A 228,351-nucleotide genomic window follows, 5' to 3' on the forward strand; every position below is an offset into this window, starting at 1 on the left:
CCAGGCGCGCATGCGTCATGACGCTCTGCGGACCATACAGCGGGTGCTGGTAGATGGTGTCATAGACGATGTGGTCCGGCGCAATAGGCCGCGTCGGATTGAGTGTGACGATGTACTCGGTCTGGCCCGGAATGCCCTGCAGCAGATTCATCCAGTAGCTGCCGGTGATCGGCCGATCGTGAATTTCGCGTTCAAAATCAGCGGCCCGGAAGTCGACGTCGTCCTCGATGTAGTTCCAGGAGGCCCAGACGCTGCGGCGCTTCGGCAGGTAGCTCGTGTCGGTATGCAGGACGACGCGGCTGCTGCAGTACGGAATGCCGGCCAGCACTTCGCGCTCGGCGCCGCTGGCGTCGCTGAGCAGGGCCAGGGCCTGGTCGGAATGGGTCGCGCAGACCACGCGGTCGAAAGTTTCGCGATGGCCGCCGCTGCAGACCTCGACGCCGTTGGCAACGCGCCGCAGGCTGTCGACCCGGGTGTTGAGGCGCAGCGTGCCCTGATACTGCGCGAGCAACTGCTTCACGTACTGATGGCTGCCGCCGATGACCGTATGCCAAGTTGGCTGCTGGGTCGCGGTGAACAGGCTGTGCGCCTCGAAGAAGCGCATGAAATCGGCCGCCGGGTAGGCCATCGCCTGGCGCGGCGAGCAGCTCCAGATCAGGCCGGCCATCGGCAGCAGATAACGTGCGCCGAGTTCCGGCGAGAACTTCGCATCGCGCAGGAAATCGCCGAGCGATCCGTCCGGCAGCTGGCCGCTCTTCAGCAGCGCGTTGCAGTGCGAGTTCAGCCGCAGGATGTCGAGCATCAGGCGGTAGTGGGTCGGCCGCAGCAGGTTCGAAAGCTGCGCGAACACGCTGTACAGCTGGTCGCTGCCTTTCCACTCGTAGGCGCCGCGATCGAGCGATACGCCGAACGACATGCTGGTCGGCCGCGTCTGCACGCCGAGCTGCGCGAACAGCGCGGTCAGGTTCGGATAGTTGATGCCGTTGTAGACGATCCAGCCGGTGTCGACCGGCTGGTCGCCGACCATGATCGTATTGGTGTGACCGCCGACGCGGTAGTCCTGCTCGATCAGCGTGACCTCGTGCCGGCCAGCGAGAAACCAGGCTGCAGACAGCCCGGAAATGCCCGAGCCGATGACCGCGATTTTCATGTCAGATAAACGAAAGGGATGGGGAAGCCATTCGGATTTACGTCGCCCAGTCTGATCCGGATGCGTGAATCGATCGTTTCAGGCCGGCTTCAGCGCTTCGGTTCGCCGAGCGCTTTCTGCAAGGTCGGCCAGACGCCGTCGAGCATCGCCGGCTGCGCCGTGCCATTGGGGTGCAGGCCGTCGCTCTGGAAGGCCTTGGGGTCGGTCGCGATCGCCTGCAGCCAGAACGGGATCAGCGGCACGCCGCTTGCTTCGGCAACGTCGTGGAAACTCTGCGTGAAGCCCTTGGTGTACTCGGGGCCGTAATTGGTCGGGATATACATCTCGAACAGGATCGTCTTCACGCCGGCCGCCTTGGCGAGATCGATCATCTGCGTGAGATTCGCGCGCATCTGATTCAGCGGCAGCGCACGTAAGCCGTCATTCGCACCCAGTTCGAGCAACAGCCATTCCGGCTTGTGACGCTTGAGCAGGTTCGGCAGGCGGGTGAGGCCGCCGGCCGTCGTATCGCCGCTGATGCTGGCATTGGCGACGCGGTGTCGATAGCCTTGCTCCTGCAGTCGAGCCTGCAGCAGCACGGGCCAGCTCTGCTCTTTGGGCACGCCGAAGGCGGCGCCCAGGCTATCACCCACAATCAGGATCACTGGCGCCGGCGACAAGGGCGGCGTAACCGGTGCAGCGGGCTCGGCCCGTGCCGGCAGTGTCGACAAACACAGAAACAGCAAAGCGCTTGCGCGCATCAAGGATCGCATCATGAGTCAGACCAGTGCAGTGGTTGCGCGGGGGGTAGGCAAGCAGGTTAGCAGCGGCGGGCATCCGTTGACGATCCTCGACGACGTCAATCTCGATATCGCGGCCGGCGAATCGGTCGCCATCGTCGGTGCCAGCGGTTCCGGAAAGACCACGCTGCTGTCGATGCTGGCGGGGTTGGATCTGCCGTCCAGCGGTGAGATTCATCTCGACGGCGAGGGGCTGAACGGACTCGACGAAGATGCGCGCGCGCGCTTGCGCGCCGGCCGCGTCGGCTTCGTCTTTCAATCCTTTCAGCTGTTGTCCGGTTTCACCGCGCTGGAGAACGTGATGCTGCCCGCCGAACTGGCCGGCCTTGCCGATGCCGACGCGCGTGCGCGCAATGCGCTCGAGCGCGTCGGCCTGTCGGAGCGCCTCAGCCACTATCCGCATCAGCTGTCCGGCGGCGAACAGCAGCGCGTCGCGATCGCGCGCGCCTATTGCGGCCAGCCGCGCATCCTGTTCGCCGACGAGCCGACCGGCAATCTCGACAGCGCGACCGGTGCGCGCATCATCGAATTGCTGTTCCAGATGAATCAGGCCGTCGGCACGACACTGGTGCTGGTGACCCACGACACGCAGCTCGCCGCACGTTGCGGGCGCACGCTGCATCTGCGCGAGGGCCGCCTGCATGCTTGAGCAGGACGGCCCGTCGACCTCAAAGGCGCTGTCGCTTGAACTCGTGATGCCAGGCGACGGCGAACAGCGAGCCGAACACCACCAGCAGCATCCAGGCCTCGGTGGCGCCGTCGAGCGGATTCTCGTCGCGGTCGACCAGCGCGAACGCGAGCAGCGCGAGGAACAGATGCGTCGCGAAGACGCTCAGCGAGGCGCGCCCCAGCAGGCTGAGTATCGCCATGCCGGTGCGTCGCACCAGCTTGGAAAGATGCGGCAGCAGCAGGCCGACGGTGACCGCCAGCACCGCGAAGTTCAGCAGGCGCAGCGGCCGCAGCACGATCTTGTCGAACAAGGGCAGATCTCCATGCGCCAGCAGCGGCAGATTCACCGCGCCGAGCAGCAGCTCCAGCAGGCCGTGATACCAGGCCAGATAGGCGACTGTGGCCAGCACGGCGGCGACGCGCAGCGACCGGCGCGGCAGCTGCGCGGCCAGCCGATGCTCGGCAACGAGATGACCGCACCACAGGCCGAACACCCACAGCAGCTGCCAGGCAAAATCGTCGAAGAAGCCCAGCGCCGGCAGCGGCAGCGTCGGCACGTTGTCGCCGGTCATCAGATTGAAGCCGTCGAGCAGCATCGCGCGGCCGCCGACCTGAGCGAACAGCCAGATCAGTGCGCTGCACAGCAGCACCTTTGCCCAGCCGTGACGGCGTGCCTGGCCGAGCCAGATCGGCGTCAGCAGCAGCTGCACGACGTAGGTCGGCAGAATGTCCAGCAGCGGCGGCTGATAGAGCAGCAGCGGCGCGGTCCACAGCGCGAGGCTCGGTTGTTCGAAATAGAAGCTGAGCAGGTTGCGCAGCAGCGGCCGTTCCACGTAGTGGCCAAGCGCGGCGCCGACGGTGAACAGAAACACCAGCAGCGCCAGATGCCAGGCATACAGCTCGCGTGCGCGGGCGAACAGTTTTGCGCGCATCCACTGTTCGCCGTGCTGGCCAAGCCCGCGCCAGTACAGCATTCCGGCGACCAGGCCGGACAGGAACACGAAGCCCTCGGCGGCGGACACGAAGCCGAACGCCTGACTGCTGTACACCGAGTAACGCGACGGCAGATGCGTCAGCGTCATCAGCGCAAGCAGCAGGCCGCGCAGCGCATCGAGTTCGGTGCGTCGATTCATGGTTCGCCAGGTGGCAGGGGTGGTGCCGGAGGCCGGCATCGAAGCCGCTCTGACCGTCGGAATTCTAAGGGAGTTCAGTGTATGCGCCCAACAGGAGTCGCGGCATGAGCGCGGTCCGTCATGCGGCACGGCGCCTGCGCCGGGGCTGGCGCAGCGGCGAGCTTTTCATCCTGGCGCTGGCGCTCGCAGTGGCGGTTGCCGCAGTCGGCGCGGTCAACCTGTTCACCGAGCGCGTCCGCCTCGGCCTCGCCCAGCAGACCGGCGAATCGCTCGGCGGCGATCTGCTCTACAGCTCGCGCAAGCCGATCCCCGACAGCCTCGCGGTCGAAGCCGGCGCACTGGGCCTGCAGACCGCCACGCTGGTCGGCTTCACCAGTGTCGTCTTCGTCGGCGAGACCAGCGCACTGGCGTCGATCAAGGCGGTCGGCGCCGGCTATCCGCTGCGCGGCCAGCTGCAGATCGCGCCGGAGTTGTTCGGCGCGGCGGCACCCGCAACCGGGCTCCCGGCAGCGGGCGAGGCCTGGGGCGACACGCGGCTGTGGCAGGAGCTGCGGCTGTCGCCCGGCGCGACGATCAAGGTCGGCGCCATCGAGCTGAAGGTACGCGCGGTGATCGAAAGCGAGCCGGATCGCGGCAACGGGTTCTCCGATCTGGCGCCGCGCCTGATGATGAATGCCGCCGACCTGCAGGCCAGCGGTCTGGTCGGCATGGGCAGCCGCGCGCAGTACAGCCTGCTCGTCGCCGGCGATGCCGCTGCCATCGAGACACTCTCCGCGAACGAGCTGCCGGAGGGCGTGAAGCGGCAGTCGCCGCAGGATGCGCGGCCGGAGATCCGCAACGCGCTGCAACGCGCCGGGCAGTTTCTCGATGTCGCGATTCTCGCGGCGACGTTGCTCGCCGCCGCCGCGGTCGCGCTGTCGGCGCGTCAGTACGGCGAGAAGCTGCGCGACGAGATCGCGCTGCTCAAGTGCCTGGGCGCGCGGCAGGGCTTTCTGGCGCGGGCGCTGCTGCTGCAGCTCGCGCTGCTGGGGCTGATCGGCTCCGGCGTCGGTGCGCTGGTCGGTTGGTTTGCGCAGGACGTGCTGACGCGGCTGCTCGCCGAACTGATGCAGCTGCAACTGCCGCCGGCACCGCTGTTGCCGCTGCTGACCGCAGCCGGGCTCGGCTTCTTCATGCTGCTCGGCTTCGCCGCGCCGCCGATGCTCGAGGCGCGCCGCACGCCGCCGATGCGCGTGTTCCAACGCAACCTGGAATCGAGTTCGCTGTCGCGCGGCGTCTGGCTCGCGGCTTTCGCGGCCGGTGCCGGCCTGCTGTGGATGGCGACCGGCGATGCCAAGCTCGCGCTGATCGTGCTCGGCGGATCGGCGGCGTCGCTGTTGCTGCTCGCACTGCTCGGTTATCTGGTCGTGCTGGCCCTGCAGCCGCTGCGCAAGCGGGTCGGCATGTCCTGGCGCTTCGGCCTCGGCAATGTCGCGCGACGGCGCGCGGCGACGGTGGCGCAGGTCACCGCGCTGGGTCTGGCGCTGCTGGCGCTGCTGCTGGTGTCGGTCGTGCGCGAGGACCTGCTGATGAGCTGGCAGAAGAAACTGCCGGACAACACGCCGAACCAGTTCCTCATCAACATCCAGGGCGATCAGGTCACGGATCTGCGCGCGTTCTTCGCCGAGCGAGGCTACGGAAATCTGGAACTGTGGCCGATGGCGCGCGGGCGCCTCGTTGCGCTCAACGGCGAGCGGGTGACGGCGGAAACCTTCCCCGATCCCGAGACACAGCGCTGGATCAACCGCGACTTCAATCTGTCGTGGTCGACGACGCTCAATCCCGACAACAAGATCACCCAGGGCGAATGGTGGGGCGAGGCCGGCAACGGCCAGCGCTTGCTGTCGGCCGACGAGTACGCGATCAAGCGGCTGAACCTCAAGCTCGGCGACACGATGACGCTGGACTTCGCCGGCGAGGAAGTCGAGTTGAAGGTGCACAACTTCCGCACCGTCGAATGGGACAGCTTCAAGCCGAATTTCTTCCTGTTGACGCCGCCCGGCGCGATCCCGGACACGGTGGCCGCGCAGTGGCTCAGCAGCTTCTATCTGCCGCGCGACCAGCGGCCGCTGCTGCGCGAACTGGCGGATCGCTTCCCGAACATCAGCGTGTTCGACATCGAGGCGGTGATGACGCAGGTGCGCGGCATCGTCGAGCGCATCGTCTCCGCGGTGGAGTTCATTTTCCTGTTCACGCTGGCCGCCGGCCTCACCGTACTGCTCGCCGCGATCGAGGGCACGCGCGCCGAGCGCGTCCGCGAGGCCGCGTTGCTGCGCGCGCTGGGTGCCAGCTCCGGCCTGATCGCCCGCGGCCTGATCAGCGAATACGCCGTGCTCGGCGCGATTGCCGGCCTGGTCGCCGCTATTGCCGCGCAGAGCGTGGCCTGGGTGCTGGCCGAACAGGTCTTCAACATTCCCTATGGTCCGCGGCCCCTGCTGTGGCTGATCGGCACGCTGGCCGGCGCCGTGATCGTGGCCGGCCTGGGCTGGCTGTCGCTGCGGCAGGTGCTGAAAACCCCGCCGCGGCTGGTGCTGCAGCAGACCGGCTAGGGTTTTTCCGGCGGCGGCAGGCCCTGTTCCGGCAGGGCCTGCGCGGCCGCCGGACTGCGGTTAAAATTGCCGCCCCGCAGCATTCCCACCTTGCTTCTTCGGAGCTCCCTGAACATGAAAAAGCCCGTAAAGGTCGCCATCACTGGCGCCGCCGGCCAGATTGCCTACTCGCTGATCTTCCGCGTTGCCTCTGGCTCCATGCTCGGCCCTGACCAGCCGGTCATCCTGCAGCTCCTCGAAGTGCCGGTGCCGGAAGTCCAGGAGAAGCTCAAGGGCACGATCATGGAGATCGAAGACTGCGCCTTCCCGCTGGTTGCCGGCATCGAAGCGCATTCCGATCCGATGACCGCTTTCGAAGGCACGGATTACGCCCTGCTCGTCGGCGCCCGCCCGCGCGGCCCCGGCATGGAGCGCAAGGACCTGCTGACCGCCAACGGCGGCATCTTCGGACCGCAGGGCAAGGCGATTGCCGCCAAGGCCTCGAAGGACATCAAGGTCCTCGTCGTCGGCAACCCGGCGAATACCAATGCGCTGATCGCCGCGACCGCCGCCAAGGGCCTCGACCCGAAGCAGTTCCACGCGATGGTCCGCCTCGATCACAACCGCGCGGTCTCGCAGCTCGCGAGCAAGACCGGCATCCACGGCAACGACATCGAGAAGATGATCATCTGGGGCAACCACAGCTCCACGCAGTACCCGGACATCAGCCACTGCACGGTGGGCGGCAAGGCGGCGAAGTCGCTGGTCGACCAGAACTGGATCGAGAAGGACTTCATCCCGGTTGTCCAGCAGCGCGGCGCCGCGATCATCAAGGCGCGCGGCCTGTCGTCGGCCGCTTCGGCCGCTTCGGCTGCCGTCGACCACATGCGCGACTGGGCGCTGGGTTCGAACGGCAAGTGGGTGTCGATGGGCGTGCCGTCGGACGGCAGCTACGGCATCAAGCCGGGCATCGTCTACGGCTATCCCTGCATCTGCAAGGACGGCAAGTACGAAATCGTCCAGGGTCTGTCGGTCGACGAGTTCAGCCGCGGCCGCATGACCATCACCGAGAACGAACTGCGCGAAGAGCGCGCCGCGATCGAGGATCTGCTGAAGGCCTAAGTTGCACCGCTTGCGAAAAAGCCCGCCGGATCGGCGGGCTTTTTTGTGGGCCAAGGTTTGTTGCGGTCTCTCGATACACCGCGCGCAAGCGCGCGGCACTCGAGACGAACGGGGGGTCGTCTCCCCGAAGCATCCACAACAGTCCGTTCGTCTCGAGTGCCGGCGAAGCCGGTGTATCGAGAGACTCGGCCTCCCCTCAAGGACAGGCCGATACCTCGCCTTCGACAATGAACGGACTCGACACGCCGCTGTACGCCGTCAGCGGCAGCACCAGCGTCTGCGCCGAACCTTCATGCCGCAGCCGGTACGTCCCCGGCTTCGTATTGCGCGGAATCGTCCAGGTCGCCGTCGCGGTTGACGACAGCCCGCCGGTGACCGGCACGTCGATCGGCAGCAACGAGGGCACGATCGGCGTCCAGCTGAAGACCAGTTCCGGATCGCGGTCTTCGGCAACGACTTCCCATTCGCCGTCGGCAAGCTGGCGCTCGGCGTAGACATAGCTGGCCTGCGTGCGCAGGTCGTTGCGCGGGTGGCCGGCCTGGAATGTTGCGCTGACGATATCGCCCGGCGCAGCGGCGGCCGGCACGTCGCTGGTGAGCGTGCCGTAGGCGCTCGGCAGCGGCAGGTCGTCGGCGATGTACGGCGGGCGGACCAGCACGGTCAGGCCGTCGATATAGGCCGGGCCTTCCGGCGCGGCGGCATCATCGCGCAGGCTGATCGCCAGCTTGCGCATTTCCTGCTGCACGGCGGCGAGCGTCCAGGGACCGAAGATGTCGGATGCGCCTTCGTACTGCTGCGCCGCGTACTCCTCGCGCGTCGGCAGATAGTGGACGAAGTCGTTGCTCAGCGACGCGACGACGATCGTGTCGATGCCGGCCGGCGCCAGCACTTCATAGAGCGTCTTGCGGATGCGCCGCGCCGACATTGTCGGCACTTCCCAGGGCAGTGCGGCGATCGCGAGGTTGCCGATGCGGATCAGCTGCAGCGGCAGGATCGTCGCTTCCGTCGAGGCGATGCCGCCCGCGCCGACCGGCAGCAGCACCGGCTTCTCGGCATGGCAGCCGAAATCGCCGACCCCGGGCACCGCCGGCAGATATTGGAGATTGCACATCGCCACCGCCGACACCAGGTTGGCCGGAATCAGGTGCGCCGGCAGCCCGATCGTGGTCGGCAGCTGGATGTCGAGCAGGGTCTGCACATCGGCGCGCGCGGCGGCGAGCACGTCGAGCCCGGAGGCGCAGCTGACGCCTTCCACTGCCGGGCCCGGGCCGTCTTCGGCGCCGGCGGCGAAGGACGGACCGAGCGCGCCGGTGCAGGTGCGCTTGACCGGCGCGTCGAGTTCGGCCGGATGCGGCAGGCTCGCGAGCACGACCGGATCGGTGACCTCGATCGCGTCGATCTGAACGTAGAACTGCCGATAGTCGATCGGTCCGCTGATCGCGGCGTTGCTGCGGTACAGCTGCAGCGCCTTGGCCAGCTGCTTGGTGCCGGAGATCGCATTCGACTCGTAGTCGTCGGCGCCGCCGCCGCGGGTCGGATCGGGGAAAGGCCGTTCGAGGATGAACAGGTTCGGCGAGGCGTCGCCCTGATCCGCCTGCGGGAACGCCGCGACGAAGTTGTCGGTGCCGGACTCGGCGCGGTAGTCGGTCTTCATGATCCTCTCGAAGCCGAGCGACGCGTAGCCCTTGTTGTCCGAGCTGACCAGATGCAGATTGGGGCCGATCACCGTGCCGTGCACGCCGAACCAGTTGATCGCACCGACCGCCGAGCCGTCGCCGCGGATCAGGTTCAGCTGCACCGCGCGCTTGTTGTTGCGGACCTCTTCGCCGCGCGCATTGAGAAATTCGCGACGCTCGGCTTCGCTGTTTCTCTCGTAGGCCGGCGCGGAGCGCTGGATGCTGGCGTTGAGCAGCTCGCCGCTGCCGATGCCGATGCGCGCGGTCTGCGGATGCGCCTGCAGATTCGCGTGCGCGCGCTTGACCGATTCGAACAGGCCTCTGCGGATGGCCTGGAAGGTGTCGTCGTCGTAGCCGAAGTGCAGCAGGTTGTGCGCCAGGTGATGCGAATAGCCGGCCGGACCCTGATGGGTGTGCGTGGCGGACAGCATCAGGTTCTCGGTCGTGTACGCAGCGGCCATGCCGGGGTCGGCGGCGATGTCGGCGAGCAGGGTCTGGCGCAGGGCGCCGGTGATGATCGCGATATCGGCGACGATCATCATCACGCGCTTGCCGTTGCAGGGCGACTCGAGTGCATAGGCGCGCGAGTACTGGCGCTGATGCAGACCGCCGAAGACCTGTGCCGGATTTTCCCAACCCATGCCGCTGGTGTTGGCGACCACGCCGGTGATGTCGTACAGGCCGCTGCCGAAACGGAACTGCTGGTTGCCGGCACAGCTGGACGGACTGCCGACCGCAGGCACCGGCACTTCGAGCCGGCCGGGTGCGTCGAGTCCTTCGCCGACGGCGAGATACGGGCTGTTCAGCACGCACTGCGCGCGCTGACGGTCGACGAAGACCGCGGTGCCGCCGCCGGCGCCGCCGCTGCCGACCGGCGTGCTGTCACCACAGGCGCTGAGCAGCGTCAGTGCGAGCATGCCCGCCAGCAAGCCGGTGAATCGTCCCTGTCCTGCGCGCATGCGGTTCCCCTGAAAGCCCGGCGACTGCAAAGTTCGTTTAGCCTAGCTTGTCAGCCGGTGCCGCAGGGCAGAAGCTGGAAATATTCATCCATGCCGGTATCGCGGCGGACGGATTCCAATCCGGGGGAGCCTCATGAAATCTGTCGTCTGTCAGAACAGCGAACTGCGCGTCGTCGACCGCGCCGAACTCAAGCCGGCCAAGGGCCAGGTGCTGCTCAAGGTGCTGCGCTGTGGCATCTGCGGTTCCGACCTGCATCTGCGCCATCACTGCGATCACATGGCGCAGCTGGTCAAGCGCGCCGGCTATCCGCACTTCCCCAGCGCGGCCGAGGAGATCGTGTTCGGCCACGAGTTCTGCGGCGAGATTCTTGATTACGGCACGGGGACCACGCGCAAGCTGAAGACCGGAACGCAGGTCTGCGCGGTGCCGCTGATGCGCAGCGGCAAGGACATCGAGCTGCTGGGCCTGTCCGCCCGCGTCGCGGGCGCCTACGCCGAACAGGTGCTGGTGCAGGAGGAGATGCTGGAGCGCGTGCCCAATGGCCTGCCGCCGGACCAATCGGCGCTGACCGAGCCGATGGCGGTCGCGCTGCATGCGGTGCGCCGCAGCGAGATCAAGCGCGGCGATGTCGCCATCGTGATCGGCTGCGGCCCGGTCGGTCTCGGCGTGATCTGCATGTTGCGCGCGAACGGCGTGAAGACCATTGTCGCCAGCGACTTCTCCGCCGGCCGGCGCGCGCTGGCGCGAAGCTGCGGCGCCGATGTCGTCGTCGATCCGGCGAAAGAATCTCCGTACGCGGACTGGAAGCAATACGGTTTTACCGTCAGGTTGGCCGACATGCTCGAGCTGGGCGTCGGCACGCGCGAAAAGCTCGGCAAGCTGCCGGTGCCCTGGTGGCACACCTGGCGGCTTGGCGAGAAGCTCGGCCTGATGCCGAAGAGTCCGGTGGTCTTCGAGTGCGTCGGCGTGCCGGGCGTGCTGCAGAAGATCATCGAGGGCGCGCCGCTGCTGTCGCGCGTCATCGTCGTCGGCGTCTGCATGCAGGCCGACACGATCGAGCCGTCGATGGCGATCAACAAGGAAATCGACATGCGCTTCGTGCTCGGCTACACGCCGCTCGAGTACCGCGACGCATTGCACCTGATCGCCGAAGGCAAGGTCAGCTGCGCGCACATGGTGACCGGCACGGTGGGGCTGGCGGATGTCGAGACGGCCTTCAATGCGCTGGGCGATCCCGAACAGCACGCCAAGATCCTGATCGATCCACAGCGCAAGGCCAGGGGCATCGCCGCGCCCGGTCGCGCCTGAGGCATCACAGCCGCGCAATACAACACGTCGATAATCCGCCGTTTCGTGACGCACCCAGCAGGATTCCATGCACCGTATCGCCACCCGATTGACCCTCATGTTCGCTCTGTTGCTGAGCGCCTGCGGCGGCGGCAACGATGAACCCACGGCGGGTGCCGGCGGCGACGTTCCGCCGCCAGCCAGCCTCGACGGCGGCGCATGGATGAAGGGCGACCTGCATCTGCACTCGCACCACAGCTCGGATGCCGCGGACAATCCGCTCAAGGAGCTGATCGCCTTCGCCGAAAGCGTGGGCATGGACTACTTCATCGCGACCGACCACGACAATCATGTCGATGGCGATGTCGCGCATCACACCTGGGCCGATCCCGACTACCGGTCGGATTCGATGGTCATGCTCTACGGCGCGGAATGGACGACGCACCGCGGACACGGCAATGCGATTGCCGCGCAGCCTTACGATCATCAGCGGCTGTATGACGTCCGCGACGAGCGGGATGCCGATATCGGCAAGGTCGTGAAGGATCTCGGCATCCACCTGTCGGCGAATCATCCCGCCGGCGGCGACACTTTCAGCTTCAGCTACGACATCGTGAAGTCGATCGAAGTCTGGAACTCGTCGATCTGGTCGAAGAACGCCGGCTCCATGCTGGTCTGGGACGATCTGCTCAAGGCCGGTCGCCGGTTGACCGCACGCGGCGGCAGCGACGCGCATCACAACGCGATGATCAGCCCGACCGAGTGGACCAGCAACTTCTTCGAAGGCTATGCCAACTTCGTCGGCACGCCGACGACTTGGGTGTATGCGCGTGAACGCAGCGCGGAGGCCGTCATCGAAGCGCTCAACAACGGCCGCGTGTCGGTCAGCGCCAATCCGCTGGCCGAGCGCGTCGAGCTGTACGCCGATACCGATGGCGACGGCGAGATGGACCTGATGATGGGCGACAACGCGCGCGCGACCGGCGCACCGGTGAACTTCCGCATCGATCTGGTCGGCGGCAGCGGCCTGATTCCGCTCTATACGGTGACCGTCACCAAGGACGGCGCCGAATTCGACCGCTTCACGACGGTTTCGCGCAGCATCACGTTCAGCGATACGCCGGCGGCAGATGGGCGCAGCTATTACCGCGTCGAAGTGCAGGGCCTGCCGACGCTGTATCCGCAGGTTCCGGGCAGTGCGTTGACCAGCGCGCGGATGATCGCGCTGTCGAATCCGATCTACTTCAATTTCGATCCGGCGTTCTGAACCCCGTCAATCGTAGGATGGGCTGAGCAAAGCGAAGCCCATCGTTCTGCGTACCTGTCGCGATGGGCTTCGTCAGACTCAGCCCATCCTACGTGGTTAGACCCCTAGCGCGGGCGCTGGACCCGCTTCACCGCGACGACGCCGTCGCCATTGAGCTCGGTCGCAAAGCCCGCCTTCTGCAGGCGCATCGACACTTCATTCGGCACGTCGCGCCGGCTGGTCAGCTTGTTCGGCGTGCCGGTGTAATGGAACAGACGCCCGCCGGTGCGCAGCACGCGCGCCAGTTCGTTGTAGAAGCGCTGCGAATACAGCTCGCCGGCAATCCCGAAGCGCGGCGGATCGTGCAGCGCCGCGTCAAAGCTGGCATCGGGCAGTGTGGCGATCTGCTCCGAGACATCGGCATTGCCGAGGCTTAGCGCACCGCCGCGGCTATGGTCGGGCGACCAGGGATTGAGCGTGCGCAGCCAGATCACATCCGGATTCTTTTCGTAGGACTGCAAGCGCGACGCGCCCTGCTGCAGGCAGCAGGCGGCGAAGTAGCCGAGCCCGCCGCAGGTGTCGAGCACGGTCTTGCCGCGCGGCTGGATCAGGCCGACCTTGCGCTCGGCGTCCGCGTACGGCGAGACATGCGCGGTCGGCAGCATCTTGATGCCGTCGATCTCGAAGGTCGGCGCGCCCCACTCGGTCGGCACCAGCTTGATCAGCGCGCCGTTGTAGCGCGAGATCGCCTGGAACTGCGCGCCGTCCCAGTGATAGATCGTGCGCTCCTTGCAGTTTTCCGGATACGGGAACTCGCGGCCGTTCCAGCGCCAGCTGCTCGTGCCCGCTTCGACCTGCGCCGTCGAGCGCTGCAGGTCCAATGACAGCGCCAGCGCGCTGCTGCCGGACGCGCGTGCGGCCGTCAGCGCCTGCTGTTCGCCCAGCGTCAGCAGCGGCCCGCGCTGCTGCGGATCAATCGCCGCGAGCGCGATAGACCACCGCCTGTACCTGATCGAGATCGACGACCGCGTCGTAGAAATCCTTGCCGCTGAGTTCGACGAGCTTGACGCTGTCGCCGGTCGCATCGGCGATCTTGCCGGTCAGCTCGGTGCCGGAAGTCAGGACCACCGTGGCGCGCTTGCCGTCGAGACTCTTGAGGGCTTTGACGATGGCGTCGTCGCCGGCCAGCGCCGCGGCGGGCAGGGTCAGGGCGAGTGCACAGAACAGTCCGCTCAGCTTCTTCATGTCAGCTCCAGGGCAAGCCGCCGTCCGGCGGTCGGGGTCAGGGTCAGCGAACGCAGACAATACTCCAGCGCCGCCACTTGGTCAGCCGCGCAGCTGGGCGACGGCGGTCTGCAGCCGCGAGAGGGTGCCGTCGATGTCCTGCAGCTTGTCGAGGCCGAACAGGCCGATGCGGAAGGTCCGGAATTCCTTGGGCTCGTCGCACATCAGCGGCACGCCGGCGGCGGCCTGCAGCCCAAGCGCGGCGAACTTCTTCGCGTTGCTGATCTCGGCATCGTCGGTATACGCGACGACGACCCCGGGCGCGGCAAAGCCCGGCGCGGCGACGCTCGGATAACCGTAGCCCGCCAGCATCGCGCGCACGGCGGTGCCGAGCTGCCAGTGCGCGTCGCGCAGGTGCTCGAGGCCGCAGGCCAGCGTTGCGTTCATCGCGTCGCGCAGCTGCAGCAGGCCGGCGGTCGGCATCGTCGCGTGATAGGCATGCGCGCCGCCCTCGTAGGCCTGCATGATCTGCAGCCATTTCTTCAGGTCGGCGGCGAAGCTGCTGCTCTGGCTCTGCTCGACGCGCGCCTTCGCGGCGGCGCTGAGCATGATCAGCGCGGCGCAGGGCGTCGAGCTCCAGCCCTTCTGCGGCGCGCTCAGCAGCACATCGATGCCGCAATCCTGCATGTCGACCCAGATCGAACCCGAGGCGACGCAATCGAGGACGAACAGGCCGCCATGCGCATGCACGGCGGCGGCGACACGGCGCAGATAGTCGTCGGGCAGGATGATGCCGGACGCGGTCTCGACATGCGGGGCGAAGACCACCGCGGGCTTCTCGCGGCGGATGGTTTCCTCGACCACTTCGATGGCGGGCGGCGCATACGGGGCCTGCGCATCCGCAGCGAGCGCTTGCGCCTTGAGCACGGTCTCGCCCGCGGGGATGCGGCCCATCTCGAAAATCTGCGACCAGCGATAGCTGAACCAGCCGTTGCGGATGACCAGGCAATGTTGTCCGCCGGCGAGCTGGCGGGCGATCGCTTCCATGCCGAAGGAGCCGCCGCCCGGCACGATGGCGACCGCCTCGGCCTTGTAGACCTGCTTCAGCATCGTCGAGATTTCACGCATCGCCTGCTGGAACAGCTGCGACATGTGATTGACGGCGCGATCCGAGAACACGACCGAATATTCGAGCAGACCGTCGGGGTCTACGTTGCGAAAATGGCGGGACATGAACGGGGGCTCCTCTGCGTGGGCCGCCATGTTACAGCGCCGGCCGCGGAGGCTGTGCATCGGCGCAGGCACTGATAATCTCTGCGCATGGAGCTCTATCACTTCGTCAACGGACACCGCGCCACCTGTCTGGCGGCCGATGCCTCGATCCCCAAGGAAGGTTTCGTCTGGGCCGATATCGAGCGCAGCGAGGCTGCCGATTGGGCGAAATGGGCAGAGAGCCGCCTGGGTCTGGTTGTCGATCCCCAGCACGTCGAGGACAGCCTCAACCCCAAGCATCCGTCGTTCTTCGATCACACGGCGGAATACGACATGCTGATCTTCGAAGGACTCGGCCCGAAGGACGAGCCGTTTCCGATCGAGACTCGTGTCGCCGCGTTCTTCATGTTCGAGCGCGTGCTGGTGACGGTGCGCGCGGTCGACAACGTCAGCATCCTGCGCGTGCGCGAGCGCGTGCTCGATGGCCGGCTCAAGTGCCCGGGTTCGCCGCTGCGCCTGGCCTTCCTGATGGTCGACACGATGGTCGATCGCTACATGCGCATCCGTGCGCCGATGGATCAGCATCTGACGGCCTTGCAGGACGATCTGCTCGACACCAAGGGCACCGAACACGACTGGCGCGATCTGCTCGGCGGGCGTCGCGAGGCGCGGCGGCTCGAGGCGCTGTGCGAACGCCAGATCGAGGCGCTGGAATCCTGGCATCGCAATTCGCGCTTCGACTGGAAGCAGGTCGACGAAGTGCGTCATCGCAACATCAGCGAGCACGTCGGCCGGGTGCTGGCGCATTCCAGCGGTCTGGAACGCGATCTGGAAGCGGCGGTGCAGCTGCATTTCGCCGCGGTCGCCTACCGGACCAACCGCGTCATGCAGGCGCTGACCGTGCTGTCCGCGATCTTCTTCCCGCTGACCTTCATCGTCGGCGTCTACGGCATGAACTTCGAGAACATGCCGGAGCTGCGCTGGCACTACGGCTACTACGGCGTGCTGGGCCTGCTGGCGATCATTGCGCTGAGCCTGATTCTCTACTTCAAGCGCAAGCGCCTGTTCTAGCGTCTCAAGCTTTTTTCTTCGGCAGCCAGGCCCAGGTCATTTCGCAGCGGATCGGCTCGTTGCCGGACTGGTCGGTGACGATGACCGGCACGATGAGGTTGCCGCGCTCCTCGCTGGCGATGCGCTCGCGGGTCGACGCATCCAGCGTCGCCACCGCGCGCAGCGTGCCGTGCGCGCGTTGCAGATAGTCGATGTGCATGGTCTTGAGCAGCAGCAGCGCGTGGTCCGGCACGTTCATGCCGAACACGGCGCCGGTCGCGGTCTCCGCGAGCAGCGCCATCGCGGCCGCGTGCACGCCGCCGATGTGGTTCTGCACCTTTCGACGGTTCTTTGCGACAACGACCGCGCGTTCCGCGCTCAGCGATTCGAAGCGCAGCCCGGCGGTGCCGGCAAAGCGCACCTGCGAGTTGAACAGCAAGGACGTCGCGCGGCGGGCGAGCGGCGCCGGCAGGCGGTCGAAGACACTGACGGTACGCGACAGGCGGTTCGAGGTCATCGGAGCTACCGGGCTGAAGAAGGCGATGCCCGATTCTAGACCTGCGGTAACCGCACGCCTTGGCTGCGCCGACGGCGACCGCTGGCGCTTTGGCGCCGGCGTGCCGACGCCGCCTACTGCAGCTGCGCCAGCCAGGCCTTGCCGAGACCTTTGCGCTTGCGGACCTCGCGCAGGTCGGCCTGCGCGTTCTGCTTGCTCGGATAGGCGCCGCTGACGACGCGCCAGGTCTTGCTGCCACCGCTGGACGATTCGACGACCTGGGTCGCCAGACCGGTCTTGCGCAGGCGTGCCGCTTCCTGGTCGGCGCGGGCCTGGTCGGGCACCGAAGCCAGCACGATGGTCCAGGCTGCCGGCGTCATCCGCAGCTCGCCATCGGCGCTCACCGTCGCCGAGGCAGTGTAGGGCACGAAGCGCGGCGTGCTGTCCGGTGTTGCTGCTGCGGCCGATGCCGTCGACGCGGCCGCAGCGGGCTCGGCCGCTTTGCGCGCCGGCTTCGCGGACGGCGCCGGCGTCGCCACTTCCTGGCGCGCCACGAGTTCCGGTGGCGCCGCGTAGCCGAAGGCGAGCGGGTCGTCGACCGGTTCCGCCGCACGACGCGGTTCGGGGGCTTTCTTCGTGGCAGCGACCGTATCGATGCTGGAAATCGCCGGATCGCCGGGGAAGGCGGTCAGCGCCAGGCGCGCGCTCAGCGAGCCGGCCGCCTGCGGATCGAGGACCGCGATGCCGGATGCCGTTGCGCGCGCGCAACTGCCGACATCGTCGAGGCGCTGCGGCCCGCTCGGTCCCTGCATCTCGAGGGCGCCGCGCAGCAGGCAGACCTCATCGCCGTTGTCGCCGCGGGCGATCCACGCCGCGGCACCGAAAATCCGAATGCGCAGCGAGCCGACGTTGAGACGGATGTCGGCCGGCGGCAGGTCGCTGCCGCCGCGGCTGTCGAGCTGCACGCTGCCGCTGTGAACGACCAGCCGCGCGAGGTTCATGCGGGCCGGCGGATCGACCGCCTCGATGCTGTGCACGCCCAGGCGGCTGCTGCGACCGAGCGTGATCTGGCCGACGGCCGGCAAGGTCAGGCCGATATGGCCGTCGGGTCCGGTGCGAACCTCGTCGCCTGCCTGCAGGGTATCGGCGGGGCGCAGGGTGGCGGCCCTATCGGTGCGGATCAGATCGGCCTCGCCGCTGATGCGGACCACGTTCAGCACGCTTTGCTGAGCGAGCGCGGGCGGGCTGCCAAGCGACGGCAAGAATGCCGCCCCGACGAGCATGATCCGCCGCGCAGTCCTGAGTCCGATTGTCACCTGGCGCCCCCGATGAATCCTTCGACGACAAGAGTATGTCGCTTTCCGGTAGCTGTCAGCCCGCCACATCGCCCCTTAGACTTTTGCGCGCCGCTTGCCTACGATGCTGGCGCAGCGCTTCAACGACGTGACCAATAAATCGGGAAGCTTTGCGGCGGCGTTCCGCGCACCCTTGATGTCTACCCGATCCCGAATCCATAGGCCCTCATGAGCGGCATTATTGTTGTCGATCAACCCGCCGACTGGCCCGTCGACATTCCCGGCATCGCGGTCGTCACCGCCTGGGATTATCTGACCAACGAGCTGCATACCCGCGCCCGCCTCGCGCGCATCTACAACCTGTGCCGGTCTTTCGCCTACCAGTCGACCGGCTATTACGTTTCCCTGCTCGCCGGTGCGCGCGGCCACAAGCCGCTGCCGGACATCACGACGATCCAGGATCTCAAGCTGGCGGATTCGCATCGCATCCTCAACGACGAGGTCGAGGAGCTGATCCAGCAATCGCTGGCACGCATCGGCTCGGCCGAGTACGTGATGAACGTCTATTTCGGCCGCAGCCTCGCCAAGCGCCACGAGCGACTGGCGCGAGCGCTGTTCAACCAGTTCCCGGCGCCGCTGCTGCAGGTCAAGTTCGCCTATCGCGGCGACGAATGGCGGGTCGATTCTGTCGGCCCGATCGCGCTGGGTGAAGTGCCGCCGTCGCATCTGGAACTGATGTACGAAGCCGCGCGCGATTACCTGTCGCGCAAGCGCAGCCCGCGTCAGCGCCGCGAGTCGGCGCGCTACGATCTGGCGATCCTGGTCAACGACGAGGAAAAGGAACCGCCGTCGAACGCGCGCGCGCTCAAGCTGTTCGAGCGCGCGGCGGAAGATCTCGGCTTCGAGGTCGAGTTCCTCGACAAGAGCGACTACGGCCATGTCGCCGAGTTCGACGCGCTGTTCATCCGCGAGACGACGGCGGTCAACCATCACACCTATCGATTCGCCCGCCGCGCCGCGCGCGAGGGACTGGTCGTCGTCGACGATCCGGTGTCGATCCTGCGTGCGGCGAACAAGGTGTTCCTCGCGCAGTTGATGGAACGCCACCGGATTCCGCAGCCGAAGACCGTGCTGATCCATTCGCGCAATCTGAAGCAGGCCGCGCACGAGCTGGGCTTTCCCTGCGTGCTCAAGCAGCCGGATTCGCAGTTCTCGAAGGGCGTCATCAAGGTCGAGAGCGCCGCCGAGCTGCGCGACAAGGCGACCGACATGCTGGAGCGCTCCGACCTGATCATCGGCCAGAGTTTCGAGCCGACCGACTACGACTGGCGCGTCGGCGTGCTCAATGGCGAGCCGCTGTATGCCTGCCGTTATTTCATGGCCAAGGACCACTGGCAGGTCGTCAAGCGCGGCATCACCGGTGCCAAGGTCGAGGGCAACCACGAGACCGTGCCGCTGGATCTGGTGCCCAAGGCCGTCATCAACATCGGCGTTCAGGCCGCCCGCGCGGTGGGCAGCGGCCTGTACGGCGTCGACCTCAAGCAGTTCGGCAAGGTCGTCAAGGTCATCGAGGTCAACGACAACCCGAACATCGACCACGGCGTCGAGGATCTGGTGCTGCGCGAGGCGCTGTACCGCAAGGTCATGGAGTACTTCATCCAACGGCTTGAGGCGCGCACGCGGTCATGAGCGCGGCGCCGGCCGTTCGGATCCGGCCGGGCCGGCCGCGGGATGTCGACGGCATCCTCGCCCTGGAGGCGGGGTTCAGCACGGACCGCATGTCCGCGCGGAGTGTGCGATATTTTCTGACCGCGACGAGTGTCCGGGTGCTGGTCGCGGAGCTGGAGGGGCAGGTCGCCGGCGCGCTGATCGTCCTGCTGCGCCGGAACAGCGTCTGGGCGAGAATCTATTCAGTTGCGGTTGATCCGCGCTGGCGCAGCATGGGGCTGGGCCGCCAATTGATCTCGGCGGCCGAGCAGCAGGCGCGGCGGGATGGGCGGCAGGGCATGAGCCTCGAGGTGCGCACCGACAATGCGGGCGCGCGGGCCTTGTACCAGCGGCTCGGTTATCAGGAGCAGGCGCAGTTGCCGGCGTATTACGAAGATGGTGCGCCCGGAGTGCGTCTGCGCAAGCAGTTTTAGCGGTTAGGCCGGAATTACGCTTGGATTGCAGCGCAAAACTGCACTAAGGTAGTTCTTCATAAGTGGAGGAGAAACCTAATGAAATATGCATCGTGCCTTGCTCTGGCCATGGTGTTTGCGGCCGCGCCTGCGCTCGCAAAAGTCAGCCCGGATGAAGCAGGCAAACTGAAGACCACGCTGACGCCGATGGGCGGCGAGAAGGCGGGCAATGCCGACGGCAGCATCCCGGCCTGGGATGGCGGCCTGACCAAGTCGCCGGCCTGCTACAAGGGCCTCGGCAGCCGTTACTGCGATCCGTTCACCGACGACAAGATCCAGTTCACGATCACCAAGGCGAACATGGCGCAGTACGCGGCCAAGCTCAGCGAAGGCCAGAAGGCCATGTTTGCCCAGTACCCCGACTCCTACAAGATGAACGTCTACCAGACGCGCCGCACCGCGGCGTATCCGGACTTCGTCTACGAGGCCACCGCCAAGAACGCAGCCAACGCCGAACTCGGCGGCGGCGGCGAAGCCCTGGTCGGCGCGATCATGGGCATCCCGTTCCCGATCCCGAAGAGCGGCGTCGAGCCGGTGTGGAACCACAAGGTCCGCTATCGCGGCCAGAGCGGCCAGCGCTGGAACAGCCAGGCCGCCGTGACGACCTCGGGCAGCTACAACCTCGTCAAGCTGCGCGAAGACGTCATGTTCCCGTATACCCGCAAGGGCGCGACGCCGGAATCGCTGAACAACGTCATCATCTACTTCCTGCAGGTGGTCACGACGCCGCCGCGCCTGGCCGGCACCATCACCTTGGTCCACGAGACGATGGACCAGGTCAAGGAACCGCGCCGCGCCTGGCAGTACAACCCGGGCCAGCGCCGCCTGCGCCGCGCACCGAACGTCGCCTACGACAATCCGGGTACCGGTGCCGACGGTCTGCGCACCAACGACCAGACCGACACCTTCAACGGCGCAACCGATCGCTACACCTGGAAGATCGTCGGCAAGAAGGAAGCCTACGTGCCGTACAACGCATACAAGATCCACAGCGATCAGTACAAGGTTGCCGACATCGTCAAGAAGAGCCACATCAACCAGGATCTGCCGCGCTACGAGCTGCATCGCGTGTGGATCGTGGAAGGCGAGGTCAAGCCGACGACGACGCACATCTTCGCCAAGCGCCGCTTCTACATCGACGAAGACACCTGGGCGATCCTGCTGGTCGACCTGTATGACCGCCGCGGCTCGCTGTGGCGCTGGCAGGAAGCGCATCCGTTCCAGGCCTACGACCAGCCGTTCCCGGGCACCGCGATCGAGACGATCTACGACCTGCAGAACAACCGCTATCTGGCGCAGGCGCTGAACAACGAAGATCCGGAAACCAAGGAAATCCCGTTCCCGGATGCCTACTTCGATCCGGCCAACGTGCAGAAGCAGGCGACCAAGTAAGTCGCTTCGCAGTGTGAACAGAGGGGCGCCCGCCGGGCGCCCCTTTTTTTGTGGGCGGCGTATCGAGAGACCGGAGCCAGCCGATCGGCCACAAAAAAGGCGACCGGCCTGAGCCGGTCGCCTTGCACCTTGCCTTGCGGCGAAGGCTTACTTCTTGGCTTCGTCCTTCTCGATCGAGATCAGCTCGACTTCGAAGATCAGCGTTTCGTTCGGGCCGATCTTCACGCCGGCGCCACGCTCGCCGTAGGCAAGAGCGGCCGGAATCGTGAACTTGTACTTCGAGCCCGGCGTCATCAGCTGCACGCCTTCGGTCCAACCCGGAATCACGTTGGCGAGCGGGAAGGTGACCGGCTGGCCGCGCGAGTAGGAGCTGTCGAACTCTTCACCGTTGATCAGCGTGCCCTTGTAGTGCACGGTGACGCGGCTTTCGGCGGTCGGGTGATCGCCCTTGCCTTCGGTCAGCACTTCGTACTGCAGGCCCGATGCGGTGGTCTTCACGCCGGCCTTGGCGCCGTTCTCGGCAAGGAACTTGTCGCCAGCTTCCTTGGCCTTGGCGGACTGAGCTTCACGCTCGGCCTTCTGGCGCTCCTGCATCTTCTGCGCGACGGTGTTCTTGATCGCTTCGCGAGCGGCGTCGTCGAGCTTCGGCGTTGCGTCGGTGAACGCATCGTCGATGCCGGCCTTCAGCGCGGCGATATCCACATCCTGCTTGACCGGCTGCAGAGACTTGCCCAGATCCACGCCGATGGCGTAGCCGAACTTCTGCGCGTCGGATTCCAGCGCGGCGTTGGCGCTGGCGGCGTCATCCTGCTTCGGCTGGCAGGCTGCAAGCATGGCGGCAGCCAGTGCGATTGCAGTGAAACGAAAGGTCTTGTTCATGCTTCCCCGGGGAATAACGAATAAAGGGGCTTGGAGCGCCCCGGCGCGGCGATTATAGCCTGCGCAATTGCGCCTGCAGCGGTCGTTTTACAGGCTTTTTGCAGACTCAGGACGGTCTTGAACCATCGCCGCGTTCCGCGGTCTGTCCGGGTCCGGAGATTGCTGCGGCGCCGGCTGCTTCGGCCGATTTCCGCCGCGACAGCAGCTGCAGCAGCATCTGCCGCGACTCGTCCGACAGCAGTTCCTGCGAGCGTTCGGCAATCCTTTCGATGCGCGCATCGACAATCAGGCTCTGCTCGCCGTCGACCGTGACCAGGCCCATCTCGATCAGCGTGTTCAGGTAGCCGCGGAACAGGGTCTTGTCGAAGAACTCCGGCGCGTCGCGGCCGGTCAGGATCGCCATGCGTTCGGCGAGCAGGCGGCAGTCGTTCTCGAAGCGCTCACGGTTGAGATTGACCGCATTGCGGCGTTCGTCGGCGAGCAGCAGCGCGGTCATGCAGTAGCGCTCCAGCGTTTCGCCAAGCACGCGGCCGAGCATCGCCAGCGTCGAATAGGCGGCCTGGCCGGCGTCCGGACGCTTGAGGCGGTCGCCCTCGCGGCTCAGCAGGCCGAGTTGCAGCATCACGTCGATCCAGCGCCGGGTGACACGTTCGGTGTCCTCCGCGTTCCAGCGCAGGAAGTACTCGGTGCGCAGGAACGGATACAGCGCGCGCACGCCGGTGACCAGCGCTTCGTCGCTGAGCAGCAGGCGCGTGCGGAACAGGTTGGCGATCACCGACGGCACCGCGAACAGATGCTGGATGTTGTTGCGGTTGTAGGTCAGCGCAACCGCGTCGCGCGAGCTGACGCCGTACAGATCGCCCCATTCGTGCGGCATGCGGCGGATGCGCGCGATCGGTGCGCTGAATTCGAGGATGCTGCGCGGCGAGACTTCCGGGATGTACTGGTGCTCGTTGTAGGCATTGCCCTTGAGCAGCCAGACCAGATGGCCGATCTGCTCGACCAGTTCGTCGTGCGAGACCACGCGTTCCGGCGCCGACAGCATCGCGATCGCGGCCAGGCCGGTCGGATTGGCGATCGCGGCTTCGTTGATGCGGCGTGAATTTTCCAGCGCCAGATCGGCGACGAAGCGCTTGTAGTTTTCCGGTGTCGTATCGCCGGCGCCGGTGAAGTGATCGCGCCAGCCCGGCATCTGCTGGTCCGCGTAGTCCTGCAGCACGATCGGTTCGCCGAAATTGATGTAGGCCTTGCCGTAAGATTTGTTCAGAATCTTGCCGGCCTTGAGCAGGCCCTCGGCCGATTCCTTCTCCTTCTTCGCGCCGCGCAGTTCCTTGGCGTAGCTGCCGACTTCCCAGCAGCGGTCGTAGCCGACGTAGACCGGCACCAGCAGCACCTTGCGGGTGCGCTGCTTGAGTCCCGCCTGGATCACCATCGACAGCAGGCCGGTCTTCGGCGCGAGCAGGCGACCGGTGCGGCTGCGGCCGCCTTCGGGGAAGAACTCGATCGCGTAACCGCGCTGGATCAGCGATTCGACGTAGGCACGGAACACCGCGGTGTAGATGCGATCGCCCGAGAAGCTGCGCCGCATGTAGAACGCGCCGCAGCGGCGCAGCAGCCCGCCGACCGGCCAGAAGTTCAGATTGACGCCGGCGGCGATATGCGGCGGCACCAAGCCCGAGCGGTACAGCGAGTACGACAGCAGCAGGTAGTCGGCATGCGAGCGGTGCGCCGGCATGTAGACGATTTCGTAGTTCTGCGCCCACTGGCGGACGCGCTCGAGGCCGCGCACGTCGATGCCGGTGAACACGCGCTTGAAGACGAAGACGCTGAGCAGGCGCTCGACGAAGCGGATGCTCGCATTCGAATAGTCGGCGGCGATTTCCTCGGCGCATTTGCGCGCGTAGGCGCGCGCGCTGTCGACGCTGGCCGACTTGCTGCCCGGCGTCGCGGCTTCCTTCTCGACGGCGGCCTGCACGACGGGGGCGGAGAGCAGTGCGTTGATAACGACGTTGCGCCGCAGCAGCGTCGGTCCGAGCACCGCGGTGCGTGCGCGCAGGAAGTGGAAATGCAGGGCGCGAATCAGCTTGCGGATCGCCGTGCTGGTGTTCGGCCCCTTGTCCATCGCCTCGCGGAAGCCCAGCGGCAGGCCGAAGTTGGCGAAGACGTTCTGGCTCTGCGCGAGCATGATGAAGAACTTGCGGATGCGACCGGCCTGCACGCTGTCGGCGAAGATCAGCTTGAACCAGCTGGTCTCCGAGCCCGGGTTGCGGCCCCAGAAGATCGACACCGGCACGATCTGCGCGTCGAAGGACTGCGTTGCCACGCCGGTTTCGATCAGCTGCAGCAGCTCGGTGTTGTGAGCGCGCGCCTCGAGCAGCGCCGGCATGTAGACGACGCCGGCGCGATCCGGGGTCGGAAAGTTGGAGCCAGTGCGATTCGGCGCCGGCAGCCCGAGGTCCTTGCAAATCCGGTCGAGCACGAAGAAATCGACCCAGGACCGCGCGGCAAGCACGTACACGATCGGGCGGGTGGGATCGAGCTTGAGGCCATCGACCAGCGGATGCGGCGCGCAGCTATAGCGGATCAACCGATTGAACGGTCGGAACATCCACCAGACCAGTTCGTACAGGATCCGATTCAGAAAGGCGCGCATAAGATTCCAGGACACATCTCGCCGCGCGCGGGCGCGGTTGCATGATCGACAAGGGCCAGAGCCAGGACTGCGGCCGCGACCGCGGCCCGCTGCAGCCCCCATCCTGATCTGATCCAATGACAAAAGTGTAACTCAGCACATTGGGCAGGAGATTCGCCAGCATGCCGTCAGGTCCATCCACCCCCAGCGACGATGCGCGCCGGACCGCCGCCGAGGTCAGGCAGCGCACCGACAAACTGTCGCGCCTGCTCGATTCGGCCGTGCGAATTCCGGGCACCCGCTTCAGCTTCGGCCTCGATGCGCTGATCGGCCTGGTGCCGGTCCTGGGCGACGTGGTCGGCTTCGGGGTCGGCGGCTGGTTCCTGCTCGAGGGCGCCCGTGTCGGCGCACCAGCCTCGGTGCTGGGCCGGATGGCCGGCAACATCGTGCTCGATGCGCTGATCGGCTTCGTGCCGGTCGTCGGCGACATCGCCGACGTCGCGTTCAAGGCCAACCGCCGCAATGCGCGCCTGCTCGCTGAGTATCTGGATCAGCTGAGCCCGCCGGCGGGTTCGCCGGCCGCACCACCACGGCGCAGCTGGGGTACGGCGGCGGTGATGCTGGGCATCCTCGGGCTGGCCCTGTACGGTGTATGGGCGCTGGCCGTACAGCTGTTCTAGCGGGGCCGGGGCATGGGGGTATCCACCCATGCAGCTTGCAGCAGCGGGCGGGCATAGTGCCGCATTCACGAGGGGACAAGAGTCGATGAGCGAAAAGACCTGGTTTGGCCATCCGCGCGGCTTGGCCACGCTGTTCTTCACCGAGATGTGGGAGCGCTTCACGTTCTACGGCATGCGCGCCCTGCTGGTGCTGTTCATGACGGCGGCGGTGGCGGATGGCGGCCTCGGCATCAACGACAAGGACGCGACGGCGATCTATGGCCTGTATCTGGGCTGCGTCTATCTGTTTGCGCTGCCGGGCGGCTGGATCGCCGATCGCTTGATCGGCCAGCGCAACGCGGTGCTGCTCGGCGGCGCGATCATCACGCTCGGCAACATCATGCTTGCCGGCGGCAACACGACGGTGTTCTTCCTCGGTCTGGTCGTCATCGTCCTCGGCGTCGGCCTGCTCAAGCCCAACATCAGCGCGATGGTCGGCCAGCTGTACAAGCACCGTCCCAGCGGCGAGCGCGACGCTGGCTTCCTGATTTTCTACATGGGCATCAACATCGGCGGCATGGCGGCGCCGCTGCTGGTCGGCACGATCGGCGAGAAGGTGTCGTGGCAGGCGGGCTTCATCCTCGCCGGCCTGCTGATGGTGCTGGGCCTGATCCAGTTCTGGGTCTGGCGCGACACGTTGCCGGCGGAATCCGCCGCGCCGGCCACCACCGATCCGGCCGAGCGCTCGCGTGCGAAGCTGATGCTCGTGGTTGGCGGTGCGATCCTGATTGCCGCTGTCGGCGCCGCGCTGCAGGGCTGGATTCCGCTCAATCCGGTGGCGCTCGGCGAGTACACCGGCATGGCGATGGTGGCGATCGCCGTCTACTTCTTCGGCTACGTGTTCATCTTCGGCAAGCTCAACGCCGAGGAGTTCAAGCGCACGATCGTCATCGTCGTGCTGTTCCTCGGCGCGGCAACGTTCTTTCTCGGTTTCGAGCTCGCCGGGTCGACGTTCAACCTGTTTGCGCGCGACTTCACCGATCGCAGTTTCCTCGGCGGCTTCTTCGCCGACGGCCAGCATCCGGCCAGCTGGTACCAGTCGCTGAACCCGATATTCGTCGTGCTGTTCTCGCCGGTGTTCGCCGCGCTGTGGGTCAATCTCGGCCGGCGCAATCTGGAACCGTCGATTCCGACCAAGTTCGCGCTCGGCCTGATCCAGATGGCGCTCGGCTTCGTCGTCATCGCGTTCGCCGCCAGCATCATCGTCAAGGGCGGCGAAGGCACCAAGGTGCTGCCGGTGTGGCTGCTGCTGACCTACATGCTGCATACCTTCGGCGAGCTGTGCCTGTCGCCGATCGGTCTGTCGGCGGTGACCAAGCTCGCGCCGCCGCGCTTCACGAGCCAGATGATGGGTACCTGGTTCGCCGGTACCGCGCTCGGCAATCTGCTGTCCGGCCTGATCGCCGGCCACCTCGGCGCGGAAGATATCGCCCACGCGCCGGATCGCTTCATGATGATCTTCTTCCTGGCCGGTACGCTGGGTGTCGTATTGCTGATCGCGGCAAAACCGATCAAGAAACTGATGGGCGGCGTGCGCTGACACGCTGCGCAAGGGACAACGAATGGAGAGGCTGATGAACAAGAAGAAACTGGGCGGCGTTGCCGCCGCCGCATTGCTGCTTGCACTCGCCGGCTGCGGCAAGAAGGAAGAGACCGCCGCTGCCGACGGCAAGGCCGCGGCGACCGCCGCCGGCGCCAGCGCGGCCGACGCCGATGCCTTCATGGCCAGCGTCAATGCCGACCTGCGGCGTCTGCTGCCGTATCTCAACTCCGCGCAATGGGCGCAGGCGACCTACATCACCGACGACACGCAGATGATCGCGTCGAAGGCCAACGAGGAATGGCTGGAATACCTCAGCAAGAAGGTCGAGGAGTCCAAGCGCTTCAACGCGGTCGATGCGTCGGATGAAACCGAGCGCGGCCTGCTGCTGCTGAAGCTGTCGACCGCCAATCCGGCGCCGGGCAATGCCGAGGCGCGCACCGAGCTGGCCAAGATCCTGTCGAAGATGGAAGCCAACTACGGCTCCGGCAAATGGTGCAAAACCGATGGCGAGTGCCTGAGCCTTGGCGACATCGAGAAGATCGTCAACGACCAGACCGCCAGCCCGCAGGCGCGCGCCGAGGCCTGGGCCGGCTGGCACGCGACGGCCAAGCCGATCCGCGCCGACTACCAGCGCTTTGCCGAACTGACCAACGCCGGCGCCAAGGAGCTGGGCTTCGCGAACCTGGGCGAGATGTGGCGTGCCGGCTACGACATGTCGCCGGCGGATTTCGACGCCGAGGTCGAGCGCCTGTGGAAGCAGGTGTCGCCGCTGTATGAAGCGCTGCATTGCACCGTGCGCGGCAAGCTGAATGCAAAGTACGGCGATGCCGTCGTGCCGAAGAACGGCATGATCCCGGCGCACCTGCTCGGCAACATGTGGGCCCAGCAGTGGAGCAACATCTATCCGCTGGTCGAGCCGTATCCGGGCGTCGGTTCGCTCGACGTGACCTCCGCGCTCAAGGCGCAGCGCGACGGCGAGTACAAGAAGCTGGTCGCCGAGTTCAAGGGCAAGCCGACGACGCTGGATCTGGCCGAGATGGAGCACAAGGCCGATGCGGCAATGGCGACGCGCATGACCAAGGTTGCCGAGGACTTCTACACCTCGATCGGCTTCCCGGCGCTGCCGGAGTCGTTCTACGCCAAGTCGATGCTGGTCAAGCCGCGCGACCGCGATGTGGTCTGCCACGCCAGCGCCTGGGACATGAACATGCAGGGCGATGTGCGCATCAAGCAGTGCATCGAGCCGAACGAGGATGAGCTGACGACGATCCATCACGAGCTCGGCCACATCTTCTACGACCTGATGTACAACCCGTTGCCGCCGATGTTCCAGAACGCCGCGCACGACGGTTTCCACGAGGCGATCGGCGACACCATCACGCTGTCGCTGACGCCCGAGCATCTGCACAAGATCGGCCTGGTGCCGGCGCAAAAGGTCGACGAGAAGGCCACCATCAATTCGCAGATGAAGCTGGCGCTCGACAAGATCACCTTCCTGCCCTGGGGCAAGCTGGTCGATCAGTGGCGCTGGAAGGTCTTCAGCGGCGAGATCAAGCCCGAGGAATACAACGCCGGCTGGTGGAAACTGCGCGAGCAGTACCAGGGCGTGTCGCCGCCGATGGCGCGCGCCGCCGACGATTTCGATCCGGGCGCCAAGTACCACATCCCGGGCAACACGCCGTACACGCGCTACTTCCTCGCGTTCGTGCTGCAGTTCCAGTTCCAGAAGGCACTGTGCGACGCCGCCGGCTTCGAAGGCCCGCTGCACGAGTGCGACATCTACGGCAACAAGGAAGCCGGCAAGCGCTTCATGGAAATGCTCGCCCAGGGCGCCAGCCGGCCGTGGCCGGAAACGCTGGAGAAGCTGACCGGCACCAAGCAGATGGACGGCTCGGCGCTGATCGAGTACTTCAAGCCGCTGATGGAGTATCTGGCCAAGCAGAACGAAGGCCAGAGCTGCGGTTGGGATGCCAACGCCGAGGTGCCGGCTGTCGCGGGCTAAGCGTCTCTGTCAAACAAAAAGGCAGCGCCATGGCGCTGCCTTTTTTGTGCCCCAAACCTTTTCAGGGGCTCACTTCTGCTTCCAGCCGCCGTTGGCATCCTGATACCACCAGCCGCTGCGAGCCTGGGCGATCCAGCGGTTGGCGAAGGCGTCGCGGATCTCGCCGGTCCAGGCCTTCTGCTGGTTGGCGCTGGCGATCTCGCGATACAGCGCGGCACGATCGGCGTTCTCGTTGGCAACCACCGTCCGCACGGTATTGCGCGCTTCTTCCGGCAGCTGTGCGGCGTCGCGCACCTCGACATAGCCATCGGCCGTCAGGCCGACGGCGCCGTTGTCGAACAAGGGCCCGAGATCGCCCTGCCGGCGCGCCATCTGGGTCTTCAACCGGTTGACCTCCAGCGAAGCCGCGTCCAGCAGCGGGGGTTCCAGGGCCTGCGGCGGCGCCGCCATGGCGCCGCCGTTCAAGATCTGGGCGATGCTGCGGTCGGCGAGGTCTTCGGCTTCGGCGGTCGGGAAGGCCAGCGGTGTGCTGGCGCAGGCCGCGAGGGCGACAACGGCCAGCAGCAACGGACCGAGCAGGCCGGTACGCAAAGGGGACATGACAGACTCCAGCAGGCAGCGTGGGAACAAGTCGAAGTATAAAGTGCGTAGGTTGCAGCGCCGACATGAGCACCGCTGGACTGGGGAGTTGCTCACATCTGGCGGTATCCGGGGGCTATAGACTGAAATGACGCCATGACACCTCGCGAAATCCTCGCTGACTGTCCGTTGTTCGCGCGCCTCGATCCGCTCGCGCTCGAGGCATTGGCCGAACAGGCCGTGATGATCGAAGTGCCGAGCGGCACGACGCTGATCGAGCGCGGCGCTGTGCTCGATCACCTCTACATCGTCGCGGCGGGCCGCCTCTGCGCGGTGCTTGCCGACGGCACGGTGGCCGGCATGATCGCGCGGCTCGAGCCGATCGGCGAAGTCAGCGCGCTGTCGAGCGAGACGGCGACGGCCTCGGTCCACGCAGTTCGCGACAGCCTTCTGGTGCGCCTGCCCAGCAGTCATCTGCATCGCGTCATCGGCCAGCATCCGCAGGCCCTGCTGCAGATGACCCACGTCATCATCCAGCGCCTGCGCAAGAACCAGCGCGCGCAGCGGCTCGAGCACCAGCGCCAGGTGCGCTGCTTCGCGGTGATTCCCGGCAGCCCCGGCGTCGACGCGGAAATGGTCGCGCAGCAACTGCGCAATTCCCTCGCTTCGTATTGCTCGCCGGCAGTGCTCGACGCCGCCGCCGTCGACGCGGCTCTTGGGCCGGGTGCGGCGCAGACGCGGCTCGACGACAGCGATGCGAACCGGCGCGTGCTCGAGTACCTCAACCGCGTCGAGGTCGAACAGAAGTACCTGATCTACGTTGCCGGCGCCGATTGCGATTCCTGGATGCGCCGCTGCATGCGCCAGGCGGATCGCATTCTCGTCGTCATCGATGCAACGACCTCGCCGATCGCCGGGCCGGTGGTCGACGAACTGCGCACCTGCGGTGCCCGGGCGCCGGTGGATCTGGTGATGATCCGCCCCGAAGGCGAGGGCTGCGGAGCGCTGTCATCGTGGCGCGATCACGTTTCCGCACGCGCGCATTACTTCGTGCGGCGTCATCAGACCGATGATTTCGTCAGCATGGCGCGCCAGCTCACCGGGCGCGGCGTCGGCCTCGTGCTCGGCGGCGGCGGCGCGCGCGGTTTCGCGCACATCGGTTTGATGCGGGCGCTCCAGGAGCTGGGGATTCCGGTCGATATCGTCGGCGGGTCGAGCATGGGTGCGTTTTTCTCGGCACTGATCGCCTGCGGCTACGACCACAACGAGATGCTGCACATCGCGCGCGAGACCTTCGTCAATCGCAACCTGCTCAACGACTACATCTTCCCGACGGTGGCGCTGATCCGCGGCCGCAAGTTCGTCAATCGCCTGCAGGTGATCTTCGAGGATCGCCGCATCGAGGATCTGCGCAAGCCGTTCTTCTGCGTCTCGACCAACCTGACGCGCGGGCGTCCGATGATCCACGATCGCGGCCCGCTGTACCTGTGGGTCGCGACCAGCATGGCGGTGCCTGGCGTGGCGCCGCCGGTGGTCTATCAGGGCGATCTGCTGTGCGACGGCGGCGTCATCAACAATCTGCCGACCGACATCATGCAGGGCCTCGACCGCGGACTGATCATCGCCTCCGATGTCAGTACCGCCGGCGGCATCGCGGCGCCGGGCATCGACGGCCCCGATCCCGAGGGGCTGTTCCGCCTGCGCGCCGTCGTCGACCGGCCGCGCCTGCTGTCGATCATCTTCCGCACCGCGACGCTGACCAGCGAAAGCGGCACCGCGGCGCGCGCGGCGCGCGCCGATGCCTACCTGCGCATGCCGGTCGACGGGGTTGCGCTGTTCGACTGGAAAAAGATCGACGACATCGTCGAGCGCGGCTACCGCCATGCCCTGCAGCAACTGCAGCCGATCAAGGACAAGCTGATGCTGTAGTCGCCGCTCTGTCCGGCAGCAACAAAAAAGCCCCCGGAGACTGACGTCGCCGGGGGCTTTCGCTTTGCAGCGGCTTAGTTCTTCAAGACGCGGAACTCGACGCGACGGTTGGTCGCACGGCCTTCTTCGCTTTCGTTGTCGGCGATCGGCTTGAGCTCGCCGAAGCCCTCCGACAGCAGGCGCGACGGATGGATGCCCTGGCTGATCAGATAGGCGCGGACCGAGTCGGCGCGGCGCATCGACAGCGCCTGGTTGTAGGCCTCGGTGCCGAGCGAGTCGGTATGGCCGGCGATGGCCAGGCGCAGGCTTTCCTGATTGCGCAGGCCTTCGATGACGCGGCTGAGTAGCACCTTGGCCTCACTGGTCAGGTCGGACGAGTCGAATGCGAAGTGCACCGACTTGAGCACGATGACCGTCTGTTCCTCGACGACGCAGCCGTTGGCGTCGACCTTGAAGCCCGGCGGCGTACGCGGGCACTTGTCGAGATGGTTCGGCACGCCGTCGCCGTCTTCGTCGATCGGGCAACCGGTCGCATCGACCACGGTGCCGAGCGGCGTGCCGGGGCAGCGATCGACATTGTCGGGCACGCCGTCGCCATCGGAGTCGCCCACCGGCGCAACGATCGGGCAGCCGGTCGGATCGACGACCACGCCGTACGGGGTGTTCGGACAGGCGTCGCGATCATCCGGCACGCCGTCGCCATCGCTGTCGCCGACCAGCGGCTCATCGTCGCCGAAGGCGAAGTTCAGACCGAGATTGACGCGCGTGTCATAGACGACGCTGTCGTCCGGATAGACGTCGTCGTTGAAGATCGCGTAGTAGCGGCCTTCGGCGCGCATCTGGATGCGGTCACTGCCCATCTGCACGCCGATGCCGATGTTTGCGTAAGGGGAAATCTCTTCCTCGCCGACGAAGTCTTCCCACATCGTGCCGATACCGCCGAGCACGAAGGCGCCGAAGCTCGGCGCGCCGGCCAGATAACGCAGGTCGAGGCCGCCGGCCCAGGTGTAGTTGGTATCGTTGCTGTTCTCGATATCCGACTCGTGGAACAGTGCATTCAACTCAAGCCCGAAATGCTTGGTCATCGGGCTGCCGTAGATCACGTGGTAGCCCGGACCGTCGTCGGTGCCGCGCACGCTGTCGGCAAAGACGTAGCTGCCCATGATGCTGACGTAATTCGGGGGCGCATCGTCAGCTTGTGCCGAAGTAGCGGCGAAGGCCAACAGTGCTGCGGCTACCGACGTTCCAAACCTGCTCATGGGGTTTCCCTCTTCCAACTCTAGTGGCGATCTGTACGATGCTGGGGCGGCCTGCCGTCCTCACCGTAGGATTATTCGAAATACCGCTGATTCCACTTAACTTATTAGTTCCCGGCTGAGCACTGTACTGCGCCCGGCACTCCCTGATCAAGGACGGGTTTCGCGTGAACAAGATTGCATTTCTTGCAGTAGGACTGCTGCTGATGACTCAATCCGCGCTGGCCGTTGAATATCCCAAGTCGCCGCGCGGCCCTGTCGTCGACGACTATTTCGGGACCAAGGTCGCCGATCCCTATCGTTGGCTCGAAGACAGCGACTCGGCGCGAACCGCCGCCTGGGTGGAGGCGCAGAACGCCGTCAGCCTGCCGCTGCTGGCTGCCTTGCCTGAGCGCGAGAAGATCCGCAAGCGTTTGAGTCAATTGTGGAATTTTGAACGCTACGGGTTGGTCGAGAAAACCGCCGGGCGCTATTTCTACTTGAAGAACGACGGCAGCCAGAACCAGTCGGCGCTGTGGGTCGAGGACGCTGCCGGCGCCAAGCCGCGGCTGCTGCTCGACCCCAACCTGCTGGCCGCCGACGGCACCGTCGCGCTGACCCAGTACAAGGCCTCGCTGGACGGGCGCTGGCTGGCCTATGCGACCGCGGCTGCGGGTTCCGACTGGACTGAATTCCGCATCCGGCAGGTTGCCGATGCCAAGGACAGCGCCGAGGTGCTCGGCCGGATCAAGTTTTCCGGCATCACCTGGACCGAAGACAGCAAGGGCTTCCTGTATTCGCGATATCCGGCGCCGCCGCCGGGGCAGGCCGGCGGCACGTTCGACGATCTGGCCAACCAGAAGCTGTACTACCACCGCGTCGGCACATCGCAGGATCAGGACGTGCTGGTCTACGAGACGCCGGACCAGCCGCAATGGGGTTTCCAGGCCCAGCTCAGCGACGATGGCCGCTATCTGGTGATCCTGATCTGGAAGGGCTCGGCCAACGAGTACCGCGTCGTCCTCAAGGATCTCGGCGATCCGCAGGCGCCGAAACTCGATGCACCGGTCAGCGTGCTGGTCGAAGCGTTCGAGGCCGAGTACGACCTGATCGGTTCGCGCGGCAGCCGCCTGTACTTCCGCACGACCCTGGGCGTCGAGCGCGGCCGGATCATCGCGATCGATGTGAACAAGCCGCAGCGCGAGCACTGGCAGACCATCGTCGCCGAGCAGGCCGACACGCTGCAGTCGGCGCAGTTTGCCGGCGACGGCATCGTCGCGCTGTACATGCACGACGCGACCTCGCGCCTGCTGCGCTTCGACCTCGACGGCAAGCCGCGAGGCGAGATCGCCCTGCCGGGCATCGGCAGCATCCCGGACCTGAGCCTCGGCGGTCTGCAGCTCAGCGCGAATCCCGGCGACGACGAGCTGTTCTACGGGTTCACGTCGTTCGCGCAGCCGCAGGCCAACTATCGCGTCGACCTGAAGACGGGCGAATCCGCAGCGATGCAGCCGCTCAAGCTGGCATTCAATCCGGACGACTACGTGACGGAGCAGGTGTTCTATCCGTCGAAGGACGGCACCCGGATTCCGATGTTCATCAGCTACAAGAAAGGCCTCAAGCGCGACAACAACAATCCCACGCACCTGTACGGCTACGGCGGTTTCGAGATTTCCCTGACGCCGGCATTCAAGGTTGCCAATCTGGTCTGGATGGAAATGGGCGGCGTGTTCGCGCAGGCCAATCTGCGCGGCGGCGGCGAGTACGGCCGCGCCTGGCATGAAGCCGGCACGCTGGCACGCAAGCAGAACGTCTTCGATGACTTTGCCGCTGCCGGCAGATATCTGATCAGCAATGGCTGGACGCGCAGCAGCCAGCTTGGGATCAGTGGTCGTTCCAACGGCGGCCTGCTGGTCGGTGCGACGCTGCTGCAGCATCCGGGACTGTTCGCGGCGGCGCTGCCGGCGGTGGGCGTGATGGACATGCTGCGCTATCACAAGTTCACGATCGGCTGGGCCTGGGCCGGCGACTACGGCACCTCGGACACGAAGGAAGGTTTCGCCTATCTCTATCCGTATTCGCCGGTGCACAACGTGCGCAAAGGCGCGAAGTATCCGGCGACGCTGATCACGACGGCCGATCACGACGATCGTGTCGTTCCCGGCCATTCGTTCAAGTTCGCCGCGGCCTTGCAGGCGGCGCAAGCGGGCGATGCGCCGGTGCTGATCCGCATCGACGTCAAAGCCGGTCACGGCGCCGGCAAACCGGTCAGCAAGCTGATCGAGGAAGACGCCGATCAGTTGGCGTTCATGCGTCGCTTCACACAGTGGGCCGACGCGATCAAATAGTCCCGACGTCTGCAGTTTTCAGCCCGCGATTTTGGCCGGCGCGCCATCAACGCGCGGCAGTGCTGCCTTGCAGATGACGATCACAGGACTAGACTGGTCCTACAGCCCGCTGCGTAGGAGAGCTGCATGTTTACCGTAAGTATCATCCTGGCCGCACTGCTTCTGGCCTGGGCGCTGGCTTATGTCGGCGCACCGCTGCTGGTCTGGACCGCCGCTGGCGCCGGCCTGCTCATCGCACTGAAAGTCGCAGGCCTGATCGGCATGACGGTCTTTGCGATTGCCGGCGGCCTCTTCGCTGTGCTGGCGCTGCTGCTGAATCTGCGTCCGCTGCGGCGCGCGATGCTCACCGCGCCGATCTTCAGCGTGTTCAAGAAAGTGCTGCCGGAAATGTCGTCGACCGAGCGCGAGGCGCTGGAAGCCGGCGATACCTGGTGGGAGGCCGAGCTGTTCCGCGGCCGGCCGGACTGGCAGCAGCTGCTCGACTTCAAGTACACCGCGCTGACGCCGGAGGAGCAGGCCTTCCTCGACAACGAGTGCGAGACGCTGTGCAAGATGTGCGACGACTGGCGCATCGAGTTCGAGCACAAGGATCTGCCCGAGGAGGTCTGGTCGTATATTCGCGAGAACAAGTTCCTCGCGATGCTGATCAAGAAGGAATACGGCGGCCTTGGTTTTTCGGCCAACGCGCAGTCGGCGGTCGTCACCAAGCTGGCGAGCAAGTCGATCGCGATGGCGGTCACCGTCATGGTGCCGAACTCGCTCGGCCCTGGCGAGCTGCTGATGCACTACGGCACCAAGGCGCAGAAGGATCAGTGGCTGCCGGGATTGGTGTCCGGCAAGGAGATTCCCTGCTTCGGCCTGACCGGGCCGGAGGTCGGTTCGGACGCGACGGCGATGCCGGACCTCGGCGTCGTCTGCTACGGCGAGCACAACGGCAAGAAGGTGCTCGGCATCAAGCTGACGTTCTCCAAGCGCTACATCACGCTGGCGCCGGTCGCGACGGTCGTCGGCCTCGCGTTCAAGCTGCGCGATCCGGACGGCCTGCTCGGCGACAAGAGCAAATCCGATTACGGCATCACCTGCGCGCTGGTGCCGGCCAAGCATCCGGGTGTGCAGATCGGCCGCCGCCACTATCCGGGCGCCGCCTTCATGAACGGCACGATCCACGGTCGCGAGGTGTTCATCCCGGCCGACTGGATCATTGGCGGCCCGGCGATGGCCGGCAAGGGTTGGCGCATGCTCGTCGAGTGCCTGTCGGCGGGGCGCGGCATCTCGCTGCCGGCGCTGGCGACCGCGGCCGGCCAGACGGCCTACCGCATGACCGGCGTCTACAGCCGCTTCCGCCGCCAGTTCAAGGTCTCGATCGGCAAGTTCGAAGGCGTGCAGGAAGCCAGCGGCCGCATCGCCGGCTATGCCTACACGCTGGAGGCGATGCGCATCATGACCGCCTCGGCGGTCGACCATTGCGCGCCATCGGTCGTCACCGCGATCGCCAAGTACCACATGACCGAGCTGATGCGGAAGATCGTCAGCGACGGCATGGACATCATGGCCGGCAAGGCGATCCAGCAGGGGCCGCGCAATTTCATGGCGACCGCCTACAAGTCGACGCCGGTGGCGATCACCGTCGAAGGCGCCAACATCCTGACCCGCAATCTGATGATCTTCGGCCAGGGCGCGATCCGTTGCCACGAGTATGTGTTTCCCGAAATGGAAGCCGCGCGCGAGAACGATCTGAAGGCCTTCGACAAGCTGCTGTTCGGCCACATCGGTTTTTCGATCAATCGCGCGGTACGGGCGTTCACGATGGGCCTGACCGGCGCGCGTTTCGCGCCGTCGCCAGTTGCCGGCGAACTGGCGCCGTACTTCCGCAATCTGGAGCGTTACTCAGCGGCGCTGGCGTTCTGCGCCGACCTGACGATGGGTGTGCTCGGCGGCAAGCTGAAGTTCATGGAACGCCTGTCGGCGCGCCTCGGCGACGTGCTGTCGCAGCTGTACATCAGCTCCTGCGTCGCCAAGTTCTATCTGGAAGGCCCTAAGAGCGAGGCCGAACTGGCGCATGCGCGCTGGGCGCTGGATCACGCCCGTTACGAGATCGCCAATGCCTTCGAAGGCTTTATCTCGAACTTTCCGGTCGCCTGGGCGCGCTGGGTCATGCGGCTGGTCGTCTTCCCGCTCGGCAATCGCGTCGCGCCCGTCAGTGATCGCGACAACGCGCGGATTGCCGACCTGCTGCTGGAGCAGACCGATGTGCGCGAACGCCTGTCCTGGCTGGTGTTCAAGAACGGCGGCATCCACGACCCGATCGGGCGCATGGAACACGCCTGGGCGGTCGCGGCGGACAGTGAAGCGGCGTTCCTCAAGTTCTACAAGCTGGCCAACAAGGGCGAGCTGGCCGGCGACACCGTCACCGAGCGCCTGCGCGATGCCGTGACCCGCAAATTGATGACCCGTAACGAGGCCGACGACGCCGAGGCCTATGACAAAGTCCGTTACGACGTTATCCTGACGGACGATTTCAGCCCGGAATACCTCAGCGGCGACTTTGACGCTGACCGGGCCGAGGTCATCGAAATGTCCGCGGCCCGCTCACGCGTGGCCTAGCCAGGAAGGCGGGGACTTTCTCGGCAACGCTGCAATTCACCTGTACGGGCCTGCGGTACGAGAAGAATTCGGACCGGGTTCGAACAGGACAGCTCCCAAAGGCTGTGTGCTGGGCCGGATGGTTCTCCATCCGGCCCATTTTTGTTGCCGTTTTATTGATTTGAATCAGCGACTTAAGAATTTCTTCAGGTTGCCGCCGGCGGTCGCCCGGACCTTGTTGCGGATCAGCGGCGACCAGCCGAGCAGCAGGCCCGGCGTGCCGAGCGCCTGGCGCGACCAGGCCCAGAAGTCGAAGCGGTCGCGGTGGGTGGCGATCAGGCCGTCGCGGAACGTGAACTCGGCGTCAATGCGGTTCGTCACCATCCGGCCAGTCATCGTGAAGCGGTAATGGGCATCCCAGTGCGCGCGGCCGCGCTGCGCATCGGCACTGACCGCGCTGTGTTCCAGGCGCCAGACATCGGCGCCTTTCTCCTTGACGCCCTCGCAGAGCATCGCCCACATGCCGGCGGTTTCGCGCTTGCCGTCGAGCGTGAACACCTCATCCTCGAACTGGACGTCGTCGCAGTAGCAGGACGCCATCGTCGCGGCGTCGAGCCGGGCAAAGGCGCGGTAGAACTTGTCGATCAGCTCGGCGTTCGGGTGCATGGCTTACTCCATTGACTCAACTGCGATTGCCGCCCTGTAGCCCGGATGCAATCCGGGTTCGCGCCTTCTCCGGGCGCAGATCCCCGGGTTTCACCCGGGCTACGTGCTGGCCGAATGTGGTTCAGTTGAAGGTCTTGCCGGCGGCGGCCAGCTTCGTGAGCAGCGGTGCGGCCTCCCAGAACCCGGCATCCGGGCGCGCCAGCGCCGCGAAGCCCTGCATGCGCTGCAGCACCTTATCGAGCCCGACGATGTCGGCATGCAGCATCGGTCCGCCGCGGTACAGCGGGAAGCCGTAGCCGTTGAGGTAGACCATGTCGATGTCGGACGCGCGTTGGGCGATGCCTTCCTCGACGATGCGCGCGCCCTCGTTGGTCAGCGCGAAGATCAGACGATCGACGATCTCGGCGTCGTCGATCTGGCGCGGCGTGATACCGGCTTCCTTGCGGTAGTCGGTGATGAGCTTCTCGACGTCGGCGTCCGGATGCGCGGTGCGGTCGCCGGGCTGATAGGCGTACCAGCCCTTGCCGGTCTTCTGGCCATAACGCCCGGCTTCGCAGAGGCGGTCAGCGATGATCTGGCGCGGCATGTCCGGATGCTCGGCGTAGTGGCGCTTGCGCACGTACCAGCCGACGTCGTTGCCGGCGAGATCGCTCATCCGGAACGGCCCCATCGCCATGCCCCAGGTTTCGACGGCCTGGTCGACCTGCTGCGGCAGCGCACCTTCGGCGAGCAGCTGCAGCGCCTCGGCGCTGTACTTGTGGATCATGCGGTTGCCGATGAAGCCGTCGCAGACGCCGGCAACGACCGGCAGCTTCTTGATCGTCTTTGCCAGCTTCATGACCGTCGCTAGAACATCCTTTGCGGTCTTGGCGCCGCGCACGACTTCGAGCAGGCGCATGACGTTGGCCGGCGAGAAGAAGTGCAGGCCGACGACGTCCTGCGGGCGCTTCGTGAATGCGGCGATCTGGTCGACATCAAGCGTGGACGTATTGGTCGCGAGGATCGCGCCGGGCTTCATCACGCTGTCGAGCTTTTCGAACACGGTCTTCTTGACCGCCATGTCCTCGAACACCGCCTCAATGACGATGTCGGCCTGCGCGATGTCGGCGTAGTCGAGCGTGGGTTTGAGCAGCGCCATGCGCGCTTCGAGCTTCTCGGCGCTGAGCTTGCCCTTCTTGACCTGGTTCTCGTAGTTCTTGCGGATGATCGCAAGGCCGCGGTCGAGCGCGTCCTGCTTCATCTCCAGCACCTGCACCGGGATGCCGGCGTTCGCGAAATTCATCGCGATGCCGCCGCCCATCGTGCCGGCACCGATCACCGCGGCGCTGCGGATCGGCCGCAGCGGCGTGTCGTCCGGCACGTCGGCGATCTTTGCCGCCGCGCGTTCGCCGAAGAACGAATGACGCAGCGCACGCGATTCCGGCGTTGCCAGCAAGCCCGCGAATCCGTCGGCCTCGGCCTTCATGCCGGCCTCGAAGCTGGCGCTGGTCACCGACGCCGCAACTGCTTCGACGCAGGCCAGCGGTGCCGGGAACGGACCGCGCGCCTGGGCGCGCGCCGGGCCGAAATCGTACGCGGCTTCGGCGGCGCTGGGCTTGATGTCGCGCACGCGCTTGAGCGGACGTTTCTCGGCGACGAGCTTGGCGGCGAACTCCAGCGCCGCGGCGAGCAGATCGCCTTCGGTGACGGCATCGAAAAGGGCGGTGCCGGCGAGCTGTTTGGCGGGCACGGTCGCGCCGCTGACGATCATCTTCAATGCGGTCTCGACGCCGACGACGCGCGGCAGGCGCTGCGTGCCGCCGCCGCCCGGCAGCAGGCCGAGGTTGACCTCGGGAAGGGCGATCAGCGCATCGGCGCGGGCGACGCGGAAGTGACAACCGAGCGCCAGCTCGAGGCCGCCACCCATGCAGGCGCCGGAGATCGCGGCAACGACCGGTTTCGCACTGCCATCGAGCGTTTCGATGACCTGGTGCAGGTTTGGCGCGGCGAGCATCTTCGGCGTGTTGAACTCGCGGATGTCGGCGCCGCCCGAGAATGGAGCCGCCGGCGAATGCTGGGTGCCGATCAGGACGATGGCCTGCACCGCCGGATCGGCAAAGGCCTTTTCAAGTCCGCTCTGGATTCCGCTGCGCAGCGGCAGCCCCAGGCCGTTGACCGGCGGGCTGTTCATCGTGATCACGGCGGTGTGGCCGTGAATTTGATAGTCGCTGACGCTCATGCGGGCTCCTTGGGTGATTTCTGGTCTTGTGGAGCGTCGAGACTAGGCCGGGGCGGCGCCAGCGACAAATGAAATCGCTGGATCGCTTGGCATTCGCCCGGGGAATAGGCCGCGGCCGGCGCCCATCAATCGGGCGAATGGCCGGAAATGCGCCGGTTTCATTTGTCGCCCTTCCGTCCAGCGCCTAAGCTCGCGCTCTTTCCCGTTTTCCATTGCTTGTTTGGAGTCCCCGATGGATCTGAATTTCACCGCCGAGGAGCAGGCCTTCCGCAGCGAAGTCCGCGCCTTCATCGACGCCAAGCTGCCGCACGACATCCGCGACAAGGTGCTGGGCGGCCAGCGCATGGAGAAGGAAGATTTCATGCGCTGGCACCGCATCCTGTTCCAGCAGGGCTGGGTCGCGCCGCACTGGCCCGTCGAGTTTGGCGGTACCGGCTGGAATGCCGTGCAGCAGCACATCTTCAGCGAGGAATGCGCCGATGCCGGCGCGCCGGCGCTGATGCCGTTCGGCCTGGTGATGGTCGCGCCGGTGATCATGGCCTTCGGCAGCAAGGCCCAGCAGGACTTCTTCCTGCCGCGCATCCTCGCCGGCGACGACTGGTGGTGCCAGGGTTACTCGGAGCCGGGTTCGGGCTCCGACCTCGCGTCGCTGAAGACCCGTGCCGAGCGGGTCGGCGACAAGTACGTCGTCAACGGCCAGAAGACCTGGACCACGCTCGGCCAGTTTGCCGACTGGATCTTCTGTCTGGTCCGTACCTCGCCCGAAGCGCGCAAACAGGAGGGCATTTCGTTCCTGCTGATCGACATGAAGACGCCGGGCATCACCGTGCGGCCGATCATCATGCTCGACGGCGAGCACGAGGTGAACGAAGTGTTCTTCGACAACGTCGAAGTGCCGGTCGACAACCGCGTTGGCGAAGAGAACAAGGGCTGGACCTACGCCAAGTTCCTGCTCGGCCACGAGCGCACCGGCATCGCGGAGGTTGGCCGCTCGAAGCGCAAGCTCAAGCGCCTGAAGGACATCGCCAGCCGCGAACGTGCCGATGACGGCGGCCGCCTGATCGACGATCTGCGTTTCCGCGACCGTGTTGCACAGGTCGAGATCGAACTGATGGCGCTGGAGATCACCAACCTGCGTGTGATCGCCGCCGACATGGAACACAAGGCGCCGGGGCCGGAAGCTTCGCTGCTGAAGATCCGCGGCTCGGAGATCCAGCAGACCCTGTCCGAGCTGATGATGCTCGCGCTCGGCGCCTACGCGCTGCCGAATCAGCATGCCGCACTGGACGCCGGCTACAGCGGCGACATCGTCGGCCCCGACTACGGCGTGCCGCTGTCGGGCAGCTATTTCAACATGCGCAAGACGACGATCTACGGCGGATCCAACGAGATCCAGAAGAACATCATCTCCAAGATGATTCTCGGCTTCTGAGGCAAGACACATGAACTTCAATTTTTCCGAAGAGCAGCGCCAGTTCCGCGACAGCCTCGACCGCTATGTGCGCGAGGCCTATGGTTTCGAGGCGCGCCGCACGATCATTGCCAGCGAGCAGGGCTGGAGCGCGGAGGTCTGGCAGCAGCTGGCCGAGATGGGTGCGCTCGCCATTGCATTACCCGAGGCGCATGACGGTTTCGGCGGCGGTGCCTTCGACACGCTGCTCGTGATGGAAGCGCTGGGCCGCGGCATGGTCGTCGAGCCTTATCTCGCGACGGTCGTGCTCGGTGCCGGCCTGCTCGCCGATGCCGGCAACAGCGCGCAGCAGTCTGCGGTGTTGCCCAAGGTGGCCGCCGGCGAGCTGCAGCTGGCGCTCGCGCATGCCGAGGCCGGCAGCCGTTACGCGCTGAGCCAGGTCGCAACGACCGCGGTGCGCGACGGCGATGCCTATGTGCTCAACGGTGCGAAGGCCGTCGTGCTGCACGGCGCGACCGCGAACCTGCTGCTCGTTTCCGCGCGGACCAGCGGCACTCCGCGCGACGAGTACGGGATCTCGCTGTTCCTCGTCGACGCCAAGGCCGCCGGTGTCAGCGTCCGCGGCTATCCAACCCAGGACGGCCAGCGTGCCGCCGAAATCACCCTGAAGAACGTCCGCGTGCCGGCCAGCGGCCTCGTCGGCAGCGAAGGCCAGGCGCTGGCCATCGTCGACAAGGCGGTCGATCGCGGCATCGCCGCGCTGTGCGCCGAAGCGGTCGGCAACATGGGCGCGATCATCGAGGCGACGGTGGCCTACCTGAAGACGCGCAAGCAGTTCGGCATGCCGATCGGCAGCTTCCAGGCGCTGCAGCATCGCGCGGTGGAGATGTACCTGCACGCCGAGCAGGCGCGTTCGATGGCCTATCTCGCCGCCGCGCGCCTCGATGGCGATGCGAAGGCGCGCCGTCACGCCGTGTCCGCCGCCAAGGTGCTGGTTGCCCAGAGCGCACGCTATGTCGGCCAGCAGGCAGTGCAGCTGCATGGCGGCATCGGTGTGACCGACGAACTGGCGGTCAGCCACTACTTCAAGCGCCTGACGATGATTGCCCAGCAGTTCGGCGACAGCGACCACCATCTCGACCGCTTCGGTGCGCTGATCGCGGCCTGATGGAACATTGCTACGCCAGCATCAACGGCACGCGCCTGCACTATGTGCGGGCGGGTTCGGGGCCCTTGATGCTGTTCCTGCATGGTTTTCCCGAGGCCTGGTTCACCTGGGAAAACCAGCTGCGGACTTTCTCCGCGAGTCACACCGTGGTCGCGCCGGATCTGCGTGGTTACAACCTGTCGGACAAGCCGGCCGAGGTTGCCGACTATCGGCCGTCGATGCTGGTTGAAGACATCCGGCAGTTGATCGCGCATCTCGGCTTCGAGCGCTGCGTGTTGGTCGCGCACGACTGGGGCGGCGCGGTGGCCTGGAATTTCGCCGCCGCGCACCGGCAGCTGATCGACAGGCTGATCATTCTCAACGCCCCTCATCCGGTGCTGTTCGCGCGCGAGTTGCGCAGCAACCCGGCGCAGCAGGCGGCGAGCCAGTACATGCGCCTGCTGTGCAGCGACAAGGCCGAGCGCGTGATGAGCGAGAACAATTACACGCGCCTCGCCGCCTTGTTCGGCGAGCGCGACCAGGACGGCGCAGCGCTGGCGCGCTATCACGACGCCTGGAAGCAGCCGGGCGCGCTGACCGGCATGTTCAACTACTACCGCGCCTCGCCGTTGCGGCCGCCGGCGCCGGACGGCAGCGGCCCGGTCGCGCCGGAACTCGATCCGCGCAAGTTCATGATCCACGTGCCGACGATGGTGATCTGGGGCGAGGCGGATATCGCGCTGCTGCCGGGCATCCTCGACGGGCTCGATGCGCTGGTGCCGGACCTGCGCATCGAGCGCCTGCCGCGTGCCACGCACTGGGTCGCGCACGACGAGCCCGAGGCGGTCAACGAACTGATCCACGAGTTCGTCGGCCAGGGAGCGTCTGAGTAAGTCCACTCGTCATTCTCGCTTTCGCCGGAATGACGGTGAGCCTGCTGCGCCGTGGTTCACAGTCTGTGAGGCGAAAGCGACTTGAGAGCGCAGTTCCATGGTTTAAGCTCGTCCCTGTTCGACATCGAACTTTGGGGAACACACATGGATCGTGAACATCTGATCAGCCGCGCCAAGGGCGTGGTGCTGACGCCGAAGACCGAGTGGCCGCAGATCGCCGCCGAGACCGAAAGCGTTGCGGGGCTTTATCTGCGTTACATCATCTGGCTGGCGGCACTGCCCGCGATCGCCGGTTTTCTCAAGGGCAGCATCATCGGCATCGGTGTGCCCTTCGTCGGCACCGTGCGTGTCGGCATCGTCGCCGGCCTGAGCAACATGCTGATGCAGTACGGACTGGCGCTGGTGTCGGTCTATCTGCTCGCCCTGCTGGTCAACGCACTGGCACCGACCTTCGGCGGTGAGAAGAACGACGTGCAGGCGCTCAAGGCGACAGCGTATGCCTCGACGGCGAGCTGGCTGGCCGGCGTCATGGTGCTGGTGCCCTGGCTCGGATCGCTGCTGGCGATTGCCGGTGCAATCTATGCAATCTACCTGCTGTATCTGGGCCTGCCGCAGACCATGCGCTGCCCGCAGGAAAAGGCAGTGCCTTACACCGCCGTCACGATCATTGCCGCGATCATCCTGTCGCTGGTGCTTGGCACCCTGATCGCGAAGATCACCGGCGTTGCCGACATCGGTCGCGATGCGCGCAGCGACAGCATCGAGATCAGCCACGACGGCAACACCGTGACCCTCGACGCCGACAAGATGGAGCAGTGGGCGAAGAAGGTCGAGGCCGCCACGCAGAAGATGGAGAAGGCGACCCAATCGGGCGACGGTGCCGACCAGCAGAAGGCGATGGGCGAGATGATGGGCGCCCTGATGGGCAACGACGGCAAGGTCGAATCGATGGATCCGCAGGCGCTCAAGGCGTTGTTGCCGGAGACCCTGGGCGGCTATCCGCGCCGCAGCTTCAGCGCCGAGCGCAACACGGCGCTGGGCCTGCAGCTGTCGGAAGCCAAGGCGCGCTACGCCGATGACGACAATACGCACGCGATCGAGCTGGAGATCAGCGACCTGGGCGGTGCGCAGGGCCTGGCTGCGCTGGCCACCTGGGCGGGCGTGGAGACCGAATCCGAGTCGGATGCCGGCTACGAACGCAGCCGTCGCGACGGCGAGCGCATGGTCAGCGAGAAATGGGATGCGGCGAACCAGGTGGGCGAGTACAAGCTGCTGGTCGGCAAGCGCTTCACCGTCAGCCTGAGCGGCACCGGCGTCGACATGGACGGCCTGAAGAAGGCAGCCGGGTCGGTCGACCTCGGGGCGCTGGAGAAGCTGGCCGCCAAGTCCTCCGCGAGCACCGAATGAGTGCAGGCCGGTCCCTCGTCGGGCTCGGCCCGACGAGGGACGGTCCGGCCACTTGAGGGAAAGCGCGAGTTCTGTGGAATAATCGGAACGAGGAGCCGGTCCCGCCTAGAGGACCGCGCCATAGCGCTGCCAGTAAAGAAATGAATCAGACGTTTGTCGAGAGTCTGGTGTGCCCGTATTGCGCGGGTGCATTGCGACTCGTTAAGCAGTGCGGGGGCACGGCGGACCGGCTCGATTACGGCTTGGTGAGCTGTCGTTGCTTCACGTATCCGATCGTCCACGGCGTTCTGTTGCTGAGCCTGGCCAAGGGCTATGGCGGTGCCGAAGAGGAAATGCAGCCTTACGTGCCGCTGCAGGTTGCCGCGATCGAGTATCTGCAGCGCGACGACGTTCAAGGCTTGCTTGGCTGGATCGATCGTCATCTGCCGCTGGCCGCCGATCTGATCCATGGCCGTGCCGGCGACTACCTGCACTTCGCCGCGCGCATGGAAGCCACCATGCTCGCCTCGGCGCAGGCCTATCTGGCCGAGATGGCGCAGTTCGAAGTGCTCGGTGGGCGTCAACGCTTCGCTGCCTTGCGCAAGCTCTACCGTGCACTGCGTGGCCAGCGTGTTTCCGACGATGCCGCGCTGCGCAGCTACTTCGTCTCGCGCTTCTTCGCGCCGCGGGTCAATACCCTGGCGATGCAGCTGTCGACGCTGCCGATGGATGGCCGCGTGCTGTCGCTGTGCTGCGGCCATGGCGTGTTCGAGAACCTGGCCCTGGCGGACGGTCGCGTTCGCGAGCTGGTCTCGGTCGACGGTCAGTTTCTCAATCTGCTGGTGACGAAGTATTTCGTCGCGCCGGATGCGCACTACATCTGCCACGACGTCCAGTTCCCGCTGCCGTTCGCCGATGGCGCCTTCGACGGCGTCGTGTCGTCGACCTGCCTGCCGGAGATTCCCGCGCAGCAGACCGTCGCCAAGGAAGCGATCCGCGTCGCCAGACGCGACGGCTGGACGCTGTTCGACTCGATCTGGAATACCGAGATGAACGTGCGCCGCATCGACCGCGGGCGCCACTACCGGTTCTGCCAGAACTTCTTCGAGAAGATGGACGACTACCTGCCGTTCTTCGAGCATTGCGCCGGAGCGGATCGCCAGGTACTGCTGGATATTCCCGACATGCCGGCCAAGTACCTGAACGGCCCGCAGTGGCTCGCAGGAGAACAGCGCCAGGCCGCGATGGCCGTGCGCAAGGATCCCGAGATCAGTGTGCTGGTGACCGGCGGCGCGGCGTTCCGCGGCTTCACGCCGGTGCAGCGCCCTTGGCTGCGCGCCGGGCGTCTGTCGGTCTCGCCGGTCTTCACACCTAGCGCGGGCGGCGAGCGCAGTTTCGCGCTGCGTCCCTCGTTCGCTCAGCCTTACGGAAACCTCGTTCCCGCCAGTTTTCCGGGCTATGCAAAAAGCCTGAATCTGGACGCAAGACAGACGCAAGATTTGCAATGGTTGACGGAACGCTACTGCGAAGGTCAGCTTGCGCTCCTGCCGGCGAAGTTTTCGGCGGATGTTCAGGCTTACGCGGTTTGATTCCAGCAGTCTGTTTCCTATCGTTTTCTAACTTTCCAGGCACCAAAGGCCAGCAGCGCATATGACGCAAGGCTCACCCATCAAGGCTGCATTGCGCCGTTCCGTGGACGGCGTGCTTGATCGTTTCGGATATCGCGTCGTTCGTCGCGAACAGGCCGGCGCACGCCACGACGATCTGTCGTTCGATGCGACGCGCGCGCTGCCGGCCGGCGCGGTGGAAGCGTTGCGCAGCGACCATCCGCGCCTAGCCGAGTTGCGCGCGGCGTATGCGGCGCTCGACTGCCCCGCGGCGGGCCCGACCTATTTCTGGAATCAGGAGCGCGTCGCCAAGCAGGTCAACCTGCAATGGTTCCGCGGCGACAACGCCTACGTCTGGCAGAACCGCCAGCTCGGCACCGAGGTGCGCCTCAAGCGCTATCTCGCGTTGCAGGACATGCGCGCGCAGGACCACCTCGGTCTGCTCAACGTGCTCGAAGAGGACGGCCTGTTCGGCTGCTGGGCCGAGCAATACGGCAACCAGCCGCCGGTATCGCGCGATCTGCTCGACTCGGTCAGCGAGATCAACTTCCTCGACACGCAGATCGGTCTTTCGCGGATCCGCAACCTGCGCGTGCTGGATATCGGTGCCGGCTATGGCCGCCTCGCGTATCGCATGAGCAAGGCGCTGAAGAACCTGCGTCGCTACGACTGCATCGACGCGGTGCCGGAATCGACCTATCTCAGCGACTACTACCTCAAGTTCCGTCAGGTCAGTCCGCCGGCGTCGGTGATTCCCTTGCACCAGTGGCAGACCGGCTTCTCGCCGAACGGCTACGACGTCGCGCTGAACATCCACAGCTTCTCGGAATGCACCTACGCGGCGATCAGCTGGTGGCTGGAACGCGTGCGCGCACTGGATATTCCCTGGCTGCTGATCGTGCCGAACCATCCTGAATCGTTCCTCAGCACGGAGCCGGACTACAGCTTCCGCGACTTCATGCCGCTGGTGCAAGGCGCCGGTTATGAGTTGGTGCACAAGACGCCGGTCTACCGCAGCGACGAGATCCGCGAACTGGTCGGCGTCCGCGATCATTACTTCCTGTTCCGGCGGCCCGACCTGCCGGCACCGAGCCTGGCCTGAGACCGATCGCCGCGTGACGACTGTGCCAGCACCGCTGATCTCGGTGGTCCTTCCCACGCATAACCGCGCGCACCTGCTCGGCCGCGCGGTGGGCAGCGTGCTCGCGCAGGACTATCCGAAGCTGGAAGTCATCGTCGTCGACGACGCGTCCAGCGACGACACCGAGAAAGTCGTCGGCGCCATCCGCGATTCGCGCGTCCGTTACATCCGCCGCAAGGCGCAGGGCGGGCCGGGCGCGGCGCGCAACACCGGCGTGGCCGCGGCCAACGGCACGCTCGTTGCGTTCCAGGACAGCGACGATGAATGGATTGCCGACAAGCTCACGCGCCAGCTGGCGATTCTCGACGCTGCCGGGCCCAGCGCGGTGATGGTTTGTGGCACCTACGTCGCTCGCTTTCGAGACGGTCGTGAAATCACTGTCGCACCCGAGGCCGATGGGCGACGCGGCGAGTTCGAGACCGAACTGCTGTCTGGTTTCCGCTTCATCACGCCGACCTGGCTAGTGCGCCGCGATGCGCTGGAGCGCGCCGGCGGTTTCGACGAGCGCCTGCCCAATCGCGAAGACTGGGAGCTGGTGTTCCGCATCATCGAGCAGGGCTCGATCCGTGCCGAGCTGGCGCCGATCGTCATCAAGCATGTCACCGCCGGCAGCGTCGAGTCGAATCCGCGCGCGCGGATCGAGAGCTATCGTGCCGTGATGGAGCGCCACAAGGCGCGTTGGTTGCAGCGTCCCTGGCTGCAGGCCGTGCACTACTTCAACATGGCCCGCGCCCACATCGAACTTCAGGAACTGCCGGCCGCGCGTCAGGCGCTGCGGCAGGCGATCCATCTGCGGCCGACCTGGCCCGCGCCGTATCTGCTGTGGCTGAGCCTTGCCGCCGGCCTGTCGAACTTCAACCGTCTGCAGTCCGTGCGTGCGCGCTGGCGCAGCGCGACTGCGCGAGGATCATCAACGTGAACGCAAGCAGTTCCGCACCCCAGGGCTTCGCCGCGAGCGTCAAGCACGCCACGCGGCGGGCGCTGACCAGCGTCGCCCGCGTGACGCTGTCGCGGCCGCTGGGCCGCAATCCCAACTTCGAACACGCGATGTGCCTGATCCTGCAGCCGCAGCGTCTGGCATTGCCGCAGGTCGCGCTCGACGATCTGTTCGAAAAAATCCCGCCGATCAGCGTCGACCGCCTGCCGCATGGTTCGTGGTCGAGCCCGGTCGTCGACATGGTCAACATGGCGCGCATCGTCGCCGCGCTGCGCCCTCGGCGCGCGATGGAGATCGGCAGTTTCCGCGGCTACACCGCCGCGGCGATGGCAGCGGCGCTGCCGGAAGGCGGTACGTTGACGACGATCGACATCGAACCCACGCATGGCATCGCCTACCGCGATACACCGCTCGCGCAGCGCGTCGACCGCCGCGTCGGTTCGCTGGTCGAGACGACGCGCGACGATGCGAACGGCAGCTTCGATCTGGTCTTCATCGATGCCGATCACCGCTACGAGGCCGTGCAGAGCGATACCGAAGCGGCGCAGCGACTGGTCGCGCCCAAGGGCTGGATGGTCTGGCACGACTATTCCAACTGGGGCTACTTCAACGGCGCCTGCGGTGTGCCGGAATATCTGAATCAACTCGGCACGCATCTGCCAGTCGTGCACTTGGCCGGCACCAATCTCGCCGTGCACAGCCCGGACTGGTGCAGCGGCGAAGGCCGCGCAAAGTTGCAGGCGGCCATCGATGCGTTGCGCGCGCGACAAAGCGCCGATCCCTGGCAGACCGGAGTGGCGCGCCCTTGAGTCAGAACGCGAACGAGATGAGCGGCATCGGCGCCACAGGTCTGTTCATCCGCCGCGCAGTCGATTCCTTGCGCGTGCGGCTGGGTCGCATGAGTCGCGCGCAGCAGGTGCGCTGGTACGGCGCGCGCAGCGCAGCCGACGGTCAGTACGCACTGATTGCCTGGGGCCGCGCCGCATCGCGCGGCTCGACTGGAAAGCAGCTGCTGGTGGTCGGTGCCGACGATGAATTCCGCCGCGGCCTGCTGACCACGCTGCAGGCGGCGAAGTTGCCGGTCGCCGCGGTCGATCTGGCGGGGCTGGCGAGCATCGATGCCGGCAAGGTCGCTGCGGTGCTGTGCGGCGCGATCGATGAAGCCGGGCAACAGCGCATCGCCGCGGCGGTGCAGGATCATCCCGGTCTCGCGCATTGCCGCTTCGAGTATGTCGGCGGTCTCGATCCGGCCCAGGCGCAGTTCGCGCGGCAGGACGAGTACGCCGGCACCTTCTTCGTGGCGCCGAGCCTGCGCGACGCACCGGGGCCGTACGCGATCTATCAGGAATCGCTGCAGTTGTTCGAGCAGAAATGCGGGCTGCGCGACTATCTCGATCTGTATCAGGCGCTGCGCGATCTGGTGCGCCGCGAGGTGCCGGGCGACATCGCCGAGTTCGGCTCCTTCAAGGGCCACAGCGGCTGGCTGATCGCGCGCACGTTGCAGGCACTGGGTTCGGACAAGCGCGTGTGGATGTTCGACATGTTCGAGTCCTTCCCCGAGGAGACGCTGGGTGTCGACCAGTTCTGGTCGAACACGCACACCGTCGATTTCGCCGAGGTCAGCCGCAAGCTATCCGGCTTCTCCAATGTCACTCTGGTGCGCGGCGACTTCACGCAAACGCTCGCGAGCAGTCCGGTGCGCGAACTCGCGCTGGCCTATGTCGACTGCGATAGCTATCGCGCGACGCACTATCTGCTGACGACCATTCCCGACCGCTATCTGCAGACCGGCGGCAAGCTGATCTGCGAGGACTACGGTCATCCGGCGCTGCTCGGCAATCGCGTCGCGGTGCACGCGACGATGGACCAGCGCAAGGATTTCTCCAGTTACTTTTCGCAGTTCAGTGGCCTGTACATCTTCACCAAACTTTCTGGCCCGTAGTGGGCGATGCAACAATCATCGGACGTCCAAATGAGCAAGCTGACTGATCCCGCAGAGACCCGGCGCGAAGTCGATGCAATGAGCTGGTATCACACCTTCGATCTGAACGGTGTGATCACACCGGGCCTGTTCGACCATCGGCACATCGTCAACAAGCTGCTGTTGCCGGAGCGCCTCGACGGCCTGCGCTGTCTGGATGCCGCCTCCGCCGATGGCTTCTTCGCCTTCGAGATGAAGCGCCGCGGCGCCGCCGAGGTGATCAGCCTCGATGCCGAGAGCATGGACTCGCTGGACTGGCAGGGCAGCCCGGACATCGTCCGGCCGTCGTTCGACTATGCCGAACTGCGCAAGCGCTTCGAACTGGTCAGCCGCGTCACCGGCCTCGACGTCAAGCGCGTCAAGGGCAATCTCTACGAGATCTCGCCGGAAAAACTCGGCAAGTTCGATCTGGTCTTCCTCGGCAATGTGCTGCTGCATCTGCGCAATCCGCAGGCCGCGCTGCACGCGCTGTGGTCGGTGACCGAAGGCGAGTTCATTTCGTATGAAGTCGTCTCCGGCGTGCAGTCGATCATGCATCCGTTCACGCCGGCCGCGCGTCTGTGGAACGGTCCGATGACGTCGACCTGGTGGACGCACAACATCGCCGGCCATCGGCATCTGCTGAAGGTCAGCGGCTTCGATGCGATCGAAACCAGCGCGCCGGTGTGGCAGCCGTTCGGCAGCGCCGTCAGCGGCGCGTCGCTGAAGTACACGCCGTGGCTGGAGCGCATCGCGTACTGGGGCTGGACGCGCTGGTTCGGTCTGCCGTCGTCGGTTGTCCGCGCAAAGCCGCGCATCGTCAAGAAGGCCTGAGCCAGCCTTGAGTCCGCGCGCAGGCGCATATCGAAAGCAATTCGCAGCAGGTGCATCGGGTGAGTCGAAAGTTTGACATTGTTGTAACCACGATCTTCGAGCCGCAGTGGCTGTCGGGTTATCTCGACAATCTGCGCCGGCACGGTCACGACCGCGATACGACGATCCGCATCGTCACCGACCAGAAGACGCCGGCGACTGTTTACGCGGCGGCGGCGGCGGCGCGTCAGCAGGGCTTTCTGATCGACTGTCCGACGCTGGACGAGCAGACGGCGTATCTGTCCAAGCTCGGACTCGATGAGAAGTTCATTCCCTGGAACACCGACAACCGGCGCAACATCGGCTATCTGCGCGCCTGGGAGTCGGGCGCCGATGTGATGATCTCGATCGACGACGACAACTATTGCCGCAACGATTCGGATTTCATCGGCGAGCACGCGCGGGTCGGCGCGGCAGTCAACGCCGCTACGCTGAGCGCAGCCGACGGCGCGCCGTGGTTCAACAACTGCGCGCTGCTGGAAAGCCAGCTGCAGGATGCCTTCTTCCCGCGCGGCTTTCCGGTTGCCGCGCGCCGCAGCAATCAGATCGTCGACCAGTATCCTGCGGTTCCGGCCGGCGACAGTCGCCGCATCGCCGTCAATGCCGGCATGTGGCTCGACGATCCCGACGTCGACGCGATGTCGCGGCTGACGCAGGCGCCGCGCGTCACGTCGGCCAAGCCGCTGAACGTCGCGATGGGCGCGCAGACCTGGTGTCCGGTCAACACGCAGAACACCGCGCTGTTGCGTGAAGCGATGCCGGCGTACTACTACGCGCGCATGGGCTATCCGCTCGAAGGCATGCGCATCGATCGCTACGGCGACATCCTGTCCGGCTACTTCCTGCAGGCCTGCGCGAAGGCGCAGGGCGATGCGATCTGCTTCGGCGGGCCGGTGGCCGACCACAAGCGCAGCCCGCATAACCTGTTCAAGGATCTGTACTTCGAACTGGCCGGCATGGTCATCGTCGAAGACCTGCTGCCCTGGATGCGCGAGCTGAAGCTGCCGGGCGCGAAGGCGAAGCCGGCGACGACGGCCGACTACAGCAACGCCTACGCCGCGCTTGCCGATGCGCTCGATCAACAGGCCGGGCACATGAAGGGCTTCATCTGGGACCAGGGTGGTGCGGCCTTCCTGCGCGATACCGCAGCCTGCATGCGGCGTTGGCTGCAGGTGCTGGAAACCCTGAACTGAGCGATGGCGATGATCAAGAAAATCAGGCGGCGGGTCGGCAAGCTGATCGGCGGACCGCAGCAGAAGGAAGTCGATCCGGGCATCGTCGAAGACCTGTCGCCGCGCGACCGAGCGATCGTCACCCGCGTGCGCAACTACACGATGACCAGCGAAGCGCGCCTCGGCTCGATGCTCGCCTCGACCGAGTACGTCGTCAGGGCCAAGGTGCCCGGCGCCTTCGTCGAATGCGGCGTCTGGCGCGGCGGCTCAGCGATGGCGGCGATGCTGCGCCTGCTGGAACTGGGCGTCACCGACCGCGACTTCTATCTGTACGACACCTTCGAAGGCATGACTGCGCCGACCGAAGTCGACACGTCCGAATACAGCCCGCCGGCACTGGCGACCTGGAAGGAAGCCGAGAAAGAAGGCGGCAAGGCCTGGGATCCGCTGTTCAACGCCAAGGTCTTCAACGAAGAGGACGTGCGCGCGGCGCTCGTCGCCACCGGCTATCCGGCCGAACGCATGCATTTCGTCAAAGGCAAGGTCGAGGACACGCTGCCGGCCACGCTGCCTGCGGGCGTCGCGTTGCTGCGCCTGGACACCGACTGGTACGAGTCGACGCGGCATGAGCTGATTCATCTCTATCCGCTGGTGCCACAGGGCGGCGTCGTCATCATCGACGACTACGGTCACTGGGAAGGTTGCCGCAAGGCGGTCGACGAGTACTTCAGCCAGCCCGGCGTGACGCCGCTGCTGTTGAATCGCATCGACTACTGCGGCCGGGTTGCGGTCCGGGTGAAGTGATCACCCGCGCCGCCGGCAACACGCTGCAATGACTGCGCAGGCTGGCAAGCCGGGCGCCGGCATTCTGGTGTCGGTTGCCGGCAAGGTCGGCGTACAGGCCGTCAACCTGCTGTGCCTTGCGATACTCGCGCGCATCCTCGCGCCCGACAGTTTCGGTCTGATCGCGATGGTCATGGCGGTCGTCGGCATCGGCATGCTGTTCAAGGACATGGGCATCGGCGTGGCGATCGTCTACGCGAAATCGCCGAGCCCCGAACAGCTCAACGCCTTGTTCTGGATCAGCGCGGCACTGGGCGCGGTCGTCTCGGTGATCGTCTTTCTCGTCGCGCCGCTGGTCGCCGCCCTGTACGACGATGCGCGCCTGCTCGATCTGACGCGGGCACTCGCCGCGACATTCCTGCTGACCGGGCTGTCGGTGCAGCCGCTGGCAATTCTGCGCCGCGCCCTGCGCTTCGACCGTCTGGCGGTCATCAACATTGCAGCGTCGTTGATCGGTCAGGTCGCCGCGATTGTCGCCGCGCTCAACGGCTGGGGTTACTGGGCGCTGGTGCTGGCCGCGCTGGTCACGCCGCTCGTCACGCTGGTGATGGCGCTGGCCATGTCCGGCGTGCGCATCTCGGCGCCGGTCCGTGTCGCACAGCTCGGCGGCACCCTGAAGTTCGCCGGGCAGACGGTCGTGTTCGCGCTGCTCGGCTTCGCCGCACTCAATGCGCACAATCTGATTCTCGGCCTGCATGCCGATGCGGCCGCGGTGGGTTTGTACCACCGCGCGTTCGTGCTGCTGGCCCTGCTGGTCAATCAGTTCGCCGACCCGCTGGCGCTGGTGGCCACGGCGGAACTGTCGCGGCTGCGCGATCGCCTGGCGGCCTACCGCGACTACTATCTCGATACCGTCAGCCTGTTCCTCGCCTACGCGGCGCTCGTCGCGGCCGGCCTGTTCGTCTGCGCCGCAGACATCGTCGCCGTGCTGCTGGGACCGGGCTGGGAGGCTTGCGCGCCGTTGCTGCAGATCTTCGCGATCGCCATCATTCCGCAGGTGCTGTGCGTGAGCACCGGCTGGTTGTATCTGTCGAACGGCGACACGCGCGGCATGATGTGGTGGGGTCTTGGCGGCTGGGGCGGCCTGACCGTGATGATCGCGGCGGCGGCGCCGTTCGGCATGCAGGCGATGGCGATGGCGTACTCCGGCGGCATGTTCGTGCTGCTGCTGCCGTGCCTGGGCCTGGCCTTCCGCAAGCTCGAGCTCTCGATCAGCAGCGCTCTGCTGCGCGCACTGCCGTCCACGGTCTCCGCGCTGCTCGCCGCGGCCGCCGCCTATGTGTTGCAGCCGATGCTGAGCGACTGGCCAGTCGTCGCGCGCCTGTTCTCGAGCCTGCTGCTGGTGTCGATCGTCTACGCTGCTTTGATGTTGCTGATTTTCGGTCAGGGCCGGATTCTGGCGCTGGTCGTGCCGAAGATCCTCAAGAAGAAACTCGCATGAACCCACTGCGCCCCATTGTCCGCATGATGTCGTCCTGGCCCCTGGTTGGGCCGTCGATACGGCGGCTGCGTTACGAATGGAAGTACCGCCAGCTGGCGTATCCCAAGCTGGTCGCGGCGTTCGCCAGACATTTTCCGGATGCGCGCTTCATGCAGATCGGCGCCAACGACGGCGAACAGCTCGATCCGCTGCGCCGCGAAATCCTGCGGCGCGAATGGTACGGCGTACTGGTGGAGCCGGTGCCCTATGTGTTCAAGCGCCTGCAACAGAACTACGGCGGCAATCCGCGCCTGACCCTGATGAACGTCGCGGTTGCCGAGAAGTCGGGAAGTCTGCCGTTCTATCACCTGCGCGAGAAGGGCGCGGATGAACAGCTGCCGCCCTGGTACGACGCGCTCGGTTCGTTCCGCAAGGAAGTCGTGCTCAAGCACGACAAGTACATTGCCGACATCGCCAGTCGCGTCGTCTGCGCCGAGGTGCCATGTCTGAGCTTCGAGGATCTCTGCGCCAGGGCCGGCGTGCAGCAGCTCGACATGCTGCAGATGGATACCGAAGGCTATGACTACGAAATCATCCGCCACATCGATTTCACGCGCTGGCGGCCTGCGCTGATCATCTACGAGCACCTGCATTTCGATGCCGCCACGGCGAGCGCCTGCGAGAACACGCTGCGCGCCGCGGGCTACCAGCTGCATCGCGAAGTGATGGATACCTGGTGCATCGATACGCGGGCGGTCGATCCGCAACACGTCGCATGGCTGGCCGACTGGAATCGCATCGTGTCTGCCGCACCCCAATTGCAACCCCTTGATGCTGGAGTCGTGAAATGAAGAATCCGGTGCGTCGTCTGCGCGATGCCTTGTTCATCAACCGCTATATCCGAGCGGTGCTGCAACTGTCGGAAGCCGACAAGGTGCAGATCGGGCAGCTGTACGACGACAAGGTCCCGCTGCCTGCGGGCGCCGAACAGGACCTGCGCTGGGATCATCCGGAACTCGAGTCCCTGCGCAAGCGCTATGCCGCGCTCGACTGGCCGGTGATCTCCCACGTCCAATGGGGCGCCGCGACGCAGGAATGGCTGCGCAAGACCTTCCGCTATTTCCGCGGCGAGACGCCGTATGTCTGGCAGTACCGCGAGCTGCCGCGCATCACGCGGCTGAAATACTTCATCTACCTGAAGTACGCGATGACGCAGGATCCGGCGAAGCTGCTGGAGCGGCTCGGCGAAGATGGCAGCTTCGGCTGCTGGCGCTATGAGTACGAGGGCCTGCCGCCGATCAGCCGCGACCTGATCGATTCGGTACTCGAGATCGCTTTCCTCGAACGTCAGCTCAAGGTGCTCAGCGCGCAGAACCTGCGCATCCTCGATATCGGTGCCGGCTATGGGCGCATGGCGCATCGCATGCTGGAAGCCTGCCCGGGCATCACCGACTACGCCTGCGTCGATGCCTTGCCGGAATCCAGCTTCCTGTGCCGTTACTACCTGAACCACAAGAAGCTGCTCGGCCGCGCGCGCGTCGTGCCGCTGGATGAAGTGCCGCAGCAGATCCAGATCGGCGGTTTCGATCTCGCGCTGAACATCCACAGCTTCTCGGAGTGCACGCATGCCGCGGTCGAGTGGTGGGTCAAGAAGGTCGCCGAACTGCGGGTGCCTTACTTCCTGATCATTCCGAATCAGCCGGAAGAAATGCTGACCAACGAAGGCAATGGCGTGAAGCGGGACTTCAAGCACCTGCTGATCGAAGCGGGTTATCAGGAGAAGCAGGTCGAAAACCTGATTCTCGATCCGGCGGTCAAGGAACTGATGCGCGTGCACGACCGCATGTATCTGTTCCACAACCCCCAGTTCCTCAACAAGGCCTGAGCGAGTGCGATGAGCGCAGGCGGCGAGTCAGCTGACGCGGCGCGCCTCGTCGTCGCCTGCGCCGCGGATCGCGAATACCTGCCGCATTGCGCAACGACGCTGCTGTCGCTGCTGGAACATCATCCGGACGCGGACATCCATCTTCTGCATCCGGCTTCGGTGGATGCCGAAGCGCTGGACAAACTGCAGGGACTGGTCGCCGCGCAAGGCGCGACCTTGACCCGGCATGCAGTGCAGGCGGATGCGGTCGAAGGCCTGCCGCGGCTGACCGAAGTGACGATCACGATGTGGCTGCGTGCGCTGCTGCCGGCATTGTTGCCGGATCGCTCGCGGGTGCTGTACATCGACTGCGACACGCTCGTCGTCGACGACCTCTCGGCGCTGTGGGCGACGGACCTCGACGGCGTCGGCGTCGGCGCCGTGCGCAACATCCTGCCGGCCGGCGCGCGCGATTACCCGCTCGGCATCGGCGTCCCGGTCGATGCCTACTTCAACAGCGGTGTCCTGCTGATCAATCTCGACTACTGGCGCAAGCATCGCGTGACCGATGCCCTGCTGGAGTTCGGCCGCTCGCGCGCCGGCCAGCTCAAGTGGCCGGATCAGGATGCACTGAACCACGTGCTGCGCGATGCGTGGCGGACCTTGCCGGAGCGCTACAACGCGCAGAATGGCATGTGGTTCATGCCCAACCGGCGCGACTACTTCACGCGCGATGCGCTGCGCGAGGCGACGACATCGCCTGCGATCGTCCACTTCGAAGGGCCGCACATCGTCAAACCCTGGGGCGCTTACTGCAAGAATCCCTATCGGCAGCGCTACTTTGAATTGCGCCGCCGTACGCCCTGGCCCGAGCTGCCGCCCCGGCCCAGGGCGCCGCTGTGGTGGCTGACTTGGCTGCCGGCGCAGATGCTGTATCCCATCCTCGGCATCCGCGTGCGCCTCGTTGGCGCCTGGAAGAGGCGCTGGGCATGACGATCCAGATCGCCTGCGCATCGGACGCCGCCTTCGTGCCGCACGTCGCGACGATGCTGCATTCGCTGGTCGCGATCGACCACGGCGAGACGGTCAGTGTGCATTTTCTCTGCGACGCATCGGTCGATGCGGCGAGCGAGGACGCGCTGAAAGCCATCGTGACCGGCGCGCAGGGCCTGTGGACCTGTCATCGCATTCCGGCCGGGTGGGCCGCGGAAATCCCGGACAACGAACGCTTCGGCAGGGCGGCCTGGTTCCGCATCTTTCTGCCGCGTCTGCTGCCGGCCAGCGAGCGCGTGCTGTATCTCGATGCCGACGCACTGGTGCTCGATGCCCTCGGCGAGGTGTGGCGCACCGACCTGAAAGGCAATGCCCTCGGTGCGGTGGTCAATCCGCTGTATCCGTCGATGAGCCTGGCGTTTCTCGCACGGCTGGGGGTGCAGTCGGCGGCGCAGTACTTCAATTCCGGCGTGCTGCTGATGGACCTGAATCGCTGGCGACAGGATCAACTGGATGCCCGCGTGCTGGCCGAAGCCCAGCGCAGCGCCGCCACCGAGACCTGGCCGGATCAGAACATCCTCAACCGCGAGTTCGCCGGGCGTTGGACGGCGCTGCCCTTGCGCTACAACGTCCAGAACACGGTGTTCGATCTGCGGGCTGCCGATCTGCCGGTCGACGCAGGGCAGCTTGCCGATGCGCGCGCGCGGCCTGCCGTCGTGCATTTCATCGGCCCGTACAAGCCCTGGCATCGGCGCTGCAATCATCCGTCCAGGACCTTGTACTGGGCGCACCGACGGCAGACACCTTGGCCGTCGGCCCCCTTGCAGGGCGATACGGCATGGAATCGCCTGCTTGCGCTGCTGCCGATGCGTTGGGGCTGGCTCGCCGACGTTGCCCTTGCGCGCGTCGGCGCAAAGCTGCGCCGCCGCGCGTCGTGAAAGCCGCGCTGGCGGCGCTACAGCGAGATCTGCGAAGTCAGACCGTTCAGCACCTCGTTGTACGCGGAGATCGCGGTCTGGCCGAAGTCGGGTTTCTGCGCCGCCACTTTCTTCAGCACCTCGGCGGTCGTGATGTCGTAGTGCTTGATCAGGCCGGCCAGCTTCTGCCCGTCCGGCGAAAGCTGGATCAGCGCCGCGACCACGGCACGGATCGCCGCACCTTCGCCAACCAGTTCCGCCAGGGTCTCTTGCAGGTCATTCATGCGCACAGGGTCATTCGATCAGGGGGGATTGCAGTCTACGCCTGCATGCACTGCAATGTCCCTTGTCTAAACTGCTATCGGGCAATACTCGTGCCCTCTACTAAAAACAACGATCAATGACGGATTCCCTGGTTCATGCGGAGCTTTTCCCGGAAGGCAGCCTCGCGGTGCTGTCGCGCGCCGAGGTCAGCAAGCTGCTCGACGCCAGCCACGGCGGTCTTTACCAGCTGTTTCGCAATTGCGCACTCGCGGTACTCAACAGCGGCAGCACCGTCGACGACGGCCAGCAGTTGCTCGAGCGCTATCCGGATTTCGAGATCCGCATCGAGCAGGAAGAGCGCGGCATCAAGCTGCATGTGCGCAACGCGCCGTCGTCGGCCTTCGTCGATGGCGTGATGATCAACGGCCTGCGCGAGCATCTGTTCGCGGTGCTGCGCGACATCCTCTACATCCACGACGAGATCGCCGACAACGACATCTTCGATCTCAACACCAGCAAGGGCGTCACCGACGCGCTGTTTCACATCCTGCGCAACGCCAACATGCTGCAGCCGAACCTGCCGCCGCGCCTGGTGGTCTGCTGGGGCGGTCATTCGATCTCGCGCGACGAGTATGACTACAGCAAGGAGGTCGGCTATCAGCTCGGCCTGCGCGGCATGGATATCGGCACCGGCTGCGGGCCGGGGGCGATGAAGGGCCCGATGAAGGGCGCGACGATCGCGCACGCCAAGCAGCGCGTCAGCGGCGGCCGTTATCTGGGCATCACCGAGCCCGGCATCATCGCCGCGGAGTCGCCGAACGCCATCGTCAACGCGCTGGTGATCCTGCCGGACATCGAGAAGCGCCTTGAAACCTTCGTGCGCCTCGCGCACGGCATCATCGTGCTGCCGGGCGGTGTCGGCACCACGGAGGAGATTCTCTATCTGCTCGGCATCCTGATGCATCCGGACAACGCCGAGATCCCGCTGCCGCTGATCTTCACCGGCCCGGAATCGGCACGATCGTACTTCGAGCAGGTCGACGCCTTCATTGGCGCGACACTAGGCGCGGCGGCGCAGAAGCATTACCAGATCATCGTCGGCGATCCGGAGAAAGTCGCGCGCACGATGCTCGACGGTATCGGCCGGGTGAAAGCCTTCCGTGCCGAACGCAACGATGCGTACTACTTCAACTGGCTGCTCAAGATCGACCGCGAGTTCCAGGTGCCGTTTGCGCCGACGCACGCCAACATGGCATCGCTCGATCTGCACAAGAACCAGCCCGCCCACCTGCTGGCCGCCAACCTGCGCCGCGCGTTTTCCGGGGTCGTTGCCGGCAACGTCAAGGCCGATGGCGTGCGTGCCGTCGAGGCGCACGGGCCGTTCGAGTTGCGTGGCGATGCCGAAATCCTGGCGCGGATGGACGAGCTGCTCGCCGCCTTCGTCGTCAGCCACCGGATGAAGTTGCCGGGCAAGGCCTACGTGCCTTGCTATCGGATCGTGCACTGAGTCCGTCGCCGGCATCCACAGAGATCATCGTATGCAGCAGTCGCGAGTGCCTGAGCTGGACGGTGTGCGCGGAGTGGCGATCCTCACGGTCCTGCTCTGGCACTGCTTCTATCTGACGCCGGATTCGACTGCGGCGATTCTCTACAACCGCATTGCCGGGCTCGGCTGGCTGGGCGTCGACCTGTTCTTCGTGCTGTCCGGATATCTGATCACCGGCATCCTGATCGCCGACCGCGAACGCTCGGACTTCTTCCGGCGCTTCTACTGGCGGCGCGCGCTGCGCATCTTCCCGGCGTACTACTTCACGCTGCTGATGATCTTTCTGTTCGTGCCGCTGCTACATCCGGAAACGGCTTCCGGAAAAGCCATCGAACAGTGGCCCTGGTTTCTGCTCTACATGCAGAACTGGGGCATGGCGCTGAATGTCTCCAACTACGACTGGCCGGGCATCCACCATCTGTGGTCGGTGGCCATCGAAGAGCAGTTCTACATGGTCTGGCCGCTGATCATCGCGTTCGCACCGGTCGCGCAGCTGCGCCGCATCTGCGTGCTGCTGATCGTCGGCAGCGTCGGCTTCAAGTTCCTGCTCGCCGTCATGCACGCGCCCTGGACCGCGATCTACGTCTCCAGCGTCGGCCGCCTGGAAGGGCTGGCGCTGGGCGCGTTCATCGCGACGCTGACACCAGCGGATGCGCTGCACTGGCGGCGCTGGTTCAGGCTCGGCGGCTATGCCGGCATCGCGGGCATGCTGGTCATGCTGGTGACCGGCGCCAGCCTGATGTCGAAGCTGACTTTGCTATGGGCGATCCCGGCCGCAACGGCGGCGTTCGGCTGGCTGCTGTTCGCGATCCACACCGGCAGCCTGCCGGTGTCCCTGAAGTCAGCGCTCAGCGGCAGCGCGCTCGCCTGGTTCGGCCGCTACTCCTACGGCCTGTACCTGTGCCACTACGCGATCTACTGGTGCGTGCGACCGCTCGTGCCGGTCTGGTTCGGTCGCGATCCCGCGGTTGCACAGGCCAACGATGTGGTGCTCGTCACCGGCGTCGTCGCGCTGCTGCTGTCGATGCTGTACGCCAGGCTCATGTTCGCGCTGATCGAAGGTCCGGCGCTGCGCCTGCGCGACCGCTGGTCGTTCCGCCGCCGCTGACGTGCCCTCAGCCCGGCGCGTGCAGGCGCGCGTGGGTTTCGCGATAGGGCTTCATGCCGGCCAGCAGGAAGCCGATCGCCGCCAGATTCGCGAAGCTGCCGACGATCAGGATCGACCAGCGCAGCGCATGGTCGTCGGCGAAGACGTAATCGGTGACGAGCGCGACGGCGGTCGGGCCGACGCCGAGTCCGAGCAGGTTGACGATGAACAGGTACACCGCCGTCGTCTGGCCGCGCATGCGGTTCGGCACGATCTCCTGCAGCGCGGCCGGTGCGGCGCCGAACGGCATGCCGAGCGCGAAGATCGCCGGCACCATCGTCGCGGCGGCGAGCGCGCCGCTGGGCATCAGCAGGTAGATCACACCGCTGACGGCACACACGCAGGAGGCGACGATGCCGACACGCAGCGCGCCATCGGCTTGGCCGCGCCTGACCCACCAATCGGCGAGCCGGCCGCCGGCGATGATGCCGGCCGAACCGAAGATCATGACCAGCGTGCCGTAGATGACGCCGACATCGCCGGCACTCCAGCTGTGCGTGCGGATGAAGAAGGTCGGGATCCAGGACGAGGTTCCGTAGGAGCAGAACGCCAGCATTGCAAAGCCGAGGTTGTGGTTGAGCACGGTGCGCCGGTTCAGCCACAGATAGGCGCGCACGTCGCGGAACGGCACGCTGGTCTGGCCGGCGGGCACGCCCTGCCGTGGCGGTTCGCGGACGAGCAGGAAGACCAGGCTGAACAGCACGCCGGCGGCGCCGAGAATCAGGAACACGAGCTGCCAGGGACGGGTCTCGCCGATCAGCGGCAGCGTGACGAGTTCCTGAGTCGATACCGCGTGAATCACCAGGCCGCCGAGCAGGAACGCGAGGCCGGAGCCGATGAAGATGCCCATCGAGTACACGCTCATCGCCGTCGCGCGGCGCGCTGGCGGAAAGTAGTCGGCGATCATCGAGTACGCGGCCGGCGACAGCGCCGCTTCACCGATGCCGACGCCGATGCGGAACAGGAACAGCTGCCAGTAATGCTTGGCGACGCCGCACAGCGCGGTCATCACGCTCCAGATGACGACGCCGGCGGCGATCAGGCCGCGCCGGCTGCGGCTGTCGGCGAGGCGGCCGAGCGGAATGCCGAGGATGGTGTAGAAGATCGCGAACGAGAAACCCATCAGCAGGCTCATCTGCGTGTCGCTGATGCCGAGATCGCGGCGGATTGGCCCGACCAGCAAATTGAGAATCTGCCGGTCGATGAACGAGAACACGTAGGCGATCATCAGGATCGCAACGACAAACCACGGGTACGCCAGTGCGGCGCGCGCCGGCACGATGGGCTGCGACATCCACGTTCTCCTCGTTGTCCCGCGGCTGGGCCGCTGTAGTCGACTGCTTTATAGCACGCACAAAAAACCGGCCCCGGCGGCAAGCCGGGACCGGTCGGGTGCTGCTACAGCCTTAGCGCGTACCTTTCGAGCGCAGGGAATCCGGCGTGAAGTCGGCCGGCGTGCGCTTGATCGGTTCGTAGATGCGGCTTTCCTCGTTGCGGATCTGCATTGCCAGGTAACGGCCGGACTGCAGGTCATGCTTGACCTCCAGCGCGACGCCGAGGAACGGCACGTCGTAGAACTGCGTCGTGTGCATTTCGTCGACGCGCCACAGCTGGTCGCGGTTGTCGTACTTGTCCTGCACGTGGATCAGCCAGCTGTCTTCGTCGAGGTACATCGTGCGGCGCTTGTACAGGTGCGAGGTGCCCTGCTTCAGCGTCGCCTCGACGACCCACACGCGATGCAGCTCGTAGCGGGCATGCTCGGGATTGACGTGGCGCGGACGCAGCACGTCCTTGACCTTGAGATCCGAGCCGCTGATGCGATACGCGTTGTACGGAACGTACAGCTCCTGCTTGCCGACCAGCTTCCAGTCGTAGCGGTCGGTCGCGCCGTTGTACATCAGGAAGTCGTCGTTGGTGCGCAGCGCGTCGGATGCCGTGCCCGGATTGTCGTAGGCGACGTTCGGTGCGAGGCGGACACGACGCTGGCCGGGGCTGTAGGTCCAGGCCTTGCGCGGGTTCTTCACCTGATCGGCGTATTCGTGCACGAGCAGGATCGAGCCCGACAGACGCGGCGGGTCCTTGATGGTCTGCAGGAAATAGAACAGCAGGTCCGGATCGCGTTCCGCCGCCGTGCGCTTCTGGTTGCCGTAGACGAAGTCGTACTCGTAGTCGAAGCGCACCAGGTTGTAGTCGCCGCTCGCGGTGACTGCCGCCTGGCCCCAGGACGTCGCGTAGGTATCGCCCTTGTACGTCGTCAGGTGATTCCAGATCGCCTCGACGCCGCTCTTGGGTTGCGGAAACGGAATGCCCGCGGTCGTACCGCTGAAACCGTTGCCGCCCTCGGCGAGCTTGACGCGGCCGGGGTTGGCCTTGGTCTCGTCGTAGATGTTCTGCGGATAGGCCGCCGAACGCCGCGACGGATAGACCTGCATCTTCCAGCTCGGATAGCGCGCGAGCAGCGCCATCTGACCCGGGCTCAGGTTGGCCTTGTACTTCTCGGCGTTGCTGGCGTCGATCGTGAACAACGGCTTGTCGCTGGCGAAGGGATCCGGGTAGTTGCCGCCCGGCTTGAAGCCGGCGGGAATGTCCTTGATGCCGCCAGTCCACGCCGGAATCGTGCCGGCCTTGTTGGCGCCGGACTCCGCACCGATCGGGGTCAGCGCATCCGCGGACCAGCCCAGCGTGGGGGTGAGCAGCATGCAGCCTGCGAGGGACAGGCCGCCGAGTATTTTTTTCATGGTCATGTCGATCTCCTTATCAACGGCCATCAGAATGCGTACGAAACACTGACTGCGAGGAAATCGCGGTCGCGGTTCGGATTGGCGCTGGTCGAGAAGCTCGCGGACTGCGTGCTGTCTCCCGGTGCGATCGTCGGTGCGCGCGGCGGCGTGGCGTTTGGATCGCCCGGATCAAGCACCGCGCCCGGCGGCACCGGATCGGTGCCCGAGTAATCGCGGCCGCCGAAGAACGTCGTGTAACCGATGTCGGCCTGCCAAGCCTGCAGGTAGTTGAACGCAACGCCGACCGTGACCGCCTTCGTGTCCTGATTGAAGTTCGGACCGACGCCGTTGACGTCGTGCGCGAACACCAGACGCGGCGACATGCTGACCGGGCCGATCACGTTCTCGTAATCGAGGCGGCTGACGAGGCGATAGCCCCAGGAGCTGCTCGTCGCGAAGCCGCCGCCGACGTTCTGCTGGCAGGAGCCGTTGGAGACAGCGGCGAGCACCTGCGGTGCCATCGTGCACGAGGGTAGACCCGCGCCGGGGCCGTTGAACAGGATGCCGTCCGGCAGGTTGAAGTAGTTGTAACCGACCTCGCCGACGACCGCGAGCTGCTGTGCGCCCAGCGTCGGTCCGAAGGCCTTGGTGCCGGTCATCTGCAGCTGGTGCATCTCGACATCGCGATAGCCCTGCACATACGCGCCAGGCGCGAGCGGCGCCGGTGCGAGGCTCGCGGTCGGCACGCCGAGCGAAGCGAGCAGCACTTCAGTGCCGGAGATCTGCACCGGCTGGTTCGGCCGGTACGAATACTCGCCCTGCAGCGCCACGCCCCAGGGGCCGTCGGTGTTGAAGCTCAGGCCATACAGATCGATGTTCGACGGGAACTCGGCGAAGAAGCTCGCGCGGCAACCGCTTGCCGCCGGGTCTGCCGAGCAGATGTTTGTCGTGCCGACATTGGCCGGGCTCGTCGAAGCGCCGCGGTATGCGGACACCAGCGGCGTGCGGCTGTGATAGCTCAGGTAGTACAGGCCGAACTCGGTATCGTTCAGTGCTTCGGCGAAGTAGCGCAAGGTGACGCCGAACTGACGCGTCGAGTCTTCGGTGCCCGGCGAGGCTTCGCGCGGCACCCAGGCCATCACCGAACCCGGCGCATTGGCCGGATCGATCGTGCGATTGTCGTCGCGGCGACGACCGAAGCTGACGATCGCCTTGTCGCCGTCGTCGGAGACGAAGTCGTTGGTCGAGAAGAAGCTGCCGCGCGGATCGATGCGGGTTTCTTCATAACCCGTCATCCACACCGCTTCGAGGCTGACGCCGTCGGCGATCTGGAACGAGGTCCACAGCAGCGGCGTGGGCAGCAGCGCTTCCTTGAGTTCGGCGCCCGGTGCGCGGATGCGCGCGACATCGATCGGATTGATCGAGTTGATGCCGTTCTGGATGAAGGTGCTCTCGCCCCAGCTGACGACCTGACGGCCGTAGCGCACGGCCAGTGCGCGGCCGCCGAGATCGAAGCGACCGTAGGCGAACAGGTCGAGCAGATCGACTTCAGACTCGAGACGGTCGCGTCCGCGCTCGCCGAGCTCGTACTCGTTCCTGCCGCGATTGCGCGTTGCAAGTCCGGCCGGATTCAGGCGCGACTCGCGCTTGGAGGCATCGGCCGCAGCCTGATCGTAGAAATAACTGGCGCGTGCGAACACGCCGAAATCGCCCCAGGTCATTTCCAGATCGTGCGTCGCCTTGGCGACGGCGGCGACGACATCGCCCTTGCCGAAGCCGAGATTGCCGTCGTCATCGTTGACCGACCGCGAGGTGCCGCCGTTGGCGATACCGATCAGTCCGGGATCGGCGTCCTGCATGCGGAACGTCGCACCGAGCGACACGACGGTATCGAGTCGGCCGTCGATGCCCCACAGATTGAAGGGAAGGGCTGTCGCTGCCAGTGGCGCGCAGGCAAGCGCACCCCCGGCACTCAGCCACAGGGATTTCCTGAGCAAAGCTCTCATTGCTGTCTCCTTTTTCTCGCACGTTTGAGCGCCGTGTGCCCGGCGCCTTGGTCCAACTCATTCTTGTGCAGGCTGGTGTGCGCTTCCGACTCAAGGAGGGGGAACGGAACGCGTGACGAGGCACCAGCGGCGGCTGGACGCAGTGTGCAACAGAAAACAACCAATCGGTAACTTGCCCGACGGACGGGCGGCATTTTCTGACAGACGCGTCAGATTTTCAGCACCAGCTTGCCGGTGTTCTCGCCGCGGAACAGCTTGAGGAGGGTGTCGGGGAAGTTCTCGAGGCCGGTCGCGATGTCCTCGCGCGTCTTCATCTTGCCGGCGGCGAGCCAGCCGCCCATCTCCTGCGCCGCTTCGCCGTAGCGCGCGGCCCAGTCGAACACGACCATGCCCTTCATGCTGGCGCGATGCACGAGCAGCGACAGGTAGTTCGCCGGGCCTTTGACCGCGGTGCTGTTGTACTGCGAGATCGCGCCGCAGATCACGATGCGTGCGTGCATCGCCAGGCGCGTCAGCACGTCGTCGAGAATCTCGCCGCCAACGTTGTCGAAATACACATCGACGCCTTTCGGGCAGTGGCGCTTGAGCGCTTCCTTGACGTTCTCGTTCTTGTAATCGATGCAGGCATCGAAGCCGAGTTCGTCGACGACATAGCGACACTTGTCGGCACCGCCGGCGATACCGACGACACGGCAGCCCTTGATCTTCGCGACCTGGCCGGCAACCTGGCCGACCGCGCCAGCCGCGCCGGAGACGACGACCGTCTCGCCGCTCTTCGCCTGACCGACTTCGAGCAGGCCGAAGTACGCGGTCATGCCCGGCATGCCGAGCGTGCCGAGATACACCGGCAGCGGCGCGAGCTTCGGATCGACCTTGTTCGTGCCCTTGCCGTCGGACAGCGCGTACTTCTGCACGCCGAACGTGCCGACGACGTGATCGCCGACGCTGTACTTCGGATGCTTCGATGCGATGACCTTGCCGACTGCGCCGGCGCGCATCACTTCGCCGATAGCTACCGGCGGGATGTACGACTTCGCATCGTTCATCCAGCCGCGCATCGCCGGGTCGAGCGAGATGTAGGCGATCTCGACGAGGAACTGGCCGTCGGCCGGTTCGCCGATGTTCTCCTCGACATACTCGAAGTTGGCGGCGCTGACCATGCCCTGCGGGCGCGAGGCGAGACGGAACTGCGGATTGGCGTGGCTCATGGAAAGTCCTCAGGCATTGAGTGTGGCGAGCGCGATGTCGACATAGCGCTGCGGCTGTTCGAGGTCGGGGAAATGGCCGCACTCGGGAAAATGGATGATGTCGGCCTGCGGCAGCAGATCGAGCAGGGAGTCGGCGCGGGTGCGGCGATGGCTGCGATCGCGATCTCCCCACAGCATCGTCACCGGCTGCTTCACGCCGCTGAGTTCCGATTCCTGCGCGCCGGAGAGCCCCTGCACAACGCTGGCGAGGCAGAAGCAGCCGCCGTGCGTCAGCGAATGATCCGCCGTGTGCAGAAACTTCGGCCGCGTCGCCGGCTCCGGCAAGGCGATGTCGTACCAGACCTTGGCGAACTTGCGCCGCGCGCCGCGCATCAGCAGCTGGCCGACGACAGGAATCTGCAGCGGCTTCGGCACATTGCGTGGAATCCATTCGCGCATGGCCTGCATCGACGGCGTCTGGCACAACAGTAGGCGGCGGATGCGTTGCGGCGCAAGCTTCGCGGTTGCGATCGCGTACAAGCCGTTCGAGCAGCTGAAGTGCAGGGCCGCCTCGCGGACCTGCAGGGCGTCCATGACTGCAATGACCGTCGCCGCGCCGTCCTGCAGGCGATGCCGATAGGCCGCGGCCGGCTGCGACTGGCCAAAGCCCGGCAGGTCGAAGCAGATCACCCGCGCGTGTGCGCGCAGCGCCTCGATGACCGGCAGATGATGCTCGATCACATTCGGTCCATCCGGCACCATCACGACCGCCGACCCCTGGCCGCCGCTGTCGAAGACGCGAATACGGCCATGGCGCGTCGCCAGCATCTGCGTGCCCATCGGCCAGCCGGACGTCTCATCCGCACCGAAGCGGCGATTGAGCAGGCTGTCGAGCGCAAACGCGAGCATGGCGGACGGTGAGTGCTTCAGGCCTTGCGGCTGCTGCTGTACGCCGCCATCGCGTCTTTCGACACGTAGCGCGCGAGTTCCAGCTTGCCGATCGCGTTGCGATGCACTTCGTCCGGGCCGTCGGCGAGGCGCAAGGTGCGCGCCTGCGCGTAGGCATACGACAGGCCGAAGTCGTCGGTCATGCCGCCGGCGCCGTGGACCTGCATCGCCCAGTCGATGACCTGGCAGGCCATCGTCGGCGCGGCGACCTTGATCATCGCGATCTGCTTGGCCGCAATCTTGTTGCCGACCGTATCCATCATGTACGCGGCCTGCAGCGTCAGCAGGCGCGCGGAGTCGATCATGATGCGCGACTCGGCGATGCGCTCCAGCGTCACCGTCTGCGCCGCGACCGGCTTGCCGAACGCGACGCGCTGCAGCGAGCGCTTGCACATCTTCTCCAGCGCACGTTCGGCGAGACCGATCAGGCGCATGCAGTGGTGAATGCGACCCGGTCCCAGGCGGCCCTGCGCAATCTCGAAGCCGCGGCCTTCGCCGAGCAGCATGTTCGTCGCCGGCACGCGGACGTTGTCGAAAACGATTTCGGCATGACCATGCGGCGCGTCGTCGTAACCGAAGACCGGCAGGTGGCGCAGGATGTTGACGCCCTGGGTATCTCGCGGCACGAGAATCATCGACTGCTGGCTGTGCCGGCTCGGGTTGTTCGGGTCCGACTTGCCCATGACGATGAAGATCTTGCAGCGCGGATCGTTGGCGCCGGAGGTCCACCACTTGCGGCCGTTGATGACGTACTCGTCGCCATCGCGTTCGATCCTGCACGAGATGTTCGTCGCGTCGCTGGAGGCGACTTCCGGCTCGGTCATCGCGAACGCCGAGCGGATCTCGCCGGCGAGCAGCGGCTTGAGCCATTGCTCCTGCTGCGCGGGCGTGCCATAGCGTGCGAACACTTCCATGTTGCCGGTGTCCGGCGCCGAGCAGTTGAACACTTCCGGCGCCCACAGCACGCGGCCCATGATCTCGCACAGCGGCGCGTACTCGAGGTTGGTCAGTCCGGCGCCGTGCTCGGACTCCGGCAGGAACAGATTCCATAGGCCGGCTTCCTTGGCCTTGGCTTTCATCGTCTCGATGATCTGCGTCGGCTGCCAGCGGTCGCCCTCGGCGACTTCGGCGAGGAAGCGCGCCTCGTTCGGATAGATGTGCTCGTCCATGAAGGCGTTCAGGCGCTTCATCAGGTCGAGGGTCTTCTGGGAATATTCAAAGCTCATGAGATTCGTCCGTTGTGCAGCGGCGCGTCAGGATTTGCGCGCGAGAATTTTTTCGACCTGGTGCCAGGCCAGATCGGAGAGCGGTTTGGCTGCGGCGCCCATCTGCTGCGCCTGTGCGCTGGATGCCGTGCCGTCCTTCACGCGACCCGCAATGCCCTGCAGGATCGCCGCGAGGCGAAACAGGTTGTAGGCCATGTAGAAGTCCCAGTGATCCGCGTCAATCGGGCCGCGGCCGGTGCGCTCGCAGTAACTGCGCACGTACTCAGCTTCGCTCGGAATGCCGAGGTCCTTGAGCTTGGCGCCGCCCAGGCCGCGGAACACGCCAGCCGGGATGTGCCAAGTCATGCAGTGATAGGCGAAGTCGGCGAGCGGATGGCCGAGCGTCGACAGCTCCCAGTCGAGCACCGCGAGTACGCGCGGCTCGGTTGGATGAAAGATCATGTTGTCGAGGCGATAGTCGCCATGGACGATCGTCGTTTCGTCGCCGGGCGGGATGTGTTCCGGCAACCAGGCGATCAGGCGATCCATCGCGTCGATGCGCTCGGTCTCGGATGCGCGGTACTGCTTGGTCCAGCGGCTGATCTGGCGCGCGAAGTAGTTGCCCGGCTTGCCGTACTCGGCGAGGCCGATCTTCGTGTAGTCGACCTGATGCAGCGCGGCGATGACACGGTTCATCTCATCGAACATCGCGCGCCGGATCTCCGGCGTCGCGTCCGGCAGCGCGGGATCCCACAGCACGCGGCCTTCGACGCAGTCCATGATGTAGAAGGCGGTGCCGATGACGCTGTCGTCTTCGCAGAGGCAATAGGTTTTCGCGACCGGTACCTTGCTGCCGTCCAGCGCGCTGATGACCGTGTACTCGCGATCGACCGCATGCGCGGACGCGAGCAGCTTGCCGGGCGGCTTGCGGCGCAGCACATAGCTCTTGCCACCGGCCGTGAGTTTGTAAGTCGGATTCGACTGGCCACCTTTGAACTGCTCGACGTTCAGCTCGCCGCTGAACCCTTCGACGTGCTGCTGCATGTAACGCTGTAGCGCAGCGATGTCGAAGCGATGCTTCTCCTGCACTGGAATCGTCGACATGGTTAAGCCTGCGGCGTGATGACGAGCTTGCCGGAGACCTTGCGGTCCATCAGCTGGCGGATCGCGGCGCCGCCCTGCGTCAGCGGGAAAGTGCCGGCGATGTGCGGCTTGAGCTTGCCTTCCTTCAACCAGCCGAGCAGCACGCGCAGGTCCATCAGGTTGTTCATCGCTTCGCGCTTCGCGTAATCGCCCCAGAACACGCCGACGATGTCGGCGCCCTTGAGCAGCGGCAGGTTCAGCGGAATCTTCGGAATCTCGCCATTGGCGAAACCGATGACGAGGAAGCGCCCGCGCCAGGCGATGCTGCGGAACGCCGCTTCGCTGTAGTCGCCACCGACCGGATCGTAGACGACGTTGACGCCCTTGCCGCCGGTCAGTTCCTTGATGCGTGCCTTGAGGTCTTCGCTGCTGTAATTGATCAACTCGTCGGCGCCGTGCTCCTTGCAGACCGCGAGCTTCTCGGCGGTCGATGCCGCGGCGATCACCTTCGCGCCGAGTGCCTTGCCGATCTCGATCGCGGCGAGACCGACGCCGCCGGACGCGCCGAGCACGAGCAGCGTCTCGCCGGCCTTCAGTGCGGCGCGATCCTTCAGCGCGTGATACGAGGTCGCATAGGTCATCACGAACGACGCGGCGGTAACGAAGTCCATCTCCGCCGGCATCGGTATCAGCGCGCGCGAATCGGCGAGCAGCTGTTCGGCGAACGCGCCCCAGCCGGTGAAGGCAATCACCTTGTCACCGACCTTGACGTTCTTGACCTTGGCGCCGACCGCTTCGACGACGCCCGAGCATTCGCCGCCGGCCGAGAACGGCAGGTCCGGCTTGAACTGGTACTTGCCCTGGATGATCAGGGTGTCGGGAAAATTTACGCCGGCGGCGTGGACGCGGATCAGTGCCTGGTATTCGTCCGGCGCGCCGACGGCGACGTCTTCGAGAACGAGGGATTCCGGCGGGCCGAAGGATTTGCAGAGCAGGGCTTTCATGTTTTTCTCTTGGCCTCAGGGCATCGGGTTCGTCGGTGCGCGGCCATCGATGATGTCGCGCATGCGCAGTTCGATCGCGGGTTTGATGTTGTTGTGGGTCAGGATGTAGAAGCGATTCGCCTTGACGGCATCCATCGTCGCGCGCGCGATGTCGGTCGCCGACAGCTTGCCGGCGCGCACCGCCTTGCGGACGCGCTCCTCGTATTCGGACGCGAGCGGATTGGCGGCGGACAACTCGGCCGGGCGATGCGCTGGAGAATCGGCGATGCCGGTATTGACGAAAGCAGGGCATAGCACCGACACGCCGATGCTCGCGCGCGTCGCGGTCAATTCATGGTGCAGGCATTCCGACAACGTCACCACGCCGTGCTTGCTGACGCAGTAGATGCTCGACGCCGGCACGCTGAGCAGGCCGGCGACCGAGGCGGTGTTGACGATATGGCAGCTGTCGTTCTGCTTGAGCATGCGCGGCACGAACGTGCGGACGCCGTGGACGACGCCCATCAGGTTCACGCCGAGCACCCAGTTCCACTCGTCGAGCGTCGTCGTCCAGGTCGGTCCGGCGACGGCGACGCCGGCGTTGTTGAACAGCAGGTTCGCGGCGCCGAACTTTGCATACGTCGCATCGGCGAGCGCTTCGACCGATTCAGCCTTCGAGACATCGACGCGCTGCAGCAGCGACTCGGTGCCGGCCGGCAGTAGCGCCTGCGTGGCCTTCAGGCCTTCTTCATTGATGTCGGCGAGCGCGAGGCGCATGCCTTCGGCGGCGCAGAGGATCGCGAGTTCGCGGCCGAAGCCGCTGCCGGCGCCGGTGATGACGGCGACTTTGCCCTTGAGATCGTTCATCGCATCAGGCCGTCAGATAACCGCCGTCGACATTGAGCGTCACGCCGGTTGTGTACGACGCACCGGGCGAGACGAGGTACAGCACCGCGGCAGCCATTTCGTCCGGGTGCGCGACGCGCGACATCGGCACCTTGCCGCCCATGACCTTCATCATCTGCGGGTTGTTGACCAGTGCCGACGCGAACTTGGTGTCGGTGATGCCCGGCAGCAGTGCGTTGACGCGCACCTTCTCCGGCGCCCACTCCTTGGCGCAGGCATGCGTCATCGAAATCACCGCGGCCTTCGTGATCGAATAGATGCCCTGGTAGGGGCCGGGGATCACGCCGTTGACCGATGCGGTGTTGACGATCGCGCCGCCGCCGTTTTTCTTCATCAACTTGTAGCCGGCGGTCGACATGAAGAAATAGCCGCGGATGTTGACGTCGAGCGTTTTTTGGAACGCGCTGAGGTCGGTATCGGCAATCGGCCCGAAGTAAGGATTCGCGGCGGCGTTGTTGACGAGGATGTCGAGGCGGCCGTGAGTCTTCTCGATATGCGTGAACACCGTGTCGATCTGTTCCATTTCGCCGATATGGCAGGCGAAGGCCTCGGCCTTGCCGCCGGCGGCCTTGATCTCGTCGACGACGCGATGGCAGCCGTCGATCTTGCGGCTCGAGACGATCACGTGCGCGCCGTAGGCGGCGAGCGTCTTGGCGATCGATTCGCCGATGCCGCGGCTCGCGCCGGTGACCAGGGCGACCTTGCCGCTGAGGTCGAAGAGCTGCTTGGGGGCGGGGGTCGGGTTGTCGGTCATGACGGATCTCGCGGCAGGTTTTAAGGAGCTTGCGGCAGCCTAGGCCTGGGCATAGGATCATTCCAATGAATAATCTGCATCCCCCGGGATAAGCGCTGTGCATCTGCACCGGATCGACCTGAACCTGCTCGTCGTGCTCGACGCCATCTTCAGCGAAGGCGGCATCACCAAGGCCGGCGAGAAGCTGCACCTGACCCAGCCGGCGATCAGCCACGCGCTCGGCCGCCTGCGCGAGATGTTCAACGACCCGCTGTTCATCCGCGAAGGCCGGCGCATGGTGCCGACGCCGCTCGCGCGCAACCTGATGCAGCCGGTGCGGCGCACCCTGCACAGTCTGGAAGTCACGCTCAACGAACTGCAGCAGTTCGATCCGGCGACGACGCAGCGGCATTTCCATATTGCCGTGCGCGACGTGCTTGAATCCACCGTGCTGCCGCCGCTGCTTGCGCGCGTGGCCACCGCCGCGCCGTCAGTCGACATCAGCGCGATCCGCGCCGATCGCCGCACGCTGGAATCCGAACTCGCCGCCGGCAGCCTCGACGCCGCGCTCGATGTGCTGCTGCCGCTGTCGGATGAAATCCATCATCAACTGATCTCGACCGACCGCCTCGTCATCGTCGCGCGCAAGAACCATCCCGCGACGGTAAAGACGCTGAATCTCGCCGCCTATCTGCGTGCTCATCACGTGCTGGTCAGCTCGCGCCGCAGCGGCCCCGGCATGGAAGATGTCGAACTCAACCGTCAGGGCCTCAAGCGCCGCATCCGCCTGCGCTGCCAGCACTACTTCGCGGCGTGCCGCGTCGTCAGCCAGAGCGACCTTCTGCTGACGATGCCGGAGCGCTATGCGAGCATCGCCAACCGGCAGTTCGACAACCAGATTCTTGCGTTCCCGATGGAGATGCCGGCGATGGATGCGTATCTCTACTGGCATGCGAGCGTCGACAGCGAACCGGCGAACCGCTGGCTGCGCGATCAACTGGTGGCGACGGTCGAGGCGCTGCCGAAGTAGAAGACACCGGAGACGTCTGTGATCCGCTCAGCGATGAAGATGTGCGCGATGGTGATGCTTGGCTGCATCGCGACGCCCGCTTTCGCGAAGGAGCCCGACCTGCGCTGCAGCGACGCGCGCGTGCTTTACGAGCCGCCGGATGCTGAAGCTTTGAAGAACGTGGAACTCATTGCGAACTCGAAATCTGCAAGCGGGCCGGATGCGACTCAGCTTGAACCTGCCGCAGCCGCGCCGGAAGGGACGCGGCGTTTTCGCCTGCTGAAGCCGGACACGATGAAAGACGGGCCCTGGCAGACGATGATCTACCTCTACGATGGGGCTGACCTCGTGCCGGCATTGGCGGTCAGAGTGTCGAATCATACGAGCCATGGGGTGCAGGCTCGGTGGATCAACGAGAAGCTGCTGCACATTGTCGCGTTCTGGGGCCGCATTGGCAGTACGGAGTTCATTCTGGATTTCGAGAAGCGCAAATGGATCTATGCCGAAGATGCGCATTACGGGGAGATGGCCGAGCCCTGTCGGGATTGATGCCACGGCATCGATTTGCAGGTTCAGCGGCTAAGATGTTTGGCGGCTAGAAAACAATACTCAGGGACGAACACATGACCAGCGACATCCTTATCGGCAAGGGCGAAACCCCACAACGCATTCTCGGCGCCTACGCCAACCGGCATGGTCTGGTGGCGGGCGCGACCGGCACCGGCAAGACGGTGACGCTGCAGGTGCTCGCCGAAGGGTTTTCCGAGATCGGCGTGCCGGTGTTCGCGGCGGACATCAAGGGCGATCTGTCCGGCGTGGCGATGATCGGCGAGGCCAAGCCGAAGCTCGCCGAGCGCGCGGCGCAGATCGGGCTCGAAGGCTATGCGCCGGCGGCGTGCCCGACAGTCTTCTGGGATGTGTTCGGCCAGTCCGGGCATCCGGTGCGCGCGACGGTGTCGGACATGGGGCCGCTGCTGCTGTCGCGGCTGCTCGATCTGTCCGACGTGCAGGACGCGGTGCTGAGCCTGGTCTTCAAGTACGCCGACGACCAGGGCCTGCTGCTGCTCGATCTGAAGGATCTGCGTGCGACGCTGATGCATGTCGCCGATAACGCCAAGGCGCTCGGCAGCGAATATGGCCTCGTCAGCAAGGCGTCGATCGGCGCGATCCAGCGCGCGCTGCTGCAGCTGGAAGAAGACGGCGCCGAAGCGTTCTTCGGCGAGCCGGCGCTCGATCTCAACGACTTCATGCGCACCGACCTGACCGGTCGAGGCATCGTCAACGTGCTGGCCGCCGACAAGCTGTTCCAGAAGCCCAAGCTGTATTCGACGTTCCTGCTGTGGTTGCTGTCGGAGTTGTTCGAGAATCTGCCCGAGCAGGGTGACGCCGAGAAACCGAAGCTGGTCTTCTTCTTCGACGAGGCACACCTGCTGTTCAAGGACGCGCCCAAGGCGCTGGTCGAGAAGATCGAGCAGGTCGTGCGCCTGATCCGCTCGAAGGGCGTCGGCGTCTACTTCGTGACGCAGAATCCGCTCGACCTGCCGGACGAAGTGCTCGGCCAGCTCGGCAACCGCGTACAGCACGCGCTGCGCGCGTTCACGCCGCGCGACCAGAAGGCGGTACGCGCCGCCGCGGAGACTTTCCGCAGCAATCCGAACCTCAACGTCGAGACCGCGATCACCGAACTCGGCGTCGGCGAGGCGCTGGTCTCGACGCTGCAGGACAAGGGCATCCCCGGCATCGTCGAGCGCACGCTGATCCGCCCGCCGCGCTCGCGGATGGGCGCGATCACGCCGGAGGAGCGCAAGCTGGTCATCAGCCGCAGCCCGGTCGGCGGCCGCTACGAAACCCTCGTCGATCGCGAGTCGGCCTACGAGAAGCTCGCGGCGCGTGCCGAGACGCCCGCCTCGGCACCGAGCCGGGCTCCGGCCGCGCCGCCAGTGGCGACCGAAGCCCCTGCCGCGGACGATACAAGCTGGTGGGACCGCGCCACCGGCTCCAAGCCCAGCCGCTCCGCACCCAGCGCGCCGCGCAGTGCCCCGCGTACCGCGAGCCGGCGCAGCGACACCGTCGTCGAGGCGGCGGTGAAGAGCGCCACCCGCAGCATCGCGAGTACGGTCGGTCGCGAGCTGGGGCGCAGCATCCTGCGTGGGGTCCTGGGTTCGTTGAAACGATGAGGCAAGCGGGTTTCGTAGCCCGGGTGAAACCCGGGGCCTGCAGCTGTTGCGAACCGCCAGCCCCGGGTTGCACCCGGGCTACTCGCTGAAACCCTGGTGGGCGTAGGGGCGGGGCCGCGCGGGTATACTGCGCGGCCGTTCTTTGTCCCTTGCTCCGCATGGCTGACCCGACGCCCGCCCCGCTCGCCCTCTGGCTGACCGAACTCCGGCCAGCGCTGGAGTCCGGCCTGCGCGCGCTGGGCCTGGACTTGCCGGCGACGGTGCAGACCCAGCTGCTGAGCTACATCGGCGAGCTGTACAAGTGGAACAGCGCCTACAACCTCACCGCGGTGCGCGATCCGCAGGGCATGCTGAACCGCCATATCCTCGATTCCCTGACCCTGCTGCCGCTGGCTTCGGGACGCTTGCTGGACGTCGGTGCCGGTGCCGGTCTGCCGGGCATCGTGCTGGCGATCGCCAACCCGGCCCTCGATGTCACGGTGCTCGACAGCAACGGCAAGAAGGCGCGCTTCATGCGGCATGCCGTGCGGACCCTGGGTCTGCCGAACGTGCAGGTCGAGGAGGCGCGTGTCGAGGCCCTGAAGCCTGCGCAGGCCTTTGATTGCATTACCAGCCGCGCGTTTGCCGCGCTGGATGCCTTTTTCGCGGCGACCGCGCCTTTGCTGGCGCCGGGTGGGCATTGGCTCGCCATGAAAGGCAAACTAGAGGACGCTGAGCTGATCGCCGTGCCGGGGAGCGTGCAGATACTCGAAACCCGCCGTCTGCGGGTGCCGGGGCTGGACGAGGACAGGCACGTCGTCATCGCGACGCATCACGGAACGGGGAACGCTGCACCATGAGCCATGTCATTGCGGTCGCCAACCAGAAGGGCGGGGTCGGCAAGACCACGACTGCGATCAATCTCGCCGCTTCGCTGGCTTCGACCAAACGCCGCGTGCTGCTGGTCGACCTCGATGCGCAGGGCAACGCGACGATGGGCGTTGGCGTCGACAAGAGCGCACTGAAGCATTCGGCGCGCGACGTGCTGCTCGAACAGGCGGCCATCCGCGACGTGATCGTCGACCTGCCGAGCCTGGGCATGGCGCTGCTGCCGGCGAATCCGGACATGACCGAGGCCGAGATCAAGCTGCGCGAAGTGGCGGTCGGCGATTTCGCGTTGAAGACGGTGCTTGCCGATGTGGCCGAAGACTACGACTACGTCATTCTCGATTGCCCGCCGGCGCTGTCCAAGCTGACGGTCAACGCGCTGGTGGCGGCCGACGGGGTGCTGATCCCGATGCAGTGCGAGTACTTCGCGCTCGAAGGTCTGTCCGCGCTGATGGACACGATCCAGAAGATCCGCCGCGTCATCAATCCGAAGCTTGAGGTCGAGGGCATCCTGCGCACGATGTACGACCCGCGCAACAACCTGGCGGTGGAAGTTTCGAATCAGCTGATCCAGCATTTCGGCGACAAGGTCTACCGCACGCTGGTGCCGCGCAATGTGCGCCTTGCCGAAGCGCCGAGCCATGGCCTGCCGGCGATGGCTTACGACCCGGCGTCGACCGGTGCCAAGGCCTATCTGCAGCTGGCCGGTGAAGTCCTGCGTCGCCACGATGGCGGCCAAATGAGATTGAGTGCATGAGCGTGAAGAAGCGTGGGCTGGGCCGTGGTCTCGACGTCTTGCTGAGCAGCGCCTCTTCCGGCAACGATCCGGGCGAAGCGGCGGGCGAGGAGCTGCGCGAGCTGGCGGTCGAAAGCCTGCAGCCGGGCAAGCACCAGCCGCGCCGCCACTTCGATGCGGCGGCGCTGGAATCGCTGGCCGAATCGATTCGCGCGCAGGGTGTCGTGCAGCCGATCGTCGCGCGCCCGGTGGGCGCCAACCGCTACGAGATCGTTGCCGGCGAACGCCGCTGGCGCGCCGCGCAGCAGGCCGGTCTCAAGACCGTGCCGGTGATCGTGCGCGCGCTCGACGAACGTACCGCGATGGCGGTCGCGCTGGTCGAGAATATCCAGCGCGCCGATCTGAATCCGCTGGAAGAAGCCGAAGCGCTGCACAAGCTGATCCAGGAATGCGGGCTCACGCATGAGAAGGCCGCCGCTGCCGTCGGCCGCTCGCGCGCACACATCACGAACCTGCTGCGCGTCATGGAGCTCAACGAAGACGTGCAGAGCTTGTTGCGCAACGGCCACCTGAGCCTGGGCCACGCCAAGGTGCTGCTCGGACTCAACGGTGCAACGCAGTCGAATATCGGCAAGCAGGTTGTAGAGCGTCAGCTGTCGGTGCGGCAGACCGAGGAACTGGTGCAGGCTCAGCTGGAAGGCGCCTCGACGCCGGCCAAGAGGACAGCCGGCAAGAAGCCGGCGCCGGCGCTCGAGAAGCAGCTCAGCGAACGCTTCGGCCTGCCGGTGCGCCTGCAGCAGACCGATGCCGGTCGCGGCAAGCTCACCGTGAGCTTCCGCAGCGCGGCCGAACTGGAAAAGCTGCTGAAGCTGATCGGCTGAAGCAGCTGCTGCGGTTCAGCGCGAGGCCTTCAGCTTGGCGTCGAAATAAGCGATCGTTTTCACCAGGCCCTCGCGCAAGGCGACGGTCGGAGCCCAGTCGAGCGCATCGCGCGCCTTGCTGATGTCGGGCTGGCGCTGGCGCGGGTCGTCCTGCGGCAGCGGCTTGAAGCTCAGCGTCGAAGCCGAGCCGGTCAGCTCGATGATCTGCTGGGCCAATTCGCGGATCGTGAACTCGCCGGGGTTGCCGAGATTGATCGGTCCGGTGACCTCGGCCGGTGAATTCATCAGGCGGAACAGGCCGTCGACCAGATCGTCGACATAGCAGAACGAGCGGGTCTGGTTGCCGTCGCCGTACAGCGTGATCGGCTGATCCTGCAGCGCCTGCATGATGAAGTTCGACACGACGCGGCCGTCGTTGGGATGCATGTTCGGGCCGTAGGTGTTGAAGATGCGTGCGACCTTGATCTGCAGCTTGTGCTGGCGGTGATAGTCGAAGAACAGCGTCTCGGCGCAGCGCTTGCCCTCGTCGTAGCACGAGCGGAAGCCGATCGGATTGACGTGGCCCCAGTACTCCTCGGTCTGCGGATGCACCTGAGGATCGCCATAGACCTCGCTGGTCGAGGCCTGCAGGATGCGCGCCTTCACGCGCTTGGCGAGACCCAGCATGTTGATCGCGCCGTGCACGCTGGTCTTCGTCGTCTGCACAGGGTCGTGCTGATAGTGGATCGGCGACGCGGGGCAGGCGAGGTTGTAGATCTGATCGACCTCGACGTACAGCGGAAACGTGACGTCATGCCGCGTCAGCTCGAAGCGCGGGTTGTCCATCAGCTCAAGGACGTTGTCGCGACTGCCGGTGAAGAAATTGTCGACGCACAGAACGTCGTCGCCGGCTGCCAGCAGTCGACGGCACAGATGTGAACCGATGAAGCCGGCGCCCCCGGTGACGACCACGCGGCGACGCGAGAACGCATTGGATTCGGAGTTGTTGCTGGGGGCCATCCGCGCACCAGTTGAGGTTTATCGAAGCCGAAAATGAAGCCGGGCCTGCGTAAGCAGGCCCGGCGGTGTCACTACAACTCAGCGGATCTTACGACGGGCTGCCTGGCGACGGTGTCGGCGGCGTCGGGATCGGCGTGCCGGTCGGCGTGGCCGTGGCGGTCGGTGTAGCCGTAGCCGTCGGAGTGGCGGTCGGCGTCGGCACCGGCGTACCGGTTGGCGTCGGCACCGGGGTGCCCGTCGGCGTGCCGGTCGGTGTCGGCACCGGAGTGCCGGTCGGCGTACCCGTCGGTGTCGGCACTGCGGTGCCGGTCGGCGTCGGACCCGGGGTGCCGGTCGCGGTAGGCGTCGGCGTCGGGCCGCCAGTGATCGTCGGCGTCGGGATCGGCGTACCGGTCGGCGTGCTGGTTGCCGTGGCGGTCGGCGTTGGCGTCGGAGTCGGCACCGGGATGATGACGCCGGAACCGCCTACGCGCAGATTCAGATCGAGCGATGCCGGCGTGAAATCAATCGTCGCAGCATCGAACTCGAGCTGGGCGAACACGCTGAGAACAATCGACGGCGCGGCAGCGATGATGATCGGTGCGAAGTTGGCGGAAGGCGTGTAGACGATCTGGCCCGCGGCGGCTTCGACGCGGCCCGCAGCATTGCTGACCGCCGCGCGGCCCGCAGCGACGCGCACGTACAGACCGGCGCGCGACTCGCATTCCTTGTTGCACTTGAAGACCGCGAAATCGGTGCCGATCGCCTGGATGTTGGCGAGCGGGGTCTCGATCGACGGCTTGATCGATCCGGAGACGATGCGCATCGCACCTTGCGACATGACGTAGGTCGCCTTGCCGGCTGCGACGCTGTGTTCGCGAATCAGCACGCTGGTCAGCGGCGCGGTGGAGATGACCGAATCATCGTCCATCCACCACTGGGCCTTGCTGTCCACCGGAAGAATCACGGTATTGCCGACGGCCAAGGCGCGATTGCGCGACAGTTCGAGCGTCTTGCCGCTGGCGATCACCTCGGGCTTGCCCGATGTGTAGGTGACTCGACCGCCTTCTGCGGACACAACACAGGAAATTGCGCTCAGGCCAACAACCAGCGCAAGTCTTCCAACGGCACGTCTAGCTTCCATGGGTTTCTCCACTCCCTGCCTGTTCATTTGGCATTCGATCTGAGTGTACGGCATCTTGACGCCGTCGTCGTCCTGTTGTTACGGATCGGTTGGGGCGGCCGCGGGAAGTTTCGGCACAAGTGGCCGACAGGGCCATCAGAACCAACAGAGATGCAACATTTGCAGGAATTTGAAGGTTGAAATCGGTCGTCGCATGTAAGGCTTCGGCTGACATCGCCATCAGGGCGCCGACCCCGATGGCGGCCGGCAGCGGGGTCTTGCGCTGAACCATCACACGGACCGCATGCAGGGCGTGGCCGCCGACAAAAAGCGCCAGCAGGAACAGGCCGGCCACCCCGGTTTCGACCAGGAACTGCACATAGTCGTTGTGCGCGTGGTCGAAGAAGGTCGGCGATGCTGCGCTGCGAAATGGGGCATGTGCCTGGGAGAACGTGCCCAGCCCCGAGCCCGGGATCGCGTAGGCGTCCAGAGTGCCCATGGCGTCCCTCAGCAGGCCTGATCGGTTCTCGGTCTGCAAGTCGGTCTGCTCGATGCGGTCGACCACCCGCTCGAGGCCATACCAGTTACTGACGATCAGTACGTCGACCAGCACGATGCTGGCGAACAGCAGCAGCGCGCGCAGCGCATAGCGGCGATGGCGCAGCAGGACAAACGCCAGGCCGGCGACGCTGAGGCTGGCGAAGAACGCGGTATTGCCCATGCGCGAGCGGGTCAGGATCAGGGCAATCACCAGAATGATCAGCGACAGGCGGGCGCGCATCTTGGCGCTGAACAGCATGTCGACCAGATTCAGCAGCTGCCCGCGCAGCCCCTGGACCCGCGAACCGGGCCCGAGATCGGCGAGGATCAGCGCCAGCGTGGCGCCGCCGGTGATCGCGAGATAGTTGGCCAGGTGATTGCGATTGACGAAGGTACCGGTGGCGACGCCGCGATAGGCTGTCTTCTCGGCAAAGAAGCCCCATTCGAGCCCGGACAGCAGCATCAGGCCGGCATAGGTCGCCTGCACCACGCCGCCGATCGCAAGCACCGCCAGCATCTTGCGCTGGCGCTGGGGATCTCCGGCGCAGCTGAGCATCACCAGCAGATACAGGCAGGCGTAGCCGCAACTCAGCAGGACTGCGTCGCCGGTGGCCGACGGCGAGACGCTGATGCGCGGCGTTACCGGAGCCCCCAGGATGGCCGCGGCCTGTTGATGGATTGCGGCGGCGTGCGGCGACCAGTCGCGCAGCTGCTCGAAGTCCAGCGGCAGCAGCGCGGCGCCGACCAGCAGCAGCCAGACAATCCACCACAGCAGAGGCCCCGGCAGCAGCCGCTGCAGCTGCGGCCCCAGCTTCGCGTTACCGGTGGCAACGAGCAGCAGCTGCAGCGCCAGCAGCGTCGATGCGAGCACGACCAGCAGATCGGACGACCAGGTGCGGTGACTGCCCCAGGGCAGCGGCAGCCAGAACACCAGAGCGAGCGTCAGCGCGAAGACGACGCGCTCGGCCCGGTTGCGCGCAATGGCAGTCGATTCGCTCATGGCGGCAACGCCGTCAGGGTCGGGAAGCCGGTCGTCAGACACCACTGCTCGCCCTTGGGCGGCAGGTTCTCGGCGAGACAGCGGCCGCGCGCCGGTTTGATCCAGGCGCACCATTCGGCCAGGCTCGGGCGTTTGCCGAGCGCGGCACACAACGGCGCCTCCTTGCCGTTGTAGACGACCACACGGAGCAGGGCATTGCGCTGCCGGCGTTCGAGATTGAAATCGATGCTGCGCGCCCACAGCGCGCGCAGGTCGCTATCGCCATGGCGCCAGCGCAGAACCCCGTCGGTGGCCACCGTCCAGCGCACGTGGTCATCGTTGGGCGCCATTGCGATGGCCTGCTCGTAGGCTCGCAGCATCGGCAGGTCGTAACGATCGCTGGATCCGCGCAGGCGTGCCCAGTAGAGATAGTGGAACGAGCTGGAAGGATCGAGTCCTGCGGCGATGGCGGTTTCATCCAGCGCCGCATCCAGGTCCTTGGTGGTGGTCAGGGCGCGGGCCGCGGCAACGTGAGGCGCCGCGCGCCAGGGCGTCAGCGTTGCGGCATATCGGATGGTCTCCAGCGTATCGACCCGCCAGGCGATGCCGGTCAGTTTCGCGTCCGTGACGGCGATCTGCAGGTCCGCAAACAGCGTGCGCCAGGACAGCGCCGCGATGGCGACAACCGGCAGCAGCAGAAGCAGCCCGAGCACACGGCCTTTGGCTCCTGCTGCGGCGGGAGATGGGCTGCGCTCGCGGCTCACGGGTTCAAACCGGCTTGCAGCCGCGCTCGCCGCTCAGGGGCGCGCGAGAACGGCGGTCGAGTTTCGATTGCCGTTGAGGCTGACGCGACAGATCGGGCTCAGCCGTAATAGCCGTACGCGTAGTAGTACGTGTCGGCATAGTGAGGATTGCGCCGCGTGTCGACCTGATTCATCACCGTGCCGAGCATGGTGACGCCGGCATGGCGCAGCTGCTTCAGGGAATTCTTGACCGCGCGACGCGACGTCGCATCGGACTTGACCACGAACAGCACGCCACTGACCAGGCGTCCGAGGGTCAGCGCATCCGAGGCGGCCTGGCAGGGCGGCGAGTCGAGCACGACACGATCGAAGCGGGTGCCGAGCTGTTCGAGGATCGCGGCGAACTTCGGGTTGACCAGCAGATCGGCCGGGTTGGCAACGCTGCCGCCGGCGGTCAGGACCCAGATATTGCCGGCCTCGCTGTATTGCAACGCATCGTCCAGCGAAGTGCTGCCGTTGACGACGTCGGAGACGCCTTTGCTCGACGGCGGCAGGTTGAAGTAGCGGCGCATGACCGGCTTGCGCAGGTCGGTTTCCACCAGCACGACCTTTTCGCTGGCACCCAGCGTCATCGCCAAGGCACCGCAGATGCTGCTCTTGCCTTCGGCCGGAACCGACGAGGTGACCATCACGCGCTTGTGCTCGCCGCTCAGGCGCAGCGCCGCGCAGGTACTGCGCACGCCTTCGGCGAAGGGTGTGCGGCTGTTGCTCGTCAGGTACTTGACCAGATTCTGCTTGCGCCCACCGAAGCCGCGGACCAGCGGCAGCACGCCGTACACCGCGAGCTGGGAAATCGATTCCATCTCCTCGGCGCTCGAGATGCCTTCGCTGAGCAGGTGGTGCAGGGCGGCCAGCATGATGCCAGCCAGCAGCGCGCCGATCGCCGACAGCAGGACGATCTTCTTCTTGTTCGGCCAATGCGGGCTGCGCGGCTCGACCGCCGGGTCGATCACGCGGGCCGACACGCTCTGATAGCTGCTGGCGACATCGGTTTCGCGGAAGCGCGTCAGGAAGGTGTCGTACAGCTCGCGATAGGTCGTGACTTCGCGCTCCAGCACCGACAGCTCATAGCCCTTGCGGTCGAGCTGCTGGACGTTGGACTTCGCGGTGCGCAGGCGCGCCGACAGATCGCTCTCCGAGGCCTGCGAAATCTCGTACCGGGTGCGGATGCCGGCGGCAGCAATGCGCAGCTGCTCGTTCAGGGCGGCTTCGGCGTTGTCGAGGCGTGCCTTGGCGGTGACCATCTGCGGATGCTTGGTGCCGTAACGCTCCTGGACCTGGCGCACGGCTTCCTGGGCTTCGAGGAAGCGCGAATTGGCCTGCTGGACGACCGGGTCGTTGAGCAGTGCGCTCACATCGCGCAGGCGGCGCGCATCGTTGCCGGCCATGCGGATTTTTTCGTAGCTGTTCTGCAGGTCCGAGCGCTCGCGCTGGGCCTCGCGCAGGCGCCGCGAATAGTCGAGCACTTCGTCTTCGGTCAGGCCGCGCGTGCCGCCGACATTGACCAGGTTTTCCTTCTCGCGGAACTGCTGCAAGGACTTTTCGGCGCCGCTGAGCTGCTTCTGGATGTCTTCGAGCTTGTCGGTCAGCCAGGTCGTCGCCTTGGTCGTCGCGTCGAGGCGGGCCTGCAGGCCGCTCTCGATATACAGGTCGGCCAGTGCGTTGGACACCCGCGCTGCCAGTGCCGGCGATTCGGCGTCGTAGTGAACCGTGATCACTTGCGAGTACGGCACCACTTCGACCGTCGTGTTTTCCATGACCTGGTCGATCAGGCCGGCGAGGCGCTGCTCCTCGGTCTCCGGCTCGCTCTGGGTAAACTCGGGCGGCAGGAACGGCAGGTACTGGAGCAGATCCTTGAGCGCGAAACGCTCCTCGTCAGGATCGGGCTGGAATTCCGGGGCATTGCTCAGGTCCAGGCGCGTCACGACCTGGCGCGCGATATCGCGCGAGCGCAGCACGGCCATCTGCGAGAACAGGAATCCCAGTTCCGGCGTGGCCTTGTCGTAGACGTCGCCAATCTGCGCGACGCGCTGGCTCTGCGACTCGATCAGCAGGCTGACGGTGCCGCGGTAGACCGGCTTGAGCGAAAACGCGATCAACGCAGCGATCGCCGCGGCGAGAATGGTCAGCGCGGCAATGCCCCACTTGTAACGGCCAAAGGTCCGCGCCAGCTCGGGAAGGTCGATCAGCTCGTCTGGCCGCCCGCTGACGGGGCTGGCTTGTTGGGTCATGTCAGGTGTCTACTCGACGGGCTGGACGGATGGCGAATTCAGAAAAGGCGTTCGTCGACAATGATGTAGTCGCCAGGCAGTACCGCGCTCTCCATGGTGACCTTGACCCGGTCGTTGCTGGCCGAGCTGCTGTTGCGCTGACGATAGATCCGCGACGTCGAGCCAAACGGAGTCAGACCGCCGGCGAGCGTGACCGCCTTCTCGACGTTCAACCCCAGGCTGTACGGGTAGGAGCCGGGCGTGCGGACCTGGCCGCTGATGAAGACCGCCCGATAGCTGGCCAGCGATACGCGCACGTCCGGATTGACCAGATAGCCGCCGCGCAGCTGATTGCGGATGCGCTGCTCAAGATCGCGGACCGTGCCGCCGGCAGCGTTGATCGTGCCGAGGAACGGATAGTTGATGACGCCCGAGGGATCGATCAGCGCATCGAGCGTCAGCTCGGCTTCGCCGAGTACTTCAATGCGAACCGTGTCGCCGCTGCCGAGCCGGTAGACCGCCGCATCCAAGGGGTCGGAGCTCAGCGGCTGAGGCGCCGGCTGCTGCGCCTGGGGCGGGGCCTGATAAGGCACCTGATACGGTGCCGCGGCGACCTGGCGTGCCGGCTGCTGCGGAACGTAGGGCCGCTGCGGTGCCTGTGCGGGCGGTGCCGGCATCACGACCGGAGGCCGTGGTGCCGGAGCGGCGCGCGCGACAGGTGCCGGGGTATAGACAGGCGGCGCGTAGACCGGCACCGGCTGCTGCGGTGCGCGGTCCACATAGACTACCGGCGGTGGTGATGCGCACGCAGATACCAGGCACGCAACAGCAATTAGCGGCAATCTCACGTCAGCATCCTTCTATCCAGGCAACGCTCAGCGGGCGTAACGAATACCAATATAGCCGTAAAAACGATCGTAGTCGGCGATCACGGCATCGTCCGTATCGCGGCCAATCGAGGACGCGGTGCCGAGTAACTTCAGATAGCGGCTCAGCAGATACTCGGCATCAAGCACCACGCCGAGGGTGTCGTCGTTGCGGTCGATTCCGATGAACTCCGAATCGATATAGCGGACGGCGAGCTTGCTGTTGAAGCGAGCGCCCCACTGCTGCGACCAGGAAGCCGAGCCGTAGCGGTTGTTGATGAAATCCGCCGCCAGCAGGTAGCTTTCCTGCGTGATGCGGCCGGTCTGGAGTTCAAACGTGCTGGTCGCGCGCGGGCTCCAGCTCAGGCCGGCGTTCCAGTCGAAGCCGCTGTAGTCCTCGCGACGGTCGTCACGCGGGCGGCGGTTGACGTAACCGAGATAGATATTGCCGGAGGTCTTGGCGGAGGCCTTCCAGTTCGAGCCGAGGCCATAGCGCAGTTCGGTCGCGCTGCGGTCCAGTGCACCCGGCGCAACGACTTCGTACAGCGAACGGCTGGCCGACACGGTCGTGAAGACGGAGGTCTTGGCGCTCAGGTTGTAATAGACGCCAGCCTGGCCCAGCACACCCTCATGATCAAGAAACTGGGTCGCCGCCTCGTTGGTCGTGTAGGTCTTGTTCTTCGTCGCAAGACCGATGTCGAAATTGAGCTGATCCGTCGGCAGGCCGTAGCGATAGCCGAGGTTGCCGAGAATCTCGCGGTACTCGTCGAGCTCGCGGGTTTCCAGCGGCGTGTTTTCAGTGCGCTCGGTGCCGAACGGATCGTGATCGAAGCTCAGGCGGGTGCCGAAGCGCCAGCGATTGCGCGCCGATGAAACCCAGTCGGCGCCGACGCCGATGCGGCTGTCGAAGTAATCGTCCACGTCGTCCGGAACGTCGAAGGTTGCAAACTCGCCGGAGGCTTCAAGCGCCATGCGCGCGCGCGGCAGTACGCGGATCGCGGCAAGCTCGGGCTTGAGCAGGAAGCCAGTGCCGTCGGTCTGCTCCAGCTCGTCGCCGGTGTAGAAGAAGTTATCGGTAAACGATGCGCCGGCTTCGAGGCCGCCGCGCAGCACGGTGCCGTCGATGCCGTCCTGCCCGAGGCTGACCGGAAATGCGTTCTGGGAAGCGGTCTCCTGAGCCATTGCTGGAGCGGAGATTGCCAATGCAGCCGTCACGGCCAGTCCCAACCTAATCGTGCTCACGCTTCTCATATCCCAGGGTCCCCGTTGCTCGAATTCATATTTACGCCTAGCGCCTAAGCCTATATCAGCACGATGAAAAAGGACACTGGGGCGGGGCTTCGGGGCGCTTGAGAACAAACGACTCGTTGTACCTTGCGAATCTTGCGCGCCCTGCAGCGCCGAACAGCTGCATCCCAACCGCACCAGTACGCCAGGAAGCCCGCTTTGGATGCGCCCCGTCAGCGGCCGCCGAGGGCGACCGGCACATCGTCGTCGGCAGAAGCCGGCTCCTGTGAACCGGGGGGCGCTTGCAGCGGCGAGAAGCGGCCATCGGCCCGCGCTGCGAGCCCCGCGTAGACGGCCATCGCAAGGAACAGGGAAACCGAGAAGTAGGACGGATTGCTCTGCGACACGTTCATGATGATCAGCGTCGCAACCGCGCTGAGCACGATAGGCGCGGCGTCTGCCGCCGCGGCGTTTCCGTAGGGCAGGCGATAAGGCAGGCGATACAGCAGCCACACTGGGATCAGCAGCGTCAGCATGAAGCCGGCGAAGCCGAAGACGCCGCCGGCATGCAGCATCTGCAGGAACACGTTGTGCGCCAGCAGAATCATCTCGTAGCCGGAACCGAACACCGGCGACGCCCAGATGTCGTCCATCACCGCGGCGTTGATGGTCGAGCGCACCGAATCCGACGCCACCGCGCGGTTGTTGAAAAAGCGCGAGATCGCCGAGTTCGAATTCAGATCCATCAGCTGCACCAGCGAGCTGATCGCGGCCAGGCTGGCGACGCTGACGACGCCAACCAGAAACGCGGTCTGGATCTGCTTCTTCAGGCCAGGCTGGAACAGCACGAACATCAGCGCAACCATGATCAGCAGGCCGCCCAGCGAAACGCGCGAGCCGGAATAGTCGATCGCCCACCACAGCGCGCCCACCCCGGCGGCAGCGGCCAGCTGCACTGCACGATTGCGGCACTCGACCAGCAGGATGCACAGTCCCGGCATGCCGAGGAAGGTGTTCATGCCCAGCACGTTCGGATGCGGATTCAGGCCCTGGGCCCGGCGCAGATGGGTCCAGAAATACTCGTCATGGCTAGGGATCAGACCGTTGCAGTAGGCGATCGTAAACAGTGCGCCGAACACCGAGCCGGCGGTTCCGACCAGCAGCACGAAACGGAATTCCGCCCACGAGCGGATGCGCACCAGCAGGGTCACCAGCGGCATCAGCACAACGCCGGCCATCAACTTCAGGAAAGGGATTTCCTGGGGGCCCATGTCGTCGGCGAAGTAGGCCAGCGCCTTGTCGGTAAGCCGGTAATGCGATGCGGTCAGCTGATGGCTGGGCCCGGGGCTGCCCAGCAACACGTCATACAGCCCGTTCACGACGTAGACGGCGGCCAGCAGGAAGAAGGCCAGCCCATAGAGCGCGCCGATCGATCGCAGGTCGGGTCCGGCCCAGGCTTCGTTCTTGTGCGCGCGCTCTATCGCGCCGACGCCGACGGCGGCGAGGAACAGCAGGATGAAGATCGGGATCGGCAGGCCGGGGTCGAAGTCGGGGATGGCCGTGAAGAAAAGCGCTCCCGACAGCAGCCACGCGGAAAGATTTCGCGGTAGTGCTACCAGCTTTGACAGCGGCAGGCGTGGCCTGATCAGAATCCCGAGCATGGCCGTATCTTAGCGAAAGCGATCTGGCCGCGGCTTTCTCATGAAGCGCCGCCAGGCGTCGCACGGAGCGCTGTCCGGTACTGCTGTTCCAGCAGATCGTCCAGCGCGCCGGAGTCCGAGAACAGGGACGACCAGAACCAGCGGTAGGCGTTGCTGCCCAGTTCGGCGGCGAGCACGTCATCGGTCAGGACCCGCTGCATCAGTTCCGCCAGTTCCGCGGGATTGTCCGTGTTCAGCAGCAAGCCGCCGCCGCTGTCGCGGACATAGTCGGACGCCGCGCAATGCGCCGAAACGACGAAAGGAACGCCCAATGCCGCCGCTTCCAGTACCGACAGCGGCTGTGCCTCGTAGGCGCGCGTCGGCAGCACGAGCAGGCGCGCCGATGCGAGCCGGCGGCGCAGCTCGGCCTGCTCCAGCCAGCCGGAGATGCGCGCATCCGGGCAAATCTCAAGAACCTGTTCGGTGATGCCGCCGGAACCCAGGATATACGGCGAGAGGCCGGCTTCGCGGCAGGCCAGGGCGTAAAGAATCGCGCCCTTCTCGAGCGACAGCCTGCCGACGAAAGCGGCGTTACTGCGCTGCTCCAGCGGAACCGGCGCCCATTTCGGCATCGCCACCGCGGACGGGACGACGACGAAAGGAACATGCTCGGGCACATACGGCGCGAGCAGGTTGCGACTGAACTCGGAGACCGCCAGCAGGCGATCCACCGACGACGGCAGTTCGCCGACATGGCTCTGTACCCATTGCCGAGCAACCCGCCAGAGCTTGTGAGCGCGGTTGCGGGAGTCACAATTGGTCACCACGCATTGCAAGCTCATCGGCTGCAGCTTGCAGGTGGCGCCCAGCTGGAAGTCGTACAAGGAACCGTTGGGGCAGGCGACGAAGGAATCGTGCAGCGTGCAGATGACCGGCACCTGCTGTTCTTTGGCTGCCGGAATCACGCTGGACGACAGCGCCTTGCTCCAGCTGTGGATGTGGCAAACGAGATCGCGGCTGCCGAGCCGCGAAATCAGCTCGGACAGCCGGCGGCGTGCGGTGAAGTTCCACAGCCCCTGCGTCATCGCCTCCAGGCGATTCGGGTTGCCCAGGATGTCGTGCTGGCCGCAATCCTCGTAGTGCACGCCATCCTTGAGCCCGCGCGGCCCGGCAAGCGCGCTGAGAAAATGAACCTCATGACCGCGCCGGGCCATCGCCTCGGCCTGTGAAATCGCGACTGCTGACGCGCCGCCGGCCGAGCGTTCCGCATAGTCGTTGATGACGATGATCTTCATGCGGGGCAATTCAGTGGCGCCATTCACCGGGCCTCGATCAGGGTTCGCAGCCCGTCCTCGAGCTCGATGCCGGGCCGCCAGGCCATCGCGTGCGTGATCGCAGAGATATCCGCCAGTGAATGCCGCACATCCCCGCTGGCCGGGGGATGCCTCTGCACGGCAGCCGCGCCGGCATATTGACGCGCCATCAGCGCGTGAAGCTGATTGACCGAGATGGATCTTCCGGTGCCGCAGTTGAAGACCGATGCTTCCGGCGCCGAGCCGGCCTGCAGCAGACGCCGAACAGCATCGACGAAACACCGGGCGACATCCGCCACATGAATGAAGTCGCGGGTCTGCTCGCCATCGCCGTAGATTGCGCAGGCTTCGCCGGCCGCCAGCCGTGCGGCGAACTTGCTGATGACGCCGCTGTAAGGAGAATCGGCGCGCTGACGCGGTCCGTAGACGTTGAACAGGCGCAGGCCGATCGACTGCAGGCCGCGCACGCGCCAAGCCTGGCCGCTATGTTCCAGATAGAGCTTGTCAGCAGCGTAGGGCGATAGCGGTTCCGGACGCGCGCTCTCGGCCAACGGCAGTTGATCGCTGGATCCGTACACCGCGGCCGAGCTCGCATAGATCACCGGAACGCGCAGTCGCGCCGCTTCGCTGAACACCGCGGCACCCACCGCCGCATTGCGCCGGAATCCATCGGCGGGATCGTCGAACGACTGCTGGACCGACACCAATGCGGCGAGGTGCACAACAGCCTTCGCCTTCGGCAGTAGCGAACTCAACAGCCGGCGGTCGCCGGCGTCGCCTTCGACGAAGCGCAGCTCGCGGATCACACCGCCCTGCAGATTGGAAAGGCTGCCGTTCGACAGATCGTCCAGTGCGACGACGCTCGCGCCCGCCGCGCACAGCTGTTCGCAGACGTGGCCGCCAATGAATCCCGCGGCGCCGGTGACCAGAACCTCCACACCGTGGAGTGACTGCAGCGAGTCATCGCTCATGGGCCGCTCCGCTCAAATGAGGTCCGCGCCTTCACGTTCGCAGCCGACGACCGGCAATCGCGACTCCGCGAAAGATCAGCAGCGCGCCGATTGCGGAGACGACCGCGGCAAGCATGACGGGAAAGGGGCGGACCAGACACAGACCGAGCAGCAGCAGCGGTGTATCCAGCACGGTCCGCGTCAGGGTCTGCACCGGCGATAGCGGGCCGCTGGCTTCGCCTTGCGCCGGCTTGAGTACATTCATCATCGACGCCGTATGCAGGTAGGACGACATGCCGGCGGCGAACAGGAAGCTCGCGGCGATGGCGAGTCTCGCGTCCATGTTGGCGCTGAGCACGGCGTACACCGCGATGGCGGTGGCGCTCTGGCGGATGTGATCGCAATAGACGTCGAGCCAGCCGCCATATCGGCTGCTGCGTTTGGTGGCGCGGGCCAACTGGCCGTCAGCGCAGTCGAGCGCGAAGGCAAGCTGCCAGAGCACCGCGGCGCAGGCCCAAGCCAGCCAGCCGGTCCCGACGATAAAGGGTATGCAGCCCGCGATCGCGATTGCCAGTCCAATGACCGTGACCGCATTCGGACTCAGCCCGGCGACCAGCGCGAGCGCCGCGAACCCAGCGCCCAGACGCTGACTGACCCAGCGCGTGGCCCAGCCCTGGTTCGGTGTATCAAAGCGCTGCGTCAGCAGATCGCGCCACGTCACTGAGTCCATCAACGCTCCTCCGGTCGCGACGAAGATGCCTGCATCCAGCGCCAGGCGTCGGCGATGATCCGGTCGAGATCGACGTGACGCGGCGTCCATTTGAGGACGCGCTTCGCGCGGCGGGCGTCGCCCACCGCATACGGTGGATCGCCTGGCCGGCGCGGCCCGAACCGATAGGCAACCGGCCTTCCGGTTACGCGCTCGACGCTACGGATCACGTCCAGCATCGAATGGCCGCGACCGGTGCCGAGATTGTAGGCACCGGAAGGGGCGTCGGCATGCAGCCCGTCGAGCGCGGCGACATGGGCTGCGGCAAGGTCGGCGACATGAGTGAAGTCGCGGATGCAGGTGCCGTCGGCCGTCGGATAGTCGTTGCCGTTGATGACGATCTCCGGCAACACGCCGAGCGCCACCTTGAGGACCACCGGAATGACGTGCGGCTCGGGATCGTGGCACTCGCCGATTTCGCCGTCGGGGTCGGAACCCGCCGCATTGAAGTAACGCAGCAGCGCAAAACGCCAGGCATGTGCCGCCGCGTAATCCTCGATCATCTCCTCGATCATGCGCTTGCTACGCCCGTACGGCGACGCCGGCGTGATTCGCGCTTCTTCAGGAATCGGCGACCGCCGGGTGCCGCCATAGACCGCGCAGCTCGATGAAAGGATGATCGTGCGCAGGCCCGCGCGACGCATCGCTTCGAGCAAGACATAAGTGTTGGCAACATTGTTGCCGTAATAGATTTCGGGGCTGCTGATCGATTCGCCGACGTAGGCGAACGCGGCAAGATGAATCACCGCCATCGGCTTGTACTTGCCGATGACCTCGGCGAGGCGCGCCCCATCAGCCAGCTCCCCCGATTCGAACGGACCCCAGCGAACCGCGCTGCGATGGCCGCGACAGAGGTTGTCGTAAGTAATGGGCACGTAGCCGGCTGCCGCCAGCGCTTTGCAGGTATGGCTGCCGACGTAGCCGGCGCCGCCCGTCACCAGAACATTGCGGTTCCCGGCGCCGCTCACGCCGGCGTCCCCGCGAGCAGATCGCGATACAGAGCGAAGGTTTTCTCGTTCATCAGCTCGGCGGAGAACTCGCGCTCGAACTTCTCGCGACCGCGCCGGCCCATTGCCTTCAGCTCATTCTTGTCGAGTGTGCTCAGGATGGCGGACAGCTGTTGCGGATTCTCAAGGCTGAACAGCCGCCCGGTCTGGCCATCCTCGACCGCTTCAGTGAACGGCGGACGGCTGCTCGCGACGATCGGCATGCTGCAGGACATCGCTTCGAGCGCGACGAAGCTGAAACCTTCCCAACGCGACGGCATGATCACGACGTCGAACAGGCCGAAGCTGGCAATCGCACGTTCGCGCGGCAGCCAGCCCAGCTTGTGGATGTGCGCGGGCAGCGCTGCGTCGCTGGTCGTCAGGTCGTTCAGCGCGGCAGCGCCGATCATGTAAAGCGCATAGCGATCGGCGGGCATCTCGCGAAATGCCGCGAGCAGCACGTCGACGCCTTTCTGGTAATCGAAGCGGCCGACAAACAGGCAATTGAGTTTTGCGGGATCTAGCTGCACCTCGACCGGGGCGGCCTTCGACAACGGCGCCGAAATGCCGTTGCGGATGACATGGCACTTCGCCGCCGGGAAGCCGGCCGCGATCAGCGCCGACTGCTCGGCATGCGAGACATTGACCAGCGCATCGCAGTTGCGCGTCAGCAGGCGTTCCGCAAGGCGCATGACCGCGTTCTTCCAGCGCTTGACGTCGCGCAGGAACGACCAGCCCTGCGCCGAATAAACGATCTTCGGTCGCCGCGCTCCCCACAGCGGTGCCAGTGCGCGTACGGCAACCCCGGCGAAACTGCTGTGTGCGTGCACGACATCGGGCTTGAAGCTTTTGACGGCGGCGTGCACCGCGCGCAGGAGCCTGAAGACCGACGCAGGATCGCGCCCCTGGCGTTCGTAGCGCAGCAGGTCGACACCCTGCAGCGTCGGCAGGTGCGTCAGCTCCTTGTCCGGCGCGAGCAGGCAGACCTGATGGGCGCCATACACCTGCGCCTGTACCGGCAACGCCTCGATCAGATAGGTTGCGATGCCGCCCTGCAGAATCTCCGCAACGTGCAGTACCCGGGGCTGGCTCATTGCTTGATCTTCTCGATCGTTGCCGAGGTCGAGATCGACGGCGTGCGTGGCAGATAGACCACCTTGCAGATGTCCGACAGGTGATCGAAGCGACCAGCCCAGTCATCGCCCATGATCAGGATGTCGGCGCGATGTTGCTTGACGTATTCTCGCTTGAGGTCGAGCGAGGCTTCATGAAAAACCTCGTCGACGACGCGCAAGGCGCCGAGGATGCGGCAGCGCTCTTCGAGGGAATAGATCGGCATCCGTCCCTTCTTGCTGGCATTCAATTCGTCGGTCGACACGCCGACGGTCAGGTGGCTGCCGTGGCTTCTGCACCGCTCGAGCAGATTGAGATGCCCGACATGGAAGATGTCGAAGGTGCCGAAGGTGATTACGCGCATGCGAGATTCATCGCCACAATTTCTGAACGAGCCAGCGGGTCGCCGGCGGTGGTAGTGCCGTCAGACCCACGGCCACCCATGATTTCAAGCTGCCGCGATCGATATCGATGCTCTCCCGTGCGGCGGCTTTTGCGCCCGGATGATCGTCGCTGAGCAGGCGATAGCGGGCAAGCAGGTAATGCAGTCGCGCGCGGAAGCTCGCCGAAGCGTGATCCTGATAGCGCTCGGTGAAGATGGCCAGATCGTGTACGCGCCGGCTGACGTCGGCACCGACGCCGCCCGCGGTGATGTGCGAGATCACCAGCGTGCGCGGATCGATCGTGACCTTGTGCGCTTCCGCGATCCGCCAGAACAGATCCCAGTCGTCCCAGACGCGCAGGCGCCGGTCGAAGCCGCCGGCGTCGCGAATCACGCTGGTGCGCGTCAGCCAGGTTTGCGTAAAGGCCACCGGCGTGGTGCGCGCCGCCTCTGCAGGCAACACGCCGGGATGCTGCAGAGGCGGCGGAGGAAACGAGTACAGCGCCGGACCGCCGTGACGCAGCATCCCGCAGGAGTGCAGCATCAGGCCGGGCTCACGCTGTAATGCGGCGAACTGGTAGGCGAGTTTGTCCGACAGCCATTCGTCGTCGCTGTCCTGGAACGCAATCCACTCGCCGCGTGCGGCTTCGAGCCCGGTGTTCCTGGCGCCGGCGGGGCCGCCATTGGTTTCGCGGCGGATATGGATCGCGCGAGGATCCTGGAACGAGCGGACGACGGCGCCGATGTCTTCCTGCGAACAGTCGTCGACGACAATCAGCTCCAGATCGCGATGACTCTGGCCGAGGACGCTGGCGATGGCGCGGCGCAGCAGCTTGCTGCGGTTGTACGTCGGCAGTACGACGCTGATCGTCGGCGTGCTCATGCCTTGGCCTGGCCGCGTCCGAAGGTTTGCCGCAGCAGCCCGTACGTTGCGGGGCCGCCCAGCGCGGCGGCGGTGTGCGCCCAGCGTGCGGCATTCTGCGAGTCGAGCGACAACGCCTTCAGCAAATGCATGCGTCCCTGGCGCGTGTCGCCGGAGCGGCTCAGCAGGCGTCCGAGCTCGTCATGCAATTGCGCGAGCGGGCGCGGATGCTGCGCCCACAGGGAGCCATGCAGTTCGATGATGCGCCGCAGGCTGCCGATGCGCTTCTGCGGTGCGAAGTTGAGGCTTGATGCGCCGCCGTGCTTGACGACCAGCGGCTTGTCCAGCGCAAACATCGGTCCCTGCCGGAACAGGCGGAACGACAGTTCCCAGTCTTCGAGGTTCGGCATCTGCTCGTCGAAAAGGCCGGCGTCGAGCAACGCCTGTTTCGAGGCGAGCCAGGTCGGAGTGATGAAGCAGAAGTCGAAGATGTTGTCGGCCTGCCAGTCGCCGGCCTGCATGCGCGCGTCCGGCCCCCAATAGCGGTGCGCGCCGCCGGTCGCCGACAGTGCCAGATACCCGCCGCAGACCAGGCTGGTCTGCGGCGGGCTCTGTCTGAACGTTTCGACCTGGGCCTCGAGCTTGTCGGCGAGCCACTCGTCGTCGCTGTCCTGGAAGGCGATCAGCGACGCGTGCGCTGCACGGATGCCGGCGTTGCGCGCCACGGCGGCGCCGCGATTGTCCTGGCGCAGATAACGCAGACGCGGATCGCTGAAGCTGGCGACGACTTCAGCGCTGTTGTCGGTCGAGCCGTCGTCGACGACGATCAGCTCGAAGTCGCGGAAGGTCTGCAGCAGCACGCTTCGAATCGCGCGCGGCAGCAGCTCGGCACGATTGAAACTGGGCATGACGACGCTGACGGCCGGCTCGCTCACGCAGACCCTCCGACGGCGGAGTGATGGGCTTGCGGGGTGCTGCCGACGGCGGCACGCACGCGCGCCCAGGCGCTGCTCAGCGCGGCAAGCGCGGCCAGGCGGGACTGCTTGACCGCCACGGTGTCGTAAAGGTCGTTGTGCGTGAGGTATCCGGCGCCGTGCAGCGCGAGCAGCGCCGCCTGCATCTCGGCTGCCGGCAGATGCCGGTGCTCGAACAGAATCACGGTCGGCTGGTAACGGCCCAGATCGATCGTCTGCAGGATCTTCCAGTCATAACCTTCAGTGTCGATATGCAGAAGGTCGAACTGCGCGATGCCGGACTGTGCGCACAGCCCATCGAAGCGCTGGCACTCGACCGTCGACTCGACGATGCGCTCCGGCAAATCCGCCAGATACTGCTGATGCTTCAGCAGGTGCTGGCGATCGAACGATCCGAGCTGGTCGTACCAGGGCGGCAGCGAGGGTTCATTGCTGGCGCGCAGATGAAAGAACGGACGGCTGCCGGCGCTCTCGCCGATCGCGACGTTTGCGAACTGCAGACCGGACACCGGCTTGTAGCGTGCCAGCAGCCGCTGATAGATGAACGGTACCGGCTCCACCATCAGGCCGCGCCAACCGTTGTGCAGGATGTGGAAGCGCAGCGGATCGCCGTAGCCGGCGTCGTTCGAGCCGATCTGCACGAAACGCACGGGGCTCATGCTTTTCGCCAGGCCGTCGAAAAGCGCGGGGTGCCAGTTGCGCTGTCGTCGCGGCGCGATGCGACGCCAGGCCGAGCGGGCGAGGTGCCCGCGGCGTGTATCGGGCGGCAGCGCCCACAGCTTCAGGGCGTGGAGCAGTTTCATGCCGCACCGCGCGCCGGCTTGATCAGCGTGCGCTTGATGGCGCGCAGTATTTCAAAACCAGGCAGTACCGACGCAGTGACCGCCGCCGGATTGTGTCGCCAGAAACTCGGATGCATCCACGCGCCGATCAGGGCGTGTTTCCAGAGCACGCGCAGACCGGGTTCAGGCGGGAAGCGCAGCACCAGCAGGTGGCGGCTGGCCTTGGCCATGCGCTGCACGCGCGCCGGCGCCGCAGCGATATCCGGAGACTCGTCGATCATCCGCCAGTAATCGCGCCAGATGCGTTGGAACACGTCGGGTCGGGTGCGCTGATCTTCATAGCGGCGCCAGCCCGACAGTACGCGATTCAGCTTGCGCGGCTGGGTGCGGAAGATCAGGCGCAGCCAGTATTCGAGATCGCAGCCGTAGAACGCGCCGTTCCAGCCAGTGGTCTGGCGCGCCACGTCGGCGCGAAAGAAGATCGAGCTCTGCGGCAGGCACATCGAGATGGCGAACACGGCGTCCCAGCTGAAGGCCGGCATCGTCCGCGTGTACTGCACCTCGTCCCGCTCGTTGATGTTGTTCAGATCGCCATAGATGAAGCCGCACTCGGGATGGCGCTGGAACTCGTCGACGACCGCCTTGAACGCGCCGGGATAGTAGATGTCGTCGGAACTCTGGATGCCGACGACGTCGCCGGTGACCTGGGCGAGTCCCTTGTTCACCGCATCGGCGGGGCCGGAGTCCGGTTCGGAATGCCAGCGCAGCTGCGGGAAGCGCGCCGCATACTCGCGCAGGATTTCGACCGTGCCGTCCTTGGAGCCGCCGTCGGCGACGATGACTTCGTACGGCGGGTAGTCCTGCAGCAGGATCGAATCCAGGGTTTGCGCCAGGTAAGGCGCCTGCCGGAAGCTCGGCACCACGATGGAGACGCGGAGCGCGGTGGGAGAGGCGGATTGCGGGTCGACTTTCATTGCACGACGAAATACTGCGAAGCCAACATCCGCGATCACCTTCTCTCAATAAATGGCTGAGTTACAAACGAGTTACAGGGCCGGGCGAATATCGCACAGGCATCAGATGCCGTGAAGTGAGCGGCCACTATCTGTAAGGAACCTTGCAGCCGAGCGCGGCAGATGGCGGATCGGCTAAAATGCGCGCCGGGGAGCAAGGCGAAATACGGGCAGGGTCATCGGGTTTGGCTTGAACGCCTGGGGTGAGTCCAGCTATACTTCATGGGATTGGTGCGGCGCACCATCGCCAAGTAACTTCATGAAGACGGCGAAGCGCATAGCACTGCTCCAGATTTTGATCACGTTGATTGCTGCTGCCCTCTGGTGGGGATGTGCGGACACGCGATCGGGCTTGGCAGCTTTGGTAGGGGGCAGTATCGGGGCCGTACTGACGATATATGCCGCCATCAAGACCTTCGCGACGTCGGGGACGGACGCAGGTCGAGCGGTAATGAATTTTTATAGGGCCGAGGTGAGAAAACTAATTCTCGCCGCGGTTTTGTTCGCGGTCGCGGTTCGGTTTTTTGCCGATGTTTTCGCGCCGGTGATTGTCACTTTTTGCATGACATTGCCGGTGTATTGGTTCGCGCTTCTTTGGGATACGAACGATGGCTGAAGCGGGTCATTCTCCAGCAGAGTATGTGACGCATCACTTGCATCACTGGGCCACCGGCCATGACGCTGCGTTCATCACGGCTGCCGCCTGGCATCTGGATACGCTGCTCATCTCGACCGTTCTGGGTCTGATTTTTCTCACCCTGTTCCGTATCGTTGCGGTGCGCGCCACCAGTGGCGTACCCGGCAAGCTGCAGAATTTCGTTGAAATCCTCGTCGATTTCGTCGATGGCGCGGTCAAGGACGCTTTTCACGGCAACCGCGGCTTCCTGGCGCCGCTGGCCCTGACGATCTTCGTCTGGACCTTCCTGTGGAACTGCATGGACCTGATCCCGGTGGACCTGCCGCCGATGATCGCCAAGCATGTCTTCGGTCTCGAATACTTCCGCGCCGTACCGTCGGCCGACATGAGCGCGACCTTCGCGCTGTCGTTGTCGGTGTTCGCGCTGATCCTGATCTACAGCGTCAAGGGCAAGGGTTTCGGCGGCTTTACCAAGGAATTCCTCACCCATCCGTTCGGCGCCAAGATGTTTCCCGCCAACGTCGTGCTCAATTTCGTCGAACTGCTGGCCAAGCCGATGTCGCTCGCGCTGCGACTGTTCGGCAACCTCTACGCCGGTGAGCTGATCTTCATCCTGATTGCACTGCTGCCCTGGTGGGCGCAGATCATCCCCGGCCTCGGCTGGATGATTTTCCACATTCTGGTCGTGACTCTGCAGGCGTTCATCTTCATGACGCTGACCATCGTCTACATCAGCATGGCGTACGAGAATCACGACGCGCATTAAGGTTTGTTGCAGTTTTCGCCGCACAACGATTTCCACCACGTAACACACGGAGTTTAGTCATGGAGTTCATCGCTCAGATCCAGGCCAACACGGCGCTGACCATCGGCATCATCTTCGGCCTCGCCGCGCTCGGCACCGCGATCGGCTTCGGTCTGCTCGGCGGCAAGTTCCTGGAAGGCGCTGCCCGCCAGCCGGAAATGGCCAACATGCTGCAGACCAAGATGTTCATCATCGCCGGCCTGCTCGACGCCGTCTCGATCATCGGCGTGGCCATGGGCCTGCTCATGATGTTCGCGAACCCGCTGCTGTCGGCCGTTCAGACTGCTGCTGGCGGCTAATGCCGCTGGTGTTCAGGACTCGTTTGATTCAAGCCGGAGCTTAGGGCCATGCAGGCAAGTATCCCGTCCATCGTTGGCCAGATGATCGTGTTCGGCATCTTCGTCTGGTTCACGATGAAGTTTGTCTGGCCGCCGCTCATGAAGGCGATGGAAGAGCGTCGCCAGAAGATCGCCGACGGCCTCGCCGCCGCCGAGAAGGGCGCCCGCGCGCTGCAGGACGCATCGGCCAAGAGCGAAGAAGAGCTCAAGGTTGCGCGCGTGCAGGCGCAGGAAATTCTCAGCGCCGCGAACAAGCAGGCGTCGCAGATTGTCGAGCAGGCCAAGACGACCGCCCAGGTAGAGGGCGAGCGCATCGTGGCCAAGGCTCACGACGAAGTGCAGCGCGAGCTGGCACAGGCTCGTGAAGGTTTGCGCAAGCAGGTTGGCGAGCTGGCCGTGGCCGGCGCCGCCAAGATCCTCAAGCGCGAAATCAATGCTGCCGCGCACGCCGATGTTCTCGGCGAGCTGGCTGCTCGCGTCTAAAGGCGAACGACGACATGGCGGAACTCAGCACACTGGCCCGGCCGTACGCCAAGGCCGTGTTTGAACTGGCTCGCGACGGCAAGTCGCTCGCGGCCTGGGGCGAGGCGCTGTCGGCGCTGGCCACGTTGGTGACTGCTCCCGCGGTCGCCAGCCTGATCGGTCATCCGACGCTGACCAAGGCACAGCTGTTCGGCGCGCTGGAAAAGGCGCTGAGCGGCAAGCTGTCGCCGCAGGCTGTGGCGCTGGTGCGTCTGCTCATCGACAACGGCCGTCTCTCGACCGTGCCGGCGATCGCCGCCGAGTTCGAGCGTCTGCGTGCCGAAGCCGAAGCGCGCATCGATGTGGAGATCACATCGGCCGCCGAAGTCGCTCCCGCCCAGCGTGATCAGCTGTCCGCCGCCGTCCGCAAACGTCTCGCGCGCGAAGTCGCCATTGCCTGGAAGACCGACCCTGAACTGATTGGCGGCGCGCTCATCCGCGCCGGCGACCTGGTCATCGACGGCTCCATCCGTGGCGAGCTTGCTCGTCTTCAAACTGCACTCACGCGCTAAAGCCCCCAAGGCTGATCGCCCGGCTTCAACATTTTCAGGAAACGGTTCGCATGCAACTCAATCCTTCCGAAATCAGCGACCTGATCAAGGCTCGCATCCAGAATTTCGACGCCGCCACTGAGGCGCGCAACACCGGCACCATCGTGTCGCTGCAGGACGGTATCGTGCGCGTGCACGGTCTGTCCGACGCGCTGCAGGGTGAAATGCTCGAGTTCCCGGGCAATACCTTCGGTCTGGCTCTGAACCTGGAGCGTGACTCCGTGGGCGCCGTCGTTCTGGGCGACTACAAGCACCTCAAGGAAGGCGACACCGTCAAGACCACGGGCCGCATTCTCGAAGTGCCGGTCGGTCCGGAACTGCTGGGTCGCGTGGTGGACGCGCTCGGCAACCCGATCGACGGCAAGGGGCCGATCAATTCCAAGCTCAGCTCGCCGATCGAAAAGGTCGCGCCGGGCGTCATGGCGCGCGAGCCGGTCAACCAGCCGGTGCAGACCGGCTACAAGGCCGTCGACTCGATGGTTCCGGTCGGCCGCGGCCAGCGCGAGCTGATCATCGGCGACCGTCAGACCGGCAAGACCGCGCTTGCGATCGACACGATCATCAACCAGAAGGGTTCGGGCATTAAGTGCGTGTACGTCGCGATCGGCCAGAAGGCCAGCTCGATCGCCAACGTCGTGCGCAAGCTCGAAGAGCACGGCGCGATGGGTCACACCATCGTCGTCGCCGCCTCGGCTTCGGAAGCCGCCGCCCTGCAGTACATCGCGCCGTACTCCGGCTGCTCGATGGGCGAATACTTCCGCGACAACGGCGAAGACGCGCTGATCATCTATGACGATCTGTCCAAGCAGGCCGTCGCCTATCGCCAGGTGTCGCTGCTGCTGAAGCGTCCGCCGGGCCGCGAAGCCTATCCGGGCGACGTGTTCTATCTCCACAGCCGTCTGCTCGAGCGCGCCGCGCGCATCAATGCCGACTACGTCGAGAAGCTGACCGGCGGCAAGGTCAAGGGCAAGACCGGTTCGCTGACGGCGCTGCCGATCATCGAAACCCAGGCCGGCGACGTTTCGGCCTTCGTTCCGACCAACGTGATCTCGATCACCGACGGCCAGATCTTCCTCGAAACCGACCTGTTCAACGCCGGTATCCGCCCCGCCATGAACGCCGGTATCTCGGTGTCGCGCGTCGGTGGTGCTGCGCAGACCAAGGTCATCAAGAAGCTCGGCGGCGGCGTCCGTCTGGCGCTGGCCCAGTACCGTGAACTCGCTGCGTTCGCGCAGTTCGCTTCCGACCTCGATGACGCGACGCGCAAGCAGCTGGAGCGCGGTCAGCGCGTCACCGAGCTGATGAAGCAGAAGCAGTACAAGCCGCTGTCGGTTGGCCAGATGGGCGCGACGCTGTACGCCGTTGAAAAGGGCTACATCGACACGATCCCGGTCAACAAGGTTCTGGCCTGGGAAGAAGGTCTGCACCAGTTCCTCGACTCGCAGCACGCCGACGTGATGGCGACGCTGAACAAGGGCGACTGGAGCGATGCGATCGAGGCCAGCCTCAAGGCCGGCATGGCCGCCTACGTCAAGCAGTCCGCGATCTAAGCCAGCACTAACGGAGTAGATCGTGGCAGGCGCCAAGGAAATCCGCACCAAGATCAAAAGCGTGAAAAACACGCAGAAGATCACGCGGGCGATGGAAAAGGTTGCCATGTCGAAAATGCGCAAGGCGCAAGATCGCATGGCGGCCGCCCGCCCGTACGCAGAAAAGATTCGCCGCACGCTGGGTCATCTGGCGCAGGCGAACCTCGAGTACAAGCACCCGTTCACCGTCGAGCGTCCGGTCAAGCGCGTTGCGTACCTGATCGTGTCTTCGGACCGCGGTCTGTGCGGCGGCTTGAACATGAACGTGTTCCGCACCGCGGTGCGCGATGTGCGTGAACTGCGCGCCAATGGCGTCGAAGTGGACTTCGTCCTGATCGGCAACAAGGCGGTGTCGTTCTTCAAGCGCATGGGCGGCAGGGTGTTGGCGACGGCAACCCACCTCGGCGACAAGCCGACGCTGGAACAGCTGCTCGGCATCATCAAGGTCGTCACCGACGCCTATCGCGACGGTTCGGTCGACAAGGTGATCCTGTTGTCGAACGTCTTCGTCAACACGATGACGCAGAAGGCGACCGCGCAGCAGCTGCTGCCGATCGAACCGGTCAGCACCGACGGTCTGCTCGATCACTGGGACTACCTGTACGAACCGGCATCGACCGAGCTGCTCGATCTGGTCCTGATGCGCTACGTCGAATCGCAGGTCTACCAGGCGGTCAACGAGAACGTGGCGAGCGAGCAGTCCGCGCGCATGGTCGCAATGAAGTCCGCGACCGACAACGCCGGCAAGATCATCAGCCAGCTGCAGTTGGTCTACAACAAGGCACGTCAGGCGAGCATCACCAAGGAATTGGCGGAAATCGTCGGCGGCGCTGCCGCAGTCTAATTTTTAGTACGGGGCCTTAGGCCACGTTTGACAGGAATGAAGGAAATGAGCACGAGCACTGGCAAGATCGTTCAGGTCATCGGCGCAGTCGTCGACGCGGAATTCCCGCGCGATGCAATCCCGAAGATTTACGACGCGCTGACGGTTGACGGCACCGAGCTGACGCTCGAAGTCCAGCAGCAGCTGGGCGACGGCATCGTTCGCACCATTGCATTGGGTGCCTCGGAAGGCCTCAAGCGTGGCCTCGTCGTGCAGAACACCGGCAAGCCGATTTCGGTGCCGGTCGGCCCGGCCACGCTCGGCCGCATCATGGACGTGCTCGGTCGCCCGATCGACGACGCCGGCGACGTGAACTCGGCCGACAAGTGGTCGATCCACCGCGCCGCGCCGAGCTACGAAGATCAGGCCGGTTCGACCGAACTGCTCGAAACGGGCATCAAGGTCATCGATCTGCTGTGCCCGTTCGCGAAGGGCGGCAAGGTCGGTCTGTTCGGCGGCGCCGGCGTCGGCAAGACCGTCAACATGATGGAATTGATCAATAACATCGCGAAGGCGCACTCGGGTCTGTCGGTGTTCGCCGGCGTCGGTGAGCGTACGCGTGAAGGTAACGACTTCTACCACGAAATGGCCGAGTCGAAGGTCATCGACACCGAAGACCTGTCGAAGTCGAAGGTCGCGATGGTGTACGGCCAGATGAACGAGCCGCCGGGCAACCGTCTGCGCGTCGCGCTGACCGGTCTGACGATGGCCGAATACTTCCGCGACGAAGGTCGCGACGTGCTGTTCTTCGTCGACAACATCTACCGCTACACGCTGGCCGGTACCGAAGTATCGGCACTGCTCGGCCGTATGCCGTCGGCGGTGGGTTACCAGCCGACGCTCGCCGAGGAAATGGGCGTGCTGCAGGAGCGCATCACCTCGACGAAGACCGGCTCGATCACCTCGATCCAGGCCGTCTACGTTCCGGCCGACGACCTCACGGACCCCTCGCCGGCGACCACTTTCGCCCACTTGGATTCCACGGTCGTGCTGTCGCGTGACATCGCCTCCCTGGGTATCTACCCGGCCGTCGATCCGCTCGACTCCACCTCGCGCCAGCTCGATCCGAACGTCATCGGCACCGAGCACTACAACACCGCCCGCGATGTGCAGGGCGTGCTGCAGCGCTACAAGGAACTGAAGGACATCATCGCGATTCTCGGCATGGACGAGCTGTCTGAAGAAGACAAGCAGGCCGTGGCCCGTGCGCGCAAGATTCAGCGCTTCCTGTCGCAGCCGTTCCACGTTGCCGAAATCTTCACCGGCTCGCCGGGCAAGTACGTCTCGCTGAAGGAAACGATCCGCGGCTTCCGCGCCATCGTTGACGGCGAAATGGACCACCTGCCGGAACAGGCGTTCTACATGGTTGGCACGATCGACGAAGCCGTCGAAAAGGCCAAGAAGCTTTAATCGCTGACGTCCGGGAAATCCGATGGCAAACATCCACGTCGACATCGTTTCCGCTGAAGGCCAGATCCACTCTGGCGAGGCGACGATGGTGTTCGCGCCGGCGGAAATGGGCGAAGTCGGCATCGCGCCGCGTCACGCGCCGCTGCTGACCCGTCTCAAGCCGGGCACGGTGCGCGTGCAGCAGGCTGGCGGCGAAGAACTGCAGTTCTTCGTCGGCGGCGGCATCCTCGAAATCCAGCCGCATCTGGTGACGGTCCTTGCCGACACCGCGCTGCGCGCCAAGGATGCCGATGAAGCCGCGGCGCAGGCCGCCAAGGCCGCCGCCGAAGAGAAGCTCGCCGGCGCCAAGACCGAACTCGACACGACGCGCGCGCAGCAGGAGCTGATCGAAGCCGCCGCCCGTCTGCAGTTCGTGCAGAAGCTGAAGAACCATACGCACCAGTAAGCGGTTTTCAAAAGATGACCGTCCCGCTCATGTTCAGGCAGCATGAGCGGGATTTTTGTTTATAGGGCCCGCTCAATGTCGAAGACCATCGCGCCGCTGCATTGCATCGTCCTGGCCGCAGGCCAGGGCACGCGCATGAAGAGCGCACTGCCCAAGGTGCTGCACCCGCTCGCCGGTCAGCCGATGCTGGCTCACGTGCTGAGCGCCGCGCGCGGCTTGTCCGCCGCCGGCATTCACGTCGTCTATGGCCATGGCGGCGACCAGGTGCGCGGCTGGTTCGAGCGCAGCGCGCTCGCCGGGACCGATGTGCACTGGGCACAGCAGCGCGAGCAGCTCGGTACCGCGCATGCCGTGCAGCAGGCAATGCCGCAAGTGCCCGACGACGCCGTGGTTCTGGTGCTGTACGGCGACGTGCCGATGATCTCGTCCGCAACGCTGCAGGCCTTGCTCGAGGCCGGCCGCCGCACGCTCGCGGTGCTGACGGTGGAACTGAGCGACCCGGCTGGCTACGGCCGCATCGTCCGCAACCGCGCGGGCGCGATGACTGGCATCGTCGAAGAGAAGGAAGCCAATACGCGGCAGAAGCGCATCGGCGAGATCAACACCGGCTTCATGGCGGCACCGGCCAAGCGCCTGCGCGGCTGGCTCAAGAAAGTCCGCAACGATAATGCGAAGGGTGAGTACTACCTGACCGACATCGTCGCGCTCGCGGTCAAGGACAAGCTCAAGGTGGCGACGGTGAGCGCCGCCGATGCCTCCGAGGTCGAAGGCGTCAACGACCGGGTGCAGCTCGCCCGTGCAGAGCGCGCCTGCCAGCTGCGTCAGGCGAACGTTTTGCTGCGCGATGGTGTGGCGCTGGCGGATCCGGCGCGCCTGGATATCCGCGGCACGCTGAATCACGGGCGCGATGTATCGATCGATGTGGGCTGCGTTTTCGAAGGCCAGGTGACCCTCGGCGACGGCGTGCGCATCGGCCCTTACTGCGTCGTCCGCAATGTCACGATCGGCGCCGGCACGGTCGTCGAATCGCATAGCGTGCTCGACAGCGCGACGGTCGGCGCGCGTTGCCAGATCGGGCCGTTCGCGCGCCTGCGGCCGGAGGCCGAACTCGCCGACGAGGTCCATATCGGCAACTTCGTCGAGGTCAAGAAAGTGAAGCTCGGCCAGCGCAGCAAGGCCAATCACCTGGCTTATCTGGGCGACGGCGAGGTTGGCGCCGACGTCAACATCGGCGCCGGCACGATCTTCTGCAACTACGACGGCGCCAACAAGCACCGCACCGTCATCGAGGATGGCGTCTTCATCGGCTCGGACACCCAGCTGGTTGCGCCGGTGACGGTCGGCCGCAATGCCACCGTCGGCGCCGGTTCGACGATCGTCAAGGACGTGCCGGCCGAAGGCCTGACCGTCTGCCGCGCCCGCGAGCAGAAGACCTACGCGAACTGGAAGCGACCGCAGAAGAAGCCGAAAAGCTAGTCAGGCAGTCCTCTGGGGGCGCAGCTAAACTAGGCGTCCTGTTCCCGAATAGACCCTGCCATGTGCGGAATCGTCGGCGCGATCGCGCCCAAGGATGTGAGCCCGGTACTGATCGAAGGCCTGCGCCGCCTCGAATACCGTGGCTACGATTCCACCGGCATCGCTCTGGCCCAGCCGGGCGGCGGGCTCGCGCTGCGCCGCAGTGTTGGCAAGGTCGTCCAGCTGCAGGCCAAGATCCAGGCCGATCCCTGTGAGGGCCTGCTCGGCATCGCCCATTCGCGCTGGGCCACGCATGGCGGTGTGACCGAAGCCAACGCGCATCCGCACGTCTCGGGCGACCGCATCGCACTGATCCACAACGGCATCATCGAGAACCATGCCGAGCTGAAGACCGAGTTGCAGGGCAAGGGTTATGTCTTCAAGTCGGAAACCGATACCGAAGTCATCGCCCATCTGATCCACGATCTGGTCAAGCAGGGCGCGGATCTGACCGCCGCGGTACAGCAGGCCGTGCGGCGTCTGACCGGGGCTTACGCGATTGTCGTTTTCGATGCGCAACAAGCGGATCGCATCGTCGTCGCGCGCATCGCCAGCCCGCTGGTGATCGGCCTTGCCGACGATGCAAATTACGTCGCGTCCGACGTGCAGGCATTGTTGCCGGTCACGCGCCGTTTCATCTTCCTCGAAGAGGGTGACGTCGCCGACATCCGCCGCGATCGCGTCTCGATATTCGATATCGCCGGCAAGCCGGTGACGCGGCCCGAGCACGAGTCTTCGCTGTCCGCCGATGCCGTCGAGCGCGGCGACTACGCGCACTACATGCTCAAGGAAATCTACGAGCAGCCGCGCGCGATTGCCGACACGCTGTCCGAGCGCATCGCCGGCGACCATGTGCTCGAGGCGGCTTTCGGTCCGCGCGCCGCGGAAATTCTGCCGCGCATCGAGCAGGTCCATATCGTCGCTTGCGGTACGAGCTATCACGCCGGCCTCGTTGCGCGTTACTACCTGGAGCAGGGCGCGCGGATTCCCTGCGCCGTCGAGGTTGCCAGCGAATACCGCTATCGCGATCCCGTCGTAATGCCGGGGACTCTGTTCCTCGCAATCTCGCAGTCCGGCGAAACCGCCGACACGCTCGCCGCGATGCGTGAAGCCAAGAAGCTCGGTTACGTCGCGACCGCGGCGATCTGCAACGTGCCCGAATCCTCGCTGGTGCGCGAAGCCGACATGTCGCTGATGACGCGCGCCGGTCCCGAGATCGGCGTCGCCAGCACCAAGGCATTCACGACGCAGCTCGCTGCGCTTGCGCTGCTCGGGCTCGCCATCGCGCAGCGTCGCGGCATCGATCGTCGCGTCATCTCGCTGTACACCCGCCAAATGCGTTCGGTGCCGGAGATGGTCGAACACACCCTCAAGCTCGATACGCAGATTCGCGAATGGGCCGCCCAGTTCGCGAGCAAGCACCATGCACTGTTCCTCGGCCGCGGCCCGACCTTCCCGATTGCGATGGAAGGCGCGCTCAAGCTCAAGGAAATCTCGTACATCCATGCCGAGGCGTATGCCGCCGGCGAGCTGAAGCACGGTCCGCTGGCATTGGTCGATGCGGACATGCCCGTCATCGCCGTTGCGCCGAACAACGCATTGCTGGAAAAGCTCAAATCCAACCTGCAGGAAGTCCGCGCGCGCGGCGGCCGGCTGTTCGTCTTTGCCGACCCCAACACGGGCATCGAAGAAAGCGACGGTGTCGAAGTCATCACGATGCCCGACCACATCGAGCCTCTGCAGGCGCCGCTGATCTACACGATTCCACTGCAGCTGCTGTCGTACCACGTTGCCGTGCTGCGCGGCACCGATGTCGATCAGCCGCGCAATCTGGCGAAATCGGTCACGGTCGAATAACGCGGTGGCTGTCCTTAATCGACGACGGTGGGCGCCGTTACGGCAGGTCGCGTCGTTGACGCTCGTCGCTCTGTCGGCGGCCTGCGTCCCGTCGTTCAGGAGCTTCGAAGAGCCGCCGCCAGTGGTCGTCGGCCCGCCCTGCACGGCAACCCAGGCATTCGGACTGACCTTCAGCGCCTACCTGGGAATGGATGATTCAAGGATCGTCGAACGAAATCTGCCAGGCCTCGGCAGCGGCGTGCCGGCGGCGCGCTACCGACTCACGCCTTGGGGTTCTTCTTTTGCACCGTACTCGACCGTCATCGCGACGCTGACCCCACGCTCGGGTCGCGTCGCCGTGGTCGCCGCCGCTGCGCACTTTCAGAGCCGGGATGCGGCCTATGCGCAACTGGCCGACTACCGGCGGCTTTACGTGCAGCAGGGTGGTTGGGCCATCAAGGACAGCCGCCTCAACCCGGATGGTTCGACCAACCTCGAGGTCAGCAACCCGCAGGTGCTGATTCGCATCGCGCTGGATACGCGGCCGCTGCGCGTCGATCCCGCAGATCTGCCGTCGCCGCCGGGAGCGATTCGCGTCCGGATGGTTTGCAGCGACAGGCAGATGGAAACCAAGGCATTCGGGGAGACCTTGAGGGCGCTGCGATAAGGGCTTCCGTCTCTTGAGGTCGCCAAAGAAAGGGCCTCAACCATCTGGCGCGCGGGCTTCGGCCGGCCCTGATGTCGCGGCGAGTCCCGCATATGGGGGGAATCGCCGGCGGGATCGGTACGGTACCCTGAGCCAGGCCTGGGGGGCTTGGGTTCGGGGATCATGGATCTGGTAACGCTTTACTTCACATCGACTGTGTCCGCGATCAGCGCGGCCGTGGCGATGCTGTTTGTCTGGCGCGTCCACCGCAACGACCGCGCAGTATGGTTCTGGATGATCGGCTTTGTAGCCTACGCGTTCGGCACGCTGCCGTTCGCGCTGAACATGGTGTTGCCGCCGCCAGTCTCGCGCATCTTCGGCAACACATCGGCGGCGTTGGCGCTCGCCTTTCTGTATGCGGGAACGGCGATCTTCCTCGAACGTCCGATACGTTGGCGGTTGCTGTCGGTCATCTATGTGCCGGCGCTGCTGCTGAACATCTACGGCGCCGTCATCGAGGAATCGATGGCGGCGCGGGTCACCGCATATACGATCTGCGCGGTCACCGCCTGCGGTTTGATGGCGCATGGTCTGATCGCCCATATCGCACCGTCGCAGCGGGTCGTCGGCCGCTTCGTCGGCTGCATCTGGTTGATCTACGCGACGATCTGCGTCGTCAGGCTGATCGGTGTCTGGGACGCGAGCCCAGATGCGACGATGGTCAAAGTCGGCTATCCGCAGATGATGTTCTTTGGCGTGCTGCAGGTCGTGACGCTGCTCAGTTCGGTTGGACATCTGCTGCTCGCGAGTCAGCGTCTGCAGCTGAAGCTCGACATGCTGGCGAACCGCGACGAACTGACCGGCATCTTCAACCGGCGTGCGTTTCGCACCCTTGCGCAGGAACGCCGCGTCAGTACGGGCGGCAAAGGTTCGCTGGTGCTGATGATGCTGGACATCGATCACTTCAAGCGCATCAATGACGAGTTCGGCCATTTTGGCGGCGACGAAGTGCTGCGCTCCATCGCCCAGCTGGTCGAGGCAAACCTGCGCGGCGGCGATATCTTCGCGCGTGCGGGAGGCGAGGAATTCTGGTTGCTGTCGTCGGCCATTCCGCCGGCCGAAGCGGCCGCGGTCGCGGAACGGTTGCGGATCGCTATCGAGGCGCATCGCGTGAAGCTGGCCGAAGGCACGGTGCGGCTCACGGTCAGCATCGGCGTCGCGATTTTCTCGCCCGAACAGGCCGGCATCGATCTGCGCATTGCGCTGGAGCGCGCGGACATCGCGCTGTACCAGGCCAAGACCTTTGGCCGTAACCGAGTCATCGTCGCTGCCGATACCGCGCTCGGCGAGCTGGCGCTGCCGCGCCAGGCGGCATCGGCCTTCTAGTGGCCGGCCTGCGCGACGCGCAGCGCGAACGCGGGTTTGACCCACCAGATCAGCAGCGGCAACACGATCAGCGACAGCAGCATGTTGATGCCCATGATCGCGATCAACAGCAGCCCCATGTCGGCGACGAACTTGAGGTCCGACATCAGGTACCAGGGCAGGATGCCCAGCCCCATGATCGTCGCGGTGAACAGGATGGCCTTGCCGGTAGTGCTCAACGCGGCATCGATCGCCGCACTCCAGTCTCCGCCGTTGTGCTGGATCTCCTCGCAGATGCGCGACAGCAGGTAGATGCCGTAGTCGATGCCGACGCCGACGCCGATCGCGGCGACGATCATCGAATTGACGTCGAGGCCCACGCCGAGCAGATGCATGGCGGCGGTCAACGCCTCGTTGGCGAGATTGACCGGCACCAGCAGCAGGAGTCCGGCGACGACGGATCGGTAAGCCCAGCTGACGAGCACAAAGACGCAGAGATTGACGCCCAGGATCACGACCAGGTGGTAGCGCTCGATGACGCGATTGACCGCTTCCTGAAGCGCGATCGTGCCGGAGCCGAGGCGGACGCGGAAATGCTCGTGCTCGATGCCGACGGTCTCCACGGCCTGACGCGCTGCCGCCAGCGCTGCATCGACCGTGGCCTGCTTGTTGTCGGGGTACCACAGCGAGACCGTTGCATGCTGCAGGCCCGATGCGACGACATGGCCGAGGTTCTTTTCGCTGGAGCCCATCAGCGCGCCCATCGCCGCGGCACTGATCGCGGCTTGGCGCGGGTCAAGCGGCGCCCACTTCGGATGGCCGCCATTGAACAGTCGGCTGGACTCGCTCAGATAGTCGGCGAAGGACAGGCTCGCCCGCGGCGGTGCCGCGCTGTCTTCCATCAGTATCTGCAGACGCTGCATGGTCTGCACCATGTCGAGCCGCTGCGCATTCCATTCCGGGTCGCGCGGATTGCGCGCTTCGAGAATGATCTCCAGCGTGTTCATGCCGGGGAACGACCCGTTGATCGCACGCACCGCAGTATTGAACGGCGAGTCATCCCACAGCAGGTTGCTGCCCTCGACCGGATTGCCGATCTGGATCTGCGACGCGGTGTAGATCGTGACGGCCGACAAGGCAATGACGATGGCCGTCGTCAATCGCGCCGCGCGGCCGTAAGTCCAGCGGCCGATACGGCGTAACAGCTGCTTGAGACGATCGGTCGCCGCGTCGGCGCCAGCCCCGCTCAGCTGCCTGGCATTGCCCGGCGCCGGCAAGTGAGCGAGCAGCAGCGAGATCAGAACGACTCCGGTCGGGATCAGCCACACCGCCCACATGCCGCAGAAAATCGCGTGGCGCACCATGGCCGGAATCGGCGCGGCGCAGACGATGACGATGCCCAGCACGTCGGTGAGAATGCCCAGCACCGACGGCGACATCATCACGACCATGGTGCGCTCGGCAGCGAGACGACGATCGCCGAGCACTGCGTACTGTTCGTAGAAGCGCTCGGTGAACTGCACGCTGTGCGAGAAACTGCGCGCGGTCAGCAGCAAGGGCACAACCATCAGTAGCGGCTCGATCGAGATATTGAGCCAGCCGACGAGGCCGAACGCCCAGATACCGGCGACCGCGCTGGTCACGATCGGCGTCACCACGCCGACCCAGTTGCGCATGTACAGCATCAGCGCGAGCACCAGCGCGCCGAGCGTGACGGCGAAGATGCCGACCATCTGCCATTCGTACTTGTAGACCCAGCCGATCAGCATCGGCTGGCCGGCGACGTAGATCGCATGCTTGTCGTCGCGCGCGTTCCGCGCGAGGGCCTCGACGAAATCGAAGACCTCGCCGTAGTTCGTGCGCTGCTCGATGAACGTTGCGGTGACCAGCGTCGCCTTGTCGTCGCGTGAAATCAGGAACTCGCGCACCTTCGGCGAGTGATCGACGCGGCGCTTGAAAAGCGCCAGCTCTTCGGCCGTCTGCGGTGGGCGGTCTCCCATCAGCGGTCGCATGTCGATGCCGAACGGCGTGGCTTCCGCGTAGCGCGCCTTCTCGGTCGAGATCGAAAGAATCTGGTCGTGATCGACGCCGGGAGTCAGATCGATGTCGCGCGTCAGCTGCCAGATCTTCGCCAGCGTCTCGCCGTTGTAGATGTCGCCGCCGTCGGTGCGCTGCACCATCATGACGACGGTCAAAGGATTACCGAACGACGGATGATCCTGGAACACCTGCACGAAGGGATCGTCGCCCGGCAGCAGGTCGGAGAAGATCGTGCGCAGCTCGACGCGCGGCAGACCGGCGGCGAAGAACAGCGTGATCAAGCCGAACGCAGCGAACGACCAGCCTGCGTGGCGGAGAATGAATTGCGCGAAACGCAGCCGAATCGAGTACAAGCCTAGCCCTGCCGCTGATGACTTGCGTCGACTAGCACTGCCGGTTGCTCATCGCGGCCTCGTGTTGCTCAGGCGGTGGCTTCGTCAGCGCAGGCGATCAGCGTGCTGCAAGCCAGCAGGCTGATCGCCAATCCACGCATCCCGGACCGCATGGCCAGGCTTCAGCGCGGCGGATGCAACGCAACGTCGACCGTCGCCTTGCCCGCAACGGCGTGGCTGCGCGAGTAGACGAAGTACACGACCAGGCCGATCGCCATCCAGATGCCGAAGGCGATCCAGGTCAGCGCCGGCAGGCTCGCCATCAGCCAGGCGCAGAAGCCCATGCCGATGATCGGGATCAGCGGCACCATCGGCACCTTGAACGGGCGCACCATGTCCGGCTTCGACTTGCGCAGCATGATCACGCTGGCGCAGACCAGGAAGAACGCCCCGAGCGTGCCGAGGTTGACCAGCTCCGCGACCTTGCCGATCGGGAAGAAGCCGGCGATCAGCGCGATGACGACGCCGCTGCCGAGGATCAGCTTCACGGGCGTCTGCGTCTTGGTGTTGATGCTGGCCATGCTGGCCGGCAGCAGGCCGTCGCGCGACATCGCGAGCACGACACGGGTCAGGCCGTAGTACAGCACCAGCATCACGGTGGTGATGCCGAAGATCGCGCCCGTTGCGATCAGGCCCTGTGCCCAGTTCAAGCCGAGGCTGCGCATCGCTTCGGCGACCGGTGCCTTGATGTTGATGTCCGCATAGGGCACGACGCCGGTCAGGATGCCGGACACGATGATGTACAGCGCGGTGCAGATGCCGAGCGAAGCCAGAATGCCGATCGGCAGATCGCGCTGCGGGTTGACCGCTTCCTCACCCGCCGTAGAAACCGCGTCGAAGCCGATGTAGGCGAAGAAGATCAGCGCCGCCGCGGTCGTCACGCCCATGAAGCCGAAGTGGCTGTTGCCGTCGGCATCGACAACGCGTTCCGGAATGAACGGCGTCCAGTTGTCGACGTTGACGTGCGGGCCGGCGATCGCGATGAAGGCGAGGATCGTCGCCAGCTTGACCATGACCATCGCGCCGTTGAAGCGGGCGGATTCCTTGACGCCCCAGCACAGCAGCCCGGCCAGCGTCAGGACAATGACCATCGCCGGCACGTTGGCGATGCCGCCCTCGGCCGGTGCCGACGTGAACTCGGCCGGCAGGTCGATGCCGAAATAGGCGTGCAGGATGTTGGAGAAGTAACCCGACCAGCCGATCGACACCGTCGCCGTCGCAACGGCGTATTCGAGGATCAGGTCCCAGCCGATGATCCAGGCGATGAATTCACCGATGCCGGCGTAGGCGTAACCATAGGCACTGCCGCTACCGCCGATCGCCGCCGAGAGTTCCGCGTAACACAGCGCCGCGAACGCGCAGGCGGTGCCGGAGATGACGAAGGACAGCACGATCGCGGGGCCCGCATGCTGTGCGGCGGCGACGCCGGTGAGCACGAAGATGCCGGTGCCGATGATGCAGCCGATGCCGAGCAGGATCAGATCGGAAGCCGTCAGGCAGCGTTTGAGGCCGGTATTGGCGGTCGGATCGATCGCTTTGGTGCGCATCAAGCTCATGCGGTGAAACTCCCCTGGGCTGCATGAAAGTATGTGTCGATTCAGCGAGTCTCATGGACGGCGCTGCAACTGTCCACTCCGACCGATCCCCTAGCGTCGAAGTGGGTGGATACCCCCAGCCGCGGGTGACGGGCGGGCAACAGTGATGTTCGTTAATATTTAAAATAATAAACAATTGATGATAAATAATCACAATCAGGCTCAAGCCTCAAGTCGTGCGCGTGCGCCGCGCGGCACTACAATTCGCGCCTCATGAGCGCCTTCGTTCTCCTTCTGGTCTGTCTGCTGCTCGGCGTACTCGTCGCGCGCTATGCGCGGCCGCCGATGGGCTTGGCGCAGGGGCTGAACTGGTGGGTCATCAATGTGGCGCTGCCGGCCCTGGTGTTGGACCTGATCCCGCGCGTCGAGATCGAATGGCAGTCCTGGTTTCTGCCGGTCTCGCAATGGCTGGTCTTCGCCGGCTCGTTCGTGCTGTTCCGTGCATTGGGCAGTCATTACGGCTGGAGCCGCGCGCGCATCGGCGGTCTGATCATCATGGGCGGTTTGGGGAACACGTCCTTCCTCGGCTATCCGCTGCTTGAGGCGCTGCGTGGCCGCGAAGGCCTCGCGGTCGGCGTCGTTGCCGATCAGCTGGGCTGCTTTCTGATGCTCGCGATCAGCGGCACGATCGTTTCGGCAATGTATTCGGGCGGTCAGACGCGGCCGCGCGAGATCGCCCTCCGGGTGCTGAAGTTTCCGCCATTCGTCGCGCTGCTGATCGGCACGCTGGTCGGGCTGCTTGGCGGCTGGCCGCCGATGGCGGAGGACATCCTGCTGCGGATCGGCTCCACGCTCGTGCCGCTGGCCCTGTTCTCGGTGGGCCTGCGCTTCCGCTTCCAGCTCGGCAACGGTCAGGCGCTGCCGATCGTGCTGAGCCTGAGCTGGAAGCTGCTGGTCGCCCCCTTGCTCATCTTCACGGTGGGCTGGCTCAGCGGGGTTGGCGGACTGACGCTGACCGTCGCCACGCTGCAGGCCGCCATGGCGCCGATGATCTCGGCGGCGATCCTCTGCGACCAGCACCATCTCGATTCACCGCTCGCCAACAGCATTCTCGGCGTCGGCATCCTGCTGTCGCTGATCAGCGTGCCGCTGTGGAATCTGGTTCTGCCCTGAGAACGAATGGTTCTGAGCGGATGGGCAGGCGCACGGCTTGCCGTACAATCCAAGGCATGTCCCGCCGCGTCCGCCAACAGCTGACCCTTGCGTTGGCTGTCTTCGGATGGCTGGCGCAACTGTGTCTGCCGGTCGCGCATGCGGCCGCCATGTCGACCAGCAAGGCCGGCGTCGCGACCTGGTGCGGCGTCGGTTCGCCGGCGCTCAAGGCCAAGCTCGCCGAGCTTCCGGACAGCATTCGCGAGATTCTCGAAAGAGGTGCGACGCAGGCGGAGCAGCACGACCGCTGCGCGCAGCTCTGTGCATCGGTTGCCGGCGGCAGCCCCCTGGCTGCGGCGGCGGCCAGCATCGACCTCGATCCCGCAGGGCTGGAAGCCCCGGTTGCGAAACCGGCCCCACTGGCGCTGCGCTCCCAAGGCGCGCCACCACCAGCGCGCGGCCCACCCGATTTCTCCCCCAGTCTCGCTCGTAGCTGAGTTGCGAAGGCCATAAGGCCTGCGCTCCTGGACTGATGGCCGCCCGCAGGCGGCCCGGAGAAACCCCCGATGTTGTCTGGCCCTTCCCGGCGAGCGCAATCTGCGCCGCCCATCCTCGATTCCGATGCCCCTGCCGGTGCATCCACTCGTCTGTACCGGCGATTCTGGCGCTGGCATTTCTACGCCGCGTTCCTGGTGATTCCTTTCGTGCTGATGCAGAGCATGACCGGCACCTTGTACCTGTGGCATGCGGAGTGGACCGACTGGGCGCATCCGCAACTGCGCTTCGTCGCGCCGGGAGACAAGACCGCGAGTCTCGACGCGCAGCTCGCCGCGGCGGTGGCCGGGCACCCGCATGCGCAGCCGACAACGATCGTCGTCCCCGACGATCCGCGCCGTTCGACGCAGGTGATGTTCGGCGGCCATCACGGCGAAGGTGATGCGCTGCCGTTTCCGGTGTTCGTCGATCCGTATCGCGCGCAGGTGCTCGGCGACTTGCCTGCCTGGTCGTGGATGCCGGGCTGGAGCCGCAAGATCCACGGCGGCTGGCCGCTCGGCGATGCCGGGTCCTGGCTGCTGGAGCTGGGCGCCTGCTGGGCGGTGGTGATGATTCTCACCGGACTCTACCTGTGGTGGCCCCGCCAGCGTGGTTTGCTCGCCGCCCTCGTGCCGCGCACGCGGCTCGGTGCACGCATCCTGATCAGGGATCTGCACGGCACGGTGGCAGTGCTGTTCTCCGCCATCCTGCTGGTGTTCCTCGTCAGTGCGCTGCCGTGGACCAGCTTCTGGGGCAACCAGGTGCTGCAGCCGATCCAGAATGTCACCGGACAGGCTTCGCCGTTCGGTGCGGTCTTCCGCGTGAAAAGCCAGGTCGTTGCCGATGTGCAGGCGATGAGTCTCGACGAAGCCGTCGCACGGTCACGCGCCGAAGGCCTGAACGGGCCGCTTGAGATCGGCCTCGGCAGCGCGCCGGATGCGCCGATCATCGTGCGCAACCAGCTGGCGCGATCGTCGCAGGAAACCGCCGTCGCCTTCGATCGTTACTCGCGTGCACTGCTCGTCAAGACCACCTGGGCCGACTATCCGGCGATTCCGCGCGCCGTCTCCACGGGCGTCGATCTTCACGAAGGCCACTTCTTCGGCCGTGCAAACCAATGGTTCAACACGATCACGTCGCTGGCGCTGGTCTGGATCAGCCTGACCGGTTTGCTGTCCTGGTGGTTGCGCCGGCCGCGCGGCGGGCTCGCGGCGCCGCCGCGCACACCCGTGCGCCTGCCGCGCTGGGTGCTCGGCGTCGGTGCCGGCCTTTGCCTCCTGATGCCTTTGCTGGGCGCCTCTCTCGCCGTGCTGTGGATTGCGGACATCGCGCTCGTGCGCGCCCGCCCCGCGGCCTGAGATTGCGCTTCTCTTAATCTAAAAATTCTCTGGACCCCAACCCATGAAACGCTATTCCGCCGCGCTGATTTCAGCGCTGTGCATCACCCCTCTATCCGTCGCATTCGCCCAGAGCGAATCGCCGGTGCAACTGCCGACCGTGACGGTCACCACCGACGCGCCGACGCCGGATACCCACCAGGCCTTGGAGGCCGAACAGGCCCTGACGCCTGGCGGCGTGACGATCGTCGACAGCGATGAGCTGTCCCAGCGCAACGTCTCCAATCTCGCCGACATGCTGCGTTACGTGCCCGGCGTCTGGGCCGCGAGCGGATCGACCGGCGACTCGACGTTCTTCTCCAGCCGCGGCTCCAACCTGGATGCCACCAACTACGACGGCAACGGCATCAAGCTGCTTCAGGATGGATTGCCGGTGACCACCGCCGACGGCAACAACCATAACCGCGGCATCGATCCGCTCAGCGCGCGTTATGCCGTCATCGCCCGCGGCGCGAATGCGCTCACCTACGGTGCCAGCACGCTCGGCGGTGCGATCGACTTCATCACGCCGACGGCGCGCGATATCGACTCGCTGGATCTCTCGCTCAGCGGCGGCAGTCATGGCCAGTTGCAGGGCCGTGTCAGCGCCGGTGCGGTAGCGGGTGATCTCGACGGCCTGATCACTGCGGAAGCCCGACAGTGGGACGGTTATCGCGAACACCACGAGCAGCAGCGCGAAGGGCTCTACGCCAACGCCGGCTGGCAGATCAGCGACGCGATGCGTAGCCGGCTCTATTTCACCTACGTCGACAACGACCAGCAGCTGCCGGGCGCGCTGACCCGCGAAGAGTGGCGCGAAGATCCGCAACAGGCGCAGGCTTCGGCCGTGGCCGGCGACTATCGCTTGAACGTCGAGACCTGGCGGATCGCCAATCGCACGGAGTGGGACCTCGGTCCGGACAGCAGCCTGTCGGTCGGCCTGTCCTTCGAGAATCAGGATCTCTACCACCCGATCGTCTACTCGCCGTTCTTCAGCCTGCTGATCGACACCGAGCAGCAGACCGCCGGCGCCTCGCTGCGCTACAAGCTGAAGCTGGACGAGCACGATCTGCTCGCCGGCATCAACTACGCCGAGACCAGCAATGATGGCGGCAACTACAGCTACGAGCCCGGCGGCGACAGGGAGATTTCCACGCGGGTCGACAACGACGCCGACAGTCTCGAACTGTTCCTCGTCGATCGCTGGAACTTCGCCGACCGATGGATCTTGCTGTACGGCGCGCAGGGCGTGATCGCCAACCGCGAGGTCCGCAATGTCTCGGTGGAGGATGGCTCGGTACGCAATCCCAAGGGCGACTACGACAGCATCAATCCGCGGGTCGGCCTGATTCGTCAGCTGACGCCGGAGATCGAGCTGTTCGCTAATGTCAGCCGCCTGTACGAGGCGCCCACCAACTTCGAACTCGAAGACGACGCGCGCGGCAACGGCGAGGCGCTCGATGCGATGAACGGCACGGTCGTCGAGATCGGCAGCCGCGGAACCCAGACGCTCGGCACGGCCAGCCGTTGGTATTGGGATGTCGCGCTCTACTACGCGACGCTGCACGACGAGATTCTGTCGGTGGACGACCCGGATGCACCGGGCACCAGCCTGTCCAGCAATATCGAGGACAGCATTCACGCCGGCGTCGAGACGCTCGTCGGCGCGAGCTTCGCGCTCGATGCCGGCGGCACGCACCGCATCGAGCCGCTGCTCAGCCTGACCGTGAACCGCTTCAAGTTCGATGGCGACGTCACCTACGGCGACAACGATCTGCCGGCGGCGCCCGGTTATGCGCTCAGGGGCGAGGTGCTGTATCGCAATGCGGGCGGCTACTTCGCAGGACCGACCTTCGATGTGATCGACGATCGTTATGCCGACTTCAGCAACAGCTACGCCGTCGATTCCTATGCGCTTCTGGGTCTGCGTGCAGGCATCGCGCGCGAGCGCTGGGAAATCTATGTCGACGCCCGCAACCTGACGGACAAGGATTACATCGCGCTGTTCAGCGTGAAGGATCTTGCGGCGGCCGATGCCGCGATCCTGAGCCCGGGCGAGCCGCGCTCGGTCTACGCCGGCGTGCGCCTGCGCTTCTGATCGGTGGGGTCTGACCGCGCCGGTGCCTGCTCAGGCATCGGCGCGTTTGTCGGCTCGCTCAGTTCGAATGCAGCGGCAGCCTGTCGTCTTCGCTGTATCCGCGTGACGCCGACACCGTGCTGCGTTCGCCGCGCAACTGATAAGCCTGCGCATCGAAGCGCCGCGTCAGCCAGCGGAACTGCCAGGTGAAACCCGGCCACAGCGTGACGTTGCGGCCGCTCTGCGGGTGCACGTACCAGCTCATGCAGCCGCCGACGCTCCAGATCGAACGCAGCATGCGCTTGTGCAATGACGTGTTGAAACGCTGCTGCGCATCGGCGCGCACTTCGACCGAGCGCAAGCGGCGCTTCTGCATCGTGCGGATCGCGTCGATGACGTAGGCGATCTGCGACTCGATCATGTAGACCATCGAGTTGTGGCCGAGGCCGGTGTTCGGCCCCATCAGGAAGAACAGGTTTGGGAAACCGCTGACGGCGGCGCCCTTGTAGGCTTCCGGTCCCTGCGGCCAGGCGTCGAACAGGTCCTGGCCGTCGCGGCCGAACACGACGCCGCGCGCCACCGGGTCGGTGGCCTTGAAGCCGGTGCCGAAGATGATCGCGTCGACTTCGCGCTCGACGCCGTGGCTGTCGACGATGCTGTTGGCGCGCACTTCGGCAATGCCGTCGCCGATGACGTCGACATTGCCCTGCGTCAGCGCCGGATAGTAGTCGTCGGAGATCAGCACGCGCTTGCAGCCCATCGTGTAATCCGGCGTGACGAGCTTGCGCAGCGGACGGCTCTTGATCTGGCGGCGGATGTGCCACTCGGCCACCTTCTGCGCGAGCTTCATCAGTCGCGGCTCGACGGTGAACGCGACCGCGCGGCTTTCCAGCGCGCCGTAGATCGCACCGCGGATTGCGGCCTGCGCCGCCGGCAGGCGCGCGAACAGCGTCTGCTCAAGCGCGCTGATCGCGCGGTCCGGCTTGGGCATGATCCAGGGCGGCGTGCGCTGGTACAGATCGAGGCGTGCAAGCTCGGGCTGGATCTTTGGCACGAACTGGATCGCCGAAGCGCCGGTGCCGATCACCGCCACGCGCTTGCCGCTCAGGTCGTAGCTGTGATCCCACTGCTGCGAATGGAAGGTCTTGCCCTTGAAGTGTTCGATGCCCTTGAGTTCGGGATAGGCCGCGGTCGACAGACCGCCCATGCCGGAGATCACGACCTGCGCGCGGTACTCGATACCCTGCGCATCGGTGATCAGCCACAGGCCGGTTTCGTCGTTCCAGCGCGCGCTGCGGACTTCGCTGTTCAGGCGCAGGTGCGGCGTGACGCCGTACTTCTCCGCGCAGCGTTCCAGATACGCCTTGATCTCCGGCTGCGGCGCGAACATGCGCGACCATTGCGGATTCGGCTCAAAGGAAAACGAGTACAGGTGCGACTGCACATCGCAGGCGCAGCCTGGATAGTTGTTGACGCGCCAGGTACCGCCGACGCCGCCTTCCTTTTCCAGCACCAGAAAATCGTCGATGCCGGCCTGCTTGAGCTGGATCGCCATGCCCAGGCCGGAAAAGCCGCTACCGACGATGATGATGCGATGCGCGTCGCGCGTCGCCGCCGCGGCGCTCTCGTAGATGCCCATGCGGATCGTGCTCCGGTGATTGGGTGTGCGCGGCCGGATCAGGCCGCCTTGGCCAGCTTGTCCAGCAACGGATCGATCTGCACGAGGAAGTGGCGGTTGTCGTGATCCCAGGGGTGGAAGCTCGGGCGGAAGTAGTCCAGCCAGGGCTTCAGCAGACGCGGGAAGAACGGCACCTTGGTGAAGGTATAGCTGAAGAACAGACGCCAGCCCTTGAAGTCGGTCAGCTTGCCTTCGCGGCGCAGGATCAGCAGGTACGACGGCAGCACGATCGCCCACAGCAACAGGCTCGCGATCAGCAGGCCGATGCCGCGCTCGATGTTGGCGACCGGGCCGTTGCCGGCAATCGTCCGCCACACATCGAAGGCCACCGCCTTGTGCTCGGTTTCTTCCAGTGCATGCCAGCGCCACAGCGCGGCAAAGCGCGGCTCGCAGTCCTTGAGGATGTCTTCCTCGATCAGCAGGCGGTCGGCGAGGATCGCGGTGAAATGCTCCAGCGCGATCGTCGCATTGAGGCGCATGCGCGGCGGCAGCTTCTTCAGCAGGCCCAGGAAGCGCGCAACGAAGCGCTCGACCGCCGCGGCTTCAGGCACCTTGGCAAACAGCGCCTCGTTGTATTCCTCATGCTCGCGGCCGTGCATCGCTTCCTGGCCGATGAAGGCGGTCACCGCCTGCTTGAGCTCGGGATCGGTGACGCGGTCGCGGTAGGCGCGCACGGCATCGATGAAGAAACGCTCGCCGACCGGGAACAGGATCGACAGCGTGTTCATGAATTGCGACAGATGCACGCTGCCCTTGTTCCAGTCCGAAATGCGCTCCGCCGGCAGGCTGAAGTGCACGTCGCGGCGCGTCGGCATCATGTTCGGGCGGGATGCGGCCTGGGTGGCGCTGCGCGGTTCGCTGATGACCTGGGTCATGAATCACTCCTCGTTGAGGCGACAAGCACCGGGGTGCTTGTCTACACTTGTCTACGTCCAAAGTAGACGACTGTCTACAACGATGTCAACAACCGATGTCATTGTTACAAGGCTTAGCGGTATAGATATCTGAAATGACAAAGATTATGGGCGGGGAGCCGGGTCCCGCAGCCGCTGAACCCGCGCAGACCGGCCGCCAGAAACTGATGAACGCGGCGATGCAGCTGGCCGCGACGACGCGCAGCCTGGCGTCGCTCGGCCTGCGCGAAGTCGCGCGCCAGGCGGGCCTGAACCCGAACACCTTCTATCGGCATTTCCGTGATTTCGACGACCTCGGCCTGGCGGTCATCGAGGAGCTGAGCGGCCACCTGCGGCGCGGCCTGCGCGAGCGGCGCCGGCAGCCGTTCGGCGACGTCGCCCAGCTCGCGGCGCTGGAAGACCCACGCGAATTGAGCGAACGCGCCGCGACGATCGTCAGCGCCTCGGTCGCGCTGGTGCTGGAGTTCGTGACCCAGCATGAGCAGGCCTACGTCGTCGGCATCCGCGAACTGCACGGGCCGTCGCCGGTGCTGCGCGCGGCGATCCGCAAGATCTTCGACACGCTCGCCGCCGACATGGCCGAGGACATGCTGCAGCTGACACCGCCGAAGGTCGTCAACGAAGAGACGATGTACGAGATCGCCTCGGTCATCGTCCGCGAGATGGCGTACTTCTCGCTCGACTATCTCGAACAGCCGGCGCAGCGCGCGGCGATCCGCGGCCGCGCCGAGCGCTTCATCCTGATGATGCTGCGCGGGGCGATGGAGATACAGCTGGACAAGGCAAAGATGTAGCCCGGGTGAAACCCGGGATTCGCAATGTTTACGAGGCGCAGACCCCGGGTTTCACCCGGGCTACGTTGCTCAGCGCTTCGTATCGACCGGTACCGCGAACAGATCGTAATCGTCGGCATCGACGACCGTGACCTTCATGCGCTGGCCGACCTTGGGCTTGACCAGATCCTTGATGTAGACCTTGCCGTCGATCTCCGGCGCATCGGCCCATGAGCGGCCGACGCAGGCGGCGTCGTCGTGGACTTCGTCGAGCAGCACTTCGATGGTCTTGCCGATCTTTTGCTGCAGCTTCGCCGCACTGATGCCGGCCTGCTTTTCCATGAAGCGCTCGTAGCGCTCTTCCTTCACTTCATCCGGCACCGCGCCGGGCAGGGCGTTGGCGGTCGCGCCTTCGACCGGCGAGTAGCGGAAGCAGCCGACGCGATCGAGCTGCGCTTCGTCGAGCCAGTCGAGCATCAGCTCGAAGTCGTCTTCGGTCTCGCCGGGGAAGCCGACGATGAAGGTCGAGCGCACGGTCAGGTCCGGGCAGATCGCGCGCCAAGCCGCGAGGCGCTTGAGCGTGTTCTCGGCGGCGGCCGGGCGCTTCATCGCCTTGAGCACGCTGGTCGACGCGTGCTGGAACGGCACGTCGAGGTACGGCAGGATCTTGCCCGCCGCCATCAGCGGGATGATCTGGTCGACGTGCGGATATGGGTAGACGTAGTGCAGGCGCGACCAGACGCCGAGTTCGCCCAGGCCCTCGCAGAGATCGAGCAGGCGCGTCTGGTAGTCGCGGTCGCGCCAGCGGCTAGCCGCGTACTTCAGGTCGGCGCCGTAGGCCGAGGTGTCCTGCGAGATGATCAGCAGTTCCTGCACGCCGGAGCGCGCGAGCTTCTCGGCTTCCAACAGCACCTCGCCGACCGGGCGCGACGCGAGCTTGCCGCGCATCGACGGAATGATGCAGAAGCTGCACTTGTGATTGCAGCCTTCGGAAATCTTGACGTAGGCGTAATGCTTGGGCGTCAGCTTGATGCCGACCGCATCGTTCTTCGGCGACGGCAGCAGGTCGAGGAACGGATCGTGCGCCGGCGGTACCGCCTTGTGCACCGCTTGCATGACGCTGCTGTAGTCCTGCGGTCCGCTGATCGACAGCAGATCGGGGAAGCGTTCGCGGACCAGCTGGCTCTTCGGGCCGGTGCCCATGCAGCCGGTGACGATGACCTTGCCGTTCTCCGCCATCGCCTCGCCGATCGCCTCCAGCGATTCCTCGACGGCGGCATCGATGAAGCCGCAGGTGTTGACGACGACGACATCGGCCGCGTCATAGCTGGGAGAGGTCGCGTAACCCTCGGCGCGCAGCTGGGTCAGGATGCGTTCGGAATCGACCAGGGCCTTGGGGCAGCCCAGCGAAACAAAGCCGACCTTCGGCGAGGCGGCTGGCTTCGCACGGCGTGTGCGGCTGGCGGGGGTACGGGAGGCGGGCATGCGGGGTCAGGGTGTCGCGGGTGCTTATTGTATCGCCAGCCCGCTTGGCTGGGCTGGATTTACCTTGGTCCTTTTCACAGTGCCGTCATAAGCTCGCGCGCAGCGAGAAGAGACATCCACAAGAAATCTTCGGGGGCGAACGATGGATGCTGTGCAAGCGGGCATGAAGGCCCGCATCGGAGCGGTCATGGCGACAGCTGCGGTCCTGCTGCTGTCGGCCTGCGGCAGCAGCGACGGCGATGCCGATGGCGCGGCTGCCGCGGCGGGCCTGCCGGCCGGTGCGCGCTTCCTCGCCGACGATGCGGCCTGCACGGCGCCGCGCTGTTTCGAGCTCGACATTCCGCTGCCTGAGGGCGTCAACGTCACCGATACGCGCGTGCGCGTGCTGGTGCCGGCCGACTACGCCACCTCCGGCAAGCGCTATCCCCTGCTGTACCTGCTGCACGACGCACCCGGTGACTACACGTCCTGGACCCGCCGCGGCGATGCCCAGCTGCAGACCGAAGGGCTCGACGTCATCGCGGTGATGCCGGACGGCGGTGGCGGCAACCCCGGCTGGTACACGAACTGGGACAGCGGCGAATACCAGTGGGAGACCTACCATCTCGATGTGATGATGCCGTATGTCGAACAGCGCCTGCGCGTGCTGGGCGAAGGCCACCGTGCCGTTGCCGGCCCGTCGATGGGCGGCCACGGCGCGATGTACTACTCGGCACTGCGGCCGGGGCTGTTCCAGGCGGCGGCCGGTTTCTCCGGCGCGGTCGATTTCCTCGTGCTCGACCGCGGCAGCGCGGCGGTCGCATCGCTGCTGGGTCTGCCCCAGGGCCCGGTATGGGGCGATCCGGTCACCAACTTCCCGATGTGGCAGGCCCACGATCCGGGTACGCACATCGACGGCCTCGCGGGCATGAAAATCTACCTGAGCTCCGGCAACGGCCTGCCGGGCGGCCCGCACGACGAGCTCGGCTCGCCTGAGCTGTACGCGATCGAGCCGCTGCTGTACGTGATGAACCTGTCGTTTGCCGCAGCGCTGGCGCAGGCGGGCGTCGAGCACGAGACGAATTTCTACGGGCCCGGCTTCCATGACTGGCCGTACTACCGAGACGCCTTCGCCTGGGCCCTGCCGAAGTTGATGGACGCGATCGCGCCCTAAGACGCTTCAGCGCGCCAACAGGTCGCCCAGGCCGGCGATCACATCGTCGAGAATCTGCGCCATCTCATCGCGCAGTTGCCGTGCATGTGCCGGCCAGCCGTCCGCGGCCGCCAGCAATGCCGCCGGCTCGGTCAGACGCGTCGATGTGCGGCGCAGCGCCCGCTCGATGCCGTCGACGGTGCCGTAGGAGCGCAGCAACTCGGCGAAGCTCGCCGCCTGCGGCGGCCTGCCGCCGGCCTGCTCGAACCAGGTCGCGCTGGCCGCCACTGCCACTGCGCTGCGCGTGCAGAACGCCGGCAGGCTTTCCTCGCTGTAGCGCGCCCAGTCCTGCGCGAGCGCATAGTCGCCGGCGAGATCGAGGACGATGCCGGAGTATCTTCGCGAGGCGGCGGAAAAGCCCTGCCGATGCGCCTGCAGCAGCGGGTGGCGATCGGTCAGCGCGTCGATGCGCCGATGAATGCGGATGCCGCGCTCGATCTCGGCCGGGTAGGCCGACAGATCGGCACCGCGAACGACGTCTCCCAGAATGGCGCCCGCTTCCGAAGTCTGCGTGCGCCGCGCAATCAGCAGATGCGCGAGAAAGTTCACGCCACGGGGAACTCAAAGGGTTTGGCCATGACATTGTCGCGGCCCTTGTCCTTTGCGGCGTAAAGCAGTTCGTCGGCTGCGTTGACGATGATGGCGGGCGTGGTCTGCGCGGTCGGAATCAGCCAGGTGAGTCCGGCGCTGGCGGTGACCTTCAGGGGCACGGCCTGTTCCGACAGCGAGATGTCCATCTGGCGGATGTGTTCGAGCACCTGTTCGGCGCGTTGCTTCGCCGTGCGCTCGTCGATGTCGTACCAGGCGAACAGCACCTCCTCTCCGCCGAAGCGGACGACCAGATCCGAGGGGTGCCGCTTCGGTTCGCTGCGCAAGGTCGTGCCGAGCGTGCGCAGCACTTCGTCGCCGACCAGATGGCCGTAGCCGTCGTTGATGCTCTTGAAATGATCCACATCGAGCAGCACGACCGCGACCGTCTTCTGCTCGCGCTCGGCGTCGGCCAGCATGCGCGGGAAGATGCGATTGAATTCCTGACGGCGCGCGAGGCTCGTCAGCGAATCGGTGCGCGCCAGGTGCGAGGCGCGCCGGCTGTACAGCCAGGCCAGCCGCGCCAGACGCTCCAGCGTATAGGCCGCCGTCACCGCGATCACCGCCATCAGCACCAGGCCGTAGAGATCGACGATCTCGGCCGGATCGTGCGGTCCACTGCGCAGCGCGTTCCAGATGTCGGCGCCCGAGAAGAGCGCGGTGCCGAACAGCACGCGCTGCCAGCTGTAGCCGCCGAATACCGCGAGGGCGACGATGATGATGCCGAGCAGATGGATCGGATAATCCATCGATCCGGCGCGATCGAGATCGCGCATCCACAGCGCGCAGCTGACGGCGGCGACGGCTGCCGCGGTCTGCACCACGCCCGAGATGGCGCGGGGTGCGTTGAACAGCAGTGTGGCGAAAGCGATCAGGTTGAGCGGCGCGACGAGATACGACGAGATCAGCCGGACGATCGGGAAGACCTCCGGCGAGATCGTGAACAGCAGACCATTGCTGATCGGCGAGAAGCCAAAGGCGAGTGCAAAGATCAGATACAGCCAGGCGCGCGGCGCGCGATAGCGGCGCCGATGGTGAGCGCGAAAACGCGCTTCCAGCGTTTTGCTGAGGCGCTGATCCGGCTGCGCGCTTGTCGCGGCAGCGCCTATGTCGAAGCTATCCACGAACTCTGTCCCGGCCCTTCCGCCAACGCCAAACTGGTCAGCTGCGTCGGGATCTAGGTCGTAATTTTTTGGGTCCCAGCCGCAGAAACATCAGCTTAGCACGCGGTCGACCAGGCCCCAGGTCAGGGCGGTTCTGGCCTTGACGACTTCCCCGGAAAGGGCCATCCAGGCGGTCCGCTGCCGCCCGATCCGGCGCGCAATGCTGATGCAGCCGCCGGCGCCGGGGATCAGCCCGTACTTGAGCTCCGGCAGCTGGAACCAGGCGTTGGGCCGGGCCTCGACGATGCCGGCAAAGGCCGGAAACTCGATGCCGCTGCCGATGCAGGCGCCATGAACCGTGACGGTCACGCGCGCGGCGCAGCGCGCCAGCAGGCGCCCCGGCAGCGCGACGCTGCGCACCAGATGAGCGGTGGCCGTGTCCGGCGCGGAGCCGAACTCGCTGAGATCGCCGCCGGTCGAGAAACACTTGCCGAGCGCGGACAGCTGAACGTCGCGGATCGTGTCGTCGCCGACAATCAGCTGCAATGCTTCGCACAATGCGTCGCGCATCTCCACCGACATGCCGTTGCGGTTGGAAGCGCGGTTGAGCTGCAGCTGCAGCCGCGCGCCGTCGCGCGCGATCAGCACGGCCGGGCCCTCGTCGCTGATCAGCGGCGCCGGGCCGCCTTCGTCCAACGCCAGCCAGCGGCGGAACTCGGCGCCGGACTGCAGCGTGGCGTAGGCGAGCGACTCGGCGACCAGCGCGTCCTCAAGGTTCATGCCTTCGCTGATGCGCAACAGCTGCACCAGGACCGTCGCCGCGCGCGGGCAGCGTTCGATGTTCGCCAGCAGCGGCGCGGCGGCCGCCAGGTTATCCACGCAGGTATCGCAGGCGTGCGCGAGCATCGTATCCGCCGAGCCGAGCGCGATGACCGGGCATGGCAGGCTGCGCAGCAGGCGCCTGACCGGACTTTGAAGTTCGTCGGGCGGCGCGTCGTTGGCATCGACCAGCAGGCAGACCGCGTCGTCCAGCGCGGACAGCGACGGCATCGTCGCCGGTTGCCGCACCCACAGGGCGAGTTCCTCGGCGTTGGCGATCAGGTACGGCAGCATTCGCAGGTCTAGCGTTCGCCGCGCTTGAGCAGCGAGAAGAACTTGTACGAAGGATCGGCCGGTCCCGGGACGCCGATGTGCGCGCCCGCCAGGAAGGGATGGTCAAGCCGTACGGCCGATGGCGTGGCGGGATACGCCCAGTCCGCGACGATCGCGCGATGGCTGAACTTCCACACGCCGGCGCGCTTTTCGTACCTGTCGAAGTAGCGGCCGCCGATCAGCACGTCGAAGCCTTCGCCCTCGTCCTTAACCTTGTGGAACGCGAGGATGTAGACCTCACCCTCGCCGCGATCGCCGTCGAGCTTGATGTTCACCGTCGTCACGTTGTGATGGAGGATCGCCATACCGGCCTGGATCGCCGGCAGCTTGTCGATGAACTCCATCGCCGGGCCATTGGAGAAATGGCCGTGGTCGTCGATCGCGTCCTCGTGATACAGCGAGCGCATCTTGTCGAAGTCGTGGCGGTCCGCCGCATTGGCGTAGGCATTCAGGAGTTCGTAGATCGCCTGCTTGTCGAGCAGTTCGTCGAGCTGCTGGTCGCGTGTCTTGTTCTGCATCGGCGTGTCTTGCATCAGCGGGGCTCGCTTCCATCGGGATTGCGGTTGCGCAGGATCGTCAGGCCGATCAGGCGCGAGACGACGACGGCAACATAGCCGACGCCGGCGAACTGTTCGAGCATCACCAGCACGCGCGCCGGCGACGAGACCGGCAGCACGTCGCCAAGGCCGACCGCGGACAGCGTCGTGAAACTGAGGAACAGCAGTTCGATCCAGCGGCGCGGCCGCTCCGGCTCGATGAAGCCGGCGAAGCTGCCCGGGTAGAGTTCCTGGCATAGCAGGAACGCGTAGGCGAAGCCCCAGGCGAGCAGCGTGAAGGTGGCGCCGGCGGCGAACAACTCGTCGGAGGTCACGCGCTGATCGGCCATCATGTAGGCGATCAGGCTGGTGGCGGTATAGAAGTAGAGCAGCACTTCGAAGGGCAACGCGGCCAGCAGCAGCGTCGAGTTGTCCAGCGTGCCGGCGAGCAGGGCACAGATCAGCGCCGGACCCGCGAGCAGCCAGGCGGGCCAATTCGGCAAGGGGCTGCGGCGGATCGCCGCCACCGACAGCATCAGCACCGCGATGCCGAAGGCGCCGAAGATCGTGCGGCCATTGGGCCGGCCATCGAACAGCGGGAACAGCACCAGGCTCAGCAACTGCGTGCCGAGCAGGAAGGCCGACGGGTGTCGGCGTACGACCAGACTCCAATGCAGCTGCATGCGTCGCTTCCTGCGGCGGTGGGCGGGGAGCCGCGAAACTAGCACGCCGAAAGCATCGCCGGAGTGACCTCACCTAAATGGGTGAGTCATACTCACCACGATCGGGCTAGGCTCGGTTCATTGTCCCGCAGTCCGTTGCGGGCACCCTCTTTTTTGCATTTCCGCAGGAGCTTCTTCGATGAGCGAACCCGTCCTGATCGAGCGCCGTGGCCTCGCGCAATGGATCATCATCAATCGCGAGGAGCGCCGCAACGCGCTCAATGAAGAGGTCGTCAAGACCATCGCCCGCGGCGTTCGCGAGGCGATCGATGGCGGTGCGCGTGCGGTCGTCATCACCGGCGCCGGCGACAAGGCCTTCTGCGCCGGTGCGGATCTGGCCAAGGGCGTCAAGGGTTTTGCGTTCGCGGTCGACTTCGCGCGGCCGAAGCACTACATCGTCGATCTGTTCAAGCTGCTGCAGGAATGCCCGCTGCCGGTCATCGCGCGCGTCAACGGCCACACGATGGCGGGCGGCTTCGGCCTGCTGTGCGCCTGCGACATGGCGATCGCCGCCGACGACATCCGCATCGGCACGACCGAATCGAAGATCGGCCTGACGCCGATGATGATCCTGCCGTACATGATCCGCGTGCTGCCGCCGCGCAAGCTGCAGGAGATGTGCATCACCGGCGAGCAATTCAGCGCCGCCGAAGCATTGGAGTGGGGCGTGCTCAACTACGTCGTGCCGCGCGCCGAACTCGACACCAAGCTCGACTGGCTGCTGGCGCGCACCGTCGACAAGTCGCCGACCGCGATCCGCCTCGGCAAGCAGGCCTTCAACGCGACGCGCGACATGTCGCTGCGCGAGGCGCTCGAGTTTGCGCAGGCCATGGTGCCGGTGATGTCGAGCACCGAGGACGCCAAGGAAGGCATGGCGGCGTTCCAGGAAAAGCGCACGCCGAACTGGACGGGCAACTGATCCATGCGCGACCAGGTTCGCATCGGCTGCGGCGCCGGTTTCTGGGGCGATTCCGCCGAAGGCCCCAAGCAGCTCGTGAATTCCGGCGAGATCGACTACCTCGTGCTCGACTATCTGGCCGAGATCACGATGTCGCTGCTCGCCAAGGCGCGCGCGAAGGATCCGAATGCTGGTTACGCAACGGACTTTCCCGGCGTGGTCGCCAGCCTCGCCGCGAAGATCAAGCAGCAGAACATCAAGCTCGTCACCAATGCCGGCGGCGTCAATCCGCAGGCCTGCAAGGCGGCGATCGAAGAGAAGCTCAAGGCGCTCGGCGTCGAGCTGAAGATCTCCATCGTCACCGGCGATGATCTGCTGCCGCGTGCAGCCGACTTCGCCGACGTGAAGGAGATGTTCAGCGGCGACGCGATGCCGGCCAAGCTGTGGAGCATGAACGCCTATCTCGGTGCGTTCCCGATCGCGCAGGCCCTCGCGGGCGGCGCCGACATCGTGCTGACCGGCCGCTGCGTCGACAGCGCGATCGTGCTCGGTCCGCTGATCCACGAATTCGGCTGGCAGGCGCAGGAGTACGACAAGCTGTCGGCCGGCAGCCTCGCCGGCCATGTCATCGAATGCGGTGCGCAGGCGACTGGCGGCGTGTCGACCGATTGGGAAGCGGTTGTCGAGGATTGGGATCGCATGGGTTTCCCGATTGCGATCTGCAAGCCGGATGGCAGCTTCATCACGACCAAGCCGGCGAACACCGGCGGCCGCGTGACGGTCGAAACCGTCGCCGAGCAGATCGTCTACGAAATCGGCGATCCGACGGCCTATCTGCTGCCGGATGTCAGCTGCGACTGGAGCCAGTTGCAGCTCAAGCAGCTGAGTGCGCATCAGGTTGAAGTCACTGGTGCGCGCGGTCGTGCACCGAGCGACAGCTACAAGGTTTCCGCGACCTACCAGGACGGCTTCCGCTGCTCGTCGACAATGATGATTGGCGGCGTCGACGCGGTGCGCAAGGCCGAAGCGGTGGCGGCGGCAATCCTCAAGCGCACGCGGCGGATGTTTGCCGAGCGCGGTCTTGCCGACTACCAGCGCACCGATGTCGAAGTGCTCGGCAGCGAGGCGAACTGGGGCGCGAACGCGCGCCGCCGAGATACGCGCGAAGTCGTGCTGAAGATTTCGGTGCAGCACGCCGACAAGGCCGCGTTGGAAATCTTCGGCCGCGAGTTCATTCCGCCGGCGACGGCGATGGTGCAGAGCATCACCGGCTTCGCCGGTGGCCGGCCGACACCGGCACCGCTGGTGCGGCTGTTTTCGTGCCTGGTGCCGAAGTCGAACGTGCGGATCGAGGTCGATGGCGCCGCATTCAGTTCCCCTCTCCCGCTTGCGGGAGAGGGGCCAGGGGAGAGGGCCGTCGATGCCATCGGCGGAACGGCGCCGCCGCCCTCTCCCTCGATCCCTCTCCCGCAAGCGGGAGAGGGAAGCACAACAGTCCCGCTCATCAAGCTCGCCTATGGCCGCTCCGGCGACAAGGGCAACTCGGCGAACATCGGCGTTCTCGCCCGCAAGCCGGAATATGTCCAGATCCTGCGCGAGCAGCTCACCGCCGATGCGGTGAAGCAATACTTCGCGCACTTCGTCGAAGGCAAGGTCGAACGTTTCGAGATTCCCGGCCTCAGCGGCTTCAACTTCTTGATGCACAGCGCGCTCGGCGGCGGCGGTGTGGCCTCGCTGCGCTACGACCCGCAGGGCAAGATGCTGGCGCAGGTGCTGATGGACTTCCCGCTCCGCGTACCGGCGGGGCTGGTCTGAGCGTGGCGCGCAAGCCGCAGCGGACGCACGCGCCGCGCCTCGCGCGCGAGGATCGCATCGACGCGATCCGTATCGCCGCGCGTGACCTGTTCTGCGAGAAAGGTTACGAAGCGGTCGCGATGGCGGAGATTGCCGCGCGCGTCGGTTGCGTCGAAGGTCTGCTGTACAAGTACTTCGCAACCAAGCGCGAGCTGCTGCTGCAGGTGCTCGAACACTGGTACGAGGAGATGTTCGGCGACTACTCGCGCGAACTTGCCGGCGTCACCGGCCATCGTGCGCGCCTGCATCTGCTGGTCTGGCGCCATCTGCGCACGGTGCGTGAGTACCCGTTGCTGTGCCGCCTGATGTTCCGCGAAGTGCAGTCGGAGCATGACTACCGCGGCACCGTGCTGCATGGCTTGAACCGCCGCTATACGCAGCTGCTCGTCGATGTCATCGAGCAGGGCGTGAAGGCCGGCGAGTTCCGCAGCGACATTCCATCGGGTCTGATGCGCGCGATGGTCTACGGCGGCATCGAACATCACAGCTGGAACTATGTCTGCGGTCGTGGCGATCTCAACATCGACGCGATCGCCGACCAGATCGTCGCCGTTCTCTGCGAAGGCATGAGTCCGTCCATCACTACAAAGCACACAAACCACAAGGTTCAAGCATGAGCCAGGAAACAACATCCCCAACGCAGCGCCTGCCGGACACAGCGAGCTGGCCGTTCAAGACCGTGCTGATCGCCAACCGCGGCGAGATCGCGGTGCGCGTGCTGCGCACGGTGAAGAAGCTCGGCCTGAAGGGCGTCGTCGTCTACCACGCCGCCGATCGCGGCACGCTCGCGGTCAAGATGGCCGACCAGGCGATCGAGATCACCGGCAGCACGCCAGTCGCCGCCTATCTCGATGGTGCGCAGATCATTGCTGCCGCGAAGGCCAGCGGCGCCGGTGCGATCCATCCCGGCTACGGCTTCCTGTCCGAGAACAAGGGGTTCTGCGCAGCGGTCGAGGCGGCGGGCATCCGCTTCATCGGCCCGACGCCGGAGCAGATCGACCTGATGGGCGACAAGGTGCGTGCGCGCAACTACGTCGAGAAAGCCGGTTTCCCGGTCGCGCCGAGCGCGATCGAGGATGACGATCCGAAAACCTTCGTCGAACGCTCGCGCAAGGTCGGCGCGCCGCTGCTGATCAAGCCGTCCGCCGGTGGCGGCGGCAAGGGCATGCGCATCGTCCGCGACCTCGCGATCCTCGAACAGGAAATCGAGCGCGGCCGCAGTGAAGGCCAGCGGTACTTCGGCGACGGCCGTCTGTACTGCGAGCGCTACATCGAGAACCCGCGCCACATCGAGGTGCAGGTTCTCGGCGATGGCCAGGGCAATGTCGTGCATGTGTTCGAGCGCGAGTGCTCGGTGCAGCGCCGTTTCCAGAAGATCGTCGAAGAGACGCCGTCGCCGGCGCTCGACGCCGCGCTGCGCGAGAAGATCTGCGAAACCGCAGCCGGCATTGCCCGCGCACTGAACTACCGCAACGCCGGCACCGTGGAGTTCATCTTCGGCCAGGGCGGTGAGTTCTACTTCCTCGAAATGAACACGCGCCTGCAGGTCGAGCATCCGGTGACCGAAGAAATCACCGGCATCGATCTGGTGCTGCAGCAGCTGCGCGTCGCCGCTGGCGAGAAGCTCGGCTACGCGCAGGCCGATGTGAAATCGTCTGGACACTCGATCGAGTTCCGCATCTACGCCGAAGATGCCGCGCGCGGCTATACGCCGACGACCGGCCCGATCCTCGTGCTGCATCCGCCGCAGGGCGAAGGCGTGCGCTGGGACAGCGGCGTGCTGCAGGGTGGCGAGGTGACCTCGGCGTTCGATCCGATGATCGCCAAGCTGATCATCCGCGGCAGCGACCGCAACGACGCGATCGCGAAAGCCGACAAGGCCCTGCGCGACACCGTGCTGCTCGGCTGCAAGACCAACACCGCGTTCCTGCGCCGGCTGATCGCGCATCCGGCGTTTGTCGCCGGCGATGTGCACACCGGCTTCCTCGATGCGAATCCGCAGATCGCGGCCGAGCCGGCATTGCCGGCGGAAACGCTGCAGGCGCTGCTCGGCGCGGCGGGCCTGAGCACGCGGCCGATGCGTGACGTGGCCGATGCCGTGCCTGACATGCACGCGGCGATGGGCGGCTGGAGAAACTAATGCACCACGCATTCAAACTTGGTGACGACGTCCATAACGTCGAACTGTCGCGCTCCGCGACGGCGTATCGCCTGCACCTCGGCGACCAGCTGCTCGACATCGACCTCAAGACCGGCGCCGATGGCCGCGCCTGGCTGACCATCGGCGAGCGCCATGTCGAAGTCGTCATCGCGACGCGCGGCGACGATGTCTTCGTGCATCTCGACGGCGAGGCGTATCAATTGCGCTACCAGCATCCGCTCGATCGCCTGGCCGCGGCGGGCGGCGGCAGCGCGGAGGACAACATCCGTGCGCCGATGCCGGGCAGCATCGTCAGCGTTTCGGTCAAGGCCGGCGACGCGGTGACGAAGGGCCAGAACCTGCTGGTGATGGAAAGCATGAAGATGGAAACGACGATCGCCGCGCCGCGCGACGGCGTGATCGCCGCGGTGACCTACGACAAGGGCCAGACCTTCGATCGCGATGCACTGCTGCTGAGTCTGGAACCGCTGGAGGCCAAGAAGTGAAGCGCATCGAATCGAAGTTGAACACCGCCTCCGCGGATTTCCAGGCGAACCTCGAGCACAACCGTCGGCTTGCCGAGGAGTTCAAGGAAAAGCAGGACAAGGTTCGCCACCAGCGTCCGCAGCGCGACATCGACCGCCTGCGCGACCAGAAGAAGCTGCTGGTGCGTGAACGTCTGCAGTTGCTGCTCGATCCGGGCACGCCGTTCCTCGAGTTCTCGTCGCTCGCCGCGAACGATGCCTATGATGGCGACGTGCCGGGTGCGGCCTGCGTGACGGGCATCGGCATCGTTTCGGGCCGCGAGGTCGTCATCAATGCCGGCGATGCGTCGGTCAAGGGCGGCGCTTGGTATCCGCTGACGGTCAAGAAGACTGTGCGCGCGCTCGACATCGCGATTGAGAACCGCCTGCCGGTGGTTCATCTCTGCGATTCGGCTGGCGGCTTCCTGCCGCTGCAGGCCGATCTGTTCGCCGACAAGTACATGGCCGGCCGCATCTTCCGTAACCAGTGCATGCTGTCGAAGATGGGTGTGCAGCAGGTGTCGGTCGTGCTCGGCCACTGCACGGCGGGCGGCGCGTACGTGCCGGGTCTGTCGGACTACAACGTGATCGTTCGCGGCACCGGTGCGATCTTCCTCGCCGGCCCACCGCTCGTGAAAGCGGCGACCGGTGAAGACGTCACGGTCGACGAGCTCGGCGGCTGCGACATGCACACCAGCGTGTCCGGCACTGCCGACTATCCGGCCGGCAGCGAAGAGGAGGCGATCGCGATCGCGCGCGACATCGTCGCGCAGTTCAAGCGTCCGCAGAAGTCGCACATCGAATGGCAGCAGCCGGAAGCGCCGTACTACGACGGCAGCGAGCTGTACGGCGTGCTGCCGCGCGACATCAAGGCGCAGTTCGACATGCGCGAAGTCATCGCGCGCCTGGTCGACGGCTCGCGCTTCCACGAGTACCAGCCGAACTACGGCAAGACCCTGATCTGCGGCTACGCGCACCTGTGGGGCTACAAGATCGGCATCCTTGCCAACAACGGCGTGCTGTTCAACGACAGCTCGCTCAAGGGCGCGCACTTCATCGAGCTCTGCAACCAGGGCCGCGTGCCGATCCTGTTCCTGCAGAACATCACCGGCTTCATGGTCGGCCGCGAATACGAGCGCCGCGGCATCACCAAGGACGGCGCCAAGATGATCATGGCGGTGTCGAACTGCGAAGTGCCGAAGTTCACCGTGATGTGCCACGGCTCCTTCGGCGCCGGCAACTACGGCATGAGCGGCCGCGCCTTCGACTCGCGCTTCCTGTTCTCCTGGCCGCATTCGCAGATCAGCGTGATGGGTGCCGAGCAGGCCGCGAACACGCTCGCCGACGTCAAGATCCGTCAGCTCGCCAAGCAGGGCAAGAAGCTGACGCAGGCCGACATCGACGCGATCCGCGACCCGGTGCTCGGCGAGTTCAAGCGCAAGCAGAGCGCGTACTACACAACCTCCGAGATCTGGGACGACGGCATGCTCGACCCGATCGACACCCGCAACGCGCTCGGCATCTCGATCTCGGCGGCGCTGAACACGCCGATCGGCGATCCGCGGTATGGCGTGTTCCGGATGTAACAAACCAGCCATGAAGCAGAGGCTGCGGGCAGGCGCGAGCGGTTATTCCTTCAAGGAATGGAAGGGCGCGTTCTATCCGCAGAAGATCCGACCTGACGCGATGCTGGCCTATTACAGCGAACGCCTGCCGACGGTTGAACTCAATGCCAGCTTCTATCGCTTGCCGGGCGCGGCGCAGTTCGAGAAGTGGGCGGCGACGGTGCCGGAGGACTTCTGTTTCGCCGTCAAGGCGCCGAAGCAGATCACCCACGTGACGCCGTTGCGGCCGGAGTCGGCGGACCTGCTCGCGCAGTTCTGCACGAACACCGCCGCGCTCGGCGACAAGTGTGGACCCTTGTTCTTCCAGCTGCCGCCGTATCTTAAGAAAGACGCTCCGCGCCTGCGCGACTTTCTGCAGTTGCTACCGACAGATCGTCGCGCCGCCTTCGAGTTTCGCAACGACACCTGGTTCTGTGACGAGATCTACGCGCTGTTGCGTTCGCAGGGCGTCGCGCTGTGCCTGAGCGAACGCGAGGACCATGCGCCGCCGCCGCTGGTCGAGACGACGGACTGGGGCTATCTGCGTCTGCGGCTGGAGAATTACGAGCAGGCCGACCTGGAGCGCTGGGTCGAGCGCATCTCGGCGACGTCATGGACCGAGGTCTATGCCTATTTCATGCACGAGCCGACTGCGCCGGCCTATGCGCAACAGCTGATGGATTGCGCGAAGCGCGGCTGAGTGCTCAGCGATCCCGATACTGCGGCGCGCGCTTGTCACGAAATGCCGCGACCGCTTCCTGGTGATCCGCAGTTTCCGTCAGCATCACCTGCTGACGGTTCTCGATCATCAGCGCGGTGTCGAGGCTTGGTGCGTCGACGAGCGCGTTGAGGCTTTCCTTGGTCATCCGCAGGCCGAGCGGTGAGGCCTTGAGCATATCGCCGGCGAGCGCGAGCGCGGTATCAAGCAGTTGCTCGGCGGCAATCACGTCGCTGACCAGGCCGACGGCCTTCGCGCGCGCGGCGTCGATGAAACGACCGCTGAGCAACAGCTCCGATGCGACCGACAGTCCAACGAGCCGCGGCAGCAGATAGCCCGAGCCCATGTCGCAGCCGCCGAGGCCGATGCGCAGGTAGGCGGCATTCATCCGCGCGTCCGGCGTTGCGTAGCGCACGTCGGCGGCCAGTGCGAGCGAGAAGCCGGCGCCGCAGGCCGCGCCCTGGATCAGCATGATCACCGGCTGTGGGCAGCTGCGGATCAGCTGGATCATCCGCGCGTAGCGGCGCTGCACATGATCCTGCCGGTGCGCGCGACCGGCATCGCCGGCAGCAAAGGCTTGCGAGCCCAGATCGGCGCCGGCGCAGAAGTGCTTGCCGGCGCTGCGGAAGATCACGACGCGCACCTGCAATCGTTGCGGCAACGCCTCGAAGTAGGCGATCAGCGATTCGACCGTGTCGGGATCGAGCACGTTGAGGGCATCCGCGCGATCCAGCGTGACGATCTCGATCGCATCGCGTGCTTCGATGCGCAGCGTCGGCGCGGCTTCAGTCATGGTCCCAGCTCCGGGATGCGGTGGATTCACACTATGCGGCCTGCCTGAAACCGGACCCTCGTCCGAACTGCCGAGGATCGGCCCCGCAGCGAGCCTAGACTGGCGCTTCATCGGGCGATCGGGGGAACGTTCATGTCGGGGTCGGAAATCTTCTATGTGTCGATCGGGCTGTTGTCGATTGCAGCCGTGTTCTGGCTCAACCGCGATCTGTACCGCGCGACACGCGGCTCGGCGTTCGAGTGCGCTTGCTACCTGATCGCGCTGCCTGCGCTGGTCATTGGCTGGTACTTCAACTTCCAGTACATGCGCGGCTACGGCGATCAGGTCGGCTGGTGGCATTGGACCACGCTGCTGTTCGTCAATCCGGCATCGGCCTCGGGCGGACAGGATCTGATCTTTGCCAACCTGCTGCTGTTCCCGATGTGGACGATCATCGACGCGCGGCGCAGCGGTATGCGTGTCGGCTGGTTCTACTTCGTCATGAGCCTGATCACCAGCTTCGCGTTCGCGATGGCGCTGTTCATGGCGGTCCGCGAGCGGCAGGTCCGGGCTGCGGCGGGGCGATCCCCGGCCGGGTAGGTGCGGCGGCGCGACGGCGGAGTAGACTCTGAACGCGGCGTCACCTTTGCCGGGGCGACCGCTCACGCACCTCTGGAGGAGGCACGAACAATGAAGAGCCCGATGCGGCATCTGCCGCTGTTGTTGCCCGTGGTCGTCGTTCTGGCGCTCGGCGCCTGCAAGCCCAAATCCGACACGCAGGCCGCACCACCGCCGGCGGCTGCCGAGACCCCGGTTGCCAAGGTCGACGCCGCGCGCCTGACCGCGGCGGACAGCGAGCCGGGCAGCTGGATGAGCTACGGTCGCAACTACAGCGAGCAGCGTTTCAGCCCGCTGGGTTCGATCAACAAGGACAACGTCGCCAAGCTCGGTCTTGCCTGGACCTACAAGCTCGATGTCGATCGCGCCGCCGAGGCGACGCCGATCGTCGTCGACGGCGTGATGTACGTGACCGGCGCGTTCTCGATCGTCTCCGCGCTCGATCCTGTCAGTGGCAAGGAACTGTGGAAATACGATCCGCAGGTCTCGCGCGATTTCGGCCGCAACGGTTGCTGCGGCGTTGCCAACCGCGGTGTCGCGGTGTGGAACGGCAAGGTCTACGTCGGCGTCTATGACGGCCGCCTCGTGGCGCTCGACGCGAAGAGCGGTGCCAAGGTCTGGGAAACCGACACGATCATCGACCGCACGCGCAGCTACACGATCACCGGTGCGCCGCGCGTCGTGAAGGGCAAAGTCATCATCGGCAACGGTGGCGCCGAACTCGGCGTGCGCGGTTACCTCGGCGCCTACGACGCCGAGACCGGCAAGCTGGCCTGGCGCTTCTTCACGGTGCCTGGCGATCCGGCGAATCCGCCGGAGAGCAAGGCGATGGAGATGGCGCAGAAGACCTGGTTCGGCGAGCAGTACTGGAAGCTCGGCGGCGGCGGTACGGTGTGGGATTCGATGGCCTATGACGCCGAACTCGACCTGCTTTACTTCGGCGTCGGCAACGGCTCGACCTGGAACCGCAAGGCGCGCAGCGACGGCAAGGGCGACAACCTGTTCCTGTCGTCGATCGTCGCAGTCAAGCCGGACAGCGGCGAGTACGTCTGGCACTACCAGACCACGCCCGGCGAGAGCTGGGACTACACCGCAACGCAGAGCCTGATCCTCGCGGAGCTGCAGATCGACGGCAAGCCGCGCAAGGTCATCATGCAGGCGCCGAAGAACGCGTTCTTCTACGTCATCGACCGCGCGACCGGCGAGCTGCTGTCGGCAGACAAGTACTCGACCGCGAACTGGGCGTCGCATGTCGACATGAAGACCGGCCGCCCGGTCGAGACCGCCGATGGCGACTGGACCACCGGCCCGAAGCTGGTGTTTCCGGGGCCGCTCGGCGCGCACAACTGGCAGCCGATGTCGTTCAGCCCGCAGACCGGCCTGGTCTACATCCCGATGCAGGTCGCGCCGGCGTTGTACGAGCCGGACAACGATCAGAAGTACGCCGGCAAGGGCCGCTGGCACCTTGGCGCCAAGCCGCTGACGCTGCCGGAGAACCCGGCGGAGATGGCCGGCGTGCAGGGTCTGTACAGCGGCCATCTCGTTGCCTGGGATCCGGTCGCGAAGAAGGAAGTCTGGCGTCAGGACTACGTGACGATCTGGAACGGCGGCACGCTGCCGACCGCCGGCGGTCTGGTGTTCCAGGGCACCGCCGACGGCCGCTTTGTCGCCTACGACGCCGCCAAGGGCGGCAAGCTGTGGGAGACCGCGGCGAACAGCGGCGTGATGGCCGGGCCGATGAGCTACGAGATCGACGGCGTGCAGTACGTCAGCGTCGCGGCCGGCTGGGGCGGCGCGTTCCCGCTCGCGCTTGGCGGCCTGTCGAACGTCGTCAAGGTACAGCCCGAGGCGCGCATCCTGACCTACAGGCTCGGCGGCACCGCGCAGCTGCCGGCACCGCAGAACAAGCTGGTCGAGCTCGGCGAGCTGCCGCCGGTGACCGCGGATGCGGCGACGATTGCCAAGGGGCGCGATCTGTACAACGGCGTCTGCGGTGTCTGCCACGGTCTCAGCGTCATCGCCGGCAGCGAGCTGCCGGACCTGCGTTATCTGTCGGCCGAGAAACACAAGATCTTTTCCGGCATCCTCGCCGGAGCGTTCGCGCAGAAGGGCATGCCGAGCTTCTCCGACATGCTGACGCCGGAAGACGTCGAGGCGATCCACCAGTACGTGATCCAGCGTTCGCATGATCTGAAGAAGGAACTCGCGGCGGCGAAGCCGGAGAGCGCCGCGAAGTGAGTTTCCCTCTCCCCGCGTGCGGGGAGAGGGCAGGGTGAGGGGCAGGCGGGCGCCAATGCGGCTCATTGTGCCGACCCGAAAAGCCGCCCCTCACCCCAACCCTCTCCCCGTCAAACGGGGAGAGGGAGTAAGGGGCGTCAGTCGAGCCGTTTATGCACGCGTGACACCGCGACCACCAGCGCGACGACGACGAAGGCCGTCAACGCCGCAAGCGGCGGCCACAGATCGGCGAGGCTCGCGCCGCGCAGCATGATGCCGCGCACCAGGCGCAGGAAATGCGTCAGCGGCATGCCTTCGGCGATCCACTGCGCGAGCTTCGGCATGCCGGCGAACGGGAACATGAAGCCCGACAGCAGGATCTGCGGCAGGAAGGTCATCATCGTCATCTGCATCGCCTGGAACTGCGTGCGGGCGAAGGTCGACAGCAGCACGCCGAGCGACAGGCTGGCGACGATGAACACCAGCGATGCGGTGTAGAGCGCAAGCAGCGAGCCGCGCACCGGTACGCCGAACAGCAGCAGGCCCATCAGCAGGATCACCGTCGTCTGCAGCAGACCGATGCCGATGAAGGGCAGCACCTTGCCGATCGTCAGCTCCCACGGCGAGACCGGCGTCGCGATCAGCATTTCCAGATTGCCGCGTTCGCGTTCGCGGACCAGAGCCACCGACGTGAACAGCACCATCGTCATCGTCAGGATCACGCCGACGAGACCGGGAACTGTGTTGAATGGCGCGATGCGCGCGGGGTTGTAGAGATTGACGACCTCGACACCCGACACGTGCCGCGTCCAGCCGGCGCTGCCGTAGACCGGATACGCGGCGAGCTGGCGCGCAGCGGCTTGCACGACCTGATCGGAGCCATCGACGACGATCTGCATCGCCGGCCGGTCGCGACGCTCAAGACGCGCCTCGAAATCCGCCGGGATTACCAGCGCGGCACTGATGCGGCCTTCGCGCATCAGGTCGTCGATCTGCGCCGGCGCCGACAATCTTGTCTGCAGATTCATGACCTGCGTCGCCGAGATACCGGCGATCAGCTCGCGCGAGCGCGCCGTGTTGGCCTGATCGAGCACGGCGGCGTCGAGATGACGCACGTCCATGTTGATCGCGTAGCCGAACATCACCAGTTCCATGATCGGAATGCCGACGATCATGCCGAAGGTCAGCTTGTCGCGCCGCAGCTGTCGCAACTCCTTGAGGACGATGGCGCCGAGTCTGCGCAGGTTCATTGCGCCTTCTCCCGCGCTTCGCGCCGCGTGGCGGCGACGAAGACGTCTTCGAGATTTGGTGTCGCCGCGCTGATCCGGCCATCGATGCCGGCCTTGCGCAGATGCTCGCGGATGCTCGCCTCGATGTCGTTGTCGCCCACTGCGAGTACGCGCAGCGACAGGCCGATCTGCGCGGTCGCCAGAATGCCGGGCAAGCTCTGCAGCGCGCGATGGGTCTCGCGCGGGCGATCGTTCTCGACGAGCAGCGTGCGGCCGGGCAGCTCGCTGATCAGTTCGTGCGGGCTGCCGTCGGCGACGAGCTGGCCGTGATCGAGGATCGCCAGCCGCGTGCAGCGTTCGGCCTCGTCCATGTAGTGCGTCGAGACCAGCACCGTCGTGCCGGCATCGGCGAGCTCGAACAGTGAATCCCAGAAGTCGCGACGCGACTGCGGGTCGACTGCGCTCGTCGGTTCGTCGAGCAGCAGCAGGTCGGGCTTGTGCAGCACTGCGCCCGCCAGTGCGAGCCGCTGCTTCTGGCCGCCGCTCATCGTGCCGGCCAGCTGATCGCGCAACTCGCGCAGGTGGTAGTGCGTCAGCAGCTCATCGATGCGCGTGCGTGTCTCGGCGCGCGGCAGTCCGTGAACCGCCGCGAGAAAGTCGAGGTTCTCCAGCACGCTGAGGTCTTCGTACAGCGAGAAGCGCTGCGTCATGTAACCGATGCGCCGCTTCAGCGCCTCGGCATCTTCCGGAATTCGGTGACCCAGCACCGTGATGTCGCCGCCGCTCGGCAGCAACAGACCGCACAGCATGCGGATCGTCGTCGACTTGCCCGAGCCATTCGGCCCGAGAAAACCGTAGACCTCGCCGCGGCGGACGTTGAGATTGAGCTGATCGACCGCGAGGTGATCGCCGAAGCGCTTGCTCAGGTTCTGCGCGCGGATGACGGTGGCGTCGTCAGTGTTGGCCATCGTCGTCACTGCGTCTGGCCTGAACCGGCAGACCAGCCGGCAGCTTGCTGTTGCCGTCGCCGCCCAGCAGCAGTTCGGCGCGATAGGCCAGGCGGCTGGCGTCGTCGCCCGTCAGCGCGTAGTACGGCGTGAAGCCGGGCTCGCTGGCGATGCTGCGCACGACGGCGCGGCGCGGTGCTTCGATGCCCTCGATCTCGACCTGCATCGCCATGCCGGGTTCGAGCGCGGCACGCTGGGTGGCGGGCACGAAGACGCGCGCATACGGCGCATCGCCGACCAGCAGGCTGACGACACTGGCGCCCAGCGGCGGCTGATCGCCCGGCTTGAACGGCAGCGCATCGACGCGGCCGGCGCGCGGCGCGCGGACGATCAGCCGATCGCGCTGCAGCTGTGCGGACTGCATGCTGGCCTGTGCCGCCGCGAGCTGTGCCGCGACCTGCTCCAGCTGCTCGGCGCGCGTGCCGTGCGTCAGTTCTTCCAGCTGCGCCTGGGCGGCGGCGCTGTTGGCGCGGCTCTGGTCGCGCGCGGCGGTGGCGCGATCAAGCGACGAGCGTGCGACGACCTCGCGCTTGCGCAGGTCGACGGTGCGTGCGTAGTCGCTCTCTGCGTCGCGCTGGGCCGCGCGCGCACTTTCGAGCGCGGCCTGTGCGGCGCTGATCGCCTCTGGGCGCGCGCCGTTGCTCAGTTCCGCAAAGCGCGCCTGCGCCTGCTGCAGGCCGGCTTGCGCCTGTGCGAGGCTGGCATCGGCGCGGCGGGTGTCGAGGGTCAGCAGTACCGCATCCGCCGCGACCAGATCGCCTTCGGCCACCGACCAGGACATGACCGGCTCGGCGGCTTCGGCGAGGACCGCGACGCGGTCCCACTCAAGGGTGCCGAGCAAGGGCGGCGGTTCCGATGTGCAGCTGCTCAGGCTCATGAGAACGAGCAGCGCGAACGACAGCGGGCGCGCGTCGGCAATCCGGAATCTAGGGCGCATGCGGATACTCCAGGGCACGCTGCAGCAGGGCGAGGGTGTGGGCTTGCAAGGCCTGATCGTCGATGTCGGAGGCATCGAAGATCTGGCGCCAGATCGACGCGGTGGCGAGCGGCATCAACGTCAGGCCGATCAGCGACACGACCAGCAGGCGCGGATCGAGTTTCGGATTGAGCCGGCCGCGCGACTGCGCGCTGGCAAGTCGTGCGGCGACCGCGCGCGGAATCTGCGGCGCCACGCTGGCGAGCATCAGCGCGCGCAGCGCGCCGCCTTCGGTGACGATTTCGCGGATCCACAGCGCCGGCAGCCAAGGGCGGCGCTGGACGAGCGTATGCACGGCCTGGACGAAGCTGGCGGCGAGCGTATCGACCTCGCTGCCGGCCGCCATCAAGGCGCTGCGCAGTTCGTCGATCGCCGGCAGCAGGCGGTTTTCGATGACGGCCTCGAGCAGGGCTTCCTTGCTGCCGAAGTAGTAGCCGATCAGTGCCGGCGTGACCTCCGCCGCGGCGGCGATCGTGCGCAGGTTGGCGTTGGCGATGCCCTGCGAGGCGTAGTGAAGGACCGCGGCATCGAGCAGGCGCTCGCGCTGATCGGTCGTCGTCGCGGCCACGCCGGAGGGTCGCCCGGGCCGGCGGGCCTGGGTGGACTTGCGCGTTGGCTTGGCGGTCCTAGGGCGGGTCACGGCGCAATATTATACGAACGAACAATTATTGCGCCAGCGGGGTTTCCCGCGCTGCGACACTCGCCCGGACGGATGACGCGAATGCCGATGGCTGGCCTACACTGCGCGTCCCCGAACTTTTCGTGTATCGCCATGACCCAGCCGTTGCTGCTTGCCCCTGCCGCAGGCCTGATCGTCTACAAGGACGTCAAGATCAGCCTGCGCAGCCGCTTCTTCTGCTGGGTGCTGAAGACAGTGCTGCGCCCGATGCTGGCGCGCGCGGTCCGCGGTTCTGACGAGAAGATCGCCAAGATCCAGCTGCTGACGATGAGCATGAAGTGCCCCAACACGCATGGCCTGCCGCTGGAGTACACCGTCGTCGGCCAGGTGCCTGGCCATGTGTTCGGCGATCTGCGCGACACCAGCAAGCCGGTGCTGCTGTATCTGCACGGCGGCGCGTTCATCCTGCCGGCCGCGCCGACCGCGCAGCTGGAGATGGCGGCGCACCTCGCCGCCAAAATCGGCGGCCATGCCTTCGTGCCGGACTACCGTCTCGCGCCGCGCAATCATTTTCCGTTCGCGTTGGACGACTGCGAGCGCTCCTATCGCGTGCTGCTCGACCTGGGCTTCCGCGCGGATCGCATCGTCATCGCCGGCGAATCCGCTGGCGGCAACCTGCTGCTTGGCACGCTGCAGCGCATCCGCAAACAAGGCTGGCCGATGCCGACCTGCGCGGTGCCGATTTCGCCGGCCACCGAGATGGGCCGCATCCATTCGCCGCCATCGCGGCCGATGCTGAAGAAGCGCGATGCGATCCTGCCGGTCGCGGCGCTGCAGCGCGTCGACGAGATGTACGCCGGCAACTGGGACGCGTCCGATCCGGAACTGTCGCCGCTATATGCCGACTGCACCGATTTTCCGCCGATGCTGATCATCGCGACCGACGCCGAAGTGCTGCTCGACGATGCGACGCTGTTCGCGCGTCGCGCGAAGGCGGCCGGCGTCGATGTGCGCTGCGAGATCTGGCCGCGCTTGCCGCATGCCTTCCCGCTGTTCCTGATGCTGTTCAAGGAAGCGCGTGACGTCCGGCAGGACATCGTCGCCTTCATGCGGCAGCACCTCAAGCTCAACTGATCATCGCCGGCACGAGGAGAGGACGATGACGCGCTATCACGACGAATACCGTCGATCGCTTCAGGACCCGGCCGGCTTCTGGGCCGAGCAGGCGGAGACGCTGCATTGGGACCGGCGCTGGGGTGCGGTGCTCGACACGACGCAGCCCGCCGCGCCGCAATGGTTTGCCGGCGCGCAGTTCAACACCTGCTACAACGCGCTCGATCGTCACATCGAGGCCGGCCGCGGCGAACAGGCCGCGCTGATCTACGACAGTCCGCTGACGCAGCAGCAGCGCAAATACAGCTATCGCGAACTGCGCGATGCGGTCGCGCTGTTCGCCGGGGCGATGCAGAAGCTCGGCGTCAAGGCCGGCGAGCGCGTCGTGATCTACATGCCGATGGTGCCGGAGGCGGCGATCGCGATGCTGGCCTGCGCGCGCATCGGCGCGGTGCATTCGGTCGTGTTCGGCGGCTTCGCCGCGCCGGAACTGGCGAAGCGTATCGACGCCGCGGAACCCGTATTGGTCATCTGCGCGTCCTGCGGCATCGAGCCGGGTCGCGTCATCGAGTACAAGCCGCTGGTCGATCAGGCGATCGAGCTGGCGGCCCACAAGCCGGCGCATTGCATCGTGCTGCAGCGCCCGCAGGTCACGGCGGCGCTGACGCCGGGCCGCGACCTCGAGTGGAATGCCGCGCAGGCCGGCGTGCAGCCGGCGCCATGCGCGCAGCTTGCCGCGACCGATCCGCTCTACGTGCTCTATACCTCCGGCACGACCGGCAAGCCCAAGGGCGTCGTCCGCGATCATGGCGGCCATGCGGTCGCGCTCAGCTATTCGATGAAGGCGGTCTACAAGGTCGGCGTCGGCGATGTGTTCTGGGCGGCGTCGGATGTCGGTTGGGTCGTCGGCCATTCCTACATCGTCTACGGCCCGCTGCTCGCTGGCTGCACGACGATCCTCTACGAAGGCAAGCCGGTCGGCACGCCGGATGCCGGCGCGTTCTGGCGCGTCATCGCCGAGCACAAGGTCAAGGCCTTCTTCACCGCGCCGACTGCGTTTCGCGCGATCAAGAAGGAAGACCCACGCGGCGAATTGCTGAAGCACTACGACCTCTCCTGCCTGGAGACGCTGTACCTCGCCGGCGAGCGCAGCGATCCGGACACGATCGTCTGGGCGCAGACGATGCTCGGCGTGCCGGTCGTCGATCACTGGTGGCAGACCGAACTTGGCTGGCCGGCGATCGCCAACTGCCAGGGCCTGACGCCGATGCCGGTCAAGCCGGGCTCGGCCAGCGTGCCGGTGCCGGGCTTCGACATCCAGGTGCTCGATGAGAGTGGCAAGCAGGTCGCCGCCGACGAGATCGGCAACCTCGCGATCAAGCTGCCGCTGCCGCCAGGCACGCTGACGACGATGTGGAACAACCAGCAGGGCTATGTCGACAACTACCTGTCGCGCTATCCCGGCTATTACCTCGCCGGCGACGCCGGCTACATCGATGCCGACGGCTATTGCTGGGTGATGTCGCGCATCGACGACATCATCAACGTCGCCGGCCATCGTCTGTCCACCGGCGCGATGGAAGAAGTGCTGTGCGGCCATCCGGATGTCGCCGAGTGTGCGGTCATCGGCGCGGCGGATGCGCTCAAGGGGCAGATTCCGGTCGGTCTGATCGTGCTGAAGTCCGGCGTGCAGCGGCCGGTCGAAACGATCACGCAGGAACTGGTCGGCCGGGTCCGCGAGCAGATCGGCGCGGTCGCCGCGTTCAAGCGCGCGCTGATCGTCCAGCGCCTGCCCAAGACCCGCTCCGGCAAGGTCCTGCGTGCGACGATGCGCTCGATTGCGGACGGCCAGCCCTATTCGGTGCCGGCGACGATCGACGATCCGAAGATTCTCGACGAAATCAGGCTTGCGCTCTCAAGCTAGGCGCTGGGTCGCGGAACCGCCGAAACAGCAGGCGGCGAAGATGACCGCCATGCGACAATAGGCGCCATGAGTTTGCAGCCCGCCCCCCAAGCGTCACCGCGCCGCGCCGTGTTCATCACTGGCGGCGGCAGCGGGCTGGGCGCGGCGGTGGCGCGGCGCCTGGCATCCGCGGGCTGGCGGGTCGGTATCGCCGGCCGGCGCCGCGAACCGCTGCAGGTGCTGGCGGCGGAGCTGGGGCCGGCCGTCGAGGCGACGACGCTCGATGTCAGTGATGCCGATGCCGTCAATGCGGCCATCAGCGCCTTCAAGCCGGATGCGCTGGTCTGCAGCGCGGCGATCATGGGCCGCGGCGATGTCTGGGAGCAGCTGACGCCGCAGCGTTTCGCCGAGGTCATGGCGATCAATGTCGGCGGGACTTTCCATGCCTGTCAGTCGGCGATGCGGCTGTGGCGCGATGCCGGCCTTGCGGGCGACATCGTCAATGTCAGCTCGCTCGGCGGCCTGCGCGGCATGCAGCGCTATTCCGGGTTTGGCGCCTACGCCACGTCCAAGCATGCGGTCGTCGGCATGACCGAGGCGCTGGCGCTGGAAGGCAGGCCTTACGGGATCCGCGTCAACGCGATCGCACCGGGCGCGATGCATACCGACATGATTGCCGCACTTGGCCTGAAACCGTCGACGACGCCGGAGCAGGTCGCGCCGACGGTGGAATATCTGCTCGATCGCACGCAGTCCGGCGTGATGAACGGCACGACCGTAGAAATTCACTGCAATGACGACTGACGCACCGATTGTCTACCTGACCCGCCGCGAGACGTTCTGCGCGGGGCATCGGCTGTGGTCGACATCGCTCAGCGATGCCGAGAACCGCGCGCTGTTCGGCCCTTGCGCGCATGACTACGGCCACGGCCACAACTATGTGCTGGAAGTGACGCTGCGCGGGACCATCGATCCGCAGACCGGCGTCGTCGTCAATCTCACCGAGATGCGCGACGCGACGCGCGATCTGATTCTCGACGATGTCGATCACCGGCATCTGAATCACGATTCGGTGCTGTGCAAAGGCTTGAATCCGACGGTCGAGAATCTGGCCGTGTTGTTCTGGAATGTGTTGCACGCCCGCTTCGGCGCCCTGTTGCATGAGGTGCGCTTGCAGGAGACGGAGAAGAACTGGGCGGTTTATCGGGGTGAGCGGGGCGAATGATGCGTAAGGTTTTGTTGGCCAGGGGAACGCTGTTGCTGGCGCTGACGGCGTTGGTGTCGGCACTGGCGTTGATCAGCTGCGGCGATGAAAGCCAGGTTGCGGTCGAGGTGCCGGTTTCGGCCGATGAGCCCGCCTTGGAAACCGACGCCGCCCTGCTGGAGAAGTCGCTGCGCTGCACGGATTTCACCCATCCCGACAAGCCTGCCGTGCTGCTGGTGCACGGCACGTTCACGGCGGGCTTCGAGCAGTACAACTGGACATACCTGCCGCTGCTCGCCGAGCGCGGCTACGACGTCTGCACGGTGACCTATCCGGACCGCGGCCTGGGCGACATGCAGGTGTCCGCCGAGTACATCGTCTACGCATTGCGCCGCATGCATGCGGAGACCGGCCGCAAGGTCGCCGTCATCGGTCACAGCCAGGGCGTCGCCGTGCCGCGCTGGGCGATCAAGTGGTGGGCCTCGGCGCGCAATGCGGTCGACGACTTCGTGCTGCTCGCCGGACCGAATCACGGCACCGAGCAGGTGACGCTCGGCGGTGTGTTCCCGATCCTCACCGCAGTGGGGCTGGTGCCTGAAGTGGTTTACCAGCTCGCGCCGGATTCGAAGTTCATGGCGGCGACCAATGCCGGCGACGAAACGCCGGGCGACATCTCGTATTCGGCGATCTACACCGCGATGGACGAACTGGTGCGACCGGTCGAGCCGGTACCGACCGCAGCGCTGGAATTCGGCCAGGAGAATCCGCAAGTCGCCAACATCCTGCTGCAGGACGTTTGCGCCGGCCGCATCGTCGATCACGTGACGATCGGCCTGACCGACCGGCTGACCTTCGATCTCGTCATCGACGCGCTCGAGCACGAAGGCCCGGCGAATGTTCTGCGTGCCGGCGGCTCCGGCCTCTGCGGTCTCGCGCCGATCGTGCCCGAGCAGATCGTCGCGCCGCAGGCGGTGCAGGGGCTGCTCTCGGCGCTGCGCGAGGAGCCGGCCAACGGCCTGCCGCAGCTGCACCCCGCCGACGGCGAGCCGCCGCTCAAGCCTTATGCGCAAGGCGCGGTTCCGGCGACTCCGACACCGTAGGATGGGCTGAGCATGGCGAAGCCCGTCGGCAGGCTGCCGACGGTGGGCTCCACACCGTTCAGCCCACTCTGCGGTTCTGTTCTGCTGCAAATGGTTGAGGTCAGGCACAACGGCGTGCTGGACACTTCATTGAGTTCAACGCTGTTTTATCGAGACGTATCCCCATGAACGAGGTTTCTTCCAAGACGGTCGTCATCGTCGGTGGCGGCCAGGCCGGCGGCGAAGTGGCGTCGGAACTGCGCAAGCTCGGCTTCGACGGTCGAGTCATCATCTTCGGCGACGAAGCATTCCTGCCGTACAAGCGCCCGCCGCTGTCCAAGGCCTATCTGGCCGGGACGATGACCGAAGAGCAGCTGTACACGATGCAGGCGGCGAGCCTGGAAAAGGCCAACATCGAGTATCGCGGCGGCATGGCGGTTGCGCATGTCGATCGCGCGGCGAAGACCGTCGCGCTGACCGATGGCACGACGCTGGCCTACGACCACCTCGTGTTCGCCACCGGTGGCCGGCCGCGCCCGATGCCGGTAGCCGGTGCGGATCTGCAGAACATCTTCCTGTTCCGCTCGATCACCGACGTGCAGAAGATTCGCACGCAGTGCGAGCCGGGCAAGCGCGTTGCCATTGTTGGCGGCGGCTTCATCGGCCTTGAAGCGGCGGCGGTCCTGCTCAAGCAGGGCCTCAAGGTCACCGTGCTGGAAGGTCTGCCGCGCGTGCTCGCGCGCGTGACCTGCCCGGAAGTGTCGGCCTTCTTCGAGCGCATGCATCGTGAGGCCGGTGTCGACCTGCGCACCGGCGTCCAGGTCAGCGGCTTCGAAGGCGACGGCGTCGTCGAGCGTGTGCGTTTGGGCGACGGCAGCGCGCTGGATACGGACTTCGTGGTTGTCGGCATCGGCCTGATTCCGAATGTCGAGCTGGCGATTGCCGCCGAACTCACGGTCGACAACGGCATCGTCGTCGACCAGTTCGCACGCACCGACGATCCGTTCATCTTCGCCGCTGGCGATTGCACCAATCATCCCAGCGACTTCCTCGGCCGTCGCGTGCGCCTCGAGTCGGTGCAGAACGCGATGGAACAGGGCCGCGCCGCGGCACGCAACATCATGGGCAAGAACGAGGCCTACCAGAACGTGCCGTGGTTCTGGTCCGATCAGTACGATCTCAAGCTGCAGATGGTCGGCGTGTCCGCCGGCTACGACCAGATGGTCCTGCGTGGGGATCCGGCCACGCAGCGCAACTTCGCGGTGTTCTATCTCAAGGAAGGCCGCGTCATCGCGGCCGATGCGATCAGCCGACCGCAGGATTTCATGTTCGCCAAGAAGATGGTGGCCGCCGGCGCGGTCATCGACCCGGCGCAGCTGGCGGACGAGAGTGTCGCGATGAAGACGCTGGTTGCCTGAACCAGCGGCTTGCGGAATCGGTAAAAACAACAAGGGGAGTCCGCATGCTGAGTCTGCCGGTGTCGTTGCCGTTTGGTCGCCGTACCCGCGTCGCCGTGCCGCGCAGGCTCGCGGCGATGACCCAGATCGACCGCGACGCCGAATGCGATCCGCGCGAACTGGATCTGCGGCCCAAGGCGATCGACGCGATCTGGCAGGCGACGGAGCGGCTGTACCGCACCGGATTGCAGCCGGCGATGACGCTGGTCATCCGCCATCGCGGCCGCATCGTCATGAAGCGTGCGATCGGCTGCCTGCGCGGCAACGGCCCGGGCGAACGTGGACCGCTGGTGCCGCTGTCGCCGGATGCGCCGCTGTGCCTGTTCTCGGCGTCGAAGTCGGTCAGCGCCTTGCTGATCCACAAGCTCGCCGAAGACGGCAAGCTGCGCCTCGACGATCTGGTCATCGATTACGTGCCGGAGTTCGCCGCCCACGGCAAGAACCGCGTGACGATCCGCCATCTGCTGTCGCATCGCGCCGGTGTGCCGGCGATTCCGGATGTGGAGCCAACGCCGGAACTGTTGCGCGACTGGGATCGCGCGGTGCAACTGCTGTGCGCGGCGAAGCCCTTCGATCCGCATTTCGAGCGCCAGGCGTATCACGCGCTGACCGCCGGCTACATCGTCGGCGAGATCGTCCGCCGCGTCAGCGGGCTCGATCTGCGCGATGCGCTGCGCCAGTGGATTGCCGAGCCGCTTGGCTGCACGCACCTGACGTACGGCCTGCCGGATCGCCGCCGCGACGACGCGCCGAATCACTGGATGACCGGGCCCAAGCCCTTCGGACCGCTGGCGCGCTACGTGCGCAACATCGTTGGCGTCGATTTCGATGCGGCCATCGCGGCGTCGAACACCGATGCGTTTCTGGCCTCGGTCGTGCCGGCCGGCAACATCTACGCGACTGCAGACGAAGCAAGCCGCGTGTTCCAGATGCTGCTCAACGGTGGCGAGTACGAAGGCCGCAGGGTCCTGCGCCGCGAAACCGTGCACGAGGCCATCCAGCCGGTCGGGCGTATCCAGTGGGACGGCACCCTGCGCGCGCCGATGCGTTTTTCTTCGGGCTTCATGCTCGGCGAGGAACCCTTCGGCCTGTTCGGGCCGCATTGCGGCCAGGCCTTCGGGCATCTCGGGTTTGTCTCGGTGCTCGCCTGGGCCGATCCGCAGCGCGACATCTCGGTGGCCTTTCTCAACACCGGCAAGTCCATCGCGCCTTCGGGCCTGTTGCGGCTGGCCGCGGTGCTCAACGCGATCGGCAAGGCGTTTCCGCAGCAGCGCTGAGTTTTACTCCAGCGCTTTGACGACGGTGAATGTCGCGCAATAGCCGTCGGCCGCAATCTCCTTGCTGGAGATGGGTTGCGGCTCAACGCCATTGAGTTCGAGCTGATAGAAGCCGTTGTCGAACGCGATGGTTTCCGACGTGTCCGCGCCGGACTCCAAGGTGAAGCTCTTTTCATCGCGATCATAGGCCTGCGCGCGCAGGCTCAGCACGGCGCTGCCGGCGGTGACGCACTGGACGTCGGTAGGGCAGCGCGAATCGTTGTCGACCGCGACGAACTGCAGCTGCAATCCGCCATCGACGACAACGCTGTCGCCGACCTGCACGTTGAATGCCTGGTTGATCGGTGGCGCAACCGTCGTCGCGGTCTCGCAGCGGATTTCGGCCTTGTCGTCGCCGTTATTGCAGCCCGCCAACGTGGCGGCGATGCCGAGCGCCACCAGCTTGATCGCCATTCTGTTCATGACTGCGCTGCTCTCCGGAGGCAATGGTTCAATCGTCGCATCCGCCGATGGCTGACACCTTAACTGCCGGCCTTGGCTTTCGCGGTCTTCTTCGGGGAGGCAGGCCGCGCTCTCTTCGCTGTGGGGTTGCTGGCCTTGGCCGGCGGTGCGATGCCGACCGCGCGTTCGAGTTCCTCCAGCGCATCGGCGCTGTACAGCGCCAGACGCTGCAGACTCGGGATTGCCTCGCGGTCGCCGAGGAAGCCGACCGCAACGCGGTCGCAATAGCCGACCAGCGTGATGTTCAGCGCATAGCCGTCGAACAGGAACGACACCGGATACATCGCCTCCAGCTCCGCGCCCATCAGGTACAGCGGCTGCTTGGACAGCACCACGTTGGAGACGACGAAGTTGAAGAACGGCGGCAGCTTCGGCAGCACGCCGGCCATCTGGCCGAGGATCAGCGGAGACAGACCGAGCAGCGCGAACTGGCTCAGCGCGGTCGGCGACATTGCGCTGAGTTCTTCCTTGGCGCGCAGGCTGACGCGGCGGATCATCTGCAGGCGATCGCCGGGACTGCTGAGATGCGTGCCGAGCGGGCAGACGAAGCCGGCAACGGCATTGCCGGTCTTGCCGTCGGGCCGGGCGAGGCCCATCGGCACCGAGGCGAGCAGCGAGCGGTCCGGCAGGTCGCCGTTTTCCTTGAGGTAGCGATGGATCGCGCCGCCGCAGATGCCCATCAGCACGTCATTGGTGCTGACATCTGCGGCGGCGGCAATGGCCTTGACCCGCGCGAGACTGAGGATCTGCGTGCCGAGGCGGCGCTGCTGGCCGATCGCCACATTGAAGCGACTGCGCGGCGTCGCCAGTGCGGCGCGCGTACCGCTGTCTTCGCCCTGGCTCATCTTGATCAGCGCGCCGGTCAGGTCGCTCAGCGAACGGATCTGGCCGCCGGCGAACTTGATCGGCTTCTGCAGGCGTGTGGCGAAGCTGTCCTTCGGTTTCGCCGCTTTCTCGCGCGGCGGCTTGGCGGCGACGACCCAGGGGCCTTCGGCTCGCGTGTCGTTCGGGTCCAGCGACAGCCAGCGCTGCACCATGCGCATGGCGCCCATGCCGTCGATCGCGCAATGATGCGCCTTGAAGTAGATCGCGAAGCGATTGTTCTCGAGGCCTTCGATGATGTGGGCTTCCCACAGCGGCTTGGAGAGATCCAGCGGATGCGAATGCAGACGCGCGACGAGGATGCCCAGCTCGCGCTCGCCGCCCGGATACGGCAGCGCCGAATGGCGCAGGTGATAGTCCATGTCGACATTCGCATCGATCCAGGCCGGCGCCAGTTTCGAGAAGCGCGTGCGCGACAGCTTGCTGCCGAAAGGCTCCGGCATGAACGGATGCTGGCGCATGCGCTTGAGCAGCCGCTGCAGATAGTCGCGCGGCGCCTTCTCCGGCAGCTTGAAGGTCATCATCGCGCCGACGTGCATCGGTGTGCGCGGCGACTCCATGCGCAGGAATGCGGCGTCGATCGGACTCAGATACTGCATGGTGTTCCCCTCTCGCTTATCTTGACTGTCTGGGCAGCCGCATCACTGTGTAGGAAACCGCTGACCAAAACAATACGAAATTGCGTAGCGAGTTGTCCGCCGGATTCATCCTCTTGGATGACGACCATGTTGCCGGCAGTCCCTAGCATCGGCCGCTGATAGACGCAGGGACGCCGAATAATGACGTTGAAGACCGGGAACGCCGACGCACGGCGACTGACCGCGGGCATCGCGCCCATCCTAGGAATCGTGGCGGTAACGGCAAGCGGCACGGCGACTGCCGGCTCGACTACGCTGTTCGGCGTCGAGACCGACTATCAGCTGCAGGGCACGTACGCCGTGGGCGTGCGCCTGCGCGATCCGCATGCCGGCATCATCGATACGCCGCCGAGCGCGGAAATCCCGATTCCCGACTTCCTCAAGTTTCCGGAGTCGAACAACTACGACGATGGCGACCGCAATTTCGCCAAGGGCTCGATCGTCAACAACCGCCTGAGCCTGCTCGGCGAAGTGCACTTCAAGAAGGACGACTACGGCCTGCTGCTGCGTGGCGATGCCTTCTACGACGGTGCCTACCGCCGCCGCAACGACAACACCTCGGCCGACACGCTCAACCGCACCGAAGGCGATCCGCAGTTCCCGTTCGAGGGCAATGTCGACGAGTTCAGCGACGCGGCGCAGTACAACGCCGGCCGTCGCGCACGCCTGCTGGACGCCTACGCCTACGGTTCCTGGTACGTCGGCGACGAGGGCGCGCTCAACCTGCGCGTCGGCCGCCATATCGCGGCCTGGGGCGAGAGCCTGTTCTTCTCCGGCGTGGCACTCGCGCAGTCGCCGGCGGACGCGACAAAGGCTTCGGTGCCGGGCGCGGACGTCAAGAGCATCCTGCTGCCGGTCAACCAGGTTTCGCTGCAGTATTCCTTCAATGCCGATCTGACCTTCCTCGCCCAGTACAAGCTCGAATTCAAGCCGGTGGAACTGAACCCGGTCGGTGAATTCTTCTCGGTGGCGGACGTCGTCGGCCCCGGCGCGCAGTTCATCTGGGGCATCGAGAACCCGCTGTTCCTCGGCAACCTGACCGACATCAATCTGCTGTCGGACGATCTGCCGGAGACGCTGCAGCTGGTCGTCGACCTGCTCGCACCGCAGCTGCCGACCGAGGCTGTGACGGGCCTGCTCGGCAATGTGCTGAATCTGCTCGATCCCATCCTGCCGGACGCGAACCTGCCGCTGAACCTGATTCCGCAGCCGAACACGCCGCGCTACCTCAACGTCGTGCGCGGTCCGGATCAGGAGCCCAGCGACCACGGCCAGTGGGGTCTCGGCGTGAAGTACCAGGTCACGTCGAACACGACGCTGGGCCTGTATCGCCTGCGCTACCACAACACGACACCGGCACCGGTGCAGAACTACGGTTACGCGGTGCTGCTGCCGGGCATCGGCGGCGGGCCGCCGCTGACCACGGCCGTGCTCGGCCTGCAGGTCCCGGTGACCTACAACATCCGTTACTTCGACGGCATCGATCTCACCGCGATGAGCTTCTCGACCTCGCTGTTCGGCGCCAACATCGGCGGCGAACTGCTGTACCGCGATGGCATCGACGTGCTCGTCGATGTCGACGGCGGCCTGCTCGGCCCGGTGCCGACGCCGACGCGCGCCAAGGTCATGCAGGGCCTGCTATCGGGCCTGTACGTGATCGGCCCGAGCCCGATCTGGGATTCGTTCACGCTGGTTGGCGAACTCGGCTACGTGCATGTCGATGAAGTCGACGAAGCTTGCGGGCCGACCAGTTGTTCGAAGGAGCTGACCAATTCGAAGGATGCCTGGGGCTATTCCTTCCTCGCGCTGGTCGACTACAAGAACATCGTTTCCGGCTGGGACCTGCAGGTGCCGATCAGCTACGCCGGCATCGGCGATGGCCATTCGGCCTTCGCTTCGGGCCTGGGCGCCCTGATGGGCGACAACGATCGCCGGTTCAGCGTCGGGCTCAACTTCACCCGCCTGCAGGCACTGACCCTGGGGTTGAGCGTGAACGCCTTCCTGGGCAGACCGGACATGAAGGAGCGTCCGTACGCCGATCGTGACTACGCCGCGTTCACCGTGAAGTACACCTACTGAGGCCTGTTCAGACTCGCCGCAATCGCACTGCAGCACGGGCCGCCGGCACAGCGCCGGCGGCCCCGCTGTGGACGGCTACCCCTACTCAATTCGGGTGATGCTTGCCAGGTCCCGCCAAACTACGGTGGGCATGGGGTACATCCATAAAGATAAGAGGGGATAAGAGCATGGTGCGGCGAGCAGCGGAGAAGACGGTGCGTGCGCGGCGGGCAGGTTTGGGGCGTCTCGGTGCCCTCGCAGTCGGCGCAGCCTTGATGCACAGCCCGGCCTGGGCCGGTTCCTTCGATCTTTTCGGTATCGACGGCAGCTACAAGATCACGACGACTTACAGCCTCGCGGTGCGCGCGCAGGATGCGGCGGGTCAGCTGATCAACGGCCCGGTCGATCCTTTCCAGGCCGCGGTGCTGCCGAACCAGTACCAGGTTGCCGGCTTCACCCACACCGGCCTGCCGACGACGATCAACCTCGACGATGGCGATCGCAACTTCAAGCAGTGGGATCCGATCAACAACCGCCTGAGCGCCTTCTATGAAGTGCAGCTCAAGTACGAAAACTTCGGCGCGGTCGTCAGCGGCACCGGCTTCTACGACTGGGTGTTTCACGACGAGAACGCCCGCGATCCGGTCGACCCGGACAATCTGAACGATTACGGCCCGAATACCTTCGAGTGTTCGAACAATCCCCAGACTTGCGCGTTCAACGAGTTCAGCGAGAGCGCCGAGTACTACAACGGCGAGCGCTCGCGCCTGCTTGAGTCCTACGTCTACGCGGATTTCTACGTGACCGACGACGTCGCGATGAACATCCGTTTCGGTAGCCAGCTCGTTGCCTGGGGTGAGAGCCTGTTCTTCCCGGGCATCGTCGCCGCACAGGGTCCGAACGACGCGACGAAGGCCTTCGTCCCTGGCGCGGAGATCAAGGAGATCCTGCTGCCGACCAACCAGATTGCCGCAACGATCGCCTTCGGCTTCGACTTCTCGCTAATGGGCTATTACCAGCTCGAATACAAGCCGACGGAGGTGTTCCCGGTCGGTGACTTCTTCTCGGTGGCGGATGTCGTCGGCCCTGGTGCGGAGCTGGCCTATGGTTCCGGCAATCCGGCATATGCCGACAATTGCCCGGGCCTGCTCAATGTGCCGATTCCCGGCCTTGGTCTCGACCTGAGCGCTGCGTGTCAGCTCGGTGGGGGCATCGGCGGCCCGTTGCTCAACGCGCCGCGCACGATCAACACCGTGCGTGAGCCAGACATTCTGCCGGGCAAGGACGGCCAGTGGGGCGTCGGTGCGAAGCTGCAGGTGACCGATGCGACTTCGGTCGGCGCGTACTACATCCGCTATCACAACCACAATCCGACGGTGAACCTGAACTTCGGTTTCGCCTACATCGGCGAGTTGCTGGGGCAGGAACTGACGACGGCGCTGATCAACCAGTCGGTGCCGGTGTCGTACAACGTCAAATACTTTGGCGATATCGAGATGTACGCGGCGAGCTGGTCGACGACCTTGTTCGGCCTCAACGTCGGCGGCGACCTGATGTACCGTAAGGGCGTCGACGTCTCGGCGGCGGCGGAAATCTCCGGCGTGCTGAGCCCGGTGTTCACCCGCGCGGAAACCTTCCAGGGCAACGTCTCGTCGTTGTTCGTCACCAATCCGGACTTCCTGATCTTCGACGAAGTCGCGATCGTTTCCGAGGTGAGCTACCTGTATGTCGACGAGGTCGATCCGATCGAAGCGAAGAACGGCCAGGTCCCGCGCGGCGACGGCACCACGCTGTTCTACGACAAGATGGCCTGGGCTTATCAGGTCCTGATGCTGCCCAAGGGCCGCAACGTCTTCCCGGGCTGGGACATCGGCACGCCAGTGGCATTTGCCCATGCGGCACGAGGCTATGCATCCACTGCCGGCGCGTTCGGTTCGCTGTTCGGTGAGGACGACATGCGCATCGGCCTGTCGGTCACGGCGCAGTATCTGCAGAACCTCGAATTCGCTCTCGGTTACAACTGGTTCCTCGGCGATCCGGATGCCAAGGTCAAGGACAGCCCGATCCCGTCCAACCCGGTGGCCGATCGCGAATACGCCACGTTCACGATCAAGTACAACCTGTAACATCGGCACACCTCATGCGCGGCCGTCGCGACGACGGCCGCGCTCACGCAGCAAGCAAGGCCTATGAGCGCAACAGCGGCATTTGATGCAATGGAGTTCCGCAAGGCGCTCGGAACCTTCGCCACCGGCGTGACGATCATCACGACGCGCGCTGCCGACGGCACGCCGCTGGGGCTGACCGTCAACAGCTTCAACTCGGTGTCGCTGGATCCGCCGCTGGTGCTGTGGAGCCTGGCGAACAACTCCAACAGCCTCGATGCCTTCCGCAGCGCCCAGCATTGGGCGGTGCATGTGCTGGCGACCGATCAGGAAGAGCTGTCGGGCCGCTTCGCCAAGCGCGGTATCGACAAGTTTGCCGGCGTCGATATCGAGACCGGCGTCGGCGACATTCCGCTGCTCAAGGGTTGCGCCGCACGCTTCGAATGCCGCACCGCCTCGCAGTACCAGGGCGGCGATCACCTGATCTTCATCGGCGAAGTGCTCGCGTTCAAGCGCGACGAAACCGCGCCGCTGGTGTTCCACGGCGGCAAGTACGCGCACGCCACGCGGCGTGACCCGGCCGATCTCAAGCCGCGCAGCGCGCACCTGGCCGGCAGTTTCGGTGAGGACTTCCTCGGCTACCTGCTGGGCCGCAGCCATTTCCGCTTCTTCGCGCAGATCCGCCCCTTGCTCGATCGCGAGGGGCTGCAGGACATGGAGTTCTACGTCCTGTCGACGCTGACGCTGCGTCCGCTGCTGAGCGAGGGGCAGATCGCCGAAGGCATGGCCGGCGTTGCCGACGAGAACTGGCAGCGTGCGCTCGACGCGCTGGTGCAGCGTGGCTTCGCCCATCACATCAGCGATGCCAGCGGCAGCGGCTACGAGCTGACCGACAGCGGTCGCGCGCTGGCGCTGCGCCTGATTGCGGTCGCCAAGGGCGTCGAGTCGCAGGTGCTGGAGCGCCTTGATGCCGGCGATGCCGCCGTGCTCAAGACGATGCTCAATCGCTTGCTTGGCGTTGTCGACGACAGCTCGGCCAATGCCCTGTGGCAGGGCAAGGAAAAGCAGCCCTGAGCGGCTCGCGCGGGTTGTTACCGCGGAGTACGAATCTGCAGCAATGACGTTAAGCTGGCGCCCATGCACGCATGGGACGCCGCCGTATGCTGCACCAGACCCAGCTGATCTCGACCCTCGCAATGGCGCTTGGCATGGCGCTGTTCGGCGGCGCCGTGGCCGCGCGCCTGAAGGTGCCGCCGATCATCGGCTACCTGGTGGCCGGCATTCTGGTTGGCCCATTCACGCCGGGCTTCGTCGCTGACCGCGATCTCGCCGCCCAGCTGTCAGAGATCGGCGTGATCCTGCTGATGTTCGGCGTCGGCATGCATTTCTCCATCCAGGACCTGATGGAGGTGCGGCGCATCGCGATCCCCGGCGCGGTCGCACAGATCCTGGTGGCGACCGGCATCGGCGTCGGCATTGCCCATGTCTGGGGCTGGTCGCTGGCGGCGGGCATCTGCTTCGGCCTTTCGCTGTCGGTGGCCAGCACCGTGGTGCTGCTGCGCGCGCTGGAGCAGGTCGGCAAGCTGGATTCGCTGAACGGGCGCATCGCGATCGGCTGGCTGGTGGTCGAAGACCTGGCGATGGTCGTCGCGCTGGTGCTGTTGCCGGTCGCCGTCGAGTTCACCGCAACTTCCGACGGCGCCGCGACGGACCTGTGGGTGCCGCTGCAGCATCTGGCGGTCGTGTTCGGCAAGATCGGCCTGTTCTTCATGTTGATGTACGTCGTTGGCGTGCGCGTCTTCCCGTGGCTGTTCGCGCAGATCGCGCACACCGGCTTCCGCGAGCTGCTGACGCTGTTCGTCGTCTGCGCGTCGCTGGGCATTGCCTATGGCTCGGCCCAGCTGTTCGGCGTCTCGTTCGCGCTCGGCGCGTTCTTCGCCGGTGTCATCGTCAACGAGTCGAAGCTGAGCGGGCGCATCGCCGCCGAGTCGGTGCCGTTGCAGAACATCTTCACGGTGCTCTTCTTCGTCTCGGTCGGCATGCTGTTCGACCCGGCGATCCTGGTCGAACGCCCCATGCAGGTGCTCGCAGTCCTCGGCGTCGTCGTGATCGGCAAGTCGCTGGCGGCCGTGCTGATCGTGCTGCTGTTCGGCTATCCGCTGAAGACGGCGGTGACGGTCGCGGTCAGCCTCGCGCAGATCGGCGAGTTCTCTTTCATCATCGCGGCGCTCGGCGTGCAGCTCGGCATCCTCAGTTCCGAGGCGCAGAACCTGATTCTCTGCGGCGCCCTGCTGTCCATTGCGCTCAATCCGCTGCTGTTCAAGCTGATCCAGCCGCTGGAGCGCATCGTCGAAGGCAACCGGCGCCTGGCCTGGCTGGGGCGGCTCGGACAGGCCAGGCTGCGCGGCGCGGATGTCGATCCCGCGCTCGACGGCCTCCACGATCACGTCGTGCTGGTCGGCTACGGCCGGGTCGGGCGTGCCTTGAGCAAGGCGCTGCTGCAGTCGGGCGTGCCGTTCGTCGTGATCGACAACAACCGCGAGCATGTCGCCCGCCTGCGCAAGAAGCGCCTGTTCACCGTCAGCGGCGATGCCGCGCTGCCGGAGGTGCTGACGCAGGCCCGGCTGCCGCACTGCAAACTGCTCGTGCTGGCGGTCTCCGATGCCTTCCATTCGCGCCGGATTCTCGAAGCGGCGCGCAAGATGAGCCCGGACATCGACACCGTCGTGCGCACGCATAGCGAGGAAGAGCGCGCGCTTCTCGAGCGCGAGGGCGTCGGGCTGGTGCTGATGACAGAGCAGGTGCTGGCCGATGCGATGGCCAAGCATGTCCTCGAAGTCTATCGCCTGTCCGACATGCTCAGCGAGGCGCGCTGAGCTCGCAAAAAAGCCCCGATCGCTCGGGGCTTTCTGCTGCAGCGGCCTGGTGCAAGGGCCTTACGGCATGTACGCGCCGCCGTTCGCATCCAGCGCTGCGCCGGTGACGGCGCTGGCGTAGTCCGACACCAGGAACAGCGCGGCGCGCGCGCATTCGTCATCGGTCGGGATGCGGCGCAGCGGGATCGTGTCGGAGATCGTCTTCTTCAGCGTCTCCATCGGCACCTTGGTTTCCTGCGACTGCCACTGGAAATAGCCTTCGACCGGCGCGCCCCACATCCAGCCCATGTGGATCGTGTTGACGCGGATGTTGTCCGGGCCGACTTCCTTGGCGAGATACTTCGCAGCGTTGGCGAGTGCGGCCTTAGACGCCGCATAGCCGGCTTCGCCGAGCGGCGGTGGCGTGCGTGCCGCCATCGTGTTGATCATGACGATCGCGCCGCCGCCCTGCGCCTTCATCTGCGGCAGCGTGGCCTGCGTCAGCTTCAGTGTGCCGATCAGGTTGGTGCCGAGCACGGCGCCCCAGCTGTCGAGGTTGGCGTTCGAGACGTAGTCCATGTCGCCGTGGAAGAACGCGCTGTTGACCAGCGCGTCGATGCGGCCGAAGGCCTTGATCGTCGCCGCGACCAGCGCGTCGCACTGCGCGCGGTCGGTGATGTCGGTGACCTGCTTGAGCACCTTGCAGTTCGGGTTCACTTCGCGGATGCGCTTCTCGGCGTCGTCGAGCTTCTCCGCCGAGCGGGCGCCGCAGGCGACGGCACGCGCGCCTTCGCGGGCGGCCTCGACGGCAAGCTTGACGCCCAGGCCCGGGCCGATGCCGGAAACGATGACGACCTTGTCCTTCAGCAGCATGTGCTTCTCCTCGTAAAAGTGGTGCTTAGCTGTTCTGTGATTCGATGTGCTTCGCGCGATACGCGGCGAAGTCGCGGCGGATCTGCGTGTCTGAAAGACCAAACTGCTCCGCCGTGTAGTCGTGACCGCCCTGGTGCGACTTCTCGTCCTCGGCAAGCCACTGGCGCATCGCCTGTTCGGCGGCAGCCGGCAGGTCGAGGCCGAGCCAGCGGTAGATGTCGCGAACGACGTCCATCGGCTTCTTCACGGTGTCGCGGAACTGCACGTCGAGGAACTGCGACGGCGCGGAGGCGCGCACCTTGTCGGTGTGATCGAGCGCGCGTTGCATCAGCTCGCTCCATTCCGCGCCGGCCGCTTTCTCGCTGGCTTTCTCGCTGTAGATGCACCATAGCGTGTGGATGAAGCTGGAGATCGATGGAATGCTCTGCAGCGGATCGCGGTGCGTGAGGATGACCTTCGCGCCGGGGAAGACCTTCAACAGCAGGTGCATACGCAACAGGTGATGCGGTGCCTTGAGCACCCAGCGGCCGGCGGTGACGCCGCGTTGGCGCTTCTGCCACTGCAGGAACTGCAGGCCGCGGCGCAGATATTCGTAGACCGGCGTCTGGTCCTGCGCATCGAGCCAGCGCATGTAGCCGGGGATGTTCGCGTAGGCATTGAACGCCGACATGAACGAGTGCTCGGTCAGCATCACTTCTTCGTCGGCCTCGTCGGCGACCATCGGATGCATCGCGACGAGCTTGGGCATCGCCGTCGTCATCATGTCGCACAGCGCGCGGCCTTCGTGAATGCGCGCGCTGGGTTCCTGCAGCGTCTCGTTCGGAAACGGCACCGGGAACTGCGATTCCCAGAACGTCATCCAGTAGAAGCGTGGATCGCGCGACAGCAGGCGGTGCAGCTTGGTCGTGCCGGTGCGCGGCAGGCCGACGATGACGATCGGCGCTTCGATGACTTCCTTGGCGATCTCCGGATAGCGCGTGAAGTAATCCTCGATGCGTAGGCGATTGGTCAGCTGCGTGACGAGTTTCTGGCGCATGATCGCCGCGCCCATGTCGCTGAGCTGGGCTTCGGCGTCGAGCGCAGCGCAGAGCCGGTTAAGGCCTTCGCGAAACGTCGGATCGCCGAAGTCGGACAGCCCGCCGGCGGCGCTGCGCGCGTCGGCGAGCAGGGCTTCCGAATCGAAGCGGCGCGGTGCCGGGTTTGCGGAACTGCTCATTTCGTTTCCTTGATCCAGTCGTTCAGTTTGACGACCCGCGTCTGCGGGTGAATGTGTTCGCTGGCACCGACCCAGCGCCAGCACATCGTGCCGCGGCTGTGGCCATCGGTCGTCAGCCAGTTCGGATGGCCGGGATTGCGGGCCGCGAGCACCAGCGTCACGCCGCCATCGGCGTCGACACGGCTCGAATGCTTGTTGTGATGGATGCGGTGGTAGCGGTAGTCCAGCGACTCCATCCACCAGTTGTTGATCTGCAGATTCCAGAAGCGGCATTCGGGCACGCGCGGCACATGAATGATCAGTGCCTCGTCGTCCTGCAGCGCCCAGGCCGAGTGGTAGTAGAAGATGTTCGGATCGCCGCCCGCGGCCTGGCATACCGCCTGGTTCGCCGGCGGCAGCTGGTTGACGTGCGGCAGATAGCCCTGCGCCCAGTTCGCAAACACGCCAGCGGTGCCCTGCACGAAGCCGGCGGTGCGCGTCAGGCCGGTATGTATGCGTTCGGCGCTAAGCACTTCAGGTTTGGCGTCGCTGTTGCGGCGCGCGATGCGCATCTGTGCCGGCTGCTCGCTGTAACGATCGAGGAAAGTCTGGCGCACGATGATCGCGTTGGCGTCCGCATCGATGCGCAGCCAGTTGCGCGGCTGCGGCGTTGCGCTGACGACGATCTCGAAGCGGCCATCGGCATCGAGCTGCACATCCTTGGCATCGAGGAAGCCGGTCTGCTCCATCTTGCCGTCGGTTTCGTAGCCGCCCTTCTGGCTGCCGAAGCTCAGGTACGACACGCTGCCGCGCTCGCCGCGGATCACGTACTCGTTGCGGCCGTTGATGCGCGCCATCAGGTACAGGTTGTCCGGATTGTCGGCGCCGATCTTGCCGGTCTCGTGCGAGGGCGCGAAGAAGCCGGGAAAATCGGGATCGGCAAACTCGAGATGCATCTCGAGGCCGATGCGCAGCAGGCGTGTCAGGTAACGCCAGCCTTCGGCGCGATCGAGTGTCGAGGCGGCTGCTTCCGGACGCAGGATCTGCTGGCCGGCCTGCTTGAGGTTGTCGCAGAACTGCGACCACAGCGCGCCGCTGTTGACCTCATCTTCGATCTTGCTGTGCTGCGACATGCCCGGCTCCAGTTGCGGAGCTCACACACTAGGGGCCAGCGCAGCGCCCGGCTTCACCTGTTTGTAGGAGAGGCCGGGCGACAGGATCGGATCGTTACACCCAGCGCTTGACCACGCCGCGCAGGCCGCGGATGCGATCGACCAGCTTGCCGTTCTGCGATTCAACCGGTGGCGGCACCGGAGGCGGCGCAACTTCGTAGCGCTGCTGCAGCTCGGGGCTCTGCGCGAGACGCTGATGCTGGCGCAACGCCGAGTTGACCGTGATCTTGCACTGGCTGTCGTGCAGCGGCTTGGTGATGAAGCGGTAGATCTGCCCTTGGTTGATCAGATCGATCGCGGTGCCGGCATCGGCGCGATTGGTCAGGATCACCGAGACCAGTTCCGGATGATGCTGCTTGAGGGTGCTGATCAGGTTCAGCACTGGATTGTCCTGCACCATCGTGTCGGAGATGACGACACCGATGCGCTCGCGTTCGAGCATGTCGACGGCCTCATCCATGTTGGTCGCACCGACCACGCGGAAGTCCGGGCCGAGGATGGCCTGGATCTGCGGCGGCACTGCCGAGTCGTCGTCGAGCACCAGCACGCCCGGCGTCGGCCCGCTGCGTTCCGGAGCGGGTGCTTCCGGCGTGGCGGTGACGGCGGCGCTGGTCCGTGCGGCGGTCACGGCGCGGGCGACGGTCGCGCTCAGCTCTTCATTCGACCAGGGCTTGTTGACGAAGCGGAAGATCTCGCCTTCGTTGATCGAGCCGATGATCGCGTTCAGATCCGAGTAGCCGGTGAGCAGAATGCGCATCGCGTTCGGGTTCAGCTCGCGCGCGGTGCGCAGCATCTCGATGCCGGTCATGCCCGGCATGCGCTGGTCGCTGACGATGACGTCAACGGCGTTGTTCTTGAGGAAGGCCAGCGCCATCGCGCCGCTGTCGGCGATATGCACCTCGTACTGACTGCGGAACAGCATCCGCATCGTGGTGAGGACGCGCGGTTCGTCGTCGACAAAAAGCACTCGTGCTTTGACGGTCTCAGTCATGCTGCTACTCCATTCAGCTTTTATGCAGTGGCATCTGCGGCGGCGGTTGCCGCTGCAGACGCCAGGGTTTTGGTTTTCTGCCGGACCGGCAGGACAATCTTGAACTCGGTACCTTCCCCAGGTGCTGAGCGTACCTCGATTGTGCCCCCGTGGTCTTCAATGATACGGAAGACGATCGAGAGGCCCAAGCCGGTACCCTGGCCGACCGCCTTGGTCGTGAAAAAGGGCTCGAAAATGCGGGCGCGGACGCTTTCCGGCATGCCGCTGCCGTTGTCCAGGATGCGGATCGCGACCTTGTCGCCCTGGGCAACGGTCTGGATATAGATCCGCCCGGTGTCGGCGATGGCCTGGGCGGCGTTGGTGAACAGGTTCAGGAAGACCTGGTTCAGCTGCGACGGCGAGCACTGGATCTGCGGCAGGTCGCCGTACTCCTTGACGACCTCCACCCGGGTCTTGAGCTGGTTGTTGCAGATCTTCAGCGCGGACTCGAGGCCGTCGTTGACGTTGAACAGGTCGTGGCGGGAACGGTCGACTCGCGAGAAATCCTTGAGACCGGCCACCAGTTCGGCGATCTGCAGCAGGCCGTGGTCGGCGTCTCCCAGCAGTCCATCGAGCTCGCCGGCCAACTCGTCGGCATTGATGGAGTCGGCCAGGTTCTGCGCCGTCGTCAGCGCCTCCGCGACCTCTTCGTCGGTGGCTTCTTCGCCGGTCATCAGCCGCAGTGCATGCGACTGTGCGAGCACCAGCCCGCGAATCTCGGACAGCGAGGTGCGGACGATGCTGGCGTTGCTGCGCGCATAGCCCAGCGGCGTATTGATCTCATGCGCGACGCCGGCCACCATCTGGCCGAGCGAGGCCATCTTCTCGGACTGCACCAGCTGCGCCTGCGAAGACTGCAGGTCGTTCAGCGCCTTGCTGAGAGCCTGGGTGCGCCGCTCCACCTTGGCTTCAAGGTTTTCGTTGGCGCGCGACAGCTTGGCGTTGGCGATATCAAGTTGGCGGTAGCTGCGCCGCAGGCGGATGCCGAGCCAGGCCAAGATCAGTAGCAGGATCGCCGCGTAACCGGACAGCAGCAGACGGTACTGGTTGACGACCGCCACCTGTCCGCCATGCCAGCTCATGTAGGCGCCTTCGACCGCCTTCAGTTGCGGGGCCGTCGGCTTGGCGAGGAATTCGGTGACGCGCGCGACCAGTTCCTTCTTGTCGGCGATGACGTCGTTGCTGCGCGAGCGCAGCGTCTGCACCGCGGCCTGCACCGGTTCGGGCTGCTGTGCCAGGGTTTCACCGATCTGCGTCAGCAGCGTGTGGATACGGTCTTCGTTGGTCGGCGTCTGCACGACCGCAAAGCTGGTGATTTCGTTCTTCAACTGGCCCAGCACGCCGCGCAGTGCGTCGGCATCTGCAGGCTTGAGCGTCTGCAGCAGCGCATCGGCGACGATGGGCACGGCGTCCAGTCCGGCGATCAGACGCTGGTTGACCAGGATGTTGCGCGCTTCGAAATCGAAGGCGAGTTCGAACTTCGATTCAATCGTGTCGAGGAACTGGTCGAGCGCTGTATCAAGCGCCGGCGTGATGCCGCGCAGCGAGGCGTCTCCCTGTTCGAGCGCATCCAGAGACTCGCCCAGCCGGGACGTGGTCGCCGCGCGCTCGTCGGCGATGTTGGCCATGGTGCTGACGCCGACCTGGGTGACGGCACGGTTGAGGCCGACATCGAGGGCGTCGATGACGCGGATGTTGGCCAAGCGCTTCAGGTGCAGGGCGTTGTCGACCGCCTGCGTCTTGCTGACCAGGAAAACGAGCACGCCAATGGCGGCGATTGCCAGCAAGGCCGCCACTACCGGCAGCAACTTACGCCATGTCATGTGAACCCCCGTTCTCGCATCGACCGCCCCAGTAACGCGGCGAATCGTCCGTTCGCCTGTTGAAGTGCCGGACACCCCGCCGGACACCTGTTACTGCTGATTAGGCAAGGTAGCCCCGGGGGGGCAAGCCCAGCTTCATCTGTTTGCAGTAGGCCTCAGCCATATGGAGGATTCAAGTGCAGGGCGCCTGCGGTCAACTGCGGAGCTACAGCCCAGAACGAAGATCCCGAGATGTCGACCGACCTGTCCGCCCGCCTGCAAGCCCTCGAAGATATCGAAGCGATCCGCCAGCTCAAGGCGCGCTACCTGTTCAGCTGCGACCGCAAGGATCCGGCAACGATGCTTGGCTGTTTCGCCGACGGCAAGGTCGACATCGACTATGGCGTGGTCGGCCGCTTCGATACGGCCGATGCGCTGGTCAAGGTATTCACCGACGTCGGCTGCCACGACTACATGGTCGAAATGCACCATGGCGCGAATCCGCAGATCGAGCGGATTTCGGCCGAGCTGGCGCGCGGGACCTGGAGCCTGCACTACTTCCTGATCAATACGCGTGACCGCACACTGACCCAGCTCGGCGGGTATTACGAAGACGAGTACGTGCGAAGCGCGGCCGGCTGGAAAATGAGCAAGACCAAGTTCATCGCAACCTCGACGCTGGTGCTGGACATCAATTCCGAGGCCGCCAAGGCGCTTTTTGCCGGGAGCGCGCCGCCGGCGCCCTGACCTGCGCGGCAGCGCAGCGTAGCGACATCTGGACTTGCTAAGATCGCGCGGCCCACTGACCGCCCATTCAAGAAAGCCCCATGTCGCAGATCCCGAACAACAAGCCGCTCAGCCCCCTGCCGGCGCTGATTTTCTCCTCTCGCTGGCTGCAGTTGCCGCTCTATGTCGGGTTGATCTTTGCGCAGGCGGTCTACGTCATTCTGTTCGTCAAGGAGCTGTGGCATCTGGTCGCCGCGGCATTCACGCTGACCGAGCAGCAGATCATGCTGATCGTGCTGGCGCTGATCGATGTCGTCATGATCTCCAACCTGCTGGTCATGGTCATCGTCGGCGGCTACGAAACCTTCGTGTCGCGGCTCGGCCTGCAGGGGCACCCGGATCAGCCGGAATGGCTGTCGCACGTGAATGCCTCCGTCCTCAAGGTCAAACTGGCGATGGCGATCATCGGCATCTCCTCGATCCATCTGCTGAAGACCTTCATCGAGGCGGGCTCGCTGGGCGCTTTGCCGGTCTGCGCGACGGTGGCCGCCGGGGTGCGCTGCACGACCACGACCGAGGCTGGCGTGATGTGGCAGACCATCATCCACATGGCTTTCATCGCCTCGGCAATCGGTATCGCCTGGACCGACCGGGTCATGCAGGCTGGGATGCCGCGCAAGCCGGGCGCCGAGCACTGAAAAAGGCCGGTTCGGCGCCGCGTTTTTCGACAATCTCCGGGCCAGAACTATTCGGCGGGCCGGCTGTCGAATTTACCGAGTGCGGCCTGCATGGGCGCCAAGTTATTGATTTTTCTATGTCTGCCGGAAGTGACCGGCGGCGATTAATCGTGCGTGCAGCAAAAAGCCCGAAAATCCTCGAGTTGGCGTATCCTAGTGCGCCACATTCCACATCTTTTAGGAGTCGAGTTATGAAGCTGATTTCCACGACCGCTGCTGCCCTGCTGGCCTCTTCGCTGCTGCTGGTTGGTTGCGGCAAGAAGGAAGAAGCTGCGCCGGTTGCCACCCCGGCCGTCGAAGCCGCTCCGGTTGAAGTTGCGCCGACCGCCGAAGCTGCTCCGGTCGAAGCTGCCCCGGCTGAAGCTGCTCCGGCCGACGCTATGCCGACCGCCGAGCCGACGGCCGCCCCGGCAAACTAAGTTTCAAGCTTCAAAATCCGCCGCCGCAGGCTCACGCCTGCGGCGGCGTTTTTGTTTCTGCGCTTGAGCGGAGATCGGAAGCTCCGGGATTTCTGATGCGGGCTCCGCGCCGCGATTCCTTTCGTGATCCCGAGCTTCTTCTTGCCCGGCGCCGATGACCGAAGTGTCTGCAGCTGAGCCTCGCGGTTTGGCGAGCCTTGCGCATCTAGAATCGAATCTCCACTTGGGGGAGGCCGTTTCATGAACCTGCTGCGCGGATATCTGATTCTCGGCTGGCTGCTGCTCGCCGGCATAACGGCATGGGCCGTCAGCTCGCTGGGCGCCGATGGCGGCATGGTCTTCTTCAGCGATTTCACGCATGCCTGGCGCGCGTCGTTCTATACGGACTTCTTGCTGCATGTCGTGCCGATTGCAATCTGGATCTACTGGCGCGAGCCGTCGAAGCGGGTGGGCCTGCTCTGCGCGCTCGGCGCTGCGATGGGGGGCTTGTTCACGCTGATTTATGTGCTCGCAGCGACCTATCGCGCGCACGGTGACGTGCGCCGCCTACTGCTGGGCAGTCACGCATAACTGCATGGCGGGAACGCGGCTTGCTGGTGACAGCGCGCGTTCAGATGCGATTTCCGATGCTGCGATGAGCGATGCCCGACGATGCGCGGGTATCGGCACTCAACATCATCGGGGGTACATGCTCATGCGCCTGCTTCTGGGTTGTGGACTTTCGTTGTTGGCAGGCGCTGCGTTCGCCGACACCTATACGGTCAGCAAGGCCATCGACAGCAACGATGGCGTCTGCGATGCGGATTGTTCATTGCGCGAAGCGATCGTCGCGGCGAATGCGCACGCCGGCGCCGACGTGATCCGGCTCAAGCATTCCCACTACCGGCTGACGGTCGAGGTCTCCGGCCCGCGCGACAGTGATCTGTTCATCGGTGACGAACTCGCGATCCGCGGGCTGCCCGGGCGTAGCACCATCGACGCCAATGGCACGAACCGCCACTTCGAGATCGGCCGCGATGCGGTCGTCGAACTGGCCGATCTGACGCTGCGCAATGGAATTGCGGAAGGCCGCGGCGGCTCGATCTACAACGCCGGCAAGCTGACGCTGCGGCGCAGCTGGATCATCGGCAACCGGGTGCTGCCAGATTATGACGGCGTGGTCGAAGGCGGCGGACTCTGGAACGCGGGGGAGCTGCGCATTCTGCTCGGCAAGGTCGACGGCAATCTCGCGCGTGACGACCAGACCCTGACCGGCGGTCGCGGCGGAGGCATCTTCAACAATGTCGGCGCCCAGCTCTACGTCTACGACACGCTGATCCGCGACAACGTCACCGGTCTCGACGACGCGGACGGCTACGGGGCCGGTTTGTACAACCTCGGGCAGGCACGGATCGACCGCAGCTTCTTCGGCGATAACGATCCCGGCGGCGGCGAGGGTGGCGCCATCGCGAACCGCGACGGCGGCTCGCTGGCGATCTTCAACAGCACGCTAAGCGACAACGGCCATGACGGTGCGCGTGGCGCGATTGCCAACGGTTCCATTCGAGAGGCGGAGGCCGAAGTCCGGCCCTCTGCGTTCGTCGCCAACACCACGATCGCCAACAACAACGGCGGTGGCTATCTGAATACCGGCAAGACCCGGATGCGCAACGCGCTGGTGGCCGGCAATTACTCGCAGGACGGCAACGACCGTTACTACAACAGCGGCAGCAACTGCGACAATCGCGGTGACGACGAGGATTTCACGCAGACCTACACGGCCATGGGTTCAGGCAACTGCAACGGCATGAAATACGTCGATGACCGTCGTGTCTTCATCGAGTGGCTCGAACATCTGCGCTATCTCGGCGGACCGACGCCGGTTCATCGGCCGCGGCAGCCGCTGATCGATGCAGGCGACCCCGCCTACTGCAGTGCCGGAGACCAGCGCGCGTTTGCGCGCCCCCAGGATGGCGATGCCGACGGCGTCGCGCGATGCGATATCGGTGCGATGGAATTGCAGCCGGGCGAGTGAACCCTTCGCGCCTCAGGTCTTGTCGAGTGCTTCGAGCAGCGCCGGATCGCGGTCGTAGATGTCTTTCTGGAACACGACTTCACCGTCGGGGGACACGTCCACCGTCGAGTAGTGCAGCAACACGGGAATTTCGCGGCTCAGCTTGATCTCCTTGGTCTTGCCGTCTTTCACGAGCTGCTGCAGATCCGCCGTGGTTCCGCTGTCTTCGAGCAGCAGCCGGGCGAGCTCAAGCACGTTCTCGACGCGGATGCAGCCGCTGCTGTTGGCGCGTGCATCTTCCTCGAACAGCGCGCGGCTCGGCGTGTCATGCAGGTAGACCTGGTACGGATTGTCGAAGGAAATCTTCACCTGGCCCAGCGGATTCTCCGGACCCGGGTCCTGGCGCAGGATCACGCTGCGCGAATCGCTCCAGTCGATGGAGTCCAGCGGCACTTCGCGACCCTGACCGTCGATCGCGCGCAGATGCTTTTTCTCCAGTGTTGCGGCAGGGTCGCGCCGTGCCTTGGGGGCCACGTCCTTCTCGAAGATGGTCGGCGGCACGGTCCACGACGGGTTCACGGTCAGCTTGTCGATCTGTGAGCGGAACGCCGGCGTCTCGCGGTAGGGCCGGCCGACGACGACTTTGCTCTCCCAGACTTCGCCGCCGGGGCGCTGGTAACGCACGCGATAGCTGGCGATATCGACCAGCACGTACGACGACGGCAAATCCTGATACAGCCAACGTGTCCGCTCGAGGTTGACGCGCAGCTGCGCGCTCTTCTGCGGGTTTGCATTTTGCAGGGCCAATGCCGAACGCAGCTGTTCATACACCGGAGCAGTCGGGCGTGCCTGTGCAAAGGCGCTACGCACGGTGCCGGCCTGCGCGGCAAGCGCGACCCAGGGCATCGCGACACGTTGGTCGATCGCGGCGGGCGCTGTTTCCCACAGGGTTCCGACATTGGCAGGGTCAACCTTGCCGTAGGCGACGTTCGACAGCGCGCGCAGATATCGCCGGCTGATCTGCAGATCGAAACTCGCACGTTCCTTTGCATCGACACCGTCAGCGTAGACCGCGCGACGACGATCCGACCAGTCCTCCAGCGCATAGGACGCAGCGCGCAATCCGTCCTCGCTCAAGGCCTCAAAGCCTGGCCCCATCAATGCTGCGAGCGCGGCAGGGTCATTCCACAAGGCCAGGTAACCGCGGCTCGCGTAGAGCGCCTCCAATGCCCGGTCCATTGCAGAATGCGGCCTGCGCATCGGGATGCTGGTGCGCGAGGCCAACTCATTGCGAATTGCCTGAGCGATCGGCCCTTGCGCGACAGCCGAACTTTTTTCGGCCTGCGGTTGTCCGATACCGCATCCGCTCAGCACGACTGCGAGCAATGCGGCGATCCCTGTTTTCAGCATTTTGCACCTGACCGTTCGTCGTCCCGCACTGGTCGCGGGAATTCGCTTTAGCTAGCCTGCGCCTGCATGTACGTTCGATTAATCGGCCGCCGGCCTGGGCTGGCGCGGCGCGCCCATTCGTAGAGGATTCCCGACTTGATGCTGATCGCTTTCCGGCGTGCCGTTCTCGCCTGCGGCTTTCTTGTTGCCTCAGGCGCACACGCCGGCGGTCCTGCGCGCGTAGCCGACGAGCGGCTTGCCGCGTTGCAGGACTCGGGGCTTGATGCAGAGGTGCTGCGCAAGGGACTCGAAGCCGTCGCTTGCGCCGAGGAAAAAGGACACCCACGCGCACAGCGGCTGGGCCTGATCGACTTCCGACTGCCGTCGACCGAGCGGCGCTTGTGGGTGCTTGATCTGGCGACAGGCGAAGTCCTGTTCCACGAGCATGTCGCGCATGGGCGCGGATCGGGTGACGCACTCGCTTCAAAGTTTTCCAACGTCAACGAGAGCTATACGTCGAGCCTCGGACTTTTTGAAACACTGGATCCCTACACCGGCGCCAACGGATATTCCCTGCGCCTGAAGGGTCTCGAGCCCGGCATCAACGATCGCGCCTACGATCGCGCGATCGTCATGCACGGCGCCGATTACGTCAGTGAAGGTTTCATCAAGACCTCCGGCCGTCTCGGGCGCAGCTACGGCTGCCCGGCTGTCCGCGCCGAGATCGCCAAGCCGCTGATCGATACGTTGCGCGGCCACCAGTACCTTTATGCCTACGCCGAGACCGCGGCGTGGGCCGGTACACCGGCAACGCTGGGCTGCGAGTCCGCGGCCAAGCCGATTCAGACCGCAGCGCAGTAGTTCAGAGCGGCGTCGCGGCGACCGTGGCGTCGACGTAGTACAGCTCGCTGCCCGCTTCGAATCCGGAATCGATTCCGAAGAAGATCCACAGCGCGCCGTCCGCATCGGTCTCGGCCAGCAGCGGCTCGTCACTGCGCAGCGTCTTGATCTCGAAGCCGCCCTCCGCGCAGTCGGTCCGCGAGTTCGCAAGGTTGCCGATCGCCAGGCCGTCGTCGCCGGACTGGGTCTGCTCGCCCTTGTCGATGTTCATTCGGTACTCGCCGGCCGTCACGACAGTCACCGGTTCGACGCTGCTGGCGCCGGCCTTGACGGTGACGGATTCGCCCGGCGATCCGCCGACACCGACGCAACCCGACGCCACGTCGGTCAGAATCCGCAGCTCGAACGCGAGACGATAGAGGCTATTCGGATTCAGGCCCACGTACTTCTTCTTCGCATACAGGAACAGATCGTCGCTGCGGTTCGTGCCCGCGGAATACAGTCCGCTTCCATTGAACGGACTCGGCAGCGCGGCGCCCTGCTGGAACAGCACATCGGTTGGCGCTGTCGCGGCCGAGTAGTCCGACTGGCCGCCGCTCCATCCACGGTCGGTATCGAAGTCGATTTCGATCTCGACAGTCGGGCCGGTGCCGGTGCCGGGGTCGAGCGAGAAGTCCGTGTTGTTGCAGGCACTGACGAGCAGCGCGGCGCTCATTCCCAGCGAGATTCTCGAAAGCATGCGGATCTCCTCGAAGATTGGATGGCTACGCTCGCGCCAATTGCGGCGCGCGTCAACCGGCGGGGGATCGGTGTCGCCCGACTCGTGCCGGTCGCGCTCGCCGACGAGCCGGCGCGCGGTATGCTCCCGGAATACCCAGCGATGCACGGTGCCGCACCGTGCGGCAAGGAAGAACCCCGCGAGCATGACCGCCGATCCCCACAAAGCCGCATTGAGCTTCCCCTACGACACCGCCCCCGAACCCGGCGGCGTTCAGCAGATTGCCGACGGCGTGATGTGGCTGCGCATGCCGCTGCCGTTTGCGCTCGACCACATCAACGTCTGGGCCCTGCGCGACGGCGACGGCTGGGCGCTGGTGGATACCGGCATGCAGAGCCGCGACACCGCGAAAGCCTGGGACAAGGCCTTTGCCGGACCGCTCGGCGGCCTGCCGGTGACGCGCGTGATCTGCACGCACATGCATCCGGACCACATCGGCATGGCGGGTTGGTTGACGCGCCGCTTTGCCTGCAAGCTGTGGATCACGCGCCTTGAGTACATCATCTGCCGCATGCTGGTCGCCGACACCGGCCGCGAAGCGCCGGCCGACGCGCTGGACTTCTATCGCGCCGCCGGCTGGAACGCGACGACTCTGGAGCACTACAAAGCACGCTTCGGCGATTTCGGCCGCGGCGTCTATGCGTTGCCCGACAGCTACCGGCGCGTGACGCACGGCGAAGTTCTCGAGATCGGCGGCCGCCAGTGGCATGCCGTCGTCGGCAATGGCCATTCGCCCGAGCATCTGTGCCTGCACTGCCCGGAACTGAAGCTGCTGATTTCCGGCGATCAGGTGTTGCCGAACATCAGTTCGAACGTCTCGGTATTTCCGACCGAGCCGGAAGGCGATCCACTCGGCGACTGGCTGTCGTCTCTCGCGGCGATCAAGGCCGCATTGCCGGACGATCTTCTGGTATTGCCGGCCCACAACCTGCCATTCCGCGGCATGCACGCACGGCTGGATGCGCTGATCGCCGGGCATGAGCGCTCGCTGGAAAAATTGCAGGCGCTGCTCAGCGAGCCGAAGCGGGTCATCGACGTCTTCGAGGCGCTGTACCGGCGGCCGATCGACGGCGATGAACTGCTCGGCCTGGCGACCGGCGAGGCACTCGCGCATCTCAACTATCTGAAGCTGCGCGGGCAGATCACCCGCAGCCGCGGCGCCGATGGCGTCGATCGCTACCAGGCTTCGCAGCAATAGAGCTATTCGTGGACGCTTTTGATTCCGCTCATCTGATCGTCGCCATGACGATGGCCGGCACCGCGCTGATCCTCGTTGCCGGAGATTGGGCTGGGCGCAGCACGCGCGCGCTGGTGCTCTGTCTGCTGGCGATCGCGGGCGCGTTGATGCTCGGGCGCGTCATCGCGTGGAACGACGCCGGCGGAGTCGCGACGGCAACGCTGATGGTGATGCTCAAGGTTGCCGCGATCCTCGCCGGCGTCGAATGGGGGCGCCGGATCGGCCAGACCGCGCAGTCGCGCGGTCGCGTCGCCGCCGATGTGCTGTTCCGCGTGGCGCAGCTGCTCGTGGTGATCTACGGCGGACTGTCGATCGGCTATGTCGTCCTGTTTCCCGAGCAGGCGCTGGTGGACGTGCCGGGCGTCATCAACGTACGCGCAGTCGAGTTCGCGGTCTTCGCGCCGGTGCTCGGCAGCGGCATGCTGTGCGCGACGATCGCCATCATCCTGCTGCGCTTCATGCGGATCGACCGCGCCGAGCTTGCGCGTCTGCGTGCGCTGTTGTGGGCCGCTCCGTTTCTGCTCGCCGGTTTGCTCGTGGCCGATCCACTGATCCCCGTCACCCTGACGATCGGCCTGCTGATCTTCCTCGCAGGGGCGGTGCGTTATCTGGTCATCCAGAGCCGGCGCGGCAGCTTCCTCGGCCAGTTCCTGTCGCCGCAGGTCGCGCGTGAAGTGCGTGCGGAAGGACTCGACCGGCTGCTGCGACGTGAGCGCCGACAGCTCAGCGTAGTGGCCTGCGATCTGCGCGGTTTCACCGCTTTTGCGCGCAGTTGCGACAGCGAACGGGTGGCCGAAGTGCTCGAGCGCTACTACGCTCTGGTCGGCGAGGTCGCCGCGCGGCACGGCGGCACGATCAAGGACATCGCGGGCGACGGCGTGCTGATCCTGCTCGGCGCTCCGCTGTCGATGAAGGATCATGTGCAGCGCGCCGCGCAGCTGGCCCTTGAGCTCGTGACGCACGCGCGGCCCAGCCTGCTGGCGGCGGCGCCCGAAGCGCAACTTGGCTTGGGCGTCGGCGTCGCCAGCGGCGAAACGACGGTCGGCGCCATTCGTGGAGCGGGGCGCCTGGAGTATGTCGCGATCGGCAATCCGGTCAACCTCGCCGCGCGCCTCTGCGCACGCGCCGAGGATGGTGAAGTGCTGGCAGACCGCCGCATCGCCGAACAACTGGCCGACGATGCGGCGATCGTCATCGCGGAGCGCACTCCCGAATCGCTCAAGGGCTTCGACGAGCCCGTGCCGATCTGCGCGCTGACGCGCGGCACCGCGCCACTGACGCCGGCTTAGCGGGCCCGCGCCAGCGCGACGGCATCCGCTCCCGCGGGATAGTGGAGCTGTCCGCTTTCGTCGATCGCTGCGCGCCACACCGTTTCGGCAACGTCGGCCTCGGTCGTGAACGCGGTCAGCTGCGTCATCGATGCGTACACCGACTGCGCATACGCCGCATAGCTGTCCGGGATCAGGCCTTCCATGCGCGAGCGGCCGTTTTCGGTGAACCGCGTCGTCGGCGCGTAGCCGGGTTCCACGAGCTTCACGCGCACCTGATGCGTTTCGAGTTCATGGGCCAGTGACGCCGTGAAACCCTGAATGGCCGTCTTGCTGGCGGTGTACACCGCGACCAGCGGCATCGGCGCCAGCGTGGCACTGGACGTGACGTTGACGATCACGCCAGTGCGCCGTGCACGGAAAGCGGGGATGACGGCCTGTGTCATCGCCATGACGCCGAAGGTGTTGGTCTCGAAGACTTCTCGAACCGTTTCGATGGGCGTCGCTTCAAAGGCGCCGAACAGGCCGACTCCCGCATTGTTGACGAGCACGTCGATCGGGCCGCTGGCCTCCAGTGCGGCAGCGATGCTTTGCGGATTGCCGACATCCAGCGCCAGGATTCGCATCCGCGCCGAATGCGGCAGCAGGTCTTCGCGGGGCTTGCGCATGGTCGCGATGACATCCCAGCCCTTCGCATGGAAATAGCGCGCGGTTTCCAGGCCGTAGCCTGACGAGCAGCCGGTGATGAGTACAGTCTTCATGGTGATCTCCGTTGGGGTTGCAGTGGAGAGCACGATAGCGGCCATAGTAAGGACGAACTACAATGAATAGTCCTTATTTAATTATCAGTAGTCCAGGAATGGCAGATCCTTTATCCGAGGTCATCGCGTTGCTGAAGCCCGCGGCGGTTTTCTCCAAGGGCATCAGCGGGGCCGGACGCTGGGGCGTTCGTTACACGGCGTTCGAGCAGCCAAGCTTCTGCGCCGTGCTGGAAGGCAGCTGCCGGCTTGCGGTCGACGGCGAGGATCCGATCACCCTGCAGGCTGGCGATTTTGTGCTGCTGCCCGCGACACCGGGGTTCACGATGTCGGGCTTCGAACCGGTCATGCCGACGCCGGTCGATCCCAAGCTGACGCCGACCCCGCAGGGAGACGTCCGCCATGGCACCCGCGGCGGAAGGCCGGATGTGCGCCTGCTGGGCGGCTACTTTGTCTTCGCCTCACCCGACGCCGCGTTGCTGGTTTCGCTGCTGCCGGCGCTGATCCACGTCCGCGATGCCGAACGCCTGTCGGTGCTCGTGCGTCTGGTGGGCGAGGAATCGCGCGAGCAGCGATCGGGTCGCGAGCTGGTGCTCGCGCGCCTGGTCGAGGTGCTGCTGATCGAAGCATTGAGGTCGACGGTCGGCGAGGACACATCGCCGGGTTTGCTGCGCGGCCTGGCCGATGCACGCATCGCGCAGGCCATGCGGCAGATGCATGGCAATCCCTCGCGGGCCTGGACCGTGCCGCAACTCGCCAGGAAAGCGGCGCTTTCGCGCTCGGCGTTCTTCGAGCGCTTTACGCGGACTGTCGGCCTGGCGCCGATGGAATACCTGCTGGCCTGGCGGATGGCGCTCGCGAAGGACATGCTGCGTCGCGAAAATGCCGGCCTCGCCGAGATTGCGGAGCGGGTGGGCTATGGCTCGGCAAGTGCGTTCAGTACCGCATTCAGCCGCCACGTCGGCCAGCCGCCCGGTCGATTCGCTCGCGCAACGGTTTGAGTGGCGGGGCAGTCGCCGCCGGGCTCAGCGCAGCTGGCTGTCCTTGCTGCCGCTGCGGTTGTAGCCGCTGAAGGGCGTCGTCGCGCGGTCCTGCGCTTCCTGGCACTGCACGCAAAGCCTGACGCCGGGAATCGCCTGACGGCGGCCTTGCGGAATTTCGTCCTCGCATTCGGCGCAATGGCTCAGGCTTGGCCCTGTCGGCAGCGTGCTGCGGGCGCGCGCAACGGCATCCTTGATCGTTGCATCGATCTGTTCGAGTACCGCGCCTTCATTGGCCCAGCCGGTCGCCATCTTCCGTATATCTGTCCTGCGCGCAGCAGATTCAACCCTAATCCCGAATCGATGCCGGATCAACAGCTCGGGTAGTCCGATCAGTGCCGTTCGACTTCGCGTTCAGACACCGCAGCCGCGGTATTTCCCCAAGCATTTCGCACGTAGCTCAGCACAGCGGCAATTTCGCGGTCGCTGAGCTTGTGGCCGAATGGCGGCATGCCATAGGGCTGCGGATTGCCGGCCGTGCTCGGGCCGAAGCCGCCGTCGACGACGAGCTGGATTGCGTTGCGTGCGGAATCCGCGGTGACGACGCGATTGCCCGCGAGCGCCGGGTATCGGTCCGCCTTGCCCTCGCCCTGATCGCCATGGCAGGCGGCGCAATGCTCGCGATACAGCGGTGCCCCGGCTTCGAGCAGCAGTTGCTTCTCGCGCTCCGTCACGCGCAGCTGGCGCACCTCGCGCGCAGGATGCGCGGGCAGCGATGCGATGTAGTCCAGCATTGCGGCGATATCGCGCTCATCAAGATACTGCGTGCTGTGAAAAACCACTTCCGCCATCGGTCCACTGGCGACGGCGCGATCTGAAGTGCCCGTCATCAGAAGACTACGCATGTCCGCAAGCTCGTTGTCCGTCACGGCTTCTTCGCGCGCGAGGGGAAGCGCATCCCAGCCGAGCATCGGGATCGGCCCACCAGCATAGGCCGCCGCGCTGTCAAGGCCGCCGAGAGGAGTGCGTGTCGTATGGCAGGCATTGCAGTGTCCGAGGCCCTCGACCAGATAGGCGCCGCGATTCCATTGCGCATCTCGCTGCGGGCTCTCGACGAATTCGCCGGGGCGAAAATACATCGCGCGCCAGACCAGCAGCGCTGCCTGGGTGTCGAATGGGAAACGCATGTCCGCGTCTACTCGCTGGCGGCGGACCGGTGGCAGGGTTTTCAGAAAGGCGAAGAGGGCGTCCGCATCCGGGCGAGTGACGAGCGTGTAGTTGGTGTATGGGAATGCCGGGCTGAGGCGGCGCCCATCGCGCGACTTTCCGTAGTGCATGGCGCGCCAGAAGTCATCGGCGGTCCATGTGCCGAGACCGGTTTCCAGATCCGGCGTCAGATTGCTGCTGAATACCGTGCCGAACGGGGTGGCGATAGCACGGCCGCCGGCATACTCCGGCTGGCCAAGCTGGGTATGGCAGGCGATGCAGTTTCCCGCTCGCGCAAGATAGCGGCCGCGTTCGATCAGCTCGGGCGAGTCGGCAGCTTCGCGCGCAGCAGCCGGCTGTGCGGCAAAGTGCTCGGAGAGCTCGGGGCGCGCAAGCCACAGCGCCGCGATCGCGATCAGCGTCAAGGTTGTGGCGACCAGCAGGACCGTTCTGCGTTTCATGGCACGCCCCCGCATTCGATCGGCAGGGGGGCAGCCAGCGCCGCGGCGGGTGCGTGCGGCTCAGGCACCGGGCGGCTGGAGATCCATGCGGTGACCGCATCGATCTCCGCAATCTCAAGACGCTGGGCGATCTGCCCCATGCAGTCCGGTGTTCGCGCGGCGCGGACGCCACTGCGCCATGCGCCGAGCTGCGCGCGCAGGTAGTCGTGACCGAGCCCGAGCAGGCCAGGTATCGAAGGCTGCACACCTAATAGCTCGGCGCCGTGGCAGGCGCTGCAGGCCGGAACGCCGCGTGCGGGATCGCCCGTTTCGACCAATCGACGCCCGAGCTCGATCGTCGAGGCGGCGAGCGCCTGCGGTGGAAACGGCGGCGCGGCGTTCTGCGCGCTGTACCAGGCGGCGATGTTGCGCAGATAGTCGTCGGACAGCCACGCCAGCAGCTGCTGCATGACGGCGTGATGCCGGCGACCCTCGCGAAAATTGAGCAATTGTTGATACAGATAGCCGGCCGGCTTCCCGGCAATGGAGGGGCTGTAGCCTTCCTGGGAGGACACTCCATTGTCACCATGACACGTGGCGCAGGCCTTCAGACGGTCCCGCATGTCGTCGCCGGCCGCATGCAGCGGCTGCGTGAGGGTCAGCAACAGGAATCCGCACAGGCGCAGGGCCTTCATGACGTCATGCTCGTCGGCAGCTGTTCGAGGGCTGCGATTATTGCCTCAACGCGTGCCGACGGATACCGGCAGAAGCCGGAAAAAAACCTATAGCAGTTCCGCTCAGAAGCTCGATCCGGGCTGCTTGAGGAACTCCAGCTCCTCCGGCGTCGACGCACGGCCGAGAATCCCGTTGCGATGCGGATATCGGCCGAAGCGGGCAATGATGGCCTTGTGGCGGAGTTCGAAGTCGTAGTTTTCCTTCAGGCCGTGTTCCCGGTAGAGCGCTTCGGCGACTCCGTGGATCACCATGGATTCGCTATGCATGTATGGCAGAAACATGAAGCCCCGTTCGCCTGGCGACAGTCCGAGATGCGCATCGCACGAAATCGCCTCTTGCGCCAAGGCGAGCGCCATCGGATCCTGCGCGAATGCCAATGCCGAGCCGCGATGAATGTTCCGCGAGAACTGATCGAGAACGATGATCTCGGCAAGCCGGCCGCGATGTGTCTCCCGCCACGGGAACAGCTCTCCCTGCGCCGCGCTGCGAAGCGTGCTCGCAAAACGCCGGCGCACGATTTCATCGAACGCCGGGTCGGCGGCCCACCAGGATTTCGGATCGATCTCCTCGAACCAGAATGAAAGTACGTCTGCGGACATGGACCTCTCCGGTATTCGTGTTGTCACGCTTCAAGCTGGGCGCCGCGCGCGGCTGTGCCTGTACACCCATTCCTCCTGGGCGGTCGTATCCGGTACCGGGACGCGCCGTGCGGCACCGAGCAGGCGGAATGCCCTGGCGGGCTCGACGCCAAGCTCCGCCAGGACACAGGCGGCGAGCAGACCGCTGCGGCCGATGCCTGCGCGGCAATGAATCGTAACGCCGCTTCCGGTTCTCAGCATGTCTCCGAGGCCCGCAGCCAGCTGCATCGTCGCGCTGGCCGATGATGGCACGCCGCGGTCGGCGATGGGGTGCGAGATGAACACAAGCCCATGCCGCTCGCAAAGCGCAGGCTCCTCGGTCAAGTCCAGCTCCTGAACCTCATGCGCTTCCAGCAGGGATACGACGACGGAAATTCCCATCCTGCGATAGCCAAGGATCTCGTCCAAAAGCCAATCGCCGGCGCGGGGGCGCGGCATGATCGCCAGTCGATGCGGCGCGATATCGCCGATCCAGAATAAGTCGGGTCTCATTGTCATTGTCATGTCCGATGGTGTTCAGCCAAGCGTCAGTCTCGAAACATCAAGGTAGCGCCCTCGCTGATCGAGCCGCCCGCCGTGAACGCATTTGCGTTCACGGCGCGCCGTCATCGCGCCCCACCAGAATCATTGACTCGATTGCTTATGGACAAGCACCGCCAGCCTTTCGCACTTGCGCCCGACGATCAACATTTGCTGATCCAGCTTGCTTTGGACGAACACCCGCCGATGGCGTGCTCCGAGCAGGTATTCCGGCTCAGAAAGGATGGGCTGCTGGAGGAGGGGCCGACGCGGTACTTCGCGAGCCAGAAGGCCATCCGCATGCTGTTCGGCGTGGATCGCAAGGATCTTGCGGAGACGCTCGACACCTGCGCAATGCAGTAAACGTCAGTACCGCAATTTCGGATACCAATTCTTCGCGCGGCCTGCGGGCGTCAGGTCCAGAATCGACCATAGCGACGCAATGTCCGGCGCATCGCGCGGATCCTGATCCGGATCGGCCATCTCTCGCGTCATCTCGCTCGCCCAGAACAGGCGAATGCCGTCGGCGTGCCGGCGGAAGACCGTCAATGCGGGATTCTCCGATCCATCGTCATTGAGCAGGCCCAGATCCCTGGCGTAGTCGTCGCCGACCGTCTGCACAAAGTCGAGATCGCGCCAGCCGCGCTCCTGCGCGAACTGGAATTGCCGGCTCACCGGGCTGCGGCCGAGTATCTTCAGCGCGACACGCTGCTTGATGTCCATCGCATTGCCATTGACTGAGCCCAACCAATTCGTGCACATCGGACATGGGCGGTCGCGTTGCGGGCCATACATCCAGAAATAGGTGACGAGCGTGTCTTTGTCGCCGAACAGGTCGGCTAGTCCAACCTCGAACGCATTTTCGTCCTTGAACCGGTAGTGGTTCGGAATCAGCGGCCCCGGCGGCAGTGCCTGCCGTTGCTCCGCTAGGCGAGTCATGTGTCGGCGGAACTCGATTTCCTCCGCCAGCAGCGCCCTGCGGGCTTCGCGGTACTCGGCACTTTCGCCCGGGAAGGGGCAGTGCCCCTTGGCAGCGAGCTGCTGTGCAGGGGTTAGGGATTTCCCGGCCATCGTCAATCTCCTTTTTTGAAACCGCTCAGCGGTCGCTTAGCGACTCGCAAGCGGATGGGGGTTGCCGGCGTCGATCGAGGTTCTCTCGTGCTGGCGCGAACCGAAGATGTGCGAATACGCCCAGGTGAACTCTGCACCCATCAGAAAAATCTGCGCCGAGTAGTACACCCAGACCAGCAGAGCGACCAGAGACCCGGCGGCACCAAAGCCGGTCGCGACCGCGCTGCGGCCAATGTAGATGCCGATCAGCACCTTGCCGATCGTGAACAGCAATGCAGTCAGCGCGGCGCCGATCCAGACCTCGCTCCAGCGGATTTTCACGCGCGGCATGATCTTGTAGATCATCGCGAACATGCCTGTCGTCAAGGCGAAACCGAAAGCGATGTTGAAAACGTCCGCAACCGTTTCCCAGCCGACGAACCAAGGGGCCCACCATTTGCCGATGGCCGAAAGCGCGGCACTGAAGATCAGCGACACCATCAGGATGAATCCGATGCCGAGAATCATGCCGAAGGAAAGGAGCCGCGAGCGGAGCAGCGTCCAGAGTCCGCCGGGCCGTCTCTCAAGTGGCGTGCGCCAGATGCGGTCCAGAGCATCCTGCAATTCGCCGAATACAGTCGTGGCACCAAGCAGCACGAGCGCGGCGCCGATCAGGCTCGCGATGAATCCGTCGGCCGGCTGATTGACGCTTTCCAGTAGTGACTGGACCGCCAATGCGCCTTGTGCGCCAAGCAGGTTGTCGAGTTGACCGGCGATCTCGCCCCGAGCGGCTTCATCGCCGAAGACCAGACCGGCGATCGAGATCACCAGCAGCAGCATCGGCGCGATCGAGAATGTCGTGTAGTAGGCAAGCGCCGCGCCCATGCTTTGCGCATAGTCGTCGCTCCAGGCTTTCACCGTCGTCCTGACCAGCAGGAGGCTCTTGTTTTTCAAATTCATGCGCGCCACCCATCGAGTCAGCAGCTGGCTTTGTGAAGGTGTCGACTTCGCAGAATGCGGACACCGCTAGGAGGGTCCGGACGGTGGAAAATCGCAGCAAGCGACATGCCTGGATTCCCGCGAGACGCGTCATTCTTTGGTGCGCGTACTCCGCTTGGCGGTGGAGCGTGTGCGTATGGCCTGCTTCTTGGAAGCGCCACGCTGCTTGGCTTCGTCCAGTGAATGGGTCTGTTTGAGCGGACCGGCTCCTTCGGCCTCATCGCTGAGGCGTTGATAGAACCGATGCAGCGTTTCGAGTTCTTCCTCGCTGAGATCTTCGATATTGATCAGATGATTGCTGGCCTCGTGATGCGAGGCCAGCAACTCGTTGAGCTTGAGGTGCAAGGCTTGCGTTGCCTTGTTCTGCGAATGCTGGATCAGGAAGACCATCAGGAAGGTGACGATCGTCGTGCCGGTATTGACGGTCAGTTGCCAGGTCTCGCCGTAATCGAAGACGGGGCCAAGCAACCCCCAGACGACGACAGCGACCGCCGCCACGACGAACGCAGGCGATGTGCCGAACACCCGATTGGCGCCGTCCGCAAAACGGTCAAAGAATCCAAAGCGTTTGCGCTTGTCCATCGCCGGCTCTCCATTGCACGCCTGAACGTCGCGGCTAAGTTAGCGGAGTTGTCCGTCGCGGCGCTGAACAGCGGCGCTCTTGGATTGTCGCGTGTTGCTGATATAGTCGGGCACTCTCTCAGGGAAGAGAGTTGGGGGGCAACATGAATACTAAGAAGCTGGCTTCGGCTTATGCCGACGCTGTACTCGATTATCTAGAAACCGGAATCGCGCAGGGCATCGTCTACAAGGATGATCTGTTCCTGCTCGCCGGACGCGGCGACTGTGAGAGCACGCCGCACCTTTGGGTCGACAGACATTGGCGGAAGTTCGTTCCGGGTCTTACGGTGTCGGCCGATCCGCTTGATCCGGAATTCAACGCGGTGCGCCTGCGCGCGCAGATCATCGAAAGGCTGGTTGCCAACAAGAAAGATTTGAGCCTCAGCCTTGGCGTCAATCGGATCAGGGCCAGGGGCGCGGTAAAACCCAGAGCGTCTGCGTCTGAAGTCGAAGTGCTGCCCGTTGTCGAAACGCCGCAGGAGTTTGCTGTGGAGCGGACGGTCAGCCGCTAGCCTCAAGACTGCTGTAGTCCCTGATCAGTGTATCGAAGCTGCTGAGCATCTGGACCAGATTCTGAGCTTCCGGTACGTGCGACTGATAGTCGAACTGGCGCATTGCCATCACACCTACTGAGCTGTCTTTCGGGAGGCTGCGGGTCGCGATTGACTCGCGCGCTCTCGGCAGAAACACTTGCTGAAGCCAAAGCTCGAACGAGGGAGCTTCAAGATAGGAGCGGATCTTGCCCAGCAGTTCGGGTGGTGAACTCGACCAGTAGCCTATCCGCCGCATCTCGGCTTCCACCGCATCCAGTTGCTGAGTCATCTGGGCGAGCAGGACATCCTGTCTGGAACTCATAGCTTTGCGATCTCCAGTATTTCCTGCCCCATCAGCACGCAGCCGGAAACCGGAGATGCGTAGTAGATGAAGCGCATGCGGTACTCGCCTTTGTAGATGTAACCCCAAACCTCGTATACGGAAAATTTCTGTTTGGGGTTGGCGGGGTTGCGAATCGACGGCAGTTCCTTGGCCTCGTCGGCAATCGAGATCCGGTCTCCCTCGCCGAAGTGCAGCGTCAGCAAGGGCGTGGCGCGGGAGATTGCGTCCTGCGCGCAGGAGGGTGTTTCTGCCGCGTGCACCGCGGCAGAGAAAATCAGAAGCGAGATGGCCAATGCGGAATGTCGAAGCATGAAGAAACTCCTGTCGGCGATGTCCATTCTCAGTCGTTGAAACGCTGCCGGATGCAGACTATCCAGATTGCGCTTAGTCTCCCTTGCGCTTCGGCTTCCCTGCAATCTCGGCCAAACGCGACGTCGCTTCGCGTTTGCCCATCTGGCGCAGCGCCGCAATGGCAGCCAGCTGATCTGCACGCGGCCTGGTGCGGCCTTGTTCCCAGTTAAAGATGGTTTGCCCGCTGACGCCCAGAATCTTGGCGGTGTCCTCGGCGCTGAGCGCCAGGCGCGCGCGCAGGGTCTTAAATCCCTTGGCGACGAAGCGAAGCTTGGTGCCGCTGTCCGCGGCTGCCTTCGATGGCTTGGCAGCTGCGTTGTTTCTCCTCAGTGCGGCCACCTCCTTCTGCAGCGCTAGCACTTGCTTGCGCAGTTGTGCCAGCTGACGACGTTGTGAGGTGCTTGCTGTCCGCAGTGGACCCACATGCTGACGAATAACTTTTTTGGACAGGCGAATGATTTCGCTCTTCAGCAAGACTGCAATATCGGACATGAGTCGTTTTGGAAGTAGCCGGGGGGACCACTAGTATCCGGTATATCGCATAAGGACGACGATCGATTGCCCGTCAGGCGCTCCCGCCGATAAGAAACCTCGGGACTTTTGCAGTCCCGAGGCGATTTCTCTACGCAGCTGCCGCCGCGATCCTGCCGAAGCTGCCGCTGTTGAAGTCTTCGATCGCTTCGGCGATCTCGGCATCGCTGTTCATCACGAACGGCCCATAACCGCGGATGGGTTCGTTCAGTGGTTCGCCACTGAGTAACAGCAGGGAGACCTCGTTGTTGGCTTCCACGAGGACATCCGCGGCTTCGCGATCCAGCACGATCAGTTGCCCTTCACGCGCAATCTCGGTGCCGTTGATCTCCACTGTGCCGCGCAGGACCACCAGCGCCAGCGTGCGGCCTTCAGCAACCGGCAGGCGAACCATGGCGCGCGGCTGAAGGCGAAGATCCCAGACATCCATCGGGCTGAAGGTCCGTGCAGGGCCCTTGTGTCCGTCGTACTCGCCCGCAATCACGCGGACGCGGCCCGCGTTGTCCGGAAGGTCGACACTGGGAATCTCGCCCGCCAGCAGGGTCTGATATCCCGGCGTCGTCATCTTGTCCTTCGCCGGCAGGTTGACCCAGAGTTGCACCATCTCCAGCGTGCCGCCGCTGCGCGCGAACGTTTCGGAATGGAACTCCTCGTGGAGGATTCCCGAGCCCGCGGTCATCCACTGCACATCGCCTGCGCCGATGCGGCCACCTGCGCCGGTGGAATCGCGGTGCTCGAGCTCGCCTTGATAGACGATGGTCACGGTTTCGAATCCGCGGTGCGGATGCTCGCCGACACCACGACGATACGGGGTAGGGGCGAAAGCCGCCGGCCCGGCATAGTCGAGCAGCAGGAACGGGCTCAGCTGCTCGCCCTGGTTCTGGTAGGAGAACAGCGAACGCACGGGGAAGCCGTCGCCGACCCAATGCCGGCCTGGGGTGCTGTAGACGCCGAGAATCTTCTTCATCGTCCTTCTCCAATCTGGGAGCCTCGATGAGGCTCGTGTGATGAGCGATACATTAGAATCGGAACGATCATCGCGATAGATGCGAGTTTGTATACTCAGCGTTCTATTAAGAGAACGATAAGGCACTTCAACATGCAAGACCTGAATGACCTTTATTTCTTCGCTCAGGTCGTCGAACACGGCGGTTTCGCGGCGGCCGGCCGGGCCCTGGGGCAGCCAAAATCCAAGCTGAGCCGACGCATCGCGCTGCTCGAAGAGCGGCTTGGTGTGCGCCTCATCCAGCGCTCGTCGCGCCGGTTTTCCGTGACCGACGTCGGCCAGGCCTACTTCGCGCACTGCAAGGCGATGCTGGTGGAAGCGGAAGCCGCGCAGGACGCCGTCGACCTGACGCGTTCCGAGCCGCGCGGCGTGGTTCGCCTGAGCTGTCCCGTCGCACTGCTGCATGCGCGCGTCAGCACGATGCTGGCGGACTTCATGGTCGCGAATCCGCGCGTCGATATACATCTGGAGGCGACCAATCGCCGCGTCGACGTGATTGCGGAATCCATCGATATCGCGATCCGTGTCCGCTACCCGCCGCTGGAAGACAGCGATCTGGTACTCAAGGTATTCGCGCAGCAAAGCCAGTGTCTGGTCGCGAGTCCGGCGCTGCTCGAGCGTTACGGGCCGGTGAGCACCCCCGCGGAACTCAGCCGGCTACCCAGCCTGGACCTTGGTCCCGCGCAGCCGGATCACGTCTGGCGGCTATTCGGGCCAGACGGCGCGGATGCAGCAATCCATCATCATCCGCGCATGGTGACCGACGACATGGTTGCGCTGCGCAGTGCTGCCATTGCCGGCGTCGGCATCGTGCAACTGCCAACACTGATGGTGATCGAGGATGTGAATGCGGGGCGTCTGCTGCGCCCCGTGCATGGCTGGGCGCCCAAGCAGCACGTCATTCACGCCGTTTATCCGTCCAAGCGGGGAATGTTGCCGTCGGTGCGTGCGCTGCTCGACGATCTGGGGCAGAGATTCGAATCTCTGGCAGATGACTAGGCGGGGCAGCGAATCTGCGCCCCTTGCGATCAGCCGTGCGCTGCTTCAAAAGGGGGTAACAGGGCAGGTGCAGTGGCGAGCGCTCGAGGGCGTGGGTCGCTGCGCGGCAGGTTTGCATCGATCTGTCGGGGAGCCAAAATCCCCGTGTCGGCAGCCCAGCGCGAGTGCCTCCAACTCCTATTAGTAACTTATTAAAGCGGTTTGATAATCGCGATTGAAGGTCGCAGCCTAGACATCTTTCGCCATGGTTCCGGTGGGGCTGGCCTTAGTTACTCGCCGCATAGACGTACCTGTCATGGCGGCATGCACGATCCTGTATCGGTTGGCCTCCATGCCCTTTCCGGTAATCGATTTGATAGTAGGGAAGCTGCACTGCGTTACATCAAAAACGCTAGTACTTTCGCTTGGCTCGATGCCCACCAGAAGGATGGGTAGCGTGATCGAGAACTTTGCGGCCTCCAGTTCCCGAACGGCGCGCTCATGGTTCGCGACGTTTGAATCGATCCTCTGTGCAAAAGCCGCCATCGGAACGACCGAGAGGCCGAAATCGATGAGAGACTGAGAATAAGCGGTCTGAAACTTGAAGATGTCGCTATACCAACGGCTCATGTTTCCAAACTGCACTTCCGTCTGAATGCGAAGGCCCGCGAACTGTTTTCGAAAGTCTGCCTTCAGCGCCGAACCCTTGATTCCGGTCGCGGGCGGATGGTATTGCCAACCTTTATCGACTACGAAAACACGATCGAAGTAGGTGTTCAACAATTGCTGCACGACGTGCAGGCCAGCATTTGATTCACTCTTGCCGCGATACTCAAACGATGGCGCACTCTCAAGAATGCCGCGAATCTCACTCCAGGCGTTGCGGTACTTCTTGTTGGTAAGAATCTCTTCCGCGTGTCGGTAGCTATGAATTTTATAACGCACCCAAGCGTCCTCGCGGGCAGTGCAAAGTTGCAGGAAGCATTGGCATGCTATTAGCCGGGAGCTTGACGCTTTAATGGGGGCGACTGCTCGCGTTGCTGACTGCAGGCGACGTTGAAATAAGCCCCGACCAAGAGGCCCGCCAGTACACGCGAATCGTACTGATAAAATTTCTTGCTCACAGCCGAAAGTGTCTCAGACTGCCCGCCGGTCGCCAGTTGTGCCACGAGATTCGCGATCCAGACCTGTTTCAGATCGGCGGCGGCCTTAACAATCAGGTCCGCGGCGCGTCCGAGCTCGTCTACTACCTCGTAAGGAGTCATGCCTTCTGCTTTGCGAGTCCATACAGCTTGCAGCAGCGCACTCTCAGTCCGACTCAATACGTGATCAACAATTTCACTCGACTGTCGAAATGACTCCGACAGAGATGACCAGGATGAATGCTTCTTTATCTGATCGATCACTCGGCGATCAAGTTCGATCTGGCGGTACTTCTTGGAAGCACCGAAGAAGAAGCGGACATCCCATCGCATGCCGTCCCCATCGGACGCATTGGACAACTCAAATCGCATGCCGCTTCCGAATCGGAGCCCTGGAAGCGCTGCTTGGAATTTTCGTGTTTTAGAGTATCGGCTCCCCACCTTATCCGGAGCCATAGGCGATGCCTTTTGCTTCGGCTTCGGTAGTCGTGCCTCGAGCGTCTCAAATGCAGGAATCTTGCCCGGCCGTGTTCCACGAAAGCAGTGCGCCAAAAAGTACGTCATGACTGGGGGGATTGCGTTCCCCACCATCTTTAGCCGATCCGAGTGGGAGTCGCCATGGAACTCGTAGGTGATCGGAAATCCCTGAAGGGAAGCGCGCTCGCGCACAGAGAGCCGACGCACTGCCTTAGACTTCCGCGGGTCGGCAATCACTATGCTCTCGCGCGATACACGCGTGCACGTAGCCGTAACTGTGCGAGACGGCTTGCCGAGGGGGTCGGGAAAGGCCATGACGTTGTAAATCGGATGGTATTCCTTAGCCTCCCGGTTCATGCGCGCCTCTTCGGCCGAAAGCGGCGCCTCCCGTTCCAATCCCGAGACAGTGTCGCGCGGCAACTCGATGCCGTAGATCGGGTCGCGAACGAGCTCAGAGGACAGTGCCTTAACTACGCCGCCCAGGGTTCTCGTGGGCTGCCCATCGCGGTAGCTCATCAGCAGCTGCTCATCAAAATTGCCTGCGAGCATGCGGCGCCGACGTTGAGGCAGGCCGAACTCCTCCATCTTCACCACGGTAATGACGGAGAACAGCTTCGCGTAGCGCGATAACGAACCCCCCGGTTTTAGTTCTGCTGTCAGGATTTGCGCTACCCGCGGCACGTTCTCCATTGCCCAGCATCGAGGCTTGAGCCGCTCGACGATATCCAGGAAGCGCCGGATATCGACAAGGCCATCCTCAATGTCGCCTCTACCGCCGCGATTCGAATACGAAAATTGAGTGCATGGCGGGCTTCCCACGATGTAGTCCGCGCGATCCGGAAGTGACTTGATATCCAGCTTCCGAATGTCTGCAGGCGATGTGCTCAGACCGAAATTGCAGTTGTAGGTATCCAGCGCCGTCGTCCACCACTCGAAGGACTCTTGAACCTTAATCCCTGCCAAGCGGAATCCGATCGACCAGCCACCGACACCGCTGTAGAAATCCAGCACGGTTTTCATCTGCGGCCTCCCCTTGGGCCCGTCGTCGCCGTCAGCAGGGGGAGCTCACCCTGCAGCGCCTTCTGGTATTGATCGATATACGCCCGCATCGCTTCACGCACTACCCGAGACGCAGTCGTATCGTTCTCTCGGCAGGCGCGAACGAATGCATCACGAAGTACCGCATCGACTCGAATTCGGAGCCCTGCTTCATTCATGTGTGGTCACAGTGGATGCACAGCGTGTATCCCCAGAATATGCTATCCGCCTCAGTGCTGGCAACGTCAGCAAAGCTGAGCTCTAATTCCTGCGGAAAGTGGATAGAAAGTAACCAAAATGCGTAGGCTTACCGCAATTCCAGGTCTGCACTTAGAGGCGACACATCATGCTGGAGCCATCCTTTCGCACGACATGCCGCTCGCCTTGGACGAGCTTGCAGCTGTACTGGCGCCCTTCAAGATTCAGAAGCGGGAGGTAATCCAGAGCGGCGGCGGCGAGACCACGATTACTCAGCGGTTACGAAACGCGCTATCGGAAATAGGCTGGCAGAAAAAGAATGTCCGCCAGGAGCATATTGTCGACAGGGTCGAGCTGCCTTCGGAGTCGCACGAAATCGATCATTTAAAAGCCTTCGAAGGCGGGCGCATCGCACTCGAAATCGAATGGAACAATAAGGATCCATTCTTTGATCGCGACCTCGAAAATTTCCGCAAGCTACATCAGATCGGCTATATCAGCGCCGGAATCATTATTACGCGCGGTCGTACTCTTCAGGAAAGGTTGCCCGAGGTATTCATCGAACATTATTCAGGCATTCGCTCACTTGATGACATCGAATGTACGGCAAAGCAAAAGATTCAAATAAGGCGCCGTATGGAGCGAGGAGTGACTTTGGGGCAAGCGGCCGGCGCCATACTTTCTGCTCACAAATTCGGGGCAGCGACCACTCACTGGAACAAGCTCAGCGTTCGTGTGCATGAACGAGCCCAGGGAAAGCCATGCCCGCTCCTAATGATTGGGATCGAGATCGGGAAAATTGAAGACTTCAACGCTACGATACGCGTCGAAACAGGCCAACTCCCTGTTGCGCCCGACGAAGTCGCTGAGCAAGAGGAAATTGACCCAGAATAAGCGCTACGCCGTTCGGGTCGCCTCTCCCGATCGACGACTGCAAGAATGCCTAGAGTTAGCTTTGATTGGATTCAAATAATTTCGATCAGGATGCATGGCTGATGAGATGAATTCCGGAATGAGTTGTTCGCTCCAGATCGATCGGCAGCGCGCGAGGCCCTAGATGGGACCGAAAGCGAGACGTTGCAAGGGCGATTGCGGCCCCCAACTGTCGACGACGTCAAGTGGTGCTAGCGATTGCTCGGTTGGATGATAGAACACGTATCTTGCGACGCCGTCGCGCTCTGTGCGTGCATAGAAACTACAGTCTCCTACCGTTGAGCCGGCGCGGGGAACTATCCTCAGCAGCGGAAGCAGACTCAGGCACGTGGCCTCGTCGTCTGCGTAGAGCGCAAGCGAGTTGGATTCGACTGGTTTTTCCAGTGACAGCACTAGCGGCTCGCTCAATTTGCTACCGCGCAACACGTTGCAACTTAGTGCGTACTTTCCGCGAGTCAACGACATTGCTCCAACGGAGACCAGTCTCGTGACACTCCACATCGCACGCGTAAGCTGCAGATACTCGCAGAGAATATTGTCGAGCTGACGGTTGGCACCTTCGATGTCGGCATTGGTGAGATGCCCGCCGTGCCCGGTTTTCTCGTTTCTTAACTCGTTTGCTCTGGCGAATACTATTGCCAGTTCTTGATTCGAAAGCGTTTGAGGGATCAGCAGCGATCGATCAGCGAAGCCAGACCGAATCGCGTCCGCTTTATTCACATCCCCTTTTGACTCGCGAGCGCATGCGTCGCGAACCTCCGAGGCGTACTTGTCAATGATATACCGCCAAGTGCCGATCGATGCTCGCGCGATAAGTGGGTTCTTTCCACTCTCGTCAGTTGCCAAATGATTCACTCGCGAAGACAGCGACTCGGAGTAGAACCCGCTAAGTAGCCACGTCGCGTGAAGAATGAGCGCGGCTTCAAAGAAGTGAAGCAACAGCTCCATGCGCTCTTTGGTATCTAAACTGACTTGCCATGCGCAAAGAATCGCGGCGAGCGGCGCTGGAAGCGACTCGATCCGCTCACTGATCGAACTCTCAATCGAGTCGGCTGCCTTGGACGCCAGTATCCGGTCAACATCCTTGAGTTCAGCTAAAGCTGGTCGGCTCTGCCCCTCGGTGCCCCAAAGGGATTTGGTCTGATCCGGCAATCGATCATGAAGCGCATCTAAACTGTTCTTGATCGCTTCTGCCGTAGCATATCCATCGACGACATACGATTGCCGCGCTTCGGAAATGAGCGCTAGCGGCCACAATCTCAGAGCGTCGACAAGCCGGGAAGCGTTACGCGTCGCGGCGTGAAACCCTAGACCTGCCGGCGGGCTCAGCAAAGCTCTTTCTAGGAATCGAAGTGTGAAACTCGAGGACTCGAGTTCGATTGCGTGCCATCCACCGTCAAATGTCTCGTCAGCACCTATCGTTCCGGCGATTCGGACAACACCCCGCGCCGCATGAATGATGAGCGCCTGACTCTCGCGGCATTCTACCACTTCATCTGAGTTCTTAAGTGCCCGTAAGATGCAGTGAGCACCGAGTGCGACTACCTCTGCGTTCGAGCGGGCTCCGAAAACGGACATGTCAATCCACTCGCGGGTCACAACCGGCATGAACAGAGCTAGCCAGGGCACTATGCAACCTCGGGTGAGTCCGTTTGCACTGAGATCTGAACCGATTGCCGCCGCCGTGGCGATTCTACTCAGTGCGGTTTGATCTCCCTCAGAGGCCAGAACGTTAGTGATTGGCGCTGACTGCTCCTCGAGGGAGAGCTTCCTGCAAACGACGACGACCCGTTCTTCGCCTAAAATCGTTTCCGTCAAAGTGCCGGAGTAAAGGCGTAGCGGGTGTTTCGAGAGCAGGTCAAGGGCACTGCGGCCTGACGATGTCTGGAGCGAGTTCGTGTCTAACTCAACCACTAGGACAGCGCCGTAGCGAGCTCGTTCGATGCAATGAGCCAGGTCGGCAATCAGGTTTTCCTTCCCAGATCCGATAACGACGACAAGTCCGCAGTCCCACTCAGCGACCTCAGGTGCTGGGGAAGGATGCCAAAAGCCGCTCGTCTCATCTCTGATCCCATAACAAGCGCGATACTCGAATCCGGCCCAGTCTTCATGGGCGAGGGCGGACAATTCCGGCGTGCTGCCCCAGAGCAGGACGCGCTCGAGATTTCTGCGCCGCAGTTGCTGGACGAGCTCCCCAAGCGCCCGACTAGCCATTGTCCCTTGACGGAGCATTACCACTCGAGGCTTGAAGTGCCGCTTCACTGCTTAGAACGGCCTTTGGCCAGCGCTGGACTGCCCAAGAAGCGAGTATCTGCGCTCGGGCCCTAATTGCCTTTGCATCCCAATTCTCGGACGTTCCACAGGCTCGTGCCGACTTGAACATAGCATCGTTGCGATAGAAGTCTCGAACTACAATCCACGGCGCGTTTCTCTTCTGGGAGTTGGCGTTGCGGCTGAGGGGGACGAGGTTCGCCCAGACGTCCACCAAAGCGACGTGTTCATCGCTCTTCACGCTCCAGCCGTCGCCAAGGGTCTGCGGCATTACATGGTCGAGGGTGACCAGCTCGCGTGCCTGAAAGTCGTCAGAAATGGTGTCCCCGTCCGTAAAGGAGCGTTCGTACTCCATAACGACATACGTAGCCAGACTGCGGCCGTAGAGACTACGTTCCGCGACATTCCTTTTAAACTCCCCATCATCTGGGAAATCGATAGTCCTGCTCTTGGTGATCACATCGACGAATCTCGCAGGAGCGCCTAAGGTCTCCTTCCACATTCCCTTGAAAACGGCGTGAAGGCCGGTCGGCTCATACCCGGCAAAGAAGCGTCGAATTAGGAACGATTCCAACAGTTGCAGATTGGCGAGATAGGTCTCCGAGCTTATGGTTTTCGCTAGCCACGCGGCGTGGAGATTGAAGAGAAACGGGTAGGTGCTGGAAGGGAGGCCCGAGCCCATTCTCCTGAGACGAAAAAACATCGCCTGCAATATCGGTTCGAGCCTCAGACCGGTCAGTTCTGCTGCGTTGCTTGAGTTGAACGCCAAGTACACACCCGCGTGCGCCTCAAGTTTTGAGATGATTGCTTCCGGCGTATCGTTGGTCCACTGTTCACGAAGTGCCGGCAATAATTTCGACGCCTTCGCCGTTGGCTTAGCTGCTAGGGCATAGGGGAAAAAGTAGTCATTGAAAAGATCAGAGGTCTCGAATCGCCGTTCTAAGGGCTGCCAATGAGCGTCGTAGACTGCGCGGGATTTGGTGTACTCGGTGTCATCTTTGAGCCTTCGAAAGATCTCGTTTCGCGCCAAGTCAACAATCTCCAATTTTTGTCCGGTCGCATTGAGAGTGTGAAATACCTGGGTTGGATCGTCAGAATCACTGAGCGAGATATTCACCACAATTAATCGCTCAAGCAGCTTCCGAAAGAGTTCCTCTGCACGAGCCAAGTTGAACCTGCTTTGCTCCAATACCATGGAGCTAACCCGCTTTCTGATGTGTGCGAACGCCTTTGACATGTAGCCTTCCTTGCCGCCACTGTCGGGCGGAAGGTTGATCTTGTTCGTAGCCGTATACGTCAGAAGCGCGTCTCGAAACTGTCGACTGTCGGCCACGGTTGGCATTAAGCGTGGCTGTCGGGTCGAGTCCGGCAGCTGCTCGAACAAATATCGTTCGACCTTGTTGACCAGCATCTGCTCTTCCGCCTTCGCGGCGAGCACTGCTAGGTGGAGGAGCATCAAATATAGGGTGGTTATGCGTTGCTGGCCGTCGATGAGCCAGTACTCACGGGGGCGGCCGGCTCCGCCATGGCTACGATCGGCCACGAAGATAGCTCCAATGAAATGGGTGTCATCCTCCACTGCAAGGTCGATCTCCTGGATGTTCTCGAAAAGAGCATCTATCGTTGGGCGGCTCCAGACGTAAGGTCTCTGGAAGATCGGTACGTGATAGAGCTCTTTCGCGGACAGGACACGATCAAGCTCCATCGCGTTCGCTCTAATGTAGTCCGTTGCAGGCATGTCCTACCTCTTTTTCAGAATCATCGGGTTCACGCAGTGTGCACGCAGCCAGGATTGCTCGCGGCTCCGGTTTCTGCGGCAATCTTACAGCCGTACCACGAGGCGGTCACGGCCGCCAGAACTCAGTTCACGAAACGCAACTTGCCAGCGTGAATGGTTGTCACTTGTTAAGTGCTACTCAGGTTAGCTATGACCCATCAGAAACAGATATAAAGCTGTTCAAGAGGGGGCGAACTTAATCCTACGCTGCGCCAGTCTTGATTCGAGAACTCGTTCGCATCGGAACTTTTCGGCGCCGAACTTTGGCGAAAATCGATTCGATGTGAGGTGTTAGCCGACGTCCTGCCCGTGCGGATTCTCAGCTAACAATGAGCTTGTTCAAAGCTTGCGAAAACTCCGTGCTCCGAAGTCGGCAAAGGCGAGACCGAGCTTTTAACTAGATGCATCCACGCAAAGTGAACGCGCGAGCAGCCTCGATCGATTACGCCACCTTCAGTGGCTCCAAAATCTTGCAGAACTCGACTCGCTGCGACATGCCTATTGGCCTCGGCGCGGTGAGCCACGTAGTTGAATCTAAAGCAGCGTGGCGGGAGGGTCATCCCTAAGACGAGCTTTGAACTCATCCTTAATTGGGAGAACAGACTCGTAAAGTCGATGGTATGCGTGTCCGACAGCTCCACCAAACAATCTCAGTTTCGGCCGAAGGTTGTGATCGCCGGCGGCGAGAATATGTGTCGAGGATATTCCTGGATATGGGTCGACATAGATGATCTCGGTGATGCCAAGCTGGTAAGCCTTCTTTGAGCACAACTCGCAAGGGCTTGCTGTGGTGTATAGCTGACCACCTGATATTCCACTATTGCCGTACTTCGCGAGCTGCATGAATGCATTTTCTTCCGCATGAAGCGCTCGCGTGTGAACCTGATTTTCCTTGTCAGTTACCGCGTTGTAGGCATCCTTGAAGCAGAAAGGGCAATTTAATCCGGAAGAAACTTTCAAGGGGTTTGCATTTGCAAACTCCTTGGCGATGTAAGTGCGAAACTTCGTATCGGTTTCTTCGTAGTGACTGAAAGCGAGCTCGTCTCGCTCATTTAGAAGCGTGCTGGCATCTCTGAGAACACATGAAACTTGGCCGCGTGGTACGTCGTTCCAACCCACAGCTTTTATGGAAAAATGAGAGTCCGTAACTGCGGCACCTACCTGCCTGGAAATGCATCCGCTGTTTAGCTTTGCCACAAACGCCAACTGCATGCAGCGTTCATCTGCCGTGGGAGTGACAAGTCCCGGCCTGAGGATGAGCGCGACATAGCGGATTAGCTGCTGATGCAGTTGAGACTTGCTGAGTTCGATCTCATCAGGGCGTCCATTGTTATGAATAAACAGGTCAGATTTTTGAATGCATTCCTGCAAATTCTGTGAAACAAATGTGTCGTAGCTTCCGAGAGATTTTTTTGAGTACTCTCTGTTGTCGAGAGATTCAATGTCGCGTTTCGCCATTCCAGAATCAGAAAGTCGTAGCTGACGATTCTCGTCCTTCGTAGTGACAGCTATAGCGAAGAATGCTGCGAATTGATCCCGGAGGTAGACAAGCTCAAGTGGGTTTCGTACTGCGTCAATCGCGACTCGAGTGCTGGAAATGTTTCTGCGACGATCGTCGCGGCAAGCCGCCTTGGCGAGCCGCTTGACTCTAGTTATGAGAGTGAACAGCTGAGATGGATCAATTGAAGTATTGATCGCGGAGCCGCTTTTGCGGATATTGTCACCGAAGGTTTGGAACGTAGAGGCGTAAGTGGCGGAGCCGAGGGAAGCTCGAAGCTTTGGCAACGCATCGCTTAGGGGGCCCGAGTAAAAAAGCCACGCATCTGCGGCAGCTTCCTCGTCGTGCCCTGCGCCGACTAGTCGAGAGAATGCGCCATAGTTTTCGTGCCCTCTTAACTCATCAAGTTGGTCACATATGGTGGGTATCGATTGAATTGGCTTCGATCCCTTTAGCTTCCCCAGAAAAATTTCAATGTCCTTTCTGTTTTCTTGAAGCAGGAAGCTAAAAATTACAGTTGATACGGTAAGGACCTTAAAGGGCACCCATTGAGCTTTGGCGAAGCTCAAGCAAATGTCGAACTTTCTGCTCTCAATTGGGCTCAGGCCAGACTTAGTGACGGAAAGCGCCCCGATCGGTTTTGCTAATGCGTTGGCAGTCGTTGTGCAACCGCTGCCGGTTCTTCCGGTGAGGGCCAATACGAGCAGATCGGTACGTTCCGCATAGGCTTTCTCAATTGCTTGCGTCAATTCCCTTGGCATAGATCCCCCTGATCGCCCCCAAGATATCAACTACGCACTTTACAGTCATTCAATGGCCTAGTGCTCCTAGTCAGCTTGCTGCCCGTCCTCGCGCATGTGGGGGAAATGACAAAAGCTTCTGAAGTTAGAGTCGCCGTCTGAGATTTGCAACTTCATTATTCAAGGTGCAGGCAGGGCATTTCGTAGGTGCGCGACAAACGTAGAGATACTGATAATCTCGTTGGGATAGTGGCCTTCAGAAGTGTTGTGCAGTTTGGACAGTGGCCCGTGTAGATGCCGGGCCTGGTAGGAGTTGCCGGAAAGTTACTCGGAACCGTGGCACGGGCTTGTCCAGTCGCGGTTCTAATGCCGACATGGCAGTGTTACGAGTGGCGGACCGTCTCTAGCGACTGGTGTTGATAAGCGGCCTGCTCCTTGCTTCAGAGTTGGCCGCAGCGATATAACTCTGGTGGAGGAACCGGGCTCAGAAAGATACCTGGCGGGGCAATCGGCTAGAAGATGTCTATGGACCGTCGCCCAGAAGTCCCGCAGTTCGGCGGTTAACGTGGTCTTGGGGTTATTGGGAGCGGGAAAATGACCTGGCTAGCAGATCAAGTCAGCGACCCTGAATGGTGGTTCAGCGTTGTGTTTGCTGGGATCGTAGTAAGTGTAGTTGCAGGATTTATCAAGGACTGGATCGCTCGTTTGATGGGCGGGCTGTCGAGTCGGCTGAAGGCTCGTGCAGAAGCAAGAAAGCAGCAGCAGTTGCTACTGGTGGCAGCGCTTGCAGAAAATCCAAGCTATCTAGTCGTGGGGTGGTGCCGCGCAATACTTGTGACTGTCATGTTCATAGGCACCACTATAATTTTTCTGCTAATCCCGCAGTATCAAGGTCATCAACCCTGCTCTCCAGATGTTGCATGCGGGGCTATGCGAGCGCTTATATCTGTAACCGTATACCCATTCTTTGGGGGGCTATCAATTGCCTCTGGGTATAAGGCAACGTCGCGCCTCAGCCTCTTGGCACTAGCAGTCAAGCAACATAGCGAAAAGAATGGGCTTCCGAAGCTGCCCTAGGTAGATCATTGGATTTGCGTGCATGCCTCGGCTGCATCTCGGGCTGGCGAGGGGCACACGTCGCTGTTGCCGACACGGAGATTTCGCATCCCCGTTCTGAGCGGCCCCGCTGAGTGGTCGCCGCTGTTTCTAATGAATCTGATTGACGTCTTGTAACGAACTGCGCTGTGCCCACTTCTCGTCGTGGTATCCGCGATCACGCATGACCGCTATGAAACTTTCAGTGCCGGCCAGAAAGAAGGGTGCAGCGCATAAATAATCGCTTGCCGATTTTTTGTCACTCTCGTCTTAAGTATCTCCATGTTGTATCCCACATCATAAATGTACTGAACATCGTCAGATTGATATCGAATTCCCAGGAATCCGTAGTACAAAAGAAAGTCAATTACCGGTTGAACGCGATCGGTAACTATGCCGTGCATTTCAAATAGAACGGTCAGATCATCTGGTGTGAACGTACTTCTTTCCCCAAGAAACTGGTAGATAAGCCGTTTCGCCGATGGCTCGATATCTGTCAGCTCATGATCCGCATCAACGAGAAGGTCATTCGAAAACGCATATAGACCGCGTTCGATGTCGTGCTCATTGATCTTGTCATGCTGAAGGTTTACGGCGAAGCCGCGGCATGCGTTGAAGAGCTTCAACAAGTAACGAGGTCGCATCAAGGATCGATCGATCATCAATTGCGAAGTCTCTTCCCCCTGATAGTGAGAAACGCATAGTGTTTGCCATATCGCGTCAAATGGCATATCTGCAAGTTGGGGTGCTTGACGCAGTCTCTTGCAAAGCATTGATCTCAGGAGATCTGGATCGCTCCAATCTAATGTTGCACGAGACTCCTTGCCGAAATCGGCAGATTCATCCATGAGGAGCTGATAGACATCGTTTCTCACGAACACAAGCGCGTGAAAATCAATTCGACCTTTGACGAGATCGCGTTGCACCTTTCGAGCGGCATCTATAAGACAACGGAGGATCGTTACGTCACCACTTGTAACCCCGTGCGTTGACCAGCCCTTGTCTAAGTTGTCGAAAAGCAACCAGACCTCGTTCTTGTGCTTCAAGTAAGACAGTAACTGCTCCTTAACCGAGCGAATATCTCGAGAATGAAGAAACGCCGTTACTTCATCAGCGGTAAGTCGCTTCGAATCAACATTGCCGTATCGCGCCCTGAAGTCAGAAGTGATGCTGTCCGATAGGCGCAATAGCCGTTCGGAGAAGTCTCCTTCAGAAACGGCTGGTCCGTGATACGCCTTTTTGAGCGCGCTATATGGCGCATACAGATCATGATCACGGAGGTGTAAATCTGCGTCCTTATCTAGAACCTTGTATGCGATCTCGGAATAGAGCAAGAATTCCCAAAATGCGGTCACGAGATGATGCTTGGCCCCAGCAGTCAGAAAATCCAGCACTTCTTCCTTAAGCTTTAATAGTTGGTAGCCCTCAGGACGTAAATCGACAACGACATTCGACCTGTCGGACCGTTTGTGGTCTCGCAGTTGTGCAAAGAGTGCGGTCTTGCCAGTTCCTTTGCGGCCAACAATTAAATTAACCTCACCCCGCGTCGCTCTATTGAACTCGTCAGTCTGCAGGTAGTAGCTACCTAGAGTCTGAAACTCATTTTCTGCCATTGGATCTCCTACGCTAAGAGAGCCAAGAGCATTCTGTAATGGCAGGGCTGCAGTTGTTCCGGCCTGCATCGCTTCATACACAGAAAGCGAGAACTGATGTATGTGCTCAGTAATATCTTCTGGACGGGCATACCGCTTAACAAAATCACGGACATCCAGCGGAGCGTTGGGTGCTTCCTGGCTTTGCAGTATCAATGTGGCTTTTTCGAAACCCAAGCTGAGGCCACATACGAATGCTGCGCGGATGTTGTGAACCTCAAAATCTGCCATTCCAGGAGTGATTAATGGAACTATCACTCCATACGAAGCAGCCACATGGTGAATTGCATCGCTGGCAGAGAGACGCAAGTCCTCTGTTGGAGTGAAACTTCTGAAAAAAAGACGCGCTTTTTTGACGCGCGACTTTATATGCGTCATCACATGCCCTTGGCCGGGTGTTTCCAGAATATAGGCTGGAGTTGTGCCGTTGAGGGGAGTAATTGTGTTAATGGGGTTCAAGTCTTTGATGCTAGAAATCAATCTGGCCAGACTTTTCGGAGAGTCGTAACTCTCATATCCCAGAGTATCGAAGATGCCGATCTTATTAATTCGGTCCGAATCAATCGTGAAATCTTTGTTGCGTACAAGGTATACGCGCCGCCCTACGCCGATCGCGTATCCGATCTCAAAAGTGACGTTAAAGTTTAACGATGTTATGTCCGCGACTAACAGATTTGTCTCGCGGAGGCCCTCGAAAATTGGCGCAGTTAGGGGGCGGCCTGCAATGTCATTCTCCTCCCAGCCGGTGAAGAAACACCCTCCCGTTGAGTTCGCAATACGGATTCCTTCTTGAAGGCAATTGACGGCCTCTTTGGGGCGCGATGCGTAGGCGACAAATCCAACGATTTTCTCCACGACTTACCTCCCACGTTTGCCAACAGCAAGCGTACTGCTACCGTATTCCACGCAACTTCATAACTTGAGCGCGCTCCCCACGTGTACTTTCAAGTCGAACAGCAACAAATCGTTCTATCAACGCCCCCGAATAGGTCGACTAGACTATAGCCCCGTTTTGTTCGGTAACATTACTCCGGACGCGCAGGGAAATGCACACAAGCCGCCCTGGCCAGGCTCGATCCGCACATTCGCTAGTGTCGGTATTTGGTCCGAATTTTGGGTCGCACCCGATAGCCTCGGGGCCGATGGTCGACACGGGGATTTCCTCTCCGGGTGCTAGGGGCAAAGCCTCGAATCATTGCAAAAAATTGTTTGGCATCTTAGGCGCCGGCCGTAGGGGAGCCGCCAGATGTCGCCATTTTTTCTTCTAGCTTCTTAAGGGTCGTGCCGTCAGACGTTCTCCACGCTTCACGGCCGTTAATCGGGTATCCCACGCATATTGCTGCTGCCTGCGAGGCGCTGGAAAAAAGGCAATCTCTGGAGAAGAGATACGCTTTCCCATTGGAAGCGAGAGCTCCTTCTTGAATCAATCTATCTCTCGTGGCTGCATAGCCGTTAGACAGACTTGACTGAGCGGTCAGAGCGGCCATCGATCCCTTAAGCACGACAAGGCCTTCATCACTCCGAATTGCGGTCCCCTGAATGCCCGCGACATTCATCTGTAGCAGCAAAACCCCAGTGGATGAGGGGGTCGCAGATTGCACGGGGATGCTCTGATTGTTCTTCTCAACGCCCGCTTTCACTGTCGCCGGGCTGGTTACCAGGGGCTCGAGAACTTTGTGACCTAGTACGCCTAGTAACGTTCTAATGCCATCCAGAAACTCCTCCATTGCGTCCCGGTCAGCCCGTGGTAGAGACGATAGCTGAGGGGAAACAGAGTTTGAGGATTTGTATCTGCCTGCCGCGAGAGCGAGTGTGATCAACCTGGATTCAAGGTACTTCACGTGGCCTTTTGTTAGATTGTCATCTTTACTTGTAAAGGCTATGGCTTCGCTCCAAAAGCCCTTCCCGGCAACATGGTTGATGAGTCGCTCTCGCACGACTTCAGCTTCGCCTATGTAGACCGCTTCCTGGCCAGTTTCCTCGTCAAGCCCAACGAGAAAATAGACCCCGGGCCGCTGGCTTTCTTGCCATTCCTTTAGTTCTGGGATTCTGGCGCGTGGGCATGCTATTGCCTGTCCGGTCCAGTTCACGATCTCGCCGTGGCGAATCCCGCTGACCGCGCCATCCGAGAGGTATATACGAATGCTCTTTCCGATTGCCACAGGACCTCCTCAATACTGACCCACAGAATAACGTTGCATGTGGCAGTAGTGTTATAGCGACATGCGGATTTCTCATCCGCAGCTTCAGCAGTCAGGCTAAGAGAGCGCGCAAGCGATAGGTTGACCGGAGTAGCCGGCGAGCCGAGAAGCTAACGTCACTCCAATAGGCGGTCCAGCGCATCTGGGGTGTCGGCGTTCTGGTCGAACATTACGATCGCCGGTGCAAGAGGGTGGCGATTTTGACATCGAGTCTTTAAAAGACTGCATCCGCAGACTTCCAGCATAGGCGAGAGCCGTCTCCTCTCGACCGGTGACTCCTAACCGTGGAAGAGCTATGAATCGTCGTACACGTCGGCGGAGCAACTGTGGTTACCTGCTGCATTTTGTCGAATCCGGAAGAGGGCGGCTTCTAAGTACTACAATCCAAGTAATCCGATTGCTAGATAGCGTTGGTACACGCGACTGCGTAGAAGGGTAAAGGGAAATGATCGAAAGCACGGAAGACTATGCTGATAGCACGGGCCTGGAGCGCTATATGATCGATAGCTTCCGACCTCTCGGAACAAGTGGGGTCGGTGGTGAGATTGATCTTCGGAAATGGCAAAAAGACGGAGACCCTGTCGTCTTGGGGATCGTCAGCCATGCGTCGACTTCGGAACGAGGCAAAGCTCAGCTGAGGTCGGCCGCAATGCCGTTTCTCTTCGGCGCCGCATGGAAGATTATCGACCTGCTCCTTGAGCTGTCGATGTGCCGGGCAGCCATAAAGCAGGATAAGAAGGAGGGGTGGACGATTGCTGCGAAGGTGAAGGCAGCAACGGACGGGAGCGGTGAGAAAACGATCTTGACGAACGACGCGGCGGTTTGGGCTGCTCTCTGCCGAGTTTATGCCGCGACATCGGAGCACCGGCACTGTCTAGTCCATAGGATGGCGACATTCAACGACCATGCCGGTGAGCTTTCGGGCTTGGACAAGTATGGGGTCGCACTAAAGCCTTTGACGAAAGACGAGATCGATGCATTTGTGGTGGCTGCACAAGTCGCGAGCGCGGCTGTCATTGGCGGAGGCCTAAAGCAGCGAGAGAGCGAGCATCTGCGGTATGAGTTGGATCGCCTACGCGGACACACGGGCTCGACGCCCTTGGGCGGAGTTCGGACCGGCGCACCTAATCGCGTACTCGCAACCCTGCGATCTAGATCCGATGGGAAATTTGAAGCGGATCTCGGTGCTCTATTGGGACGAGCCAAGCAGGCGGTGCAACAGGGGCATTTCGACTTCTGTTTCGAAGTCCCGAACCGTGCGGGTCAACAGCTTTATGGCTCGGCAGAGAACTTTCCTGATACGACAGTTATTGTCGACCTAGATAACCTACCACCGTACTTGCAGTTCGGATGATTCTGCAAATTGGCCGACTGCATCGACTACTACTTGCCTAGTGCGTTGATCAAGGCGACCCGCGCTCCGCCCCTGACTGACACGGAGATTTCGTATCCCCTTGGGTCGCTGTAAATATCGCAGGCACCACGCGGCTCGACGAGAAATCAATCCATGAATCTTTCGATGTTCGAGAAGTACGAGTCAAAAATCGCAGCCTATCAAGGAAACCCGCAGGCGAAGTCGCTTCTTATTGCCGAGGAGGGTGTTCTATCAGTCCACTACGCACCTTTCGAGTGGATTAACCCGGATGCGCGACTAGTACTTGTGGGAATCACTCCAGGGAAAGTGCAGGCTCACGATGCGCTGAGAGAGGCTCAACGGGCAATCATGGAAGGTGTCAGTGCCGCAGAGGTAATACAGAGGGCGAAGCGGATCGGAGCGTTCTCGGGGGCTACGAGAAAAAATTTGATCCATTTACTTGACAGAATCGGAATTCAAAAGTGGCTTCAGTTGCGCTCATGTGGGGAGCTTTTCGAGGGGGCACGCCACCTTCTGCAGACGACATCTGTTCTTCAGTATCCCGTGTTCGCTGCTGGTGAAAATTACAATGGAAAACCCAGCCCGCTAAAGCACCCGCTTTTACGCCAGATGTTGTTGAAGCACTTCAGCGCGCTCGCGAAGGCACTGCCCCATGCAGTATTTGTCCCGCTCGGCCCTGTACCATCTGAAGCTCTCTCGTGGCTTGTCTCTCAGGGTGTTCTTACTCCCCTGCGTGTACTTGAAGGGCTGCCCCATCCAAGCGGGGCGAACGCCGAGCGAATTGCATACTTTCTCGGGAAAAAGGAACGACACCACCTTTCAGTTAAAACAGACCCGGTAAAGATCGATGTCATGAGGCAGCGATTGACCTTGGCGGTAGAGGGGTTCGCCAATGCGGAGAGTCGCGATGGTCTTAGATGGTCAAGCGGGGCGCTGCAACGGATTGAGCAAACGGGCACTCCCGACTGAGATCGGGCAATGGACGCCTGCGTGGTACGGGCTGCGCGCTTGCAATAGTCGGTCACCCCAAGGCCGGCTAAGCAAGCGCGGAGTCAAAAGCTATCCGGCAATGGAAGGCTCCGCTGCGATTGTTACATTCGTCGGCAACTCTTCAACGACTTGAGGCCTTCGAGCCACTAGCCAGGCACGTAATTCCGCGACGTAGGCTTCCCAAAGCGGTGATAGAGACGCCACCTTGATAATGGCGCTCAAACCTACGGGGCGGTGCACATTGAGCGTAAGAACAATGAGCTCGATCAGCGAGTGGGTATCGCTGACTGCTTCGATTCCTGTTGCAAGATCGATTATTTCGTTGGTGCCGTCGTCCTTGCCCTTCGGTAAATCGCGGATCATCTTATGAAGTTGAGCTTCGGGTGCTGCCGGTGTGCCTGGCTGAGCGCAGAGCTTTCTGATTCCCCCGAGGCAGGTTTGTCGTCGAGAGGCAGCATAGGATTCTGTCCCGCTTAGTACGGAATTTGCTCGTTCCAGTTGCTGATCTGGGGTCACATAGAGATCACCATCGAGTAGAAACAGCTGACTATTAACGTCATGTCCTCCAGACAGTATCAGACCGGCCGCCAACGTAAAGCAGTTAGTTGCCGCTCCGTATGGGGTTATGTTCGCTGCTCGCTTCATTCCGAGTCTGAAAAGCTCATGTTCGACGATGGCGAGAGCCATCTCGTCTTCCACGAAAATCTCGAGGGGCCTTTCCTGGTTTCCAGTCAGCCGTCTTAGTGCGTCTGGCTTGGTGTTCGAGAAGCAGTAGGTTTTCGGGGTGGCAGTCCTGACGGTGTGAATGTGCTTGATGCTCACCATGTCCTTCTGTTCAAGGATCGCTTCTCTGTGAGTCGTGAATATTATCTGCAGCGACTTGTCCTGCGCGCGTTGGAAAATAATACGAATCAAACTCGCCAGCGCAGCGGTATGTAGCAACAGATCGATTTCATCGATCAAGATGAGTCCGTGCTTCGGAGAATTGAAAACCGCCGACAGGATCTCCAGTACGCGCTGCTCACCGGCCCCCATTGCGAGAGCCGAGTATCGGGTCCCATTCAGAGCAAGGCCGGGATACTGGCGTCCAGCGTGGGCCTTGTGAATGTTCAACTCGCTGTACGCACGATTGAAGACTGCCGCCATCTTGGCCATTATGAGGTCGGAGTCAGCGTGAGCTTCGGTTTGATAGTTGATAGCGGAGGTATACGTCTCCTCTTCAATGCGTGGCACGCAAGTTTTGATGCCGATAAAGCGCACATGGCGCTCCGGCCGGTTCGCATAACGAGGAGACCAGCGCCCAGCGTTTTTGCAATACTCGGTTTTAACGTTCGAAGCTTGCTCGGTACCGTTCCGGTGGGAATGGACCATCTCTAACGAGCTTCCTGTCCATGTTGAGTCAGTAGTAGGCGTGAAAAAATCCCGGAATCGCCAATTCTGTTGATCCGTATTTCCAATCGGCTTATAGCAGCAGGCTAGGGCATGAAGAATCGTTGACTTGCCACATCCATTTGGCCCCAAGATCGCTGTCAGAGGTTTCTCATCAAATCGAATTTCGTCGAGTGACGAAAGCCCTTTAAGCTTTTTAATGCTGAGGCTATGTGTGACCTGCTGGCTACTTGGCATCCTGCATTTTGGTCGAAGTTAGGTATCGTCATCCTACCAAGCATTTTGCTGTCGGGCGTCATGTCCATCTGGGCGAGGTGCTGCTGTGAGCGGAGGCCCGACACGGGGATTTCGAGTCCCCGCGGGTGCCAGATCCGTCGGCAATGTGCCAGATGCAGACGGTCGCGAGCGGCTGCTTTTGGGGAAGCTGGTCGGTTAGTCCCTATGTTCTAGCTGGAGCGCTCAACCCAGTGAGCAACACCTACTGAATCGAGGTAACTCTCAGCAGATTTGCCATGTAGCAGCGCGATCGTCGAATGACTCCCTGCCTCACTGCAGGTCGGAGCGAGCACAGTCACACTGCGGGGTGCATCGGGGACGGGCCACCCCGTCTTTGGGCTCAGGACGTGGCTATAGCGCACGCCATCCTTTAGGAGGTAGCGATAGGCGTCACCGCTCGTCGCGGCAGCACCATGCTGCAGCTTCAGCATGGGGGTTGCTTCGCCGGTGCTGCTGGCAACACCGATTCGCCAGATCTGATCGGACGCTGGCGCCGCACTGGCCGCGATATCGCCGCCGCCGTTGACCAAGATTGGCTTATCGGTCGCTTGTTGTGCGAGCAGTAATGCCCGATCAACAGCGTACTCCTTCCCGATACCTCCAAAGTCGATTTCCATGCCTTCAGGAAGCCGAATGCTGCGTCGATCCCAATGGAGCTTGCCCCAGCCAACGTGCTGAAGCGCGGCTTCGACGGCGGCTCCGCTGGGAATCCGATCACTGCGATCGAACGTCCAGACGCGACGAAGTGCCCCTGTCGTGATGTCGAACAGCCCATCACTCAACTCCCAAAGCTGTCCGGCATAGTCCAGAATCCTTGCGGTTTCTTCATCGACGTCAACTGCCGAGCCGTTCGATGCATTGATCTGATGAACGACCCCGTCATTTCGATAGCGACTGTACTTGTGCTCGATTCGCCTCACTTCCTCAGCAACCACTTCGGCGACACGCGCGAGCTCATCGTCGGCAGCGCCGGCGACCTGGACTTCCCAGGGGCTGGCCATTGCCCTGAACCCCGCCAATCGGGATCCAGTGCTTCCGGTCAGAACCTGGGGGGCGTGTTCGATCACAGGTCGAATCGATAGCCGAATGTCGCCATGATGGCCTGGGTGTCGGGGACGAGTTCGCCAAACTTCGCGAGGCCTGCGGCCGCTTGGGCTGGAACTGCATCATCCTTCGGCGTCTGCACGTAGTAAGCCAGACGAAGACTGATGTCAGAGCCGCTTTGCAGTTTGCGCCCGAGTTGCACGCCGGCCGTCCAGGCAGTCATCTCTCCCAAGCGGTAGTCGGCACTGACGTGCTGCACGGTCTGCTCCTCACCGTCGAACAAGGCCACACGATAGAAATCAGCGGCGCTCTGCATCGTATAGCGGAGTTGCGGCTCGATGTAGTTGCTGCCGCCGAAAGGCAGTCGATATGAAGCTTCCAGCGTATGACTGTCGGTTCCCCAGTCGTCGGAAAGAAACCGGTAGCTGATCTTGAATGTGTCGCCACTGAAGTCGCGCAGATACTCGGTGAAAACGCCGGTCTTGGTGCGCGAGTCCGGTCGACTCTCACGAACGTAGCGCAGCGGTTCGCCATCCGTGCCGACAACCGAAACGATCTTGTAGGGGTCGTTGAGATAGCCGCTCGATTGGCTGAACACCAGGTTCAGACGCAGGAGGCTGTGCGGATCGATGACCTGTGTCACACCGACCAGCAGGTCTCCGACATTCTTGTCGTCGCTCGACTCGCGCACGGACCGATCTTCACCGTCGCTGTCATCCTCGCCGTAACGACGCTGTATGACCGCAAGCGGAACCGGCACGGACCCGACCGCTTCGATGGTATCGAGTGCGTAGGCTATTCCCGCCGACAGCGTCGTGTTGTGCTGGTTGAAGTCGCGGGTGGCGCGCAGCGAAGCGCCCATCGATTGATAGTCATACTCCTTCGAGAAGTTGACCCCGTAGTTGGCTGACCAGCCGGCAAATAGCGGTGCCGTGTAGTCGAGTGCAAGCGCCACGCGGGTATCGCGGAAGGCGTCGTCTATAGGGATCTCTCCGGGACTGGCGGAGTACGTGTCGCCTCCGCCCGAAGCGCCAGTGAACGTCTGCGGTGTCGATGCCGGCGTCGCGCCACTCGGGGAAGGACCCGTCAGGGCATCCAGGGTCAGCCGTGCGCCCAGGCTACGCTCGCCCCAGTTTCTACGCAGAGCAATGACCGGTTCGACCAGTGAGACTCGATCGGTCTCGCTGTAGATCAGCGTAGCGGTGTCGATTTCCCACTTTGCCGGCTCGGCCTGCGCCGGGCCCGTCGTGCCGAGCAGAGCGCACGCCGCAGCGCCGATGGATCTGATCTTCTGGCTCATGTCAGTTGCAACCACAGCCGCCGCCGCCGAAGCCGCGGCCGCCGCTGGCAGCCTCCTTGCTGAAGTAGATGTGATCGTCGAGTGCGGCACGTAGCGGCTCGGCATCCGGATTCATGTCGGCGCGGGCAAGTGCTTCGCGTTGCCACGGCTTCGCCCCCAGACTTGAGCACCCGGCGAGGCCTATCACCGCAAGTGTCAGAAAGATCGCTCTCATCTCTGCTCTCCTTTTGCCGCCAAAGCGGCTTCAATGGCTTTCTCGTACTCATCGACCAGGCCAGAATCGAACCCCACATGGCTGTGCAACACAGTGCCGGCCGAATCGAGAATCACCGAATACGGCATGCCTTGAGCCTTGAAGCGCTCGGCCAGCTGTCCCTGTGGATCCAGAACAATCGAAAATTGCGCTGGGTGTGCCGAGAGAAATCGGTTCGCGTTCTTCTCGTCGGTGTCCACACCAACGCCGACGACGCGCAAGCCTCGGCTCGTGTATTTCTTCTGCATCTGATTGAGCCAGGGGAACGACTGGGCGCAGGGCGTACACCACGAGGCCCAGAAGTCGACGTATGTGATCTCCCCTGCGGCGATAGGCGGGAGTTCAGGCGCTGTACCGGCAGCCGCGTCGACCGTGCTGATGAACAGCAGCACGGCCGACGCGGCAAGTCTGCGAATCATGGACATGATCGAAGCCCTTTCAAAGGAAAGTCATGATCGCTGCGCCTGCGCAAGCATCGCTTTGATCTCTTCGCGCCGACCGGAGTCGGCGTCCTCGCGATTCGGTCGCGGCGGCGCCGCCAACGCCTTGTTCAGATAGGTGACTGCTGAAACCTTGTCGCCCTGATCGAGCAGCAACTCGCCGTAAAAGAAGTTCGGATCAATGCCGTCTGGATTCAAAGCCAGGGCCTTGTCGAGGTATTTGCGAGCCTGCTTCTTGTCACCGAAACCGATAGGCCATCCAGGGACTTTGGCGTACAGGCTACCGAGCGAGGTGTAGATCGATCCATCGAGCGCATTCGGATTGATCTTCTCGGCAGACAGCAGCAACTCCCGCGCCTTCTTGACCGAACCCAAAGCGCCCAGTCCGCCTTGCACCTTGGCGTAGCTGCTCAGGATGATGGCCTGCCAGATCAAAGGCTCCGCCTGGCCGGAGTGCCGGCTGGTGGTCTGCTCGGCGTTCTGAACCAAGGTCTCGAACATATCCTCCTGATCATCACCAGGGGCGTGGTAATAGGCGGCGGCCCAAGCGTGCTGCAACTGGAGAATGTCGTCATTCAGCGCATCGGCCAGTGCGGCGGTACTGAAGAGCAGGCCGAGCAGCGGGACTGCAGCAAACGTGAACAAGCGGTTCATGGAAATCTCCGTAATGGCAACCTGAGAAATCAGCCCACACGCTGCAGCGCGTAGGGCAGCATCTGCTGGGTCTGGCGGCGCAGCGCGGCGTCGACAACACGCGGGAACCAGGCGTTGATGCGAACAAACAGCTTTTCCGGCCAACCGAGATAGCGTTCGGACAGGTTGCGTTCGAGCGCCGCGACAAGCGCCTGTGCGACGCTTTCCGGCTCGTCCTGGTTCATCGCGACGGCCTGGGCCATCTCGCTGACCGCACCGGCGTTGAGTGCCGTACGCGTGTACCGTGGTGCAAAGTACAGAACGCCAACGCCGCTGCCGTGAAGTTCTCGGCGGATCGCTTCCGAAAGGCCACGCAAGGCGAACTTGGTTGCCGAGTACGCAGCGAAGCATGGAAAGGCGATCGAGCCGAAGATCGATCCGACATTGACGATCAAGCCAGCCCGACGTTGTTTCATGTACGGAATCGCTGCGCGCATCAGGCGCATCGGTGCGAGAACGTTGATTCGGAGCATCCGCTCCATCTCCTCGTCGGGAGTCTCCTCGAAGACGCCGAAGTGCGATGTGCCGGCGCAGTTAATCAGCATGTCGATGCGGCCGGCGTGCGCGATCACGCCGGCTATAGCACTGGCAGCCGCATCCCGATCATTGAAATCGGCGATGACTGCGGTAGCTTGCGCGCCTAGAGCGCGCAGGTCGTCGCAGAGAATGTTGAGTGCAGTTTCATCTCTGGCGCAGAGGAATAGCCGAGCGCCCTTCTTTGCTAATGCACGTGCTGCGGCGCGTCCAATACCGCCACTGGCTCCGGTTAGAACGATGCAGCTTTCTTCAATTCGCACGAGGCGTGCTCCTGGTGAATGTGGCGGAAGATGTCGCCATAGAGGCGATAGAAGTGACGGCCGGCGGCGATGACGGCCTGCCGGTCCGATTCGAGTTCGAAGCCGTCGACGAGCTTGCGAAAGAAGTCGACGTGCTCGATGTCGAGCGCGCCATGGCTGTTCAGATAGCTGAACGCCTTCTTCGGCAGCTGAAGCGAAGTCGCCAGCTTGTCCGCTGCCGCGGAGGCGAGCGCAACGCTCGTGCCCTCAAGAACCAAGACCATGCCGAAGAATCCAACCGGATTGCCGCGTGCGATGAGGTCGTAGGCGTACACCACCATCATCTGCGTCGGCGCCGCCGGAGTGCTCCGACGCGCGGCTTCACGATCGCCGCCGGCAGCAGCAATGTCATTGAGTACCCACTCGTGATGGCCGTACTCGTCCTCGATGTAGTGCACGATGTGAGCGCGCAGCCATTCGTAGTCGTCGGTCAGACGGGCGCCGCAGGCCATCATCAGCGGCACCGTGTGCTTGACGTGGTGATACGCCTGAGTCAGGAAGTCGATGTACATTGACCGGGTGACGCGGCCCGCAAGCGCATTGTCAAACAGAGGCAAGGACAGCAGCGCTTCGCGCTCACCGCGCGTGGCGGTCAGCAGTTCGTCATGAAATGACATCGCAAGACTCTTCATAAAGGGCTTCGATCCGGTGACGGTAGTGAGATTCGATCTGGAGGCGGCGCAAGCGTCCGTTGGGTGTGGCCTGATCGTTTGCTGGGGAAAACGGTTGATCTGCGAGCAGCCAGCGCGAGACGCGCGCGTAGTCGGGAAGCTCCTGGTTGCATTGGATGATCGCGAGTGCGATCACATCGGGGTCCGCACCAGGCTGCGGCACGACGACCGCGACATTCCACGGCCGCGCTTCGCCGAACACCGCGACTTGCGCAATCGCCGGGTGCAGGCACAGTTCGCGCTCGACCCACTCCGGCGCCACATTGCGGCCGAAGGCGGTGATGAACATGTTCTTGCGACGGCCGGTGATGTGCAGAAAGCCGTCCTCGTCGAGATGCCCCAGATCACCGGTTGCCACCGCTTCGCTCGGATCGCGCGGCGTCTCGCCGACATATCCGATGTAGGCGTTTCCGCTTACCAGGATCTCGCCACCACTGCCGATGCGGACGCGCAGATGCGGGAGAGGTCGACCCACAGAGCCTAATCGCGCCGCTCGCGAGGTGTTGAGTGCGACGACAGATGAGCACTCAGACAGTCCGTAACCCTCATACACCGGCAGGCCGAGTCGCCTGGCTGAGGCAAGCAGGCGCGGGGCGACCGGGGCACCGCCCACTGCAACGAAGCGGAGAGATGAAGGAGCCGGCACGCCCGCTTCGATGGCGCGAACCAGCGCATGCAGCAGCTCGGGGACGAGAATGAGCGTCGTCGCACGACTGTCGCGGATCGCCTCCAGGCATCGCCGCGGATCGAAACCCGATGCGCCCTGCAGTCCCACGTCGGCGGAGCTGCGCAGGCACACGGTCGCTCCGGCGAGCAGCGGCGCATACAAGCCGCCGATGTTCTCCAGCAGGGTTGGCAGCGGAAGCGCGCAGAGATGACGATCCTGCGCATTGGCGCCGGTGGCGTCGCACAGTGACTCGGCTACGGCTTCCATCGAGTCCAGAGCCAGACATACACCTTTCGGTGCGCCAGTAGTTCCCGACGTGTAGGTAATCTTCCGCGTGCCTTCGGGCACGGTGGCTGACCTGATCGCAATGCGATGCAGCGCAAGGGTGGCGCCAGCGGCATGCAGAAATGTCGGGCTCGTCAGGCTGTCCCAGGTTTCCGGCAGTAGCGGGTGCGCGAGAATGGCATCTGCACCTGACGAAGCCAACGCATGACGCGTTTGTGCTGGGGTGAAGAACAACGGAATCGGTACGACGCGCAGGCCAGCTGCAAGACATGCGAGGTCGGCCAGCGCCCAGGCAATGCTGTTGTCTGCGTACAGGCCAACGGTCCGTGCGCGGGCCTGCCGGAGTTGCGTCGCCAGCTCGCGAACTGCAGTGTCCAGCGCGCTGTAGTCGAGTTGCCTGCTCCCGCTTTCCAAGGCGATCGAGTCGCCCTGCGTGCGTGCGTGCTCGAGAATAGAAGCGATAACTCGGCTCATGGCACGCCGACCCGGCTGACTTCGGCCAACGCGCCGTCGATCCCGAGGGGCGAGCGTGCGAGCTTGCGAAGATAGGTGTATCCGCCTCTGACGTCCCCCAGCATGACGGCTGGCGAATGCTGGTAGTACGCTCCCCAAAGTCCGCGTTCGGCTTGCGGCAGGCACTGTTCACTGGCTTCGGCGATCACTCGCAGCGGCAAACCCAGCCGGTTAAATCCATTGCGAAGCCGAGCCGAGCCAGTGAACAGCAGCCAGGTGTAGCCCTGGTCATGGAGAAATCCAGTCAGCACTGGGATCAGCTGGCGCAGGGCTCCCGGAGTGGCCCCGGCGAGATTGCCGATCTCCGCGAGCTGGGCTGCCGGCACCGCACGACCGACGTGCCCGCGGACTGCTTCGACGACTTGCTGGTCGAAGTAGTGCTGAACAAACATTGGGCCCCGGGCCGCGTCGTTGAGCCCGAACGCGGCGACCAGACGACCGCTGGCTTCATGCAAGCCGAAGAGCCGGGGTAGAAAATGGTAGAGCTTGGCGCCGTAGGCTTCGGCGAATCGCTGAGCAATGAACCGCGAGTACAGCGGTCGCGTGGCTTCATCGGCTTCGTGCAGGAACAGCTGGGAAGCCGCCGGTGGAGGGGCTGCGGTACGGGCGGATACGGCGGTCTGCGCTTGGATCAAGGGCTTGCTCCTCACCCCGCTGCGGGGTGTTGGGAGCAATCACGCAAGTCCGAGGCCGCTAGTGCCAAGCCGCGCGGGGCGACAGATAAGCAACTGATCTCTATGAGGTTGTATCGAACTCTGCGCGAAACTGTCAGGCGTCAAAATCCCGCAATCCGGCGTGCGGCCGCAGGTTCTGTCGACAATTTTTGCAGCCTGCTGCTACTCCGACGTGCGGTCCGATGTCGTGATCGGACAGCTGACCTCAGCTTGAGCAGGACTGCGCATCTGACCGTCGGGCATCACAACGAACACGGTGCGCAGCGTCGTGGGCACCTCGCAGTACCGCAGATACCCGATGGCGCCTTCGGTCTGGGCGACGAAGCGCGCCATGGCGGCAGGCGATTGCACGACATGGGGCGGCATGACGCCGTGGAAGTACTGCTCGTTCCAGTAGTCGTCGAGCGCATGGGCTTCCAGCTCCAGCACCGCATCGGAGAACTGTCGACGCATCGGATCGCTGGTCGGCAGGTTGACGGGTTGGATGCGACGCCCGTCGTGCCATTGTTGCTTCTTGCGAAGGTAGATCAGCGCGAGGGTGTCCGCCTCGATAACCTCCATCGGGCGCTGCGTGGAAACGACGACCGCGAGCGGTTCGGCAGCCGTCAGGGCGGTGCCTGTGGCCAGCATGACGAGCGCAGCTGATGCGGCAGCCCAACGTGCAGTTCGGTTGATTCGGAACATTGCCGGCGCCGGTTAGAACAGCACCGCGATCGACGCACGCCAGCCATCGACGAAGCCGATGTCGTTCTCCTGGGCGTCGCTGTACTCGCTCTTGAGCACAACTGCAGGTTTCCAGCGGTACGTCAGGCCGGCCAGATAGAGTTCAAGATTGCTGTCCGTTCCCGAGTTCTCGAACTGCTCGTAGCGCGCCACGCCGTAGAGCTTTTCGGTCAGCGGCGCGACGAACTGCAGGTAGCCGCCGTGTTCATCGCCCGAGCCCTGTCTCAAGCTAGTGACCCGATAGGCGTACTCGCCCGTCAGCTCGAAGCGGTTATACGACCAGTGAAAGTCCCCGGCGTAGAGCTTGCGACGCTGGTTGTTGTCGTCGGCCAGCTCGAAATCGACGAACGAAAGGCCGATCTTGAAGGTCGGCACCGGCGACAGGCCGACATGCCCGCCATAGGCCTCGTTGAACGTCTCCTCGTCATCGACGCGGAACAGTTCCTCGCCGGGTGATGCGTACAGTGAATAGTCGACGCTGCCGACGGGCGTCTCCAGAAGACCGTAGACCATCGCGCCCGTTGCGTTGGTCGGGAAGGTGCTTTCGGTGATCAACGGTCGCGAGCTGGTCCAGACTAGCGGCGCGGCGTGGATCAGATTCCAGCGCCCGACCGGAGTGAGGAACTTGCCGAGGCGCAGTTTTGCGGCGTCGCGCCAGGCGTAGTCGACATGCAGCCGTTCCACCAGCAACTCAAGATCGTCGGTCGTACTGATCTCGCCCGGTCGCGCGATGAGAACGTCTTCTATTTCCAGTTCGGCAAAGAAGCGCCAGGCGCTATCGCCGTCCCACCAGACAAAGGCACTCAGAGACTCAATGGCGGCCTCCCAATCGGGTTCCCCGGTCGTTTCCCTGGCACCAGCCACGCCATAGCCACCGAGCCGGAATCCGCTGTCGCCCAGAGCGAAGCCATGCCCGAGCTGGTATCGCTCCGCAGCAGGGGGCTGGTCGACGCCTGCGTCATCGACCTCTTCGGCCGCCGCTGGCCCGGCCGCCAACAGCATCGCCAATCCGATACCCATGCCCAACCGAATAGCCCGCGTAGCGCCCGCTATGATGGCGTTCATCGTTTCAGCATCAGATACCGTCGTTTCATGGCCAGCAGTCTAAATCGTCGTTCGACCGCCGCGTGAGCATACGTCGCATTCTCGTCATCGCGTTTCTGCTGGTCAGCCTCGTGCCGGCTGCCGTGCTGACCTTGCTTGCCTTTGTTAGCGGTCGTGATGCGCTGCTTGCCGAGATCCGCCACAACCTAGAATTGTCCGCTGCAGCGGTATCCGCAGAGATCGACGAGCAGTTGTTCGAGCGCCTGCTCAATGCGACGACCTGGAATCACCTCGAAGTCATGGAGGACCTGCGGCTGGGCGACGTCGACAAGCGCCTGTCCCGATTCCTGGCCGAGACCAAGGAACATCACGGCGGTATCTACATCGACATTCATGCGCTGGACCCGCAGGGTCGCGTCGTCGCGTCCAGCCGTCCGCTGGCGATCGGCCAGACTTTGCATCTTCCGCCGCATTGGATGGATGCATCGCTGCCCAACGAACGCGTCACGCTGCATCATCCGCAGCCGATGTCTGCGGCAACCCCGAGTCTGACCCTGCGCAGTGACATCGCCTCGCTGATCACGGAGCAGGTGATCGGGACGCTGGTCCTTGAAGTGGACTGGCGGCAGATTGAGGCCGTTCTTGATCGGTCGGCAACGCAGACCCGTCAAGTGCTTTTGATCGATGCCGACGGCCGCGTTGCCGCGGCTTCGAGCGCGCTGCGCGCCAAGGGCATCACCCATGGGAATCCCGCCGAAGGCTGGCGTCCGCTCGTTGCCGACGCGACGATCGAGACTCGCGATCACGTTCCCGGTTTCGACGGACCGGTCATCGCGGGCTATCAGCGATCGCAGGGATTCGATCGATTCGGCGGAACCGGCTGGACGTTCGTACTGCTGCAATCGCGAGCCGACGCGATGGCGCCGGTTCAACGTATGGCGTGGGTCTTTGCAGGGCTTATGGCCGCGCTTGCGGCGGTGGTCGTGCTGGTCTCGCTGTGGATCGCTGGCGTGATCTCGCGGCCGATCATTGCCCTGACGGAATTCACCCGCCGCTATCTGCAACCCGGCCCGGCGCCACTCCCACCCGCAGAAGGACCCGGCGAAGTCGGCGAGTTGACGCGCAGCTTCACGCGCATGGTCGAAGATCTTCAACAATCTCAGCGCACGCTGACGCAGGCATCGAAGCTCGCGGCCCTGGGCGAAATCACGGCACTGCTCGCACATGAGGTTCGCACGCCTCTCGGCATCCTGAAGTCGTCCGCGCAAGTGCTGAGCGGCGAATCCGGCCTCAGCGGTGAGGGCAAGGAACTGCTGCAGATCATCAGCAGTGAGACGGAGCGGTTGAATCGCCTGGTCAGCTCGATGCTCGACAGTACCCGCACCCGTCCCTTGGCTCGCGTGCCGACGGACCTGCATGGGCTGATTGCCCACACCACGATGTTGCTGTCGGCGCAGATGCGCGACCGTGGCATCCAGGTTCGAATTGTGACGCTCGCCACGCATGCGATGCTCGACTGCGATCCGGAGCAGATCACCCAGGCACTGTTGAATCTGATGATGAACGCCATGCAGATACTGCCGCGCGGCGGACATATCGAGGTCACAACCCGTGAAGAGCCACAGCGGTTGATTGTCGAGATTGCCGACAACGGGCCCGGCATCGCGGAAGACCTGCGCGGCCAGCTGTTCGAGCCGTTCGTCTACAAGCGCGAGGGCGGGCTTGGCCTGGGTCTGGCGGTGGTTCGGACGATCATTCGCAACCATGGCGGCGATGTCGTCGCTGAATCGAGTGCGCTCGGCGGTGCTCTATTCAGGATCAGCTTGCCGATGAAATTGAAGGAAGGCATCGCTCAATGAGCAACGCAGCCCAGCAACGTGCCCGTCGCGTGCTCGTCGTCGATGACGAACCCAACATGCGTCGCGTGCTCGAAATCATGCTGGCGCGGCAAGGCTATAAGACCTGGGCCGCGGCCAATGGTCGCGAGGCTTTTGAACATCTCGCCGAGAATCCCGCCGACCTCGTCATCAGCGACTTGCGCATGCCGGACATGAACGGCATCGAGCTGCTGCGCCAGCTGCGGCACGCAGGCAACACCGTTCCGCTGATCATGATCACCGCGCAGGGCACCATTGAGTCGGCCGTGGAAGCGATGCGGCTCGGCGCTTGTGACTACTTGCTGCGACCCTTCGATGTGGAAACTCTTGACCTTGCCATCAGCCGGGTATTCAACGCGCAGGCGCTTTTGCAGAGAAATGACTTCTTGCGCGAGGAAGTGGATCGTCACTGGCATGGCCTTGTCGGCGACAGCGTTGTGATGCAGCAGATTCGCCGGCAGATTCAGCAGGTCGCGCCGACGAGAGCGAATGTGCTGCTCACCGGAGAAACAGGTACCGGGAAGGAAGTCGTGGCCCGCGCCATCCATCGGGCATCCGATCGTAAAGAGGAACTGTTCGTACCGGTGAACTGCGCGGCCATTCCTGCAGAGATGCTGGAGAGCGAGCTGTTCGGCCATGAGAAGGGTGCGTTCACCGGCGCCATCAAGGAACGCGTGGGAAAGTTTGAGCTTGCGCAGAACGGCACGATCTTTCTCGATGAGATCACAGAGATGCCGATCGCGCTGCAGGCCAAGCTGCTGCGCGTCCTCCAGGAAGGGCAAGTGGAGCGACTCGGCGGCAACGAGACGATATCCCTCGATGTGCGGGTCATTGCCGCGAGCAATCGCAGGCCGCGGCAGGCGATCGCGGATGGGCGACTGCGCGAGGATCTGTTCTATCGCCTCAATGTGTTCGCGATGGATTTGCCGCCGCTGCGAGAACGCAGGGACGACATCGTCGCACTTGCGCGTCACTTCGTTGCCACTTTCGCCGTGGGAACCCCGCCGTCTCCGCCGCTGACTTCAGCGGCCCTGGAGTACCTGCAACTTCATCTTTGGCCGGGCAACGTCCGCGAGCTGGCTAACGCCATGGAGCGAGCATTAATTCTTAGCGGTGGTCGCACGGTAGACCTGCATCATCTCGCCAACGATGCGGAGGCGGAGCCTGTCTCAGAAACGCCAAGTGGTATGAGCGTAAGCGCTGATCTGCGCCTCGACCCCGCCGTCGAAGCATTGGAAACAAGAATGATCGTCGAAGCAATGCAACAGGCGAATGGAAACAAGACAAAGGCCGCACAGCTATTGCAGATTAGTGAGCGATCGATCTTCTACAAGATCAAGAAGTACCGACTCTAGAAGCGGTACTGCCAGTATTGGAAATCTTCACATCTGCGTCGCTGAAGGCCAGCGATGTGTAGTGTTACACCGAGCTCACGAATCCGGTACGAGCGGACTATCGTCACGGATCACGTCACCAGGTTCGCGAGCAACGTGGCGGGTCGCCCACAGATTGTCGACAAGATTGGGATAGCGACGACCGGCAGCTTTCGCGCGTTGACGCGCAGCCTCGCTCTGGTGCGGTGTAAGCGGGCTTTTATTGCCTGCGCCTGCAGGGCGGGGGCGCTTCCAGATCGGGCGTGGGTCGTCATTCATTGCGCGGACTCACACGGGAGCTGATTGCTCTGAAGCAGGGGGGGCAACTCCGCTTCTGAGCACTCCAGATTGAGGGTCGTAACTCATCGTGCGGCAGGACCGATGTTCGGGGAAGTCCCATTCTGGATCGACATGGGGCGCTACGGAAGTGATCTCAGATTCGAAGCTGAGAAATGTCCGCTTATAGGCGATGATTTTGGAAGCCCGTCAGGCTGAATTGGGCTGATTTCAGCCGTCTAAGCAGGAGCGCCGGGGAACCAATATCCCCGTGTCGCCATGCCTGCGGGCCGGGATCCGCAAGGGTGGTGATGCGTAGCCCAGGCTCATGATTTGAGCCTGGGTGGGTCTATCCTGCAGCGGTGACTGAATTCCAGGGTGGATCGATGGAAATGGAGCCGCAGGTGATTCGCAATTGCCGCTTCAAGTTTCGGTGCGACCAGACGTGGGACGCGCTGGCGCCGACTGACCGGCCGAACGTCCGCTTCTGCGGTGACTGCGAGCGAACGGTTCACCTGTGCACGACCCCGGAGAGCTTGCTGACGGCGATAGTGAACGACCACTGCGTTGCCTTCGATCGAAAGGCGATGGCGATCGCCCCCTTTTTACCCGATGGCCCCGAAATACATGTGGGGGAAATGACGATCTATCGCGAGTGAGTCCTGTGCGCAGTGATTTTCCTGCCCACCCAGAAACGGCCGTCTTCAACGAAAGATTGATTTGAGGGTGCCATGAATCCTGAAGACAGTGATGTAGAGAAGCCCGAGCCAATGCATTGCGCCGTTCCGAGGCTACGGATGTTGAAGGAGAGGGAGAACGCGGAACGCGAAGAACTGAGCTCCCTGAGGGATGAAGTGAGATCGTTGCAGTGCACGAACGATATTCTTCAGCGCAATCTCGATATGGTTATTTCAGCGGCGCAAACGCGACGCCTTCCTCGGCCAGATTCTCGAGGTGCGGCGGCGGTTGCGCTGATTAGCGAGCTTCTTGAAGCGTCGGGCGGTGACGCTGGAGTCGCGATGAGGAGGGCGGGAGTTATCTCGTTCGATCTGGATCAGTGGCTCGCTCGGGTTCGGGATGTGCTCAATGCCGGACTTGCAGAGGGATGGCAGATGGTGCCTGTGAGTCCCACGAAACCCATGGAGTATGCGATCGCCAACTTCCTGGAAAACGTACCCCGTCTCGGGAACACAATGGCGGCTGCTGCCAAGCTCTATCAACTGATCCTGGACATGGCTCCGACTCCGGCGCCGCCCACGGACTGAAGCTTGGCGAGGCGTGCAATGGTGACAGAAAGAACCTGTCGAAAGACCACCGAACCCTACCGGATTCGTGCGTCCGATCAGCCGCTGATTCTGGGGGCATTGCAACTGGCGACCTGGTTGTTGGCTCAGCCGGAATGCACGGCTGAGCAGCGCACCGCAATCCAGACCATACACGGCCTGCTTCAGGCGCTGCCGAACCCGCCCCCACCAGATCTTTGCGGTAGCTTCGGATTCGAATTTATTTCCGGCGACATCGATTCCCCCTATATGAGCTGTTGGGATGTCGGCTTCTGTCGCTCCTGCTTCGAAATATTTTGCACCGGCTTTGAAGAAGAGGCCCGTGAGTTCGGCTGGCAGTTGTGCCCTGGAGAAGAGAACCGCAACGGCGAGGACATTTCGCTTTGGTTGAACGGCATCTCGAATCCGAGGGCCGCATGCTCGTCACGGACTTCGTTCCGAATTGTGGCGTCGGTCATCACCATAGTGGATTGACGTCCATAAGATAGCCCTCAGTCTTCGCTGTGCCCAGGCGGCAGCACACTGCAGTGGGTTGTGCGTACCTATCTATCAAAAGCCCGAGACGGAAACGTCGAGCTGCGATAGGCGCCTTTTCTTGCGATCTTCATCGGCAGGTTCGTTTCGCTCCACCCCGAAAAGACCCAATGGACCCGCCGACGCGGCTGTACTCATCTGATCGTTCCGACCGGCTGCCCCAACCCTGAGCAACCGCTCGCTTGTGCCAAGGATCGTCGGATGACGCCACTGCATCAAGATACAGTCTTATACGAGGCTGCTTCAACGAGAAGAATGTTCGAAGTTGCTCAGATAGCGCTCCCTCAATAGGCGCTGTGCGTGCCCGAAAGAGGCTACCGGCCTTTGCGCATGGCGTCGTCCGATTTATCCCGGACAGCATCTCGTGAATGGCAGGGAAGTTGGTTCGATTGTTGTTGTCTATCAATAGCGGTGCCACCTCAAATGGACAAGGTCGATAGTTCCTGTCCCAAGATGCATACATGCGCCCCTGAAGTTGCCGAGTTGAGATCGGAGGAGTAAGCCCCGTGACCCTAACTTCACCGATTCCACCCTGCAAGAAGGCAAGTTGATCGCCTGCTCGGAGTGGCGATCGCAGAGTGTGCAGTAGATTTTTCCCATGGCATCCAGTAATGCCAAAGGATCCGAATTCCCAAAAGGGGTCGTTGCGTCGATCGGCTGCGCCTTGAGGTCGGCGCAGATAGACGAGATACAAACTCACGTCGACGCCTGAATTATGGCGGTGACCCACTGATCGGCCTGCGGGTACTGCGAGCAATCGAGGACGAACTCCTGGCCTTTGGCGACTGAGCTCAGAGTGACCCTGTTGCCGTCTGGTTTCCAACGGTCAAGCTTTCCGTGATACGACAGCGGTGTCCGGTTTCCGCCGGGGTGAAACCAAAGCGGCAAAGACCACACGCTGCGGGTAGCTCCCTGCTTGGATAGTCGAAGGTTCTCATTGTACGTTGGAAAACGTCCGCCTCCGAATTTCGCGCGAGATGAAAATCTCGACGTCGGCGAACAAACGTACAGCGTGTTTCTCTCGTCGGTGTAGTGCTCTGGGCGAGCGACGTGCGCATGGCTGGATACCCAAGGAAAGGATCGGAGACAGCCATCGCGGTTGCGCACAATGGGTAGTACTTCGTCCACTTCAATCCAGCCAAACATTACATGCAGGTGAGGTGCATTCCTGGCGTAGCGCCATCGGCCACCGTGCAATTCGATTTCGCGGAACCACCCAAAGAAAAGAAAGACGTCATCTTTCGAGATGCCGTTTTCCGCGAGATGGCTTTGTGCCGTGCCGGTTTGCCCGAGTGTGGGGCGCCAGCCCAACTCGCGCGCAGAATTTGGATGCTCCAGTTCAGGATCCAGATGAATTGTGGAGTCCAGACCATGCATTCCACCGCTGAGGTCGCGCAACACACGGTCTAGTTCAATGCCAGGAACGTACAGTTCACGGAAGGTCGCACGATCGTGGTTGCTCGGAATTGGAAGTGGCAGCAGTGTCCCGTCAGGCAAAATGGGGCTTGGCATTCCGCCATAGCTGGAGTCAAAACCCTTCCGAGAGAGAACTAACTTCATCTTATCGTTTGCCCCGTCTCTTGCGCCCACGAAACGGTGCCGGAAAAGTTCTCGGTTGCAGACGCGGTAGGTCAAGCATGAGCAATCGTATACGGTCTGAGGCTCATATCGTGAGAGCGATCAAGGCTTTCTTAGTGCGGTAGCGCCAAATTGGCGGAACGGACCGGGCTGCCAATAGATTTTGAGCTGCTGCGGGCTCCCTGAGGACTCGGCGCTCCTTTCGGTCGGAGGTCGACACGCGAATTTCGAATCCCCATGACGTGGGAGATCGTCGCCCGGCGTCGATCCCGAGCACATCCAGCGCTGACGCTGAATCGTGTGCATCTGGCGCCGGATCCTGGAGGGCTACGCTGAATTATGTGCACACAGCTTTGAGTCGTCAGCAGGTTGCGCTGAATCGTGTGCGGTATCGCCGATGTGCCGATGCATTGACTTCGATATCCGTGCGCGCGCAACATGACGGCATGGCGATTTTCACGAACAGCTTCCTCATACCCGGCGGTATATGCGCGTTGCATCGCGCGTATGACCTTGCCCGGGTAGCTCAACGGTAGAGCAGCGGCCTTATAAGCCGACCGGTCCCTTCGGGACCGCTTCGCCAGATTAGCGACAGGTTGCCGGTTCAAATCCGGTCCCGGGTACCACACATGGTATTTCTGGAGCCTGCGCATGGCAGACGAACAGCAGCCGAATTCACGGGATCCTCATCCCGGCGACGTCTATAGCCAAAGACATAAGAACCTCTCAAGCTTGAGAGCAAAGCATCCTCAGCAGTTCCCGCTCGAGGACTGGTGCTACTTCTGGCCCAACGGCTGGGATTGGCTGGTTGGCGGTGCATCTGCATCACTTGCAGCAACGGCACCCGAGGAGTCGTGGGATCAGATCAAGGAAAAGTATGGTCAGCTTCGGCTGTACCGTACGAGCACGTTGCGCCTTGATATCCGCACGCCAGATGGCTTGCTCTCCGGATTCGCAGACAGGATCGACAGGTCGCCCAAGATCATCGAGCTCGACAACCGTCTGCGTCGGCTCGAAACAGCAAGCAAGACGACTTGCATGGCTTGCGGGGGAAAGCACGGTCCCGGCAGACAGGTTGAGCACTCCGGCTGGATTCACGTCGCATGCCAGGCCTGCGAATCGTTGATCCGAGATTTTCGGAATCACCCCGAGGAGCGTGGACCGTGAAGATCCGCGTCTACTCCGATTTGCATCTTGAATTTGGCCCCGACGCTTCGCGGCTGAGAGTGCGTGGCGAAGAGGATTTGGTCGTGCTCGCGGGCGACATCGCGCTCGGTGTTAGGGGTGTGAAATGGGCGAGGGTGGCGTTTCCTCATGTGCCGGTGGTTTATGTCCTCGGAAACCATGAGTTCTATGGCCACGCGTTCGACACGTTGGTCGATGAGTGCAAGGCGGCCGCGCACGGCAGCAATGTTCGCGTCCTCGAACGCGATGCGCTCGACATCCTCGGCATTCGAATCCTGGGCTGCACGCTGTGGACGGACTTCAAGCTGCTTGGCGAGGAGCGAGCCCGGGAAGCGGAAGAGTGGGCCCGCAACGCGATGAATGACTACCGCGTCATTCGCCTGGCGGACGAGAGCGTCCTCACGACTGAGCGAACGGTGAAGGTGTTTGAGCAGAGTGCGGCCTGGCTCGATCAGCAGATCGCGGCTGCGGACCGCCCTGTCCTGGTCGTCACGCACTTCGCTCCCACGGAAGCGACGGCAAGCCCGGTGTACAAGGGCAGCATCAGCAACGCCTCGTTCCACTCGAACCTCGATCGCCTGATCAGGCCGCCGGTGAAGCTGTGGATCCATGGACACACTCACAGCAATGTCGAAGCGCAGGTCAATGGCGTCTGCGTGACGTCAAATCAGCTCGGGTATCCGCGCGAGCGGACTGCTGGATTTCGAGTGAGCGGCATCTTCGAGTTCGGGGACTGACATGCTCGAATCGCCCGGGCATTACAAACTGCGTTGGATTGCTCATCGCAAAGTGGAACGTGTGCTCGTCGTCGGCGACATCCACGGCGAGTTCGAGATGTTTCAAAGACTGCTGAGCGTCGCCAATTACAAAGAGGACGATGACTTTGTTTTCGCCTTGGGCGATCTGATCGATCGCGGACCGGACAGTCGCAAGGTGCTCGACTGGTTCGCGCGTACGCGCGGGAGAATGTCCCTGCTGGGCAATCACGAGGCGATGATGCTCGATGCAGGATCAAGCTGGGAGACGGATCGAGTGTGGCGCCGTAACGGCGGCGATTGGGCAAATAATCTGGATGAGACGTCGGCTTATCTCTATCGCTGCATGATTCGTCAGATGCCGCTCACTGGGGAGATCAAGTACAACAATGGCTTTCGGGTCGGACTGGTGCATGCCGAGGTGCGGCCTGGTTTGAATTGGGAGCGCATGTCAAAGGTCCGCTCAGGCCCGGGCGATTCGACAAACGATTGGCTGCCGACGAACTCTTCAAGCGCGATTTGGGGGCGATCGCGGTACATCGCCGACGCCTTGCTCCGCGAAAAATCGCCTTCCGAACTAGGCGTGGATCGCAAGGTGTCCGCATGGCGCAATCTTCAGCCCATCAAGGGGATTGATCTGGTGATCGCAGGTCACAGCGTGACCTCAGACTCCTTGCCGCGTGGGCGGGGAAACATCCTGTGGATCGACACGGGTGCAGGTTTCCATGTGAAAGATTTCAAGGGCCGGCTGACCATGGTCGATCCTGCCGCGCGCAAGTACTGGCAGGTGGGTCGAGCGGAAGACGAGGTCTGGGGGCCGCTGCCTTTGCCGGATCCAGAGCCGGTGCCGCCCGATCTGCGGCCTA

Annotated in this window: 203 protein-coding genes and 1 tRNA gene (2 of these 204 running past the window's edge); 103 read left to right on the top strand and 101 right to left on the bottom strand. The window is 64.0% G+C overall.

The genetic code is table 11. The features are described 5' to 3' along the window. Both AC3WUF_RS02345 and AC3WUF_RS02350 read right to left on the bottom strand, forming a co-directional pair. Positions 1-1,150, bottom strand: partial view of an NAD(P)/FAD-dependent oxidoreductase gene (locus AC3WUF_RS02345; RefSeq protein ID WP_492422020.1) — the 5' portion only. Its footprint begins 140 nt before the window's first position; the window shows 1,150 of its 1,290 coding nt (coding positions 1-1,150); its start codon is at positions 1,148-1,150; its stop codon lies off the left edge, out of view. An 89-nt stretch (positions 1,151-1,239) separates the two neighbouring features. After that, complete coding sequence (locus AC3WUF_RS02350; protein ID WP_492422022.1) at positions 1,240-1,782, bottom strand: arylesterase; 543 nt, start codon at positions 1,780-1,782, stop codon at positions 1,240-1,242. A gap of 121 nt (positions 1,783-1,903) precedes the next feature. On the opposite strand from AC3WUF_RS02350, the gene AC3WUF_RS02355 reads away from it, so the two are divergent. Next, a complete protein-coding gene (locus AC3WUF_RS02355; protein ID WP_492422024.1) occupies positions 1,904-2,578 on the top strand; it encodes an ABC transporter ATP-binding protein in 675 nt (224 codons plus the stop codon). A 19-nt stretch (positions 2,579-2,597) separates the two neighbouring features. Here the strand turns inward: AC3WUF_RS02355 and opgC are convergent, their stop codons facing one another. After that, entirely contained in the window at positions 2,598-3,731 is a 1,134-nt protein-coding gene (opgC, locus tag AC3WUF_RS02360; RefSeq protein ID WP_492422026.1) for an OpgC domain-containing protein, read from the bottom strand. Between the two features lie 104 nt (positions 3,732-3,835). Here opgC and AC3WUF_RS02365 point away from each other — a divergent pair, with 104 nt between their 5' ends. Together AC3WUF_RS02365 and AC3WUF_RS02370 are read left to right on the top strand one after the other, a co-directional pair. Further along, a complete protein-coding gene (locus AC3WUF_RS02365) occupies positions 3,836-6,319 on the top strand; it encodes an ABC transporter permease (RefSeq protein ID WP_492422028.1) in 2,484 nt (827 codons plus the stop codon). Positions 6,320-6,433: 114 nt separating this feature from the next. Beyond that, positions 6,434-7,420 carry a malate dehydrogenase gene (locus tag AC3WUF_RS02370; RefSeq protein ID WP_492422030.1) on the top strand — a complete coding sequence of 329 codons (987 nt, stop codon included), beginning with the start codon at positions 6,434-6,436 and terminating at the stop codon, positions 7,418-7,420. Positions 7,421-7,616: 196 nt separating this feature from the next. Here the strand turns inward: AC3WUF_RS02370 and AC3WUF_RS02375 are convergent, their stop codons facing one another. Continuing rightward, positions 7,617-10,055 carry a neutral/alkaline non-lysosomal ceramidase N-terminal domain-containing protein gene (locus AC3WUF_RS02375; RefSeq protein ID WP_492422032.1) on the bottom strand — a complete coding sequence of 813 codons (2,439 nt, stop codon included), beginning with the start codon at positions 10,053-10,055 and terminating at the stop codon, positions 7,617-7,619. Positions 10,056-10,188: 133 nt separating this feature from the next. Between AC3WUF_RS02375 and AC3WUF_RS02380 the strand changes: the two genes are divergently transcribed. Both AC3WUF_RS02380 and AC3WUF_RS02385 read left to right on the top strand, forming a co-directional pair. Beyond that, positions 10,189-11,364, top strand: coding sequence for a zinc-binding dehydrogenase (locus AC3WUF_RS02380; protein WP_492422034.1), 1,176 nt, complete (start codon positions 10,189-10,191; stop codon positions 11,362-11,364). Positions 11,365-11,461: 97 nt separating this feature from the next. After that, on the top strand, positions 11,462-12,610 hold the full coding sequence (locus tag AC3WUF_RS02385) for a CehA/McbA family metallohydrolase (RefSeq protein WP_492422036.1): 1,149 nt from the start codon (positions 11,462-11,464) through the stop codon (positions 12,608-12,610). A 104-nt stretch (positions 12,611-12,714) separates the two neighbouring features. On the opposite strand, the gene AC3WUF_RS02390 is transcribed toward AC3WUF_RS02385, so the two are convergent. The 3 genes from AC3WUF_RS02390 to AC3WUF_RS02400 form a co-directional block, all read right to left on the bottom strand. Further along, positions 12,715-13,674 (bottom strand): class I SAM-dependent methyltransferase, encoded by a 960-nt coding sequence (locus tag AC3WUF_RS02390; protein WP_492422038.1) that lies wholly within the window; start codon positions 13,672-13,674, stop codon positions 12,715-12,717. Continuing rightward, on the bottom strand, positions 13,562-13,834 hold the full coding sequence (locus AC3WUF_RS02395; RefSeq protein ID WP_492422040.1) for a hypothetical protein: 273 nt from the start codon (positions 13,832-13,834) through the stop codon (positions 13,562-13,564). Before AC3WUF_RS02395 ends, AC3WUF_RS02390 begins: the two co-directional genes overlap by 113 nt. A gap of 81 nt (positions 13,835-13,915) precedes the next feature. Then, positions 13,916-15,046 carry an aminotransferase class V-fold PLP-dependent enzyme gene (locus AC3WUF_RS02400; RefSeq protein WP_492422042.1) on the bottom strand — a complete coding sequence of 377 codons (1,131 nt, stop codon included), beginning with the start codon at positions 15,044-15,046 and terminating at the stop codon, positions 13,916-13,918. An 87-nt stretch (positions 15,047-15,133) separates the two neighbouring features. On the opposite strand from AC3WUF_RS02400, the gene AC3WUF_RS02405 reads away from it, so the two are divergent. Continuing rightward, a complete protein-coding gene (locus AC3WUF_RS02405) occupies positions 15,134-16,096 on the top strand; it encodes a magnesium transporter CorA family protein (RefSeq protein WP_492422044.1) in 963 nt (320 codons plus the stop codon). 4 nt (positions 16,097-16,100) lie between these two features. On the opposite strand, the gene AC3WUF_RS02410 is transcribed toward AC3WUF_RS02405, so the two are convergent. Both AC3WUF_RS02410 and AC3WUF_RS02415 read right to left on the bottom strand, forming a co-directional pair. Next, positions 16,101-16,592 carry a DUF4442 domain-containing protein gene (locus AC3WUF_RS02410; protein ID WP_492422046.1) on the bottom strand — a complete coding sequence of 164 codons (492 nt, stop codon included), beginning with the start codon at positions 16,590-16,592 and terminating at the stop codon, positions 16,101-16,103. A 113-nt stretch (positions 16,593-16,705) separates the two neighbouring features. After that, positions 16,706-17,791: an SPOR domain-containing protein gene (locus AC3WUF_RS02415; RefSeq protein WP_492422048.1), complete on the bottom strand. Its 1,086-nt coding sequence runs from the start codon at positions 17,789-17,791 to the stop codon at positions 16,706-16,708. Positions 17,792-18,094: 303 nt separating this feature from the next. On the opposite strand from AC3WUF_RS02415, the gene AC3WUF_RS02420 reads away from it, so the two are divergent. From AC3WUF_RS02420 to AC3WUF_RS02430, 3 genes are all read left to right on the top strand, one after another. Further along, positions 18,095-19,555 (top strand): RimK family ATP-grasp domain-containing protein, encoded by a 1,461-nt coding sequence (locus AC3WUF_RS02420; protein WP_492422050.1) that lies wholly within the window; start codon positions 18,095-18,097, stop codon positions 19,553-19,555. Further along, the gene (locus tag AC3WUF_RS02425) at positions 19,552-20,007 is read left to right on the top strand and encodes a GNAT family N-acetyltransferase (protein ID WP_492422052.1); all 456 of its coding nucleotides are present in this window, start codon (positions 19,552-19,554) and stop codon (positions 20,005-20,007) included. Before AC3WUF_RS02420 ends, AC3WUF_RS02425 begins: the two co-directional genes overlap by 4 nt. Before the next feature lie 78 nt (positions 20,008-20,085). Then, positions 20,086-21,438, top strand: coding sequence for a DUF1329 domain-containing protein (locus AC3WUF_RS02430; protein ID WP_492422054.1), 1,353 nt, complete (start codon positions 20,086-20,088; stop codon positions 21,436-21,438). Between the two features lie 147 nt (positions 21,439-21,585). Here AC3WUF_RS02430 and AC3WUF_RS02435 read toward each other — a convergent pair whose 3' ends face one another. Both AC3WUF_RS02435 and plsB read right to left on the bottom strand, forming a co-directional pair. Further along, complete coding sequence (locus tag AC3WUF_RS02435) at positions 21,586-22,317, bottom strand: FKBP-type peptidyl-prolyl cis-trans isomerase (protein ID WP_492422056.1); 732 nt, start codon at positions 22,315-22,317, stop codon at positions 21,586-21,588. A gap of 106 nt (positions 22,318-22,423) precedes the next feature. Beyond that, complete coding sequence (gene plsB / locus AC3WUF_RS02440; protein WP_492422058.1) at positions 22,424-24,970, bottom strand: glycerol-3-phosphate 1-O-acyltransferase PlsB; 2,547 nt, start codon at positions 24,968-24,970, stop codon at positions 22,424-22,426. 161 nt (positions 24,971-25,131) lie between these two features. Between plsB and AC3WUF_RS02445 the strand changes: the two genes are divergently transcribed. The 3 genes from AC3WUF_RS02445 (at position 25,132) to AC3WUF_RS02455 (ending at position 29,213) form a co-directional block, all read left to right on the top strand. Continuing rightward, the gene (locus tag AC3WUF_RS02445; RefSeq protein WP_492422060.1) at positions 25,132-25,629 is read left to right on the top strand and encodes a DUF4112 domain-containing protein; all 498 of its coding nucleotides are present in this window, start codon (positions 25,132-25,134) and stop codon (positions 25,627-25,629) included. A gap of 85 nt (positions 25,630-25,714) precedes the next feature. Next, complete coding sequence (locus AC3WUF_RS02450) at positions 25,715-27,208, top strand: peptide MFS transporter (RefSeq protein ID WP_492422062.1); 1,494 nt, start codon at positions 25,715-25,717, stop codon at positions 27,206-27,208. A gap of 34 nt (positions 27,209-27,242) precedes the next feature. Then, positions 27,243-29,213 carry a M2 family metallopeptidase gene (locus AC3WUF_RS02455; RefSeq protein WP_492422064.1) on the top strand — a complete coding sequence of 657 codons (1,971 nt, stop codon included), beginning with the start codon at positions 27,243-27,245 and terminating at the stop codon, positions 29,211-29,213. A 69-nt stretch (positions 29,214-29,282) separates the two neighbouring features. Here the strand turns inward: AC3WUF_RS02455 and AC3WUF_RS02460 are convergent, their stop codons facing one another. Then, entirely contained in the window at positions 29,283-29,813 is a 531-nt protein-coding gene (locus tag AC3WUF_RS02460) for a YdbL family probable chaperone protein (protein ID WP_492422065.1), read from the bottom strand. 135 nt (positions 29,814-29,948) lie between these two features. Between AC3WUF_RS02460 and AC3WUF_RS02465 the strand changes: the two genes are divergently transcribed. Beyond that, positions 29,949-31,721 carry a patatin-like phospholipase family protein gene (locus AC3WUF_RS02465; RefSeq protein ID WP_492422067.1) on the top strand — a complete coding sequence of 591 codons (1,773 nt, stop codon included), beginning with the start codon at positions 29,949-29,951 and terminating at the stop codon, positions 31,719-31,721. 74 nt (positions 31,722-31,795) lie between these two features. Here the strand turns inward: AC3WUF_RS02465 and AC3WUF_RS02470 are convergent, their stop codons facing one another. Continuing rightward, positions 31,796-32,980, bottom strand: a complete 1,185-nt coding sequence (locus AC3WUF_RS02470; RefSeq protein WP_492422069.1) for an OmpA family protein — start codon at positions 32,978-32,980, stop codon at positions 31,796-31,798. A 164-nt stretch (positions 32,981-33,144) separates the two neighbouring features. Between AC3WUF_RS02470 and AC3WUF_RS02475 the strand changes: the two genes are divergently transcribed. Next, positions 33,145-35,304: a prolyl oligopeptidase family serine peptidase gene (locus AC3WUF_RS02475; protein WP_492422071.1), complete on the top strand. Its 2,160-nt coding sequence runs from the start codon at positions 33,145-33,147 to the stop codon at positions 35,302-35,304. Positions 35,305-35,430: 126 nt separating this feature from the next. Next, the gene (locus AC3WUF_RS02480; protein WP_492422073.1) at positions 35,431-37,908 is read left to right on the top strand and encodes an acyl-CoA dehydrogenase; all 2,478 of its coding nucleotides are present in this window, start codon (positions 35,431-35,433) and stop codon (positions 37,906-37,908) included. A 165-nt stretch (positions 37,909-38,073) separates the two neighbouring features. Here the strand turns inward: AC3WUF_RS02480 and AC3WUF_RS02485 are convergent, their stop codons facing one another. Beyond that, positions 38,074-38,553, bottom strand: coding sequence for a nuclear transport factor 2 family protein (locus AC3WUF_RS02485; RefSeq protein ID WP_492422075.1), 480 nt, complete (start codon positions 38,551-38,553; stop codon positions 38,074-38,076). Between the two features lie 121 nt (positions 38,554-38,674). Then, positions 38,675-40,771: a 3-hydroxyacyl-CoA dehydrogenase NAD-binding domain-containing protein gene (locus AC3WUF_RS02490; protein ID WP_492422077.1), complete on the bottom strand. Its 2,097-nt coding sequence runs from the start codon at positions 40,769-40,771 to the stop codon at positions 38,675-38,677. Positions 40,772-41,003: 232 nt separating this feature from the next. On the opposite strand from AC3WUF_RS02490, the gene AC3WUF_RS02495 reads away from it, so the two are divergent. The 17 genes from AC3WUF_RS02495 (at position 41,004) to AC3WUF_RS02575 (ending at position 59,356) form a co-directional block, all read left to right on the top strand. Further along, on the top strand, positions 41,004-42,203 hold the full coding sequence (locus AC3WUF_RS02495; RefSeq protein ID WP_492422079.1) for an acyl-CoA dehydrogenase family protein: 1,200 nt from the start codon (positions 41,004-41,006) through the stop codon (positions 42,201-42,203). A gap of 10 nt (positions 42,204-42,213) precedes the next feature. Then, complete coding sequence (locus AC3WUF_RS02500; protein ID WP_492422081.1) at positions 42,214-43,350, top strand: acyl-CoA dehydrogenase family protein; 1,137 nt, start codon at positions 42,214-42,216, stop codon at positions 43,348-43,350. Further along, on the top strand, positions 43,350-44,222 hold the full coding sequence (locus AC3WUF_RS02505) for an alpha/beta fold hydrolase (RefSeq protein ID WP_492422083.1): 873 nt from the start codon (positions 43,350-43,352) through the stop codon (positions 44,220-44,222). The genes AC3WUF_RS02500 and AC3WUF_RS02505 overlap by 1 nt, the downstream gene beginning before the upstream one ends. A 144-nt stretch (positions 44,223-44,366) precedes the next feature. Continuing rightward, complete coding sequence (locus AC3WUF_RS02510) at positions 44,367-45,629, top strand: Yip1 family protein (protein WP_492422085.1); 1,263 nt, start codon at positions 44,367-44,369, stop codon at positions 45,627-45,629. 245 nt (positions 45,630-45,874) lie between these two features. Continuing rightward, positions 45,875-47,197: a class I SAM-dependent methyltransferase gene (locus tag AC3WUF_RS02515; protein ID WP_492422087.1), complete on the top strand. Its 1,323-nt coding sequence runs from the start codon at positions 45,875-45,877 to the stop codon at positions 47,195-47,197. A 61-nt stretch (positions 47,198-47,258) separates the two neighbouring features. Further along, positions 47,259-48,317: a putative sugar O-methyltransferase gene (locus AC3WUF_RS02520; RefSeq protein ID WP_492422089.1), complete on the top strand. Its 1,059-nt coding sequence runs from the start codon at positions 47,259-47,261 to the stop codon at positions 48,315-48,317. A 13-nt stretch (positions 48,318-48,330) separates the two neighbouring features. Further along, entirely contained in the window at positions 48,331-49,275 is a 945-nt protein-coding gene (locus AC3WUF_RS02525) for a glycosyltransferase family 2 protein (RefSeq protein WP_492422091.1), read from the top strand. Next, the gene (locus AC3WUF_RS02530) at positions 49,272-50,102 is read left to right on the top strand and encodes a class I SAM-dependent methyltransferase (RefSeq protein ID WP_492422093.1); all 831 of its coding nucleotides are present in this window, start codon (positions 49,272-49,274) and stop codon (positions 50,100-50,102) included. Before AC3WUF_RS02525 ends, AC3WUF_RS02530 begins: the two co-directional genes overlap by 4 nt. Continuing rightward, positions 50,099-51,235, top strand: a complete 1,137-nt coding sequence (locus tag AC3WUF_RS02535) for a TylF/MycF/NovP-related O-methyltransferase (protein WP_492422095.1) — start codon at positions 50,099-50,101, stop codon at positions 51,233-51,235. Before AC3WUF_RS02530 ends, AC3WUF_RS02535 begins: the two co-directional genes overlap by 4 nt. A 30-nt stretch (positions 51,236-51,265) precedes the next feature. Next, entirely contained in the window at positions 51,266-52,087 is an 822-nt protein-coding gene (locus AC3WUF_RS02540; RefSeq protein WP_492422097.1) for a class I SAM-dependent methyltransferase, read from the top strand. 59 nt (positions 52,088-52,146) lie between these two features. Next, positions 52,147-53,319 (top strand): hypothetical protein, encoded by a 1,173-nt coding sequence (locus AC3WUF_RS02545; RefSeq protein ID WP_492422099.1) that lies wholly within the window; start codon positions 52,147-52,149, stop codon positions 53,317-53,319. Between the two features lie 9 nt (positions 53,320-53,328). Beyond that, positions 53,329-54,102, top strand: a complete 774-nt coding sequence (locus AC3WUF_RS02550; RefSeq protein ID WP_492422101.1) for a TylF/MycF/NovP-related O-methyltransferase — start codon at positions 53,329-53,331, stop codon at positions 54,100-54,102. Between the two features lie 28 nt (positions 54,103-54,130). Further along, complete coding sequence (locus AC3WUF_RS02555) at positions 54,131-55,582, top strand: lipopolysaccharide biosynthesis protein (protein WP_492422103.1); 1,452 nt, start codon at positions 54,131-54,133, stop codon at positions 55,580-55,582. Next, a complete protein-coding gene (locus AC3WUF_RS02560; protein ID WP_492422105.1) occupies positions 55,579-56,412 on the top strand; it encodes an FkbM family methyltransferase in 834 nt (277 codons plus the stop codon). The genes AC3WUF_RS02555 and AC3WUF_RS02560 overlap by 4 nt, the downstream gene beginning before the upstream one ends. Beyond that, positions 56,409-57,446, top strand: a complete 1,038-nt coding sequence (locus AC3WUF_RS02565; protein WP_492422107.1) for a putative sugar O-methyltransferase — start codon at positions 56,409-56,411, stop codon at positions 57,444-57,446. The genes AC3WUF_RS02560 and AC3WUF_RS02565 overlap by 4 nt, the downstream gene beginning before the upstream one ends. A gap of 9 nt (positions 57,447-57,455) precedes the next feature. Beyond that, complete coding sequence (locus AC3WUF_RS02570) at positions 57,456-58,418, top strand: glycosyltransferase family 8 protein (RefSeq protein ID WP_492422109.1); 963 nt, start codon at positions 57,456-57,458, stop codon at positions 58,416-58,418. Next, positions 58,415-59,356 carry a glycosyltransferase family 8 protein gene (locus tag AC3WUF_RS02575; protein WP_492422111.1) on the top strand — a complete coding sequence of 314 codons (942 nt, stop codon included), beginning with the start codon at positions 58,415-58,417 and terminating at the stop codon, positions 59,354-59,356. The genes AC3WUF_RS02570 and AC3WUF_RS02575 overlap by 4 nt, the downstream gene beginning before the upstream one ends. A 17-nt stretch (positions 59,357-59,373) precedes the next feature. Here the strand turns inward: AC3WUF_RS02575 and AC3WUF_RS02580 are convergent, their stop codons facing one another. Continuing rightward, entirely contained in the window at positions 59,374-59,619 is a 246-nt protein-coding gene (locus AC3WUF_RS02580) for a hypothetical protein (RefSeq protein ID WP_492422113.1), read from the bottom strand. 116 nt (positions 59,620-59,735) lie between these two features. Here AC3WUF_RS02580 and ppnN point away from each other — a divergent pair, with 116 nt between their 5' ends. Further along, the gene (gene ppnN, locus AC3WUF_RS02585; RefSeq protein ID WP_492422115.1) at positions 59,736-61,106 is read left to right on the top strand and encodes a nucleotide 5'-monophosphate nucleosidase PpnN; all 1,371 of its coding nucleotides are present in this window, start codon (positions 59,736-59,738) and stop codon (positions 61,104-61,106) included. 31 nt (positions 61,107-61,137) lie between these two features. Further along, positions 61,138-62,253 carry an acyltransferase family protein gene (locus AC3WUF_RS02590; protein ID WP_492422117.1) on the top strand — a complete coding sequence of 372 codons (1,116 nt, stop codon included), beginning with the start codon at positions 61,138-61,140 and terminating at the stop codon, positions 62,251-62,253. A gap of 7 nt (positions 62,254-62,260) precedes the next feature. On the opposite strand, the gene AC3WUF_RS02595 is transcribed toward AC3WUF_RS02590, so the two are convergent. From AC3WUF_RS02595 to AC3WUF_RS02640, 10 genes are all read right to left on the bottom strand, one after another. Further along, positions 62,261-63,586 carry a spinster family MFS transporter gene (locus tag AC3WUF_RS02595; protein WP_492422119.1) on the bottom strand — a complete coding sequence of 442 codons (1,326 nt, stop codon included), beginning with the start codon at positions 63,584-63,586 and terminating at the stop codon, positions 62,261-62,263. A 112-nt stretch (positions 63,587-63,698) separates the two neighbouring features. Further along, complete coding sequence (locus AC3WUF_RS02600; RefSeq protein WP_492422121.1) at positions 63,699-65,036, bottom strand: DUF1329 domain-containing protein; 1,338 nt, start codon at positions 65,034-65,036, stop codon at positions 63,699-63,701. Between the two features lie 23 nt (positions 65,037-65,059). Continuing rightward, on the bottom strand, positions 65,060-67,018 hold the full coding sequence (locus tag AC3WUF_RS02605) for a DUF1302 domain-containing protein (protein WP_492422123.1): 1,959 nt from the start codon (positions 67,016-67,018) through the stop codon (positions 65,060-65,062). A gap of 209 nt (positions 67,019-67,227) precedes the next feature. Next, on the bottom strand, positions 67,228-68,226 hold the full coding sequence (locus AC3WUF_RS02610) for an NADP-dependent oxidoreductase (protein WP_492422125.1): 999 nt from the start codon (positions 68,224-68,226) through the stop codon (positions 67,228-67,230). A gap of 9 nt (positions 68,227-68,235) precedes the next feature. Continuing rightward, entirely contained in the window at positions 68,236-69,114 is an 879-nt protein-coding gene (locus AC3WUF_RS02615; protein WP_492422127.1) for an alpha/beta fold hydrolase, read from the bottom strand. A 17-nt stretch (positions 69,115-69,131) separates the two neighbouring features. Beyond that, positions 69,132-70,379, bottom strand: coding sequence for an acyl-CoA dehydrogenase family protein (locus AC3WUF_RS02620; protein WP_492422129.1), 1,248 nt, complete (start codon positions 70,377-70,379; stop codon positions 69,132-69,134). Positions 70,380-70,406: 27 nt separating this feature from the next. Next, positions 70,407-71,462, bottom strand: a complete 1,056-nt coding sequence (locus AC3WUF_RS02625) for a phosphotransferase (RefSeq protein WP_492422131.1) — start codon at positions 71,460-71,462, stop codon at positions 70,407-70,409. 2 nt (positions 71,463-71,464) lie between these two features. After that, on the bottom strand, positions 71,465-72,445 hold the full coding sequence (locus AC3WUF_RS02630; protein ID WP_492422133.1) for an NADPH:quinone oxidoreductase family protein: 981 nt from the start codon (positions 72,443-72,445) through the stop codon (positions 71,465-71,467). Between the two features lie 15 nt (positions 72,446-72,460). Further along, a complete protein-coding gene (locus AC3WUF_RS02635; RefSeq protein WP_492422135.1) occupies positions 72,461-73,291 on the bottom strand; it encodes an SDR family NAD(P)-dependent oxidoreductase in 831 nt (276 codons plus the stop codon). 4 nt (positions 73,292-73,295) lie between these two features. Then, positions 73,296-74,084: an SDR family oxidoreductase gene (locus tag AC3WUF_RS02640; RefSeq protein ID WP_492422137.1), complete on the bottom strand. Its 789-nt coding sequence runs from the start codon at positions 74,082-74,084 to the stop codon at positions 73,296-73,298. Positions 74,085-74,181: 97 nt separating this feature from the next. On the opposite strand from AC3WUF_RS02640, the gene AC3WUF_RS02645 reads away from it, so the two are divergent. The 6 genes from AC3WUF_RS02645 to AC3WUF_RS02670 all read left to right on the top strand — a co-directional run bounded on the left by AC3WUF_RS02645 (position 74,182) and on the right by AC3WUF_RS02670 (position 79,733). Further along, positions 74,182-75,093 carry a LysR family transcriptional regulator gene (locus AC3WUF_RS02645; protein WP_492422139.1) on the top strand — a complete coding sequence of 304 codons (912 nt, stop codon included), beginning with the start codon at positions 74,182-74,184 and terminating at the stop codon, positions 75,091-75,093. 18 nt (positions 75,094-75,111) lie between these two features. After that, positions 75,112-75,621 carry a hypothetical protein gene (locus AC3WUF_RS02650; RefSeq protein WP_492422140.1) on the top strand — a complete coding sequence of 170 codons (510 nt, stop codon included), beginning with the start codon at positions 75,112-75,114 and terminating at the stop codon, positions 75,619-75,621. Between the two features lie 74 nt (positions 75,622-75,695). After that, positions 75,696-77,249 (top strand): helicase HerA-like domain-containing protein, encoded by a 1,554-nt coding sequence (locus tag AC3WUF_RS02655; RefSeq protein WP_492422142.1) that lies wholly within the window; start codon positions 75,696-75,698, stop codon positions 77,247-77,249. A gap of 158 nt (positions 77,250-77,407) precedes the next feature. Then, the gene (gene rsmG, locus AC3WUF_RS02660; RefSeq protein WP_492422144.1) at positions 77,408-78,088 is read left to right on the top strand and encodes a 16S rRNA (guanine(527)-N(7))-methyltransferase RsmG; all 681 of its coding nucleotides are present in this window, start codon (positions 77,408-77,410) and stop codon (positions 78,086-78,088) included. Beyond that, the gene (locus AC3WUF_RS02665; RefSeq protein ID WP_492422146.1) at positions 78,085-78,873 is read left to right on the top strand and encodes a ParA family protein; all 789 of its coding nucleotides are present in this window, start codon (positions 78,085-78,087) and stop codon (positions 78,871-78,873) included. The genes rsmG and AC3WUF_RS02665 overlap by 4 nt, the downstream gene beginning before the upstream one ends. Beyond that, positions 78,870-79,733 (top strand): ParB/RepB/Spo0J family partition protein, encoded by an 864-nt coding sequence (locus AC3WUF_RS02670; protein WP_492422148.1) that lies wholly within the window; start codon positions 78,870-78,872, stop codon positions 79,731-79,733. The genes AC3WUF_RS02665 and AC3WUF_RS02670 overlap by 4 nt, the downstream gene beginning before the upstream one ends. Before the next feature lie 15 nt (positions 79,734-79,748). Here AC3WUF_RS02670 and AC3WUF_RS02675 read toward each other — a convergent pair whose 3' ends face one another. The 18 genes from AC3WUF_RS02675 to AC3WUF_RS02760 form a co-directional block, all read right to left on the bottom strand. Beyond that, positions 79,749-80,732: a UDP-glucuronic acid decarboxylase family protein gene (locus AC3WUF_RS02675; RefSeq protein WP_492422150.1), complete on the bottom strand. Its 984-nt coding sequence runs from the start codon at positions 80,730-80,732 to the stop codon at positions 79,749-79,751. Between the two features lie 88 nt (positions 80,733-80,820). Further along, positions 80,821-81,855 (bottom strand): FecR family protein, encoded by a 1,035-nt coding sequence (locus AC3WUF_RS02680; RefSeq protein ID WP_492422152.1) that lies wholly within the window; start codon positions 81,853-81,855, stop codon positions 80,821-80,823. After that, positions 81,845-83,374, bottom strand: a complete 1,530-nt coding sequence (locus tag AC3WUF_RS02685) for an O-antigen ligase family protein (protein WP_492422154.1) — start codon at positions 83,372-83,374, stop codon at positions 81,845-81,847. The genes AC3WUF_RS02680 and AC3WUF_RS02685 overlap by 11 nt, the downstream gene beginning before the upstream one ends. Then, the gene (locus AC3WUF_RS02690) at positions 83,371-84,066 is read right to left on the bottom strand and encodes a hypothetical protein (RefSeq protein WP_492422156.1); all 696 of its coding nucleotides are present in this window, start codon (positions 84,064-84,066) and stop codon (positions 83,371-83,373) included. The genes AC3WUF_RS02685 and AC3WUF_RS02690 overlap by 4 nt, the downstream gene beginning before the upstream one ends. Before the next feature lie 149 nt (positions 84,067-84,215). After that, complete coding sequence (locus AC3WUF_RS02695) at positions 84,216-86,387, bottom strand: GumC family protein (protein WP_492422158.1); 2,172 nt, start codon at positions 86,385-86,387, stop codon at positions 84,216-84,218. A gap of 38 nt (positions 86,388-86,425) precedes the next feature. Continuing rightward, on the bottom strand, positions 86,426-87,145 hold the full coding sequence (locus AC3WUF_RS02700; protein WP_492422160.1) for a polysaccharide biosynthesis/export family protein: 720 nt from the start codon (positions 87,143-87,145) through the stop codon (positions 86,426-86,428). A gap of 96 nt (positions 87,146-87,241) precedes the next feature. Beyond that, on the bottom strand, positions 87,242-88,414 hold the full coding sequence (locus AC3WUF_RS02705; RefSeq protein WP_492422162.1) for an outer membrane beta-barrel protein: 1,173 nt from the start codon (positions 88,412-88,414) through the stop codon (positions 87,242-87,244). Positions 88,415-88,692: 278 nt separating this feature from the next. Then, positions 88,693-90,120 (bottom strand): O-antigen ligase family protein, encoded by a 1,428-nt coding sequence (locus AC3WUF_RS02710; protein ID WP_492422164.1) that lies wholly within the window; start codon positions 90,118-90,120, stop codon positions 88,693-88,695. Positions 90,121-90,158: 38 nt separating this feature from the next. Then, positions 90,159-91,394 (bottom strand): glycosyltransferase family 4 protein, encoded by a 1,236-nt coding sequence (locus tag AC3WUF_RS02715; protein ID WP_492422166.1) that lies wholly within the window; start codon positions 91,392-91,394, stop codon positions 90,159-90,161. A 23-nt stretch (positions 91,395-91,417) separates the two neighbouring features. Further along, a complete protein-coding gene (locus AC3WUF_RS02720) occupies positions 91,418-92,383 on the bottom strand; it encodes an NAD-dependent epimerase/dehydratase family protein (RefSeq protein ID WP_492422168.1) in 966 nt (321 codons plus the stop codon). Positions 92,384-92,414: 31 nt separating this feature from the next. Beyond that, positions 92,415-93,092, bottom strand: coding sequence for a CDP-alcohol phosphatidyltransferase family protein (locus AC3WUF_RS02725; RefSeq protein WP_492422170.1), 678 nt, complete (start codon positions 93,090-93,092; stop codon positions 92,415-92,417). Continuing rightward, complete coding sequence (gene galE / locus AC3WUF_RS02730; RefSeq protein ID WP_492422172.1) at positions 93,092-94,099, bottom strand: UDP-glucose 4-epimerase GalE; 1,008 nt, start codon at positions 94,097-94,099, stop codon at positions 93,092-93,094. The genes AC3WUF_RS02725 and galE overlap by 1 nt, the downstream gene beginning before the upstream one ends. Next, entirely contained in the window at positions 94,096-95,211 is a 1,116-nt protein-coding gene (locus tag AC3WUF_RS02735) for a glycosyltransferase (RefSeq protein ID WP_492422174.1), read from the bottom strand. The genes galE and AC3WUF_RS02735 overlap by 4 nt, the downstream gene beginning before the upstream one ends. After that, the gene (locus AC3WUF_RS02740; RefSeq protein WP_492422176.1) at positions 95,208-95,594 is read right to left on the bottom strand and encodes an FAD synthase family protein; all 387 of its coding nucleotides are present in this window, start codon (positions 95,592-95,594) and stop codon (positions 95,208-95,210) included. The genes AC3WUF_RS02735 and AC3WUF_RS02740 overlap by 4 nt, the downstream gene beginning before the upstream one ends. Before the next feature lie 7 nt (positions 95,595-95,601). Continuing rightward, positions 95,602-96,495, bottom strand: a complete 894-nt coding sequence (locus AC3WUF_RS02745) for a glycosyltransferase family 2 protein (RefSeq protein ID WP_492422178.1) — start codon at positions 96,493-96,495, stop codon at positions 95,602-95,604. After that, positions 96,492-97,409 (bottom strand): glycosyltransferase family 2 protein, encoded by a 918-nt coding sequence (locus tag AC3WUF_RS02750; RefSeq protein WP_492422180.1) that lies wholly within the window; start codon positions 97,407-97,409, stop codon positions 96,492-96,494. The genes AC3WUF_RS02745 and AC3WUF_RS02750 overlap by 4 nt, the downstream gene beginning before the upstream one ends. Next, positions 97,406-98,251 carry an FkbM family methyltransferase gene (locus tag AC3WUF_RS02755; RefSeq protein WP_492422182.1) on the bottom strand — a complete coding sequence of 282 codons (846 nt, stop codon included), beginning with the start codon at positions 98,249-98,251 and terminating at the stop codon, positions 97,406-97,408. The genes AC3WUF_RS02750 and AC3WUF_RS02755 overlap by 4 nt, the downstream gene beginning before the upstream one ends. Beyond that, positions 98,248-99,204 carry a glycosyltransferase family 2 protein gene (locus AC3WUF_RS02760; protein WP_492422184.1) on the bottom strand — a complete coding sequence of 319 codons (957 nt, stop codon included), beginning with the start codon at positions 99,202-99,204 and terminating at the stop codon, positions 98,248-98,250. Before AC3WUF_RS02760 ends, AC3WUF_RS02755 begins: the two co-directional genes overlap by 4 nt. 298 nt (positions 99,205-99,502) lie before the next feature. Between AC3WUF_RS02760 and AC3WUF_RS02765 the strand changes: the two genes are divergently transcribed. From AC3WUF_RS02765 to AC3WUF_RS02825, 13 genes are all read left to right on the top strand, one after another. Further along, complete coding sequence (locus tag AC3WUF_RS02765) at positions 99,503-99,859, top strand: ATP synthase subunit I (RefSeq protein WP_492422185.1); 357 nt, start codon at positions 99,503-99,505, stop codon at positions 99,857-99,859. Then, the gene (gene atpB / locus AC3WUF_RS02770) at positions 99,852-100,646 is read left to right on the top strand and encodes a F0F1 ATP synthase subunit A (protein ID WP_492422187.1); all 795 of its coding nucleotides are present in this window, start codon (positions 99,852-99,854) and stop codon (positions 100,644-100,646) included. Before AC3WUF_RS02765 ends, atpB begins: the two co-directional genes overlap by 8 nt. Before the next feature lie 59 nt (positions 100,647-100,705). Then, the gene (gene atpE / locus AC3WUF_RS02775) at positions 100,706-100,984 is read left to right on the top strand and encodes a F0F1 ATP synthase subunit C (protein ID WP_492422189.1); all 279 of its coding nucleotides are present in this window, start codon (positions 100,706-100,708) and stop codon (positions 100,982-100,984) included. A 48-nt stretch (positions 100,985-101,032) separates the two neighbouring features. Beyond that, the gene (locus AC3WUF_RS02780; RefSeq protein WP_492422191.1) at positions 101,033-101,506 is read left to right on the top strand and encodes a F0F1 ATP synthase subunit B; all 474 of its coding nucleotides are present in this window, start codon (positions 101,033-101,035) and stop codon (positions 101,504-101,506) included. A 14-nt stretch (positions 101,507-101,520) separates the two neighbouring features. Further along, a complete protein-coding gene (locus AC3WUF_RS02785) occupies positions 101,521-102,057 on the top strand; it encodes a F0F1 ATP synthase subunit delta (RefSeq protein WP_492422193.1) in 537 nt (178 codons plus the stop codon). Between the two features lie 50 nt (positions 102,058-102,107). Then, positions 102,108-103,646, top strand: coding sequence for a F0F1 ATP synthase subunit alpha (gene atpA, locus AC3WUF_RS02790; RefSeq protein WP_492422195.1), 1,539 nt, complete (start codon positions 102,108-102,110; stop codon positions 103,644-103,646). A 22-nt stretch (positions 103,647-103,668) separates the two neighbouring features. Continuing rightward, complete coding sequence (gene atpG, locus AC3WUF_RS02795) at positions 103,669-104,529, top strand: F0F1 ATP synthase subunit gamma (RefSeq protein WP_492422197.1); 861 nt, start codon at positions 103,669-103,671, stop codon at positions 104,527-104,529. A gap of 45 nt (positions 104,530-104,574) precedes the next feature. Continuing rightward, positions 104,575-105,978 carry a F0F1 ATP synthase subunit beta gene (atpD, locus tag AC3WUF_RS02800; RefSeq protein ID WP_492422199.1) on the top strand — a complete coding sequence of 468 codons (1,404 nt, stop codon included), beginning with the start codon at positions 104,575-104,577 and terminating at the stop codon, positions 105,976-105,978. Between the two features lie 22 nt (positions 105,979-106,000). Further along, on the top strand, positions 106,001-106,423 hold the full coding sequence (locus tag AC3WUF_RS02805; RefSeq protein WP_492422201.1) for a F0F1 ATP synthase subunit epsilon: 423 nt from the start codon (positions 106,001-106,003) through the stop codon (positions 106,421-106,423). Positions 106,424-106,519: 96 nt separating this feature from the next. Beyond that, entirely contained in the window at positions 106,520-107,899 is a 1,380-nt protein-coding gene (gene glmU, locus AC3WUF_RS02810) for a bifunctional UDP-N-acetylglucosamine diphosphorylase/glucosamine-1-phosphate N-acetyltransferase GlmU (RefSeq protein ID WP_492423541.1), read from the top strand. Between the two features lie 60 nt (positions 107,900-107,959). Further along, positions 107,960-109,795, top strand: coding sequence for a glutamine--fructose-6-phosphate transaminase (isomerizing) (gene glmS / locus AC3WUF_RS02815; RefSeq protein ID WP_492422203.1), 1,836 nt, complete (start codon positions 107,960-107,962; stop codon positions 109,793-109,795). Positions 109,796-109,850: 55 nt separating this feature from the next. Then, complete coding sequence (locus tag AC3WUF_RS02820; RefSeq protein WP_492422205.1) at positions 109,851-110,441, top strand: hypothetical protein; 591 nt, start codon at positions 109,851-109,853, stop codon at positions 110,439-110,441. A gap of 162 nt (positions 110,442-110,603) precedes the next feature. After that, on the top strand, positions 110,604-111,806 hold the full coding sequence (locus AC3WUF_RS02825) for a GGDEF domain-containing protein (RefSeq protein ID WP_492422207.1): 1,203 nt from the start codon (positions 110,604-110,606) through the stop codon (positions 111,804-111,806). Here the strand turns inward: AC3WUF_RS02825 and AC3WUF_RS02830 are convergent. Both AC3WUF_RS02830 and AC3WUF_RS02835 read right to left on the bottom strand, forming a co-directional pair. Further along, positions 111,803-114,178, bottom strand: coding sequence for an efflux RND transporter permease subunit (locus AC3WUF_RS02830; protein WP_492422209.1), 2,376 nt, complete (start codon positions 114,176-114,178; stop codon positions 111,803-111,805). The genes AC3WUF_RS02825 and AC3WUF_RS02830 overlap by 4 nt on opposite strands. A gap of 161 nt (positions 114,179-114,339) precedes the next feature. After that, complete coding sequence (locus tag AC3WUF_RS02835) at positions 114,340-115,773, bottom strand: amino acid permease (protein WP_492422211.1); 1,434 nt, start codon at positions 115,771-115,773, stop codon at positions 114,340-114,342. A 252-nt stretch (positions 115,774-116,025) separates the two neighbouring features. On the opposite strand from AC3WUF_RS02835, the gene AC3WUF_RS02840 reads away from it, so the two are divergent. The 4 genes from AC3WUF_RS02840 to AC3WUF_RS02855 all read left to right on the top strand — a co-directional run bounded on the left by AC3WUF_RS02840 (position 116,026) and on the right by AC3WUF_RS02855 (position 120,912). Then, positions 116,026-116,925 carry an AEC family transporter gene (locus AC3WUF_RS02840; protein WP_492422213.1) on the top strand — a complete coding sequence of 300 codons (900 nt, stop codon included), beginning with the start codon at positions 116,026-116,028 and terminating at the stop codon, positions 116,923-116,925. Between the two features lie 56 nt (positions 116,926-116,981). Further along, complete coding sequence (locus tag AC3WUF_RS02845; RefSeq protein WP_492422215.1) at positions 116,982-117,401, top strand: hypothetical protein; 420 nt, start codon at positions 116,982-116,984, stop codon at positions 117,399-117,401. A gap of 69 nt (positions 117,402-117,470) precedes the next feature. After that, entirely contained in the window at positions 117,471-118,796 is a 1,326-nt protein-coding gene (locus tag AC3WUF_RS02850) for a PepSY-associated TM helix domain-containing protein (protein ID WP_492422217.1), read from the top strand. A gap of 43 nt (positions 118,797-118,839) precedes the next feature. Further along, complete coding sequence (locus tag AC3WUF_RS02855) at positions 118,840-120,912, top strand: TonB-dependent receptor family protein (RefSeq protein ID WP_492422219.1); 2,073 nt, start codon at positions 118,840-118,842, stop codon at positions 120,910-120,912. A 58-nt stretch (positions 120,913-120,970) separates the two neighbouring features. On the opposite strand, the gene AC3WUF_RS02860 is transcribed toward AC3WUF_RS02855, so the two are convergent. Continuing rightward, the gene (locus AC3WUF_RS02860; RefSeq protein ID WP_492422221.1) at positions 120,971-122,530 is read right to left on the bottom strand and encodes a flavin-containing monooxygenase; all 1,560 of its coding nucleotides are present in this window, start codon (positions 122,528-122,530) and stop codon (positions 120,971-120,973) included. A gap of 38 nt (positions 122,531-122,568) precedes the next feature. Continuing rightward, on the bottom strand, positions 122,569-123,444 hold the full coding sequence (locus AC3WUF_RS02865) for a metal-dependent hydrolase (RefSeq protein ID WP_492422223.1): 876 nt from the start codon (positions 123,442-123,444) through the stop codon (positions 122,569-122,571). A 134-nt stretch (positions 123,445-123,578) separates the two neighbouring features. Here AC3WUF_RS02865 and AC3WUF_RS02870 point away from each other — a divergent pair, with 134 nt between their 5' ends. After that, complete coding sequence (locus AC3WUF_RS02870) at positions 123,579-124,277, top strand: TetR family transcriptional regulator (RefSeq protein WP_492422225.1); 699 nt, start codon at positions 123,579-123,581, stop codon at positions 124,275-124,277. Between the two features lie 69 nt (positions 124,278-124,346). On the opposite strand, the gene rimO is transcribed toward AC3WUF_RS02870, so the two are convergent. After that, complete coding sequence (gene rimO, locus AC3WUF_RS02875) at positions 124,347-125,741, bottom strand: 30S ribosomal protein S12 methylthiotransferase RimO (protein WP_492422227.1); 1,395 nt, start codon at positions 125,739-125,741, stop codon at positions 124,347-124,349. Positions 125,742-125,928: 187 nt separating this feature from the next. Here rimO and AC3WUF_RS02880 point away from each other — a divergent pair, with 187 nt between their 5' ends. Then, on the top strand, positions 125,929-126,894 hold the full coding sequence (locus tag AC3WUF_RS02880) for an alpha/beta hydrolase (RefSeq protein WP_492422229.1): 966 nt from the start codon (positions 125,929-125,931) through the stop codon (positions 126,892-126,894). A gap of 6 nt (positions 126,895-126,900) precedes the next feature. Here the strand turns inward: AC3WUF_RS02880 and AC3WUF_RS02885 are convergent, their stop codons facing one another. From AC3WUF_RS02885 to AC3WUF_RS02905, 5 genes are all read right to left on the bottom strand, one after another. Continuing rightward, positions 126,901-127,482, bottom strand: a complete 582-nt coding sequence (locus tag AC3WUF_RS02885; protein WP_492422231.1) for an acyl carrier protein phosphodiesterase — start codon at positions 127,480-127,482, stop codon at positions 126,901-126,903. Beyond that, a complete protein-coding gene (locus AC3WUF_RS02890) occupies positions 127,479-128,645 on the bottom strand; it encodes a GGDEF domain-containing protein (RefSeq protein ID WP_492422233.1) in 1,167 nt (388 codons plus the stop codon). The genes AC3WUF_RS02885 and AC3WUF_RS02890 overlap by 4 nt, the downstream gene beginning before the upstream one ends. A 90-nt stretch (positions 128,646-128,735) precedes the next feature. Then, on the bottom strand, positions 128,736-129,737 hold the full coding sequence (locus tag AC3WUF_RS02895) for an enoyl-CoA hydratase/isomerase family protein (RefSeq protein WP_492422235.1): 1,002 nt from the start codon (positions 129,735-129,737) through the stop codon (positions 128,736-128,738). An 8-nt stretch (positions 129,738-129,745) separates the two neighbouring features. Then, positions 129,746-130,309: a nuclear transport factor 2 family protein gene (locus AC3WUF_RS02900; RefSeq protein ID WP_492422237.1), complete on the bottom strand. Its 564-nt coding sequence runs from the start codon at positions 130,307-130,309 to the stop codon at positions 129,746-129,748. Continuing rightward, the gene (locus tag AC3WUF_RS02905) at positions 130,309-130,995 is read right to left on the bottom strand and encodes an ion channel (RefSeq protein WP_492422239.1); all 687 of its coding nucleotides are present in this window, start codon (positions 130,993-130,995) and stop codon (positions 130,309-130,311) included. The genes AC3WUF_RS02900 and AC3WUF_RS02905 overlap by 1 nt, the downstream gene beginning before the upstream one ends. A 178-nt stretch (positions 130,996-131,173) precedes the next feature. On the opposite strand from AC3WUF_RS02905, the gene AC3WUF_RS02910 reads away from it, so the two are divergent. From AC3WUF_RS02910 to AC3WUF_RS02940, 7 genes are read left to right on the top strand one after another with little or no spacing between them, the layout of a single operon-like run. Further along, positions 131,174-131,953: an enoyl-CoA hydratase-related protein gene (locus tag AC3WUF_RS02910; protein WP_492422241.1), complete on the top strand. Its 780-nt coding sequence runs from the start codon at positions 131,174-131,176 to the stop codon at positions 131,951-131,953. Positions 131,954-131,956: 3 nt separating this feature from the next. Further along, positions 131,957-133,747 (top strand): acyclic terpene utilization AtuA family protein, encoded by a 1,791-nt coding sequence (locus tag AC3WUF_RS02915; RefSeq protein ID WP_492422243.1) that lies wholly within the window; start codon positions 131,957-131,959, stop codon positions 133,745-133,747. Between the two features lie 2 nt (positions 133,748-133,749). Continuing rightward, entirely contained in the window at positions 133,750-134,403 is a 654-nt protein-coding gene (locus AC3WUF_RS02920) for a TetR/AcrR family transcriptional regulator (protein WP_492422245.1), read from the top strand. Next, a complete protein-coding gene (locus AC3WUF_RS02925) occupies positions 134,400-135,926 on the top strand; it encodes an acetyl-CoA carboxylase biotin carboxylase subunit (RefSeq protein ID WP_492422247.1) in 1,527 nt (508 codons plus the stop codon). Before AC3WUF_RS02920 ends, AC3WUF_RS02925 begins: the two co-directional genes overlap by 4 nt. Then, a complete protein-coding gene (locus tag AC3WUF_RS02930) occupies positions 135,926-136,432 on the top strand; it encodes an acyl-CoA carboxylase biotin carboxyl carrier protein subunit (protein ID WP_492422249.1) in 507 nt (168 codons plus the stop codon). Before AC3WUF_RS02925 ends, AC3WUF_RS02930 begins: the two co-directional genes overlap by 1 nt. Further along, a complete protein-coding gene (locus AC3WUF_RS02935; protein WP_492422251.1) occupies positions 136,429-138,036 on the top strand; it encodes an acyl-CoA carboxylase subunit beta in 1,608 nt (535 codons plus the stop codon). The genes AC3WUF_RS02930 and AC3WUF_RS02935 overlap by 4 nt, the downstream gene beginning before the upstream one ends. 10 nt (positions 138,037-138,046) lie before the next feature. After that, on the top strand, positions 138,047-138,754 hold the full coding sequence (locus AC3WUF_RS02940) for a DUF72 domain-containing protein (RefSeq protein WP_492422253.1): 708 nt from the start codon (positions 138,047-138,049) through the stop codon (positions 138,752-138,754). Between the two features lie 4 nt (positions 138,755-138,758). Here the strand turns inward: AC3WUF_RS02940 and AC3WUF_RS02945 are convergent, their stop codons facing one another. Beyond that, positions 138,759-139,565 (bottom strand): enoyl-CoA hydratase/isomerase family protein, encoded by an 807-nt coding sequence (locus tag AC3WUF_RS02945; protein ID WP_492422255.1) that lies wholly within the window; start codon positions 139,563-139,565, stop codon positions 138,759-138,761. Positions 139,566-139,697: 132 nt separating this feature from the next. Here AC3WUF_RS02945 and AC3WUF_RS02950 point away from each other — a divergent pair, with 132 nt between their 5' ends. Further along, on the top strand, positions 139,698-140,144 hold the full coding sequence (locus AC3WUF_RS02950; protein ID WP_492422257.1) for a DUF2834 domain-containing protein: 447 nt from the start codon (positions 139,698-139,700) through the stop codon (positions 140,142-140,144). 90 nt (positions 140,145-140,234) lie between these two features. Next, the gene (locus tag AC3WUF_RS02955; RefSeq protein ID WP_492422259.1) at positions 140,235-142,400 is read left to right on the top strand and encodes a PQQ-dependent dehydrogenase, methanol/ethanol family; all 2,166 of its coding nucleotides are present in this window, start codon (positions 140,235-140,237) and stop codon (positions 142,398-142,400) included. Between the two features lie 137 nt (positions 142,401-142,537). On the opposite strand, the gene AC3WUF_RS02960 is transcribed toward AC3WUF_RS02955, so the two are convergent. The 4 genes from AC3WUF_RS02960 to AC3WUF_RS02975 are packed head-to-tail and all read right to left on the bottom strand — an operon-like array spanning position 142,538 to position 146,231. Beyond that, on the bottom strand, positions 142,538-143,629 hold the full coding sequence (locus AC3WUF_RS02960) for an ABC transporter permease (RefSeq protein WP_492422261.1): 1,092 nt from the start codon (positions 143,627-143,629) through the stop codon (positions 142,538-142,540). Beyond that, the gene (locus AC3WUF_RS02965; protein WP_492423543.1) at positions 143,626-144,549 is read right to left on the bottom strand and encodes an ABC transporter ATP-binding protein; all 924 of its coding nucleotides are present in this window, start codon (positions 144,547-144,549) and stop codon (positions 143,626-143,628) included. Before AC3WUF_RS02965 ends, AC3WUF_RS02960 begins: the two co-directional genes overlap by 4 nt. A 13-nt stretch (positions 144,550-144,562) precedes the next feature. Beyond that, a complete protein-coding gene (locus AC3WUF_RS02970; protein WP_492422263.1) occupies positions 144,563-145,552 on the bottom strand; it encodes an HlyD family secretion protein in 990 nt (329 codons plus the stop codon). Continuing rightward, entirely contained in the window at positions 145,542-146,231 is a 690-nt protein-coding gene (locus AC3WUF_RS02975; RefSeq protein ID WP_492422265.1) for a TetR/AcrR family transcriptional regulator, read from the bottom strand. The genes AC3WUF_RS02970 and AC3WUF_RS02975 overlap by 11 nt, the downstream gene beginning before the upstream one ends. Positions 146,232-146,363: 132 nt before the next feature. Between AC3WUF_RS02975 and AC3WUF_RS02980 the strand changes: the two genes are divergently transcribed. The 7 genes from AC3WUF_RS02980 (at position 146,364) to AC3WUF_RS03010 (ending at position 154,243) form a co-directional block, all read left to right on the top strand. Beyond that, positions 146,364-147,344, top strand: a complete 981-nt coding sequence (locus tag AC3WUF_RS02980; RefSeq protein WP_492422267.1) for an alpha/beta hydrolase — start codon at positions 146,364-146,366, stop codon at positions 147,342-147,344. A 25-nt stretch (positions 147,345-147,369) separates the two neighbouring features. Next, on the top strand, positions 147,370-149,247 hold the full coding sequence (locus AC3WUF_RS02985; RefSeq protein ID WP_492422269.1) for a propionyl-CoA synthetase: 1,878 nt from the start codon (positions 147,370-147,372) through the stop codon (positions 149,245-149,247). Between the two features lie 66 nt (positions 149,248-149,313). Then, positions 149,314-150,030: an SDR family oxidoreductase gene (locus AC3WUF_RS02990; protein WP_492422271.1), complete on the top strand. Its 717-nt coding sequence runs from the start codon at positions 149,314-149,316 to the stop codon at positions 150,028-150,030. Beyond that, a complete protein-coding gene (locus tag AC3WUF_RS02995) occupies positions 150,020-150,451 on the top strand; it encodes a 6-carboxytetrahydropterin synthase (RefSeq protein ID WP_492422273.1) in 432 nt (143 codons plus the stop codon). The genes AC3WUF_RS02990 and AC3WUF_RS02995 overlap by 11 nt, the downstream gene beginning before the upstream one ends. Continuing rightward, positions 150,451-151,530 (top strand): esterase/lipase family protein, encoded by a 1,080-nt coding sequence (locus tag AC3WUF_RS03000; RefSeq protein ID WP_492422275.1) that lies wholly within the window; start codon positions 150,451-150,453, stop codon positions 151,528-151,530. Before AC3WUF_RS02995 ends, AC3WUF_RS03000 begins: the two co-directional genes overlap by 1 nt. A gap of 164 nt (positions 151,531-151,694) precedes the next feature. Beyond that, the gene (locus tag AC3WUF_RS03005; protein WP_492422277.1) at positions 151,695-152,927 is read left to right on the top strand and encodes an NAD(P)/FAD-dependent oxidoreductase; all 1,233 of its coding nucleotides are present in this window, start codon (positions 151,695-151,697) and stop codon (positions 152,925-152,927) included. A 44-nt stretch (positions 152,928-152,971) separates the two neighbouring features. Then, positions 152,972-154,243 carry a serine hydrolase domain-containing protein gene (locus tag AC3WUF_RS03010; RefSeq protein WP_492422279.1) on the top strand — a complete coding sequence of 424 codons (1,272 nt, stop codon included), beginning with the start codon at positions 152,972-152,974 and terminating at the stop codon, positions 154,241-154,243. A gap of 3 nt (positions 154,244-154,246) precedes the next feature. Here AC3WUF_RS03010 and AC3WUF_RS03015 read toward each other — a convergent pair whose 3' ends face one another. Then, complete coding sequence (locus tag AC3WUF_RS03015) at positions 154,247-154,705, bottom strand: hypothetical protein (protein WP_492422281.1); 459 nt, start codon at positions 154,703-154,705, stop codon at positions 154,247-154,249. Positions 154,706-154,764: 59 nt separating this feature from the next. Further along, entirely contained in the window at positions 154,765-156,225 is a 1,461-nt protein-coding gene (locus AC3WUF_RS03020; protein WP_492422283.1) for a WS/DGAT/MGAT family O-acyltransferase, read from the bottom strand. Between the two features lie 249 nt (positions 156,226-156,474). Here AC3WUF_RS03020 and AC3WUF_RS03025 point away from each other — a divergent pair, with 249 nt between their 5' ends. The 4 genes from AC3WUF_RS03025 to AC3WUF_RS03040 all read left to right on the top strand — a co-directional run bounded on the left by AC3WUF_RS03025 (position 156,475) and on the right by AC3WUF_RS03040 (position 163,303). After that, complete coding sequence (locus tag AC3WUF_RS03025) at positions 156,475-158,343, top strand: DUF1302 domain-containing protein (RefSeq protein ID WP_492422285.1); 1,869 nt, start codon at positions 156,475-156,477, stop codon at positions 158,341-158,343. A 167-nt stretch (positions 158,344-158,510) separates the two neighbouring features. Further along, on the top strand, positions 158,511-160,448 hold the full coding sequence (locus AC3WUF_RS03030; RefSeq protein ID WP_492422287.1) for a DUF1302 domain-containing protein: 1,938 nt from the start codon (positions 158,511-158,513) through the stop codon (positions 160,446-160,448). A gap of 63 nt (positions 160,449-160,511) precedes the next feature. Then, complete coding sequence (locus AC3WUF_RS03035; RefSeq protein WP_492422289.1) at positions 160,512-161,501, top strand: flavin reductase; 990 nt, start codon at positions 160,512-160,514, stop codon at positions 161,499-161,501. A gap of 71 nt (positions 161,502-161,572) precedes the next feature. Then, positions 161,573-163,303, top strand: a complete 1,731-nt coding sequence (locus tag AC3WUF_RS03040; protein ID WP_492422291.1) for a cation:proton antiporter domain-containing protein — start codon at positions 161,573-161,575, stop codon at positions 163,301-163,303. A gap of 60 nt (positions 163,304-163,363) precedes the next feature. Here the strand turns inward: AC3WUF_RS03040 and AC3WUF_RS03045 are convergent, their stop codons facing one another. The 5 genes from AC3WUF_RS03045 to AC3WUF_RS03065 form a co-directional block, all read right to left on the bottom strand. After that, entirely contained in the window at positions 163,364-164,155 is a 792-nt protein-coding gene (locus AC3WUF_RS03045; RefSeq protein WP_492422293.1) for an SDR family oxidoreductase, read from the bottom strand. 25 nt (positions 164,156-164,180) lie between these two features. Continuing rightward, positions 164,181-165,371: a sulfotransferase family protein gene (locus AC3WUF_RS03050; protein WP_492422295.1), complete on the bottom strand. Its 1,191-nt coding sequence runs from the start codon at positions 165,369-165,371 to the stop codon at positions 164,181-164,183. Continuing rightward, positions 165,368-166,483, bottom strand: coding sequence for a DUF1214 domain-containing protein (locus tag AC3WUF_RS03055; RefSeq protein ID WP_492422297.1), 1,116 nt, complete (start codon positions 166,481-166,483; stop codon positions 165,368-165,370). Before AC3WUF_RS03055 ends, AC3WUF_RS03050 begins: the two co-directional genes overlap by 4 nt. Positions 166,484-166,577: 94 nt before the next feature. Then, entirely contained in the window at positions 166,578-167,513 is a 936-nt protein-coding gene (locus tag AC3WUF_RS03060; RefSeq protein ID WP_492422299.1) for a response regulator, read from the bottom strand. Positions 167,514-167,533: 20 nt separating this feature from the next. Then, on the bottom strand, positions 167,534-169,375 hold the full coding sequence (locus tag AC3WUF_RS03065; RefSeq protein WP_492422301.1) for a DAHL domain-containing protein: 1,842 nt from the start codon (positions 169,373-169,375) through the stop codon (positions 167,534-167,536). Positions 169,376-169,606: 231 nt separating this feature from the next. Here AC3WUF_RS03065 and AC3WUF_RS03070 point away from each other — a divergent pair, with 231 nt between their 5' ends. The 5 genes from AC3WUF_RS03070 (at position 169,607) to AC3WUF_RS03090 (ending at position 173,250) form a co-directional block, all read left to right on the top strand. Further along, complete coding sequence (locus AC3WUF_RS03070; protein ID WP_492422303.1) at positions 169,607-170,101, top strand: nuclear transport factor 2 family protein; 495 nt, start codon at positions 169,607-169,609, stop codon at positions 170,099-170,101. Positions 170,102-170,181: 80 nt separating this feature from the next. Beyond that, the gene (locus AC3WUF_RS03075) at positions 170,182-170,778 is read left to right on the top strand and encodes a TIGR00645 family protein (RefSeq protein WP_492422305.1); all 597 of its coding nucleotides are present in this window, start codon (positions 170,182-170,184) and stop codon (positions 170,776-170,778) included. A 230-nt stretch (positions 170,779-171,008) separates the two neighbouring features. Then, the gene (locus AC3WUF_RS03080; protein WP_492422307.1) at positions 171,009-171,236 is read left to right on the top strand and encodes a hypothetical protein; all 228 of its coding nucleotides are present in this window, start codon (positions 171,009-171,011) and stop codon (positions 171,234-171,236) included. Positions 171,237-171,476: 240 nt separating this feature from the next. Beyond that, a complete protein-coding gene (locus AC3WUF_RS03085) occupies positions 171,477-171,806 on the top strand; it encodes a hypothetical protein (protein ID WP_492422309.1) in 330 nt (109 codons plus the stop codon). 157 nt (positions 171,807-171,963) lie between these two features. Continuing rightward, the gene (locus tag AC3WUF_RS03090) at positions 171,964-173,250 is read left to right on the top strand and encodes a choice-of-anchor Q domain-containing protein (protein ID WP_492422311.1); all 1,287 of its coding nucleotides are present in this window, start codon (positions 171,964-171,966) and stop codon (positions 173,248-173,250) included. A gap of 12 nt (positions 173,251-173,262) precedes the next feature. On the opposite strand, the gene AC3WUF_RS03095 is transcribed toward AC3WUF_RS03090, so the two are convergent. Then, positions 173,263-174,468: a L,D-transpeptidase family protein gene (locus tag AC3WUF_RS03095; RefSeq protein WP_492422313.1), complete on the bottom strand. Its 1,206-nt coding sequence runs from the start codon at positions 174,466-174,468 to the stop codon at positions 173,263-173,265. A gap of 312 nt (positions 174,469-174,780) precedes the next feature. Here AC3WUF_RS03095 and AC3WUF_RS03100 point away from each other — a divergent pair, with 312 nt between their 5' ends. After that, complete coding sequence (locus tag AC3WUF_RS03100) at positions 174,781-175,479, top strand: murein L,D-transpeptidase catalytic domain family protein (protein ID WP_492423545.1); 699 nt, start codon at positions 174,781-174,783, stop codon at positions 175,477-175,479. A gap of 1 nt (position 175,480) precedes the next feature. Here the strand turns inward: AC3WUF_RS03100 and AC3WUF_RS03105 are convergent, their stop codons facing one another. Further along, positions 175,481-176,197 carry a hypothetical protein gene (locus tag AC3WUF_RS03105; protein WP_492422315.1) on the bottom strand — a complete coding sequence of 239 codons (717 nt, stop codon included), beginning with the start codon at positions 176,195-176,197 and terminating at the stop codon, positions 175,481-175,483. Positions 176,198-176,381: 184 nt separating this feature from the next. Between AC3WUF_RS03105 and AC3WUF_RS03110 the strand changes: the two genes are divergently transcribed. Continuing rightward, positions 176,382-177,434 (top strand): MBL fold metallo-hydrolase, encoded by a 1,053-nt coding sequence (locus tag AC3WUF_RS03110; protein WP_492422317.1) that lies wholly within the window; start codon positions 176,382-176,384, stop codon positions 177,432-177,434. Positions 177,435-177,442: 8 nt separating this feature from the next. After that, positions 177,443-178,762, top strand: a complete 1,320-nt coding sequence (locus AC3WUF_RS03115; protein WP_492422319.1) for an adenylate/guanylate cyclase domain-containing protein — start codon at positions 177,443-177,445, stop codon at positions 178,760-178,762. Here AC3WUF_RS03115 and AC3WUF_RS03120 read toward each other — a convergent pair. Beyond that, positions 178,759-179,502 (bottom strand): SDR family oxidoreductase, encoded by a 744-nt coding sequence (locus tag AC3WUF_RS03120; protein ID WP_492422321.1) that lies wholly within the window; start codon positions 179,500-179,502, stop codon positions 178,759-178,761. The two genes, AC3WUF_RS03115 and AC3WUF_RS03120, sit on opposite strands and share 4 nt — an antisense overlap. A gap of 98 nt (positions 179,503-179,600) precedes the next feature. Here AC3WUF_RS03120 and AC3WUF_RS03125 point away from each other — a divergent pair, with 98 nt between their 5' ends. Further along, the gene (locus tag AC3WUF_RS03125) at positions 179,601-180,500 is read left to right on the top strand and encodes an AraC family transcriptional regulator (protein ID WP_492422323.1); all 900 of its coding nucleotides are present in this window, start codon (positions 179,601-179,603) and stop codon (positions 180,498-180,500) included. 24 nt (positions 180,501-180,524) lie between these two features. Here AC3WUF_RS03125 and AC3WUF_RS03130 read toward each other — a convergent pair whose 3' ends face one another. The 5 genes from AC3WUF_RS03130 to AC3WUF_RS03150 all read right to left on the bottom strand — a co-directional run bounded on the left by AC3WUF_RS03130 (position 180,525) and on the right by AC3WUF_RS03150 (position 183,990). Next, positions 180,525-180,791 carry a DksA/TraR family C4-type zinc finger protein gene (locus AC3WUF_RS03130; protein ID WP_492422325.1) on the bottom strand — a complete coding sequence of 89 codons (267 nt, stop codon included), beginning with the start codon at positions 180,789-180,791 and terminating at the stop codon, positions 180,525-180,527. A gap of 80 nt (positions 180,792-180,871) precedes the next feature. Then, positions 180,872-182,146: a c-type cytochrome gene (locus tag AC3WUF_RS03135; protein WP_492422327.1), complete on the bottom strand. Its 1,275-nt coding sequence runs from the start codon at positions 182,144-182,146 to the stop codon at positions 180,872-180,874. Next, positions 182,143-182,820: a c-type cytochrome gene (locus AC3WUF_RS03140; protein WP_492422329.1), complete on the bottom strand. Its 678-nt coding sequence runs from the start codon at positions 182,818-182,820 to the stop codon at positions 182,143-182,145. The genes AC3WUF_RS03135 and AC3WUF_RS03140 overlap by 4 nt, the downstream gene beginning before the upstream one ends. A 102-nt stretch (positions 182,821-182,922) precedes the next feature. Then, positions 182,923-183,459 carry a DUF924 family protein gene (locus AC3WUF_RS03145; protein WP_492422331.1) on the bottom strand — a complete coding sequence of 179 codons (537 nt, stop codon included), beginning with the start codon at positions 183,457-183,459 and terminating at the stop codon, positions 182,923-182,925. Positions 183,460-183,489: 30 nt separating this feature from the next. After that, positions 183,490-183,990: a phosphatase domain-containing protein gene (locus AC3WUF_RS03150; protein WP_492422333.1), complete on the bottom strand. Its 501-nt coding sequence runs from the start codon at positions 183,988-183,990 to the stop codon at positions 183,490-183,492. Between the two features lie 84 nt (positions 183,991-184,074). Between AC3WUF_RS03150 and AC3WUF_RS03155 the strand changes: the two genes are divergently transcribed. Continuing rightward, a complete protein-coding gene (locus AC3WUF_RS03155; protein WP_492422335.1) occupies positions 184,075-184,380 on the top strand; it encodes a hypothetical protein in 306 nt (101 codons plus the stop codon). A gap of 3 nt (positions 184,381-184,383) precedes the next feature. Here AC3WUF_RS03155 and AC3WUF_RS03160 read toward each other — a convergent pair whose 3' ends face one another. The 3 genes from AC3WUF_RS03160 to AC3WUF_RS03170 form a co-directional block, all read right to left on the bottom strand. Further along, the gene (locus AC3WUF_RS03160) at positions 184,384-185,088 is read right to left on the bottom strand and encodes a DUF899 family protein (protein WP_492422337.1); all 705 of its coding nucleotides are present in this window, start codon (positions 185,086-185,088) and stop codon (positions 184,384-184,386) included. A 36-nt stretch (positions 185,089-185,124) separates the two neighbouring features. After that, positions 185,125-186,027 (bottom strand): YihY/virulence factor BrkB family protein, encoded by a 903-nt coding sequence (locus AC3WUF_RS03165; protein WP_492423547.1) that lies wholly within the window; start codon positions 186,025-186,027, stop codon positions 185,125-185,127. A gap of 129 nt (positions 186,028-186,156) precedes the next feature. After that, entirely contained in the window at positions 186,157-186,648 is a 492-nt protein-coding gene (locus tag AC3WUF_RS03170; RefSeq protein ID WP_492422339.1) for a low affinity iron permease family protein, read from the bottom strand. A 143-nt stretch (positions 186,649-186,791) separates the two neighbouring features. On the opposite strand from AC3WUF_RS03170, the gene AC3WUF_RS03175 reads away from it, so the two are divergent. After that, positions 186,792-187,199 carry a hypothetical protein gene (locus AC3WUF_RS03175; protein WP_492422341.1) on the top strand — a complete coding sequence of 136 codons (408 nt, stop codon included), beginning with the start codon at positions 186,792-186,794 and terminating at the stop codon, positions 187,197-187,199. Here the strand turns inward: AC3WUF_RS03175 and AC3WUF_RS03180 are convergent. From AC3WUF_RS03180 to AC3WUF_RS03195, 4 genes are all read right to left on the bottom strand, one after another. Continuing rightward, on the bottom strand, positions 187,189-187,542 hold the full coding sequence (locus AC3WUF_RS03180) for a YqcC family protein (protein WP_492422343.1): 354 nt from the start codon (positions 187,540-187,542) through the stop codon (positions 187,189-187,191). The two genes, AC3WUF_RS03175 and AC3WUF_RS03180, sit on opposite strands and share 11 nt — an antisense overlap. Beyond that, the gene (locus AC3WUF_RS03185; RefSeq protein WP_492422345.1) at positions 187,539-187,901 is read right to left on the bottom strand and encodes a hypothetical protein; all 363 of its coding nucleotides are present in this window, start codon (positions 187,899-187,901) and stop codon (positions 187,539-187,541) included. The genes AC3WUF_RS03180 and AC3WUF_RS03185 overlap by 4 nt, the downstream gene beginning before the upstream one ends. A 46-nt stretch (positions 187,902-187,947) precedes the next feature. After that, positions 187,948-188,406 carry a helix-turn-helix domain-containing protein gene (locus AC3WUF_RS03190; RefSeq protein WP_492422347.1) on the bottom strand — a complete coding sequence of 153 codons (459 nt, stop codon included), beginning with the start codon at positions 188,404-188,406 and terminating at the stop codon, positions 187,948-187,950. Positions 188,407-188,536: 130 nt separating this feature from the next. Further along, positions 188,537-189,412, bottom strand: coding sequence for a pirin family protein (locus tag AC3WUF_RS03195; RefSeq protein WP_492422349.1), 876 nt, complete (start codon positions 189,410-189,412; stop codon positions 188,537-188,539). Positions 189,413-189,544: 132 nt separating this feature from the next. On the opposite strand from AC3WUF_RS03195, the gene AC3WUF_RS03200 reads away from it, so the two are divergent. Further along, positions 189,545-190,450: a LysR family transcriptional regulator gene (locus AC3WUF_RS03200; RefSeq protein ID WP_492422351.1), complete on the top strand. Its 906-nt coding sequence runs from the start codon at positions 189,545-189,547 to the stop codon at positions 190,448-190,450. 228 nt (positions 190,451-190,678) lie between these two features. On the opposite strand, the gene AC3WUF_RS03205 is transcribed toward AC3WUF_RS03200, so the two are convergent. Both AC3WUF_RS03205 and AC3WUF_RS03210 read right to left on the bottom strand, forming a co-directional pair. Continuing rightward, complete coding sequence (locus tag AC3WUF_RS03205) at positions 190,679-191,374, bottom strand: BglII/BstYI family type II restriction endonuclease (RefSeq protein WP_492422353.1); 696 nt, start codon at positions 191,372-191,374, stop codon at positions 190,679-190,681. Between the two features lie 50 nt (positions 191,375-191,424). Further along, positions 191,425-193,068 (bottom strand): DNA cytosine methyltransferase, encoded by a 1,644-nt coding sequence (locus AC3WUF_RS03210; protein ID WP_492422355.1) that lies wholly within the window; start codon positions 193,066-193,068, stop codon positions 191,425-191,427. Positions 193,069-193,383: 315 nt separating this feature from the next. Between AC3WUF_RS03210 and AC3WUF_RS03215 the strand changes: the two genes are divergently transcribed. Beyond that, complete coding sequence (locus AC3WUF_RS03215) at positions 193,384-194,178, top strand: BglII/BstYI family type II restriction endonuclease (protein ID WP_492422357.1); 795 nt, start codon at positions 193,384-193,386, stop codon at positions 194,176-194,178. 159 nt (positions 194,179-194,337) lie between these two features. Here AC3WUF_RS03215 and AC3WUF_RS03220 read toward each other — a convergent pair whose 3' ends face one another. The 5 genes from AC3WUF_RS03220 to AC3WUF_RS03240 form a co-directional block, all read right to left on the bottom strand. Beyond that, positions 194,338-196,344 (bottom strand): hypothetical protein, encoded by a 2,007-nt coding sequence (locus AC3WUF_RS03220; RefSeq protein ID WP_492422359.1) that lies wholly within the window; start codon positions 196,342-196,344, stop codon positions 194,338-194,340. Between the two features lie 79 nt (positions 196,345-196,423). Then, the gene (locus tag AC3WUF_RS03225; RefSeq protein WP_492422361.1) at positions 196,424-198,226 is read right to left on the bottom strand and encodes a DUF262 domain-containing protein; all 1,803 of its coding nucleotides are present in this window, start codon (positions 198,224-198,226) and stop codon (positions 196,424-196,426) included. 573 nt (positions 198,227-198,799) lie between these two features. Next, a complete protein-coding gene (locus AC3WUF_RS03230) occupies positions 198,800-200,512 on the bottom strand; it encodes a hypothetical protein (RefSeq protein ID WP_492422363.1) in 1,713 nt (570 codons plus the stop codon). A gap of 1,277 nt (positions 200,513-201,789) precedes the next feature. Further along, positions 201,790-204,105: a P-loop ATPase, Sll1717 family gene (locus AC3WUF_RS03235; protein WP_492422365.1), complete on the bottom strand. Its 2,316-nt coding sequence runs from the start codon at positions 204,103-204,105 to the stop codon at positions 201,790-201,792. 362 nt (positions 204,106-204,467) lie between these two features. Continuing rightward, on the bottom strand, positions 204,468-205,412 hold the full coding sequence (locus AC3WUF_RS03240; protein WP_492422367.1) for a GIY-YIG nuclease family protein: 945 nt from the start codon (positions 205,410-205,412) through the stop codon (positions 204,468-204,470). 484 nt (positions 205,413-205,896) lie between these two features. Between AC3WUF_RS03240 and AC3WUF_RS03245 the strand changes: the two genes are divergently transcribed. After that, a complete protein-coding gene (locus AC3WUF_RS03245; RefSeq protein WP_492422369.1) occupies positions 205,897-206,805 on the top strand; it encodes a hypothetical protein in 909 nt (302 codons plus the stop codon). 153 nt (positions 206,806-206,958) lie between these two features. Then, positions 206,959-207,795 (top strand): hypothetical protein, encoded by an 837-nt coding sequence (locus tag AC3WUF_RS03250; RefSeq protein WP_492422371.1) that lies wholly within the window; start codon positions 206,959-206,961, stop codon positions 207,793-207,795. A 90-nt stretch (positions 207,796-207,885) separates the two neighbouring features. Here AC3WUF_RS03250 and AC3WUF_RS03255 read toward each other — a convergent pair whose 3' ends face one another. The 12 genes from AC3WUF_RS03255 to AC3WUF_RS03310 all read right to left on the bottom strand — a co-directional run bounded on the left by AC3WUF_RS03255 (position 207,886) and on the right by AC3WUF_RS03310 (position 218,645). Next, positions 207,886-209,442 carry an AAA family ATPase gene (locus AC3WUF_RS03255; RefSeq protein ID WP_492422373.1) on the bottom strand — a complete coding sequence of 519 codons (1,557 nt, stop codon included), beginning with the start codon at positions 209,440-209,442 and terminating at the stop codon, positions 207,886-207,888. A gap of 209 nt (positions 209,443-209,651) precedes the next feature. After that, positions 209,652-210,482 carry an FAD:protein FMN transferase gene (locus AC3WUF_RS03260; protein WP_492422375.1) on the bottom strand — a complete coding sequence of 277 codons (831 nt, stop codon included), beginning with the start codon at positions 210,480-210,482 and terminating at the stop codon, positions 209,652-209,654. Between the two features lie 62 nt (positions 210,483-210,544). Further along, positions 210,545-211,825: a DUF3570 domain-containing protein gene (locus tag AC3WUF_RS03265; protein ID WP_492422377.1), complete on the bottom strand. Its 1,281-nt coding sequence runs from the start codon at positions 211,823-211,825 to the stop codon at positions 210,545-210,547. A gap of 1 nt (position 211,826) precedes the next feature. Then, positions 211,827-212,039, bottom strand: coding sequence for a DUF4266 domain-containing protein (locus AC3WUF_RS03270; protein WP_492422379.1), 213 nt, complete (start codon positions 212,037-212,039; stop codon positions 211,827-211,829). Continuing rightward, positions 212,036-212,503: a TlpA family protein disulfide reductase gene (locus tag AC3WUF_RS03275; protein WP_492422381.1), complete on the bottom strand. Its 468-nt coding sequence runs from the start codon at positions 212,501-212,503 to the stop codon at positions 212,036-212,038. Before AC3WUF_RS03275 ends, AC3WUF_RS03270 begins: the two co-directional genes overlap by 4 nt. Positions 212,504-212,527: 24 nt before the next feature. After that, positions 212,528-213,172 carry a tetratricopeptide repeat protein gene (locus AC3WUF_RS03280; protein ID WP_492422383.1) on the bottom strand — a complete coding sequence of 215 codons (645 nt, stop codon included), beginning with the start codon at positions 213,170-213,172 and terminating at the stop codon, positions 212,528-212,530. A 29-nt stretch (positions 213,173-213,201) separates the two neighbouring features. Further along, complete coding sequence (locus AC3WUF_RS03285) at positions 213,202-214,008, bottom strand: SDR family oxidoreductase (protein ID WP_492422385.1); 807 nt, start codon at positions 214,006-214,008, stop codon at positions 213,202-213,204. Next, positions 213,978-214,664 (bottom strand): iron-containing redox enzyme family protein, encoded by a 687-nt coding sequence (locus tag AC3WUF_RS03290; RefSeq protein WP_492422387.1) that lies wholly within the window; start codon positions 214,662-214,664, stop codon positions 213,978-213,980. Before AC3WUF_RS03290 ends, AC3WUF_RS03285 begins: the two co-directional genes overlap by 31 nt. Continuing rightward, the gene (locus AC3WUF_RS03295; protein WP_492422389.1) at positions 214,651-216,144 is read right to left on the bottom strand and encodes an AMP-binding protein; all 1,494 of its coding nucleotides are present in this window, start codon (positions 216,142-216,144) and stop codon (positions 214,651-214,653) included. The genes AC3WUF_RS03290 and AC3WUF_RS03295 overlap by 14 nt, the downstream gene beginning before the upstream one ends. After that, a complete protein-coding gene (locus tag AC3WUF_RS03300; protein ID WP_492422391.1) occupies positions 216,141-216,818 on the bottom strand; it encodes a thermostable hemolysin in 678 nt (225 codons plus the stop codon). The genes AC3WUF_RS03295 and AC3WUF_RS03300 overlap by 4 nt, the downstream gene beginning before the upstream one ends. A 201-nt stretch (positions 216,819-217,019) precedes the next feature. Continuing rightward, entirely contained in the window at positions 217,020-217,541 is a 522-nt protein-coding gene (locus tag AC3WUF_RS03305; protein WP_492422393.1) for a hypothetical protein, read from the bottom strand. A 12-nt stretch (positions 217,542-217,553) separates the two neighbouring features. Then, positions 217,554-218,645, bottom strand: a complete 1,092-nt coding sequence (locus AC3WUF_RS03310) for a hypothetical protein (RefSeq protein ID WP_492422395.1) — start codon at positions 218,643-218,645, stop codon at positions 217,554-217,556. Positions 218,646-218,923: 278 nt separating this feature from the next. Here AC3WUF_RS03310 and AC3WUF_RS03315 point away from each other — a divergent pair, with 278 nt between their 5' ends. The 5 genes from AC3WUF_RS03315 to AC3WUF_RS03335 all read left to right on the top strand — a co-directional run bounded on the left by AC3WUF_RS03315 (position 218,924) and on the right by AC3WUF_RS03335 (position 223,907). Further along, the gene (locus AC3WUF_RS03315; protein ID WP_492422397.1) at positions 218,924-220,483 is read left to right on the top strand and encodes a sensor histidine kinase; all 1,560 of its coding nucleotides are present in this window, start codon (positions 218,924-218,926) and stop codon (positions 220,481-220,483) included. Beyond that, positions 220,480-221,856: a sigma-54-dependent transcriptional regulator gene (locus AC3WUF_RS03320; RefSeq protein ID WP_492422399.1), complete on the top strand. Its 1,377-nt coding sequence runs from the start codon at positions 220,480-220,482 to the stop codon at positions 221,854-221,856. The genes AC3WUF_RS03315 and AC3WUF_RS03320 overlap by 4 nt, the downstream gene beginning before the upstream one ends. A gap of 680 nt (positions 221,857-222,536) precedes the next feature. Continuing rightward, positions 222,537-222,809, top strand: a complete 273-nt coding sequence (locus AC3WUF_RS03325) for a hypothetical protein (RefSeq protein ID WP_492422401.1) — start codon at positions 222,537-222,539, stop codon at positions 222,807-222,809. 72 nt (positions 222,810-222,881) lie between these two features. Beyond that, positions 222,882-223,415, top strand: coding sequence for a hypothetical protein (locus AC3WUF_RS03330; RefSeq protein WP_492422403.1), 534 nt, complete (start codon positions 222,882-222,884; stop codon positions 223,413-223,415). 18 nt (positions 223,416-223,433) lie between these two features. Continuing rightward, positions 223,434-223,907, top strand: a complete 474-nt coding sequence (locus AC3WUF_RS03335) for a hypothetical protein (RefSeq protein ID WP_492422405.1) — start codon at positions 223,434-223,436, stop codon at positions 223,905-223,907. 756 nt (positions 223,908-224,663) lie between these two features. Here the strand turns inward: AC3WUF_RS03335 and AC3WUF_RS03340 are convergent. After that, entirely contained in the window at positions 224,664-225,602 is a 939-nt protein-coding gene (locus AC3WUF_RS03340) for an Nmad3 family putative nucleotide modification protein (protein ID WP_492422407.1), read from the bottom strand. A 458-nt stretch (positions 225,603-226,060) separates the two neighbouring features. Between AC3WUF_RS03340 and AC3WUF_RS03345 the strand changes: the two genes are divergently transcribed. From AC3WUF_RS03345 to AC3WUF_RS03360, 4 genes are all read left to right on the top strand, one after another. Next, positions 226,061-226,171: transfer RNA gene (locus tag AC3WUF_RS03345), tRNA-Ile, on the top strand. A gap of 25 nt (positions 226,172-226,196) precedes the next feature. Next, the gene (locus AC3WUF_RS03350) at positions 226,197-226,712 is read left to right on the top strand and encodes a hypothetical protein (RefSeq protein WP_492422409.1); all 516 of its coding nucleotides are present in this window, start codon (positions 226,197-226,199) and stop codon (positions 226,710-226,712) included. After that, positions 226,709-227,467: a metallophosphoesterase gene (locus AC3WUF_RS03355; RefSeq protein ID WP_492422411.1), complete on the top strand. Its 759-nt coding sequence runs from the start codon at positions 226,709-226,711 to the stop codon at positions 227,465-227,467. Before AC3WUF_RS03350 ends, AC3WUF_RS03355 begins: the two co-directional genes overlap by 4 nt. Position 227,468: 1 nt before the next feature. Further along, positions 227,469-228,351 carry the 5' portion of a metallophosphoesterase gene (locus AC3WUF_RS03360; RefSeq protein ID WP_492422413.1) on the top strand. Its footprint extends 86 nt past the window's final position, so only the first 883 of its 969 coding nucleotides appear in the window; the start codon lies at positions 227,469-227,471; its stop codon lies beyond the right edge, outside the window.

Source organism: Fontimonas sp. FW305-C-3 (genome assembly GCF_058783185.1).

What these genes read in the sequence shown, in the direction of transcription:
- AC3WUF_RS03280 (WP_492422383.1), bottom strand. Translation starts at nt 213,172, where the DNA reads ATGAACCGCTTGTTCACGTTTGCTGCAGTCCCGCTGCTCGGCCTGCTC.
- AC3WUF_RS03245 (WP_492422369.1), top strand. Translation starts at nt 205,897, where the DNA reads ATGATCGAAAGCACGGAAGACTATGCTGATAGCACGGGCCTGGAGCGC.
- AC3WUF_RS03165 (WP_492423547.1), bottom strand. Translation starts at nt 186,027, where the DNA reads ATGAATTTGAAAAACAAGAGCCTCCTGCTGGTCAGGACGACGGTGAAA.
- AC3WUF_RS02490 (WP_492422077.1), bottom strand. Translation starts at nt 40,771, where the DNA reads ATGAGCGTCAGCGACTATCAAATTCACGGCCACACCGCCGTGATCACG.
- AC3WUF_RS02370 (WP_492422030.1), top strand. Translation starts at nt 6,434, where the DNA reads ATGAAAAAGCCCGTAAAGGTCGCCATCACTGGCGCCGCCGGCCAGATT.
- AC3WUF_RS03085 (WP_492422309.1), top strand. Translation starts at nt 171,477, where the DNA reads ATGAACCTGCTGCGCGGATATCTGATTCTCGGCTGGCTGCTGCTCGCC.
- AC3WUF_RS02420 (WP_492422050.1), top strand. Translation starts at nt 18,095, where the DNA reads ATGAGCGGCATTATTGTTGTCGATCAACCCGCCGACTGGCCCGTCGAC.
- AC3WUF_RS02550 (WP_492422101.1), top strand. Translation starts at nt 53,329, where the DNA reads ATGATCAAGAAAATCAGGCGGCGGGTCGGCAAGCTGATCGGCGGACCG.
- AC3WUF_RS02620 (WP_492422129.1), bottom strand. Translation starts at nt 70,379, where the DNA reads ATGAGCTTTGAATATTCCCAGAAGACCCTCGACCTGATGAAGCGCCTG.
- AC3WUF_RS02950 (WP_492422257.1), top strand. Translation starts at nt 139,698, where the DNA reads ATGTCGGGGTCGGAAATCTTCTATGTGTCGATCGGGCTGTTGTCGATT.
- AC3WUF_RS03005 (WP_492422277.1), top strand. Translation starts at nt 151,695, where the DNA reads ATGAACGAGGTTTCTTCCAAGACGGTCGTCATCGTCGGTGGCGGCCAG.
- AC3WUF_RS02615 (WP_492422127.1), bottom strand. Translation starts at nt 69,114, where the DNA reads ATGCTCGCGTTTGCGCTCGACAGCCTGCTCAATCGCCGCTTCGGTGCG.
- AC3WUF_RS03000 (WP_492422275.1), top strand. Translation starts at nt 150,451, where the DNA reads ATGCGTAAGGTTTTGTTGGCCAGGGGAACGCTGTTGCTGGCGCTGACG.
- AC3WUF_RS02580 (WP_492422113.1), bottom strand. Translation starts at nt 59,619, where the DNA reads ATGAATGACCTGCAAGAGACCCTGGCGGAACTGGTTGGCGAAGGTGCG.
- AC3WUF_RS02655 (WP_492422142.1), top strand. Translation starts at nt 75,696, where the DNA reads ATGACCAGCGACATCCTTATCGGCAAGGGCGAAACCCCACAACGCATT.
- AC3WUF_RS02985 (WP_492422269.1), top strand. Translation starts at nt 147,370, where the DNA reads ATGACGCGCTATCACGACGAATACCGTCGATCGCTTCAGGACCCGGCC.
- AC3WUF_RS02430 (WP_492422054.1), top strand. Translation starts at nt 20,086, where the DNA reads ATGAAATATGCATCGTGCCTTGCTCTGGCCATGGTGTTTGCGGCCGCG.
- AC3WUF_RS02590 (WP_492422117.1), top strand. Translation starts at nt 61,138, where the DNA reads ATGCAGCAGTCGCGAGTGCCTGAGCTGGACGGTGTGCGCGGAGTGGCG.
- AC3WUF_RS02715 (WP_492422166.1), bottom strand. Translation starts at nt 91,394, where the DNA reads ATGAAGATCATCGTCATCAACGACTATGCGGAACGCTCGGCCGGCGGC.
- AC3WUF_RS03290 (WP_492422387.1), bottom strand. Translation starts at nt 214,664, where the DNA reads ATGTCATTTCATGACGAACTGCTGACCGCCACGCGCGGTGAGCGCGAA.
- AC3WUF_RS03065 (WP_492422301.1), bottom strand. Translation starts at nt 169,375, where the DNA reads ATGACATGGCGTAAGTTGCTGCCGGTAGTGGCGGCCTTGCTGGCAATC.
- AC3WUF_RS02625 (WP_492422131.1), bottom strand. Translation starts at nt 71,462, where the DNA reads ATGTCGACGATTCCAGTGCAGGAGAAGCATCGCTTCGACATCGCTGCG.
- AC3WUF_RS02860 (WP_492422221.1), bottom strand. Translation starts at nt 122,530, where the DNA reads ATGGGCATCTACGAGAGCGCCGCGGCGGCGACGCGCGACGCGCATCGC.
- AC3WUF_RS02380 (WP_492422034.1), top strand. Translation starts at nt 10,189, where the DNA reads ATGAAATCTGTCGTCTGTCAGAACAGCGAACTGCGCGTCGTCGACCGC.
- AC3WUF_RS02855 (WP_492422219.1), top strand. Translation starts at nt 118,840, where the DNA reads ATGAAACGCTATTCCGCCGCGCTGATTTCAGCGCTGTGCATCACCCCT.
- AC3WUF_RS03175 (WP_492422341.1), top strand. Translation starts at nt 186,792, where the DNA reads ATGAATACTAAGAAGCTGGCTTCGGCTTATGCCGACGCTGTACTCGAT.
- AC3WUF_RS02385 (WP_492422036.1), top strand. Translation starts at nt 11,462, where the DNA reads ATGTTCGCTCTGTTGCTGAGCGCCTGCGGCGGCGGCAACGATGAACCC.
- AC3WUF_RS02900 (WP_492422237.1), bottom strand. Translation starts at nt 130,309, where the DNA reads ATGCAAGACACGCCGATGCAGAACAAGACACGCGACCAGCAGCTCGAC.
- AC3WUF_RS03195 (WP_492422349.1), bottom strand. Translation starts at nt 189,412, where the DNA reads ATGAAGAAGATTCTCGGCGTCTACAGCACCCCAGGCCGGCATTGGGTC.
- AC3WUF_RS02845 (WP_492422215.1), top strand. Translation starts at nt 116,982, where the DNA reads ATGTCCCGCCGCGTCCGCCAACAGCTGACCCTTGCGTTGGCTGTCTTC.
- AC3WUF_RS02595 (WP_492422119.1), bottom strand. Translation starts at nt 63,586, where the DNA reads ATGTCGCAGCCCATCGTGCCGGCGCGCGCCGCACTGGCGTACCCGTGG.
- AC3WUF_RS02405 (WP_492422044.1), top strand. Translation starts at nt 15,134, where the DNA reads ATGGAGCTCTATCACTTCGTCAACGGACACCGCGCCACCTGTCTGGCG.
- AC3WUF_RS03040 (WP_492422291.1), top strand. Translation starts at nt 161,573, where the DNA reads ATGGGACGCCGCCGTATGCTGCACCAGACCCAGCTGATCTCGACCCTC.
- AC3WUF_RS02520 (WP_492422089.1), top strand. Translation starts at nt 47,259, where the DNA reads ATGACGCAAGGCTCACCCATCAAGGCTGCATTGCGCCGTTCCGTGGAC.
- AC3WUF_RS03320 (WP_492422399.1), top strand. Translation starts at nt 220,480, where the DNA reads ATGAGCAACGCAGCCCAGCAACGTGCCCGTCGCGTGCTCGTCGTCGAT.
- AC3WUF_RS02740 (WP_492422176.1), bottom strand. Translation starts at nt 95,594, where the DNA reads ATGCGCGTAATCACCTTCGGCACCTTCGACATCTTCCATGTCGGGCAT.
- AC3WUF_RS02755 (WP_492422182.1), bottom strand. Translation starts at nt 98,251, where the DNA reads ATGAAACTGCTCCACGCCCTGAAGCTGTGGGCGCTGCCGCCCGATACA.
- AC3WUF_RS02760 (WP_492422184.1), bottom strand. Translation starts at nt 99,204, where the DNA reads ATGAAAGTCGACCCGCAATCCGCCTCTCCCACCGCGCTCCGCGTCTCC.
- AC3WUF_RS03095 (WP_492422313.1), bottom strand. Translation starts at nt 174,468, where the DNA reads ATGGACCGGGCATTGGAGGCGCTCTACGCGAGCCGCGGTTACCTGGCC.
- atpE (WP_492422189.1), top strand. Translation starts at nt 100,706, where the DNA reads ATGGAGTTCATCGCTCAGATCCAGGCCAACACGGCGCTGACCATCGGC.
- AC3WUF_RS02675 (WP_492422150.1), bottom strand. Translation starts at nt 80,732, where the DNA reads ATGGCCCCCAGCAACAACTCCGAATCCAATGCGTTCTCGCGTCGCCGC.
- AC3WUF_RS03055 (WP_492422297.1), bottom strand. Translation starts at nt 166,483, where the DNA reads ATGTCGCAGCACAGCAAGATCGAAGATGAGGTCAACAGCGGCGCGCTG.
- AC3WUF_RS03200 (WP_492422351.1), top strand. Translation starts at nt 189,545, where the DNA reads ATGCAAGACCTGAATGACCTTTATTTCTTCGCTCAGGTCGTCGAACAC.
- AC3WUF_RS03020 (WP_492422283.1), bottom strand. Translation starts at nt 156,225, where the DNA reads ATGCAGTATCTGAGTCCGATCGACGCCGCATTCCTGCGCATGGAGTCG.
- AC3WUF_RS02685 (WP_492422154.1), bottom strand. Translation starts at nt 83,374, where the DNA reads ATGAGCGAATCGACTGCCATTGCGCGCAACCGGGCCGAGCGCGTCGTC.
- AC3WUF_RS02600 (WP_492422121.1), bottom strand. Translation starts at nt 65,036, where the DNA reads ATGACCATGAAAAAAATACTCGGCGGCCTGTCCCTCGCAGGCTGCATG.
- AC3WUF_RS02375 (WP_492422032.1), bottom strand. Translation starts at nt 10,055, where the DNA reads ATGCGCGCAGGACAGGGACGATTCACCGGCTTGCTGGCGGGCATGCTC.
- AC3WUF_RS03295 (WP_492422389.1), bottom strand. Translation starts at nt 216,144, where the DNA reads ATGAGCCGAGTTATCGCTTCTATTCTCGAGCACGCACGCACGCAGGGC.
- opgC (WP_492422026.1), bottom strand. Translation starts at nt 3,731, where the DNA reads ATGAATCGACGCACCGAACTCGATGCGCTGCGCGGCCTGCTGCTTGCG.
- AC3WUF_RS02720 (WP_492422168.1), bottom strand. Translation starts at nt 92,383, where the DNA reads ATGAGCGATGACTCGCTGCAGTCACTCCACGGTGTGGAGGTTCTGGTC.
- AC3WUF_RS02780 (WP_492422191.1), top strand. Translation starts at nt 101,033, where the DNA reads ATGCAGGCAAGTATCCCGTCCATCGTTGGCCAGATGATCGTGTTCGGC.
- AC3WUF_RS03080 (WP_492422307.1), top strand. Translation starts at nt 171,009, where the DNA reads ATGAAGCTGATTTCCACGACCGCTGCTGCCCTGCTGGCCTCTTCGCTG.
- AC3WUF_RS02500 (WP_492422081.1), top strand. Translation starts at nt 42,214, where the DNA reads ATGAACTTCAATTTTTCCGAAGAGCAGCGCCAGTTCCGCGACAGCCTC.
- AC3WUF_RS02470 (WP_492422069.1), bottom strand. Translation starts at nt 32,980, where the DNA reads ATGAGCAGGTTTGGAACGTCGGTAGCCGCAGCACTGTTGGCCTTCGCC.
- AC3WUF_RS03210 (WP_492422355.1), bottom strand. Translation starts at nt 193,068, where the DNA reads ATGAAAACCGTGCTGGATTTCTACAGCGGTGTCGGTGGCTGGTCGATC.
- AC3WUF_RS03315 (WP_492422397.1), top strand. Translation starts at nt 218,924, where the DNA reads ATGGAGGACCTGCGGCTGGGCGACGTCGACAAGCGCCTGTCCCGATTC.
- rsmG (WP_492422144.1), top strand. Translation starts at nt 77,408, where the DNA reads ATGGCTGACCCGACGCCCGCCCCGCTCGCCCTCTGGCTGACCGAACTC.
- AC3WUF_RS02480 (WP_492422073.1), top strand. Translation starts at nt 35,431, where the DNA reads ATGTTTACCGTAAGTATCATCCTGGCCGCACTGCTTCTGGCCTGGGCG.
- atpA (WP_492422195.1), top strand. Translation starts at nt 102,108, where the DNA reads ATGCAACTCAATCCTTCCGAAATCAGCGACCTGATCAAGGCTCGCATC.
- AC3WUF_RS02450 (WP_492422062.1), top strand. Translation starts at nt 25,715, where the DNA reads ATGAGCGAAAAGACCTGGTTTGGCCATCCGCGCGGCTTGGCCACGCTG.
- atpD (WP_492422199.1), top strand. Translation starts at nt 104,575, where the DNA reads ATGAGCACGAGCACTGGCAAGATCGTTCAGGTCATCGGCGCAGTCGTC.
- AC3WUF_RS02695 (WP_492422158.1), bottom strand. Translation starts at nt 86,387, where the DNA reads ATGACCCAACAAGCCAGCCCCGTCAGCGGGCGGCCAGACGAGCTGATC.
- AC3WUF_RS02980 (WP_492422267.1), top strand. Translation starts at nt 146,364, where the DNA reads ATGACCCAGCCGTTGCTGCTTGCCCCTGCCGCAGGCCTGATCGTCTAC.
- AC3WUF_RS02910 (WP_492422241.1), top strand. Translation starts at nt 131,174, where the DNA reads ATGAGCGAACCCGTCCTGATCGAGCGCCGTGGCCTCGCGCAATGGATC.
- AC3WUF_RS02365 (WP_492422028.1), top strand. Translation starts at nt 3,836, where the DNA reads ATGAGCGCGGTCCGTCATGCGGCACGGCGCCTGCGCCGGGGCTGGCGC.
- AC3WUF_RS03225 (WP_492422361.1), bottom strand. Translation starts at nt 198,226, where the DNA reads ATGCCTGCAACGGACTACATTAGAGCGAACGCGATGGAGCTTGATCGT.
- AC3WUF_RS03105 (WP_492422315.1), bottom strand. Translation starts at nt 176,197, where the DNA reads ATGCTTTCGAGAATCTCGCTGGGAATGAGCGCCGCGCTGCTCGTCAGT.
- AC3WUF_RS03130 (WP_492422325.1), bottom strand. Translation starts at nt 180,791, where the DNA reads ATGGCGACCGGCTGGGCCAATGAAGGCGCGGTACTCGAACAGATCGAT.
- AC3WUF_RS02805 (WP_492422201.1), top strand. Translation starts at nt 106,001, where the DNA reads ATGGCAAACATCCACGTCGACATCGTTTCCGCTGAAGGCCAGATCCAC.
- AC3WUF_RS02540 (WP_492422097.1), top strand. Translation starts at nt 51,266, where the DNA reads ATGAGCAAGCTGACTGATCCCGCAGAGACCCGGCGCGAAGTCGATGCA.
- AC3WUF_RS03145 (WP_492422331.1), bottom strand. Translation starts at nt 183,459, where the DNA reads ATGTCCGCAGACGTACTTTCATTCTGGTTCGAGGAGATCGATCCGAAA.
- AC3WUF_RS03060 (WP_492422299.1), bottom strand. Translation starts at nt 167,513, where the DNA reads ATGACTGAGACCGTCAAAGCACGAGTGCTTTTTGTCGACGACGAACCG.
- AC3WUF_RS02460 (WP_492422065.1), bottom strand. Translation starts at nt 29,813, where the DNA reads ATGTCCCCTTTGCGTACCGGCCTGCTCGGTCCGTTGCTGCTGGCCGTT.
- AC3WUF_RS03050 (WP_492422295.1), bottom strand. Translation starts at nt 165,371, where the DNA reads ATGAGCAGTTCCGCAAACCCGGCACCGCGCCGCTTCGATTCGGAAGCC.
- AC3WUF_RS02395 (WP_492422040.1), bottom strand. Translation starts at nt 13,834, where the DNA reads ATGAAGAAGCTGAGCGGACTGTTCTGTGCACTCGCCCTGACCCTGCCC.
- atpB (WP_492422187.1), top strand. Translation starts at nt 99,852, where the DNA reads ATGGCTGAAGCGGGTCATTCTCCAGCAGAGTATGTGACGCATCACTTG.
- AC3WUF_RS02735 (WP_492422174.1), bottom strand. Translation starts at nt 95,211, where the DNA reads ATGAGCCAGCCCCGGGTACTGCACGTTGCGGAGATTCTGCAGGGCGGC.
- AC3WUF_RS02930 (WP_492422249.1), top strand. Translation starts at nt 135,926, where the DNA reads ATGCACCACGCATTCAAACTTGGTGACGACGTCCATAACGTCGAACTG.
- AC3WUF_RS02560 (WP_492422105.1), top strand. Translation starts at nt 55,579, where the DNA reads ATGAACCCACTGCGCCCCATTGTCCGCATGATGTCGTCCTGGCCCCTG.
- ppnN (WP_492422115.1), top strand. Translation starts at nt 59,736, where the DNA reads ATGACGGATTCCCTGGTTCATGCGGAGCTTTTCCCGGAAGGCAGCCTC.
- AC3WUF_RS03045 (WP_492422293.1), bottom strand. Translation starts at nt 164,155, where the DNA reads ATGCTGCTGAAGGACAAGGTCGTCATCGTTTCCGGCATCGGCCCGGGC.
- AC3WUF_RS02670 (WP_492422148.1), top strand. Translation starts at nt 78,870, where the DNA reads ATGAGCGTGAAGAAGCGTGGGCTGGGCCGTGGTCTCGACGTCTTGCTG.
- AC3WUF_RS02990 (WP_492422271.1), top strand. Translation starts at nt 149,314, where the DNA reads ATGAGTTTGCAGCCCGCCCCCCAAGCGTCACCGCGCCGCGCCGTGTTC.
- AC3WUF_RS03030 (WP_492422287.1), top strand. Translation starts at nt 158,511, where the DNA reads ATGGTGCGGCGAGCAGCGGAGAAGACGGTGCGTGCGCGGCGGGCAGGT.
- AC3WUF_RS03215 (WP_492422357.1), top strand. Translation starts at nt 193,384, where the DNA reads ATGCGTAGGCTTACCGCAATTCCAGGTCTGCACTTAGAGGCGACACAT.
- AC3WUF_RS03010 (WP_492422279.1), top strand. Translation starts at nt 152,972, where the DNA reads ATGCTGAGTCTGCCGGTGTCGTTGCCGTTTGGTCGCCGTACCCGCGTC.
- AC3WUF_RS03325 (WP_492422401.1), top strand. Translation starts at nt 222,537, where the DNA reads ATGGAAATGGAGCCGCAGGTGATTCGCAATTGCCGCTTCAAGTTTCGG.
- glmS (WP_492422203.1), top strand. Translation starts at nt 107,960, where the DNA reads ATGTGCGGAATCGTCGGCGCGATCGCGCCCAAGGATGTGAGCCCGGTA.
- AC3WUF_RS02555 (WP_492422103.1), top strand. Translation starts at nt 54,131, where the DNA reads ATGACTGCGCAGGCTGGCAAGCCGGGCGCCGGCATTCTGGTGTCGGTT.
- AC3WUF_RS02710 (WP_492422164.1), bottom strand. Translation starts at nt 90,120, where the DNA reads ATGCTCGGGATTCTGATCAGGCCACGCCTGCCGCTGTCAAAGCTGGTA.
- AC3WUF_RS03015 (WP_492422281.1), bottom strand. Translation starts at nt 154,705, where the DNA reads ATGAACAGAATGGCGATCAAGCTGGTGGCGCTCGGCATCGCCGCCACG.
- AC3WUF_RS02785 (WP_492422193.1), top strand. Translation starts at nt 101,521, where the DNA reads ATGGCGGAACTCAGCACACTGGCCCGGCCGTACGCCAAGGCCGTGTTT.
- AC3WUF_RS02835 (WP_492422211.1), bottom strand. Translation starts at nt 115,773, where the DNA reads ATGAGCTTGATGCGCACCAAAGCGATCGATCCGACCGCCAATACCGGC.
- AC3WUF_RS02705 (WP_492422162.1), bottom strand. Translation starts at nt 88,414, where the DNA reads ATGGCTCAGGAGACCGCTTCCCAGAACGCATTTCCGGTCAGCCTCGGG.
- AC3WUF_RS02955 (WP_492422259.1), top strand. Translation starts at nt 140,235, where the DNA reads ATGAAGAGCCCGATGCGGCATCTGCCGCTGTTGTTGCCCGTGGTCGTC.
- AC3WUF_RS03070 (WP_492422303.1), top strand. Translation starts at nt 169,607, where the DNA reads ATGTCGACCGACCTGTCCGCCCGCCTGCAAGCCCTCGAAGATATCGAA.
- AC3WUF_RS03255 (WP_492422373.1), bottom strand. Translation starts at nt 209,442, where the DNA reads ATGCCAAGTAGCCAGCAGGTCACACATAGCCTCAGCATTAAAAAGCTT.
- AC3WUF_RS02765 (WP_492422185.1), top strand. Translation starts at nt 99,503, where the DNA reads ATGAAGACGGCGAAGCGCATAGCACTGCTCCAGATTTTGATCACGTTG.
- AC3WUF_RS03110 (WP_492422317.1), top strand. Translation starts at nt 176,382, where the DNA reads ATGACCGCCGATCCCCACAAAGCCGCATTGAGCTTCCCCTACGACACC.
- AC3WUF_RS03305 (WP_492422393.1), bottom strand. Translation starts at nt 217,541, where the DNA reads ATGTTCCGAATCAACCGAACTGCACGTTGGGCTGCCGCATCAGCTGCG.
- AC3WUF_RS02495 (WP_492422079.1), top strand. Translation starts at nt 41,004, where the DNA reads ATGGATCTGAATTTCACCGCCGAGGAGCAGGCCTTCCGCAGCGAAGTC.
- AC3WUF_RS02825 (WP_492422207.1), top strand. Translation starts at nt 110,604, where the DNA reads ATGGATCTGGTAACGCTTTACTTCACATCGACTGTGTCCGCGATCAGC.
- AC3WUF_RS02570 (WP_492422109.1), top strand. Translation starts at nt 57,456, where the DNA reads ATGAGCGCAGGCGGCGAGTCAGCTGACGCGGCGCGCCTCGTCGTCGCC.
- AC3WUF_RS03125 (WP_492422323.1), top strand. Translation starts at nt 179,601, where the DNA reads ATGGCAGATCCTTTATCCGAGGTCATCGCGTTGCTGAAGCCCGCGGCG.
- AC3WUF_RS02865 (WP_492422223.1), bottom strand. Translation starts at nt 123,444, where the DNA reads ATGACCCAGGTCATCAGCGAACCGCGCAGCGCCACCCAGGCCGCATCC.
- AC3WUF_RS02940 (WP_492422253.1), top strand. Translation starts at nt 138,047, where the DNA reads ATGAAGCAGAGGCTGCGGGCAGGCGCGAGCGGTTATTCCTTCAAGGAA.
- AC3WUF_RS02435 (WP_492422056.1), bottom strand. Translation starts at nt 22,317, where the DNA reads ATGAACAAGACCTTTCGTTTCACTGCAATCGCACTGGCTGCCGCCATG.
- AC3WUF_RS02630 (WP_492422133.1), bottom strand. Translation starts at nt 72,445, where the DNA reads ATGAAAGCCCTGCTCTGCAAATCCTTCGGCCCGCCGGAATCCCTCGTT.
- AC3WUF_RS02640 (WP_492422137.1), bottom strand. Translation starts at nt 74,084, where the DNA reads ATGACCGACAACCCGACCCCCGCCCCCAAGCAGCTCTTCGACCTCAGC.
- AC3WUF_RS02390 (WP_492422038.1), bottom strand. Translation starts at nt 13,674, where the DNA reads ATGCGACCGGCGACAGCGTCAAGCTCGTCGAACTCAGCGGCAAGGATT.
- AC3WUF_RS02960 (WP_492422261.1), bottom strand. Translation starts at nt 143,629, where the DNA reads ATGAACCTGCGCAGACTCGGCGCCATCGTCCTCAAGGAGTTGCGACAG.
- AC3WUF_RS02575 (WP_492422111.1), top strand. Translation starts at nt 58,415, where the DNA reads ATGACGATCCAGATCGCCTGCGCATCGGACGCCGCCTTCGTGCCGCAC.
- AC3WUF_RS02970 (WP_492422263.1), bottom strand. Translation starts at nt 145,552, where the DNA reads ATGCGCCCTAGATTCCGGATTGCCGACGCGCGCCCGCTGTCGTTCGCG.
- AC3WUF_RS03265 (WP_492422377.1), bottom strand. Translation starts at nt 211,825, where the DNA reads ATGAGCCAGAAGATCAGATCCATCGGCGCTGCGGCGTGCGCTCTGCTC.
- AC3WUF_RS03170 (WP_492422339.1), bottom strand. Translation starts at nt 186,648, where the DNA reads ATGGACAAGCGCAAACGCTTTGGATTCTTTGACCGTTTTGCGGACGGC.
- AC3WUF_RS02445 (WP_492422060.1), top strand. Translation starts at nt 25,132, where the DNA reads ATGCCGTCAGGTCCATCCACCCCCAGCGACGATGCGCGCCGGACCGCC.
- AC3WUF_RS03185 (WP_492422345.1), bottom strand. Translation starts at nt 187,901, where the DNA reads ATGGACATCGCCGACAGGAGTTTCTTCATGCTTCGACATTCCGCATTG.
- AC3WUF_RS02850 (WP_492422217.1), top strand. Translation starts at nt 117,471, where the DNA reads ATGTTGTCTGGCCCTTCCCGGCGAGCGCAATCTGCGCCGCCCATCCTC.
- rimO (WP_492422227.1), bottom strand. Translation starts at nt 125,741, where the DNA reads ATGCCCGCCTCCCGTACCCCCGCCAGCCGCACACGCCGTGCGAAGCCA.
- AC3WUF_RS02485 (WP_492422075.1), bottom strand. Translation starts at nt 38,553, where the DNA reads ATGCACCCGAACGCCGAGCTGATCGACAAGTTCTACCGCGCCTTTGCC.
- AC3WUF_RS03135 (WP_492422327.1), bottom strand. Translation starts at nt 182,146, where the DNA reads ATGAAACGCAGAACGGTCCTGCTGGTCGCCACAACCTTGACGCTGATC.
- AC3WUF_RS02880 (WP_492422229.1), top strand. Translation starts at nt 125,929, where the DNA reads ATGGCGACAGCTGCGGTCCTGCTGCTGTCGGCCTGCGGCAGCAGCGAC.
- AC3WUF_RS02400 (WP_492422042.1), bottom strand. Translation starts at nt 15,046, where the DNA reads ATGTCCCGCCATTTTCGCAACGTAGACCCCGACGGTCTGCTCGAATAT.
- AC3WUF_RS03140 (WP_492422329.1), bottom strand. Translation starts at nt 182,820, where the DNA reads ATGAAGGCCCTGCGCCTGTGCGGATTCCTGTTGCTGACCCTCACGCAG.
- AC3WUF_RS02355 (WP_492422024.1), top strand. Translation starts at nt 1,904, where the DNA reads ATGAGTCAGACCAGTGCAGTGGTTGCGCGGGGGGTAGGCAAGCAGGTT.
- AC3WUF_RS02610 (WP_492422125.1), bottom strand. Translation starts at nt 68,226, where the DNA reads ATGAGCCACGCCAATCCGCAGTTCCGTCTCGCCTCGCGCCCGCAGGGC.
- AC3WUF_RS02665 (WP_492422146.1), top strand. Translation starts at nt 78,085, where the DNA reads ATGAGCCATGTCATTGCGGTCGCCAACCAGAAGGGCGGGGTCGGCAAG.
- AC3WUF_RS03180 (WP_492422343.1), bottom strand. Translation starts at nt 187,542, where the DNA reads ATGAGTTCCAGACAGGATGTCCTGCTCGCCCAGATGACTCAGCAACTG.
- AC3WUF_RS03260 (WP_492422375.1), bottom strand. Translation starts at nt 210,482, where the DNA reads ATGGCCAGCCCCTGGGAAGTCCAGGTCGCCGGCGCTGCCGACGATGAG.
- AC3WUF_RS02635 (WP_492422135.1), bottom strand. Translation starts at nt 73,291, where the DNA reads ATGAACGATCTCAAGGGCAAAGTCGCCGTCATCACCGGCGCCGGCAGC.
- AC3WUF_RS03350 (WP_492422409.1), top strand. Translation starts at nt 226,197, where the DNA reads ATGGCAGACGAACAGCAGCCGAATTCACGGGATCCTCATCCCGGCGAC.
- AC3WUF_RS02895 (WP_492422235.1), bottom strand. Translation starts at nt 129,737, where the DNA reads ATGCTGCCGTACCTGATCGCCAACGCCGAGGAACTCGCCCTGTGGGTG.
- AC3WUF_RS02915 (WP_492422243.1), top strand. Translation starts at nt 131,957, where the DNA reads ATGCGCGACCAGGTTCGCATCGGCTGCGGCGCCGGTTTCTGGGGCGAT.
- AC3WUF_RS03310 (WP_492422395.1), bottom strand. Translation starts at nt 218,645, where the DNA reads ATGAACGCCATCATAGCGGGCGCTACGCGGGCTATTCGGTTGGGCATG.
- AC3WUF_RS02465 (WP_492422067.1), top strand. Translation starts at nt 29,949, where the DNA reads ATGACACCTCGCGAAATCCTCGCTGACTGTCCGTTGTTCGCGCGCCTC.
- AC3WUF_RS02925 (WP_492422247.1), top strand. Translation starts at nt 134,400, where the DNA reads ATGAGCCAGGAAACAACATCCCCAACGCAGCGCCTGCCGGACACAGCG.
- AC3WUF_RS02425 (WP_492422052.1), top strand. Translation starts at nt 19,552, where the DNA reads ATGAGCGCGGCGCCGGCCGTTCGGATCCGGCCGGGCCGGCCGCGGGAT.
- AC3WUF_RS02840 (WP_492422213.1), top strand. Translation starts at nt 116,026, where the DNA reads ATGAGCGCCTTCGTTCTCCTTCTGGTCTGTCTGCTGCTCGGCGTACTC.
- plsB (WP_492422058.1), bottom strand. Translation starts at nt 24,970, where the DNA reads ATGCGCGCCTTTCTGAATCGGATCCTGTACGAACTGGTCTGGTGGATG.
- AC3WUF_RS02455 (WP_492422064.1), top strand. Translation starts at nt 27,243, where the DNA reads ATGAACAAGAAGAAACTGGGCGGCGTTGCCGCCGCCGCATTGCTGCTT.
- AC3WUF_RS03330 (WP_492422403.1), top strand. Translation starts at nt 222,882, where the DNA reads ATGAATCCTGAAGACAGTGATGTAGAGAAGCCCGAGCCAATGCATTGC.
- AC3WUF_RS02565 (WP_492422107.1), top strand. Translation starts at nt 56,409, where the DNA reads ATGAAGAATCCGGTGCGTCGTCTGCGCGATGCCTTGTTCATCAACCGC.
- AC3WUF_RS03035 (WP_492422289.1), top strand. Translation starts at nt 160,512, where the DNA reads ATGAGCGCAACAGCGGCATTTGATGCAATGGAGTTCCGCAAGGCGCTC.
- AC3WUF_RS03270 (WP_492422379.1), bottom strand. Translation starts at nt 212,039, where the DNA reads ATGAGAGCGATCTTTCTGACACTTGCGGTGATAGGCCTCGCCGGGTGC.
- AC3WUF_RS03120 (WP_492422321.1), bottom strand. Translation starts at nt 179,502, where the DNA reads ATGAAGACTGTACTCATCACCGGCTGCTCGTCAGGCTACGGCCTGGAA.
- AC3WUF_RS02505 (WP_492422083.1), top strand. Translation starts at nt 43,350, where the DNA reads ATGGAACATTGCTACGCCAGCATCAACGGCACGCGCCTGCACTATGTG.
- AC3WUF_RS03150 (WP_492422333.1), bottom strand. Translation starts at nt 183,990, where the DNA reads ATGAGACCCGACTTATTCTGGATCGGCGATATCGCGCCGCATCGACTG.
- AC3WUF_RS02680 (WP_492422152.1), bottom strand. Translation starts at nt 81,855, where the DNA reads ATGGAAGCTAGACGTGCCGTTGGAAGACTTGCGCTGGTTGTTGGCCTG.
- AC3WUF_RS03160 (WP_492422337.1), bottom strand. Translation starts at nt 185,088, where the DNA reads ATGGCCGGGAAATCCCTAACCCCTGCACAGCAGCTCGCTGCCAAGGGG.
- AC3WUF_RS02945 (WP_492422255.1), bottom strand. Translation starts at nt 139,565, where the DNA reads ATGACTGAAGCCGCGCCGACGCTGCGCATCGAAGCACGCGATGCGATC.
- AC3WUF_RS02510 (WP_492422085.1), top strand. Translation starts at nt 44,367, where the DNA reads ATGGATCGTGAACATCTGATCAGCCGCGCCAAGGGCGTGGTGCTGACG.
- AC3WUF_RS02745 (WP_492422178.1), bottom strand. Translation starts at nt 96,495, where the DNA reads ATGAGCACGCCGACGATCAGCGTCGTACTGCCGACGTACAACCGCAGC.
- AC3WUF_RS02995 (WP_492422273.1), top strand. Translation starts at nt 150,020, where the DNA reads ATGACGACTGACGCACCGATTGTCTACCTGACCCGCCGCGAGACGTTC.
- AC3WUF_RS02605 (WP_492422123.1), bottom strand. Translation starts at nt 67,018, where the DNA reads ATGAGAGCTTTGCTCAGGAAATCCCTGTGGCTGAGTGCCGGGGGTGCG.
- AC3WUF_RS02905 (WP_492422239.1), bottom strand. Translation starts at nt 130,995, where the DNA reads ATGCAGCTGCATTGGAGTCTGGTCGTACGCCGACACCCGTCGGCCTTC.
- AC3WUF_RS03250 (WP_492422371.1), top strand. Translation starts at nt 206,959, where the DNA reads ATGAATCTTTCGATGTTCGAGAAGTACGAGTCAAAAATCGCAGCCTAT.
- AC3WUF_RS02725 (WP_492422170.1), bottom strand. Translation starts at nt 93,092, where the DNA reads ATGGACTCAGTGACGTGGCGCGATCTGCTGACGCAGCGCTTTGATACA.
- AC3WUF_RS03190 (WP_492422347.1), bottom strand. Translation starts at nt 188,406, where the DNA reads ATGTCCGATATTGCAGTCTTGCTGAAGAGCGAAATCATTCGCCTGTCC.
- AC3WUF_RS02870 (WP_492422225.1), top strand. Translation starts at nt 123,579, where the DNA reads ATGACAAAGATTATGGGCGGGGAGCCGGGTCCCGCAGCCGCTGAACCC.
- AC3WUF_RS03075 (WP_492422305.1), top strand. Translation starts at nt 170,182, where the DNA reads ATGTCGCAGATCCCGAACAACAAGCCGCTCAGCCCCCTGCCGGCGCTG.
- AC3WUF_RS03335 (WP_492422405.1), top strand. Translation starts at nt 223,434, where the DNA reads ATGGTGACAGAAAGAACCTGTCGAAAGACCACCGAACCCTACCGGATT.
- AC3WUF_RS02410 (WP_492422046.1), bottom strand. Translation starts at nt 16,592, where the DNA reads ATGACCTCGAACCGCCTGTCGCGTACCGTCAGTGTCTTCGACCGCCTG.
- AC3WUF_RS03275 (WP_492422381.1), bottom strand. Translation starts at nt 212,503, where the DNA reads ATGTCCATGATTCGCAGACTTGCCGCGTCGGCCGTGCTGCTGTTCATC.